Source organism: Geodermatophilus amargosae (assembly GCF_041028265.1).
GTDB classification, from domain to species: Bacteria; Actinomycetota; Actinomycetes; order Mycobacteriales; family Geodermatophilaceae; genus Geodermatophilus; species Geodermatophilus amargosae_A.
In genome coordinates, this window is sequence record NZ_JABGCW010000002.1 from 228138 (window position 1) to 458823 (window position 230686).

Consider the following 230686-nt stretch of genomic DNA (forward strand, 5'->3'; position numbering starts at 1 on the left):
TCCGAGGTCCAGGGCGCGGAGGTCACCGAGCCGGAGGAGGCCCCGCAGCCGGAGGCCCCCCAGCCCGAGGCCCCCCAGTCCGAGGAGCCGGCTCGGGAGGACGACGCGCAGGCCGACCCCGCCCTGCTGGTCGCAGACATCCCGGTCCCGGTGGAGGCCCCGTCCGTGGAGACTCCGTCCGTCGAGGCCCCGTCCGTGGTGGCCCCGTCCGCCCAGCCGTCCGTCGCCGATCCCGAGGGGGACGTCATGACCGAGCCCGATGCCGCGGCCGAGCCCGAGGTGCCCGCGGGTGCGGGTCCCGACGACCCGGCCCCGGCCGCCGACCCCGAGGCGCCGGCCGCCGACGACGGCACCGGCACCGCGGTCGGCGGGGCGCGCCCGCGCCGTCGCCGCGCCGCCAGCCGCCCCGCCGGCCCGCCGGCCAGCTGAGCCCTCCGGGCGGCCGGGACCGCGTTCGACCCGGTCCCGGCCGCTCGGGTACGCTGGACGGGTTGCACCGCCCCGGACCGGACCCCGGTCCCGCAGAGGCGGTGCGGCCCGTCCAGCACCCGGCGCCCGCGCCGGGGTGCGCGCAGGACGCATCGCGGGACAGACAGCAGCGATCGAGGAGTCAGTGGTGTACGCAGTCGTGAAGGCCGGTGGCCGGCAGCACAAGGTGGCCGTGGGCGACCGGTTCACGGTCAACCGTCTCGCGGGTGAGGCGGGCGACTCCGTCACCCTCCCGGCCCTGCTCCTGGTCGACGGCGACACCGTCACCAGCGACGCGCAGGCGCTGGCCGGCGTGACCGTGACCGGCGAGATCGTCGGCCACGGCAAGGGCCCGAAGATCCGCATCCACAAGTTCAAGAACAAGACGGGCTACCACAAGCGTCAGGGCCACCGTCAGCCGCTGACCGACGTGGTCGTCCGCGACATCACGAAGGGCTGACGACGACATGGCACACAAGAAGGGCGCCTCGTCCTCCCGCAACGGCCGCGACTCGAACGCCCAGCGCCTCGGCGTGAAGCGCTTCGGCGGCCAGGTCGTCAAGGCCGGCGAGATCATCGTGCGCCAGCGCGGCACCCACTTCCACCCGGGTCTGGGCGTCGGCCGCGGCGGCGACGACACGCTGTTCGCGCTGGCTCCCGGTGCGGTCACCTTCGGCACCCGGCGTGGTCGCAAGACCGTCTCGATCACCGCGCCCGCGGCCGTCGAGGCCTGAGGAACCACCACACACGTACCGCCACGAGCGCACGGGCCGTCCGGCCCGTGCGCTCGTCGGCGTTGAGCAGGCAGTGAGCAGGTAGAGCAGAGATGGCCGCGTTCGTCGACCGGGTCGTCGTGCACGTCGCCGCAGGCAACGGCGGCCACGGCGTCTCGTCCGTGCACCGCGAGAAGTACAAGCCCCTCGGTGGCCCCGACGGCGGCAACGGCGGCGACGGCGGCGACGTCGTCCTCGAGGTGGACCCCAGCGTCCACACGCTGCTGGACTTCCACCACCGTCCGCACCAGCGCGCCGCCAACGGCCGCCCCGGCGCCGGCAGCAACCGGCACGGGGCCAACGGCGAGGACCGCGTCCTGCGCGTCCCGGAGGGCACGGTCGTCAGCGTCGGCGGCGAGGTCGTCGCCGACCTCGTCGGCGCCGGCACCCGCGTCGTGCTCGCCTCCGGCGGCCGCGGCGGGCTGGGCAACGCCGCGCTGGCCAACCCCCGCCGCAAGGCGCCCGGCTTCGCGCTGCTCGGCGAGCCCGGGGAGTCCTTCGACGCCGTCCTCGAGCTCAAGAGCGTCGCCGACGTCGGCCTGGTCGGGTTCCCCTCGGCGGGCAAGTCCTCGCTGATCGCGGCGATGTCCGCGGCCCGGCCCAAGATCGCCGACTACCCCTTCACCACGCTGGTGCCCAACCTCGGCGTGATCCGCGCCGGCGACGTCGTCTTCACGATGGCCGACGTCCCGGGGCTCATCCCGGGCGCGGCCACCGGGAAGGGGCTGGGGCTGCAGTTCCTCCGGCACGTCGAGCGCTGCGCGGTGCTGGTGCACGTCGTCGACATGGCCACGCTCGAGCCCGGCCGCGACCCCGAGAGCGACATCGACGCCCTCACGCACGAGCTGGCGGAATACGGCGGCGACGAGCTCGACCTGGTCGGCCGGCTGCGGGTCGCCGTGCTCAACAAGATCGACGTCCCGGACGGGCGGGAGCTGGTCGACCTCGTGCGGCCGGCGCTGGAGGCCCGCGGCCTGCAGGTGTTCGCCGTCAGCGCCGCCACGGGGGAGGGCCTGACCGAGCTCGGCTACGCGCTGGCCGCCGCCGTCGCGGAGTACCGCGCAGCCCTGCCGGCGCCCGAGGCCACCCGGGTCACGCTCACGCCTCGCGCCGTCGACGACTCCGGGTTCACCGTCACCCACGACCCCGACGAGGAGACCTTCGTCGTCCGCGGCGTGAAGCCCGAGCGCTGGGTGCGGCAGACCGACTTCACCAACGACGAGGCGGTCGGCTACCTCGCCGACCGGCTCAACCGTCTCGGGGTGGAGGACGAGCTGGCGAAGCTCGGCGCGCAGGAGGGCGACACGGTCGTCATCGGCGACGTCGCCTTCGACTTCCAGCCCAGCCTGCCCGCCGGCACGCCGATGGCCGAGGAGACCGCGGGCCTCGGCGGCCGCGGCACCGACAGCCGTGTCGACGCACCGCACCGCGTGCGCGCGGCCGAGCGGCTGGCGGCGAAGAAGGCCCGCCGGCTGCCCTACGAGACGGCCGAGACCTGGTCCGACGAGGACCTGCCCGGCGACGACCCCCCCGGGGACGGGGACGCTCCCGCGGACGACGACGCGTGAGCGCCCGTCCGCAGGTCGGCGGCGCCGGCCGCGTGGTGGTGAAGGTGGGGTCCTCCTCGCTCACCACGCTGCCCGGCGGGCTGGACGCCGCCCGGCTCACCGCGCTGGTCGACGTCCTCGCCGCGGTGCGGGCGCAGGGCCGCGAGGTGGTCCTGGTCTCCTCCGGCGCGATCGCCGCGGGCCTGGCCCCGCTCGGCGTCGAGGGCCGGCCGCGCGACCTCGCGACGGCGCAGGCCGCGGCCAGCGTGGGCCAGCTGCGGTTGGTGCAGACCTACGCCGACGCCTTCGACCGCCACGGCGTCACCGTCGGGCAGGTGCTGCTGACCGCCGACGACCTCACCCGCCGCGGCCACTACCGCAACGCCCGCCAGACGCTGGAGCGGCTGCTCACCCTCGGCGTGCTCCCGATCGTCAACGAGAACGACACGGTCGCCACCGAGGAGATCCGGTTCGGCGACAACGACCGGCTGGCCGCCCTCGTCGCGCACGTGGCCGCCGCCGACGCGCTGGTGCTGCTCTCCGACGTCGACGGCGTCTACGACGGCGACCCGCGCACCGGCCCGGCGCAGCTCCTCGACACCGTCCGCGGCACCGGCGACCTGGCCGCGGTCGCCCTCGGCACCGCCCGGCGCAACGGCGTCGGCACCGGCGGCATGGCCACGAAGGTCGAGGCGGCGTTCATCGCGTCGGGCGCCGGCGTGCCCGTCGTCGTCACCTCGACCCCGCAGGCCGCCGCGGCGCTGGCCGGGGAACGGGTCGGCACGCTGTTCGAGCCCTCGGGCCGCCGTCCCTCCGGCCGGCAGTTCTGGCTGCGCTACGCCAGCCGCCCGCGCGGGCGGCTGGTCCTCGACGACGGCGCGGTGCGGGCGGTCCGCGAGCGGCACGCCTCGCTGCTGGCCGCGGGCGTCACCGCCGTCCACGGCGACTTCCTGGCCGACGACCCGGTCGAGCTGGTCGGGCCCGACGGCACCGTCGTGGCCCGCGGGCTGGTCGCCTACGACGCCCGCGAGCTGCCGGCGCTGCTGGGGCGGCGCACGCCCGACCTCGACCCGGAGTACCGGCGCGAGGTCGTGCACCGCGACGAGATGGTGCTGGTCGGGCGCGCGCGGACGGCTGGGAGACTGCCCGGGTGACGATCCGCCCCATCCGCGAGCTCGGTGACCCCGTGCTCCGCACGCCCGCCGACGAGGTGCGGGCCTTCGACAAGGACCTGGCCGCCCTGGTGCGCGACCTCGAGGAGACCGTCGACCACCCCGGCCGCGCCGGGCTGGCCGCTCCGCAGATCGGGGTGAGCGCCCGGGTCTTCAGCTACAACGTCGACGGCGAGATCGGCCACCTGGTCAACCCGCGGATCGTCGAGCTGTCCGAGGAGACGCAGGACGGCGACGAGGGCTGCCTGTCCATCCCGGGCCTGTGGGCGCCCACCGTGCGGGCGATGGAGGCCGTCGTCGAGGGGTTCGACGTCCACGGGGAGCCGCTGCGGCTGTCGGGCACCGGGCTGATGGCGCGCTGCCTGCAGCACGAGGTCGACCACCTCGACGGCAAGGTCTTCCTCGACCGGCTCACCGGCGAGTCCCGCAAGACGGCGCTGCGGGCCCTGCGCGCCCGCTGAGCCGTACGGTCGGGTCCGTGACCGATCTCGCGACCCGCGCCCGGACCCTGCTCGACCTGCACACCGCCCCGGAGATCCTCGTCCTCACCAACGTGTGGGACGTCGTCTCCGCCCAGGTGGTCGCCCGCACCGAGGGCGTGCGCGCCCTCGCCACCGCCAGCCACGGCATCGCCTCGACCTTCGGCTACGAGGACGGCGAGAACATCCCGCTCGACCTGCACCTGGACATGGTGGGCCGGATCGCCGCCGCCGTGGACCTTCCGGTGAGCATGGACATGGAGGCCGGCTACGGCGACGCCGGCGAGACCGCCCGCCGCGCCATGGAGAAGGGCGTCGTCGGCGGCAACCTCGAGGACCAGATGAAGCCGCTGGACGAGGCCGTGGCCGCCGTCGAGGCGGTCGTGCGCGCCGGGAGCGACGCCGGTGTGGACTTCGTGCTCAACGCCCGCACCGACGCCCTCCTGCGCGGCGGGCCCGGCGCCGACCGCGCCGCGCTGGTCGCCGAGGCCGTCCGCCGCGGGCAGGCCTTCCTCGAGGCCGGTGCCCCGGTCGTGTTCGTGCCCGGCCTGGTGGCCCGCGAGGAGATCGAGGCGGTCGTCGAGGGCCTCGGCCGCAACCGGCTGACCCTGATCAGCGTGCCCGGCGCCTCCCTGCCGGCCCGCGAGATGCAGGAGCTCGGCGTCGCGCGCGTGTCCACCGGCCCGTTCACCCAGCGGGTGGCGCTCACCGCGCTCCAGGACGCCGTCGTCGAGATGGTCGGCGGCGGCGTCCTCCCGCCCGGCACCCGCGCGCTCAACTAGGCCGCGCGGGCGCCGGCCCGCGGTCAGACGGCGACGCCGGCGCGGGGGAGCACCAGGCCGCGGACGTCGAACGGGGTCACCACCGTGGGCGTCCGCGGCCGTCCCTGCAGCACCTCGGTCGCCACCGGCCCGACGACGTCGGCGCTGTAGCGCTCGAAGTCCTCGCGCGACTCCCACACCTCGACCACCTGGAAGCCGTCCGCGGTCTGCCGGGCGAGGTGCACCAGCAGGCCGTCGACGACGCCGCCGGTCCGTTCCAGCAGGGCCCGGTGGACGGCGTCGTACAGCTCCACCGGCTCGGCCACGTCCATGGTCACGGCCCACGTCATGGCGTCCTCCTCATCGGGTCGTCGCGACGGCCCTCTGCCGCCGCCAGCCGCTGCGCGCCCTCGCCGCCGAGCCGGCCGACCGTGGCGGTGCGGCCGGTGAGCAGCAGCAGGAGGTCGCCGGTCGTGCCCTCGACGAGGGCGCCCTCGCCGGCCGACCAGTCCGAGTCGATGGCGACGAGCCGCAGGCCCGCGAGCTGCTTCCGGGCCCGGAACGGGAAGGACAGCTGCCACACCCGGGCGGCCGAGACGGCCGCGGCGGCCGGCGGCACCGGCCGGGCCCGGCCCAGCGGCACCGAGATGTCCTGGCCGTGCACGAGCACGTCGGTCAGCGGCTCGACGGGGGAGACGAACGGCGCCGTGCGCCGGGAGCCGACCATCGCGCGGATCCGCCGGCCGTACTCCGCGGTCGGCAGCGGGCCCACGCGCAGCGCGGACTCCCGGATCATCCGGTCGAAGCTGCCCCGTGCCCGGACGGTCTCGACCAGGGCCGGCCAGGGACCCATCTGGGCGAGCGTCAGGTGCGCGGCGACGTCGCGCACCCGCCAGCCCGCGCACAGGGACGGGGCCTCCCACTCGCCGGGTGTGAGGTCGTCGAGCAGGTCGGCGAGGCTCGCCCGCTGGGAGTCGATGGTGCGCCACACGTCGTCGAGGTCCACGACGACCTCCCTGGAGAGTTGGTACGATCGCCTGACCATCTAGTCAGAACACCTGACCACAGTCAAGGGGGATCGTGACCGGGTCCGACGACGGCCACCAGAACCTGGCGCTCCTGTGCTTCTATCCGGCCCGGGCCATGGAGGCCCGGGTCCTGGCGGCGATGGCCGAGGCGGGGTTCGACGACATCACGGCCGCCCAGGGGCGCATCGCCGCGCGGATCGGCCCCGGCGGCACCCGGCTGACCGACCTGGCCGCGCAGGCGCTGGTGACCAAGCAGACCGCGGGCCACCTCGTCGACCAGCTCGAGCGCGCTGGCTACGTCCGCCGCGTGCCCGACCCCACCGACGCGCGCGCCCGGCTGGTGCAGATGGCCGAGCGCGGACGGGCCGTCGTCGCCCTCGCCCGGCGCGTGGAGGCCGAGGTCGAGGCGGAGTGGACGGCCCACCTCGGGGAGGAGGTCACCGCCGCGCTGCGGGCGGCGCTGACCCGGCTGCGCGAGGTGACCGACCCCTACCGCTGAGCAGCGGCCCCCGCGGCGCAGGCGCTGCAGGTGCCGAACACCTCGAGCTGGTGCTGGACGTCGGCGAACCCGTGCTCGGCCGCCACCCGCGCGGCCCAGCGCTCCACCGGCGGGTCGGCGACCTCGACGGTCCGGCCGCACGAGCGGCAGACCAGGTGGTGGTGGTGCACCGGCGAGCAGCGCCGGTAGGCCGCCTCGCCGTCCTCGCTGCGCAGGACGTCGACCAGGCCGTCGTCGACGAGGGCCTGCAGCGCCCGGTAGACGGTGGCCAGGCCGACGGCGTCGCCGCGCTCCCGCAGCAGCGCGTGCAGGTCCTGGGCGGTGCGGAACCCGTCGAGCTCGTCGAGCAGCGCCAGTACCGCCGTCCGCTGCCGGGTCTGCCGGCGGACCGGGACCTCCGGTGCGCTCACGCTCGCTCCCTCCCCGCCGGCGGCGTCGCGACGGCGGGCTCGCTGTGCTCGTCGTAGTGGACGCCGGTGCCGGTCCGGTGCGGTGCGTGTAGGTGCCCGTCGTGGTCGTAGTCGACGTGGTCGCCGTGCGGCACCGGCCGGTGCCCGCAGCCCTCGCCGTGCTCGTGCGGGTGGGCGGCGTGCACGTCGGTCCGGCGGCCGTGCCGCCGCCGGGCCGTGGCGTCCCGCAGGGCCACCGCGACGGTGACGGCGAGGAACAGCGCGATGGCCAGCAGCACGATCGTGCCGCCGGACGGGGTGCCGGTGTAGTACGAGGTCGCGGTGCCCGCGACGCTGACCACCACGCCGATCGCGCAGGCGAGGTACAGCGTGCTGCGGAAGCTGCGGCCGACCAGCTGGGCCACGGCGCTCGGCAGGATCATCAGCGCACTGATCAGCAGCAGCCCGACCACCCGCATGGACAGCACCACGGTCGAGGCGACCAGTGCCGCCAGCACCACGTTGAGCGGCAGCACGGGCAGGCCGACCGCGCGGGCGTACTCCTCGTCGTCGCTGACCGCGTAGAGCCGGGAGCCCAGCAGCCACACGACGCCCAGGACCACGACGGTGATGACGGCGAACACGGCCACGTCGGACGTCGTCGTCGTGGTGATCGCGCCGAACAGGTAGGCGTCGAGGTTGGTGGCCTGTCCGCGGGGGGCCAGGGAGAGCAGCACGACGCCGCCGGCGATGCCGCCGTAGAAGAGGACGGCGAGGGCGACGTCGCCGCTGGTGCGCCCGCGCGCGCGGACCAGCTCGATGAGCACCGCGCCCAGCACGGCGGCGACCAGTGCCGTCCCGACCGGTGCGCTGGAGGTGAGCACCCCGACGCCGACCCCGGTGAGCGCGACGTGGCCGAGCCCGTCCCCGAGCAGCGACAGCCGGCGCTGGACGAGGAAGACGCCCACCGCCGGGGCGACGAGTCCGACCATCAGCGAGGCCAGCAGCGCCCGCTGCATGAAGCCGTAGTCGAGCAGTTCCACCTCAGCGGCTCCCGTCGCGGACCCGGGCGGCGTCCGGTGCCGGCCGCGGCTGGTCGAGGCGGTATCCCCGGACCGGTCGGGCGGTGGCCTCGTCCGGGTGGTGGCAGTCGGGCCCGGCGGCCGGGCCGGCGCCGCTCAGCGGCCCGTCGTAGGTCAGCCGCCCGGAGTCCACGACGACGGCGCGGCGGAGCACGCCGGCCAGCGGGCCGGTCTCGTGGGTCACGACGACGAGTGTCGTGCCGGCCGCCGACACCCGCGCCAGCACCGCGGCCAGTGCCGCCTGGCTGGCCGCGTCGACGCCGGCGGTCGGCTCGTCCATCACCAGCAGTTCCGGCTCGGCGGCCAGCGCGCGGGCCACGAGCACCCGGCGCTGCTGCCCGCCCGAGAGCGAGGCCACCGGGTCGTCGAGCCGGTCGGCGAGGCCCACGGCGTCGACCGCCTCGGCGACGGCGGCCCGGTCGCGCGCGACCGGCCGGCCGAACAGGCCCAGCCGCGGCAACCGGCCGACGCCGACGACCTCCCGCACGGTGGCCGGCATCGCACCGCTGACGGTGTGCCGCTGGGGGACGTAGCCGACCCGGCCGTGCTCGCGCAGCCGGCCCACCGGGGCGCCGAGCACCTCCACGGTCCCGCCGAGGACGGCTGCCAGGCCCAGCGCCCCGCGCATGAGGGTGGTCTTGCCCGAGCCGTTGGAGCCGATGACCGCGACGGCCTCGCCGCGCCGGACGGTCAGCGAGGCGTCGCGCACGATGGCGACGTCGCCGTAGCCGACCGTGGCGCCGGTGAGGCGCAGCGCGGGGTCGCTCATGCGCAGCCCTGTCCCTCCCGCAGCGTCGCCAGGTCGGCGCGCATGACCGCGAGGTAGTCCTCGCCGGCCGACTCGTCGGTCAGGCCCTCGATCGGGTCGAGGACGGCGGTCTGCACACCGGCCTCCCGGGCGACGGTCTCGGCGACGGCGGGGTCGACGAGGGTCTCGGTGTAGACGGTCGTCACGCCGCGCTCCCGGACCAGACTAGAGATCTCGGCGAGCTGGGCAGGGCTGGGCTCGCTCGAGGGGCTCAGCCCGTTGATGCCGACGACGTCGAGGCCGTACCGCTCGGCGAGGTAGCCGAACGCGTCGTGCCCGGTGACCAGCGTGGGGACCGCGCAGTCGGCCAGGCCCTGGGCCATCTCGGCGTCGAGGGCCTCGAGGTCGGCGCGCAGCGCCGCGGCGTTGTCGCGGAAGGTGCCGGCGCCGTCGGGGTCGATCTCGGCGAGCCGGTCGGCCAGCGCGTCGCCGACGTCGGCCAGCCGGGTGGGGTCGAGCCAGAAGTGCGGGTCGACGACCTCCTCGCCCTCCGCGTGCTCCTCCTCGCCCTCGTGCTCCTCGCTCTCATGGGCGTGCTCCTCCGCGGTGGTCAGCGACAGGTCGGCCGCCTCGCCGGCGTCCCACGCGGCGTCCCCGGCCTCGACGACGGCGTCGTCGAGCGCCGGCTGGAACCCCTGGAGGTAGACGACGAGGTCGGCGTCGGACAGCGACGCGACGTCCTGCGGGGTGAGCTCGAGGTCGTGCGGCTCGGCGCCCGGCGGGGTCAGCGAGGCGACGTCGACCCGGTCGCCGCCGACCTGCTCGGCCGTCCACTGCAGGGGATAGAAGGCCGCCTCGACCGAGACGCCGTCCGCGGCGGCGGCGTCGTCGTCCCCGGAGGAGCCGCAGGCGGCCAGCAGGAGGGCGGTGGCGGCCGCGGTGGCCGAGGCGAGGACGCGCGTCGTCGTGGGCATGAGAACCATTCTCACACACCGTGTGACGCGCCCGGGCGGAGAGGCCGGCGCGTAGTCTGCGGAACGTGTCCGACGCCGCCGACCTGCCGCTGATCGGGGCCGCCGCGCTGCGTGCCCGCGCCGCGTCCCGCGTGCTGCGCACCCTGCCGACCGACGTCAAGGACGCCGCCCTCTCGGCCATGGCCGACGCGCTGGTCGAGCGCACCGACGAGGTGCTGGCGGCCAACGCGCTCGACGTCGACGCCGCGGCCGCCGACGGGACGCCGGCCTCGGTGCTCGACCGGCTGCGGCTGGACGCCGGTCGGGTCGCCGGGGTGGCCGCCGCGCTGCGCGAGCTGGTCGCCCTGCCCGACCCGGTGGGCGACGTCGTCCGCGGCTCGCGGCTGCCCAACGGGCTGGAGCTGCGGCAGGTCCGGGTGCCCTTCGGCGTGATCGGCATCGTGTACGAGGCGCGGCCCAACGTGACCGTCGACGCCGCGGGCCTGTGCCTCAAGAGCGGCAACGCGGCGCTGCTGCGCGGCTCGGCCTCGGCGTACCGCACCAATGCCGCGCTGGTCGCCGTCCTGTCCGACGCCGGGCAGAAGGCGGGCCTGCCGGAGGGGTCCGTTGAGCTGCTGCCGGCCGATCGCGCCTCCGTCGGCGAGCTGCTCGGCGCCCGCGGCTCCGTCGACCTGGTCATCCCGCGCGGCGGCGCCTCGCTCATCCAGCGGGTGGTCCGCGAGGCGCAGGTGCCGGTGATCGAGACCGGCGTCGGCAACTGCCACGTCTACGTGGACGCCTCCGCCGACGCCGCCACGGCCGAGGCGATCGTGCTGAACTCCAAGACCCACCGGGTCAGCGTCTGCAACTCCGCGGAGACGCTGCTGGTGCACCGGGACGTGCCGTTCCTGCCTCGCCTGCTGGGCGCGCTGGTCGACGCCGGGGTCACCCTGCACGGCGACGACGCCGCCCGCGCCGCGCACGAGGCCGTCGTCCCGGCCACCGACGAGGACTGGGCCACCGAGTACCTGTCGATGGACATGGCCGTGCGCGTCGTCGACGACCTGCCGGCCGCGCTCGAGCACGTCGCGCGGTGGGGGAGCGGGCACTCCGAGGCGATCGTCGCCGACTCCGCCGCCGCGATCGCCGCGTTCACCGCCGGCGTCGACGCCGCCGCGATCCTGGTCAACGCCTCCACCCGGTTCACCGACGGCGGCGAGTTCGGCTTCGGCGCCGAGATCGGCATCTCCACGCAGAAGCTGCACGCGCGCGGGCCGCTGGGCCTGCCGGAGCTGACCAGCACCACCTACGTCGTCACGGGCAGCGGCCACACCCGCTGAACCCCCCCCGGTCACCCCTCCCGAGGAGTCCCATGCCCCGCCCGCCGACGCAGATGCCCCAGTTCTCCTCGGTCGCCGACGTCGGCAAGCGGCTGTCGACCGCCGGCTACCTGCCCGACGCGCAGATCGCGACGACGGTCTTCCTCGCCGACCGGCTGGGCAAGCCGCTGCTGGTGGAGGGGCCGGCGGGCACCGGGAAGACCGAGCTGGCCAAGGCGCTGGCGACGGCGACCGGCTCGGAGCTGATCCGGCTGCAGTGCTACGAGGGCCTCGACGAGGCGCGCGCGCTCTACGAGTGGAACTACAAGAAGCAGCTGCTGCGCATCCAGGCGGCCCAGGGCGGCGACGGCACCGACTGGGACACCGTGCACGACGACATCTTCGGCGAGGAGTTCCTCCTCTCCCGGCCGCTGCTGACCGCGATCCGGCGCACCGAGCCGACCGTGCTGCTCATCGACGAGACCGACAAGGCCGACGTCGAGGTCGAGGGCCTGCTGCTGGAGGTGCTCAGCGACTTCCAGGTCACCATCCCCGAGCTCGGCACCGTGGCCGCCACCCGGCGGCCGACCGTCGTGCTCACCTCCAACGCCACCCGCGAGCTGTCCGAGGCGCTCAAGCGGCGCTGCCTGTACCTGTCGCTGGACTACCCGTCGGCCGAGCGGGAGCGGGAGATCGTGCTCTCCCGGGTGCCCGACCTCGCGCCGGGGCTGGCCGAGCAGCTGGTGCGCACCATCCGGGCGCTGCGGGCGATGGAGCTGAAGAAGTCGCCGTCGATCTCCGAGACCCTCGACTGGGCGCAGACGCTGCTCGAGTTGGGCCTGGACACCCTCGACGAGACGGCGGTGCGCTCGACGCTCGGCGTGGTGCTCAAGCACGCCAGCGACCAGGAGCGCGCGGCCGCCGAGCTGCGGCTCAACTGATGTCCGCGCCGTCGGCTCCTGCCCCCGGCGGGCTGGCCGGGCACCTCGACGGGTTCGTGCGCGCGGTGCGCGAGGCCGGCATCCCGGTCGGGATCAGCCAGGCCGTCGACGCCGCGGAGATCCTCACCGTCGTCGACCTGCTCCAGCGCGAGCAGCTGCGGCACGGGCTGGCGGCGGTGCTGCTGCAGCGGGCCTCGCAGCGGCCGCCCTACGACACGCTGTTCGACCTGTGGTGGCCGCTGTCGGACCGCCCGCGGACCGGCTCATACTCCGCCTCCGCGGAGGGGGAGGGGGAGCCCGGCGCCGACGACGGTTCGACCCTGGACCTGCCCGACGGTCACGGCGACGAGCGCGACCTCGCCCAGCGGATGCGCGAGCAGCTGGCCCGGCTGCTGATGGACGGCGACGACGAGGCGCTGCGCCGGTTCGCGCGCCAGGCCGTCGAGCAGCTCGGGCGGGCGCCGGCGTCGCCGTCCGGGCAGGCCTACTTCGGCTACCGGGTGATGCGGGCGCTGTCGCCGGACACGCTCGTGGCGCAGATGCTCGCCGGGCTGCTCGGTGACGGCGGCCGCGGCGGGCTGGCCGAGCAGGTCGCGCGGCAGACCGTCCGCGAGCGGCTGGCGGCGTTCCGGTCGGCCGTCGACGCCGAGGTGCGGCGGCGCGCGGCGGCCGAGCGGGGCCGCGAGCGGGTGGCCAAGAGCGCGGTGCGGCCGCTGGCCGAGCAGGTCGACTTCCTGCGGGCGCAGCAGTCCGACCTCGCCGAGCTGCGCCGGACGGTGGCGCCGCTGGCCCGGCGGCTGGCCGTGCGGCTCTCGGCCCGGCGGCGCATGGGGCGCCAGGGCCGGCTGGACTTCCGCAAGACGGTGCGCGCCTCGCTGGGCACCGGCGGCGTGCCGGTGGTGACCCACCACCGGCCGCGCAAGGTGCACAAGCCCGAGCTCGTGGTGCTCTGCGACGTCAGCGGTTCGGTGGCCGGCTTCAGCCACTTCACGCTGATGCTCACCCAGGCGCTGCGCGAGCACTTCTCCGGCGTCCGCGCGTTCGCCTTCGTCGACGCCACCGACGAGGTGACCCGCTTCTTCCGCCCCGGTGCCGACGTCTCGGCCGCCATCGCCCGCATCGGGCGGGAGGCCGACGTCGTCGCCTTCGACGGGCACAGCGACTACGGCAACGCCCTCGAGGTCTTCGCCGACCGCTGGCCCGCCGCCGTCGGGCCGAAGACGTCGCTGCTGGTGCTCGGCGACGGGCGGACCAACTACCGCCAGCCGGGCCTGCCGGTGCTGGCCGACCTCGTCCGCAAGGCCCGCTCGGCGCACTGGCTCAACCCGGAGCCGCGGCGGCTGTGGGGGAGCGGGGACTCCGCCGCGGACCGCTACGGCGAGGTCATCGACATGGTGGAGTGCCGCAACGCCACGCAGCTCGCGGACTTCGTCACCACGCTCTGATCCCGGCTCCCGCCGACACACCCGCGAGGGGGGTTCCCCCGGCCGGGCGTGACCGGTCGGCCGGTGGGCCGTTGGTCAGCGCGGGCACCGGTCGTGACACCGGGGCCCGGCCCGGCCGCCGTCGTCGTGACCGCGGCCGGGTCGTGCGACCGACGGCACGGGGGTGCCGGTCGCGGCCGGACGATCCGTCCCGGCGGCCGGGTGCGGCGTCCCGCACCCGGCCGTCCGCGTCCGCCTCCTGCCGCCCCGCACTCCGGGCTGCCGGCGGGACCGGTCCAGCCGGGCCGCTCCGGAGGTGCCCGGCTAGGCTCGATCGGTGGCTGGCACCCGGATCGGCGTGATGGGCGGGACGTTCGACCCGATCCACCACGGCCACCTGGTCGCCGCCAGCGAGGTCGCTGGGCTCTTCGGTCTCGACGAGGTCGTCTTCGTGCCCACCGGGCAGCCCTGGCAGAAGAGCGAGCGCGAGGTCAGCCCGGCCGAGGACCGCTACCTCATGACCGTCATCGCCACCGCCTCCAACCCGCGGTTCTCCGTGAGCCGCGTCGACGTCGACCGCGACGGCCCCACGTACACGATCGACACCCTCGCCGACCTGCACGCCCAGCGGCCCGACGCCGAGCTGTTCTTCATCACCGGCGCCGACGCGCTGTCGCAGATCCTGAGCTGGCGCGACAGCGACCGGTTCCTCCGGCTGGCCCACTTCGTGGGGGTGACCCGGCCCGGGTTCACCCTCGCCGACGGGCACCTGCCCGAGGGAGCGGTCAGCCTGGTCGAGATCCCGGCGCTGGCGATCAGCTCCACCGACTGCCGCGACCGCGTCGCCCGCGGGATGCCGGTCTGGTACCTCGTCCCCGACGGCGTGGTCCAGTACATCGAGAAGCGGGGCCTCTACCGCTCGGCACCGGGCGCCCGGCGCCTCCCGGGTCCCCGCCCCGACCGGCCGCCCCTCGACCGGCCCGCGCCCGACCGTCCGCCGGCTCCCGACGTCGGCACCGAGCCCACCGACCCACCTGCTGCCCACCTCCGGGAGGTACCCCGATGACCGCCTCCGCCGAGGCCCGGGAGACCGCGCTGCTCGCCGCCCAGGCCGCCGCGGACAAGCTCGCCACGAACGTCTCGATCGTCGACGTCAGCGACCGCCTCGCCATCACCGACGCCTTCGTGCTCGCCGCGGCCCCCAACGAGCGCCAGGTGCAGGCGATCGTCGACGAGGTCGAGGAGCGCCTGCGTCAGCACGGCGTCAAGCCGGTCCGCCGCGAGGGCGTCGCCGAGGCCCGCTGGGTGCTGCTCGACTTCGTCGACGTCGTCGTCCACGTGCAGCACGCCGAGGAGCGCGCGTACTACGCCCTCGAGCGGCTGTGGAAGGACTGCCCGACGATCCCGTTCGTCGACCGGGCCGCGCCGACCGCCGCCCCCGGCACCGACTCCACGGGCACCGCCGGGGCCGGCAGCGGCACCCTGTCGGCCGACGACGTCGACCCGGGCAGCTCCGATCCGGTGTCCCTGGCACCCGACCCGACCGAGGACCTCACCGAGGACGACCTGGCCGACGAGGACGTGCTGGAGGGCGAGGACGTGCTGGAGGGCGACCCGACGCAGGACGGCGCGCTCGACGACGACGGTGCCGGGTCCGGCCCGGGCTCCGAGCCCGGGGGCGGGGACGCGGGGACGACCGGCCGGTGACGGCTCCCGCCGCGCTCGACCTGCCGGTGCCCCGGCTGCTCGTCTGGCGGCACGGTCGCACGGAGTGGAACGCCACGGGGCGCTTCCAGGGACAGATGGACCCGCCCCTGGACGCCGAGGGCCGGGCGCAGGCCGCACGCACGGCCCCGCACCTCGTCGCCACCGGGCTGGGTCCCGCGACCACGGTCGTCGTGGCCAGCGACCTCGTCCGCGCCGCCGACACCGCGACCGCCCTGACCGACGCGCTGGGCGTGCCGCTGCGCCTGGACGGGCGCCTGCGCGAGCACGGACTGGGCTGCTGGGAGGGGCTCACCCGCGACGAGGTCGCCGAGCGCCATCCCGAGCAGTACGCCGACTGGCTCGCCGGCCGCCCGGTGCACGGCCGCGGTGGCGAGCAGTCCGCCGACGTGGCGCGCCGCGCACTGGCCGCCCTCCAGGACCTGCCGCCGGCCGAGGTCGCCGTCGTCGTCACCCACGGCGGCACCGCCGGGCGCCTCATCGAGGCGCTGCTCGAGCTCGGCCCGCAGCACCGCCGGGTGTTCGGGCCGCTGGCCAACTGCGGCTGGAGCGAGCTGGCCCGGCACGGGGAGCGCTGGCGGCTGATGCGGCACAACACCGTCGTCGCCGCGCTCCCGGGCAGCCTGGAGGGGCCGGTGCCCGGCCGCCCGGCCACGGCGCCGGTGGACGCCGCGGCCACGCCGGAGGGTGCCGCACCCCCGCCCTCGCAGGACGCCGACGCGGTCCTCTGACCGCGCCTGCGGGCTCCCGGCCGCCGGCCCGCCGGCCGCGGGCTAGCCTCCCCTGATGCCGGTCGCCGTGGTCACCGACTCCACGGCCTACCTGCCGTCCGAGGTCGTGGCGCGCTACGGCATCGAGGTGGTGCCGCTCTACGTGGTGCTGGCCGGCCACTCCGGGCGGGAGGGCGAGGAGATCACCCCGGGTGACGTGGCCCGGGCGCTGACCACCCGCGGCCAGCAGGTGTCCACGTCGCGGCCGACGCCCGGGGACTTCGTCGCCGCCTACCGCCGCCAGCTGGCCGCGGGCGCCGACCGGGTGGTCTCGGTCCACCTGTCCGCGGAGCTGTCGAGCACGTGCGACGCCGCCCGGCTGGCCGCCGCCCAGGTCGGCGAGCACGTCGTCACCGTCCTCGACTCGCGGTCGGCGGCCATGGGCACCGGCTTCGCCGTCCTCGCCGCCGCGCGCTGCGCCGCCGAGGGGGGCGACGCCGGTGAGGTCGCCGCCGTCGCCGAGCGCACCGCCGCGCGCACGCGGACGTTCTTCGTCGTCGACACCCTCGAGCACCTCCGGCGCGGTGGCCGCATCGGCGCCGCGGCCTCGCTGCTGGGCACGGCGCTGGCGGTCAAGCCGGTGCTGCACGTCGCCGACGGTCAGGTCGTGCCGCTGGAGCGGGTCCGGACGTCGGCCCGCGCACTCGCCCGCCTGGTGCAGCGCGCCGCGGAGGCCGCCGGCGGTCCCGGTGCCTCCTTCGCCGTCCACCACCTCGCGGCTCCCGACCGCGCCGCGAAGCTCGCGTCGGAGCTGCAGCGCGCGGTGCCCGGCCTGCGCGAGCTGTTCGTCAGCGAGCTCGGTGCGGCGATCGGCGCGCACGTCGGCCCCGGCGCGGTGGGCGTGGTGGTGACCCCGGCGGAGGACGGCGACCGGGGCTGAGGGCGGGGCGGGGAGCACGGGCGGGGTGGGGAGCACGGGCGGGGTGGGGAGCACGGGCGCAGCCTGCACCCGCCCGCGGGCCTCCCGGCCCCGTCCGTCCACAACCGGCACGGCCCTCCACAGCCTTCCGCGCTCCGGGTCCGCGGCTGGGCGGCCTGCCTAGCGTCCGCCAGGTGCGCCTGACCTCCCGTCGCGATCCCGCCGCCGACGTCATCCGTGCCCGCCTGCGGGTGCTGCTCGACGAGGGCCGGCGCTCCGGCTGGCTGCCCGACGACGATCCGCTCGGGGACCCGCCCCGCACGGGCGTCGCCGTCCTCCGCCCTCCCGTGGGCGACCCCGACGACGAGGGGCACGACGAGCCCGACGACGAGGGCGGGGAGCAGCTGCCGGGGAGTCTCGGCCGTCACCGGGCTCCGGGCCGGGCCGTCCGCGTCGATCCGGGCCGGCGCGGCAGCGCGGCGCTGTGGCTCACCGGCCTGCTCGCCGCCCTGGTGCTGGCCGGCTGGACCTGGCTGCAGCGGCCGGAGGTCGCGCCGGCTCCGGAGCCGCCCGCGGTCCCCGCCGTGGTCCCCGCGGTCGAGGACGGGGAGGGGACGGCGGGAGCCGAGACCACCGAGCCCGCCGAGGCCGCCGGTGCCGGCGGCACCGTGGTGGTCTCCGTCGTCGGGCTGGTCGTCTCCCCGGGCCTGGTGACGCTGCCGGAGGGGGCGCGGGTGGCCGACGCGGTCGCGGCGGCCGGCGGCTTCCTGCCCGAGGCCGATCCCGCGTCGGTCAACCTGGCCGCGGTCGTCAGCGACGGTCAGCAGGTGGCGGTCGGCGTCCCGGGCGTGGCGGCACCGGCGTCCGGGCCGGCCGGCGCAGCGACGCCGGCCGGCCCGCTCGACCTGAACGCGGCCACGGTCGCCGACCTCGACGCGCTGCCCGGCCTCGGGCCCGTCCTGGCCCAGCGCATCGTCGACCACCGCGCGCAGCACGGCCGGTTCACCAGCGTCGAGCAGCTCGACGACGTCCCGGGCATCGGGCCGGCGGTCTACGCCGGGCTGGCCGACCTGGTGCGGGTGTGAGCAGCTCCCGGGACCGCCGCTGGTCGTGGGTGGACCTGCGCCTGGCTCCGGTCGCGGCCGCGGTGTGGGCCGTCACCCTCGTCTCGGCACTGCTCGCCCCGGACGTCCTGCTGGTGCTGGCCGGCGCGGTCACGCTCGCCGCCGTCCTGCTCGTGCCGCGCCGCGGGTCGGCGGGGGTCCTGGTCCTGCTGGCGGTGCTCGCCGCCGTGGCCACCACCGCCACGGTCGCCGCCGTCCGCGGTGCGGCCCGTGCCGCGTCGCCGCTGGCCGAGGCCGCGGGCGGCCGGACGGTGGAGGTGGTGCTGGAGGTCGACGGCGACCCGCGGCGCGTCGCCGGAGTGGGCCCGCCCCGGCTTGTCCTCGACGTCACGGTCACCACCCTCGCCGACGGCGCCGACACGGTCGTGCTGAGCGCCGGGGCGGTGCTGTTCGCCCCGGCGGAGGACTGGGCCGCGGTGCTGCCCGGGGAGGTCGTCCGGACGCGGGTGGCGGTCGCGACCGTGCCGGCCACCGAGGGCGTCGTCGCCCGGCTCTCCGCGCGGGGTCCGCCCGAGCCCGTCGAGGGGCCGTCGCGGCTGCAGCGCGCCGCCGGTGCGGTGCGCGACGGGCTGGCCGCCACGGCGGACCGCGTGCTCGACGCCCCGGCCGGCGGCCTGCTGCCCGGGCTGGTGGTGGGGGACACCCGCGGCCTGGACCCGGTGCTGGAGGAGGACTTCCGGCGGGCCGGGCTGTCCCACCTCACCGCGGTCTCCGGCGCGAACGTCGCGATCGTCCTCACCGGGGTGCTCGCGCCGCTGCGCCGCCGGGCGGTGAGCCGGCGGGTGCAGGCGGGGGTCGCGCTCGTCGCCCTGGCAGGCTTCGTCGTGCTCGTCCGGCCCGAGGCCAGCGTCGTCCGGGCGGCGGCGATGGGTGCGGTCACGCTCCTCGCCCTGGCCACGGGTCGGGCACGGGCGGCGGTCCCGGCGCTGTCCGCCGCGGTCGCCGTGCTGCTGCTCCTGGACCCGCGCCTGGCCCGGGACGCCGGCTTCGCGCTGTCGGTGGCCGCGACCGCGGCCATCGTGCTGCTGGCGCCCGGCTGGTCACGGCGCCTGCAGCGGCGGGGCTGGCCGCGCACGCCGGCCGACGCCGTGGCGGTCGCCGCGGCCGCCGGGCTGGCGACCGCACCGCTGGTGGCCGGGCTGTCCGGCCTGGTCAGCCCGGTGTCGCTGCCGGCCAACCTGCTCGCCGCGCCCGCGGTGGCGCCGGCGACCGTGCTGGGGCTGCTCGCCGCCCTCGCCGGGCCGGTCCTGCCGGTCGCCGGGGACGGCCTGGCCTGGCTGGCGGGCTGGCCGGTGCGCTGGCTGGTCACGGTGGCCCGGACCGCGGCCGGCCTGCCCGACGGCGCGACCGGCTGGCCGGCCGGCACCGGCGGGGCACTGCTGCTCACCGTCCTGCTGCTGGTCGCGGGCCTGGTGCTGTGGCGGTTCCGGCGGCTGCGCCCGCTCGGGCTGGCGGCGCTGGTCGGCCTGGTGCTGCTCGGCTGGCCGCTGCGCCAGGCGGCCGACGGCTGGCCGCCTCCCGGGGCGGTCCTGGTCGCCTGCGACGTCGGGCAGGGCGACGCGCTGGTGGTCCCCACCGGCCCCGGTGAGGGCGTGCTCGTCGACGCCGGACCGGAGGTGGGGCCGGTCGACCGGTGCCTGGACCGGCTGGGGATCGACCGGCTGCCGCTGGTGCTCCTGTCGCACCTGGACGCCGACCACGTCGGCGGCCTGGCCGGCGCCCTGGACGGGCGCGAGGTGGGCACTGTCGCGAGCGGCACGCTGTCGCCGGCCGACGAACGGGCCGGGGACCTCGACGTGGCCGCCGCCCGGGCCGGCGCCCGCCGCGAGGTGCTGGTCCCCGGTGACCGGTGGGAGGTGGGCGGCGTGCGCCTCCAGGTCCTCGCCCCACCCGCGGAGATCGCGACGGCGGCCGCCGAGCCCAACGACCTGTCGCTGGTCGTGCGGGTGACCGTGCGCGGGATCCGGGTGCTGCTGACCGGCGACCTGAGCGCCACGGCCGAGGCGCGGGTGCTCGACCGGGGCGTGGACCTGCGCGCCGACGTGCTCAAGGTGCCGCACCACGGCAGCGCCGACGTCGACCCGGCCTTCCTCGCCGCGACCGGTGCGCGGGTCGCGCTGGTCAGCGTCGGCGCGGACAACACCTACGGGCACCCGGCGCCGCGGCTGCTGTCGCTGCTGGCCCGTGACGGGATGCGGGTGCACCGCACCGACCAGGAGGGCGACCTGGCCGTCGTCGGGTCGGCGGGGGAGTGGGGCGTCGCCGCGCGCGGGTCGCCCGGCGCGTCGGCCGCCCGCCCCGTCCTGCCCGACGCCGTGCTGTCCGACCCCGTGCTGTCCGGCCCTGTGCTGGCCGACACCCGGCTGTCCGGTCCCGTGCTCCCGGACGGTCTGCCCGCGGGCCCCGTGGCGCGGCGGGACCGTCGGCGGGCCGTGACACCATCGGGGCGTGGCAGCGGCACCCCCGGCACCGACCTCCCGGCTGCGGGCCGTCGTCGGCGAGGAGGAGCTGCTGCGCTCCCGCGCCGTCGCCGCCGTGCGGGCCGCCGTCCTCGAGCGCCACCCGCAGGCCGAGCTGCACGAGCTGCCCGCGCTGGGCCTGCCGGCCGGCCAGCTCGCCGACGTGCTCGCGCCCTCCCTGTTCGGGGAGCACCGGCTCGTCGTGGTCGCCGGCGTGCACGAGGCCGCCGGTGCCCTCGTCGACGCGCTGACCAGCTACTGCAAGGACCCCGACCCGGAGCTCACGCTGGTCGTCGTGCACCACGGCGGCAAGCGCAACGAGGCGCTGCTCAAGGCGCTCACCGCGGCGGGGGCGGCGGTCGACGAGTGCCCCAAGATCTCCTCGGCCGGGGACCGCGCGGCCTTCGTCCGCAACGAGGTGCGCTCGGCCGGCGGCCGGATCACCGCCGACGCGGTGACGGCGCTGGTCGAGGCGGTCGGCGGGGACCTGCGGGCGCTGGCGTCGGCGGCCACCCAGCTGGTCGCCGACTTCGGCGGCACCATCGACGCCGACGCCGTCGCGCGGTTCCACCGCGGCCAGGCCGAGGTCACCGGCTTCACCGTCGCCGAGAAGGTGCTGGTGGGCGACCGGCAGGGGTCGATCGAGTCGCTGCGCTGGGCGCTCGAGCGCGGGGTCGCGCAGGTGCTCATCGCCGACGCGATCGCCGACGGCATCCGCACCGCCGCGCGGGTGACCTCGCTGAACACGAGCAACACCGGCGAGCTCGCCCGCGCGCTGAAGCTCCCGCCGTGGAAGGTGAAGAAGGCGCAGTCGCAGGCGCGCGGCTGGAGCATCGAGGGCCTCCAGCAGGCGATCGGGGTGGCCGCCGAGCTCAACGCCGACGTCAAGGGCGTGGCCGCCAGCGCCGACTACGCGCTCGAGCGGGCCATCCGCCGCATCGTGGCCATCCGCACCGCCACCGGCCGGGGCGGACGGGTCCGCGCCGGCTACTGAGCCGCACCCCGGCCCGGCGCCCGGCGGGTCCGGTCAGCGCCCCACACGCGACGAGCCCCCGTCCTCCGGCGGGAGGACGGGGGCTCGTCGGGAGCGCGGAGGGCGGTTCAGAGGCTGGTCAGCTGCTTGGCCATGCCCGACTTGCGGTTGGCCGCCTGGTTCTTGTGGATGATGCCCTTGCTGGCGGCCTTGTCGAGGGCCTTGCCGGCCTTCTGCAGCGCCGTGGTCGCGGCCTCGGTGTCGCCGGCAGCGGCGGCCGCGCGGAAGCGGCGGACGGCCGTCTTCAGGGCGGACTTGACGGCGACGTTGCGCTGGCGCGCCTTCTCGTTCGTCTTGTTCCGCTTGATCTGGGACTTGATGTTCGCCACGCGTGAGCCTCGGTGTCTCGCAGGAGGGAAAGGGTCTGTCGGTGCGTCCGGACGGCGTGCGTCAGCGGACCGGCCTGCCAGGTTACCAGCGTGCCGTGCAGCGCCCCACCCCGGCCGGCAGGAGGGCCTCCCGGCAGGGTGCTCGGCGGCGGCGGCTCGTCGTGGGACGATGGCGGCACTGTGACGACGCCTGCTGCCACCGATCCCGCCCGGATCCGGAACTTCTGCATCATCGCCCACATCGACCACGGCAAGTCGACGCTGGCCGACCGGATGCTCGAGGTGACCGGGCTCGTGGAGGGGCGCCACATGCGTGCCCAGTACCTCGACCGCATGGACATCGAGCGGGAGCGCGGCATCACCATCAAGGCGCAGAACGTGCGCCTGCCGTGGACGCCCCGCTCCGGCGCGGACACCGGCACCGAGTACGTGCTCGACATGATCGACACCCCGGGCCACGTCGACTTCACCTACGAGGTGTCCCGGTCGCTCGCGGCCTGCGAGGGCGCGGTGCTGCTGGTCGACGCCGCCCAGGGGATCGAGGCCCAGACGCTGGCCAACCTCTACCTGGCCCTGGAGAACGACCTCACGATCATCCCGGTCCTCAACAAGATCGACCTGCCGGCCGCCCAGCCGGAGAGGTACGCCGCCGAGATCGCGCACATCATCGGCTGCGACCCCGAGGACGTGCTGCGCGTCAGCGGCAAGACCGGCGAGGGCGTCCCCGCGCTGCTCGACCGCATCGTCACGGAGATCCCTGCCCCGACCGGCGACGCCGCCGGCGCCGCCCGGGCGATGATCTTCGACTCGGTTTACGACATCTACCGCGGCGTCATCACCTACGTCCGCGTCGTCGACGGACGGATCTCCGCCCGCGACAAGATCAAGATGATGTCCACCGGTGCCACGCACGAGCTGCTCGAGATCGGCGTCATCTCCCCGGAGCCCAAGCCGGTGGACAGCCTGGGCGTCGGCGAGGTCGGCTACTTCATCACCGGCGTGAAGGACGTCCGCCAGTCCCGGGTCGGCGACACCGTCACGCTGCAGTACAAGCCGGCCACCGAGTCGATCGGCGGCTACCGCGACCCCAAGCCGATGGTCTACTCCGGCCTCTATCCCATCGACGGCAGCGAGTACCCGCTGCTGCGCGAGGCGCTGGACAAGCTGCTGCTCAACGACGCGGCGCTGACCTACGAGCCGGAGACCTCCGCGGCGCTCGGCTTCGGCTTCCGCGTCGGCTTCCTCGGCCTGCTGCACCTGGAGATCGTCCGCGAGCGGCTCGAGCGTGAGGCCGGCATCAGCCTGATCTCCACCGCGCCGAACGTCGTCTACCGGGTGGTCATGGAGGACCGCTCGGAGGTCACCGTGACCAACCCCAGCGACTGGCCCGAGGGCAAGATCGACCGCGTCTACGAGCCGATCGTCAACGCCACGATCATCGCGCCCAGCGACTACACGGGCGCCATCATGGAGCTGTGCCAGAGCCGGCGCGGCCAGCTCGGCGGCATGGACTACCTGAGCGAGTCCCGCGTGGAGCTGCGCTACACGCTGCCGCTCGGCGAGATCATCTTCGACTTCTTCGACGCGCTGAAGTCGCGCACCCGCGGCTACGCCAGCCTCGACTACTCCGAGGCCGGCGAGCAGGAGTCCGCGCTGGTCAAGGTGGACATCCTGCTGCAGGGCGAGGCCGTCGACGCGTTCAGCGCGATCGTGCACAAGGACAAGGCCTACGGCTACGGCGTGATGATGGCCGGCAAGCTGCGCGAGCTCATCCCGCGCCAGCAGTTCGAGGTGCCGATCCAGGCGGCCGTCGGCTCCCGGGTCATCGCCCGCGAGACCGTGCGCGCCATCCGCAAGGACGTCCTCGCCAAGTGCTACGGCGGTGACATCACCCGCAAGCGCAAGCTGCTGGAGAAGCAGAAGGAGGGCAAGAAGCGGATGAAGATGGTGGGCCGCGTCGAGGTCCCCCAGGAGGCCTTCGTCGCCGCGCTGTCCACCAACGAGTCCACCGCCTCCAAGAAGTGAGCCCGCGGCTGCTGGCCGTATGCGTCTCCGGCTCCGACCTGCTGCCCCTGCCGGGGCGCCGGCCCGACCGCAGCGGCATCGACAAGAAGCCGGTGGCCGGCCGGGTCGCCGTCGGCGGGCTCGGCCTGGACCGCGACGTCCAGGTCAACCGGAAGTACCACGGCGGGGAGGGGCAGGCGGTCTACGCCTACGCCCAGGAGGACGCCGACCACTGGGCCGCCGAGCTCGACCGCGACCTCCCGCCCGGCCGGTTCGGGGAGAACCTGCGGACGGCGGGCCTCGACCTCACCGGCGCGGTGATCGGCGAGCGCTGGCGGGTGGGGACGGCGCTGCTCGAGGTCACCGCGCCGCGGATCCCGTGCGCCAACTTCGCCCGCTTCTGGGACGTGCCCGACCTGGTCAGGCGCTTCACCGCTCACGGGGCCACCGGCGCCTACCTGCGGGTGCTCGAGACCGGCGAGGTCGGTGCCGGCGACGAGGTGACCGTCGTCGAGCGGCCCGCGCACGAGGTCACCACGGGCCTGGCCTTCCGGGCGCTGACCACCCAGCGCTACCGGATCGCCCAGCTGGAGCCGGCGCTGGCGGCGATGCCGGTCAAGGACCAGCTCAAGCTCGCCGCGCGGATCGCCCGGGCGGCCGCCCCCGCGTAGCCGCTCAGTGCAGCCAGGACGCGTACGACAGCCCGACGACGAGCCCCTCGGTGCTCTGCAGCCGGGCGACCGTCTGTCCCCACGGCTCGGTGCGCGCCCCGTGCAGCAGCGTGTGGCCCCGCTCCTCGAGCTCGGCCGCGCTGGCGGCCACCGCTTCGGCGTCGGCGAGCTCGAACTCGATGCTGGCCTGCGGCACCGGGCGGTCCGGCGGCCAGTCGAGCGTGCCGAAGCAGGCCCGGGCGGCCTGGGTCAGCAGCCAGACACCGAAGTGGCGGCTGCCCCCGATCCGCTCGCTGGGGACGTAGTCGCCGTCCATCTGCTCGAGGGGCAGGCCCAGGGCGTCGACGTACAGGGCGCGGCTCGCGGCGGGGTCCGCGGTGACCACGCTGACGCTGGCGATGAACAGCACGTCCACCGCACCAGCCTGGACCTCCTCCCGCAGCGGGAGAACCCCCGCTGCCTGCGGCCCCCGCCGCGAGCGACGCGCTACCGTGCCCGCGCACCGGGTGCACCGGCGCAACGGGGAGGTCGTCATGCTGCTGCGCCGTGCCGCCGTCCTGGTGGCCGGGCTCGTGCTCACGGGGTCGGCGCTGGCCGGCTGCGGGTCCGACGAGCCCGAGGAGTCGGCCGCTGACCTGCTCGCCCGCGCCAAGACGACGCTCGACGACACCGACCGCCTGCACTTCGTGCTGACCAGCGAGGGCGCGCCGACCACCGGCACCGCGCTGGTCGGCGGCGAGGGCGACGTCGTCCGCCCGGCCTCCTTCCAGGGCACGCTGCAGGTGCTGGCCGGAGGGTCGGCGCTCGACCTCGCCGTCGTCTCCGTCGACGGCACCGTCCACGCGCAGCTGCCCTTCACCAGTGGCTACAGCGTCGTCGACCCCGCGCAGTTCGGCTTCGGCGACCCCGGCGCCCTGCTCGACCCCGACACCGGCATCTCCCAGCTGCTGGCCCAGGCCGGCTCCGCCGAGCTGGGGGAGGAGCGGCGGGTCGACGGCGAGGTGGTGCGCGAGGTGACCGCGCAGCTGCCCGGCGACCTGGTCGAGGAGGTGCTCACCAGTGAGGACCCGAGCCAGCCGGTGGAGGCCCGCTTCTCCGTGGCGACCGAGACCGGCCAGCTGCGCCGCGCCGAGCTGACCGGCCCGTTCTACGCCGCCGACCGGGACGCCACCTTCACCATCGAGCTCTCCGAGGCCGGCGACGATGTCGAGATCACCCCACCGCCTGTCGGCTGAGCAGCCGCCGGCCGCGACGATCCGGGCGCCCGGGCTGCCGCTGGTCGTCCTGGCCACGCTCGCGGTCCTGGTGACCGCGGCCGACACCTACGTCGTCGTCCTGGCGCTGCCCGACATCCTCACCGGGGTCGGCGTCGGCATCGACGAGCTGCAGCGGGCGACGCCGATCGTCGGCGGCTTCCTCCTCGGCTACACCGCCACGCTGCCGCTGCTGGGCCGGCTGGCCGACCTGCGCGGGCGGGTGCCGGTGCTCGCCGGCTGCCTGCTGCTGTTCGCCGTGGGCTCCCTGCTCACCGCGACGGCGGCCGGGCTGGGCACCGCCGTCGCCGGGCGCGGCCTGCAGGGCGTGGGCGCCGGCGGGCTGGTCCCGGCCACGCTCGCCCTGGTCGCCGACCGGTGGCCGCCGGAGCGCCGGGCGGTGCCGCTGGGCGTGGTCGGCGCCGTGCAGGAGGCCGGTGCGGTGCTCGGCCCGCTGGCCGGGGCCGCGGTGCTCGCGGTCGGCGACTGGCGGGCGGTCTTCTGGATCAACCTGCTGCTCGGCCTCGCGCTGGCCGCCGGGGTGGTGGCGACCGGAGGGCGGCGCCCCGACCCGCTGGGGCTGGCCCTGCTCGCCCTCACCGGCGCCGCCGCCGGGCTGCAGCTGGCCGAGCCCGCCGCGCTGGCCGAGGACGTGACGCTCGGCCTGGCCTGGGTGCCGCTGGCCGACGGTGTCGCTGCCACGACGCCGCTGGTGCTGGGAGCCGGGATCGCGGGGATCGCCCTGGTGGCGCGCAGCCTGACCCGCCCCGACGGCGCGGTCCTGCCGCTGCGCGGGGTGCCGCGGCTGCTGCGCGAGGTCGACGTCGCCGGGTCGCTGCTCGCCGTCGTGGCGCTGGGCGCGCTGGTGTGGGCCTTCGCCGCCGCCGATCCGGCCCGCGAGGTCGTGGCGCACGGACCGGTGCTGCTGCCGGTGGCGGCCGCGGCCGCCGTCGCCTTCTGGCTGCACGAGCGGCGCACGCCCGACCCGGTGCTGCCGCTGGCGGCGCTGCGGCCGGCCGGCGCCTGGGGTGCGCTGCTGGTCAACCTGCTGGTCGGGGTGGCGCTGGTGGCCGCGCTGGTCGACGTCCCGCTGTTCGCCCGCGCGACGACGACGCCCGGTGACCAGCTCGGCGCCGCGCTGGTGCTGGTGCGGCTGCTGGTCGCCGTCCCGGTGGGCGCGGTGGCCGGCGGGTGGCTGTGCCGGGTTGCGCCCCCGCGGGCCGTCGCCGCGGGCGGCATGGCGCTGGCCGCCCTGGCGCTGTGGGCCATGACCGGCTGGGGGGAGACCTCGCTGGACTCCTGGACGTCGACCGTCGTGCTGCTCGCCGCGGGTCTCGGGTTCGGCCTGGCCATCGCGCCGGTCAACGCGGTGCTGCTCGCCGTCACCGCACCCGAGGTGCACGGCAGCGCCGGCGCGCTGGCCGTCGTCGCCCGGACCGTCGGCATGCTGGTGGGGCTCTCGCTGCTCACCGCGGTGGCGCTGCGCCGGTTCACCGCCGAGGTCGGGGCGATCGGCTCGCCGCTGACGCTGTGCCCGGCCTCGCCCGCGGACTGCCCCGCGTACGAGGACGCCACCGACGCCGCCGTCCTCCTCCAGCTGCACACCGTCTTCGCCGGCGCCGCGGTCGCCGCCGCGCTGGCGGGGGTCGCGGCGCTGGTGCTGCTCCGGGAGGTCAGCCGGGCTCGCGCACCTCGTAGTGCGTGACGGTGTCCTCGCGCTGCACGAGGTAGCGGTCGTCCTCGGGGTAGTAGACGGCGGCCTCGAGGTCGTCGCCGGCGAACCCGCGGACGGCCTCCAGCGACTCCCACAGGCTCAGCGCCACGATCTCGGTGCGGCCGTCGCCGAGGTCGCGGGTGAGCACCCAGGCGCCCTCGTTGCCCGGCGTCCGCCGGTACCCGCCGACGCCGGTCTCCTCGACGTAGGCGGCGTAGGCGGCGGTGTCCTCGGTGCGGACCCAGCCCCGCCACACCCGTGCTGTCCTGGCCACGACCGGCCTCCCCGGGTCAGACGGTGAAGACGATCTTGCCTGCGGTGCGGCCCTCGAGCATGCGGGCGAACCCCTCGCGGGCCTGGTCCAGCGGCAGCTCGACGTCGATGACCGGGCGGACGCCGGTGGCCGCGCACATGCGCATGAGCGCCTCGAGTTCGTCACGGGTGCCCATCGTGGAGCCGATCACCGACAGCTGGGTGAAGAACACCCGGTTGAGCTCGGCGCTCGGGTCGAAGCCCGTGGTGGCGCCGGAGGTGACGATGACGCCGCCGGGCTTGAGCGACTTGACGCTGTGGCTCCAGGTCGCCTTGCCGACGGTCTCCATGACGCCGTCGACCCGCTCGGGCAGCCGGGCGCCGGTCTCGAACGCCTGCTCGGCGCCCAGCTCGAGCGCGGCCTGCCGCTTCTCCTCGCTGCGGCCGGTCACCCAGACCCGGAAGCCGGCGGCCCGCCCCAGCACCACCAGTGCGGTGGCCACGCCGCCGCTGGCGCCCTGCACGAGCACCGTGTGCCCGGGCCGCAGCCCCGACTTCACGAACAGCATCCGGTAGGCGGTGAGCCAGGCGGTGGGCAGGCACGCGGCCTCGGCGAAGGACAGCTCGGCCGGCTTGGGCAGCACGTTGCGCCGGGGGACGGCGACCCGCTCGGCCATCGTGCCCTGGTACAGCTCGGAGAACAGCGTGCGCTTCGGGTCGAGCGTCTCGTCGCCGGTCCAGCCCGGGGTCGCGACGACGCCGTGCACGACGACCTCGTTGCCGTCCTCGTCCAACCCGGCCGCGTCGGTGCCCAGGATCATCGGCATCCGTTCCTGCGGCAGGCCCACACCGCGCAGGCTGAACAGGTCGTGGTGGTTGAGCGAGACCGCCTTCACCTGCACCGTCGTCCAGCCGTCGGGCGCCTCCGGCTCGGGACGGTCGCCGACCTCCAGGACGGAGAGCGGGTCGTCGGGCGAGGGCGTGGAGACGAAGACGGCGCGCATGGCCGGACTATGGCACTGCGACCCTCCGGGCCGCACCGCGGCCCACGGCCGTCCCCACCCCGTGCGGAGCCGCTCCCCGGATCTCCGGCGGGAGCCTCCGGCCCCGCGCCGGACCTCCGGAGCCGACTGCGTCGGCCACGACCGGCCAGGTCACCGGACGACGAGCACGTGCTCCCCGCGCGGGACGAACTCCCCGATGACCGGGGCACCGGGCACCTCGCCGGCCAGCAGCAGCCCGCCGGAGGTCTGCGCGTCGGCCAGCAGCAGCGCCTCGTCCCCGTCCACGGCGGACAGGTCGGCGTGCGGGCGCACCCAGTCGAGGTTGCGCCGGGTGCCGCCGGAGACGTACCCGGCGGCCAGCGCCTCGCGCGCGCCGGTCAGGTACGGGACGGCGGCGGCGTCGACCACGGCGGTCACCCCGCTGGCGCGGGCCATCTTGTACAGGTGCCCGAGCAGGCCGAAGCCGGTGACGTCGGTGCCGGCGCGGACGCCGGCGGCCAGCGCGGCCAGCGCGGCGTCGCGGTTGAGCGCGGTCATCGACGCCACCGCCTCCGCGCTCACCTCGCCGGTGGCCTTCATCCGGTTGTTGAGCACCCCGACGCCCAGCGGCTTGGTCAGCGACAGCGGCGTCCCGGCGACGGCGGCGTCGTTGCGGATGACCCGGTCGAGGTCGAGGACGCCGGTGACCGCCATGCCGTACTTGGGCTCGGGGTCGTCGATCGAGTGCCCGCCGCCGACGTGGCAGCCGGCCTCCTGCGCCGTCTCCAGCCCGCCGCGCAGCACCTCCGCGGCCAGCTCGGCCGGCAGCACGTCGCGCGGCCAGCCCAGCAGGTTGACCGCGACGACGGGGGTGCCGCCCATCGCGTAGACGTCGGAGAGCGCGTTGGCCGCCGCGATCCGGCCGAAGGTGTGGGCGTCGTCGACGACCGGGGTGAAGAAGTCGGTGGTGAGCACCAGCCCCTGCCCCCCGGCGATCCGCACCACGGCCGCGTCGTCGCCGTCGTCGAGCCCGACGACCAGCTCGGCGGCCGGGGAGACCGGGCCGGTGTGGGTGAGCCCCGCGACGACGGCCTCGAGCTCGCCGGGCGGGATCTTGCAGGCGCAGCCGCCGCCGTGCGCGTACTGGGTGAGCCGGATGGTGGCCGGAGCGGTCGTCACCCGGCCGACGCTAGTCCCGGGCCGGACGGCACCGCTGGACCGCGGCAGCCGGCCGCGGGACCATCGCCGCCACCCGAGGAGGCGCCCCGTGTCCCGTCTGCTGCTCGCCGTCCTGCTGCTGGTGCTGGCGGGGTGTGCGTCGGGGGAGCCGACGGGTGGCGCGGCGTCGACGGCGCCCGCGCCGTCGGAGCCGTCGTCGTCCACCGCGGCGCCGCCCGGCTTCGACCGGGAGCTGCACGACGAGCTGCTCGCCATGCTCGATCGGGACCAGAGCGGGCGCACCGGCGGCGCGGACCCGGAGGGCGACGCCGCGCGCACGGCACGGCTGGCCGAGATCCTCGACGCGCACGGCTGGCCGACCTGGGAGCTGGTCGGCGAGGACGGCTCCGAGGCGGCATGGGCGATCGCCCAGCACGCCGACCTCGACCCGGTCTTCCAGCAGCGGGCACTCGAGCTGCTGCGGCAGGCGGTGGCGGCCGGCCAGGCGTCGGCGGGCGACCTCGCCTACCTGACCGACCGGGTGGCCGCGAACACCGGCCGGCCGCAGACGTACGGCACGCAGGTCGCGTGCACGGCCGACGGACCGCAGCCGGCGCTGCCGCTGGCCGACCCGGCCGCCGTCGAGCAGTTGCGCGCCGACGCCGGACTGCCGCCCTACGCCGACTACCTCGACGAGATGGCGGCGATCTGCGCCGGGGAGTGACCGGGCCGTAGGCTCCCCCGCGGAGGCGTCAGGGTGTCTGGTGGCCCCCGCGGCCTCTAAAGCCGACGTGGCCGAGCAGCTCGGTCAGGCGGGTTCGATTCCCGTCCGCCTCCGCCAGCCGACGACCGCGGGTCGGCGCGCATACGCTGCGACAGCGATGAGCGCCGACCCGCGGCGGGCAGTGCCCCGCACCGACACGCTGCTGGCCGACCCGGCGCTGGCCGGCGCGGCCGCACGCCTGGGCCGCGACCTGGTCAAGGACGCCGTCCGCGCCGTCCAGTCGCGCGTCCGCGCGGGGGAGGTGACCCCGGAGGACGCCGTCGCCACGGTCCTGGCCGCCCTGCCGGCGACGGCGGGCAGCCTGCGGCCGGTGCTCAACGCCACCGGCGTGCTCGTGCACACCAACCTCGGGCGGGCGCCGCTGTCCCCGGCCGCCGTCGAGGCCGTGGTCGCCGCGAGCGGGACCACCGACGTCGAGCTGGACCTGCGCACCGGCCGCCGCGGCCCGCGGGGCGAGGCGGCGCTGTCGGCCCTGCTGGCGGCGGTGCCGGCGGCCGAGGCCGCGATCGTGGTCAACAACTGCGCCGCCGCCCTCGCCCTGGTGGCGACGGCGCTGGCCGGTGAGCTGGTCATCGCCCGCGGCGAGCTGGTCGAGATCGGCGACGGCTTCCGCATCCCCGAGCTGCTGGAGTCCACCGGCGCGCGGCTGCGGGAGGTCGGCACCACCAACCGGGTCGCGCTGGAGGACTACACGCGCGCGCTCGGCGCGGGCACCGGAGCGGTGCTCAAGGTGCACCCGTCGAACTTCGTCGTCCGCGGGTTCACCCGGGCGGTGCCGGTGGCGTCGCTGGCGGGCGCGCTCGCCGGGACCGGGGTGCCGCTGGTGGCCGACGTCGGCTCCGGCCTGCTGCGCCCGCACCCCGCGCTGCCCGACGAGCCGGACCTGCAGACCACCCTGGCCGACGGCGCCGACCTGGTGCTCGCCAGCGGCGACAAGCTGCTCGGCGGCCCGCAGGCCGGGCTGGTGCTCGGCCGCGCCGAGCTGGTGCAGCGGCTGCGCCGGCACCCGCTCTACCGGGCGCTGCGGGTGGACAAGACCACGCTGGCCGCGCTCGAGGCGACGCTGCGCGGCCCGCTCCCGCCGGTGCAGGAGATGCTCGCGGCCGGCGTCGCGGACCTGCGCGCGCGGGCCGCGGCGCTCGCCGACCGGCTGGCGGCCGCCGGTCTCGACGCCCGGGCCGTGGACTCGGCCGCCCGCGTGGGCGGCGGCGGGGCGCCCGAGCACCGGCTCCCCAGCGCCGCGGTCTCGCTGCCCGCCGCGCTCGCCGAGCCGCTGCGCCGGGGCGCGCGGCCGGTGGTCGGGTACCTCGCCGACGACCGCACGCTGCTGGACCTGCGCAGCGTGCCGCCCTCGGCCGACGACGACCTCGCGGCCGCGGTGCTGGAGGTGGCCGGCCGGTGGCGCTGAACGGCATGGACGTGATCGCCACGGCGGGGCACGTGGACCACGGCAAGTCGACGCTGGTCCGCGCGCTCACCGGCATGGAGCCCGACCGGTGGGAGGAGGAGCGCCGCCGCGGCCTGACCATCGACCTCGGGTTCGCCTGGACGACGCTGCCCACCGGGCGGGTGGTCGCCGTCGTCGACGTGCCCGGTCACGAGCGGTTCGTCGGCAACATGCTCGCCGGCGTCGGGTCGGTGCCGGCCGCGCTGGTGGTGGTCGCCGCCGACGACGGCTGGTCGGCGCAGACCGCCGAGCACGTCGCCGTCCTCGACGCGCTCGGCGTGCGGCACGCGCTGCTCGCCGTCACCAAGGCCGACCTCGCCGACCCCGCGCCGGTGCTGGCCGACGCGAGCGAGCGGCTGGCCGCCACGTCGATGGGCGTCGTGCCGGCTGTTGCGGTGAGCGCCCCGGCCGGCCGGGGCGTCCCCGACCTCGCGGCCGCGCTGGAGACGATGCTGGCCGGGCTGCCCGCGCCGGGCGCCGACGCCCCGGTGCGGCTGTGGATCGACCGCGCGTTCCCCATCCGCGGCGCCGGGACCGTGGTCACCGGCACGCTGGCGGCCGGGTCGGTGGCGCCGGGGGACCGGCTGCGGCTGGGCGGCCGGGAGGTGACCGTGCGCGGCGTGCAGTCGCTGGGCCGTCCGGTGCAGCGGGCGGCGGCGACCGCGCGGGTGGCGCTGAACCTGCGCGGGGTCGCCGTCGAGGACCTCGCCCGCGGCGACGCGCTCCTGACGCCCGGCGCCTTCCGCGAGACCGCCGAGGTCGACGTCGTCCTCGCGCGGGAGCCGGAGGACCGGCTGCCGGCCGAGGCGGTGCTGCACGTCGGGTCGGCGGCGGTGCCCGTGCGGCTGCGCCCCCTGGACGGCGCGGCGGTGCGGCTGCGGCTGGCCTCGGCGCTGCCGCTGCGGGTGGGCGACCGGGTGCTGCTGCGCGACCCCGGCGCCCGGCGGGTGCTGGGCGCCGACGTCCGCGACGTCGCCCCGCCGGAGCTGCGCCGCCGCGGCGCCGCCCGGCAGCGGGCCGCCGACCTCGACGCCCAGGAGGCAGGCCCCGCGGGTGCGGCGGCCGACCTCGGCCGGCGCCGGGTGGTGCGCGCCGACGACTTCACCGCGATGGGCTGGCCGGTGCCCGACGACGCCGTCCGCGCCGGCCCGTGGCTGCTCGCACCGGGGCTGGTGGGGGACCTCGCCCGCCGGGTGCCCGGGCTGGTGGCCGCGCACCGGCAGGCGCACCCGCTGGAGCCGGGACCACCGGTCGCCGTGGTGCGCCGCGAGCTGGACCTGCCCGCCGACGACCTCGTCGCGCTCGTCGTCCGCCCGCCGCTGGCGCTGCGCGAGGGCCGGGTGGTGGTGGCCGCCGCGGGCCTGCCGCCGGCCGTGCAGCGCGCCGTCGACGCCATCCGGGCCCGGCTGGCCGCGGACCCGTTCGCCGCGCCGGACGCCGAGGAGCTGCGCGCCGCCCGGCTGGGCCCGCGCGAGCTGGCGGCGGCGGTGCGCGACGGGCAGCTCGTCCGCATCGCCGACGGCGTCTACCTGGCGCCGGGGGTGGAGGAGGTCGCGCGCGAGCGGCTGGCCGGGGTGCCGCAGCCGTTCACCCTCAGCCAGGCGCGGTCGGCGTGGGGGACGAGCCGCCGGGTGGCGGTGCCGCTGATGGAGTGGCTCGACGCCCGCGGGGTCACCCTGCGGCTGCCCGACGCGAGCCGCCGCCTGCGCTGACCCCCGGCGCGGGAGACACTGCGTCACGCGGATGTCACCTCACGTGTCCGGGTGATCGACTTCTCCAGTGGCTCGGTGTTCAAGCTGAGCCAGTGCAACCCCCAGGACGTCGCCGGCGACGTCGCCCCGCTGCTCATCCCCGGTGAGCAGCTCCACTTCGCCTTCAGGACGGTGCAGGACTTCGTCGTCTTCACCGACAAGCGGCCGATCGCGGTGAACGTCCAGGGCATGACCGGCCGCAAGAAGGACTTCACCTCGCTGCCCTACGGCAAGATCCAGGCCTTCTCGGTGGAGACCGCCGGCACCTTCGACCTCGACGCCGAGCTCGACCTCTGGTTCAGCGGGCTGGGCAAGGTGCGGCTGGAGTTCAAGGGCAACTCCGACATCCGCCAGCTCGGCCAGTTGATCGCCACGTACGTCCTCTGAGCCGCAGTCGTGCTCTGCCCACCGGTGTGTGCAGAGCACGACTGCGCGCGGAACGGGTCCTGGTCGGCCCCTTTCGTGCTCTGCCCACGTGTGTAGGCAGAGCACGACCGTCGGCGGGAGGGGTGGCGGGGAGCGTCAGCCGCCGGCCTCGCGGAGGAGGCGGTCGCGCTCGTCGCCCTCCGTGTCCACCGGCCGCGCGGCCTCCGCGTCCACGGTCTCCACGGCGTCCTCGGGGCGGACCGGCTCGGGCAGGGTGCGGAAGCGCTCGCGCGGGTCCTCGGGTGCCGTCACCACCGCAGGGTCCCGCGGCCCGCGAGCCGGCGCTAGAGCGTGGGCACCCAGCGGGCCGGGCGCTTCTCGCGGAAGGCCGCGATGCCCTCCTGGCCGTCCTCGCCGGCGAAGGCCCGCGCGGAGAGCTCGAGCAGGTCGTCGAACGAGCCGCGCAACCCGCCGGCGCGCAGCAGCCGCTTGGTCTCGGCCAGCGCCCACGGCGACCCGGCGGCCAGCGCCATGACCTGCCCGTCGACGGCGGCGTCCACCTCGTCGTCGGGCGCCACCAGGTCCACCAGCCCGCCGGCCGCGGCGGTGGCGGCGTCGAACACCTCACCGGTCAGCATCAGCCGGTGCGCCACGGGCGGCTGCATGCGCGGCAGCACGACGGCGGAGATCACCGCGGGCACCAGCCCGAGGCGCACCTCCGACATCCCGAACGTCGCCGAGGAGGCCGCCACCACGACGTCGCAGGCGGCCGCCAGCCCCACGCCACCGGCCCGCGCCGGTCCGCGGACCACGGCGACCACCGGCTTGGGCGCCGTCCAGAGGGTCTCCAGCAGGTCGGGCAGCCCGCGCACGCCCTGGTCCCCGGCGCCGGCACCGGCGGCCTCGGACAGGTCCATGCCCGAGCAGAACACCCGGCCGGTGTGGTCGAGCACGACCACGCGGACGGCGTCGTCGGCGAGCGCGGCGTCCAGCGCCTCGCGCAGCTGACCCCGCAGCGCGCGGGACAGCGCGTTGCGGTTGGCGGGGGAGTCCAGGACCAGGCGGGCCACGCCCCCCGCGACGGTCACCTGCAGCAGCCGGTCCTCGCTCACCGGGGCATCGTGCCCGGGGGAGCCGGGACGCGGCACACTGGGAGCAGATGACCACGACCCTGCCGCTGCTGCCGGGAAGCCCGCCGGCGGACGACGACCTGCCGGCCGGCGCCCGCGAGCACCTGACGACGACGCCGTTCGGCCTGTACGTGCACGTGCCCTTCTGCGCCACGCGCTGCGGCTACTGCGACTTCAACACCTACACCTCCGACGAGCTCGGACCCGGCGCCAACCGGGCCGAGTACGCCGGCACCGCGATCGCCGAGCTGTCCCGCGCCGCGCGGGTCCTCGGCCCCGATCTGCCGACGGTCTCCACGGTGTTCGTCGGCGGCGGCACCCCGACGCTCCTGCCCGCCGAGGACCTCGCCGCCGTGCTGGCCGCCGTCCGCGAGCTGTTCCCCGTCGCCTCCGACGTCGAGGTGACCACCGAGGCCAACCCCGAGTCGGTCACCCCGGCGTCGCTGGCGACCCTGCGCGCGGCCGGCTTCACCCGGCTGAGCCTGGGCATGCAGTCCGCGGCCGAGCACGTCCTCGCCGTCCTCGACCGCCGGCACACCCCGGGACGGGCGGCGCAGGCCGCGCGCGAGGCGGCCGCGGCCGGCTTCGAGCACGTCAACCTCGACCTCATCTACGGCACGCCGGGCGAGACCGACGCCGACTGGGCCGCCTCGCTCGACGCCGTCCTCGCCGCGCCGGTCGACCACGTCAGCGCCTACGCGCTGATCGTGGAGGACGGCACCCGGCTGGCCCGCCGCATCTCCCGCGGCGAGCTGCCCATGCCCGACGACGACGTCCTCGCCGACCGCTACGTGCAGGCCGACACCACGCTGCGCGGCGCCGGGTTCGACTGGTACGAGGTCAGCAACTGGTCGCGCGGGGACGCCGCCCGCTGCCGGCACAACGAGCTGTACTGGGCCAACGCCAACTGGTGGGGGATCGGCCCGGGCGGGCACAGCCACGTCGGCGGGGTGCGCTGGTGGAACGTCAAGCACCCGGCGGCCCACGCCGGCCGGCTGGCCGCGGGGGAGAGCCCGGTGGCCGACCGCGAGGTCCTCGACGAGGCCGACCGCACGCTGGAGACCGTGATGCTCGGGCTGCGGCTGCGCGACGGGCTGCCGCTGACGGCGCTGTCCGACGCCGGCCGGCTGCGCGCCGCGGACGCCGTCGCCCGCGGGCTGCTCGACCCCGCCGCGCACGACGCGGGCCGCGCGGTGCTCACCGACCGCGGCCGGCTGCTCGCCGACGCCGTCGTCCGCGACCTCACCGACTGAGGGCCTTCGTAGCGCTCTTGGCTCCGGGGGAGCCAAGAGCGCTACGAAGGCCCCCCCGGGTCTGACGGATGTCAGGTGCGACCGGCGACGTCCTGCACTACTGCGCGCACCCGGGCCGGCGGCAGGCTCGTGCCGTGCCCGCCAACGCGCTCGACATCAGCGGCCTCACCGTCCGCCACGGCGACGTGCTCGCCGTCGACGACCTCGACCTGCACGTCGGGCGGGGCGAGACCATCGCACTGCTCGGCCCCAACGGCGCCGGGAAGTCCTCCACCGTCTCCGCCGTCCTCGGCCTGGTGCACCCCGCGACCGGCACCGTCCGCGTGCTGGACCGCGCGCCGGCCGACGCCGTCCGCGCCGGCTGCGTGGGCGCGATGCTCCAGCACGGCGGCCTGCCGAGCGAGGCCCGCGTCGGCGAGGTCCTGCACCTCGTGCGGCACAGCTACCCCGATCCCTGGCCGCTGGAGGACCTGGTGGCCACCACCGGCATCGACGGGCTGCTCGCTCGGCCGGTCGAGGCGCTCTCGGGCGGCCAGCGGCAGCGGGTGATGCTGGCGCTGGCGCTGGCCGGTCAGCCGCCGCTGCTGCTGCTCGACGAGCCCACCTCGGCCATGGACGTCGAGGGCCGCCGGGCCTTCTGGACGACGATGCGCGAGCTCGCCGCCCGCGGTACGACGGTCGTCTTCGCCACCCACCACCTCGAGGAGGCCGACGCCGTCGCCGACCGGGTGGTGGTCCTCGCGGGCGGGCGGGTGGTCGCCGACGGGTCCTCCGCCGAGGTCCGCTCCGCCGTCTCGGGGCGGACCGTGCGCCTGTCGGTGACCGACGGCGCCGACCTCGCGGCGCTGCCCGGCGTCCTCACCGCCGCACGCCAGGGCGGCTCCGCCGTCCTCACCACCACCGACCCCGAGGCCACCCTGCGCGTCCTGCTCGACCGCGGGATCCCGCTGACCGACCTCGAGGTCCGCGGCGCCAGCCTCGAGGACGCCGTCCTCACCCTCACCACGGGAGCTCTGCGATGAGTCCGCTGTTCGCCTTCCAGCTGCGCCGGGTCGGCCGCAACAAGCAGTACCTGCTCTTCACCGTCGCCCTGCCGGCGGCGTTCACCGTCTTCTTCACGCAGGTCCTCGCCGGCGCGCCCGGCGGGATCAGCCAGGAGGCGGCCGCGGCCACGATGGTCGCGATGATGGCCTACGGCGCCATCGGCGCGGCGCTGGGCGCCACCATCCGGCTGTCGTTCGACCGGGCCTCCGGGTGGCTGCGGCAGCTGCGGGTGACGCCGGTGCCGCAGACCTCGGTGGTCGCCGTCGACGTCGCCGTCGGGATGCTCCTCGCGCTGCCGCCGCTGGTCGTCGTCGCGCTGGTGGGGCGGTTCGTCAACGGCGTGCGGCTGGACCCCGGAACGTGGGTGGGCCTGGTCGGCGTGCTGTGGCTCGGGTCGGCGGTGTTCGTGGCGCTGGGCCTGCTGCTGGGCTGGGCGCTGGAGGAGAAGGCGGCCGGCGGCGCCATGGGCCTGGTCGCCACCGTGCTGGCCGCGCTCGGCGGGCTGTGGGTGCCGGTGGAGATCTTCCCGTCGGGCCTGCGCGCGGTGGCGCACGCGCTGCCGTCGTACTGGTACGCGCAGACCGGCCGCGACGTCGCGGCGGGCGAGCTCCCGGGCCTGACGGCCCTGGTGGCGCTGGCGGCGTTCGGAGCGGCCTTCGCCGTCCTCGCCGTCGCCGCGGCGCGGCGGCGTCCGCTGGCCGCCGTCGCGGGCTGAGCGGGCTACGGTCGGTCGCCGTGGAACCCCGCACCCGGTGGCAGCGCATCGGCTGGGCGCTGCCCTGGCTGCTGTTCCAGTTCTTCCCGGTCGTCGACCTGCTCACCACCGACCGGCCGCTCGCCGTCCGGGTGGTGGCCGGGGCCGGCCTGCTGGCCTTCACCGTCGTCTACCTCGACGTCTTCCGCCGGGCGTTCGGCGGCGGCTGCTGGGGCCCGCCGGCGATGTCCCGGCTGGCGTTCGTCGCGGTCCTCGCCGTCGCGCTCGCCGTCTGGCTGGGGCCGTCGTGGGCCGGGCTGATGATCTACGTGTCGGCGGCCTCGGCGGCGGCGCTGCCGCAGCGCTGGGTGTGGCCGGCGGTGGTCGCGGCCGCCGCGGTGTGCGCCGCCGTGGTCGCCGCCGACGACATGCTCGGCGACCTGTTCGTCCTCCCGGTGATGTGCCTGCTCACCGCGTTCGGGCTGCGCGGCACCCGCCACCTGGTCGAGGTCAACAACGAGCTCGCCGAGGCCCGGGAAGAGCTGGCGCGCAACGCCGTGGCCGAGGAGCGGCTGCGCTTCGCCCGCGACCTGCACGACCTGCTCGGCCACAGCCTGTCGCTCATCGCGCTCAAGAGCGAGCTCGCCGGGCGGCTGGCCGAGGCCGACCCCGCCCGGGCGCGCACCGAGATGGCCGACGTCGAGGCCGCCGCCCGACGCGCGCTGGCCGAGGTCCGCGACGCCGTGAGCGGCTACCGGCAGGTCAGCTGCGCGCAGGCGCTCGCCGAGGCCCGCTCGGCGCTGTCGGGGGCGGGGATCACCGTCCGGGTGCCCACGCGCGTGCCCACCCTGCCCGGCCCGGTGGACGCAGCACTGGGCTGGGTGGTGCGCGAGGCGACGACGAACGTGCTGCGGCACAGCGGCGCGCGGACGGTGACGGTGTCCCTCACCGACGACGGCGCCGAGGCGGTGCTCACCGTGGCCGACGACGGCCGCGGGCCCACCGAGGACAGCGAGCCGGGCTCGGGCCTGGCCGGCCTGTCCGAGCGGGTGGGCGCGCTCGGCGGGCGGCTCACCGGCGGGAGCGGCCGCGACGGCGGCTACGAGCTGCGCGCCGTGCTCCCGCTGGTGCCGGCCCCGGTGCGGGAGACGGCGCCGCAGACGGTGGCCCGGTGAGCGACCGGGTGATCCGGGTCCTGGTCGCCGAGGACCAGTCGATGGTCCGCGGCGCGCTGCGGGCACTGCTGGAGCTCGAGCCCGACATCACGGTGGTCGCCGAGGTGGGCCGCGGCGACGAGGTGCTCCGCGCCGCCCGCGAGCACGGCCCCGACGTCGCGCTCCTGGACATCGAGATGCCCGGGCGCGACGGCATCGAGGCCGCGCGCGAGCTGGCCGCGGAGCTGCCCGCGGTGCGCGCCGTCGTCCTGACCACGTTCGGCCGGCCGGGCTTCCTGCGGCGCGCCATGGAGGTCGGTGCGGCCGGGTTCCTGGTCAAGGACGCGCCGGTGGCAGAGCTCGCGACGGCGATCCGGGCCGTCGTCGCGGGGGAGCGGGTGATCGACCGGGACCTGGCCGCCGCGGCGCTGGCGATGGGCGCCACGCCGCTGTCGGCACGCGAGGCCGACGTGCTGCGCGAGGCCGCCGACGGCGCCACCGTCGCCGACATCGCCCGGCGGCTGTTCCTGTCCGAGGGGACGGTGCGCAACTACCTGTCCTCGGCGATCGGCAAGACCGGCGCCCGCACCCGCGTGGAGGCCGCCCGCGTCGCCGCGGACAAGGGCTGGCTGTAGCCGGCTCAGAGGTCGGGCCCCATGCCGTCGGGGACGTCGTCCGCGGTCGCCTCGCGGAGGACGGCCCCGTTCACGCCAGGTTGGCGGGCATCAGCGCGTCGAGGTCGAGGACCCGGACGTGGATCACCGAGCGCTGCTGCAGGGCCGCCCGCAGCGCGCGGTGCAGGCCGTCCTCCAGGTAGAGGTCGCCGTGCCACTGGACGGCGTGCGGGAAGAGGTCGCCGTAGAAGGTCGAGTCGTCGGCGAGCAGGGTGTCCAACGCCAGCTCGCGCTTGGTGGTGACCAGCGTGTCGAGCCGGATCTGCCGGGGCGGGATCATCGCCCAGTCCTTGGTGGACAGGCCGTGCTCGGGATAGGGGCGCCCGTTCCGCACCGCTTTGAAGATCAGGGACCCGACCTCCGTCCGACCTGCCCCGCACCCGTTCCGACCCCGGCGACCCTATCGGCCGTCCTCCTGCGGCACCGCGCCCCCTCCGGGGGGTCGACCCCGTCACGTCCGCGACGGAACGGCTCCCTAGACGTATGCTGGATTGGCACTCGGTCCGTGCGAGTGCCAGGCCGCCCGGGCTCCCGGAGCGCGCAGGCCGGAGCCCCCGGGGGCTCCCCGCACGGCGACGTCGACCGGTTCGGGGAGGTGTCACCGTGGCGCACGACGAACGGCGCCTGCAGGTCCTGCGGGCCATCGTCCAGGACTTCGTCTCCACCAACGACCCCGTGGGCAGCAAGGCCCTGGCCGAACGGCACGACCTCGGCGTCTCGCCGGCCACCATCCGCAACGACATGGCCGTGCTGGAGGAGCAGGGGTACATCACCCAGCCGCACACCAGCGCCGGCCGGGTGCCCACCGACAAGGGCTACCGGCTGTTCGTCGACCGGCTGTCGGCGGTCAAGCCGCTGTCGGCCGCCGAGCGCAAGGCGATCGAGCGGTTCCTCGACGGCGCCGTCGACCTGCACGACGTGCTCGGCCGCACCGTGCGGCTGCTGGCCCAGCTGACCTCCCAGGTCGCCGTCGTCCAGTACCCGACCCTGTCCCGCAGCGCCGTGCGCCACCTCGAGGTCGTGCAGCTCTCCGGCTCGCGGCTGCTGCTGGTCCTCATCACCGACACCGGCCGCGTCGAGCAGCGGATCGTCGACTGCCCGGTCGACGTCGGCCGCGACGAGGTGGCCGACCTGCGCGCCACGCTCAACGCGGCGTTCACCGGCGCCCGGCTCGCCGACGCCGGCAGCAAGGTGGCCGACCTGGTCGACACGGCGCCGTCGCACCTGCGGGCGCTGGTGGCCGCGGTCAGCGCCGCGCTGGTGGAGACGCTGGTCGAGCCGGGGGAGGACCGTCTCCTCGTGGGCGGCACGGCGAACCTGGCCCGCGTGGCCGTCGACCCGGGCCACCTGCGGCCGCTGCTGGAGGCGCTGGAGGAGCAGGTCGTCGTCCTCCGGCTGATCAGCGAGGTCGACAGCGGCGGTGCCGTGCTCGTGCGCATCGGCGAGGAGAACGCCCACGAGGCGCTGGCGGGTGCGTCGGTCGTGTCCGTGGGGTACGGCTCGGGCGACCGGGCGCTGGGCGGGCTGGGCATCGTCGGCCCGACCCGCATGGACTACCCGGGCAACATGGCCGCGGTGCGAGCCGTGGCCCGCTACGTCGGCCAGTTGCTGGCCGGGAGCTGAGGTCTCGACAGCTGATGGCAACCGACTACTACGGCGTGCTCGGACTCGCCCGGGGCGCCTCCGACTCCGACATCAAGAAGGCCTACCGGCGGCTCGCGCGCGACCTGCACCCCGACGTCAACCCCGACCCCGGGGCCAAGGAGCGCTTCCAGGAGGTCAGCCGCGCGTACCAGGCGCTGACCGACCCGGACAAGCGGCGCGTCGTCGACCTCGGCGGCGACCCGTTCGACAGCGGCGCCGGCGCGGCCGCCGGCTCGCCGTTCGGCGGGGCCGGCTTCGGCGGGCTCGGCGACATCATGGACGCCTTCTTCGGTGGCGGGGTGGGCGGCCGCGGCCCGCGCAGCCGGGTCCGCGCCGGCGACGACGCGCTGATCGGCCTCGAGCTCGACCTCGAGCAGACGGTCTTCGGCACCACCGAGGAGATCACCGTCGACACCGCCGTCCTGTGCGGCACCTGCAGCGGCGCGGGCACCGCGCCGGGCACCCACCCGACCACGTGCGTCACCTGCTCCGGCCGCGGCGAGGTGCAGAGCGTGCAGCGCTCCTTCCTCGGCCAGGTCGTCTCCAGCCGGCCGTGCCCGACCTGCGCCGGCACCGGCCAGGTCATCCACGACCCGTGCCCCGAGTGCGGCAGCGAGGGCCGGGTGCGCGCCCGCCGGAGCATCCCGGTCAAGGTGCCCGCCGGCGTCGAGGACGGCATGCGGATCCGGCTCACCGCCCGCGGCGAGGTCGGTCCCGGCGGCGGCCCGGCCGGTGACCTCTACGTGGAGATCCGCGAGCGGCCGCACGAGGTCTTCACCCGCGACGGCGAGGACCTGCACTGCCACGTGACGCTGCCGATGACCGCGGCCGCGCTGGGCACGACGCTGCCGCTCACGCTGCTCGACGGCGAGGAGACCGACGTCGACGTCCGCCCGGGCACGCAGGCGGGCACCGTGCTCACGCTGCGCGGCCAGGGCGCGCCGCGGCTGCGGGCCACCGGCCGGGGTGACCTGCTGGTGCACGTCGACGTGCAGACGCCGACCCGCCTGGACGCCGAGCAGGAGAAGCTGCTGCGCGAGCTGGCCGTGCTGCGCGGCGAGGACCGTCCCGGGCCGTCGTCGTCGGAGGCGCACGGCGGGCTGTTCTCCCGCGTCCGGCGGAACCCGTTCAAGTGAGCGCCCCGGCTCCCGACGCCGCCCGCCCCGCCCTCGACGGCTCGCCGCTGTTCCTCCTCGACGAGCTGCCGCCCGACGGCGACGAGGTCCTGGTCGACGGCCCCGAGGGCCGGCACGCCGTCGACGTGGTGCGGCTGGCCGCCGGCGAGCCGGTGCGGGTCGGCGACGGCCGCGGTGCCCTGGTGGAGGGCGTCGTCGTCGCCGCCGGCCCGGTCGGGCTGCGCGTGCGGGTGACCGCCCGCCACGAGGTGCCGGCGCCGGAGCCGGAGTTCGTGCTGGTCCAGGCGCTGCCCAAGGGCGACCGCGGGCCGCTGGCCGTGGAGCTGGCCACCGAGCTCGGCGTCGACCGCGTCATCCCGTGGGCCGCGGCCCGCTGCGTCACCCGCTGGCGCGAGGACCGCGTCGACAAGGGGCTGGCGAAGTGGCGGGCCGCGGCGCGGGCGGCGGCCAAGCAGTCCCGCCGGCCGCGGGTGCCCGAGGTCGCCGACCTGATGACCACCCGCCAGGTCTGCGGCGAGCTGGCCGACGTCGACCTCGCGCTCGTCCTGCACGAGCAGGCCCGCCGCCCGCTGGCCGGGGTCGAGCTGCCCGGCAGCGGCACCGTGGCCGTCGTCGTCGGCCCCGAGGGCGGGCTCACCGACGGCGAGGTCGTGGCCCTGCGTGCGGCCGGCGCCCAGGCGGTGCGGCTCGGGCCCGAGGTGCTGCGGACCTCCACCGCCGGCGCCGCCGCGCTGGCCGCCCTGTCGGCCCGCTCCCGCTGGTCCTGACCCTGGGCGTGCACGTCCGCGGGCACGGGGCGACTCCACGGACGTGCGCGGAGGTGGTCAGCGCAGGGCGCGGCGGGCGCGGTCGCTGACCAGGTCGACGGCGAGGGTGAGCGCGATCGTCGCGAGCAGCACCGTGGTCACCGCCGGCCAGTCGAAGGCCGCCAGCCGCGAGGCGAGCAGCGCACCGAGCCCGCCGGCGCCGAGCAGCCCGACCAGCAGCGTGTCCCGCACCACGACCTCCCACCGGTACAGCGCGAACGCGAGCACCGGCCCGGACGCCTGGGGTGCCACCGCGTACAGCCAGCCGCCGGTGGGCCGGGCGCCGAGCGCGGTCAGCGCCGTCCGCGGCCGGGCGTCGGCCTCCTCCACCGCCTCGGCGGCCAGCCGCCCCAGCACTCCGAGGGTGTAGACCCCGAGCGCCAGCGCGCCGGGCAGGACACCGGGCAGGAGCACGAACAGCAGGACCAGCGCCCAGACCGGCGGCGGCACCGCCCGCAGCAGGAGCAGCGCCGCGCGCACCAGCGACCCGGCGACCCGGCGCCCGGGACCCGACCGCCCGGCCGGCCGCGCCGCGACCCCCGCCACCAGCACCGCGCCCGCCGTGGCCACCGCGATCGCCAGCACCGACGTCTGCACCGTGACGACGGACTGCCGCACCACCTCGCGCAGCAGGTCGCCGTCCCCCGCGGGGGGCCACGCCGCCCCCAGCACGTAGCCGGCCTGCTCCCGGGTGCGCGCGGAGACCAGGGACGCCGGCGACAGCGCCAGGAACCACCACGACCAGACGACCCCAGCCGCCGCCGCTCCGACCGCGGCGGTGAGCACCCGGTCGCGCGACAGGACGCCGGCGCGACGCCGCGGCGCGGCCACCCGGCGGCGCACCGCCCGTCCGGCGACGTCGGCGGCGAGGCAGAGCAGCGCCAGCGCGTAGACGGCGGTCCACACCTCGGGCCAGCGCAGCGAGGCGAACGACAGCGACAGCTGGTAGCCCAGCCCGCCGGCGCCGATCAGCCCCAGCACGACCGCCGAGCGCACCGCGCACTCCAGCCGGTAGAAGGCGTAGGACAGCAGCCCGCCGGCCGCCTGTGGCACCAGCGCGTACAGCGCCGCGGCCGCCCGGCCCGAGCCCTGGGCCAGCAGCGCCTCGTACGGCCCGCGCGGGGCCTCGTCGAGCAGGTCGGCGAACACCTTCGCCGTCACCGCGCCGTAGGGCAGGCCGATCGCCAGGACGCCGACCCACGGGTCCAGCCCGAGCACGTTCACCAGCAGCAGGCCCCAGACCGCCTCGTGCAGGCCGCGCGGGACGGCGAGCGCGCCGCGGGCGGCCGCCCAGCCCAGCCGCCGCCGTCCCCAGGTGGAGCGGGCGACCAGCACCGCCCCGGCCGCACCCAGCGCCAGGGCCAGCGCGGTGCCCAGGACGGCGTAGGCCACCGTCACCAGCGCCGCGGTGCCCAGCACCCCGAGGAAGGCGCCGTCCAGCGCGGGGGAGAGCGCCGCCGCGGCGAACCGGCCGAACTGCGCGCCCCCGGCGGGGTTGACCACCTCGCCGTCGAGCGCCGCCAGCAGCGACCAGCCGACCGCGACCAGCGCGGCCAGCCCCCACCCCCAGCGGCGCCGGTCCCGCCGCAGCACGGGTGCGGCGGCACGCGCGGCCACCGCCGTCATGCCGGCGCCCCGTAGAAGGCGGCCAGGTCGGCGACGGTCAGCGCCGCGGCCGGCGCGTCGAGGACCACCTGCCCGGCGGCCAGCCCGACCACCCGGCCGCAGTGCCGCAGCGCCAGCGCCGGGTCGTGCAGGGCGGCCAGCAGCGCGCCGCCCCGCGACGCCGGCCCGGCGAGCAGCTCCAGCACCCGGCCGGCGAGCACCGGGTCCAGGGCGGAGGCCGGCTCGTCGGCCAGCACGAGCTCGGGGTCCTGCACGAGCAGCCGCGCGACGGCGACCCGCTGCCGCTGCCCTCCGGAGAGCGTGTCGGTGCGGTCGAAGACCCGGCCGGCCAGCCCCACCCGCTCCAGGGCGGCGAGCACCTCGGGCAGGCCCTGCGGGCGCACCAGCGACCACGCCGCCCGCGCCGCCGGCCACGAGCCGAGCCGGCCGGCGTTGACGTTGTGCACCACCCGCAGCGGCCCGACCAGCTCCAGGTGCTGGTGCACGGTGCCCACCCGCGCGCGCAGCCGGCGCAGCGCCGGCCCGCGCAGCACCGCCGGGTCCTGCCCGAGCACCTGGACCGAGCCCGACGACGGCGGCACCGCGCCGTTGGCCACGCCCAGCAGCGTCGACTTCCCGGCGCCCGAGGCCCCGACGACGGCGACCCGCTCGCCGGGACCCACGGTGAGGTCCACCGCGTCGAGCGCGGTCGCCGTCCCGAACCGGACGGTGACGCCGGACAGCCGGAGGACGGCGGTCAGCTGACCAGCCCCAGGCTGCGGCCGATCTCCTCGATCCGGTCGTAGTCCGACGCCCGCGCCGGCACGAAGGAGCCCGCGCCGAACAGCTCGAGCACCGCGGCGTCGCCGGGGTCGTCGGCTGACAGCCCGGTGAAGTACCCGGTGAGCCGCTCGGCCACGTCGTCGCCGAACCGCTCCGCGGCCTGCGGGCCGAGCAGCCAGTGGTAGTCGGAGTAGCCCGGCGTCCGGGCGTACTGCACCACGTCCGGGTCCACCGCGCCCTCCGCCGAGCGCGACGTCCAGACCTGCTCGTTGAGCACCCCGGCCTGGTACGTGCCCGAGGCGACGAGGGCGATCGTCGCGTCGTGCGAGCCGGAGAAGCCGGGCCCTCCCGGGAAGCCCTGCGGGTCGACGCCGGCCTGCTGCAGGAAGTACGCGGGCATCAGCCGTCCCGACGTCGACGTCTCGCTGCCGTAGGTGAACCGCAGCCCGGCCAGCGGCCGCAGGTCGTCCGACGCGGTGAGCCCGGTGGCGGCGTCGACGACGAAGACCGAGTGGAAGTCCTCGTCGATGTCGCGCTGGGCGATCGGCTGCGCGCCCGGTGCCTGCAGCCGCGCCTGCACGCCGGTGAGGCCGCCGAACCAGACGAGGTCGAGGTCGCCGGTGCGGAAGAGGGAGACCGCGGCGGCGTAGTCGGTGACCGGGGAGTAGGTGACGTCGAGGTCGAGCGCGGCGGACATCGAGTCGGCCACGGTGCCGTAGAGGCGCTGCAGGACCTCGGGGTCCTGGTCGGGGATCGCGCCGATGCGGATCGTCGTGGTGGCGCCGGACGGGGCGGCGGCGCCGACGGGGGAGGAGCGGCCGCAGGCCGCGGTGGCGAGGGCGAGGGCGGTGCCGGCGAGGAACGCGCGGCGGGACGGCTGGACACGGGACGGTCGGACACCGGGGCTCCCCGACCGGAGAGCGCTGCGGCGGTCCACTACGTCCTGCTGGGGGGCTGGGGAACGGGCACGGGGGACCTCCTCGGTCAGGACGGCGACCGCGCCATCCTGACCCGCGGCCGGCGCGCGCGCCCCCTAGGGTCGGCCGGGTGAGCGACTGCCTGTTCTGCCGGATCGTCGCCCGGGAGGTCCCCGCCGACGTCGTGCACGAGACCGACCGCACGCTGGCCTTCCGCGACGTCAACCCCCAGGCGCCGACGCACGTGCTGGTGGTCCCCAAGGAGCACCACGCGACGGCGGGGCTGCTGGTGGGCGCCGATCCGCAGCTGCTGGCCGACGTGGTGGCCGCCGCGCACGCGGTCGCCCTCCAGGAGGGCCTGGCCACCGACGACGGCGCCGAGCCCGGATACCGGCTGGTGGCCAACACCGGCCCGGCCGCCGGGCAGACCGTCCACCACCTGCACCTGCACGTCCTGGGCGGCCGCCCGCTCAGCTGGCCGCCCGGCTGACCCCGAGCGGCAGGAATGGCCGTCTCCGCCGCTCCGGACCGGGATGGCAGGGTGGCGGGCATGACCGACGCCGGCAGCGCCGCCCCCGTCCGGATCGAGCGGGACGGCGACGTCGCCGTCCTCGTGCTGGACAGGCCCCCGCTCAACCTCTTCGACGAGTCGGTGTTCGCCGGCTTCGAGGCCGCGCTGGCCGAGCTGCGCGTCCTCACTGCGCCCGGGCGGCCCGACCGCGCCCGCGCGGTGCTCCTCGAGGCGCGCGGGAAGGTCGTCTCCGGCGGCGTCGACGTCACCGCGTTCCGCGAGATCGCCGAGGGCCCCGAACCCGCGCAGCGGGGCACGGCGCTGTGGGCGCGGCTGCTGCGCACGTCCCAGGGGCTGGAGGACCTGCCCGTCCCCACCGTCTTCGCCGCGCACGGGCTCACGCTCACCGCCGCCTTCGAGTTCGCGCTGGCCTGCGACGTGCTGCTCGCCGCCGAGCGGGCCTCGTTCGGGCTGGTCGAGATGGTCGTGGGGCTGACCCCGTCGATGGGCGGGCCGCAGCGGCTGGCCGAGCGGGCCGGGCCGGCGCGGGCCAAGGAGCTCGTCTTCACCGGGGAGCGCTACCCGGCCGCGGTGCTCGAGCGGTGGGACGTCGTCAACCGGGTGCTGCCCGACGAGGGCTTCGCCGAGGCCGCCCGCGCGTACGCCCACCGCGTCGCCGCCGGACCGACGCTCGCGCACGCGGCCACCAAGCGCCTGGTGAGCACCGCCGTCCGTCACGGCGTGCGCGCCGCCGACGAGATCACCCCGCAGGTCTCCGGGCCGCTGTTCGCCACCGCCGACCTGCGCGGCGCGGTGGCCTCCTTCCTCGACGAGGGGCCGGGGAAGGCCACCTACTCCGGGAGGTGAGGGCTCCGCGGGGCCGGTTCCCGGTCGACGGGCGCGGGTAGAGTCGAGAGGTCATTTCCCCGTGCCAGGAAGGCAGGGTCGAGGGTTCTTGCCCGACACCTCCCCGAACGTCCCCGTGCCAGGCGCTCCCACGTCCCGCGAGGCCTCTCTGCAGGCCGCCGCGATGGACGACGCCAGCACCCTCGCGAACGCCGCCCCCACCGCGGTCCGCACCACGATCACCGTCCCCGACCCCGTGTCGATGGTCGCCCTCCTCGGCTCCGGTGACGAGCTGCTGAGGCTGGTCGAGGGGGAGCTCGAGGCCGACGTGCACGTGCGCGGCAACGAGATCGCCGTGACCGGGCAGCCGGCCGACAACGCCTTCGCCGTCCGCGTGTTCGACGAGCTCATCGCGCTGCTCGGCACCGGCCAGGCGCTGCGCCCGGACTCGGTGCGCCGGGTCATCGGCATGCTGCGCAGCGGCGGCTCCGAGCGCCCGGCCGACGTCCTCAGCCTCGACATCATCAGCCGGCGCGGGCGCACGATCCGGCCCAAGACGCTGAACCAGAAGCGCTACGTCGACGCGATCGACGCGCACACCATCGTCTTCGGCATCGGCCCGGCCGGCACCGGCAAGACCTACCTGGCGATGGCCAAGGCCGTGCAGGCGCTGCAGACCAAGCAGGTCAACCGGATCATCCTCACCCGCCCCGCGGTCGAGGCCGGCGAGCGGCTGGGCTACCTGCCCGGCACGCTCAGCGAGAAGATCGACCCCTACCTGCGCCCGCTGTACGACGCGCTGCACGACATGGTCGACCCCGAGTCGATCCCGCGGCTCATGCAGTCGGGCACGATCGAGGTCGCCCCGCTGGCCTACATGCGCGGCCGCACGCTCAACGACGCGTTCGTCATCCTCGACGAGGCCCAGAACACCACCGCCGAGCAGATGAAGATGTTCCTCACCCGGCTCGGCTTCGGCTCGAAGATCGTCGTCACCGGTGACGTGACGCAGGTCGACCTGCCCGGGGGCGCGCAGAGCGGCCTGCGGATCGTCCGCGAGATCCTCGACGGCATCGACGACGTCCACTTCGCCAACCTGACCAGCTCCGACGTCGTCCGCCACCGCCTGGTCGGCGACATCGTCGACGCCTACGAGCGCTGGGACACCGCCCACCAGCAGCCGGGCACCCGTCCCGCGGCCCCGGCCCGCCCGGCGCGGCCGCGCAGGCAGGGGAGCTGAGCGGCGTGCCCGTCGAGGTCGCCAACGAGTCCGAGATCGCCGTCGACGAGGCGGAGCTGACCGGCGTCTGCCGGTTCGTCCTCGCCGAGATGGGCGTCAACCCGATGGCGGAGCTGTCGGTGCTCTGCGTCGACCCCGACTACATGTCGGTGCTGCACGAGCGCTGGATGGGGGAGAAGGGCCCGACCGACGTGCTGGCCTTCCCCATGGACGAGCTGGACACCGCCCGGCCCGACGACCCCGAGCCCGGCCCGGCGCTGCTCGGGGACGTCGTGCTGTGCCCCTCGGTCGCCGTCCGGCAGGCCCGCGCCGCCGGTCACTCCATGGACGACGAGCTGCTGCTGCTGGCCACCCACGGTGTGCTGCACCTGCTCGGCTACGACCACATGGAGCCGGAGGAGGAGCGGGAGATGTTCGGCCTGCAGACCCGCCTGCTCGAGGGCTGGCGGTCGGCGCCGCGGCAGCCGGTCACCGGCGAGCCGGCCGAACGGGGCCCCGGGGCCCGGTGACCCGATGAGCGCCGCTGCGGTCACGCTGCTGGTGGTCGCGATCTGCCTGGTCCCGCTCGCCGGCGCGTTCGGTGCCATGGACGCCGCCCTGCAGCGGGTGTCCAAGGCCCGCGTCGAGGAGCTGCGCCGCGACGGCGTCCGGCGCGCGGCCGGCCTCGAGCGGGTCCTCGACGAGCGCGCCCGGCTGGTGGCGCTGCTCCTGCTGCTGCGCATCGTGTGCGAGATGGTCGCCGCGGTGCTGGTCGGCGTCGTCGTCTACGGGCTGCTGGAGAGCACCTGGCAGGCGGTGCTGGTCGCCGCCGGCGTGATGACGGTGGTCAGCTACGTGCTGGTCGGCGTCGGGCCGCGGACCCTGGGACGCCAGCACGCCTATCCGATCGCGCTGCGCACCGCCGGGCTGGTGCGGCTGCTCGGGCGGGTGCTGGGCCCGGTCACCCGGCTGCTGATCCTCGGCGGCAACGCGATCACGCCGGGCCGCGGCTACCGCGACGGCCCGTTCTCCACCGAGGTCGAGCTGCGCGAGCTCGTCGACCTCGCCGAGGAGCGCGGCGTCGTCGAGTCCGGCGAGCGCAACATGATCCACTCGGTGTTCGAGCTGGGCGACACCATCGCCCGCGAGGTCATGGTGCCGCGCACCGACGTCGTCTGGATCGAGCGCACCAAGACGCTCCGGCAGGCGCTGGCCCTCGCGCTGCGCAGCGGGTTCAGCCGCATCCCGGTGATCGGCGAGAACGTCGACGACGTCGTCGGGATCGTCTACCTCAAGGACCTCGTGCGCCGGTCGCAGAACCTCGGCGAGGGCCGCGGCCCGCGGGTCGAGGAGTTGATGCGGCCGCCGGCGTTCGTGCCGGAGTCCAAGCCGGTCGACGAGCTGCTGCGCGACATGCAGGCCCGCCGCACCCACATCGCGGTCGTCGTCGACGAGTACGGCGGCTTCGCGGGGCTGGTGACGATCGAGGACATCCTCGAGGAGATCGTCGGCGAGATCGCCGACGAGCACGACGCCGTCCAGCGCCCCCCGGTCGAGCACCTCGCCGACGGGTCGGTGCGGATCACCGCCCGACTGCCGGTCGAGGACCTCGCCGACCTCTTCGACGTCGAGCTGCCCCGCGACGACGACGTCGAGACCGTGGGCGGCCTGCTCGCCCGCGAGCTGGGGCTGGTGCCGATCGAGGGGTCGGCGGCGGAGGTCGCGGGGCTGCGGCTGGTCGCGGAGAGCACCGGCGGGCGGCGCAACCGCATCGACACCATCCTCGTGAGCCGGGTGCCGGTCGTGTCCGACGATCCGGACCGGCAGTCGGGGGCCACCCGCGCCGAGGTGCCGGCCACGGTGGAAAGCTGACGCCCCGTGCCCGACCTGCAGCCCGAGGACGCCAAGCTCGTCACGCTCGCCCGCTCCGCGCGCGGCCGCACCGGCGCCCCGGAGGGCGCCGCGGTCCGCGACACCGACGGGCGGACCTACGTCGCCGTCAGCGTCGCGCTGCCCTCGCTGCGGCTCTCGGCGCTGCAGGCCGCGGTGGCCGCGGCGGTCTCCAGCGGCGTCGAGGGACTGGAGGCGGCGGCGGTCGTGTCCGACGCCGACGCGGTCGAGCAGGAGGGTCTCGCCGCGGTGCACGACCTGACGGCGACCGCGCCGGTCCTCCTCGCCGGTCCCGACGGGGTCGTGCGCACCACGGCGTAGCGGCCTTCGTAGCGCTGTGGGCGTCCGGGGACCGACGTCTCGGTGCGGGACGGCGGGGCTGTCGTCCCGCGGTGGGAGACTGGTGCGGTGACCACACCGGACCAGCCGTACCGCAGCGGCTTCGCCTGTCTGGTGGGCCGCCCCAACGCGGGCAAGACCACGCTGACCAACGCCCTGGTGGGCGAGAAGGTCGGCATCGTCAGCAACCGGCCGCAGACCACCCGGCACGCCATCCGCGGCGTCGTCCACCGGCCCGGCGGGCAGCTGGTCCTCGTCGACACCCCGGGCCTGCACAAGCCCAAGAGCCTGCTCGGCCGCCGGCTCAACGACGTCGTGCGCGACACCCTGTCCGAGGTCGACGTCGTCGTGTTCTGCATCCCGGCCGACCAGCCGGTGGGCACCGGTGACCGCTTCATCGCCCGCCAGCTGAAGGAGGTGACGGCGCCGGTGGTCGTCGTCGTCACCAAGACCGACGCCGCGTCGAAGACGCAGGTGGCCGAGCAGCTGGTGGCCGCCAGCGGGCTGGTCGAGGCCGCCGAGGTCGTCCCGGTGAGCGCGGTCAGGGGGAACCAGGTCGAGCTGCTGGAGGACCTGCTCGTCGGCCTGCTGCCCGAGGGGCCGCCGATGTACCCGCCGGCGCAGACCACCGACGAGGACACCGAGCGCCAGATCTCCGAGCTGATCCGCGAGGCGGCGCTGGAGAAGGTGTTCCAGGAGGTGCCGCACTCCCTGGCCGTCACCGTCGAGGAGCTCAACCGCCGGCCCGACCCCAAGCGGGAGGGCGCGGAGCTGGTCGAGGTGCACGCGCTGCTGCACTGCGAGCGCCCGACCCAGAAGCCGATGCTGCTCGGCAAGGGCGGGTCGGTCATCAAGGCGATCGGCACCGAGGCGCGGGTCGGCCTCGAGCAGCTGCTCGGTGCGCGGGTGCACCTCGACCTGCACGTCACCGTCCTCGGCGAGTGGCAGGACGACCCGAAGAAGCTGAACAGGCTGGGCTACTGAGTGAGCACGACACCGAAGTCGCTGTACCGCGACGAGGGGATCGTCCTGCGCACCCAGAAGCTGGGGGAGGCCGACCGGATCGTCACCGTCCTCACCCGCCGGCACGGCAAGGTGCGCGCGGTGGCCAAGGGCGTGCGCCGCACCAAGAGCAAGTTCGGTGCCCGCCTCGAGCCGTTCAGCCACGTCGACCTGCAGCTCTACACCGGCCGCAGCCTCGACATCGTCAGCCAGGCGGAGTCCATCCGCTCCTACGGCTCGGTCATCGCCGGCGACTACCCGGCCTACACCGCCGGCACCGCCGTGCTGGAGACCGCCGACCGGCTCACGGCGGAGGAGAAGGAGCCCTCGCTGCGGCTGTTCCTCCTCGTCGTCGGCGCGCTGCGGGCCCTGACCGAGCAGACGCACCCGGCCGGGCTGGTCCTCGACGCCTTCCTGCTGCGGGCGATGTCGGTGGCGGGGTGGGAGCCGGCGCTCGGCGACTGCGCCCGCTGCGGCGTCACCGGCCCGCACCGGCACTTCTCCGTCCCGGCCGGCGGCACCGTCTGCCCCGGCTGCCGCCCGACCGGCTCGGCCATGCCGAACCCGGTCACCATCGGGCACCTGGAGGCGCTGCTGTCCGGCGACTGGGGAACCGCCGAGGCCAGCGAGCACCCGCAGCGCCGCGAGGGCAGCGGGCTGGTGGCCGCGCTGCTTCAGTGGCACCTGGAGCGCGGACTGCGCTCGCTGCCGCTGGTCGACCGCTCCGACGTCGCCCCCCGGCGGGAAGCGGGCCTGCTGAGTGAGGCGTGAGGTCAGGCGCCCGCACCCGCACCCCTCGGGCGCCCGCCCGCCGTCGATCCCGGCCGACCGGGTGCCCGGGCACGTCGCGATCGTCATGGACGGCAACGGCCGCTGGGCCAAGGAGCGCGGCCTGCCCCGGACGGCGGGGCACGAGGCGGGGGAGTCCTCGCTGTTCGACTGCGTCGAGGGCGCCATCGAGCTCGGCGTGCAGGCGATCAGCGCCTACGCCTTCTCCACGGAGAACTGGCGGCGCAGCCCCGAGGAGGTCCGCTTCCTCATGGGCTTCAACCGCGACGTCATCCGCCGCCGCCGCGACGAGATGCACGAGCTCGGGGTCCGGGTGCGCTGGGCGGGCCGCCGTCCGCGGCTGTGGCGCAGCGTCATCAAGGAGCTCGAGGTCGCCGAGGAGCTCACGCGGGACAACGACGTCCTGACGCTCACCATGTGCGTGAACTACGGCGGCCGGGCCGAGATCGCCGACGCCGCCGCCGCGATCGCCCGCGAGGTCGCCGCCGGCCGGCTCGACCCCGCCAAGGTCGGGGAGGACACCGTGGCCCGGTTCCTCGACGAGCCCGACATGTCCGACGTCGACCTGTTCGTGCGCAGCTCCGGGGAGCACCGGACCAGCAACTTCCTGCTGTGGCAGTCGGCCTACGCCGAGTTCGTCTTCCTCGACACCCTGTGGCCCGACTTCGACCGCCGGCACCTGTGGGCCGCCTGCGAGGAGTACGCCTCGCGGCAGCGCCGCTTCGGCAGGGCCTGACGACCCCGCGGAGGAACTCAGGCGGAGCCGAAGGTGGACAGCGCCGGGTCGTCCCACCACTGGCGCAGTGCCGCCAGCCCGGCGGTCCCGCCGTCGCGGATCGTCACGATCGCCTCGACGGCGTCCTCGGTCTCGGTCCAGACGAGGACGGCGGTGTCCTCCTCGTCGACGTAGCAGGCGAGCTGCCCCTTGACCGCGCCCTCCAGCGTCCAGTCCTGGTAGCCCTGCGACGCCGGGCAGCGAGCGCCGTTCGCCAGCTCCGGCAGGCCGAGTGCGGTCACGTCGTCGCTGAAGACGGCGTCGGCGGTCCGGCCGTCGGGATAGAGGAAGAACCGCGCCGTGCGGGGCCCGTCCTCGGTGGCCGAGGGACCGCAGTCCACCGCCGCGACGTCGCCGTCGCCGGCCGAGGGCGCCGGCCGGCAGTCCGCCGCGTCGAAGTCGGCCGGGACGAGCGCCAGCAGGTCGTCGTGCCGCGCGCCCTCGGTCGGCCGGGACGGCGGGTCCGCGGCCGCCTGCCCGCCCCGCCCCGCGAGCAGGACGACGGCGACCAGCCCGGCCGCGAGCAGCGCCGCCACCGTCAGGAGGACGGCGGGCAGCCGGGCCCGGCGGGGACCGCCCGGGCGGCGGGCCTGCAGCGTGGGAGCGGCCGGGCCGGTGCCGCCGGGCGGGAGCGGCGGCCCGAGCGGGGAGCGGGGAGCCCCGACCGTCGCCGGCGGCGGCACCGCCGGCCGAGGCACCGACGGCGGACCGGCCGGAGCCGGGCGGGCGGCGGTCCCCGAGGACGGAAGCGCCCGGCGGGCGGCCGCGGCCAGCGCGCCGGCGGAGGGCCAGCGGTCGGCCGGGTCCTTGGCCAGGCCGCGGGCCACCACCTCGTCGAGGGCGGCGGGCACCCCGCCGCGCAGCGAGGACACCGGCGGCGGCGTGTCGTTCAGGTGCGCCCACATCAGCGGCGCGAGGTCCCGGGTGCCGAACGGACGGCGGCCGGTGAGGCACTCGAAGAGCACGCAGGCCAGGGAGTAGACGTCGGTGCGCGCGTCGGCCGGCTGCTCGAGGAACCGCTCGGGGGCCATGTACTCGAGCGACCCCACCGCCGAGCCGGTCCGGGTGAGCGCGGTCGTGCCGCCTCCCTGCACCACCGACCGGGCGATGCCGAAGTCGACCAGGTAGACGAACTCGTCGTCGTCGACCGGGTCGCCCGCGGTGGAGCAGACCAGCACGTTGCTCGGCTTGACGTCGCGGTGCACCAGCCCCTCGGCGTGCGCGGCGTCCAGAGCGCGGGCCACCTGGCCGACGACCGACACCGCGCGGGCCGGCGCCAGGGGGCCCTCCTCGGTGAGCACGGTGGCCAGGTCGCGGCCGCGGACCAGTCGCATGTCCAGGAACAGCCGGCCGTCGATCTCGCCGTAGCGGTGGATGGGCACGACGTGCGGGTCCGACAGGCGGGCGGCGGCGTGCGCCTCGCGGCGGAACCGCTCGCGGTAGCCGCGGTCGGCGGCGAGGTCCTCGGCGAGGACCTTGAGCGCCACGGTGCGCTCGTGCTCGGTGTCGAAGGCGCGGTGGACCTCGCCCATCCCGCCCCGGCCGATCAGTTCCTCGATCCGGTAGGGACCGAACTGTCGCAACTCCACCCGTGGCCTCCCGCAGCAGTGGCGGAAGTGTAGGCAGGCGGTCCCGTCCGGACGGCCCGGCGAGCGCGGTGCGGTACCGGTGACGCCCGGGGCAGCCGCGCCGGAATCCGTTGACAGGTCTGCGCGCCCCACCGAAGGTGGCGGCTCCCCCGACAGAGGACGGATCCCCACCCGTGAGCGAGAGCACCATCGCGCCCCAGCACGCCCCGAGACCGCCGCAGCCGGGCGACCTCACCGACCAGTTGATCGCCAGCGACTTCTGGACCGACCAGATGGTCGCCGAGGCCGGCATCCCGGTCGTCGACGTCCCGTTCGTCACCTTCGGCGGCGGCATCGGGTCGTTCGTGACCGTGGACTACCTGCGCATCTGCGGCGTCCCGACCAGCGCGATGCGGGTGCTCACCCCGCTCAGGACGCCGTGGGAGAGCTACGAGTACCTGACGACGGTCTCGCAGATCCCGCGCGGCGAGCGGCTCCGGTCGGACTCGTCCTCGTGTCCGGACAACATCTGGGGCTTCCCCAGCTACGCAATCCGCGAGGCACTGCAGGGCGACCTGAAGCAGGCGTGGAACGTGCTGGTCGAGCCGATCTTCGCGAACTACTACACGCCCCGGGCGGGGCACGCGTTCGAGTCGATGGAGAAGGAGATGTACCGCATCCGGTACCCGGAGATGGTCGTCAACGGCCAGGTCCGCATGGTCCGGCGCCGCGTGGGCGGCGGGTACTTCACCATCCTGACCCCGCCGGAGGGCGCCACCCCGACCAAGCGGATCGCCTACCGCAGCCAGTGGGTGCACGTGGCCGTCGGGTACCCCGGCCTGAAGTTCCTCCCCGACCTGCAGCGGTACCGCAACGAGCACAACGACTACAGCAGGGTCGTGAACGCCTACGAGCGGCACGAGCACGTCTACGAGCGGCTGCACCAGCGCCCCGGCACCGTGCTCATCCGCGGCGGGGGGATCGTGGCCTCGCGGGTGCTGCAGCGGCTGATCGACGACCGCGACCAGCGCGGGCTGCAGACCCGGATCGTCCACCTGTTCCGCACCTACGTGGACCGGCCGCACGGCACCGGCGTCCTCAAGCGCCGCAAGGGCGCCGACGGCTGGGCCTACCAGGGCTTCAACTACCCGAAGTCGGTGTGGGGCGGGCAGCTCAAGCAGCAGGTCCGCAACAGCGAGGGCGAGGAGCGGGCCCGCCTCTACCAGGAGATGGGCGGCACCAACACCCCGGTCCGGCGGGACTGGCAGGAGCAGTTGCGGCGCGGGCGCCGCGAGGGCTGGTACCGCGTGATGATCGGCTCGATCGAGGAGATGACGCCGGTCGGCGACCTGGTCGAGGTCACCGTCAGCACCCCCGACCAGGGCCCGCACACGGGCACCTTCGACGCCGTCATCGACTGCACCGGCCTCGAGGCCGACATCCGCGAGCACCGCGTGCTGGCCGACCTGCTCGACCACTCCGACGCCCGGCGCAACCCCGTCGGCCGGCTGGACGTGCAGCGGAACTTCGAGGTCACCGGTGCACGCAACGGCGGCAAGATCTACGCCTCCGGCAGCGCCACGCTCGGCGGGCCGTTCCCCGGCGTGGACACCTTCTTCGGCCTGCAGATCGCCGCGCAGGAGATCGCCGACGACCTGATCGCGCAGGGCTTCGCGCAGAAGCTCGGCCCGGGCCGGTCGACCAGCCAGTGGTGGAAGTGGGTCCGGAACGAGCAGATCTGACCCGCCCCGATCCGCCACCGACGTCCGCGACGACCGAGAGAGACGACACCGTGCTGCCCACGCTGAACGGCCGCATCCAGACCAGGGTCTTCCTGCTGGCCGTGGTCGGTTCGATCTGGACCCTGATCATCACCCCGGTGCTCCCGACCGGGGCCTCCCTCGCCACCTCCTACCGCACCACCTTCTCCGTGCTGCTCGTCGTGCTGGTGCTCGGCGTGCTGTGGGAGCTCGTCTACCACGGCATCCAGCAGTTCCGGTGGGAGAAGGACTGGCCGACGCTCTTCGGCCTGCTCACCGCCGTCCCCGAGGGCCTGCTCGTGTGGTTCCTCGTCGCCGGCGGCGCCGTCCCGTGGATCGGCTCGCTGCCGGGCCCGGCCTTCGTCATCCACTTCGTCAGCACCTGGCTGGTCGTGTGGCTGGTGGCCAACGGCCCGATGCGCGTGCCCTTCGTCCACTGGCGGATCAACGGTGGGAGGCTCATCTGATGTCCGCCGCCACCCCTCCGGCGCCGCTCACCGGCACCACCGGGGCCCCGGCCACCGTGCCGCCGTTCGACCAGGTCGCCGTCCGGGTCGCCCCGGGTCCCGACCTCGTCGTCCGGCTGCCCGGCGTGCTGCTCGTCGTCGGGGTCCCCGACCAACCGGCAGGCCCCGCCGCGCCCGCCGCCAGGCCGGCTCTGGTCGGCTGGGGCAGCGCCCCGGTCCCGGCCGCGCCGGTGGCCGCCCCGGCCGGGAACGCGACCGTCGGCGAGCTCGTCACGCTCTGCCGCCGGGTGTCGGCGGCGGGCTCGCGCGCCCCTGGCCGCCGGCTGCACGAGGAGCTGCGCACCTGGCTCGGCACCGTCGCCGATCCGCCGTCCTTCGCCGTCACCGCCGCGACCGAGGACGGCCTGACGCTGGTGCTCGTCGGCGGCGGGGCCGCCGAGGTGCCCGACCTGGGCCTGCGGCTGACGCCGGCGCAGGGGGAGAAGCTGGACAACGGCACGCTCGTGCTCGACCGCTTCGTCACCTGGCCGCCGGCCGCGCTGCACCTGTCGGCCGGCTCGCCCGCGGACACCGCGCCGCACCCGCTGTCCGACCTGGAGTCCGGGGCGGTCCCGGGCGCCGCGGCGGTGCTCTCGCCGGCTCCTGCGCCGTCGGCGCCCGGCCCGCCGCCGTCGGCGACCATGCAGGTCCGGCTGCCCGCACCGCACGCCCGGGTGCCGCTGTCCACGACCGAGCCCCCGGCGCGCCCGGTGCCCGTGGCGCCGTCCGCTCCCGCAGGTCCCGGCCACGCGGCTCCCGGGCGCGGGCCCCACGACCACGCGGCCCACGACCACGCGGCCCACGACCACGCGGCCCACGACCACGCGGCCCACGACCACGCGGCCCACGACGACCACGCGGGTCACGACCACGCCGTCCCGGCGCCGGTCGCCGCCCCGCCGCCGGCGCCCGCGCCGGTCGAGTTGCCGGCGCCGGAGAGGTCGGCCCTGCTCTTCGGCAGCGCGGCCGGGTCCGAGCCGGCCCGCGAGCCGCTGCCGACCCCCGGCGCGGAGTCGTCGGCGCCCGCCGCGGCGGAGCCGGAGGACGAGCGGCCCAAGGTCAAGGGCATCCTCTGCAAGAACGGCCACCTCAACGACCCGCGGGCCGGCTTCTGCGCGCTGTGCGGCATCCGGACCACGCAGCAGACGGCGGTGCTCGTCGAGGGCGTCCGCCCGCCGCTGGGGCTGCTCGTCTTCGACGACGGCGCGACGGTCAGCCTCGACATGGACTACCTGCTGGGCCGCGAGCCCGAGACCGACGAGCGGGTCGCGTCCGGTCAGCTGCGGCCCCTGCTGGTCCTGGACCGGACGGGCGGGGTCAGCCGGCACCACGCCGAGATCCGGCTCGAGGGCTGGGACGTGCTGCTGGTCGACACCGGCTCGGCCAACGGGACGCTGGTCGCCCCGCGCGGTGCTCCGGGCTGGTCCTCGCTGGTGCCCGACCAGCCGGTCCGGCTGACCGCGGGCATGGCCGTCCGCATGGGCGGCCGGCAGTTCGCGTTCGAGTCGCCGCACGGCGGCTACTGACCGCCCCCCGGCACTCCCACGGCGCCCGTCTCCCCGTCCGGGGAGGCGGGCGCCGTCGCGGTTCCCGCGCGCGGTCGTGCTCTGCCCCCGGTACGGGGCAGAGCGCGACCGGCCCGGAGACGACGGAGCCCGCGTCCCCTCGGACGGGACGCGGGCTCCGTGGGCTGCGGAGGGACGCTCAGTGCGCGCCGGGACGGGTCGCGATGCCGGCGAGGGTCTCGTCCATGTCGCGGTCGGCGTCGGCGGTGCCGGCGTGCACCAGCAGGATCGGCGTCAGGTCGTCGGCGGCCGGGACGGTGCCCGCGCCGGCCGGGGCGACCAGCAGGGCCGGCAGGGACGACGCCTCTGCGGCGATCTGTACACCGGCCCTGCGCAGCGAGTCGGTCACGGTGCGCCTGACGCCCCTCCGCCCCTCCGCGGCCCGGAGCTGCAGCGGCACCCGCCGGCTCACGGCGGCGTGCGCGGCCAGCCGCAGTGCCGCGCGCCCGTCGGCGTCGCCGTCCTGCACCACGGCCACCGGCCCGCCCGGCTGCAGTCCGGCCTCGCCGAGCTCGCCGGAGACGGTCACGACCGACCCGTGCAGCGACGGGGGCCACGGGGTGCCGGAGCCGTCGGCGGCCAGCGCACCCTGGACGAGCCCCCAGCCGCTGCGGACGAGGACGACGTCGGCGGTGCTGCTGCCGGCCAGGTCGGCGACCTCGGCCCACGGGTCCTCGCTGAACCGCGAGGCGACCGACGCCGTGAGTCCCCGGGCCTCGACCTGACGGGCCAGTGTCCGCAGCTCGCCGGCCACGGTGGCCATCAGCTCGAGGTCGGCGCCCAGGCCGCTGGCCCACTCCGGCTTCGGCCGCGAGCGGCGGACCACCCGGGTGAGGACCACCTGGGCGGGCGCCTCGTGGCCCACGAGGTCGCAGGCGAGGTCGACCAGGGCCGCGTCCCGGTCGGGGTCGTCCACCACCACGACGACGGTGTAGGCCTCGGTGAGGCCCAGCTCCGCGCGCTCGGCGGCGGCGATGTCGCGCTGCAGGATGCGCTGGGGGTAGATGACGTCGAGCAGCGGAGTGGCCATGCCCGTCGTCACCAGCGCCATGATCACCATGAGCGTGAACATCTCGCCGTCGAGGACGCCCTGCTGGACGCCGATGTTGAGGATCACCAGCTCGGTGAGGCCGCGGGTGTTCATCAGCGTCGCGAGGGCCGTGGACTGGCGCTTGGGCACCCGCATCGCCCGGGCGGCGGCGTAGGCGCCGAGGAACTTGCCGGAGATGGCCACCAGCAGGATCAGGCCCAGCTCGCCGAGGCCGGCGAGGTCGATCGCGCCGACGTCGACGTTGAGGCCGGTGATGACGAAGAAGACCGGCAGCAGCAGGAGCACGCTGACCTGCTCGAGCCGGTCGACGATCTCGTGGTTGAGCCGGGCGGCGCCCTTGCGCGGCATGACGACGCCGAAGAGGAAGGCGCCGAAGATGAAGTGGATGCCGATCTCCTCGGCCACCCACGCGCTGGTGAGGATGCCGATCAGGACGCCGGCCAGCATCTCCGGGGTGAGCTGCCCCAGCCGCTCGTAGCGGGAGACGAGCACCCGCAGCAGCGGCTTGACCACCAGGAACATCACCAGGGCGAAGGCCACCGACAGGCCGAGGATCAGCACGACGCCGCCGAACGACGTCGCCGCCACGATGGCGACGACGACGGCCAGCAGGCACCAGGCGAGGACGTCGTCCACGGCGGCGCACGCCAGCGCGAGCACGCCGGTGGGGATCCGGTGCATCTGCCGCTCGGCCAGGATGCGGGCCAGGACGGGGAACGCGGTGATCGACATGGCCACGCCGAGGAACAGGGCGAAGCCGAGGAACGGGATGGGCGAGGTGCTGCCGTCCGTCTCGGTGAAGACGTCGTGCTGCACGTGCAGGTAGGTGGCCAGCAGCACGCCCAGGGAGAACGGCAGCAGGATCGACGCCAGCGACACCGAGACGGCGACCTTCTCCCGTCCCCGCATGAAGGACATGTCGACCTCGAGGCCCACCAGGAACATGAACAGGACCAGGCCGAGTTGCGCGAGCACGTTGAGGAACGGGCGGATGTCGGCGGGGAACAGCAGCAGGTCCAGGTCCCCCGGCAGCGCTCCGAGGAGCGTCGGGCCGAGGAGGATGCCGGCGACGATCTCACCGACGACGGCGGGTTGGCCGACCTTGACGGCCAGCCGGCCCATCAACCGGGCGATGACCATGATCACCGCGAGGTCGACGAACACGTAGGCGATGATCTCTGCGACGGGGCGCGCTTCCACTGGCTCTCCGGCGTTGCTGTCCGCGCCACGGGGGAGCGCGCGGGGATCGGGTGGGACGGCCGGGTCCCGGAACCGGGGCAGGCCGGGCGCGGATGCTAGCTGCGGTCCGCCGCCTTCGGGGGTCCTGCGCGCGCGGGACCCGGCGGGCGTGAACGGCTTCCGGGACGGCGGGTGTCCCGGCACACTGTGCCGCTGCCGCACCGGCGGCGTCCCGGCGCGACCGGGGGGAACAGCTCAGGAGGACATGCATGGATGCCGTCGGCCTGGTGGGCGCGGCGCCTGCCACCATCGCGGACTACCAGGTGGTCCGCGTGCTCGGTGAGGGCAACAACGGCCGCTTCTACCTCGCCCGCCCGCCGGCGCGGCTCGGCCTGCCCGACGAGTACGTCGCGGTCAAGGTCTTCACCGGCACCCACAGCGAGCAGGCCTACGAGCGGGGCGTGCGCGAGCTGCGCGCGTTCGCGCAGGTGGCCTCGCCCTACCTGGTCAGGGTCTACGACGCCGTGCTGCAGGACAGCTTCCTGTACGCGATGGAGTACTGCCCGCTCGGTTCGCTGGCCGCCCCGGCGCGGCCGCTCAACCGCGGCGAGGTGCTGCGCGCGGTGGCCCACGCCGCCCACGCCGCGCACGCGCTGCACGAGGCCGGGCTGACCCACGGCGACGTCAAGCCGGCCAACATCCTGCTCACCGAGGACGGCGGGAAGCTGTCCGACCTCGGGCTGGCCCGCTACCTGGCCCCGGGCGTGACGCTCACCGGCATGGCCGGCGCGGCGTCGGTGGAGTACCTCGACCCGGCGCTGCTGCGCGGCGAGCGCCCGTCCCGGGCGACCGAGGTGTTCGCCCTGGGCGCCACCCTCAACCGCGCGCTGACCGGCACCGGCCTCTACGGCGAGCTGCCCGACGGCGAGCCGCTGCTGGCCATCCGCCGGGTGATGAGCGCCGAGCCGGCGATCGCCCCGGGTCTCACCGACGAGGAGGCCGCGCTGGTGTCCGAGTGCCTGGCGCCGGTGGGCCGGCGCCCGGTGACCGCGCTGCAGGTGGCCGAGCGGCTCGACCGGCTGGCCGACGCCGCGCTGGGCGCCGCGCGCGTCTGACGGGCGGCACCCGTCCACGACGAGGGCCCCGTCCCCACCGGCCGGTGGCGACGGGGCCCTCGTCGTGGGGCGACCTCAGCGCTGCACGAAGTCGCTGTTGGCCGGGTCGTTCCACCAGGACCACAGGGTGGCGAGCCCGGACTCCCCGCCGTCGGGGATGGTCACGAGACCCTCGACGGCGACGTCGTCCTGGGTCCAGGCGATGTTCGCGTCGCCGTCGGTGTCCACCCAGCACGCCACCCGGCCGGCCGGCTCCTGGTCGGCGCCGGCGTACCCGCGGTACCCCTGCGCCTCGGGGCAGTCGGTGTCGGTCAGGGGGGACAGGCCGACGTCCGCGACGTCGGAGAGGAACACGCCGTCGACGGCCGCCCCGTCCTCGTAGAGGTAGAAGAACGACACCTCGGGTCCGGGCTCGCTGGCCGCCCCGCACTCCACCCGCGCCCGGTCCCCGTCCCCGGCGGGGGTCCCGGTCGTGCAGTTCCCGACGTCGAACCCGCCGGGGATCACGGCCAGCAGCTCGTCCTCGGGGTCGGCGGGGTCGCCGCCGCCGGTGCCGCCACCGGTGTCACCGCCGGTCGAGGTGTCGGTGTCGTCGGCCCGCACGCCGTCGTTGCCGCTGGAGCCGCCGGCCAGGGCGATGATCCCGACCACGATCGCGATGAGCGCCACGGCGGAACCGACGATGACCAGCGGCAGCCTGCTCGAGCCGCCGCCCCGGCCGCTGGCCGAGGAGCCGCCGGGCGGCGGCGGGAACGCCGGGCCGGCCGGCGGCCGGTAGCCGGGCGGGCCGGGATTCGACGGCGGGCCGTAGCCCGTGGACGGCCCCGGGTTCGACGACGGGCCGTGACCGGTGGGCGGCCCCGGGTTCGACGGCGGGCCGTGACCGGTGGGCGGCCCCGGGTTCGACACCGGGCCGTAGAGCGCCGCCGGAGCACCCGGGTACGACGGCGCCCCGTAGGTCCCGGCCGGGCCGGGACCGGAGAACCCCACGGTCCGCGAGGGGACCGGCAGCGGGGTGACCGCCGTGGGCGGCGCGGCCTCGGCCCGGACCGACACCCCGGCCGAGCTCAGCGCCGCCCGTGCGGCCGCGGCGAGCTCACCGCAGGTCGGGTACCGCTCGTCGGGCTCCTTGGCCAGGCCCCTGGCCACGACGTCGTCCAGCGCACGCGGCAGCCCCGGCCGCAACGCCGACGGCGCCGGCGGGGTGTTGTTGAGGTGCGCGTACATCAGCGTGGCCAGCCCGTCGCCGGTGAACGGCCGGCGGCCGGTGAGGCACTCGAAGAGCACGCAGGCCAGCGCGTAGACGTCGACCCGCCTGTCGATCGGCTTCTCGAGGAACCGCTCGGGGGCCATGTAGTCGAAGGACCCGAGCGCGGCGCCGGTCTGGGTCAGCGCCGGGCCCTGCGCGTCCGACGTCGACCGGGCGATGCCGAAGTCCACGAGGTAGACGAACTCGTCCTCGCCGCTGCCGGTGAGCAGGACGTTGGAGGGCTTGACGTCGCGGTGCACCAGGCCGTCGGCGTGCGCGGCGTCGAGCGCCCGGGCGGTCTGGCTGACCACGGACACGGCACGCTGGGGACTCATCGGCCCCTGCTCGGCCAGGATGGCGGCGACGTCGCGGCCGGGCACCAGGCGCATGTCGAGGAACAGCCGGCCGTCGATCTCGCCGTAGCGGTGGATCGGGACGATGTGCGGCTCGATGAGCCGGGCCGCCAGGTGCGCCTCCCGCCGGAAGCGCTCGCGGTACCCCTTGTCCGCGGCCAGGTGCTCGGAGAGCACCTTGAGCGCGACCGTGCGGTCGTGCTCGGTGTCGAAGGCGCGGTACACCTCACCCATCCCGCCGCGGCCGAGCAGGGCCTCGATGCGGTAGGGGCCGAACTGTTGCAACTCCACCGGTGGTTCCTCCGTGTGCCGCAGCGCGGCGCTCGTCGGAGCCGGCGCCGGGTGCGGGTCGTCGGCGGAGTGTAGGGACGCCGGTCCGCCCCGAACAGCGCCCTGGACACGGCACCGCCCGGACGGGACACCGGTCGCCGGGACGTGACCGACCCGTGACCCGAGGCACGGAACCGCCGCGCACGAACCGGTAGGCGGATCGGGAGGGGCTCCCTATCTTGCTCTCGCTCTCGGGCCTCCGGCGCCCGTCCATCCCGAACGGAAGAAGACGATGAGTCAGCCCCCCGGCCAGTACGGCGCGCCCGGTCAGTACGGCCAGCCCGGTCAGTACGGCCAGCCCGGTCAGTACGGTGCGCCCGGCCAGTACGGAGCCCCGGGCGCCTACGGCACGCCCGGCTTCGGCCCGGGCGGCGGCCCCGGCGGCTACGGCCGGCCGCCCCGGCAGAGGAGCGTCCTGCCGTGGGTGGTCACCGCGCTCGTCGTGGTGCTCGCCGGCGTCGGCGTGCTGCTGTTCTTCCTCCTCCGCGGGGACGACGACCCGGCCCCGGCGGCGCAGCAGACGTCCACCTCCACGTCCACCTCCACGTCCACCTCGTCGTCGACCTCCGCGTCCACCCCGTCGGACAGCGGCTCCGGCAGCGGCTCCGGCACGGGCATGGACATGGGCGGTCCCGTCTCGGTGCCCGGCGGTGCGGGCACACCCGGCACCGGCGGAGGGGGCACCGGCACCGGCACGGGCGCCGGCACCGGGACGCCGATGGGGAACGACACCGGCGGCGCCGACGCCGGCCAGATCCCCGGCTCCTCCGACCTCGCGCTCGCCTGGGTCCAGGCGGTGTACGACTTCGACTTCGGCACCGCCTACGGCCTGTCCTGCGACCGGTTGCAGTCGGCGGCCCAGCAGGGCTCGGCCGGCACGGAGTACGGCCCCGAGGAGTACCTGACGTTGTGGTTCTACAGCCAGATCCTGGACGGGCAGACCATCACCGGGGGCGACCTGGTCAGCGTGGAGTACGACCCGGTGAACGCCGTCGACGTCGCCACCTTCGAGCTGACCCTCGACGACGGCAGCACCCGGAGCGTGCAGGTGTGGGTGGCCCAGGACCTGACGGTCTGCGACTTCGGCTGACCCACCACCTCCGACGGCCGGTCCCCCCACCCGCGGGGGCCGGCCGTCGGCGTCCCCGCGGGCACTGCGGCACGATGGGCCGGTGTTCGCGGTGACCCGGTTGCGCGTGCCCGAGAACGAGACGGCCGAGGTCGCCGCCGCCGTCGACGGACTGCTGGCGGCGCTGGCCGCCCGGCCCGGCTGCCTCGGCGGGGAGTACGGGCGCTGCGCCGACGACCCCGTGCTGTGGGCGCTGGTCACCCGCTGGGACGGCGTCGGCGCCTACCGCCGCGCGCTGTCGGCCGCGGAGGTCAAGGTGGCGGGCGCGCCGGTGTGGGTGCACGCCCTGGACGAACCGGGCGCCTACCTCCCGCTGCGCTGACCCCGGCGCGTGCTCGGCCCCGGGGCGGCCGGATGCGTAGCCTTCGCGGGACAGCACACGCCGGATCGGGAGAGGCGCGATGAGCCAGCCGCCGCACGACGACGGGACGCCGCCGCCCGACCGCACCCGCGAGGTGCGCCTCCCGCCGGTGCCGCCGCGACCGCTGCCGGACCCGCCCACCGACCGGCTGCCCGGCGCCTCGGAGCAGCGCGACCCGACGCTGCGCCTGGGCGGCCCGGTGCAGCAGCCCGGCGGGTCCGCGTCGCAGCCGCCGCCGCCGCAGGGGCAGCCTCCGTACGGCCGGCCGGGACCGGGTCAGCAGTACGGCGCATCCGGGCAGGGACAGCCGGCGTACGGCCAGCCCCCGTACGGCCAGCCCCCGTACGGCCAGCCGGGCTACGGCCAGTCCCCGTACGGCCAGCCGGGACAGGGGCAGCCGCCGTACGGCCAGCCCCCCTACGGCGGGCCCGGCTTCGGTCAGCCTCCGTACGGCACGCCGGGTCCGGCACCGCGCAGGAGCCGCGGCCCGCTCGTCGCCCTGCTCGTGACGCTCGCCGTCCTGCTCCTGGGCGGCGGTGTGCTCGCCGCGGTGCTGCTCACCCGCGGCGACGAGGGCGGTTCCCCCACCGCGACGTCGACGTCGGCGAGCACGTCGTCCTCGGCGTCCTCCTCGTCGTCCACGTCCTCCTCGTCCGCACCCTCCGGGGAGGGCGGCTTCGGCGGCGGCGCCTCGACCCCCACCGGCGGCGGGGGCGGGACCGGCGGGGGAGGGGAGCCCGGCATCCCGGGCAGCCCGGAGTTCGCCGCCTCGTGGGTGCAGTCGGTGGTCGACCGCGACGGGGACGCGGCCCACGCCGGCCTGTGCACCGACGGGCAGGGCCGGTTCCCCGACGGTCAGGCGCTGCTGGCCGACTTCGACACCTTCCTCGGCGGGCAGATCACCGAGGGTTCGGCCACCGGCGCGACCGCCGCCGGGACCGGCGACGAGGTCACCTTCGAGGTGACCCTCGACAGCGGGGAGCAGACGACGTTCGTGGTCACCGTGGTGGACGAGGGCGGGCCGGCCGTCTGCGGCTACACCTCCTCCTGAGGGCACCGGAGCAGCCGGGGACGCCCCGGACGGGGCGTCTACCGTGGGTGGGTCGACCGCCGACCGCCAGCCGGATGGAGCAGCCAGCCCGTGAGCACCAGCACCACGCACGACCCCGCCCGCCTCGAGAAGGTGGTCAACCTCTGCAAGCGCCGGGGGTTCGTCTTCCCGTCGGGTGAGATCTACGGCGGCACACGCTCCGCCTGGGACTACGGGCCCCTGGGCGTCGAGCTCAAGGAGAACATCAAGAAGCAGTGGTGGCGCACCGTCGTCCAGAGCCGCGACGACATCGTGGGCCTGGACTCCTCGGTGATCCTGCCGCGCCAGACGTGGGTCGCCTCGGGGCACGTCGGCGTCTTCACCGACCCGCTGACCGAGTGCCAGAACTGCCACAAGCGCTTCCGGGCCGACCACCTCGAGGAGGCCTTCGAGGCCAAGAAGGGCCGGCTCCCGGAGAACGGCCTGACCGAGGTCACCTGCCCGAACTGCGGCGTCACCGGCCAGTGGACCGAGCCGCGCGACTTCAACATGATGCTGAAGACGTACCTCGGCCCGGTCGAGGACGAGTCGGGGCTGCACTACCTGCGCCCGGAGACCGCGCAGGGCATCTTCGTCAACTTCGCCAACGTCATGGGCGCCGCGCGCAAGAAGCCGCCGTTCGGCATCGGGCAGATCGGCAAGTCGTTCCGCAACGAGATCACGCCGGGCAACTTCATCTTCCGCACCCGCGAGTTCGAGCAGATGGAGATGGAGTTCTTCGTCGAGCCGGGCAGCGACGAGGAGTGGCACCAGTACTGGATCGACGAGCGCACCCGCTGGTACACCGACCTCGGGATCTCGCCGGACAACCTGCGGCACTTCGAGCACCCGGCGGAGAAGCTGAGCCACTACTCGAAGCGCACCGTCGACATCGAGTACCGCTTCGGCTTCCAGGGCTCGGAGTGGGGCGAGCTCGAGGGCATCGCCAACCGCACCGACTTCGACCTGTCCACCCACAGCGAGCACTCCGGCGTGGACCTGTCCTACTTCGACCAGGCCAGCAACACCCGCTGGACGCCCTACGTCATCGAGCCGGCCGCCGGCCTGACCCGCTCGCTGATGGCGTTCCTCGTCGAGGCCTTCACCGAGGACGAGGCGCCCAACGCCAAGGGCGGCGTCGACACCCGCACGGTGCTGCGGCTGGACCCGCGGCTGGCGCCGGTCAAGGCCGCCGTCCTGCCGCTGTCGCGCAACGCCGACCTCTCGCCCAAGGCGCGGGACCTGGCCGCCCGGCTGCGCCGGAACTGGAACGTCGACTTCGACGACGCCGGCGCGATCGGCCGCCGCTACCGCCGCCAGGACGAGATCGGCACGCCGTTCTGCCTCACCGTCGACTTCGACACCCTCACCGACGACGCGGTGACCGTCCGCGAGCGGGACTCGATGAGCCAGGAGCGCATCGGCCTGGACGCCGTCGAGTCCTACCTGGCCGCGCGCCTGCCCGGCTGCTGAGCGTGCGGTTCCACGGACGTGCCCCGGGCACGTCCGCGGAACCGCACCGCGGCGTGGACCGGCGGGCCGCAGTCCTCGAGCAGGTCGAGGGCGGCGGCCCGCACCGTCTCCAGCGGGACACCGGCGACGAGGGACGCGTCGTGCCCGCAGCGCGAACGGCCCTGGTCGACGCCGCAGACCGGGCACGTCGTGCGGACCGAGACGGCCACGCGGTGGTGCCGCCGGGTGAGCGGGCCGGCGTTGAGCAGGTTGCGCTCGAGGAAGACACCGACCGTCGCCGTCCCGACCGCCTCGGCCAGGTGCCGCGGACCGGAGTCGTTGGCGACCACCAGCCGGCAGCGCGCCAGGACGCCGGCCAGCGCGGACAGCGACAGCCTCCCGACCAGGTCGAGCAACGGCGCCGTCGTCCCCGCGCGGATCGCGTCGGCCGCCCGCCGGTCGTCCTCGCCCGCGCCGACCAGCACCACCCGCGCACCCTCGTCGGCCAGGGCGCCGGCGAGCGCGGCGAAGCACTCCGCCGGCCACCGGCGCCGCGGGTCCTGGGCGCCGGGGTGCAGCGCCACCAGCGGCTCCGGCCCGGGCGGCAGGACGCCGTCGGCCGCCGCGGCGTCGGCCGGGGTGACCGCCAGCCGCGGCTCGAGCGTCACCGGCGCCGCCCCGACCAGCCCGGTCAGCTCCAGGCAGCGCAGCACCTCGTGCTGGTCGGAGCAATAGGGCAGCCAGCGGTCCAGCGGCGGGGCACCGACGTCACGGGCACCGGCGGTCACCCGCGCACCGAGGCCGGCCACGAACGGGTTGGAGTTGCCGCCCCCGCCGTGCAGCTGCAGCGCCAGGTCGTACCGCTCGTCGCGCTGGGCGGTGAGGAAGTCCCGCACCTCGGCGCTGTCGCGGGAGGCGCCCGGGGCGTCCCGCACACCCGGCCACGGCGGGACGACGACCACGCGGTCCCACGGACCCGGGCGACCCTCGAGCAGCTCCGGGTGCCACGGCGCGCCGAGGTAGGTGATCTCCGCGTCGGGATAGGCCGCCCGCAGCGCGGCCAGCGCCGGGAGGGTGAGCACCAGGTCGCCGAGGAAGTTCGACCGCAGGACGGCGATGCGGGCGACGTCGGGGACGAGCGCGCCGGCGGGCGCCAGCGGGACCGGGGACGACCTCGGCACGCGTGTCCTCCTGCACTCGGGAAACGGACCCCGACCTGCCCACCGCGAACGGCGTCCATGCGGGGCAGCCCGTCCGGGTGACCCCGGCCACCGGGGACGGCCACCTACCCTGGACGGCGTGACGAGCACCCTGGCGCCGGCGGCCGCCCCGCTGCAGCTCGGGCCTCTGACCGTGGACCCCGCCGTGGTCCTCGCGCCCATGGCCGGGATCACCAACCCCGCGTTCCGCACGCTGTGCCGCGAGTTCGGCGCCGGCCTCTACGTCTGCGAGATGATCACCACGCGGGCGCTGGTCGAGCGCAACGAGAAGACGCTGCGGATGATCCGGGCCACGCCCGAGGAGGCGGCGGTCGGGTTCTCCGTGCAGCTCTACGGCGTCGACCCGGCCACCGTCGGCCGCGCGGTGGAGATGCTCGTCGACGAGGAGGTCGCCGGCACCCGACCGGCGCACGTCGACCTGAACTTCGGCTGCCCGGTGCCCAAGGTCACCCGCAAGGGCGGGGGGTCGGCGCTGCCGTGGCGGCGGGTGCTGTTCCGCGACATCGTGCGCGCCGCCGTCCGTGCCGCCGGCGACGTGCCGGTCACCGTCAAGACCCGCATCGGCATCGACGCCGACCACGTCACCTACCTCGACGCCGGCCGGATCGCCCAGGACGAGGGCGCCGCCGCGATCACCCTGCACGGGCGCACCGCCGACCAGCTGTACAGCGGCACCGCCGACTGGTCGCCGATCGCCCGGCTGGTCGAGGCCGTCGACATCCCGGTGCTCGGCAACGGCGACGTCTGGGAGGCCGACGACGCGCTGCGTCTGATGGGCCGGACCGGGTGCGCCGGCGTCGTCATCGGGCGGGGCTGCCTGGGCCGGCCGTGGCTGTTCGGCGACCTCGCCGCCGCCTTCGCGGGGGAGTCGCGCCGGGCGCTGCCGACGCTGCGCGAGGTCGCCGCCGTCATGTACCGGCACGCGCAGCTGCTGTCGGCCGAGCAGGGCGAGCTGCACGGCTGCACCGACTTCCGCAAGCACGTCGCCTGGTACCTCAAGGGCTTCTCGGTGGGCTCCGACGTCCGCCGCGCCCTGGCGATGGTGGGCTCGCTCGACGAGCTGGCCGGCCTGCTCGAGCGCATCCCCGACCAGCCCTACCCGACGGCGGTCCTCGGCGGACCGCGCGGCCGGACGAGCAGCCCCCGGCCGGTGGCGCTGCCCGAGGGCTGGCTCGACGACCGCGACGACCCCCGCCCGCCGGCCGGCGCGGAGCTGGAGACGAGCGGCGGATGAGCGGCCCCCACCTGTACGACGAGGGCCCCGAGCCGCTGCACACCGGTACCCCGCGGCACCGCAACGGCCTGATCCTGGGGATCTTCGGGGGGACCGTGGTCCTCGGCGTGGCCATGGTCGTGGCACTGCCCCTGGTGAAGGGAGGCGGGGACGAGCAGGCCCGCGAGGTGACCGGCGTCTTCCTCGCCGCCCTCGAGGCCGGCGACACCGAGACCGCCGGGGACCTGCTGTGCCAGGCCGAGCGCGACGCCGGCGAGGTCGCCGACGTCCTGCCCGCCTACGAGCACCCCGGCACCGGCGAGGTCGTCGGGGTCGAGGAGGGGACGCTCGGGGACCAGGACTCCCGGGAGGTCCGGGTCCGGTGGGACGACGGCGCGCAGGCCACGATCACCGTGGTGCTCGAGGACGGCCCGAGGATCTGCGGCACCTCCGACTGACCGCGAGCCGATCCCTTCTCACCCCGGCGGCGGGCTGTCACCATGTGCGCCGCCCGGCTGGAGGTCCACCGGGCCCGCCCGAGAGGAACCGCGTTGTCGCAGCTGCCCCACCCGCCCGTCGCCCCCGCCGGGCACCACGCCCAGCCCGGGCCGCACGCTCCGGCCGCGCAGTTGGCGTCCGTCGGCGCCCCGGCGCCCCAGCCGGCCGCGCCCACGCAGGTCGTCTTCCCCGGCCAGGTGCAGCTGCCGCCGCAGCCGCAGTTCACCCCCACACCGCAGCAGGCCGCGCAGTTCCGGCCGGGGGCACTGGCCAGCGGCTTCCCGCGCTACGTCCCGCCGCCGCCGTCACCGGTCAACCGCACCGGCCTCTACGTCGGCATCCTCGTCTGCGTCCTGACACTGCTGTTCGCCGTCCTCGGGTTCGTCCTCGTCGCCTGACCGGGCCCGCGCGGGGTCCCGACCCCGCACTCCACGCCTGCCCGCGCCACGCCCGTCACAGCTGCCACGGGAGTCGCGGACCGGCGTGTTATCCATGACCGGTGACGCGGGTCGGGGCGCTGGTATCGCGGGTGTTCGGCGCCCTCGTGCTCGCCGCCCTGCTGCTCGTGGCCTCGACCGCGGCCGCGATCTGGTGGACCGCGCGGCAGGACTCCCGGCCGCAGTCCGACGCGATCGTCGTGCTCGGCTCGGCGCAGTACAACGGCGTCCCGTCGTCGATCTTCGCGGCCCGGCTCGAGCACGCCCTGTCGCTGTGGGAGGACGGCGTCGCGCCGGTGGTCGTCACCGTCGGCGGCAAGGCCGCCGGCGACCAGTTCACCGAGGCCGAGGCCGGTCGCGACTACCTGATGGACGCCGGCGTCCCCGGGGAGTCGTTGCTCGCGGTGCCCGAGGGCGTGGACACGCTGGAGAGCATGCGGGCGGTCGGCACCGCGTTCGGCGAGCGCGGCTGGTCCCGCGCCGTCGTCGTCACCGATCCCTGGCACGCCATGCGCGCCGAGCGGATGGCCGAGGACGCCGGCGTCTCGGCGGAGAGCTCGCCCACGCGGCAGGGCCCCGCCGTCCAGACGCGCACCACGCAGTTCCGGTACATCCTCAGGGAGACCGCCGCCTACCTGCTCTACCGCGTGACCGGGGAGAGCGTGGCAGGCGCGCCGGGCATCGGCTGAGTCCACGGGAGGCGCGGGTGCTGGAGCTGGGGGAGGCCGGTGCGGGCAAGGGGGAGGTCCCCGTGCTGCGCGACGGCGAGCCGGTGGCGCTGCTGCGCTCCACGGACTTCTGGAAGGAGGGCTCGGTCGCGGTCGTGGGGGACCGCGAGTGGGTCCTCGAACGGCGAAGCGGTGGCGCGCTGGTCGGCCGGTGGGCGGTCGACCCCGAGGACTCCGCCCGCTTCCGCGCGGTGCAGACGTCGATGTGGAGGGGCAGCTGGTGCGCCGACCTCGAGGGCACGGTGGTCGACCTCGAGCCGGTCTCCTGGTGGAAGGGCACCTACCGCTGCTCGACGGGGGGCACTCCGGTCGCCGAGGGCGGGTCGACCGGCGGCTGGTCGCCCCGGCCCACGCTCACCGCGGGCGACGACGTCCCGCTCGACGCGCAGGTCTACCTGCTGTGGCTGCTGCTGGTGCTCAACCGCCGCCAGTACGGCGTGGTCTACGCCGTCGCCATCGGCGGGGTCGTGGGCGGGAGCAGCTGAGCCCACAGCCGCGGGACGGCTGCCGCTCCCGCCGGCCCGAGAGGGGATGATCGGTGCGGGACGCGCACCGGCGTCCCGGCAGCAGCACGACGGAGGGGGCCCATGGCCGGCCGGGGACGCATCCGAGCCGCGGACATCGCGCTGGTGCGCGAGCGCAGCCGGATCGACGAGGTCGTCGGCGAGCACCTGCAGCTCAAGCGCGCCGGTGGCGGCAGCCTCAAGGGCCTGTGCCCGTTCCACGACGAGAAGTCGCCGTCCTTCCACGTCACCCCGGCGCGCAACCTCTTCCACTGCTTCGGCTGCGGAGCGGGCGGGGACGTCATCAGCTTCGTCCAGCAGATCGACCACCTGAGCTTCACCGAGGCCGTCGAGCGGCTGGCGGCGCGGGCGAGCATCGACCTCAAGTACGAGGACGACGGCGGCCGGCCCACCGGGGCACCCGACCGCGCGCAGGCCGGTCAGCGGGCGCGGCTGGTCGCGGCCAACACCGCGGCGTTCGAGTTCTACGCCGAGCAGCTGCGCAGCCCCGAGGCGGGGCCGGCGCGGCAGTTCCTGGCCGACCGCGGGTTCGACCGGCAGGTGGCGCTCGACTTCGGCTGCGGGTTCGCCCCGGCCGGCTGGGACGCGCTCACCCGGCACCTGCGCGCCAAGGGCTACGGCCAACAGGAGCTGGTGACCGCTGGGCTGGCCAAGGAGTCCTCGCGCGGCACGCTCATCGACCGCTTCCACCGCCGGCTGGTGTGGCCCATCCGCGACATCACCGGCGACGTCATCGGCTTCGGCGCCCGCAAGCTCATGGACGACGACCCGGGCCCGAAGTACCTCAACACCCCCGACACGCCGCTCTACAAGAAGAGCACCGTCCTCTACGGCATCGAGCGGGCCAAGCGCGACATCGCCAAGAAGCACCAGGCCGTCGTCGTCGAGGGCTACACCGACGTCATGGCCTGCCACCTGGCCGGGGTGACGACGGCGGTGGCCTCCTGCGGCACCGCGTTCGGCGCCGAGCACATCAGCGTGCTGCGGCGGCTGCTCATGGACCAGGACGAGTTCCGCGGGGAGGTCGTCTACACCTTCGACGGCGACGCCGCGGGGCAGGCCGCCGCGATGAAGACGTTCAAGGAGGACCAGCGCTTCGTCGCGCAGACCTACGTGGCCGTCGAGCCCGACGGGCGCGACCCCTGCGAGCTGCGCCAGGCGCACGGCGACGCCGCCGTCCGCGACCTGGTGGCCCGGCGCACCCCGCTGATCGAGTTCGTGCTGCGGACGACGCTGGCCGAGTACGACCTCGACACCGTCGAGGGCCGGGTGGCCGCCCTGGACAAGACCGCACCGCTGCTCGCCCAGGTGAAGGACCACGCACTGCGCCCGGCCTACGCCCGCCGGCTGGCGGGGCTGATCGGCGACACCGACGAGGGCGAGGTGCTCGAGCGGGTCCGCCGGATCACCGGCGGGGACACCGCGCCGCCGCGGCGGCCGCGCGCACCCCAGCGGACTCCCGACGACGCCGCGCTCGCCGTCGAGCGGGAGGCGGTGAAGGCGGCGCTGCAGGTGCCCGAGATCGCCGGACCGTCGTTCGACGCGATCGGCCCGGAGGCCTTCACCGATCCCGACTACGCCGCCGTCGCCGCCGCCGTGGCGCAGGCCGGGGGAGCGGCGGCCGCGCAGGTCACCGGGCCGGCGTGGCTGGACGAGGTGGCCGCGCACTGCGACCGCGAGACCGCCCGCGCCCAGCTCACCGCGCTCGCCGTCGAGCCGCTGCGGTCGGTGGGGGACGGCGACGCCGGATACGTCTCGGCGGTGCTGGCCCGGCTGCAGGAGATGGCCACCGTCCGGCAGGTCACCGCGCTCAAGGGCAGGCTGCAGCGGATGAACCCCGTGGAGCAGGGCGACGAGTACATGCGCGCCTTCGGCCGCCTCATGGCGCTGGAGCAGGAGGCCATCTCGCTGCGGCAGCGGGCGATCGGCGGGCTGGCGTGAACGTCGCGTCGGTGCTGCGCCGCCGGTTCGCCCGCCCGCCGGAGCCGGTGCGCGCGGTGGTGCATGCCTCGCCCGACCCGGACGAGCGGGTGCTGGCGTGGGGCGCCCTCGTCCGTGGGCAGGGCTGGCTGGTGGCCACGAGCCGCGGGCTGCGCGTCGTCCCGGCGGACCTGCCGCTCGACCGGGCCGCGGACGTCGGCGTGCTGCGCTGGCACGAGGTGGGGTCGGCCCGGTGGTCGGCCACCAACGACGGCGGCGGCACCTTCACCGTCAGCGCGCTCACCGAGGTCGAGCCCGGCGTGCAGGCCCGCGAGCCCGCCGAGCGCCACGCGCTCGGCGACGCCGGCGACCTGCCCGCCGTGGTGCGCCGCCGGGTCGACCAGACCGTCGTCGCCAGCCGCCGCGCACCGCTGCCCCGCGGGGGAGGAGTGGTGCTGGTGGCGCGGCGGGTGCCCGGTCAGGCGGTGCGGGAGTGGACCGTCGTGTTCGACGACGACGCCGACCGCAGCGACCCGGAGGCGCGCGAGGTGGCCCGCCGCAGGCTCGCCGAGGCGGTTGCGGCGGACCAGCCCGACTGAGCGCTCAGACCATCGGCGGCGGGTCGACCGGCAGCGCGGTCAGGTCGGGGGAGTCGGTGGTGGTGGCCGGCGGCGTCGTCGTCGTGCCGGTGCTGCGGGCCGACGAGACGTCCGAGCCGGTGTCGCGGCCCATCTTCGACTTCACCGAGCTGACGACGTCGTCGGCGCGGGCCTGGGCCATGCCGGCGAGACCCTGCAGCTGCGGGTTGTCCTTGGCGTCGGACCACAGGCCGCGGATCTGCTCGTAGCGCTCGCGGCCGGCTCGCGCGCCGAGCACGTACCCGGCGCCGAAGCCGACGAGGAAGGAGAACTTGGCCACGGGGACCTCCGTGTTCGAGACGAGAACGACCGGGTGATCACGCTACGGGCGGACGCGACCGTCCGCGATCGGAGGAGCCTGCGCGGGACCCCGGGACCCGTGCGGTACCCTCGACCGGTGCGCGGGCCACGCCCGCCCGTCCCCCGTAGCTCAATTGGCAGAGCATGCGACTGTTAATCGCAGGGTTATTGGTTCGAGTCCAATCGGGGGAGCACCACCGCAGCTCGGGCGCCGCCCGGATTCGGCGCGAGCGTCGCTGCGACGCGGACACGACGCACGAACTCACCAGCACCGGCCCCGTTGAGGGCCGTCTTGGGTCCGTCGGGCCGTGCTCGGACGACGTATGTTGCGGTGGTCAGCGCAGGCGCTGCAGCGCCGCGGCCGCCTCGGGGCTGGCCACCCCGCGCCCCAGGTAGACGTCCTGGGTGAGGCTCGGCCGGGTGTGCCCGAGGTGGTCGGCGATCTGACGGGCCGACAGTCCCGCCTCGTCCAGGCGGGTGGCCACCATCTTGCGGAAGACGTGCGAGGTCACCCAGTCGAAGTCGGCGCGGTCCAGCGCGTGGCGCAGGTCGCTGCTGGTGTCGAACGGATCGCGCAGCAGGGCCCGCGGACCCGCCGCGGTGCGCCGGGTGCGCCGGCCCGGGGTGTCGCGGACCGGGTTGCTGGGCAGCGCGCCCCGGCGGACGGCCTGGCCGAGGATCCCGGACAGCACGCCGCGGGTGGACTTGGCGGCTCCGGCGCCGTGCGTGCCGCCCACCGTCGTCAGCAGCCGGTCGATCGCCGGCACCGTGACCTCGCGCAGCCGCAGCTCCCCGAGGCCGGGCAGCACGTAGGCAGCTGGTGACGGCGAAGCGGTGGAGCCGCTTGGTGCCGGCTGCCAGGTCACTCACGTCGATCTGGGCCAACCATGCGGTGGACACCACGGACAGGCGGCTGTCGGCGGTGTTCGAGTCCTCGACGGTGCCGGCGCGGTCGCGCAGCGCGGTCCGCAGGCGGCGCTCGGCCTCGGCCCGGACCGGCCGAAGCGGGTCACCGTCCGGACCCGGCCGTCGGAGTCCCGGAAGCGGGTCTGCGCTCGGATGTGGCCTCTGCTCAGGACCAGGAAGTTGAACCGTCCAGAGGTCCCGACGACCACCGGAGGCCTTTCCGTGCTGGCCCTCCTGGCTCGTCCTGCGGCGCACGGACCTGAGGGCCCGACCTGACCTGCCGGCGTCGATCACCATCGGAGGGATCCGGGCGACGTCCCGGGAACTGGGGATGGCCGGCGAGGTTGTGGACGCACTCCCGGTTTCCGTGGACGCCACAATCAGGCCGCGGTCTCCGGTCCTCCTCCAGTGGCTGTGAGCAGCGCCGATGAGCAGCGCCTCCAACAGCAGGAGGTAGCCGTAGGGCCGGGAGGACAACTCCGAGCGTCCGTGGCAGCTTGGGATCGTTCGCACGATGCCGGTGGCGGCACGAACGGCTCGGTGGGGCCTGCACCGCGGCCTGGGCGCCGCTGAGGGGTTACACCGGAGGTAGCTCTGCCCATGGGCACACCGGTTTCACCCCGACTGTCGGCATCACCCGACTGCTTCGCGGTCGTCTCACCGGCACGGCAGTGGTCGCCCTTCGGCGCCTGACCGCGGTACCGCTCGCGGCCGCGGCCGCGGCCGCGGCCGCGGCCGACGTTCTACGGTGTCTGCTCAGCCCAGATGGAGTCGAGCCGTGCATCCAGTTCCGCGTGACGAGTGACCGAGGGTTGGTCGATGATGTCGCCTCGCACGATCACCATCCGAAGATCCGTGAAGGCTCGGAACCCGTCGAGAGGGTTCACGTCGAGGACGACCATGTCTGCGTCTTTCCCGGACTCGATCAAACCCGTGATGTGGTCCAGGCCGAGGATCCTCGCATTGGTTTGAGTGGCGGCGTTCAACGCCTGGGCCGGGGTCAGCCCGCCGTAACGGACGAGGAGGTCCATCTCCCGCCACGCGTCGTAGTGCGTGACGTAAGTCAGTGCCGAGTCGGTGCCCATGCCGATCGGGATCCCGTGCTGCCGAGCGTCCCCGATGCCTCGCAACATCTCTTCGAAGATCAATGCAGCGTTGGCTCTGACGACGTCACCGGCTCCCGTGACGGACTGGTCGAACTCCAGGAGCGGCAGACACACCAGGATCGTCGGGATGAGCGCCGAGGAACCGCTCAGTGAGCGCGGATTGTCGAGAAACAGGTCGATGACCTCCGGATCCATCGCCGCACCGTGTTCGATCGTGTCGACTCCCGCGCGGAGTGCTGCGCGGATACCGGCTGTGCTCTGCGCGTGTGCGGCTACGCGGATGTCGGCGTTGTGGGCCTCCTCGCAGATCCCCACCATCTCCTCCTCGGTCATCTCCGGGCGTCCGGCATAACCGATGGCGCGAGCGTCCGTGACGCCGGCGGTGGCCGAGATCTTGATCGCCTTCACTCCTCGCTGCACGTGCCTACGGGCATTGCGGCGGGCTTCCCACGGAGAATCACTGGTGAGAGCGATCTGGGGCGCTCCGTGTCCTCCGGTGATCGCGAGCAGCGGTCCCGAGCCGAGCACCCGTGGGCCGCGGTATTCGCCTCGCTCGATCTCGTCGGCGACCTCGACGACCTCGTAGGCCACATCGCCGACGCTGCGGATCGTGGTGACTCCTGAATGCAATTGCGTCAGCACGTTGGCCTTTGCGCGCCTCTTGAACAATCGCCGTCCGACAGGACTGCGTCCGAGTCTCGCCACGATTCCCGCCGTGGACTCCCTGAGGAGGATCTTCGGAACCGGCAGGCCGTTGGAGAACAGGTGCGCGTGGGCGTTGATCAAGCCGGGGACGACGAAGCGACCAGCCGAGTCCAGGACCGCGTAGCCGGCCGGCACGACGGTGTCTGCCGACGGCCCGACCTGTTCGATCTTCCCGTCCGCTCCCACGACGACGGTTCTACCGGGCAGCGCGGTGCCGCTTGGATCACCCGTGACGATCGTGACGTCGGACAAGGCAAATGGTTCCGGCACGGTCGAGCTCCTTGCCTCGCTGTTGTGCTTTGTGACCGTTCGAGGGGGCAGCCGCCAGGGATGGAGCACCTGAGGGGCGGTGACCGTCGCGCGCACGACGAGCGATCTCCGTCCACGGCGCGGAACAGGGCGGGACGCCTCGGCGGGGAATGAAGTCGAGGACGGTCAACGTGCGCAGGACGCCGCCGATCCTGGCGAGTGCGACTCGGCGCAGGTCGTGACGACGGCATCGATCCGCCGCGGCACGCGCAGGCCGCGGCCATCGACCTGAGATCGCGGGAGCGTGAGGCGTGACCTCGCCGAGCAGTGTGGTCATCGGGCGGCACTCATGACCGGTCCGGGCCCGCGGGAGTGGTGCGCTTCCGTCGCCCCGGGCTGCCCACCAGTTCGTGCAGGTTGACCGCGAGCAGCACCAGCCCGGTGACGGCCAGCAGCACGGCGAGCGCGGCCTGCCAGTTGCTCAGCAGGGCCAGGACGACACCCGTCACGGCCCCCACCCCCACGGCTGCCACTGCGAGCACGATGAGGAAGAGCCGGATCCTGCCCCGTGCCGCGGCCTCCACCGCGGCGACGACGGCGAGGAAGGAGGCGAACGCCGACAGCGTCACCGGGCTCGGGCGGGTGAGCAGCACGCCCAGGCCGAGGATGAGCACCGGTGTGCTCAGTGCAGCCCACAGCCGCAGGAAGGCAGTGTGCTGCCGGACCGTGCCAGGCACCGAGAGCGAGCGCAGGTGCGCGTCCGGCGGCCCCGGATCCGGTGGGCGGGCGAGGACCGCTGCGTGGACGTCGCGCTCCTCGACCAGCCGGGTCCGCTCGACCGTCATCGCGGTGAGCCCCGCCTCCCTGGTGCCGAATTCGGCCATGCGGTCCTGCTGGAGGCGGCGGGCGTCGGCGCTCGTGCCGAGCGAGCGAGCCTGAGCGCGCAATCCCCGCAGCGCCGTCCGTTCTGCGGCGATCGCATCGTCGAGGACGGTGAGGCGATCGGCGACCTCATCCAGCCGGACACGTAGCGCCGCGTGCTCCTCGGCCGCCGTGGGGGCCACCGTGGTCAGTCCGGCCCAGCCGAGCGGGTCGGCCCAGGCCCGGCGGACCTCGCCGGAGCGCTCGTACCGAGGCCCGGCGGGCGCCCGCTCGCCGCCGAACGCGTCCCGGGTGTCCAGTCCCCAGAGGCCGCGGAATCTGAAGACCCAGGGCGTCTCGTCGTCGATCAGCTCCGGCCGCCACGTGCGGGCGTGCCCGGGGCCAACGGCCGGCCCGTCGCCCCGGGCGTAGTCGACGAACGGGATCGCGAACCCCTTGGACGTCGACGGTCCGTGCCGCAGCCAGCGCCCCACCACGTCGCGGACGCGTCGCAGCGTCGGGATCTCGACGGAGATGACGTAGTCACCGGGGACGAACGCACCCGAGTGAGATCCGGCCCCGGGGAAGACGACAGGGTGATGGCCCTCGCGGCGCAACCCGGGGTCGTCCCAGCGCCGCCGCAGCACCGCGCCGTGGTGGTCGTGCGAGGAGGCCGCCACCCACGCCGGGGACACCTGGCCACCGGTGCCGGCCAGGTAGACGGCGACCATCTCCCAGTCGGCCTCGTGGTCGTTGACGCCGTGGAAGGTCGAGCGCCAGTCGTTGAAGGCGTAGAAGAACCAGTACTGGCAGATCGTGTAGCCGCCGTCGGTGACGACGCGGCCGTAGTAGGCGCAGCCGTCGGGCGCCGTGTACGCGGAAGTCAGTCGGTCGGCGGCGGCCACGAGCCCACGCGGCACCCGGCCGCGGACCAGCAGCGACAGTCGCAACACGAGATCCACGAGCCGGGCGAGCACACCGACGGCCGCCAGCCGCGCGGTGCCCCGCAGCCGGGGCCGGGTCTGACGCCGCCACGCCCTCAGCTCCGCCCGCTGCAGCGGCCGCTGGACATAGCGCAGGTACAGCGGCCGGTCACGGAACTGTTCGCCGAGCGCGCCGAGCCCCTCGAGGGTGAGCCCGCCGGCGGGTATGAGGGGTGCGGTGCTGCGGTCCGGCCCGCCCGCCCGGAGGCTGCACTGCGCGACGTACGGAGCGACCGACGTGGGCAGGAACAGTTCCCCCTCGGTGAACCTCAGAACCGGTTCGTAGGTGCGCAGCAGTGTCCGGTGGTCGACCGCGGGGCTCGAGGCCGGACCGGCCGTGTCGGCCGACGGGGGGGCGGTCACTGACGTCGTCACCGGATCAGGGCTCGCAGCCGATCGGCCTTCTCGGGCGTCCAGTCCGCAGGGCGGAGCAGCAGCGCCCAGGCGTCCACCGACTCGCGGGTGTAGCGGTGCCCGTGCCCCTCGGGGACGTCAGTGGAGAACGGCATGTCCAGGGTGACCTGCCAGAACGTGACCAGGGGGAACCAGGTCATCTCAGGCAGGACGTCGCGGCCGGGTTCCTCGGCCAGCCAGTCGGGCCGTTCGAGCAGCAGCGACGGACTCCACCAGGTGACCGGGTCCGAGGGGTGCTGCAGGATCAGCACGCGGGTGCCGGTCCACGGCTCACCAGCCGGCGGGACGCCGCCGCTGATCTCGTTGCTGAACCGCACCGTGCGCCCGTCGCGGTAGACCGGCTCGATCTCGCGGCTGCCGGCGTCGCGGCCGTCGCGGAACTCGGTGTGCAGGGCGTTGAAGTTCGGGGGACCGACGAACAGCGCCCCGGTCACCCGGTTGCGGAGGTCGTACTCCCCGCTGAAGGCCGCCTCCGCGCCGAAGGAGCCCAGGCTCTCCCCGAAGACGTACAGCTCGGGGCGGTCATCGGGGAGCAACGCCGTCCACCGCTCATACACCGCGTCGAAGAGCTCGCGCCCGGCGGCCCGCGCCCTGTCCTGGTCGATGAGGTAGGACAGCCCCGAGGGGACGTACGAGTACTGCATCGCCACGACCGCCGAGTCGCCGGCGGCGATGTACTCGAACGCCGACAGCGAGCCGGCGTCCAGCCAGCCCCGGCCGGTGGTGGTGGCGACCACCAGGCGGGCCCGGTCGAAGCCGCCGGCCCGCTCCAGGTCCTCGACGGCGGCCTGCGCGCGAGCCCCGACGTCGTCGGCGGTCGCGACACCGGAGTAGATCCGGATGGGCTCGGGCGCCTCGGCGCCGGTGAACGCGCCGATCTCGGCGGCCGACGGGCCGCCGGCGACGAACGTGCGGCCCTCCCGGCCCAGGCTGTCCCACCCGATCAACGACCCCGGCCCGCCCGAGCGCAGCCGGCTGGTCGGGCGCTCGACACCGTCGGGGGTCTCCTGGTCCTCCAGCGCGAACGCCCGATCGGCAGCAGTGAGCAACCCGTCGACCGCCACCCCGCTGACCAGCCCCATCGCCAGCGCGGCCACAGCGAGCCCCCCGAGAGCCCGGGCGGCGGACGGGCCGATCCACCGGGACAGCAGCCGGGCGATCACCCGCGCCGCGCCACGAAACAGGCGACACACGGCGAGGACCACGGCGAACACGACCAGGGCGACGACCGGCGCGAGCAGCGCCCGCCTCAGCGGCTCGGCCGGCATCCCCATCAGCTCGCGCAGGTCACCCTGCCACCGCCGGCCGAGGACGAAGGACACCGTGCCGATCACCACCGCGGCGACGGCGAACACCCGCCACGACCACCAGCGCGGCGGGCGGGGGCCGCGGTCGGCCAGCGCCCGCCACACCACGGCGGCGAGCACACCCAGCCCGTAGCCCATGGCGGCGCTGATCCCGCAGACCACACCCTGGGCACCTCCACTGCGCGGCAACAGCGACGGGGTCAAGGACGCGCACACCAGCAGCAGCGCCCCCCAGCTCCCGGGCAGCGACAGGCTCCACCACCGCGGCGCCGGCCGACCGGTCCTCCCCGGCCCCCGGTCGACCCGGGGCGGGGGCGACTCGGCGGGCGGGCTGTGCGGATCACCGGCGGACGGCACGGTCATGGCCGGCGACCCGGCCGGATGCGCGCCGGTCACGTCCTCGCCTCCCACTGCGGCCTTCCGAGCCAGCAGGAGACGGTGGGGGCGGCGAGCGCGGTGATCAGCTGGTGCTGGGACAGCTCGCCGAGGGTGCTCACGGCGTTCTCGGCACAGCCAGGGGTGTCGATGCGCCACACGCTCAGAGTCGACATCGGGTCTCCCTCCGTGGCGCTGGATGCGCCCGGCGGCATGGTGTGACCCGCAGTCTGGTCGAGGTCGAAGCCGCACAACAGTCGCCCGGGGTCATGGAGGCCGAGGAGGGCGGCACCACGCACGAGAGCACCGTGCTGCTGGGCAGCTCTGGCGTGGGCGGCCTGCACGACCTCGTCGACGGCGCGCAGCGAGATGGGCGTGCCGCGCTGTTCGCCCATGAGGCCGACATGTCACGTCGGCGGAGCGGTGACTGCAGTTGGCGGACAGTGCCGCCATCCGGTCGTGGGCGTGTCGGCGAGTGTCACCTTCGCGCCCCGCGGGGCTGTGATCGCGGCAGTGCCCGTCGGCGAGCGCCGGCTCTGCGGCGGTAAGGGTCGCGTTGCGGTCGATGCCCGGCCGCTGACGCCGGCGCGGGCAGTTGGCAGCCCCGCCCGACTAGGTGTCGACTGCGTCGGAGGGGGGCCACGGCCCGCGGGGTTGATCTCGCCGGACGCGCCGATGCCGCCGGAGGCCTATCCGCCGTGCGCCGCGCCCGGCCGGTAGACGGTGGACCCGACTGGGGGCGACGACGGCGTCATGAGCCAGCGACCACCGGGCCTGCAGGCCGCGGCCGACCGGATCGCCGGGCTCACCTACGAGGAGCTCGCCGCCGTGGCCGCCCGGAACGCCGGGGCATTCGCCACCGGGGAAACGGCCCGGACGTGTCCTTCGCCTACCCGCTGCACGCACCGGAGAGGTCCACCCCGATCCGGCGAGGACACCGGTGGTCGCCTTCGATGCTGGATGCACTGACGACAGCACCGCCGCAGCGCTGACCCTCTCGATGGCCGGCACCACCGTCGGCCGGTGTGCCGCACCCGACGGCTATCGGGAACCGAGCTCGGCCGCGATGAGTCCGGCCGCGGTGGCGGGTCTGCATGTGCAGGCGAGGAGTGACGCACGGCGTCATCTGGTGCACGTCGACGTCCCTGGACCGGTTCATCGGCAGCTGAGGAGTGAGAACCGTGGGCAGAGTGGTGGCGAACGCGATCATGTCTCTCGACGGGTACGTCGCCAAGCAGGACAACAGCATCGGTTCGTTGTTCGACTGGCTGCAGAACGGTGAGGTGGCGCTCCCGACCCCGGCCGGCGACTTCACCGTCCACCTGACCCCGCCCAGCGCGGAGTACTGGCGGCGGTGGACATCCTCGCTGGGGGCGCTGGTCTGTGGCCGGACGCTGTTCGAGGTGGCCGAGGGCTGGCAGGGCCGGCACACCCTGGACGTCCCCGTCGTCGTCCTGACCCACCGGGTTCCGGCCGACTGGGTCCAGGCGCACCCCGGCGCTCCGTTCTCCTTCGTGACCGACGGGGCCGAGGCCGCGGTCGCACGGGCGCAGGAGCTCGCCGGTGACCGGGTGGTCGCGGTCACCGGGGGCACCCTTGCCCGTCAGTGTCTGGACCTGGGGCTGCTCGACGAGGTGGCCGTCGACCTGGTGCCCGTCGTGATGGGTGCGGGCAACCGACCCTTCTTCGGCGAGCTGTCGCCCGGGGACGTCCTGCTCGGCAACCCGACGGTCTGCGTGCAGGGCGACAGGGTCATCCACCTGGTGTTCCCGGTGCTGCGGTGATCCGTCAGGACGCGGCCTGACGACAGGGGCGCCCACGCCGGGTCCTCGCTCACATCACCACCGGCCGCACCCCTCGGCGCAGACGCTCAGGTCGCCGCGCGGGATGCGCGCTGACGACATTCGGGACACGTCTGCTGCCGTCCGCCCGGCGGTGGCCACACCGGTGTGGCGACGATGACCGGCGCACCGCAGAGGGCCCTGCCATCCGCCGCCGTCGTCGTCGGACGGGGCGACCGCACGGAACGGGCCGGTCAGCTGTGGGCGCGCGGGCGTTGGGGCGATCGGGACCGTGGCGGCGGAGCATGTCCGCCAGCCGGTCCTCGACGTTGTCCGGTCTCGGTGAGGTGATCCCGCGCCTGCTGGGAGCGGGCGGCCCTGCCACCCGCTGATCTGGAGTGGCGAGGCCTGACCGCTACGCCTCCTCGGGAAGGCGTGGCGGCTGCATGCGGAACACCCGGCGGCTGCCGGTGGCGCACCGGTCCCGCGGAAGTGCGCGACCCGCCGTTCGTTGGGCAGACAGGGGCTGGGGGAGGTGGAACTCGCCGGTCAGGACGAGGTGATCGACGACGTCGCGGACCTTGTGGTTGGTGTGCACCAACACCTGGGCCAGCGCCTGGAACGCCTGGTCGGCGGTCGGCTTGTAGCGCTCGTGACCTGGCGCCCATCTCGGCATGAGCGTTTCCGCCGTTCGGGAGGCCCGCGACGCACTTACGACGCACTTGCTCGGGTCACAACTCGTTGTTGGTGACTGTTTGTCGCCTCGAGTACCGGAGTCGACCTGCGCGTTCGTCTGTGCCCAACGGTGACCAACGACTCGCGGGTGTAGTCGCAGGGTCATCGGTTCGAGTCCAATCGGGGGAGCACCACCGCAGCTCGGGCGCCGCTCGGGTTCGGCGCGAGCGTCGCTGCGACGCGGACACGACGCACCGACTCACCAGCGCCGGCCCCGTCGAGCGCCCCAGCGGGCCGTGGTCGGACGACGCGCGTCGCGGTGGGCAGCGCAGGCGTCCGCGAGCTCCTCGTCCTGGTCCGACAGCAGCGTGAAGGGCAAGCCGGCGTGCTCGGCGAACGTGGCGAGCCGATCCGGTCGCTGTGTGCTCACGCCGTGGACTCCGGCCCTGGCTGCCCGGAGTCCCCGTAGTGCGCGGCATACGTCGTCGACACGAGGGTGCAGCCGGAGGCGCCGGGGATGTCACCCCACTCCGGCGGATGGCCCTGCGCCGCGGCGGCGCACGTCCCGGGGCAGACGTGGAGCACGGTCGGCGATGAGTTCCGCGGGCGGATGGGGTCTGCCCCACCATGACCACGATGATCGCCACCCGCACGCTCGACACGCCTGAGGCGTCGCTGGCCTACGACGTCCGCGGTCCCCTGCCGACGGCGGACGGACGGCCGCCGCTGTTCCTCATCGGGGCACCGATGGACGCCAGCGGTTTCGGCACGCTCGCGGGGCACTTCACCGACCGCACGTTGGTCACCTACGACCCGCGCGGCCTGGGCCGCAGCACGCGGTCCGACGGGCGGACCACGCACACGCCTCAGCAGCACGCCGACGACGTCCACCGCATCATCGAGGCGGTCGGGGGGCCGGTGGAGGTGTTCGCCAGCAGCGGGGGAGCGGTCACGGCGCTGGCCCTGGTCGCGGCGCATCCGGACGACGTGACGACGCTCGTCGCCCACGAACCCCCGCTGCTGTCCGTCCTCCCTGACGCCGACCGCGCGATCGCCGCCACCCGCGCGGTGCAGGCGGTCTACGAGGCCAAGGGCTGGGGACACGGCATGGCGGCCTTCATCGCGCTCACCTCATGGCAGGGCGAGTTCACCGACGACTTCTCGGCCACCGCCGCCCCGGACCCGGCGGCCTTCGGGCTCCCGGCCGAGGACGACGGTTCGCGCGGCGATCCCCTGCTGTCGCACGACTCCGACGCGATCACCGCCTTCCGGCCCGACGTCCCAGCGCTGACGGCGGCACCGAGCCGGATCGTCGTTGCTGCCGGCATCGAGTCGAAGGACGCCCTCACCTGGCGCACCGCGGTCGCGACCGCCCAGGAGCTGGGCCAGGAGATCACCGTCTTCCCGAGCGACCACGGTGGGTTCCTCGGCGGCGAGTTCGGCCAGCACGGCCGGCCGGAGGCGTTCGCCGCCCGGCTGCGCGAGGTCCTCGACGCGCGCTGACGCGTTCGCTCAGCGCTCCGGCGGCTCGACGGGCCCGGTCAGGTGGTCCTGCGCGGCAGCGGCCGACCGCCGGCGGGCTCTCGGCTCCTGGCTGAGGCTCCCCCTCGGAGGGGATACGACGCACGAACTCACGCGCGCCGGCCCCATCGATCGACCTGCAGATCTCTGAGCCGGGTCCAGTGCTGGTCGCCACTGCCCCGCAGGACGACGGCGCCGTCCGCCGTGCGTGGGCCGTCGCGGAGCACCGCGGTGGCGATGCCGTTGTCGGCCTCGTGCACGATCCCCGGGGCGCTCACCACCGACCGGACGCCGGTCCGGGCCGCGGCGGCCAGCAGGCGGCCGCCGGTCACGTCACCGCGGACGGTGGCGGCCCCGGCTGCGATGACGCGCGCGGCGGCGTCGGCGAGCAGGGCCGTGAGGACGGCGGAGCCGATCAGGCCGGTGCCGCCGGTGAGGAACACGTGCACGGTTCAGCCCCTCCGGGGGGTGGGGGTCACGGTCGGGGAGCGCTGGGCCAGGACGACGGTGGCGAGGGCGAGGGCCGTGCCGGCCAGTTGCAGTGGCGTCAGCACCTCGCCGAGCAGCACCCAGCCGGCGGTCGCGGCCACGACCGGAGAGAGCAGGCCGAGGAAGCTGACCCGCGCGGTGGGCAGCGCGCCGACCCCGCGCAGCCACAGCACGTAGGCCAGGGCGGTGTTGACCGTGGCCAGGTAGAGCAGGCCGCCGACCTGCCCGGCGGTCAGCGCGGGCGGCAGTCCCTCGGCGACGAGGGCCAGCGGCAGGAGGAACAGCCCGCCGGCGGCCAGCTGCCAGCCGGTGAAGGCCAGCACCGGCACCGGGCGGCCCCACCGCTTGGTGAGGACGACGCCGCTGCCCATGCAGGCGGTGCCTGCCAGCCCGGCGAGGACGCCGACCGGGTCGAGAGCGACCGGCCCGGTCACGACGATGAGCGCGACCCCGGCCACGCCGAGCAGGCCCAGCAGCAGGGTCCGTCTGCGCAGCCGCTCACCCAGCAGGGGGACGGCGAGCACGGCGACCACCAGCGGCTGGGCCGCGCCCAGGACCGCCGCCACCCCGCCGGGCAGCCGATAGGCGGCGACGAACAGGAGCGCGAAGAAGGCGCCCATGTTGAGGACCCCGAGGACGGCGGCCTTCCACCACCAGGCGCCGCGCGGGAGCCGCCGTCCGACGGCCACGAGCAGCAGCCCGGCCGGCAGGGCGCGGACGGTGGCGGCCAGGAGCGGGCGCTCCGGCGGCAGCCACTCGGTGGTCACCACGTAGGTCGTCCCCCAGGTCACGGGGGCCAGGGCGGTCACGAGGGTGAGGAGGCCGAGCCGGCGTCGGGTCGTCGGGGCGGCCACCGGCACGCGGAGGGCGGTGGCGGTCATGGCGAGAACGTTCGTCCCCATGTATCTCGATGTCAAGATACTTAAGTACGTGTTTCTCGAACCCGTGCAGCTGTGCGAAGATGGTGGTGTGACGGACCGGGACGGTGTGGACACGATCATCGAACAGTGGGCTGCCGAACGGCCGGACCTCGAGACCGAGGCGATGGCGATCTTCGGCCGGATCTATCGCGCCGCGCGGGTGGCCGGTGACGCCCAGGAGCGGTTCCACGCCCGCCACGGCATCACCCGCGCCGACTTCGACGTCCTGGCCACACTGCGACGGGCCGGCGGCGACGACGGCCTCTCACCCGGGCGGCTGACCGCCGAGATGATGCTCAGCAGCGGCGGGATGACCAGCAGGCTGGACCGGCTGGAGAAGGCCGGCCACATCCTCCGTACCCCCGACCCGGCCGACCGCCGGGCGCTCGTCGTGCGGCTCACCGCGAGTGGTCGGACGCTCATCGACGAGGCGGTGGGCGCCGGGCTGACCCAGCAGCAGCGGATGCTGTCCGACCTGTCGGCCGCGCGGCTGAGCCGGATCGCCGACGACCTCCGTGACCTGCTCGCGTCGGTGGAACGGCACGCGGCCGAGGTGTGAGGTGTGGTCGGGTGCCGTCCTGGAGTGGGGAGCTGTCCGGGTGCACGGACGTGGCACCGCCGCGCACCTCGCGGACCGCTCAGCGAGGAGGACGTGACATGGAGGTCGGGGCGTGTCCGAGCTGTTGACGCTGGGTGACGCGGGATCCGTCGGTGCGGTGCTCGCGCCGACGGTGACCTTCCACAGTCCGGTGGCGGACCACCACGGGTGCGATGACGTCGCGCACCTGCTGACGGTCATCGGGCGCTGCCTCGGGCGGGTCCAGGAGCGCGTCGAGTACGCCGCCGGAACCCGGTTCGCGGTCGAGTTCACGGCCGAGGTGGAGGGCGATCCGGTCACCGGTGTCCTGGTGTGGCAGGTGGACGACAACGGGATGGTGCAGGAGGTGACCCTCATGCCGAGGCCGTTGAGCGCGCTGCACGTCGCGGTCGCGTTCATGCGTTCTGCGCTTGCCGAGGACCCGTTGCCCAGTGCCCGACGAGACGACGGTGACCCGTCCCGCGAGCCCTGATCCCTGACGTCGCCGTGCTGACCCGGACGTCGACCTCCGTGCCGGGCTCGCCGATGCAGTGCGCTCCGGACCGGACCGCCGGCCAGAGCTCCTGTGCGGCGCCGAGATGGAGGCGAGGACCTCGTTCGTTGCCGGCCGGCTCCAGTGACGCCGACAGCACACAGACGACGGCCAGTAGGGCGGTGGTGAGGACCGGGGCGATGGACACGGCCCTCCTCGCGTGGTCGTCGGCTGCGCGCTGCGACAGCTGAGCGAGCTGCCGTTCCGGTCTCGCCGGAAGGCGTACACGGTCGAGGCAGCGGACCCTGACCACGACCCCCGTCCGCGAGGGTGCCTCGCCGGGCGCGTCACGGGCGGAACGCCGAGCGGAGAGCGCCCATGATCGCGCCGTGGTCGTAGCCACGGGTCGTGTTCGCCATGGTCACGATGCCGAGGTCGAGGTCGGGATGGAGCCGCATCGCGTTCCAGAAGCCGCCGCCGGTGCCCCAGTGCTCCACGAAAGCGGGCGCGGCGTCCCGGTCGGCAGGTCGCCGGAACCAGCCGAGCCCGACGTCGAAGGGGCGTCCGGGGTGGTCGATCCGCCGCATCCGGCGGGCGGTCTCCGGACGCAGGACGCGGTGCCCGTCGACGACCCCGTCGGCCAGGTGCAGGCGGAGCAGCCGGGCGGCGTCGACCGCGCTGCCGACGAGTCCGCCGTAGCCGGCCCCGGCGACCCGGAAGGGCTCGAGGGCGACGAAGCCACCGCTCCGGCCGCCGACGATGCCGGCCGGCAGGGCCGCCCGGAGGAGGGGCACGGCCGCTCGGGGGAGGCGGACGTACCCGGTGGCGGTGTCGCCCGCAGTGGGGGCGTAGCCGCTGGCGGTCATGCCGGCGGGGTCGAGGACCGCTGCGCGCACGTGCTCCTCGAAGGGGCGACCGGTGGTCCGGGCGACGATCTCGGCGAGGACGAGGTAGCCGATGTTGGAGTAGCGGGCCGGTCCGCCGGCCGGTCGGCGGGCGGAGGCGTGGCGGTCCAGGAGCCGGTGGGCGACGGCGTCGACGTCCCGGTCCGGTGTGGCTGCCGGCAGCACCCACCGCAGCGGCAGCGGGTTGCCGAGACCGGCGGTGTGCGAGAGGAGGTCCTGCAGTCGCGGCTCGGTCCGGTCACCGCGGACGGAGAACGAGGGGAGCAGGGACCGGACGGGGGCGTCCAGGTCGAGGATGCCCTCGTCGACCAGGCGCAGGACGGCGGTGGCGGTGACGATCTTGGACATCGAGAACCACGGGTAGCGGGTGTCGGCGTCGGCGCGCCGTCCGGAGGGGAGGTCGCCGTAGCCGAAGCCCTCGGCATGCAGGAGCCGCCGGGAGTCGGTGACGGCGATCGTCAGGCCCGGGACGTGGTGCCGGGCCATCAGGTCGGCGATCGTGGAACGGGCCGCCTGCAGGCCGGCGGGCTCGGAACGGACGGTCATCGGGGTGCCTCCTGACGGGCTCGACTCCGGATGAAGTCGATGTAGGCGCGGACGGTCTCCTCCTCGCCGCGGTCCAGCGGGCGTCCGGGGTACGTCAGCTGGTTGTCCGTCGAGCCGTGCTGCTCGGCGAGGCCGTAGGGCCGGGGGTCGAGTCCGCCGACCTCCCGGAGCGCGGCGTCCAGTCGTTGCAACGAGACGCGTTGCCGCTGCTCCTCCGGTCCCAGGGCGGCGGACAGGGCGCGGGTCGCGGCGACGAACGTCTCCGCGGCCGCCGCGTGCGCCTGCTCACCCGCCGCGGTCAGCGCGATGAGCCGCGAGCGCCCGTCGGCGGGATGGGGACGCTGCTCGGCGTGGCCCCGCTGCTGCAGTCGGCGCACCCAGGTCGACACGGTCGTGGGCCGCATCGCCGTCCAGCGGGTGATCTGGCCCGCCGGGACCGGCCCGAACCGCCGCAGCAGCGAGTAGAAGCCGAACTCCTCGCCGGTGAGTCCGCTCGCCTCCGAGAGCACGCCGTCCAGGGCGTCGGACAGCAGACGGTTGACCAGCCAGAGGTCGAAGAGCACCGACATGGGCGGCGACGGGGGAGCTGACACCCGACGAGTGTTGCGAACTCGTATTTATCAGCACAAGGGTCGTAGTACCCTCGCCCGCCATGAGCGGGACGATCGCCGTGCGGCGCGCGCGGCCGGAGGATGCACCGGCGCTGTGCGACCTCAGCCTGCGGGCGATCAGGGGCTCGGCCGCTGCTCACTACTCCACGGGCCAGCTGGAGGCGTGGGCCGCCCGCCGGACCGTGGAGGGTCACGAGTGGATGCTGCGGAACACGCACGTCCTGCTCGCCGAGGCGGACGGGGAGCTCGCCGGCTTCTGCAGCGTCGCCCTGCGGCCGGTCGGCGCCCTGCGGGCGGGCGAGGTCGACCAGGCCTTCGTCGCCCCCGCCCAGGGCGGCCGAGGCGTGGCCAGGGCCCTGCTGACGCAGGTTGCCGCCGACGCCCGGGCCGCCGGCCTGACCCGTCTCCTCACCCACGCCTCGTGGCGCGCCGTCCCCGTGTTCGAGCGCCTGGGCTACCGGCGCGTCCGGATCGAGACGGTCGACCTCGACGGCGTCGCGCTCACCAGGGTCCTGATGGACACCGACCTCGGGTGACCAGCGGTCCGGGCGGTCCCGGCGTGGGGCAGAGTGGCGGCGCCGGACCAGCGCCCGGTGACGCGACCACACGCGGGAGGCCGGCAGACGTGACCAGTTCGATCCCGCTGTGGCAGGACGAGCCGTACGACCCGCGCCCTCCGCTGGAGGGGCAGGTGCGGGCCGACGTGTGCGTCGTCGGCGCCGGCGCGGGCGGGCTCGCGACCGCCCGGCGCCTGCTCGACGCCGGCCTCTCGGTGGTCGTGCTGGAGCGGGCCGAGGTGGCCTCCGGGGCGAGCGGCCGCAACGGCGGCTTCTTCATCGCCGGCGCCGCGCCGATGTACCACGACGCCCGCCGGCTGTGGGGACGCGAGCGGGCGGCGGCCGTCCACGCCGCGACGCTGGCCGCCCAGCGGGAGATGCTCGAGGTGGCCGAGGCCGTCGGCGCCCGCTCGGAGTTCCGCGTCGGCGGGCTGCTCCGGCTCGCCGTCGACGAGGTCGAGGCCGACGACGTCCGGAGCAACGCCGCGGCGCTCGCCGAGGACGGCTTCCCCGGGCAGATGGTGGGCGAGAACGACCTCCCGGACCCGCTGGCCCGGCCGGGACGGGCCGGGCTGCTCTTTCCGCACGACGGATCCGTGCACCCCGTCCGCTGGCTCCGGGCGCTCGCCGGCGCCCTGCAGTCACGCGGGACGCGGGTCTTCGAGCACTCGCCGGTGGTCGGGCTCCCGGCCGCCGACGGCGACGGCGTCCGCGTGACGACGCCGGCCGGGGTCGTGCGCTGCGACCGGGCCGTCGTGGCGATGGACGGCGACCTGGCCGCGCTGGTGCCGTCGGCGCGGTCCGTGCGTCCGCGGCGCCTCACCATGCTCGCCACGGCACCCCTCGGCCGGGCGGTCCTCCCCTTCCCCGTGTACGCGCGCCACGGCCACGAGTACGTGCACCAGACGGCCGACGGCCGGATCGCCCTCGGCGGCTTCTCCGATCTCGACGGCGACGCGAGCTGGACCGCCCGCGCCGAGGTCTCCGGGCCGGTCCAGGCGCGCCTGGACCGGTGGCTGCTCGAGGAGCTCCGGGTGGACGCGCCGGTCACGCACCGGTGGGCCGGGGTCGTGGGCTTCGCCGAGGACCCCCTGCCCCGGTGCGGACCGGTGCCGGGCACCGACGGGCGGGTGCTCGCGCTGGGCGGCTACAACGGGACCGGCCACGTGCAGGCCTGGGTCGCCTCCCGCGTGGTGGCCGACCTCGTCGTCACCGGGACGAGCCCGGCCGCCGGGCTCTACGCGTCCGTGGACGCCTGAGGCGTCAGGACGCGCGGCCGCCGAGCAGCCGCCGGTGGACGACGGCCTGTGGGGTGAGCGCGAGGAGACCCTCGGCGAGCGCGTCGGCCGCGGCGTGCGCCTCGTCGTCGGTCATCGGGTCCAGCACGTCGAGGATGAACAGCGCGCTGGTGGTGGCGGTCGTGATGCGCGTGCGGACGCCCTGGCGCCAGTTCCAGCGGCGGCACGTGACGCCGGTGTCGTCGCGCCAGACCACCTCGCCGGGATCGGGGTGCTCGACGACCGTCTCGCCGCCGGCGGTGGTGTCGAAGGGCTCGGTACCGTCGGCGCGGACCAGCCGCGCCGGGCCCGCGTAGGCGGCGCGGTCCTCCCCGCCGAGCGGCAGCAGGTGCGCGACGGAGACGGCGTTGTAGACGTCGGTGATCCGGTCGATGCGCGGCAGGCCGTCCGGGTCGAGGCGGCGCAGGAGGGCCTCGACGCTGGGACGGGTGCGCTGCGGCTTGGCGCCGAAGGCCCGGTAGGCCTCCCGCCACGACGCGAGGTGCGGCAGCTCCTCGGGCCGCCGGCCGCCGAGCCGCTCCCGGGCGGTGGCCTCCGCGGCGGCGAGGATCCGCTCGCTGGTCGGGTCGCTGTCGCCGCCGCGCAACCCGTCGGCGGTCAGGAGCACCGCGCGGTAGTCCGGCCGCAGCGCGGACACGGCGTCGTCGACGGCGGCGGCGGCGAGCCACGCCTGAGGGTCGGTCACGTGCGGCCTCCGGGGACGTGGGGCTGGAAGACGGTCAGGGCGAAGCGGGCGGGCGTGGCCGCGTCGTCGGGGGTGGCGTACCCGTGGGTGACGTCGCCGGCGAAGGCTGCGGAGTCGCCGGTCCCCAGCCGGTCGGTGCGCTCGCCGACGCGGAGGTCGACGGCGCCCTCGAGGACCAGCAGCAGCTCGCGGGTGCCGGCGCTGTGCGCCTCGCTGGTGTGCGCCTCGCCGGGCTGCAGCGTCCAGTCCCACAGCTCGACGACGTCGGGCGGGGCGGTGCCGGCGACCAGCAGCGCCTGCCCGCCGCGCGGGCCGCGCCACAGCACCGGCGCCTCCCCGGCCGCGGTGACGGTCACGGCGCGGGGGCGTTCGACGTCGACCAGGACCGGCAGCCCGACGCCGAGGGCGTCGCTGATCCGCAGCAGGGTGGCGATGCTCGGGTTGCCCTCGCCGTGCTCGATGGTGATCAGCATCCGGCGGCTGACGCCCGAGCGGTCGGCCAGCTCGTCGAGGGTCCAGCCGCGGGCGGTCCGGTGTCGGCGGACGCGCGTCCCGATCAGCTCGTTCACCACGGGCGCCTGTGCCATCGCCGTCACCTCCTCGTACGCTGCTCCTAGAAGTGCAGCATACTGCATCGAGAAGTGAGGTGGAGTCCGTGGAGGACGGGACAGGTCTGCGGCCGGAGACACGACTGGCGGTGCTCGGCCGTCCGCACGGGCCGGGGCAGCCGCTCAACGTCCCCGTCGTCCCGGCGTCGAACTTCCGCGCCGCACCGGCCGGGGAGGGGGGGCGGGAGTACTCCCGCGACGACGGCACGCCCGGCTGGGAGGCGTTCGAGGAGCTGATCGGCGACCTGGAGGGCGGTCCGGCGGTCTCCTTCTCCTCGGGCATGGCAGCGATCGCCGCGGTGCTGGAGCTGCTGCCGGTCGGGGCCCGCGTGGTCGCGCCCCGCGACAGCTACACCGGCCTGCGCGCCCTGCTCGCCGACGGCGCGGCGGCCGGGAGCCGCTGGAGGTCGCGCACGGTGGACGCCACCGACGGCGACGCGCTGGCCGCCGCGATCGCCGATGCGGACCTCGTGTGGCTGGAGACGCCGAGCAACCCGCTGCTCGACGTCGTCGACATCGCCGAGGTCGCCGCGGCGACCGGCGCCCTCGTCGCCGTGGACAACACCTTCGCCACGCCGCTGCTGCAGAACCCGCTGTCCCTCGGTGCGGACTTCGTGGTGCACAGCGCGACGAAGTCCATCGGCGGCCACTCCGACCTGTTGCTCGGCGTGGTGGCGTGCCGCCGTCCGGAGGACCGCGAGCGGCTGGTCCGCCGCCGCGAGGTCGCCGGCGCCACGCCCGGCGCGCTCGAGGCGTTCCTGGCGCTGCGCGGCGCCCGCACCCTGGCCGTGCGGCTGCGACAGGCCCAGGACTCCGCCGGCGAGCTCGCCCGCCGGCTGGCGGAGCACCCGGCGGTCGGACGGGTGCGCTACCCGGGGCTGCCCGGCCATCCCCGGCACGCCGTCGCCGCCCGGCAGATGCGCGGCCCCGGCACGGTGGTCGGCTTCGAGGTCGCCGACGCCGCGGCCGCCGACGCGGTCTGCGCGGGCGTCCGGGTGGTCGCCGCCGCCACCAGCCTCGGGGGAGTGGAGTCGACCATCGAGCGGCGGGCGAAGCTCCCCGGCCAGGAGCACGTCCCGGCGGGCCTGCTCCGCCTCAGTGTCGGGATCGAGCACGTCGAGGACCTCTGGGCCGACCTCGCCGCCGCGCTGGAGGCGGTTCCCCGGACGGGCTGAGCCCGCCTCAGCCGGCCGCGCGGCCCGGGCCGGCGTACCGGCACCGGATGGTGACCGTCGTCCCGCGGACGCTCGCCGTCACGGTGGTCTCGGCCAGGGCGTCCATCATCGCCAGCCCGCGTCCCCGCACCGTGGGGATCCGGGGCTGCCGCCACGTCCCGTGGTCCCGGACGGTGACGGTCACCCCGGAGCCGTCGATCTCGGCGCACACGTCGAAGAACGGCTGCGTCGGCCGCTGCGCGTGCTCCACGGCGTTGTCGGCCGCCTCACTGGCGGCCAGGACCAGGTCGTCGACCAGGTCGGCGGACGGCACCGTGCCGTCGAGGAGGTCGTGCAGGTCCTGGCGCATCCCCCGGACCGAGGTCGGCATGCTGAGGAAGCGCCACTCCCACCGCTGCCCGGCGAGCACCGGTCCGCGGGCGGGAGCGTGGGCGCCCGTGACGGGCTCCGACGGGTGCAGGCTCACGACGGTGCCGCGGTCGCGGTCGCGTCGTCGGCAGGTGCGGGGAGCATGAGCTCACTTCCGGGACGGGGGAGTCCAGGCCGCCGGGTCCGGGGCCGCCCGGACGAAGAGGACCTGACTGGGGAACTACCCCGACCGTCCCGGGACAACCGCACCCCGGGCCTCCGCCCGCGCCCCCCGTGGCCGTGCCGCTGCCCGGCGGGGATCAGCCGGCCGGGAGCAGCAGCAGCTTGCCGGTGGTGCGCCGGCCCTCGAGGTCCTCGTGCGCGCGCCTCGCCTCCACCAGCGGGTAGCGGCCGCCGATCCGGACGTCGAGGCGGCCTGCGGCGGCCAGGTCCAGCACCGCGCCGGCCAGCGACCGCAGCAGCTCCGGTGTCCGCGTGTAGGTGCCCAGCGTCGGCCGCTGCACGTAGAGCGACCCGTGCGAGGCCAGCCGCTGCAGCTCCAGCGGCTCGGGCTGCCCGCTGGAGGCGCCGTAGAGCACCATCCGGCCGGTCGGCCGCAGTGCCGTGAGCCCCTCGGCGAAGGTCGTCCGCCCGACGCCGTCGTAGACCGCGGCCGCGCCCGTCCCGGAGAGCTCGCGCACCCGGTCGGCGAAGCCGTCGTAGCCGACGACCACCTCGTCCGCGCCGGCCGCCCGGGCCAGCTCCGCCTTCTCCTCCGTGGACGTCGTCGCGAGCACGTGGCCGCCGCGTCCGCGCACGAGCTGGGTGAGCAGCAGGCCGACCCCGCCGGCGGCGCTGTGCACCACCACCCAGTCACCCTCGGCCACCGGGTACGACTCGGCGGCGAGGTAGTGCGCGGTGCAGCCCTGCAGCATCACGGCCGCGGCCAGCTCGGTGGGCACGCCGTCGGGGACCGGCACCAGCTCGTCCGGGTGCGCGGCGACCCGGCTCGCGTAGCTGCCGGGCACGCCGAGCCACGCCACCCGCTCGCCGGTGCCGACGACGCGGCCGGCGCCCTCGGCACCCACGACGGCCGGCAGGGACGAGCCGTAGGGCGGGCGCCCCTCGCGCTCGTAGACGTCGCGGAAGTTGACGCCCACGGCCTCGACGTCGACCAGCACCTGCCCGTCGCCGGGCTCGGGGTCGGGCAGGTCCCGGGCGGTGAGCACCTCGGGCCCACCGGTGCGGTCGATCCGGACGGCTCGCACGTCGCCTCCTGGAGGTCGTGGGGAGTGGGTCAGGCCGGGATGGCGACGGCGGTGCCGCTGACCTCGATGCCGCCGGTCCCGGCCGGGACGTGCACCGACAGCGTGCTCGGCCGGCCCATGTCCGCACCCTGCAGCACGGTGAGCCGGGCGGGCGTCTCGACGTGCCCGCCCTCGCGGAGGTAGCCGCCCAGGGCGGCCGCCGCGGCGCCGGTGGCGGGGTCCTCCACCACGCCGCCGGGCGGGAAGGGGTTGCGGGCGGCGAAGGTGGCCGCGTCCTGCCGCCACACCAGCGCGACCGTCGTCCAGGCGCGGTCGGCCATCAGCCGCCCGAGCCCGGCCACGTCGTAGTCGAGGACGGCGAGCCGCTCGCGCGAGGCCAGCGCCAGCACCGGGTGCCAGGCGCCGGCGTAGGCGACGCGCGGCGGCAGGGCGGGGTCGAGGTCGTCCGCGGAGAGCCGCAGCAGCGCCAGGAGGTCGCGCAGGTCGCCGTCGTCCAGGGGCGCGGTCCGCGGCGGCACGCTGGTGAGCGTCGCCGTCCAGGCGCCGTCGGCGCTGCGCTCGGTGCGCACCGGCACCTCGCCCGCCCGGGTGCGCAGGTGCAGGGTGCCGGCGCCGTTGCGCTCGGCGGAGGCGACGGCGGTGGCGATCGTCGCGTGACCGCAGAAGCTGACCTCGGCCAGCGGGCTGAAGTAGCGCGCGTCCAGCCCGTCGGGGCGGGGGAGCAGGAACGCGGTCTCGGAGAACCCGACGTCGGCGGCGATCGCCAGCATCTCCTCGTCGGTGAGGCCGGTCGCGTCCAGGACGACGCCGGCGGGGTTGCCGCCGGACGGGTCACCGCTGAAAGCGACGTACCGCAGGACCTCGGGACCGGACACCGTGCCTCCTCCGCGTGGGACCTCCACCGACCCGTCATGAGACACCACGGCCCGCCTCCCCGGGAGGGGAGGCGGGCCGTGTGCGGTGCCGGGGGTCAGCGCGGGTCGCCGACCAGCTCCGGCTCGCGGGCAGCGCCCGGGTCCTTGTCCAGTGCGGCACCCTCGACGTCGACCGCCGGGAGCCAGCCCAGCCAGCGCGGCAGCCACCAGGCCCGCTCGCCGAGCAGCGCCAGCGCGGCGGGCACCAGCACCATCCGGACGACGAAGGCGTCGAACAGGATCCCGATGGCCAGCGCGAAGGCGATCGACTTGATCGTCGGCTCGCCGGCCGGCACGAACCCGGCGAACACCGAGAACATGATCAGCGCGGCCGCGACGACCACCGGTGCGGCCTGCCGGAACCCGGTGCGGATCGAGTCCAGCGGCGAGGCGCCGTGGCTGTGCGCCTCGTGCATCCGCGACACCAGGAACACCTGGTAGTCCATCGCCAGCCCGAACAGGATGCCGATCACCAGGATCGGCGTGAGGCTCAGCAGCGGGCCGGTGGTGTCGAGGTTGACCACGTCGGCCAGCCAGCCCCACTGGAACACCGCCACCGTGGCGCCGAGCGAGGCGCCGATGGTCAGCAGGAAGCCCAGGACGCCGACCAGCGGCACCAGCAGCGACCGGAAGACCAGCACCAGCAGGACCAGCGCCAGCCCGACGACGAGCAGCAGGTACACCGGCAGCGCCGCGTCCAGGCTCTGCGCGACGTCGACGCTCACCGCCGTCTGGCCGGTCACCGAGGCCTCGACGCCGTCGAGGTCGCCCAGCTGGGCGCGCAGGTCGGCGACGAGCTGCTCGGTGGCCGCGGTGGTCGGGCCGGACTCCGGGATGACGTTGAGCAGCGCGGCGGTGCCGTCGGCGTCGGGGACGGGCGGCGCCACCAGGGCGACGTCGTCGAGCCCGCTGACGGTGCCCGCGGCCTGACCGGCGGCCTCGACGGCCCCGTCGCCCTCGAACAGGACGGTGATCGGGCCGTTGAAGCCCTCGCCGAAGCCCTGCGCCAGCAGCGCGTCGGCGCGGGCCTGGGTGGTGCCCTCGCCCGGCGTCTGGATCAGCGTCGTCTGCATCGAGGCGACCGGGATCGCGACGACGCCGAGCGCGACGATCGCCAGCAGCAGCGACACCACCCGGTGCCGGCTGACGGTGGCCGCCCAGCCGGTGAGGAAGCCCCGGCCGCGCGCGGGCACGGGGGCGTCGGCGGTGGCCGCGGCGGTCGCCGCCCGGCGCTTCCTCGGCAGCACGCGCAGCCCGAGGAGGGACAGCACGGCGGGCACCAGCGTGAGCGCCACCAGCACGGCGACGACGATGGTGGCGGCCGCGGCCAGGCCCATCTGGGTGAGGAACGGGATGCCGGCGACGAACAGGCCGGCCAGCGCGATGACGACGGTGAGGCCCGCGGTCACCACGGCCGAGCCGGCGGTGCCGACGGCCAGCCCGATGGACCGGCGGACGTCGGTGCCCCGCGCCAGCTCCTGCCGGTGCCTCGTGACGATGAACAGCGTGTAGTCGATGCCGACGGCGAGGCCGAGCATCGCGGCCAGGATCGGCGTGGTCGAGGACAGGTCGGTGAACCCGGTGGCGATGGTGATGCCGAGGACGCCGACGCCCACGCCGACCAGCGCGGTCAGCAGGTTCATGCCGGCCACGACGAGGGCGCCGTAGGTGACGGCGAGGACCACGAGGGCGACGACGACGCCGATGGCCTCCGACGGGCCGCCGACGGCGGGCACCTCCTCGATCGCCTGGCCGGTGACCTCGACGGTCAGCCCGGTGCCGCGGGCGTCCTCGACGGCCGCCAGCAGCGCGTCCTGCTGCTCGGGGGTCACCCCGCCGGCCCCGGCGTCGTAGGTGACCGTGCTGTAGCCGGTGGTCAGGTCCTGGTTGACCGACGGGGCCGCCGGGTCCAGCGGGTCGGTGGCCGAGACGACGCCCGGGAGCTCGCCCAGCGTGCCGGCCAGCCCGGTCAGCGCGGCGGCGTTCTCCGGGGTGGTCAGCGTGCCGCCCTCGGGAGCGGCGACGACGACCCGCGCCGACACGCCGCCGGCGACCTCGCCGAACTCCTCGCCGATCCGCTCGAGCGCGGTCGTGGACTCCTGTCCGGGGATGGAGAAGCTGGTCGACGTCTCCCCGGCGAGCGTGACCGCGCCGACGCCGCCGGCCACGAGGACCAGGAGCCACACGGCGAGGACGGCGAACCGGTGCCGTGCGGAGGATGTCCCGAGACGGGACAGCAGGACTGCCATGGACGATCAGGCCTCTGTCTGGGAGGGGTGGGAGGGGGTCGCGCGCGGACGGCGGTGACCGAGCGCGTCGAAGCACGTGCCGACGACGTAGGGCCGCCACGCGAGGGTCAGGTCCGCCTGCCGGGCGGCGAGGGTGAGGACGGCGAGCGCGCCGAGGGCACCGACGACGCGGACGCACCGCTCGGGATCGGTGGTCTCCGGGTCGACGCCGAAGGCGGCCAGCGCCATGGCGCCGGCCCCGTCGGTCAGCGACCCCTCGGCGCCGGGCTCGTCCTGGGTGGCCGGGGCGAGCAGCAGGGCGACGACGCCGGGGTGGGCGAGGGCGACGTCGACCAGGACCTCGACGGCCCGGCGGTCGCGGCCCGCGCCCAGCGGCAGGTGCTCGACCTGCTCGAGCACCCGCTCGCCGAGCGTCTCCGCCTGGGCGAGCACGGCCTCGTGCAGGGCGTCCTTGCTGGGGTAGTGGTGCAGCAGCCCGGCCTTCGACAGGCCGACGGCGTCGGCGACGTCCTGCACCGAGGTCTTGGCGAAGCCGCGGCGGGCGAACAGTGCGGCAGCACGGTCGAGGATGCCCTCGTCGATCTGCTGCCGGAACGGTCGCGCCACGCGGACCACGGTACGGCGGACCGACCGATCCGGTCGGCTCACCATCCGAAGTGGTCGGCGTGCCCTCGCTCACAGCTGCCGCTGGCCGGGAGTCGGACCGCGGAGCGCGGCACGGAGCGGGCGAGGATGACGTCATGACGACACGACGGAGGGTCGGCCCGGCGGACGCGCGCTCGTGGCTGCTGGTGAACGGCGCGCGGTCCGAGCTGTTCGAGGAGCGGTACGCCTCGCGCGCCGACCAGGTGGTCCTCGACATCGAGGACGCCGTCGACCCGGCGCACAAGGACGAGGCCCGCGCCGGCGTCGTCGCCTGGCTCGGGGACGCGGCCCGCCCGGCCTGGGTGCGGATCAACGACCGCTCGACGCCGTGGTGGGAGGGCGACGTCGCGGCGCTCGCGGGCCTGCCCGGGCTGGCCGGCGTGATGCTGGCCAAGACCGAGGCCGGCGAGCACGTCACCGAGACCTTCGACCGGCTGGGCGGCTCGACCCCGGTGCTCGCGCTGGTGGAGTCGGCGCTGGGCATCGAGGAGGCGGTCACCGTGGCCCGGGCGCGCGGCGCCTTCCGGCTGGCGTTCGGCAGCGGCGACTACCGCCGGGACACCGGCACCAGCGCCGACGACCTGGCCATGGCCTATCCGCGCTCCCGGCTGGTCGTGGCCAGCCGGATCGGCGGCCTGCCCGGCCCGATCGACGGCCCGACGGTGAGCACCAGCCACCCCGTGCTGCGCGAGCAGTCGGCGGTCACCGTCTCCCTGGGGCTCACCGGCAAGCTCTGCCTGGACCCCGACCAGGCGCCCGTCATCAACGAGGTGATCAGCCCCGCGCCGTCCGACGTCGCCTGGGCGCGGTCGTTCCTCGCCGACTTCGAGGCCCGTGGCCAGGTCGTCCGCGACGGCAGCGACCTGCCCCGGCTGGGCCGTGCCCGCAAGATCGAGCGGCTGGCCGTCACCTTCGGCGTCGAGCCGGCCTGATCCGCGGCGGGCCCGCGGCCGGACGTGGTGCTGCGGGCCCCGGAGGACGCAGGATGGGGACCCGTCCCCGTCCGTGCAGGAGGTCCCCGGTGACCGGACCGTCGCGCCAGGTGCCCGCCTCGGCGTCCGTCGTGGTGATCGGCGGCGGGGTGACGGGGCTGGCCACCGCGTACGAGCTGGCCCGCGCCCGCGTGCCCGACGTCGTCCTTCTCGACCGGGACGCCCTCGGTGCCGGATCGACCTGCAAGGCGGCCGGCGGCGTGCGGGCGATGTTCTCCGACCCGGTGAACGTCACCCTCGGCGCGCGCAGCCTGGAGACCTTCCGCGACTTCCCCGCCCGCTTCGGCCAGGAGATCGACTTCGCGCCGGTCGGGTACCTGTTCCTGCTGTCCACGCCGCAGGCGGTCGCCGACTTCGAGGCCGCGGTCGCGGTGCAGCACTCCCTCGGCGTGCCCAGCCGGATGGTCGACGTCGCCGAGGCGCTCCGGCTCTCCCCGCTGGTCGACGCCGACGGCCTGCTCGCCGCCGCGTTCTCGCCCACCGACGGGCACTGCACGCCGGAGTCGGTGGTGCTGGGCTACGCGTCGGCCGCCCGGCGGGCCGGGGCCACGCTGCTGCCGCGGTGCGCGGCCACCGGCATCGACGTCGACGGCGGGCGGGTGACCGCGGTGCACACCGCGGCCGGGACGATCCGCACGGACACGGTGGTCTGCGCCGCGGGCGCCTGGTCGGCCGAGGTGGGCGCCTGGGCCGGGGTGGACCTGCCGGTGACCCCGCTGCGCCGCCAGGTGCTGGTGACCGGGCCGGTGCCGGGCGTGGACCCGCACACGCCGTTCACCATCGACTTCGACACCTCCTTCTACTTCCACCGGGAGGGGCAGGGCCTGCTCATGGGCATGTCCGACCCCGACGAGACCCCCGGCTTCCGGCTCACCCGCTCCGACGCGTGGCTGCCCCGGCTCGCCGCGGCGATCGAGCGGCGCGCCCCCGCCCTGGCCGGCGTCGGCGTGGCCGGCGGCTGGGCCGGCCTGTACGAGATGACGCCCGACCACAACGCGCTCATCGGCTGCGCCGCCGGCGTCGAGGGGTTCCTCTACGCCACCGGCTTCTCCGGGCACGGGTTCCTCATGGGCCCGGCCGTCGGCGAGGTCGTGCGCGACCTGTACCTCGGCGAGCAGCCGTTCGTCGACGTGTCCGTCTTCGACGTCCGTAGGTTCTCCGGTGCCGGCGTCCGGCCCGAGCTCAACGTCGTCTGAGACCCCCACCCCGAACCCGAGGAGCACCTCTGTGACCACCCTGCCCACGGCCGAGGACCTCGCCCGCCTGGCGGCCGAGGCCGCCACCCGCTGCGGTGTCGACCTCGACGCCGTCGCGGGCGGCGACCCCGTCACCTCGCCGGTCAACGGCCGGCCGGTCGCCTCGGTCCGCCGGGACACCGCGGCCGACGTCGAGGCCGCCGTCGCGCGGGCCGGCGAGGCGTTCCGGACCTGGCGGACGGTCCCCGCGCCGGTCCGCGGCGCGCTGGTGCGCCGCCTCGGCGAGCTGCTGCGCGAGCACAAGGCCGACCTCGCCGCCCTGGTGAGCATCGAGGTCGGCAAGATCACCTCCGAGGCGGCCGGTGAGGTCCAGGAGATGATCGACATCTGCGAGTTCGCCGTCGGGCTCTCGCGCCAGCTCTACGGCCGGACGATCAGCTCCGAGCGCCCCGGCCACCGGCTGATGGAGACCTGGCACCCGCTCGGCGTCGTCGGCGTCATCAGCGCCTTCAACTTCCCGGTCGCCGTGTGGTCCTGGAACACCGCGATCGCCCTGGTCTGCGGCGACCCGGTCGTGTGGAAGCCGTCGGAGCTCGCGCCGCTGTCGGCACTGGCGTCGGCCGCGCTGCTGGACCGTGCGATCGCCGAGACCGGCGCGCCCGAGGGGCTCAGCCAGGTGGTCCTCGGCGGCGCCGACGTCGGCGAGGCGCTGGTGGCCTCGCCCGGGGTCGCGCTGCTCAGCGCCACCGGCTCGACGCGGATGGGCCGGCTCGTCGGGCCGCGGGTGGCCGACCGCTTCGGCCGGTCGCTGCTCGAGCTCGGCGGCAACAACGCCGCGATCGTCACGCCGTCGGCCGACCTCGACCTGGCCACCCGCGGCATCGTCTTCTCCGCCGCCGGCACCGCCGGGCAGCGCTGCACCACGATGCGCCGGCTGATCGCGCACGTCGACGTCGTCGACGCCCTGACCGAGCGGGTCGCGGCCGCCTACCGCCGGCTGCCGATCGGCTCACCGCTGGAGGCCGGCACGCTCGTCGGCCCGCTGGTCCACGACGCCGCGTACAAGGCGATGCAGGACGCGCTCGAGGCGGCGCGGCAGCAGGGCGGGGAGGTGCTCGCCGGCGGCGGGCGGCGGCTGGCCGACGAGGCGCCGGACGCCTACTACGCCGAGCCGGCGCTGGTCCGGATGCCCGGCCAGACCGACGTCGTCCGGCAGGAGACCTTCGCGCCGATCCTGTACGTGCTGCCCTACCGGACGCTGGAGGAGGCGGTGGCGCTCAACAACGACGTGCCGCAGGGGCTGTCGTCGAGCATCTTCACCTCCGACCAGGCCGAGGCCGAGCGGTTCCTCGCCGCCGACGGCTCCGACTGCGGCATCGCCAACGTCAACATCGGCACCTCGGGGGCGGAGATCGGCGGCGCGTTCGGCGGGGAGAAGTCCACCGGCGGCGGCCGCGAGTCCGGCTCCGACGCGTGGAAGGGCTACATGCGCCGGGCGACCAACACGATCAACTTCTCCGGCGAGCTGCCGCTCGCGCAGGGGGTCGAGTTCCCCATCTGACGCGGCCCCGGACGGTGTGCGCCGACGCGGGGTCCGGTGCGCGAGGGTGCGGCCCCGGCGCACACCGTCGCCGGCTCAGACCGCGGTGGCGGTGAGGAAGGTGCAGACGCCGTCGCCGGAGGTGGCGCGCTGCCGGATGCCCAGCAGCCAGAGCGCGGCCATCTCCACCCGGTAGGCCGCGCGCATCGGGCCGCGGTAGAACGTGTCGCCGGCGGTGGTGACCTCGACGTCGTCGAAGCCGGCCAGCCGCACGTGCTCGGTGAGCATCCAGTCCGGCAGCAGGGTGATGTGCCCGGGGGAGTGGTAGAGCCGCGGGCCGAAGACGTACGGCGCGCCGCGCAGCAGCGTGAGCAGCCGCGAGTGCGGGTGCGTGACGTTGGGCGTGCTCACCAGCAGCCGGCCGCCGGGGCGCAGCAGCGCGCGGATCGAGCGCAGCACCTGCCGCGGGTTCTCCACGTGCTCCAGCGTCTCCACGCAGACCACCAGGTCGAACGGGCCGCGGGTGTCCTCGGTCCACTCGGGGTCGTCGAGGTCGAGACGGGCGATCCAGTCGTGCGGCGGGTCCAGGTCGGTGGGGACGACGTCGACCCCCGCGTCCCTCAGCCGCAGCGCCAGAGCGCCGCAGCCCGAGCCCACCTCGAGCACCCGGCCGCCGTCGGGCAGCAGCGACCGGGCCAGGGCCGCGGCGTACTCGTGCACCCCCGGGGCGGCGTGGATGCCGTGCCCCCGGTAGTCACGGACAGCGGGGGTACGACGCCCGTCCCGGCGCACGACGTCGGTCACCCGCCCACCCTGTCATCCGTCCGGGCCCGGCGCCCGGCCGGGAGCAGAGATCAGACGTGGACGCCGTGGTGCACGACCCGGCCCTTGCCGGCGCGCTTGGCCGTGTACATGGCGGCGTCGGCGCGGGCCATGAGCTCGTCGGCGCCCGCCGCGGCGTCGCCGGCGGACAGCGCCACCACGCCGGTGCTCGCACCCACCGCCCGCAGGCTCCCGGCGACGGGGAACGGCAGGTCCATCGCGGCCGCGATCCGGGCGGCGGCCTCCCGCGGGTCGCCGCCGTCCTCGAGCAGCGCGGCGAACTCGTCGCCGCCGAGGCGGGCCACCGTGTCGCCGCCGCGCAGGGCTCCGCGCAGCCGGTGCGCGACGTGCCGCAGCAGGTCGTCACCGGCGGCGTGGCCGAGGGTGTCGTTGACCGACTTGAAGTCGTCGAGGTCGAGGAACACGACGGCGATCGGCCGCCCGTCGCGGGCGTGCAGCGAGAGCGCGTGCTCGAGCCGGTCGAGGAACAGCGACCGGTTGGCCAGGCCGGTGAGCGGGTCGGAGAAGGCCAGGTGCCGCAGCTGCGCCTCGCGGGCGGCGAGGTCGTCGGCCAGGCGGACGTTCTCGCGCACGGTCCCGTACTGGCGGGCCAGCAGGGCGGCGATGACCAGGGCGACGACGAGCTCCTCGGCCTGTTGCAGCGTCGTCCCCGACAGCGAGCGCGTGAGGGCCACCCCGAGGGCGAGGGTGACCGGCGCGTAGGGCAGCAGGGAGGCCGCGGCGCTGGTCCGCCGGACCGTGGCGCCGCTGCCCGTGGCGTCGGCGTCGTGTGCGGGGCGGCACAGGCCCGCGACGGCGAGCAGCACGAAGGCGAGCGCCCAGCCGGCGTCGACGGTGCCGCCGTCGTAGGCGCTGGTGGCGGCGAGGTAGGTGAAGGCGCTGTCGGCGACCGCCATGGCGGTGACCCCGGCGGCGACGAGGTTGAGCGGCCGGCGGTCGCCGGGGGTGCGGGTGACGAGCAGGACGGCGAGCACCACGAGGGCGACGTCGGCGACCGGGTAGGCGGCCAGGAGCAGGCGGACGGCGACGTCGTGGCCGGTGTCCTCGCGGAGCACCGCGCCCAGCGCCGTCTGCCAGCTGACCAGGCCGACGGCGCCGGCGGTCATCACCGCGTCGAGGCAGCGCTGCCAGCGGCCGGTGCGCCCGCCGCCCGCGGGGTGCACGACGAGGGCGAGCACGGAGAGGACGGCGAACCCGAGGAAGCCGAGGTCGGCCAGCGACGGGAACGGCGCCTCACCGTGGGCGGAGAGGACCGCCCAGTACGCCTGCCCGGCGCACCAGGAGGCGCACGCCGCCGCCAGCAGCGCCCAGGCCGCGCGCATCCGCCGGCCGCTGCAGCGGGCCGCGTGCCGGGCGGTGGTCACGGCGGCAGCACCGGCGGCCAGGGCCTGGGTGACGTCGGAGACCAGCGCCGCGGCGGCGGCCGGGAGGACGAAGGTGGCCAGCATCGCGACCGTGCAGGCGGCGACGAGCAGCGCGCCCAGGGTGGACGCGGCGGGGGGCCGGGCCATGTCGCGCTCCTTCACCGACGGGGGTCTCCCGTTCCTGATCGGCGCGCGGGGGCTCCGGGGACATGACCCGTCGGGGTGAGTGGGCGCTCACCGAGTGGCGGCGAGCGCTTCCGTCTGCTGCGCGCAGAGCTCGGCCAGGGCCTGTGGCGCCGAGCGGCACAGCCGCGGGAAGGCGAGGAACCCGTGCGGCATGCCGACGTACTCGGTCAACCGGACCGGCACGCCGGCGTCGCGCAGCACCCTGGCGTAGCCCACGCCGTCGTCGCGGATCGGGTCGTGCTCGGCCACCTGCACCAGCGCCGGCGGCAGGCCGGAGTGGTCGGCGGCGAACAGCGGTGAGGCGTGCGGGTGGTGCGGGTCCTGGCCGCCGAGGTGGTGGTCGCGGAAGGCGAGGCAGTCGGCCTTCGTCAGGATCGGCGCGGAGGCGTTCTCGTCGATCGAGGGGCTGCTCATCGTGAGGTCGACCGACGGGTAGACCAGCCCCTGGTGCACGATCCGCGGGCCGGAGCGCTCGCGGGCGAGCAGGGTGACGACCGCGGCCAGGTCGCCCCCGGCGCTGTCGCCCATCACCGCGACCCGGCTGCCGTCGGCGCCGAACTCCTCCGCCCGCGCCACGACGTCGGCCAGCGCGCAGTAACAGTCCTCCGCCGCGGCCGGCCAGCGGTGCCCGGGTCCAGGCGGTAGTCCACCGAGACGACGACGGCGCCGACCGTGGCCGCCACGTTGCTGCACAGCCAGTCGGCCGAGTCCAGGTCGCCCAGCGTCCACCCGCCCCCGTGGAAGTTGACGACCAGTGGCAGCGGACCGCTCGCGCCCTCGGGCCGGTAGGTGCGCACGGGCACGGGGCCGACCTCGCCGCGCGCCGTCCCGTCGGTGAGCCGCACGCCGCGGGCCACGCCGCCGAGCAGCAGGTCGGTCACCGGGTCGTGCGGGACCGACCGCGACTGGGCCGTGCGCAGCCGCTCGTCGTCCATCGACGCGATCGACATCCGGCCCAGCAGCCGGCCGAGCACCCGCACCCGCAGGTCCATCCGTGCCACGTGTCCTCCTGTGTGCGTGGGGTGGGTCAGGGTTCGGCGTACCAGGCCCAGCCGAGCCCGGGGACGACGAGCCGGCCGTCCTCGACCGGCAGCGTGCCGTCGCTGCCGGCGACGCAGGGGTACGTGCCGAAGCCGGTGACGGTGTCGGCGTCCACGGTCTGCGGCCGCGCGCTCACGTTGGCCAGCCCGACGAAGGTGCCGCCGCGCGGGTGCCGGCGGCGCCAGACCAGGACGGCGTCGCTGCCCGCGTCGACCACCTCCGACTCCGTGCCCCCGGCGAGCGCGGGCTGCCCCCGCCGGGCCCCGGCGAGCCGCCGCAGCAGCGCCGTCACCCGGCCCCCGAGGCTCCGCGGGTCGGCGGCGCGCGCGGTGGCGGCCCAGTCCAGCGGCGGGCGGTGCATCCACCGGTTGTCCGGGGCGAGCGCGGGGTCGGCGAGGTAGCCGGCGTCGTTGCGCTGGGCCAGTTCGTCGCCGGAGTACAGCAGCGGGATGCCGCCGAATCCGTAGGCCACCGCGTACAGCAGCCCGAGCCGGCGCAGCCCCGCCTCCAGTGCCGCGTCGTCGCCGCGGTCGAGGGCGTCCTCGATGCCGCACAGCGACGCCGTCGTCCCCGAGACCCGGGCGTCGCCGGTGGCCTCGTTCTCCTGGAACAGCGCACCGCGGGCGAAGGAGCCGGGGAAGCGGCCGGAGTAGAAGTCGTTGAGGAACCGGCGGTGGGCGAACCCGTCGAGACCGACCGCGGCGGCGTCGGCGTCGGTCACCGCCCAGCCGATGTCGTCGTGCCCGCGCACGTAGGTGCACCAGGTGGTGGCCGGCGGGATCGGCCGCATCCGGCGCAGCGCCTGGCGGGCCAGGCGGGCGTCGCCGGTGGCCAGGCTGCTCCACAGCAGGACCATGAGCTGGTTGTGGTAGGCCAGCTCGCACTCGGGCCGGTACCGCTCGTGCGCGCCGAGGTACTGCACCAGGTCGTCCGGCGCCACGATCGCCTCGGCCTTGAACACCACCCCGGGGGCGGCCAGCCGGGTCAGCGCGTGCAGCAGCTGCAGCAGGACGTGCGCCTCGGGCAGGTTCTGGCCGCTGGTGCCCAGCCGCTTCCACATGAACGGGACGGCGTCCATGCGGAAGACGTCGACGCCTCGGTTGGCCAGCCAGGTGATCTCGCCGAGCACCGCCAGCGTCACCTCGGGGTTGGTGTAGTCGAGGTCCCACTGGTAGGGCCAGAACGTCGTCCACACCCAGCCGCCGGCGCCGCCGAGGGCCTCGGGGACCCAGCTGAACGAGCCGGGCGCCCGGTCGGGGAAGACCTCGGGGATCGTGGCGTCGTAGGCGTCGGGGAGCTGCCGGTCGGGGAAGGCGGTGTAGAAGCCCGCGTACGCCGGGTCGCCGGCCAGCCACCCCTGCGCCCACCGGTGCTCGCGGGCGGTGTGGTTGAGGACCAGGTCGATGCACAGGCTCATGCCGCGCCCGTGCAGCGCCTCCGCCACGGCCTCGAGGTCGGCCATGGTGCCCAGCCGCGGGTCGACGGCGCGGTAGTCGGCCACCGCGTACCCGCCGTCGTTCTCGCCCTCGCGCGGGCGCAGCAGCGGCATGAGGTGCAGGTAGGTGGTGCCCAGCGCCTCGAGGTGGTCCAGCTTCCCGGGCAGCTCGCGCAGGGTGCCGCAGAAGCGGTCGACGTAGCAGACGTAGCCCTGCACCCGCGGCGACTGGAACCAGGCCGGGTCGATCTCCCGGCGGCGGTCGAGCCGGCGCAGCGCCGCGGGCCGCTCGGCGGCGGCCTGCAGGGCGGTGCGCAGCGCCCGGCCGGTCAGCTCGCCGCCCCGGTCGCCGTAGAGGCGCCCCAGGGCGGCGGTGACGTCGGGCAGGACGAGGCCGGCCCGCGCCAGGAAGGCGTCGGCCTCGTCCTCCCCGAGCGCGGCGGCCGCCTCGTCGGCCAGCCCCGGTGGCATCCCCGTCACGTCTCCTCCGTCCCCGGCCGGCGCACGGTCACCGCGGCCGGTGCCCGGTCGGCCAGCCGGACGAACTCCTCCGCAGGCGTGGCCGGGTCCCACGTCAGGAACGCCGTCCCGAGCGCCGCACCCGCCGCCGCGGACAGCAGGCGCGCGCCCAGCGGGTCGTCGGGGAAGCGCCGGAGTGCCCAGACCTCCAGCGCGGTCTCCACGTGCCGGTGCACCTGCACCGGGTAGCCGAGCAGCTCCCCGGACGCGGCCCCCAGGCGGTGGACGACGATCGTGTCCGGCGGGCCCCACCGCACGAACGACACGCAGATCCACCGCAGGTCCGCCCACGGGTCGTCGGTGACCGGTGCCTCCCCGGTCAGGCGCTGCAGCCGGCCGGCCAGCTCGGGATCGGGGTCGAACAGCGCGGCGGCCTCGGTGGGGAAGGAGTCGAAGAACGTCCGGCGCGACGTGCCGGTGGCCGCGGCGACGTCGTCGACGGTGACCGCCGCGAAGCCGCGCTCGGTGACCAGCCGGACCGTCGCCTCCCGCAGCGCCCGCCAGGTGGCCAGCCGGGAGGCCTCCCGCGCGGACTGCGTCACGGCGTCGACCCTAGGACCTTGCACTGAGTGCACATGACTCCTGGCGTGACGCGGGTCGTGGAAAGGACCCCCTCCTCCCCTCCGTTCGCGAGCTCGCGGCGGGACCCGGGACGGGGCCGGGGCGGAGGTGGCGATGGCAGGACGGGTGGAGGGCCGGGTCGCGCTGGTCACGGGCGCGGCGCGGGGGATGGGCAGGGCGCACGCCGTCCGGCTGGCGGCCGAGGGCGCCGACGTCGTGCTGGTCGACGTGTGCGGGGAGCTGCCCGACGTCGCCTGTCCGCCCGCGACGGAGCAGGACCTCGACGAGACGGTGCGCCAGGTCCAGGCGCAGGGCCGGCGGGCGGTGCGCGCGGTCGTCGACGCCCGCGACCTCGCGGGGCTGACGGAGGCCGCCGACCGCGGCGGGGCCGAGCTCGGCCGCCTCGACGTCGTCGTCGCCAACGCCGGGATCTGCAGCCCCCGGGCCTGGGACCAGGTCGCGCCGGAGGTCTTCGCCAGCACCCTCGACGTCGACGTGACCGGCGTGTGGAACACCGTCATGGCCACCGCGCCGCACCTCGTGCGGGCCGGTGGCGGGTCGATCGTGCTGGTCAGCTCCGCGGCGGGGCTCAAGGTGCAGCCGTTCATGGTCCACTACACGACCAGCACGTGGGCGGTGCGCGGCAGGGCCAAGGCCTTCGCCGCCGAGCTCGCGCAGCACTCGATCCGGGTCAACAGCCTGCACCCGACCGCTGTGGCCACGGGCATGGGCGGCGGCGACATGCAGGCCGCCCTCGGCGCCGCGATCGGCGGTGACCCCAGACTGGCCGGCATGTTCACCAACCTCCTGCCCGTCGACGTCACGCAGCCCGAGGACGTCGCCGACGTCGTCCTGTTCCTCGCCTCCGACGAGTCCCGCTACGTCACCTCCCACGAGATGGCCGTCGACGCCGGCGTCTCGGAGTTCTGAGGTGAGCCGCGCACTCGTCCTCGGCGGCGGCGGCATCGCCGGGATCGCATGGGAGGTCGGCCTGCTGTCCGGGCTGGCCGCCTCCGGCGTGGACCTCCGCGACGCCGACCTGGTGGTGGGCACCTCGGCCGGCTCGATCGTGGGCACCCTGCTGCGCACCGGCGCCGACCTCGAGGAGCTCTACGAGGCACAACTCGGCCCGGTGCCGGCCACCGAGCGGGCCGTGCAGTTCGACGGCGCCGCCTTCGTCGCGGGCTTCGCCGCGGCGCTGGCCGGCGCGACGGGGCAGCAGGACGCGCGGGCCCGGATCGGCGCGCTCGCGCTGCAGGCGCAGACGATGCCGGAGTCGGAGCGGCGCGCGGTCATCGGCGGGCGCATCGGGACGCCGGAGTGGCCGGAGCGGCGGCTCGTCGTCACCGTCGTCGACACCGCCGACGGGGAGTTCCTCGCCGTCGACCGCGACACCGGCTTCCCGCTGCTGGACGCCGTCGCCGCCTCGTGCGCGGTGCCGGCCGTCTACCCGCCGATCACGATCGGCGAGCGCAGGTTCATGGACGGCGGCATGCGCTCGGCCACCAACGCCGACCTCGCCGCCGGCTGCGACACCGTGCTCGTCGTCGCGCCGATGGCCGGGATGGCCGGTGGTCCGCTCGGGCCCTCGCTGGACGACGAGTTGGCCGTGCTGCGCCAGGGCGGGAAGGCGCACCTGGTGCTCGCCGACGAGACCGCGGCGCGGGCCTTCGGCACCAATCCGCTCGACCCCGCCACCCGCGAGCCCTGCGCCCGCGCCGGCCGCGCCCAGGCGGAGACGGTGGCCGAGGAGATCCGCGCCTTCTGGGGCTGAGCCGCGCGCCCGTCGTCGACCTGCGGTCGTCGTCCTCGTCCCGAGGCGACCGCAGCTCGACGTCCGGCGGCGAGCGCCGCTAGGAGGGGAGGACGCGGACGGCGAGCACGGCGACGTCGTCGTCGGTGCTCTCGGGGAGCACCCGGGCCAGCAGCCGGTCGCACACCGCGTCCGCCGTGAGCCCCGCGAGCCCGGACAGTGCCTCGGCGGCGCCGGCGAGACCCTCGTCGATGCCCTGCCGGCCGACCTCGACCAGCCCGTCGGTGACCAGCACCAGCGTGTCGCCGGGGCACAGCGCCGACTCGTGGTCGGTGCGCACGGCGAACTCGTCGGCGCCCAGCAGACGCTCGGGCCGCGTCTCGAGCAGCCGCACGCGGTCGTCGGCGCCGAGCACCAGCGGCGGGAGGTGGCCGGCCGACGACCAGCGCAGCAGGTGACCGGGCGCGCCGTCCGGGAGCGGCAGCAGGTGGGCGACCAGTGCGGTGGCCAGCGTCCCGACGTGCAGGCCGGCGAGCACCCGGTCGACCCGGTCGAGCGTGCCGGCCGGGCCCTCGGGGGAGTCGTAGGCCAGCGTCCGGACGGCGCTGCGCAGCTGGGCCATCGCCGCCGCGGCCTCCACCCCGTGGCCGGCCACGTCGCCGATCACCAGGACGGTCGCGCCGTCGGGCCGGTCGAACGCGTCGTACCAGTCGCCGCCGACCAGGTCCAGGGAGACGGCGGGCCGGTAGCGGACGGCGATCTCGAGGCCCGCGGGCTGCGTCGGCGGGGACAGCAGGCTGTGCTGCAGCGTCTCGGCGACGCGGACCTGCCGGCCGTACAGGCGGGCGTTGTCCAGTGCCAGCGCCCCGCGGCGGGCGACCTCGACGGCGAGAGCGACGTCGTCCGGCCCGGCCGGCGGACGGTCCCCGCAGCGCACCAGCGACAGGACGCCGAACGCCGAACCGCGGGCCTGCAGCGGGACGAACAGGCTCGACTGCGGGTCCAGCCGCTCCCAGGCGGCGCGCACCGGACCCTGCGGCAGCGACTCCGGCCCCAGGTCCGGCTCGACGGCGCGCAGGTTCACCGGCTCCCCGTCGCGCAGGACGGCGGCGAGGGCGTCGTGGTCGCGCGGCGCGGTGATGCGGCCGGCGAGGTAGGTGTCGACGTCGGCGAGGCGGCCGGGGTCGCGGTGTGCGCGGGCCGAGCTGCCCGGTGCGCCGTCGGCGGCGAGGACGGTGACGGTCGCCCAGTCGGCCAGGCGCGGGACCACGAGGCGGGCGAGCTGGTCGGCGGCGGTCCCGGTGTCGAGACTGTGCGACAGGGACTCGGTGACCTCGGCGAGGTAGCGGTAGCGGTCGCGCTCGGCGTCGACGGCCCCGTCCTCCCTGGGTCCACTCACTCCCGCTCCGTCCCGGCCCCCTCGGTCCGGGCGCCGGGTACGGAGCGTACGGCAGCGCTCACCCCCGGATCCGCAGGTCGGTGCGGACGCGGAGGTCAGCGGGCGCGGCGGTCGCGGTACCGGGTCGCCCGCTTCGCGGCCGCGGCCCGCCGCCGCTCGGAGTCGAGGACCTCGCGCTCCCGGGTCGCCTGGTCGCGCACGGCCTGGGCCGAGCCGGGGGCGTACCCGGCCTTCTTCACCCGGTTCTCCGCGACCTCGGTCATGTAGGCGAGGGAGAAGGCCATCCCGAGGATCAGCCCGCCGAGCGCGGCCATCGCGCGGATCCAGAAGGCGCCCGGGACCAGCAGCAGGACCAGGGCGATCGGCACGGTGAGCTGGACCAGCGTGCGGGTCACGTGCCGCCACACCCAGGTGCGCGTCGTCGTGTCGTACAGGACCCAGGTGCGGTGCCGCTCGGGGAGCCCGGTGCCCAGCGCGTAGGCGATCCACCGCAGGGGGCCGGGCCGCACCCGCGGGGGGTCTTCCTGGTCGGGCTGCATGACTCCTGTCTACGCCACTAACGATGTGTGCACCAATGATTGGGGTACCAATCACGGTGTCGCGTCGGTCTCGAGGGCGGACTGCGAGGCGTCGATGACCCGGGTGAGGGCGCCGTGCAGTGCCTGCAGGTCCTCCAGCGGCATCCCGAGGTTCTCCACGATCCCGGCCGGGATGGCCTCGGCCCGAGCGCGCAGCGCACGTCCCCGGTCGGTCAGGGCGATGGCCAGCGCCCGCTCGTCCCGCGGGTCACGGTCGCGACGGACCAGGCCGGCCGACTCCAGCCGCTTGACCAGGGGCGAGAGCGTGCCCGGGTCCAGTTGCAGCAGCCGGGAGAGGTCCTTCACCGACCGCGGTCCGTGCTGCCACAGCGCCAGCATCACGAGGTACTGGGGATGGGTCAGGCCCATCGGCTCGAGGAACCGCCGGTAGACCCCGACGACGTTGCGCGCGGCCACCGACAGCGCGAAGCACACCTGGCGCTCGAGGGCCAGGGGGTCGGGGACGTCCGGATCGGTGCCGGCCGGGACGGCGTCGACGGAGTGCATCCCCCGATGCTAGATGCGTGGTGCCCCAACGATGGGTACACCAACGGGATGAGGACGCTCGGGGCCGCCGACTACGCCGCGACGGTCTCGGGCCCGGGCATCGTGGTGGTCGACTTCCGCTCGGCGCTGTCGGGCTCGAGCGGGGCGTTCAGCGCGGTGCTCGCCGCCGTCGCGGCCCGCCACCCGGACCTGATCTTCGCCGCCGTCGACACCCAGGTGGAGGAGGCGCTGGCCGCGGACCTCGGGGTGCGCTCGGCGCCCACGCTGATGGTCTACCGCGACGGTGTCCTGGTGTTCGCCGAGCCCGGCTGGCTCCCGGAGGACTCCGTCGACCTGCTGCTCGCGACCGTCCGCGCGCTCGACATGGCTGCGGTGGTCGCGCAGTACCCCGAGCCCCTGGACTGACGCTGCAGGTCGACGACGGGCGCCTCAACCGGCCAGGACGACGACCAGCGTCCGGGGGCCGTGCACGCCCTCGACGCGCTGCAGCTCGATGTCCGACGTCGCCGAGGGGCCGCTGACCATCGTGAGCGGGGCGACCGGGTCGAGCCGGGCCAGCGCGTCGGGGAGGTCGGGGACCACCTGGGCGGCCTCCACGACGCACACCAGCACGTCGGGGAGCAGCGACAGGGCCCGCCGTCCCGACAGCGGCGAGCCGTCGAGGACGAGGGTGCCGGTCTCGGCCACCGCCGTCGCCACGCCGGTCAGCGTCGCGGCGAAGGCGGCCAGCTCGACGGCGGGCCGGCCGTCGTCCTCCGGAGCGCCGGCGGGCCGCCAGGCGGCCGGGACCCCCGGGGCGACGACGACGCCGCCGGGCGCCCATCCGGTGCCGAGTGCCGCGTCGAGCCCCCGGACCACGGTGGCGCCGATCTCCTCCGGCGCGCAGCGCAGCACCGTGGCGCGGTAGTCCTCCACCCGCTCGGCGAGCAGGTCGAGCAGCTCGGCCGGGGCCGGCGAGCGTGGCCCCGGGACCGGCGGGACGTCCACGACGGGACGGGTGGTGCCCAGCGCCGTGCGGATCCGGCCGAGCACCTCCTCGCGGGCGCTCACGAGGCCTCCTCGCTGGAGCTCGTCGGCCGCGTCCGCGGCGCTGCTCCGTCCATGGGTGAGCTCGCGAGCCCGCTCACCTCCGGTGCTCCTCCGTCCACTGCTGCACGAACGACCGCCCCGGCGGGGTGGGCAGGTCGCGGGTGCGGGTCCAGGCGCTGGCCGGCGGCGGCAGGACGGCCGGAAGCGCCGGCTTCCCGCGGGCGAGGAACCGGCCCAGCCCGGCGGCGCGCTGGGCGAGGTGCCACAGCCGCGGGTTGCTCATCACCCGGGACAGGCCGCGGAAGGCGACCGCCTCGGCGGTGGGCCGCGGCTGCGCCTCAACGTGCTCGGCGCGCAGGTGCACGAGGATCGAGGGGATGTCGATGGCCACCGGGCAGACGTCGTAGCAGGCGCCGCACAGCGACGACGCGTACGGCAGCGAGGCGTTGTCCTCGACACCGGTGAGCTGCGGGGACAGCACCGCACCGATCGGGCCGGGGTAGACCGAGCCGTAGGCGTGCCCGCCGGCGCGCTCGTACACCGGGCAGACGTTGAGGCAGGCCGAGCACCGGATGCAGTGCAGCGCCTCGCGGCCCACCTCGTCGGCGAGCACCGCCGTCCGGCCGTTGTCGAGCAGCACGAGGTGGAACTCCTGCGGCCCGTCGCCGGGGGTCACGCCGGCCCACGTCGAGGTGTAGGGGTTCATCCGCTCGCCGGTGGAGGAGCGGGGGAGCAGCTGCAGGAAGACCCCGAGGTCCTCCCAGCGCGGCACGACCTTCTCGATGCCCATGACGGTGATGAGCGTCTGCGGCAGGGTCAGGCACATCCGGCCGTTGCCCTCGCTCTCGACGACGGCGAGCGTGCCGGTCTCGGCGACGGCGAAGTTGACCCCGCTGACCGCGACCCGGGCGCGCAGGAACCGCTCGCGCAGGTGCGTCCGGGCGGCCATCGCCAGCTGCCGCGGGTCGTCGGTCAGCCCCGGGTCGACGCCGGGGATGGTGCGGCTGAAGATCTCGCGGATCTCCGAGCGGTTCTTGTGGATGGCCGGCACGAGGATGTGGCTGGGGGAGTCCTCGCCCAGCTGCACGATCAGCTCGGCCAGGTCGGTCTCGATCGCCGCGATGCCGGCGGCCTCGAGCGCCTCGTTGAGACCGATCTCCTGGGTGGCCATCGACTTGACCTTGACCACCTCGTCGCTGCCGGTGGCCCGCACCAGCTCGGTGACGATGCGGTTGGCCTCGGTGGCGTCGCGCGCCCAGTGCACGGTGCCGCCGCGCGCGGTGACCTGCCGCTCGAGCTCCTCGAGGTGCTCGTCGAGGCGGGCCATGGTCGCGGCCTTGAGCGCCTTGCCGGCCTGGCGCAGCTGCTCCCAGTGCGGCACCTCGGCGACGACGGCGGCGCGCTTGCCGCGGATCGTCGTCGTGGCGCGGCCGAGGTTGGCGCGCAGCTGCCCGTCGCGCAGCGCGGTGCGGGCGGCGTCGGGGAAGGACTGCGTGCCACGCAGGTGGCCGACACCCCGGGGGGCGGTCGGCAGGCCGAGGAACGTCGTCCCGGAGCGGGGGGCGCCGGGAGCCAGCGGCGTCGGCCCGGAGGGGGCGGCAGGAATGGCCATCTCTGCCGGCTCAGGCCGGGACCGCGGGGGCGGTGGTCTGGGTGGGGGACACGTTCTCCTCCGTCGAGGCGAGGATCTCGGCCAGGTGCACCGTCCGCGTGCCCGAGCGCAGCCGCGACAGCCCGCCGCCGATGTGCATCAGGCACGAGGAGTCGCCGGCGGTGCAGACCTCGGCGTGCGTGGACAGCACGTCGGCCATCTTGTCCGTCAGCATCGCCGTCGAGGTGTCGGCGTTCTTGACCGCGAAGGTGCCGCCGAAGCCGCAGCAGGACTCCGCGCCGGGCAGCTCCGCCAGGTCCAGGCCGCGGACGGCGCGCAGCAGCTGCAGCGGCCGGTCGCCGACCCGCAGCAGGCGCAGCGAGTGGCAGGTCGGGTGGTAGGTGACCCGGTGCGGGTAGTAGGCACCGACGTCGACCACCCCGAGCACGTCGACGAGGAACTGCGACAGCTCGTACGTGCGCGCGGCCAGCGCCTCGGCCTCGTCGGCCAGCGCGTGCTCCCCGGCGCGGCGGGCGACCATCGCCTGCTGGTGGTGGATCGAGGCCACGCACGACCCCGACGGCGCCACGACCACCTCCGCGCCGGCGAACGCCCGCACGTGGTTGGCGACGATCGGCACCGCCTCGCGCCGGTAGCCGGTGTTGACGTGCATCTGCCCGCAGCAGGCCTGCGTCGGCGGCACGACCACCTCGTGGCCGAGGCGCTCCAGCAGCGTCGCCGTGGCCCGGGCGACCTGCGGCACCATCGTGTCCACCAGGCAGGTGGCGAAGAGCGCGACCCTCACTGGGCTCCCTCCCGGTCGGCCGTCCTGTCGCGGAAGGCCATGCTCGACTCGCGCACCACCAGCGTGGGCTCGAAGACCTCCTGCACGTGCACGTGCCCCTCGCCGCGCGCCTCGTCCAGCAGCAGCTCCGCGGCCCGCGACCCCAGCGCCGCACGCGGCTTGCGCACCGAGGTCAGGGGCACCGCGGCGGCCGCGGCGAAGTCGATGTCGTCGTAGCCCACGATGGCGAAGTCCTCGGGGACGCGCACGCCCTGGCGGACCATCTCCTGCAGCACGCCGAGGGCCAGCAGGTCGTTGGCGCAGACCGCGGCGGTGGGCCGGCGGGCCGCGGGCAGCCCGACGATGCGGGCCGCGGCCTCGCGGCCGCCGGCGACGGTGAGGTGCTCGGGGGAGAGGACCAGCAGCGCGTCGTCGTCCCCGGTGGCCTCCCGGACGGCGGCGGCGACGCCGGCGTGCCGCTCCTGCACCTGGGGCAGGCCCGACGCGCCGCCGATGAAGGCGATCCGCCGGTGCCCGCGCTCGAGCAGGTGCTCGGCGGCCAGTCGGCCCCCGAGGACGTCGTCGACGGCGACGGCGCACTGGTCGGGCGTGGGCGCGCGCCGGTCGACCAGCACCACCGGGATCCCGCGACGGCGCAGCGAGTCCAGGTGCGGGGACAGCTCCGCGGTCGGGGTGATGAGCACGCCCTGCACCCGCTGCTCGGCGAGCACGTCGAGGTGGGCGGACTCCTTCTCCGGGCGGTCGTCGGAGTTGCACAGGATCACCGCGAGGCCGGCCGGGTCGACGACGTCGTCCACGCCGCGGGCGACGTCGGTGAAGAACGGGTTGGCGATGTCGAGGACGACCAGGCCGATGGTGCGGCTGTGCCCGGCGCGCAGGTGGCGGGCCGACTCGTTGCGCACGAAGCCGAGCGCGGCGATGGCGTCGAGGACCCGTTCGCGGGTGTGCTCGCTGACCACCTCGGGGCGGTTGAGGACGTTGCTCACCGTCCCGACCGAGACGCCGGCGCGCTCGGCGACGTCGCGGATGCTCGCGGGCACGGCGTCCTCCTCGCGGCGGGTGGGGTGGTGACGGGGGACACCGTCCGGCTCCGATGGTCGCCGGTGGACTGAAACGTGTCAATGACTGACGACGACGGCGCATCCGGTCATTGACAGGTCTCGGAACGCCATCCTATGGTCTGCGCCACAAGTCGTCTGAATCGTTTCATAACGGAGGTGGTCGTCGTGGACCACGCCCCGGTGCCCTCGGCGCCGCCGGCGGCAGGGCAGGTGGTGCTCGCCCTCGAGGACGTCGGCAAGAGCTTCGGCGCGGTCGCCGCGCTGCGCGGCGCGCGGCTCGAGCTGCGCGCGGGGGAGGCCCACGCGCTGGTCGGCGAGAACGGTGCCGGCAAGTCGACGCTGGTGAAGGTCCTCGCCGGGGTGCACGGCCCCGACACCGGCCGCGTGCTGCTCGACGGGCAACCGGTGACCCTGGCCGACCCGGCCGCGGCGCGGGCCGCCGGCATCGCGGTCATCTACCAGGAGCCCACGCTGTTCCCGGACCTGTCGGTCGCGGAGAACATCTTCATGGGCCGCCAGCCGCTGCTGTCCGGCCGCCGCATCGACCGCCGCGGCCTCGCCGAGCGCTGCCGGGCGCTGTTCGAGCGGCTCGGCGTCGCCCTCGACCCCGACCGCCCCGCGCGCGGCCTGTCGATCGCCGACCAGCAGATGGTCGAGATCGCCAAGGCCCTGTCGTTCGACGCGCGGGTCCTGGTCATGGACGAGCCCACGGCGGCGCTGTCCGGCGTCGAGGTGGAGCGGCTGTTCGCCGTCGCCCGGTCGCTGCGCGCCTCGGGTGCCGCGGTGCTGTTCATCTCCCACCGCTTCGACGAGGTGTTCGACCTCTGCGACCGGATCACCGTCATGCGCGACGGGCAGTGGGTCTCCACCGACCTCGCCCGCGACCTCACCGTCGACCAGGTGGTCCGCCGGATGGTCGGCCGCGAGGTGTCCTCGCTGTTCCCCAAGACCGAGGTCGCGCCCGGCGAGGTCGTGCTCGAGGTGCGCGGGCTGACCCGCCGCGGCGTCTTCTCCGACGTCTCCTTCGACGTGCGGGCCGGGGAGATCGTGGCGCTGGCCGGGCTGGTCGGCGCCGGCCGCAGCGAGATCGTCCGCGCGGTCTTCGGCATCGACCCCTACGACGCCGGCTCGGTCCGGGTGTCCGGCAAGGCGCTGAGGAAGGGCGACCCGGCCGCGGCGATGGCCGCCGGCATCGCGCTGGTCCCCGAGGACCGCCGCCAGCAGGGGCTGGTCATGGAGCTGTCGGTCGAGAGGAACGCCACGCTGACCCGGCGCTGGAAGCTGGCCAGGGGCGGGCTGCTCAGCTCGCGCGCCGAGCGCGCCTCGGCCGCGGAGTGGTCGCAGCGCCTGCAGGTCAAGGCCGGTAAGCTCTCCGACCCGGTGTCCACGCTGTCGGGCGGCAACCAGCAGAAGGTCGTCCTGGCCAAGTGGCTGTCGACCGAGCCCACGGTGCTGGTCGTCGACGAGCCCACCCGCGGCATCGACGTCGGCACCAAGTCCGAGGTGCACCGGCTGCTCTCGCAGCTGGCCGCCGAGGGCCTGGCAGTCGTCATGGTGTCCAGCGAGCTCCCGGAGGTGCTCGGCATGGCCGACCGCGTCCTCGTCGTCTCCGAGGGCCGCCTCGTCGACGACATCCCCCGCGCCCGCGCCGACGAGGACAGCGTGATGCTGGCCGCGACCGGTCAGGGCGCCGTCGCTCCCGGGGGTGTCCGGTGAGCGCGCCCCTCACGAAGCCCGCGCCGCTGCCCGAGGAGCTCGCCGCGCCCGAGCGCAGCGGCCGCCGCGGCGCCGCGCTGGTCCAGCGACTGGTCCTCGCCCGCGAGCTCGGCATCCTCGCCGCGCTGGTCCTGCTGGTCGTCGTCACCGTCATCGCCAACCCGCGGTTCCTGTCCGGGCAGAACGTCCGCGACCTGCTGCTGTCGGCCGCGATCCTCACCGTGCTCGCCGCCGGGCAGACGATGGTGATCATCACCCGCAACGTCGACCTCTCGGTCGGCTCGGTGCTCGGCCTGTCGGCCTACGCCTCGGGCACGCTGATGGTGGTCGCGCCCGGCACCCCGGTGGTCGTCGTGGTGCTGGCCGGCATGGCGGTCGGCGCGGTGTGCGGCCTGCTCAACGGTGCGATCGTCGCCGTCGCCGGGGTGCCCTCCCTGGTGGTCACCCTCGGCACGCTCTACGCCTTCCGCGGGCTGGACTCGCTGTGGGCCTCCAGCTCCGACCGGCTGCAGATCAACGCCGCAGACCTGCCCAGCGGGTTCAAGTCCCTCGGCGGCGCCCGGCTGCTCGGCGTCCCGGTGCTGTTCCTCGTCGCCGTCGTCGTCGTCGTGTTGGTCGGGTACCACCTGCGCACCTTCCGCAGCGGCCGCGAGCTCTACGGCATCGGCTCGGCGCCGGAGGCCGCGCGGCTCTCGGGCATCCCCGTCGGCAAGCGGGTGCTCACCGCCTTCGTCGTCAACGGCGCCCTCGCGGGGCTGGCCGGCGTGCTCTACGCCGCCCGGTTCCAGACGCTGGACACCACGGCCGGCACCGGTCAGGAGCTGTTCGTCGTGGCCGCCGCGGTCGTCGGCGGGGTCGCCATCTTCGGCGGCAGCGGCTCGGTCTACGGCGCCGCGCTCGGCGCGCTGCTGCTCACCACGATCGGCACCGCGCTCCCGCAGCTGGGCCTGGACCCGTTCTGGCGGGACGCCGCCGTCGGCGCGCTGATCCTCGGCGCCATCGCACTGGACCGGGCGCTGCAGCTGCGCCTGGCCGCCCGTCTCCGGGGGAGGAACGCACGCCGATGACCGTCGACACCGCACCCGCACCGGCCGCCCCGGCGGCCGCCGCGCCCGCCCGCCGCGGGCTGGCCCTGCCCTCGGGCAGCGTCATCACCACGTTCCTCGTGCTCTTCCTCGTCGTCGCCGCGTTCTCGGTGGAGGGCTTCGCGTCCACCCGCAACGCCGGCTTCCTGCTGCTCGACGTCGTCGTCATCGCGCTCATCGCCCTGCCGCTGACGCTCGTGGTGGTCACCGGCGAGATCGACCTGTCGGTGGCCAGCACCGTGGGCCTGTCCAGCGCGGTGATGGGCCAGCTGTGGATCGCGGGCCTGCCGCTGGAGGCGATCGTCCCGCTGGTGCTCGTGCTCGGCGCGGTGCTCGGCGCGGTCAACGGGTTCCTGGTGACCCGCCTCGGCCTGCCCTCGCTGGCGGTCACGATCGGCACGCTGGCGCTCTACCGCGGGCTGGCCTTCGTCGTCCTCGGCGACCAGGCGGTGGCCGACTTCCCGCGGGCCTGGACGACGTGGGCGATCAGCTCGATCGGCACGACCGGCATCCCGACGGTCGTGGTCCCGCTGCTCGTGCTCGTCGTCGTCACCGCGGTCGTCCTGCACGCCACCCCGGTGGGGCGGTCGCTGTACGCCATGGGCAACAGCGAGGACGCCGCCCGCTTCAGCGGCATCGACGTCGCCCGCACCAAGCTGTGGCTGTTCGTGGTCACCGGCGTCGTCAGCGCGCTCGGCGGCGTCTACTGGACGCTCCGCTACGGCAGTGCCCGCGCCGACAACGCCACCGGCCTGGAGCTGCAGGTCATCGCGGCCATCCTGCTCGGCGGGGTGTCGATCTTCGGCGGCAGCGGCGGGCTGCTCGGCGTCATCGCCGGCGCGCTGCTGCTCGCCTCGGTGCGCAACGCCCTGCAGCTGGTCAACGTCCCCTCCGACGTCCTCAACATCGTCACCGGCGTCCTGCTGATCACCGCCGTCGTCGCCCCGCAGGTGACCGCGCGGGTCAAGCGCCGCCTGGCCCGTCGCCGACCGGCCTCCTGACCGCACCACCTGCTCCACCACTCCATCCACCCGAAGAGAGGGACCCGATGTCGCTGTTCCTGACCAGCCGCCGCCTGCGCGGTGGCCTGACCGGCGTGGCGGTGGCCGCCGTCGTGCTCACCACCGCCGCCTGCGGTGGCACCACCCGAGGCGAGGACGAGGGCAGCAGCTCCGGCGGCGACGCCGCCGGCGCGTCCGCGGACCCGGACGCCGAGATCCCCGCGGACCTCGCGATCGCCTTCCTGCCCAAGCAGCTCAACAACCCCTACTTCGACGTCGCCGCCACCGGCTCGGAGCGGGCCGTCGGCGAGTTCGAGGGCGAGTTCAGCCAGGTCGGCCCGTCCGAGGCCAGCGCCTCCTCGCAGGTCAGCTACATCAACACGCTGACCCAGCAGGGCGCCGACGTCATCCTCACGTCGGCCAACGACCCCAACGCCATCTGCAGCGCCCTGGACCAGGCCCGCAGCGGCGGTGCCAGCGTCGTCACCTTCGACTCCGACACCAGCCCGGAGTGCCGCGACGTCTTCATCAACCAGGCGACGCCCCAGGGCATCGCGGAGACGCAGATCGACCTCATGGCCGAGCAGATCGGCGGCGCGGGCCAGGTCGCGATCCTGTCGGCGACGGCGAACGCCACGAACCAGAACACCTGGATCGAGCTCATGACCGAGTACGCCGCCTCGGAGTACCCGGACATGGAGATCGTGGCGACGGTCTACGGCGACGACGAGGACGAGAAGTCCTTCCAGGAGACCCAGGGCCTGCTGCAGACCTACCCGGACCTCGCGGGCATCATCTCGCCGACCACCGTGGGCATCTCCGCCGCGGCGCGCTACCTGTCGGGCTCGGAGTACAAGGGCCAGGTCGCGCTGACCGGCCTGGGCACGCCGAACCAGATGCGCGAGTTCGTGCAGGACGGCACCGTCACCGCCTTCGCCCTGTGGAACCCCGAGGACCTGGGCTACCTGGCCGCCTTCGCCGGTGCCGCCCTGGCCGCCGGCCAGATCACCGGTGCCGAGGGCGAGTCCTTCACCGCCGGTGACCTCGGCGAGTACGAGATCGGCGCCGACGGCGAGATCGTGCTGGGCGAGCCGACGGTCTTCAACGCCGACAACATCGACGACTTCGACTTCTGAGCCGTCGCCCGGTCCCGCCGCCTCCTCCCGGCGGCGGCGGGACCGGGGCCCCTCGCAAGGAGACCCCCTCGTGCCCCGCGCCTGCTTCACCCTCCAGGTCCGCCCCGACCGCCTGGCCGAGTACCGCGAGCGGCACGCCGCCGTCTGGCCGGAGATGCTGCGCGCCCTGCGCGACGCCGGCTGGCGGGAGTACCGGCTCTACCTCCGCGACGACGGCCTGCTGGTCGGCGTCGTGGAGACCGACGACGGCGTCGACGACCTGGCCGCCGCCCAGGCCGCCGTGGACGCCACCGAGGTGAGCGCCCGCTGGGAGGCCTCCATGGCGCCCTTCTTCGTCTCCGGCGACGGCTCCGGCAAGGCCGGACTGCCGCTCGTCTTCGACCTCGCCGCCCAGCTCACGGCGCTCGGCGAACCCACCACCGCACCGACTGGAGACCCCTCGTGACCGACCTCCGGGCCGCCGCGCTCGCCGCGCTGGCCGAGCAGACCATCGAGCTGCCCTCCTGGGCGTTCGGCAACTCCGGCACCCGCTTCAAGGTCTTCGGCCAGCCCGGCGTCGCCCGCGACCCGTTCGAGAAGATCGAGGACGCCGCCCAGGTGCACCGCTACACCGGCGCCGCGCCGCGGGTGTCGCTGCACGTCCCCTGGGACCTCGTCGACGACTTCTCCAAGCTGGCCGCGCACGCCGCCGACCTCGGCGTCTCCATCGGCGCGATCAACTCCAACCTGTTCCAGGACGACGACTACCGGCTCGGGTCGCTGACCCACCCGGAGAAGGCCGTCCGCGACAAGGCGATCGCCCACCACACGCAGTGCATCGACGTCATGCGCGCCACCGGCTCCACCGACCTGAAGCTGTGGCTGCCCGACGGCACCAACTACGCCGGCCAGGACGACCTGCGCGGCCGCCAGGACCGGCTCGCCGACTCCCTGCAGCAGGTCTACGCCCAGCTCGACCCCGGCATGCGGCTGCTGCTCGAGTACAAGTTCTACGAGCCCTACTTCTACGCGATGGACATCCCCGACTGGGGCACCTCGCTGCTGCACTGCCTGGCCCTCGGCGACCAGGCGACCGTCGTCCTGGACACCGGCCACCACGCGCCGGGCACCAACATCGAGTTCATCGTCATGCAGCTGCTGCGGGCCGGGCGCCTGGGAGCGTTCGACTTCAACTCGCGCTACTACGGCGACGACGACCTCATCGTCGGCTCGGCCGACCCGTTCCAGCTGTTCCGGATCATGAACGAGATCGTCGCCGCCGACGCGCTCCGGCCGGACTCCGGCGTCAACTTCATGCTCGACCAGTGCCACAACATCGAGCCGAAGATCCCCGGCCAGATCCGCTCGGTGCAGAACGTCCAGGAGGCGACGGCGAAGGCGCTGCTGGTCGACCGCGAGGCGCTGGCCGCCGCGCAGCGCTCCGGTGACGTGCTCGCCGCGCACGGCGCGCTGACCGACGCGTTCTCCACCGACGTCCGCCCCCTGCTCGCCGAGCTGCGCGAGTCGAAGGGCCTGGACGCGGACCCGTACGCCGCCTACGCCCGCTCCGGCCACCAGGAGCGCATCGCCCGCGAGCGCATCGGCGGCACCCAGGCGTCCTGGGGCGCCTGACCCCCTCGGGGCCTTCGTAGCGCTCATGGCCCCCGAGGGCCTCCGTAGCGCCACGGGCTCCCCCTCACCTCCCGGAAGGAACCAACCCCTGTGACGAACCCCGTGGTCAGTGAGCTGCTGGGCCGGAGCAACCGGCTGGGCGCCGACCCGCGCAACACCAACTACGCCGGCGGCAACACCTCCGCCAAGGGCACCGGGACCGACCCGGTCACCGGGACGCCGGTCGAGCTGCTGTGGGTCAAGGGCTCCGGCGGCGACCTCGGCACGCTGGAGGAGGCGGGCCTGGCCGTGCTGCGGCTGGACCGGCTGCGCTCGCTGGTCGACGTCTACCCGGGCGTCGAGCGCGAGGACGAGATGGTCGCCGCGTTCGACTTCTGCCTGCACGGCCGCGGCGGCGCCGCGCCGTCGATCGACACCGCGATGCACGGCCTGGTCGACGCCGCCCACGTCGACCACCTGCACCCCGACTCCGGCATCGCCCTGGCGACGGCGGCCGACGGCGAGGCACTGACCCGCGAGTGCTTCGGCGACCGCGTCGTCTGGGTGCCGTGGCGCCGTCCGGGATTCCAGCTCGGCCTCGACATCGCCGCCGTCAAGGAGAAGAACCCGCAGGCGATCGGCTGCATCCTCGGCGGCCACGGCATCACCGCGTGGGGCGCCACCGGCGAGGAGGCCGAGGCGCACTCGCTGCAGATCATCCGCACCGCCGAGGCGTTCCTCGCCGAGCGCGGGAAGGCCGAGCCGTTCGGCGCCGTCGTCCCCGGCTTCGAGGCGCTGCCGCCGGCCGAGCGCCGGGTCAGGGCCGCCGCCCTCGCGCCGGTCATCCGCGGCCTGGCGTCCACGGACCGGCCGCAGGTCGGGCACTTCACCGACTCCGACGTCGTCCTGGAGTTCCTGTCGCGGGAGGCGCTCGCGCCCCTCGCCGCGCTGGGCACCTCCTGCCCCGACCACTTCCTGCGCACCAAGGTCCGGCCGATGGTCGTCGACCTGCCGTCGAGCGCCCCGGTGGAGGACGTCGTCGCGCGGCTGCGCGAGCTGCACGAGGAGTACCGCGCCGAGTACGCGGCCTACTACCAGCGGCACGCCACGCCGGACTCGCCCGCCATGCGCGGCGCGGACCCGGCGATCGTGCTGGTCCCCGGCGTGGGCATGTTCAGCTTCGGCGCCAACAAGCAGACCGCGCGCGTGGCCGGCGAGTTCTACGTCAACGCCATCAACGTCATGCGCGGCGCCGAGTCGGTCAGCACCTACGCCCCGATCGACGAAGCCGAGAAGTTCCGCATCGAGTACTGGGCACTGGAGGAGGCCAAGCTCCAGCGGATGCCGGCGCCCAAGCCGCTGGCGTCGCGGGTGGCGCTGGTGACCGGCGCGGCGAGCGGCATCGGCAAGGCCATCGCCGAGCGGCTGGCGGGCGAGGGCGCCTGCGTCGTCGTCGCCGACCTCGACCTGGCCAAGGCGGCCGACGCCGCCGCCGGCATCGGCGACAGCGACGTCGCGATCGGCGTGGCCGCCGACGTCTCCGACGCCGAGGCGGTGGCCGAGGCCTTCCGCGCGGCCGTGCTCGCCTTCGGCGGCGTGGACCTGGTGGTCAACAACGCCGGCCTGTCGATCTCCAAGCCGCTGCTGGAGACCACCGAGCAGGACTGGGACCTGCAGCACGACGTCATGGCCAAGGGCAGCTTCCTCGTCTCCCGCGAGGCGGCCCGGATCATGATCGGGCAGGGGATGGGCGGCGACGTCGTCTACATCTCCTCGAAGAACGCCGTCTTCGCCGGCCCGAGCAACATCGCCTACTCCTCGACCAAGGCCGACCAGGCCCACCAGGTCCGGCTGCTGGCCGCCGAGCTCGGCGAGCACCAGATCCGGGTCAACGGCATCAACCCCGACGGCGTCGTCCGCGGCTCGGGCATCTTCGCCGGCGGCTGGGGCGCCAAGCGCGCCGCGGTGTACGGGGTGCCGGAGGAGGAGCTGGGCCAGTTCTACGCGCAGCGCACCCTGCTCAAGCGCGAGGTGCTGCCCGAGCACGTGGCCGACGCCGTCTTCGCCCTCACCGGCGGGGAGCTGTCGCGCACCACCGGCCTGCACGTCCCGGTCGACTCCGGCGTCGCGGCCGCGTTCCTGCGCTGACATGGGAGCCTTTATCGCGATAAAGGCGGAACCGTGAGCCGGGAGCTGGCCCTCGCGGCGGTCGACCTGGGCGCCTCCAGCGGCCGGGTGATGGTCGCGCGGGTGGGCCCCGGGCGGCTGGACCTCACCGAGGTCCACCGCTTCCCCAACCGGCCGGTGCGGACGGCGGGGACGCTGCACTGGGACGTCCTGGGCCTCTACGCCGGGGTGCTCGACGGGCTCCGGGCCGCCGGTCGCGAGGGCGACGTCGGCGGCATCGGCATCGACAGCTGGGCGGTCGACGTCGGCCTGCTCGACGCCGACGGCGCGCTGCTCGGCAACCCGGTGCACTACCGCGACGCCCGGCACGAGACCGCGGTGGCCGGAGTGCACGCGCTCGTGCCGCCCGAGGAGCTGTACCGCGTCAACGGCCTGCAGCACCTGCCGTTCAACACGGTGTTCCAGCTCGCCGCGATGCGGGGGACGGCGCGGTTCGCCGCCGCGCGCCAGGCGCTGCTGGTGCCCGACCTGCTGGCGTACTGGCTGACCGGCGCACGCGGCGCGGAGGTCACCAACGCCTCCACCACCGGGCTGCTCGACGCGACGACGCGGCAGTGGGCGACCGGCCTGCTCGACCGGCTCGGCCTGCCCCCCGACCTGCTCCCGGCCCTCGTGCAGCCCGGCGAGGAGATCGGCCGGCTCACCGCCGACGTCCGTGCCGAGACCGGCCTGGGCGACGTGCCGGTGGTCGCGGTCGGGTCGCACGACACGGCGTCGGCGGTGGTCGGCGTCCCGGCGCGCGGGGACCGGTTCGCCTACGTCTCCTGCGGCACGTGGTCGCTGGTGGGCGTGGAACTGGAGGAGCCGGTGCTGTCCGAGGCCGGGCGGGCCGCGGGGTTCACCAACGAGCTCGGCGTCGACGGCACGGTGCGCTACCTGCACAACGTCATGGGCCTGTGGCTGCTGCAGGAGTCGCTGCGCACCTGGGCCGCGCACGGCCTGCCGGCCGACCTGCCCGACCTGCTCGCCGCCGCCGCCCGGGTGCCGGCCTTCACGGCGGTGGTCGACGTCGACGACGCCCGCTTCCTGCCACCCGGTGACGTGCCTGCCCGCATCGCGCAGGTGTGCGCCGAGACCGGGCAGACGCCGCCGCAGAGTCAGGCCGAGACGGTGCGCTGCATCGTCGACAGCCTCGCGCTGGCCTACCGGCGCACGGTGCGGGCGGCGGAGGAGCTGTCCGGCCGCGAGGTCGACGTCGTCCACCTGGTCGGCGGCGGAGCGCGCAACGCGCTGCTGTGCCAGCTCACCGCCGACGCCTGCGGGCGGCCGGTGCTGGCCGGCCCGGTGGAGGCAGCGGCGCTGGGCAACGCGCTGGTGCAGGCGCGGGCGCTCGGCGCGCTCGGGGGCGGGCTGCCGGAGATGCGCCGGCTGCTACGCACCACCCAGCAGCCGGTCGAGTACCGGCCCTCGGGGTCGGCCGCCGCCTGGGACGCCGCCGAGGAACGGGCGTACCAGCGCGGGTGAGTCGGACGCCGGTGCACGGGTAGGGACCGCCCGTGCGCCTGCCCGGTCCCTCGGACCTCCTCGACCTGCCCTGGACGCTCGCGGAGTCCGTCCGCACCCTGGGTGCGGCGCTGCCCCGCGCCGAGGGCCTCCTGCCACTCGCCGACGACGTGCTCCGCCGGACCCGTGCCCTGCTCGACGGCGCCGGTCCCGCCGTGGCCCGGGCGGTCGCGGTGGGCCCGGAGGCGGTGGAGGTGGCCTCGGACGTCGTGCGGCGCTTCGCCGCCGTCATGACGCCGGAGCGGATCGCGGCCCTGGGCACCCTCGTCGACCGGATCGGCGCCGTGCTGTCGCCGGAGCGGGTCGAGGCGGTCACCCGCACCGTGGACACGCTGCGGTCACGCGCCGACGTCGTGCCGCGGGCCCTCGACGCCGTCGACGGCCTGCTGTCCTCCGGCCTGCTGGCCCCGGGCCGGCTGGACGGGATCGCCGACGGGCTCGACCGGCTGCTGTCGACCGACCTGCTGACCCGGGTCGAGCGGGTGCTCGACCACCTCGCCGACGAGCGCGTGGAGCGCGCCCTCGACCTCGCGGGGGACGACCGGGTCGTGCGGGCCCTCGAGCTCGTCACCGGCGACCGGGTCGACCGCACCCTCGACGTCCTGACCGACGAGCGGGTCGACCGGACCCTGGACCTCCTGGCCGGCGACCGGGTCGACCGCACCCTGGACCTCCTGACCGGCGCCCGGGTGGAGCAGGCCCTCGACCTGGCCGCCGACGAGCGGGTGCGCACGCTGCTGGACCTCGCGGCCGACGAGCGGGTGCAGCGACTGCTCGGCCGGCTCGACGACCTGCTCGCCGACGAGCGCGTCCCGCGGCTGGTGGAGCGCGCCGTCGGGCTGCTCGACGACGAGCGCCTGGCCCGGGTCGGCTCCCGGCTCGACGGGCTGCTGTCCGACGAGCGCCTCGACCGCGTCGAGGAGGCGCTCGGCGAGGAGCAGGTGGACGCCGTCCTCGGCCTGCTCACCCGGCTGGGCCGCGAGCTCGACGACGACGCGACCCGCGCGCTGGGTACGCTGCTCGGCCGCCTGCCCGCGCTGCTCACCGAGCAGCGGGCCGCCGACCTGGCGGCCCTCACCGACCAGGTCCCGCGGCTGCTGCGCGGGCTGGACTCGGGCCACCTGCCGACCACCGCCGACCTGGGGCGGGTGCCGACGGACCTGCACGCGTTGCTCGAGCTGATGGACGACCTGCACCAGGTGGTGTCGGGCCTGCCCGGTGCCGGCCGCGCGCGCGACCGCGGTGACGACCCGCACCCGCAGGTGGAGAACCCCCGCCCGCCCGACGACGGGCCCCGTCCGGAGACGGACGCCCTCCCGTCCGGGGACGGACACCCCCGCGTGCAGACGGACGTCCCCCGGCTCGAGGGCTGAGCACTCGCCCGTCCCGGCTCACCGTGGTGCGTGCTGGCTCGCCGCCGACGGTGAGCCAGGACACCGCACGATCAGGTCACCTGATCGTCCGGGGACCGCTGCACGCCCTCGGCCGGGTGCACGTCCCCGGGTCTCCGCGCGCGCCGAGGACCAGGCCGCCACGCCGCGACGCTGAGAACGTTAACAGGCTGTGACCGGGGCCGCAGTCGGCGGCCTGGTCACGCTCGGGTGACACCTTCGTAGTGCCGCCTCGCACCCTCTTGACGCGGCCACATGTTTGCGTTCACAGTGTCCCGCATCACGCCCAGCAGCGTCGCCGGGCCCGCAGACGAGCCGCCTGAACGCGCGTCCGTGGGGACCAGACAACGGTCGTCGCCCTGGGAGCACCACCACACCGGCCAGGACGGGCCGGCAGGAACTCACAGGAGGCAGACGTTGATCAGGAACAAGCTCCTCGCCGCCGTCACGGCGTCGGTCGCGGCCCTGGGCCTGGCGGCCTGCGGCGGCTCCGGTGACGGCGGCGGCGGCGGTGGCGGCGGCGGCGGCGGGGACGACACGATCACCATGGGCTTCGCCCAGGTCGGCGCCGAGAGCGGCTGGCGCACCGCCAACACCGAGTCCATCCAGAGCGCGGCCGAGGCGGCGGGCATCGAGCTGCAGTTCTCCGACGCCCAGGGCGAGCAGGAGAACCAGATCTCGGCGATCCGCTCCTTCATCCAGCAGCGGGTCGACGTCATCGCCTTCAGCCCCGTCGTCGAGACCGGCTGGGACGCCGTCCTGCTCGAGGCCAAGCGCGCGAACATCCCGGTGATCCTCACCGACCGCTCGGTGGAGACCGAGCAGGAGGACCTCTTCGTCACCTTCCTCGGGTCGGACTTCATCGAGGAGGGCAGGAAGGCCGGCGAGTGGGCCGTGGAGAACTGGGCCTCGACCGGCGCGCAGTGGAACATCGCCGAGCTGCAGGGCACCACCGGCGCCGCGCCGGCCATCGACCGCCAGGAGGGGTTCGCCGAGGCGATCGCCGGCAGCCCCAACCTGACCGTCGTGGCCTCGCAGTCCGGTGACTTCACCCGCACCGGCGGCCGCGAGGTCATGGAGGCGATGCTCAACTCCAACCCGGAGATCAACGCCGTCTACGCGCACAACGACGACATGGGGCTCGGCGCCATCGAGGCCATCGAGGCGGCCGGCAAGGTCCCCGGCCAGGACGTCCAGATCATCACGGTCGACGCCGTCCGCGACGGCATGCAGGCGCTGGCCGACGGGAAGATCAACTTCATCGTCGAGTGCAACCCGCTGCTGGGTGAGCAGCTGATGGAGCTCGCCCAGCAGGTCCTCGACGGCGAGGAGGTCCCCGAGCGGGTGGTCACCGAGGAGACCACCTTCACGCAGGAGCAGGCCGCCGAGGTCCTCCCGGACCGGAAGTACTGATCTCCGCGGGAGCCGGCCGCGGCTCCCGTCCCCACCGCCCGTCCCGGGTGCGCCGTCCCCAGGTGCGCCGTCCCCGGGGCGGGCGGTGGGTCCTCCCTCCCGAGAGGCCTCCCGTGTCCCCAGCTCCCAGCACCGCGGTGCCGGCCGACCCGGCCGCTGTACCGCCCCCGTCGGACCCGGTCGTCGCGATGACCGGCATCACGATCCAGTTCCCGGGGGTCAAGGCCCTCGACGACGTCTCCCTGCGGCTGTTCCCCGGTGAGGTGCACGCCCTCATGGGCGAGAACGGCGCCGGCAAGTCGACGCTGATCAAGGCGCTGACGGGGGTCTACGCCTACGACGCCGGCACCGTGACCGTCGGCGGCGTCGAGCAGCGGTTCACGACCCCCGCCGACGCCCAGGCGGCCGGGATCAGCACCGTGTACCAGGAGGTCAACCTCTGCCCGAACCTCACGGTCACCGAGAACATCGTCCTCGGCCGTGAGCCCCGGCGCGCCGGGCAGATCGACAAGCGCGCCTCGCGGCGGCGGGCCCAGCGGGTCCTGCAGGAGCTGCACCTCGACATCGACCCGCGGTCGGTCCTCGACTCGCACCCGATCGCCGTCCAGCAGCTCGTCGCCATCGCCCGCGCCGTCGACGTCGACGCCCGGGTGCTGGTCCTCGACGAGCCCACCTCGAGCCTCGACGCCGGCGAGGTCGCCGAGTTGTTCCGCGTCGTGCGGTCGCTGCGCGACCGCGGCGTGGCGATCCTCTTCGTCTCGCACTTCCTCGAGCAGGTCTACGAGATCAGCGACCGGATGACCGTGCTGCGCAACGGCCGGCTGGTGGGGGAGTACCGCACCGCGGAGCTCCCGCGCACCCAGCTGGTGCGGGCCATGATCGGCCGCGAGCTGGCGACGCTGGAGGACCTCGAGCGCGCCGGGCCCCGGCCCGTCGAGGCCGGGGCGGTGCCGCGGCTGGCGGCGTCGGGTCTGGGCCGCAAGGGGGCCATCGAGCCCGCCGACGTGGAGGTGCACGCCGGGCGGGTGGTCGGCCTGGCCGGCCTGCTCGGCTCCGGCCGCACCGAGCTCACCCGGCTGCTGTTCGGGGCGGACCGGGCCACCAGCGGGCGGGTGGAGGTGGACGGCAAGCCGGTGCGCCTGCGCACGCCGCGCACCGCCATCGCCCGGGGCATCGCCTTCCTGTCCGAGGACCGCAAGGGCGAGGGCGTGGTCGGCGACCTCACCGTCCGCGACAACGTGCTGCTCGCGCTGCAGGCCCGGCGCGGATGGCTGCGGCCCATCCCGCGCCGCGCCGGTGACGAGATGGTCGCCCGCTACATCAAGGCCCTCGACGTCCGGCCGGCCGACCCCGGCGCGCTGCTGCGCAACCTCTCCGGCGGCAACCAGCAGAAGGTGCTGCTCGCGCGCTGGCTGCTCACCGAGCCGCGGCTGCTGCTGCTCGACGAGCCGACCCGCGGCATCGACATCGGCGCCAAGGCCCAGATCCAGGAGCTCGTCGCCCAGCTCGCGAGCGAGGGCATGTCGGTGCTCTTCGTGTCGGCGGAGCTGGAGGAGGTCCTGCGCATCTGCGACTCCGTCGTGGTGCTGCGCGACCACCACAAGGTGGCCGACCTCGACGCCTCCGACGCCACGCTCGACGGCGTCGTCGACCTCATCGCCCGGGGGAACGCCCGTGACTGACCGACCCGCCTCCGATCCCGCCTCGCGGCGCCCGGCCGACGGACTCCTCGCCCGCGCCCGCCGCTCGCCGGTCCTGTGGGCGGTCGCCGCCCTCGCCGTGCTGCTGCTGTTCAACCTGGTCGCCAACCCCGGCTTCTTCGCCCTGCGCTTCCAGGACGGCCACCTGTTCGGCAACCTGGTGAACGTCGTCAAGAACGTCGCGCCGGTGCTGCTCATCGCGGTCGGCATGACGCTGGTGATCGCCACCCGCGGCATCGACCTCTCGGTCGGCGCGGTCCTCGCCATCTCCGGATCGGTCGCCTTCACGATCGTCGAGGGCGCCGACGACCCGTCCTCGGGCGGCACGGCCGCGCTCGCCATCGGCGTGGCCCTCGCCGCGGGCCTGGTGCTCGGGGCCTGGAACGGCTTCCTCGTCTCGGTGGTCGGGATCCAGCCGATCATCGCGACGCTGGTGCTGATGACCGCCGGCCGCGGCATCGCCATGCTGATCACCGACGGCAACATCGTCACCGCCGAGAACCCGGTGTTCGACTGGCTCGGCGGCGGCTACGTCGCCGGGGTGCCGGTCCAGATCGTGATCACCGGGCTGGTGCTGCTGCTGGTCGCCGTGCTCACCCGGCGCACCGCGCTCGGCGTGCTCATCGAGGCCGTCGGCGTCAACCCGGCCGCGGCGCGGCTGGCCGGCGTCCGGGCGCGCAGCATCACCTTCACCGTCTACGTCTTCATCGCCTTCGTGGCGGCGGTCGCCGGCCTCATGGTCACGGCCAACGTCAGCGCCGCCGACGCGAACCGGGCGGGGCTGTTCATCGAGCTCGACGCGATCCTCGCCGTCGTCATCGGCGGCACCTCGCTGGCCGGTGGGCGCTACTCGCTGACCGGCACGGTCGTCGGCGCGCTGATCCTGCAGACGCTGACGACGACGGTGCTCACCATGGGCCTGCCCGACGAGTACATCCGGCTGTTCAAGGCCGTGGTGATCATCATGGTGTTCCTGCTGCAGGCACCGCGGGTGCGCGCGGCGCTGGGCCGCAGGGGCCGCCGGAGCGCGACCCCGCCCTCCGCCACCCCGGACGGCGGTGCCGGTACGGCCGCCTCCGGGTCCGCCCCGCCGGACGAGGTCCGGCCCGCCTCCCCGGTCCCGGTCCCCGGCACCGGGGACGTCCCCGGCCGGCCGGCCCAGCAGGAGGTCCTCCGATGACCGTCTCCGACACCCGGCCCCCCGAGGAGCAGGTGCCCGCTCCTCCGGGCGGCCCGCCGCGGACCGCGACGTCCCGCACGGGGTGGCAGGGCGCCGTCCGCCGCTGGCTGCGCAGCACCAGCACGGGGTCGAGCACCTTCTCCGTGCTCGTGACCGCCGTCCTGCTGGTGGTCCTCTTCGGCGCCGGCAGCATCCGCTACGAGAACTTCGGCTATCCGCAGGTGGCCCTCAACCTGCTGGTCGACAACGCCTACCTGATCGTGCTGGCGGTCGGGATGACCTTCGTGATCCTCACCGGCGGCATCGACCTGTCCTCCGGCGCGGTCGTCGCCCTGGGCACGGTGATGGCGGCGCGCCTGCTGCAGGCCGGCTGGCCGGCGCCGCTGGTCATCGCCGTCGTGCTGGCGACCGGCGCGCTGCTCGGGTGGCTGATGGGCCTGGCCATCCACGGGCTGCAGCTGCAGCCGTTCATCGTGACCCTCGCCGGCATGTTCCTCGCCCGCGGCATCTGCTTCGCCATCAGCGGGCCGTCGATCCCCATCCAGGACGACTGGTTCACCGCCGTGGCCATCAACGTCGTCGAGCTGCCGGGCGGCACGTTCCTGTCCTACGGCGCGGTGCTCGCCCTCGTCGTCGTCGCCGTCGCCGCCTACGTCCTGCACCGGACCCGGTTCGGGCGCACGGTCTACGCGATCGGGGGCAGCGAGTCCTCCGCCGCGCTCATGGGGCTGGCGGTCGGCCGGACGAAGGTCGGCGTCTACGTGATCAGCGGTTTCTGCTCCGCCCTGGGCGGCCTGCTGTTCAGCGTCTACATCCTCTCCGGCTGGAGCCTGCACGGCATCGGGCTGGAGCTGGACGCGATCGCCGCGGTCGTCATCGGCGGCACCGTGCTGGTCGGGGGGCGCGGCCTGGTCCTCGGCTCGCTGCTGGGGGTGCTGGTCCTCGGCACGATCAAGGCGCTCATCGACTTCGACGGCGGGCTGAACTCCTGGTGGACCAAGATCACGGTGGGTGTCCTGCTGCTGGTCTTCGTCGTCCTGCAGCGGGTCACCGGCCGGCGCAGCGGGACGGCGTCGTGACGGCCGTGGGGGTACCGCCCCTCGACGGCACGGGCCGCGGGACCCACCGCGGCCTGACAGGATCGGCGGTCGTGAGCGGGCGGCCGAGAGGCCAGGCGGGCAGCCGGCCGGCCGTCATGGCCGACGTCGCCCGGCTGGCCGGGGTGTCCGCGCAGACCGTCTCCCGCGTCCTCAACGACCACCCGCACGTGGCCGAGGAGACCCGCACCCGGGTGCACGCGGCGATGGAGAAGCTGGGCTACCGCCGCAACCTCACCGCCCGGGCACTGGTCACCCGCCGCACCGACACGATCGGCGTCGTCGCCTTCGACACCGGCCTCTACGGGCCGGCGAGCACCCTGTTCAGCCTCGAGCAGGCGGCCCGGGAGCGCGGCTACCACGTGCACGTGGCCACCGTCCCCGACCTGTCGGAGCAGGGGTTCACCGACGCCGTCGAGCGGCTCCGGGAGCACTCGGTGTCCGGTGTCGTCGTCCTGGCGCCGCAGCGCTCGGCCGTCCGGGTGATGGCGGGCCTGCCCGCCGACCTGCCCGCCGTGGCCGTCGAGGGCGGCGCCGCGCCGGGCATCACCTCCGTGGTCATCGACCAGGTCGGGGGAGCGGTGCAGGCCACCCGGCACCTCGTCGACCTCGGTCACCGCCGCATCGGCCACGTGTCCGGCCGCGAGGACTGGATCGAGGCCGCCGCCCGGCTGCAGGGCTGGCAGCAGACCCTGGCCGCCGCGGGGCTGCCCGCCGACACCGTCCTGCCCGGCGACTGGAGCGCCCGCTCGGGCTACGAGGCCGGGCTGGCGCTGCTGGCCGCGGGCGTGCCGGTGACCGGCGTCTTCGTCGGCAACGACCACATGGCGCTCGGCATGATCCGCGCGCTGGCCGAGGGCGGGGTCCGGATCCCCGAGGACGTCAGCGTGGTCGGCTTCGACGACATCGCCGAGGCCGAGTACCTGCGCCCGCCGCTCACCACCGTCCGGCAGGACTTCGCCGAGGTGGGACGGCGCTGCGTGGACCTGCTGCTGCGCCGCATCGAGGACCCGGCGGGGACCTCGGGCGACGACGCCGTCGTCGTCCCCGCGGCCCTGGTGGTCCGCGCCTCGACCGCCCCGCCGCCGGGCTCCCGGACCTAGCGCCCTCCGCCGGCGCCCCGCCGGCCGGGTGCCCCTCCCGCCGCGTCCCGTGGCGGCCCCACCCGCATCCCCGAGCACCCACCGGGCGCGGCTCCCGCGACCCGCACACGGCGGTGGCCCGACCGGCCGCCGCAGAGCAGGAGGACCGATGTCGGAGAACGCCGGCGCAGCGATCACCGGCGGTCGCACGGCCCTGGGGATCGAGCTCGGGTCGACACGGATCAAGGCGGTGCTGATCGGGCCGGACCACGCTCCGCTCGGGGTCGGCAGCCACGACTGGGAGAACCAGCTCGTGGACCGGCTGTGGACGTATGCGCTCGACGACGTCTGGACCGGGGTGCAGCAGAGCTTCGTCACTCTGGCCGAGGACGTGCAGCGGCGTCATGGGGTCGACGTGTCCACGGTCGGGGCCCTGGGCGTGTCGGCGATGATGCACGGTTACCTCGCGTTCGACGCCGACGGTGAGTTGCTCACGCCGTTCCGCACGTGGCGCAACACGAGCACGGGACGGTCGGCAGAGCGGCTCAGCGCAGAGTTCGGCATCAACATCCCGCACCGGTGGAGCGTCGCGCACCTCTACCAGGCGATCCTGGACGGCGAGGAGCACGTCGGTCGCCTGGACCACCTGACGACCCTGGCCGGCTACGTGCACTGGAAGCTCACCGGCGAGAAGGTCCTCGGCATCGGTGATGCCAGCGGCATGTTCCCCATCGACGACGGCACCCGCGGGTACGACGCCGGGATGCTGGCCCGGTTCGACCAGCTGGCCGCCGAGGCGGGGGTGGACCTGACCCTCGCCGACCTGCTCCCCAGGATCGAGCCCGCCGGCCATCAGGGCGGCGAACTGACCGAGGCCGGCGCGAAGCTGCTGGACCCCACCGGGCGGTTGCGCCCCGGCATCCCGCTCTGCCCGCCGGAGGGTGACGCGGGCACCGGGATGGTCGCCACCAACTCGATCGCTCCGCGCACCGGCAACGTCTCCGCTGGTACCAGCATCTTCGCCATGGTCGTGCTGGAGCACGAGCTCGCCGGGGTGCACCGCGAACTGGACCTGGTCACCACACCGGCCGGCGACCCGGTGGCCATGGTGCACTGCAACAACGGGGCCAGCGAGCTGGAGGCCTGGGCCGGGCTGTTCACCGAGTTCGCCCGGGCTCTGGGGTCCCAGGCGGACCCGTCGGCGATCTTCGAGATCCTCTTCACCGGGGCTCTCGGTGGTGCCAGTGACGGCGGCGGGATGCTGGCCTACAACTACCTCTCCGGGGAGCCGATCACCGGGCTCGAGGAGGGCCGGCCACTGTTCGTGCGATCCCCGCACAGCCGGCTCGACCTGGGCACCTTCGTACGGACCCACCTGTACTCGTCCCTGGCCACGCTCCGGATCGGCATGGACGTCCTGCAGCGAGCCGAGGGCGTGCGGCTCGACCGGATGTTCGCTCACGGCGGCCTGTTCAAGACGGAGGGCGTCGCGCAACGCTTCCTGGCCGCCGCCATCGACACCCCGGTCTCCGTCGGTGACGTCGCCGGCGAGGGAGGCGCCTGGGGCATCGCCGTCCTGGCTGCCTTCGCCGGCAGTCGCTCTCCGGAACGGAGCCTGGCGGACTACCTGGAGACCACGGTCTTCACCGGCGCGGACGTGCGGACAGCCGAGCCGGACCCGGTCGACGTCGCCGGATTCGACGCCTTCATGCAGCGCTACGTCGCCGCGCTCCCGGTCGAGCGGGCCGCCGTCGACCACGTGAGTCCCGCCCAGCGAGGAGAACCCCGATGACCGCCACCCTGACCGAGCGCGGCTCGCACCGCGAGCAGCGCGGCCACGTGGCCCGCCTGCACGCGGAGCTGACCCGCTACGGGCTGGTGACCTGGACGTCGGGCAACGTCTCCGAGCGGGTCCCCGGCGAGGACCTGTTCGTCATCAAGGGCAGCGGCGTCTCCTACGACGAGCTGTCCTGGGAGGGCGTCACCGTCTGCGACCTCGACGGCGGCGTCGTCGACGGGGCACGCAAGCCCTCCAGCGACACCGCCGCGCACGCCTTCGTCTACCGGTCCATGCCCGGGGTCGCCGGCCAGGTGCACACGCACAGCCCGTACGCGACGGCGTGGGCGGCGCGCGCGGAGGAGATCCCCTGCGTGCTGACCGCGATGGCCGACGAGTTCGGCGGGCCGATCCCGGTCGGCCCGTTCGCGCTGATCGGCGACGACTCGATCGGGCAGGGCATCGTCGACACGCTGCGCGGCTCCCGGTCGCCGGCGGTGCTCATGCGCAACCACGGCGTCTTCACCGTCGGCCCCTCGGCGCGGGCCGCGGTCAAGGCCGCCGTCATGACCGAGGACGTGGCGCGGACGGTGCACCTGTCCCGCCAGCTCGGGGAGCCCGTCCCCATCGCCCAGGAGCACGTCGACGCGCTGTACGCGCGCTACCAGAACGTCTACGGACAGTGAGGAGGGGCAGCCCCGTGGTCGCAGACCCGTACGCCCAGCACGAGGTGTGGTTCCTGACCGGCAGCCAGGGGCTGTACGGCGAGGACACGCTGCGGCAGGTCGCCGAGCAGTCCCAGCGGGTGGCCGCGGCCCTCGACGAGGCCGGCGAGGTGCCGGTCCGGGTGGTGTGGAAGCCCGTGCTCACCGACGCCGGGGCGATCCGCCGGACCATGGGCCAGGCCAACGAGGACCCGTCCTGCGTCGGCGTCGTCACCTGGATGCACACCTTCTCGCCGGCCAAGATGTGGATCTCCGGACTCGACGCCCTGCGCAAGCCGCTGCTGCACCTGCACACCCAGGCCGACGCCGCCCTGCCGTGGGCGACGATCGACATGGACTTCATGAACCTCAACCAGGCCGCGCACGGCGACCGGGAGTACGGGTTCGTCCTCACCCGGCTGCGCATGCCACGGACGACGGTGGCCGGGCACGTCTCCGACCCGCGGGTGCGCGCCCGCGTCGGTTCGTGGGCGCGGGCGGCGGCCGCGGCCACCGCGGTCCGCTCGCTGAAGCTGGCCCGCTTCGGCGACAACATGCGCGACGTGGCCGTGACCGAGGGCGACAAGGTCGAGGCCGAGATCCGCTTCGGCGTCTCGGTGAACACGTGGGGCGTCAACGACCTCGTCGCCGTCGTCGAGGCGGTGGAGGACAAGGAGGTCGACGCGCTCGTCGAGGAGTACGGCGACCTCTACGACCTCTCCGACGGCGCCCGGCCGGGCGGGCCGCAGCACCGGTCCGTCCGGTACCAGGCGCGCCTGGAGGCGGCGCTGCGCACCTTCCTCGAGGACGGCGGCTTCGGCGCCTTCACCACCAACTTCGAGGACCTCGGCGGCCTGCGCCAGCTCCCCGGCCTGGCCGTCCAGCGGCTGATGGCCGACGGCTACGGGTTCGGCGGCGAGGGGGACTGGAAGACGTCGGTCCTGCTGCGCACGCTCAAGGTCGCCGGTGCCGGGCTGCCGGGCGGGACGTCGTTCATGGAGGACTACACCTACGACCTCACCGGGACGCCGCGCGTGCTCGGCGCCCACATGCTCGAGGTCTGCCCGACGATCGCCGGCGGGCGGCCCCGGGTGGAGGTGCACCCGCTGTCGATCGGCGGCCGCGAGGACCCCGCCCGGCTGGTGTTCACCGCGGCACCGGGCGAGGGCGTCGTCGTCGGGTGGTGCGACCTCGGGGACCGCTTCCGCTGGGTGGCCAACGAGATCGACCTCGTCGAGCCCGGCGAGGAGCTGCCGAACCTGCCGGTGGCCCGCGCGGTGTGGCAGCCGCGCCCGGACTTCCCGACGGCGACCGAGGGCTGGCTGACCGCCGGGGGCCCGCACCACACGGTGCTGTCCACCCAGCTCGGTGCCGACGAGCTCACCGACCTCGCCGAGGTGTTCGGCACCGAGCTGGTGCTCATCGACGCCGACACCACCCGCCGGTCACTGACGAGGGAGCTGCGCTGGAGCGCGGCCTACCACCGGCTGGCGCAGGGGTTGTAGCCGCACGTCCTGGCTCACCGGAGCGCGTCCTGGCTCGCCGTCGACGGTGAGCCAGGACGCGGCACGATCAGGTCACCTGATCGTGCGTGACTCCCACTCCCGGACCCAGGCGCGGCCGTAGTCGTTGCCGTGCGGGGTGCGCAGCACGGTGTGCACGTGGAAGGGCTTCGGGGTGTCGTAGTCGAGGAAGACGCCGCAGTGGTGGTCGAGCTCGGCGATCACCACCGGCGACTGCACCCGGTAGTAGAAGACGTCGCCGGGCGCGTGCCCGCCGATCCAGGAGAACCACGTCTCGTCCAGGTGCGCCCCGACCTCGCGCACCCGCGCCGCGCGCGGGCCCTCCGGCAGCAGCCGCACGAAGGTGGCGACGACGTCGAGCACGCGGGCGCGGGCCTCCGCCGACACCTCCGACAGCCGCACGCCCTCGACCGGGATCACGCGGTTGTCCTGGAACGCGCCGGCCAGGTGCCGCTCGTCGCCGGGGTGCACGCGGCCGGGTGGCATCGCCGGGTCGACCATCCGCTCGTAGACGGTGGCGGTCGCCCGCTGCTCCGGCGTCAGCGCGGCCATCACGGCCAGGCCGGCGTCGATCCGGTCGGCGAAGAGGTCGGCGACGCCGGCGTGCGGGCCGTCGTCGATCTCGTCGGGCTCGGCGCCCACGAACACCGGCGAGACGACCATCCGGCCCTCGACCACCAGCACGTTCACCGCGCAGTGGTGGCCGTAGAGCTGCCAGCCCCACGGCGCGCGCAGGTCGGGGGTGCCGTACAGCGCGACGTTGTAGCTCCAGTCGCCCAGCACGGTGGGCAGGTCGACGACGTCGCCGAGGAAGCCGTTGACCAGCATCGCGGCGTGCACCAGACCGGCGCCCTCGGGCGACAGCGACGCGCGCACCAGCGCCAGCGCCGCCTCTCGCACCTCCGCCGGCTGGAACTCCAGCCGCAGCCCGGTGTCGAACTGCATGAACTCCGGGTTGGCCCAGGTCTGCCACTCGGGCGCGTCCACGGGGAAGCAGGCCCGTGCGCGGTCCTCCGGCGTCAGCAGGCCGAGCAGCGCCCCGGCGGCGGCCACCATCGCGGCCACCGGCGCCTCCTCGCCGGGCCCGGCCGGCGTCAGCGGGTGCAGTCCCTCCCGGAGGACGCCGTCCTCGGTGACCCCGCGGAACGGGGCCAGGTACAGCGGCGTCCACCCCTCGACCAGGCCGCCGGTGAACGTCCCCGGCGTCCGGGCGTGCTCGCGGTAGGCGTGGGGGTCCATCCCGCGGACCTCCGCCAGCCGCGGGTGGTCGTGCGGGAACAGGTACCGGCGGAACTCACCGGCCACGGCGGGCCTCCGGACCGACGACGGTGTTGGTGAGCACCCCGAGCCGCTCGACCTCGACCTCGACGACGTCGCCGGGCTGCATCAGCCACGGGGGCGTACGGGCGTAGCCGACTCCGGACGGCGTGCCGGTGGCCAGCAGGTCGCCGGGGCGCAGCGTGAAGGTGCGGCTGATCAGCGCGAGGGTGTCGCCGACCGGGTAGACCATCTCGTCGGTGCGCCCGTCCTGGACGGTCTCGCCGTTGACCCGGGTCCGCACCCGCAGCCCGTCGCGCAGGTCGCCGACCTCGGCGGCCGGCACGAGCGGCCCGAGCGGGCCGGAGCGGTCGCCGTTCTTGCCGAGGATCCACTGCGAGGTGAGCTTCTGCGCCCGCCGCGAGGTCACGTCGTTGAACGTCGAGTACCCGACGACGGCGGCCAGCGCCTCGTCCGGGGTGGCGTCGACCAGGGTCGAGCCGACGTAGGCCACCACCTCGCCCTCCCAGTCCAGGCCGTCCTCGTCGGCGGGCACCGGGATCTGCGCGCCGTCCACGGTCAGCGACCGCGTCCAGCGGGCGAACAGCGTCGGGTACGGCGGCACCCCCTCGTCGGCGAAGGACCCCTCGGCCACGTGCCTGAGGTAGTTCAGCCCGATGCACACCACCCGGGCGCCGGGCAGCACCGGCGGGACGAACTCGACGTCGCCGGCGGGCACCGGCTCCCCGTCGGCAGGGCGCCCCAGGTGCGCGGCGGCGTCGGCCCAGAACTCCTCCAGCGGCGCCAGCACGGTCACCGCCGTGCCGTCGTCGGACAGCGCGGCCACCTCGACCGGGCCGCCGTCGCGGCGGATCCCCACGGCCCGCATCACGCGAGCCCGTTGCGGCGGGCCACCTCGCCGAGCCACGCCAGGCTCGGCTTGGGCGTCCGGGTGAAGGTCTGCCGGTCGACGGCGACCAGGCCGAAGGTGGGCAGGTAGCCGAGCATCCACTCGAAGTTGTCCAGCAGCGACCAGTGCAGGTAGCCGCGGACGTCGGCGCCGCCCTCGATCGCGGCGGCCAGCGACGTCAGCGCGTCCGTGGTGAAGCGGATGCGGTCGGCGTCGTCAGCGGTGGCGATGCCGTTCTCGGTGACGAACAGCGGCATGCCGGGCAGCACCTCCGCGGCACGGGTGACCGCGGCGCCGAGCGCCTGCGGCCGGCGCTCCATGCCATGGGCGAGGGTCTGCAGCTCCGGCGCCGGCGCGATCAGCCCGTCGGGGCCGAAGCGGGCGGCGGTGTAGACCTGCAGGCCGACGAAGTCGTCGCCGCGGGCGGCCTCGAGGAACTGGTCCTCGAAGGCGGCGCGCTCGGCCTGCATGAGCTCCTCGCCGCCGTCCTCGGCGACGTGCTCCCGGCCGACCAGCGTCATGCCGGCGTTGCGGACGTTCCCGCGGAGCACCTCCATCGACCGGGCGTGCAGGCCGAGCAGCGCCTCGGCGACCTCCTGGTCGGGGCGGGGGAGGCCCCTGATCTCCTCCCCGCGCATGGCCATCGCACCCATCACCGGCTGCGCGGCCATGAGGTTGGGCTCGTTGAGCGTGGCCACGTAGCCGGCGTCGGCGAGCACCGGCAGCACGGTCTCGGCGTAGCGGGCGATCCGGTCGCCGGCCTTCGGCCCGGTCCAGCCGCCGTCGTGCGCCAGCCAGCGCGGCATCGTGAAGTGCACGAGCGTGACCACCGGGGTCAGCCCGCGGTCGCGGCAGCCGTCGACGATCCGGCGGTAGTGGTCGAGCCCGGCACGGGAGACCTCGCCCTCCTCGGGCTCGATGCGGCTCCACTCGAGGCTGAACCGGTAGGTGTTCAGGCCCGCGCCGGCGACGAGGTCGAGGTCCTCGGGCCAGCGGTGGAAGGAGTCGCAGGCGTCGCCGCTGGGCTCGCGGAACGGCGAGTGCTCGGCGTGCTCCATCTCCCAGTGGTCGTTGTTCACGTTGCCGCCCTCGACCTGGTGGGCGGCGGTGGCGGAGCCCCAGAGGAAGCCCTCGGGGAACGTCCGGGAGGACGGTGTCGGGGACGTGGCGGTCATCGGGTCTCCTGGGAGGTCGGGACGGGCACGGCGGTGCCCTCGGACAGGGAGCGCGCGACGGCGGCGAGCAGGCGCTGCAGCCGGACGCCGGAGTGGACGTCGAGTGCGGGGGAGACCCCGGCGGCCACGGCCGCGGCGAAGTCGGCCACCATTGCGCCGCCCACGACGTCGGGGCGCTCGGCGGAGGGATCGGCCAGCACGAGCCGGCCGGCGTCGGTGAGCACCTCGGCGCGCAGCGGCCCGCGGGCGCCGGGGGTCGTCGTGGACAGCAGCACGGACCCGGCCGCGCCGCCGGCGTGCCGGGTGGTGACCAGGACGGCGCCGGCGGGGCCGGTCGCGGCACCCACCCGCTCGACCGGGCCGGCGAGTGCGACCAGCAGGTCGAGCGTGTGCGGGCCGACGTCGAGCAGGGCACTGCCGGCGGTGCGCCACGGCGTGGCGAACGGTGACCCGGGCAGGGCCGCGCCGCTGACGAACGACGTCGTCGCCGCGTCCACGGTCGTGCCGGCGGCCTCTTCGAGGAGCGTGCGCACCGCCGTCGACCAGCGGTTGGTCAGGCACAGCTGCGAGACGACGCCGGCCTCGTCCGCGGCGTCGGCCAGCGCCTCGGCGGCGGCGACGCTGGTCGCGAGCGGCTTCTCCAGCAGCAGGTGCCGGCCGGCCCGGGCGGCACGGACGGCGAGGTCGGCCTGCACGTCCGGCGGGACGGCGAGGGCGACCGCGTCGCAGCGCGCGAGCAGGTCCTCGATCGAGCCGGCGGCGACCGCGCCGTGCCGGGCGGCGAGCTCCTGCGCGGCGTCGGGACGGCGCGCCCACACCGCGGTGAGCGTCGTCGCCGGACCGGCCGCGAGCAGCGGCGCGGTCGCCATGCCCGCCCACGGTCCGGCGCCGACGAGGCCGACGCGCAGCGCGGTGCTCACCGGGACGCCGGAGCGCCGACGGTCGCCGTCCCGAGGACGCGGTCGAACAGCGCGGCGGGGTCGGCGACGGCGGGGCCGCGCCAGGCCACGTGCTGGTCGGGGCGCACGAGCACCAGGTCCTCGCCGAGCAGCTCGCGCAGCCCCGGGACGTCGGGGAGGTCGACCACGGTCAGCGGGACGCCCCGCCGCCGCGCCTCGGCGGCCACCGGCGCGGGGTCGGCCGCCGCGTCCAGCCGCAGCAGGGTGAGCTCGGGGCCGAGCCGGTCGAACAGCGAGTCGCCGTCGGCCAGCCAGGCGTGCGGCAGCCGGGCGCCGGGGTGGGCCGACGGGGTGAAGGTGGCCAGCGCCGGCTCGGGCACCGGGCGGCCGTCCGGGACGACGACGGGGGAGCCGGGGTAGTCGTAGCCGAGCACCAGGCCCAGGCTGTGGAACTCGGGGTCCTTGACCTGCAGCGCCTCGGCGAGCGCCGCGCGCAGCTCCCAGCCGGTCGGGCCGTCGTCGTCGAGGTCGTGGCCGGAGAAGGCGGGGGCGAGGAAGGCCTCCTGGCTGCCGGCCGCCTCGATCGTCCGCTGCGCCACCGGCCGGCGCTCGGGCTCGTAGCTGTCCAGCAGCGCGGCCGGCGCCCAGCCCCGCAGGACGGCGGCGAGCTTCCAGCCGACGTTCACCGCATCGCCGACGCAGGTGTTGAACCCGTGCCCGCCCCACGGCGGGTTGAGGTGCGCGGCGTCGCCCACGAGGAGCACCCGCTCGCCGCGATATCGGTCGACGAGCAGCATCCGCGCCTGCCACGGGTCGGTGGCCAGCACCTCGACGTCGATGTCGTCCCCGACCATCGCCCGCACCAGCACGACCGGGTCGGCGTCCTCGGCCACCGTGTCGAGCCCCTGCACGATCGCCCACCAGGTGCCGTCGAGGTCGAGGCGGCCCATCAGCCCGCCGCGCTCGGTGCCGATCACCCAGTAGTGGACGCCGAGGGCGCACAGCGGCCGCTCCTCCAGCGCCCGGGAGCGGAAGGTGACGCTGAGGTTGGGCAGCGCGCCGGAGGAGCCCTCGTAGCGGGCGCCGATCGCGCGGCGCGAGACGCCGGAGCTGCCGTCGCAGCCGAGCAGCCAGTCGGCGGCGACGTCGGTGGTCGCGCCGTCCGGGCCCTCGACGGTGGCGCGCACCCCCGCCGGGCCGTCGACGACGGCGGTGACCCGCGAGCCGACCAGCAGCGTGACCGACGGCAGCTCGTCGGCGGCCGCCCGCAGCAGGACCTCGACGTCGGGCTGCGGCGCCTGCTGGCCGGCCTCCGCGGCGAGCTGACGCGGCTCGGTCCACAGGCCGAAGGCCTCGGGGAAGCGGGTGATCTCGTGGCCGAACAGGCCGGTGCAGAAGACGACGTCCTGGGCGTGGGACACCGGCAGGGGAGCGGCGGCGCGCAGCCGGTCGGCCAGGCCCCAGCGGCGCAGGTGCTCCATGGTGCGGACGCTCGTCGTCTTGGCCCGCGGGCGCAGCGGGTCGAGGACCGTGCGGGGCTCGACGACGAGCACCTCGACACCCCGCCGGCCCAGCTCGATGGCGGCGGCGAGCCCGCTGGGGCCGCCGCCGGCGACGAGCACGGGCACCCGGGAGGGAACGGGGGCTTCGGACACGGGGACTCCTGTCGGGCTGCGGTGCCGGAGGAGCCTTCTTCGCGACGAAGGCCGTACGGGACCGCGGGGGATGGGGTCGGCGGGCTCGGGGGCTCCGTCCGGACACGTCGAGCATCGGTGGCGCAGGTCACCGCGACCCACCCCGATGCCATTGACCGGCAGACGGCCCCGGGTGGTTCCGGATCAGCCCGCGCGCAGGTGGGAGCGGAGGAAGGCGAGGGTCCGGTCGAGGGCGTCGGCGGCCGCCTCCGGCGCGCCCAGCCACATGTGGTCGGCGCCGTCGTAGGTGTGGAGCTCCACGTCGGCCCCGGCGTCGGCCAGGGCCGCGGACAGCCGCTCGCTCTGCACGCACGGGACGAACCGGTCGGCCCGCCCGTGCAGCAGGAGGAACGGCGGGACACCGGAACGCGCGTGGGTCACCGGGCTGGCCTGCGCCGCGAGGTCGGGGACGGCCGACGGTGCCGCGCCGAGCAGCTGCGCCTCGCGGGTGGTGGCGTCGGCCGGGTCGGCACCGGTGTCGGCAGCGACGGCGGCGACGTCGCTCGGCGCGTACCAGGCGGCCACCGCGACGACGGTGCTCGGCGGGCCGGGAACCCCGACGTCGCCCTCCAGTGCCGGGTCGGCGACCAGGCCGAGCAGCGCGGCGAGGTGCCCGCCGGCCGACTCGCCCCAGGCGGCGATCCGGTCGCCGTCGATCCCGAGCTCGTCCGCCCGCGCGCGCAGCCACCGGACGGCGGCCCTGGCGTCGGACAGCTGCGCGGGCCAGACCGCCTCGCCGGAGAGCCGGTAGTCGGCGCTGGCGACCGCGATCCCGGCGGCCGCGACCCGCTCGAAGAGGCTGCGGCCCGGGAACGCCGGACCGCCCGAGCGCCGGCTGCCCAGGCGCCAGCCGCCGCCGTGCAGGAAGACCACGACTGGGAAGGGGCCCGCGCCGGCCGGGAGGTACAGGTCCAGCTCCAGCGGGCGCACGCCCGGGATCGCCGCGTACGGGACGCCGCCGAGGAACCGGGTGCCGTCCGGGCCGGGGGAGGCCGGCGGCAGGGGCGCGGCGTGGGCCGGTGGCGGGAGCGGCAGGGCGGGGGTGGGCACGCGGGACCTCCTCGGGACGCGCGCCGGGCGCGGCTCCGCGAAGGAGCCGCGCCCGGTCGGGGAGTGCGGGACTCAGGCCTGCTCGGGCCACTCGAAGTCGCGCATGAACTGCATGTTGTGCTGCTGCGCGGCCGCCTGCATGCGCGGGAAGTCCGGGATGAAGGGCGGCTGCTCCTTCGTCGGGTGGTCGGTCGGCTGGCCCATGTGCTGGAAGAACCGCTCGAAGCCGCCGGAGAGGGTGCCCATCATCCGGGCGTCCTCGACGATCTGGTACGCGTGGGCGAACCCGGCCGGCACGTAGCCGAAGTCGCCGGGGGTGAGCAGCTGCGACTGCTTGGCGCCCTCGGCGTCCTCGAAGAACAGCCGCACCTTGCCGTCGAGGACGAAGAACGTCTCGTGGGTCTCGTCGTGCGAGTGCGTCGGGATGACGTCGCCGGCGGGGGAGTCGCTGACGATGATCCCGAACTGGCCCTGGGTCTCGTCGCCGGAGAGCAGCACGGTGAACAGGTCGCCGAAGAGCATCGCGTGCTCGCCCTCGCCGCGCCTGAGCACGTAGGGCACCGGCTTGCCCGGCAGGACGCCCTGCCACTGCGGGCCCTTCTCCGGGTCGATCAGGTACTCGAAGCTCATCTGCACTCCCGGGTCGGGGTCGGCGTTGACGGTCCGAGCATGGGTGACCGTCGTCACGCAGTCCCAGCACCGTGCCATTGAGCGGCAACCAACCTCCCGCTGCGGCCGACCCGGGCCCGCGGGCGTCCGCGGGAGCAGGATGCGGGGCATGCCCCTGTTCACCGGCGTCGGCGTCGCCCTGGTCACCCTCTTCCGCGAGGACGGGACGTCGGACGCGCCGGCCACCGCCGACCTGGCGGCGCAGCTGGTCGGCCTCGGCGTGCGGTGCGTCCTCGTCGCCGGGACGACGGGGGAGGCGGCCGCCCTGACCGCCGAGGAGCGGGACGCGCTCGTCGGCGCGGTGCGGGCGGCGGTGCCGGCGGAGGTGCCCGTGCTCGCCGGTACCGGCGCGCCCACCGGCCGGCAGGCGGCGGAGCTGACCGGGCGCGCCTTCGCCGTGGGCGCGGACGCCGTCCTGGCGCTCTCACCGCCCGGTGTCCCCGACCCGCGGCCGTACTACGAGGCGGTCGCGGAGGCGGCTGCCGGACCGCTGCTGGCGTACCACTTCCCGGGTGCCTCCGCGCCCGGGATCCCCGTCGACCTGCTGCCCGACCTGCCGGTGTCCGGGCTCAAGGACTCCTCCGGGGACGCCGCCCGTCTGCTGCACGAGCGAGACGTCCTCGCCGGCGACCTCTACACCGGCGCCACCAGCCTGGTCGGCCTGTGCGGGGCGGTGGGTGGCGCGGGCGCGCTCGTGGCGGTCGCCAACGTCGCACCGGAGGACGCCGTCGCGGCCTTCGCCGGCGACCCGGAGGCCCAGGTGCGGCTCGCCGCCGTCGACCGCCGCGCATCGGCGGACTTCCCGGCCGGCTACAAGCGGGCGGCCGCGGAGCGCTTCGGCACGTCGGGAGTCACCCGGGTGGGCGCCTGACGACAGCCTCGGGAGCATCGCAGCGAGGAACGAGCGAGGAGCGGACCGAGGCGCGGAGTCAGGCCATCGGGATCGCTGACCGCGCTCAGTGGGACTCGCGGCTCACCGCAGACCCGCTGGAGCCGACGAGGAAGTCCAGGTCCGCGCCGGTGTCGGCCTGCAGCACGTGGTCGACGTAGAGCCGCTCCCAGCCGCGCCGGGGGCCGGCGAAGCCGGCGACGGTCGCCTCGCTCGGCCGGCGCCGGGCCAGCTCGTCGTCCGGGACCTCGACGTCGATCCGCCGGGCCGCGACGTCCAGCGCGATGACGTCGCCGGTGCGCACCAGGCCCAGCGGGCCGCCGGCGGCCGCCTCCGGCGCCACGTGCAGGACGACGGTGCCGTAGGCGGTGCCGCTCATCCGGCCGTCGCACACCCGCACCATGTCGCGCACCCCCTGCTCCAGCAGTTTCCTCGGCAGCGGCATGTTCGAGACCTCGGGCATGCCGGGGTAGCCCTTCGGGCCACAGCCACGGAGGACGAGCACGGAGTCGGCGTCGACGTCGAGGCCGGGGTCGTCCAGCCGGGCGTGGAGGTCCTCGATCGAGTCGAAGACCACCGCCCGGCCGCGGTGCCGCATGAGGTGTGGCGAGGCCGCGGCCGGCTTGACGACCGCGCCGGACGGCGCGAGGTTCCCGCGCAGGACGGCGATGCCGCCGTGCTCGACCAGCGGCTCGCCGCGGGGCCGGATCACCTCCGGGTCCCAGATCGGGGCCTCGTCGAGGGCGTCGACCAGCGGCGTGCCGGTGACGGTGAGCGCGGTCGGGTCGAGCAGGTCGCGGACCTGGGCCAGCACGGCGAGCAGGCCGCCGGCGCGGTGGAGGTCCTCCATGAGGAACCGCCCCGCCGGGAGCAGGTCGACCAGCACCGGCACGCCCGAGCCGATGCGGTCGAAGTCGTCGAGGGTCAGGTCGATCCCCAGCCGGCCGGCGATGGCCAGCAGGTGGACGACGGCGTTCGTCGACCCGCCGACGGCGGCCAGTGCCACGATCGCGTTGGCGAAGGACCCCGCGGTGAGGATCGTCGAGGGCCGGCGGTCGGCGGCCACCATCTCCACCACCAGCCGCCCGGTGCCGTGCGCGGCCTCCAGCAGGCGGCTGTCCGCGGCGGGGGTGCCGGCGACCCCGGGCACGACGGTGCCCAGCGCCTCGGCGACGAGCGCCATGGTCGAGGCGGTGCCCATCGTGTTGCAGTGCCCGCGGCTGCGGATCATCGCCGACTCCGACCGCGTGAACTCCTCCGCCGACAGCGTGCCCGCGCGGACCTCCTCGGAGAGCCGGAACACGTCGGTGCCGCAGCCCAGCGGCACCCCGCGGAAGGTGCCGGTCAGCATGGGCCCGCCCGGGACGACGACGGCGGGCAGGTCGACCGAGGCGGCGGCCATGAGGAGCGACGGGATCGTCTTGTCGCACCCGCCGAGCAACACCAGCCCGTCGACCGGGTTGGCCCGGAACACCTCCTCCATCTCCATCGCGGCCAGGTTCCGCCAGAGCATCGCCGTGGGCCGGACCTGGGTCTCGCCCAGACCGAGCACGGGCAGCTCCAGCGGGGTGCCGCCGGCGGCGTGGACGCCGTCGCGCACGGCGGCCGCGACCTCGGAGAGGTGGCGGTTGCAGGGCACGAGGTCGGAGGCGGTGTTCGCGATGGCGATCTGCGGGCGGCCGAACGCGTCGTCCGGGACGCCGCGGCGCATCCACGCACGGTGGATGTAGGCGTTGCGGACGTCGCCGGAGTACCACTGCGCGCTGCGGAGGGTCACGGCCGCCATCCTCGCGCCGTGCCCGGACGGTGGTCCAGGAGAGCGCACTCGCCGGGGGCGGGGGCGGTCAGGCGGCCGTCCCCCGCCTCCGCCCGGTGCCGAGGACCACGTCGGCCATCAGTGCGAGCGCCCGCTCCACCGGCTCGACGTCGGCCGCCGGCATGGTGAGGAAGCCGTGCAGCATGCCGGGCACGAGCACCTGGCGGACGTCGACGCCGGCGAGGGCGAGCGCGGCGGTGAACGCCTCGGCGGAGGCGCGCAGGTCGTCGTACTCGGAGTTCAGCAGCAGCACCGGGCACAGGCCGGTGAGGACGGCGGTGGCCGGCATCGCGTAGCCGTCGGCCCGGCTCTCCGGGCCGCCCAGGTAGTCGCGGGTGATCGACGCGCGGTCCTCGGGCAGGAAGCGGAGCAGCCGCGGGACCTCGGTCACGAGCGCCGCGAGCGCCGCCGACGGAGCCGGGACGACGGCGTGCAGGGTCGTGTAGGCGAGCACCAGCGCCGCGGGCTGCCAGCCGTCGTCGTCGCGCAGCCGCAGGACCGCCCCGGTCGCGAGGTTGCCGCCGGCGCTGGCGCCGCCGAGCGTGATGCGGTCGGGGGCGATCCCCAGGTCGGCGGCGGAGTCGCGCACCCAGCGGACGGCGGCGACGGCGTCGTCGTGGGGGACCGGGTAGGTGACCCCGCCGACGCAGAGCCGGTAGTCGACGCTGACGACGACCGCGCCGGCCCGCTCGCACACCTGCCGGGCGGTCCAGTCGGCCTCGGGCATGTCGAGGTCGCCCGTGCGGAAGGCCCCGCCGTGCAGCCACACGAAGCACGGCCGGCCGCTGCCGCCTCCCTCGGGCTCGTAGACGCGGACCGGCACGTCGCCGTGCGGACCGGGCGCCGATGCCGAGCGGGTGGCGACGGCCGGTGGCGCGGGGGCGCCGGCGATCGACATGAAGGCGTCCAGCCGCGTGCGCTGCTCCGGGTCGGCGAGGCCCTGCTCGAAGGACTCGATGCCCTCCAGCAGGTGCAGGTTCGAGGAGATGGCGGGGTGGATCGGCACGGGGCCTCCGGCGGGTCGGCGGGAACCCGGACCACCCTCGTCAGCGGAGTCGTCGTCAGGCCACGGCCGTGCCGGTCAATGGCAGGTCATCGACCCAGCGGGCGCCGGGCACCCAGCTCACGCGAGATCGCGCGCGCCGCCGTCCGCACCGCCGGGCCGAGCAGGCGCGCGTCCGCCCGCTCCTCCGGCACCACGACCGACAGTGCCGCCGCCAGCCGGTCCTGCGCGTCGAACACCGGCGCGGCGACGGACACCAGCGGCTGGGGGACCTTCCGGCGGAAGTGCGCGAGCCCCTCGCGGCGGACGTCGGCGAGCGTGCGCCGCAGCGCGGCCTCCGACACCGGCACCCGCTCCGGCTCGTGCAGCAGCGGCCGCGACAGGTACTCCTCCTGCACGTCCAGGTCGGCGTAGGCCAGCAGGACCAGGCCCACCCCCGTGGAGTGCAGCGGCAGCCGGCCGCCCACCTGGTAGAGGACCGGGATCGCCGCGTGCGCCGACAGCCGCTCGACCAGCACGGCGTCCCCGCCCTCGCGGACGGCGAGCAGCACGTGCTGGCGGGTGACCTCCTCGAGGTCGCCCATGTACGGCATCGCCACCTGGCGCAGACCGCGGGCGCGCGGCGCCAGCGAGGCGACCTCCCACAGCCGCAGCCCCACGGTGAACCGTCCGTCGGCACCCCGCTCGAGCGCGCCCCAGGCCTGCAGCCGGCCGGCGAGCCGGAGCGTGGAACTGGTCGGGATGCCGCTGCGGCGGGAGAGCTCGCCGAGGGTCAGCGCGGTGTGCGCGGCGTCGAAGGCGGTCAGGAGCGCGAGCGCCCGGTCGACCACCGGATCGCCCTGGGGGGGCCGTCGGCCGCGGACGCGTGCCGCGGGAGAGGGGACGTCGGTCATCTCCCGGTTCCCTCCCGGTCCCTGATGAGGCGCGCACCACACTCGCGTGCCATTGAACGGCATTGTGCCTGACGCCACACCGGGGGCGTCCTCATCGTCTAGGTCAGTCGGGCGGAGTCGCCCGCGCGGCCGCCGGTCGGCCGTCCAGACCCCTCGACCCGTCGAGGATGGGGAGCCAGGACACATGATCAAGATCTCTCGACTGCGTGTGCGCAGCTCGGCCACGCGGCCGATGACCGCCCGCATCGGTGCGGCGACGCTCGCCCTCGCCACGGCCACCACGCTGGCCGCCTGTGGCGGCAACGGCGGCAGCGGCGGCGGTGGTGGTGGCGCCGGCAGTGCGAGCGCCGAGGGCACGCTGACCTTCGCCTACGACGCCGACGCCGCGCCGACCGGCTACGACCCGCTGCTCTACTCGCAGGGGCAGTTCACCTTCTTCTCCGCCCTCTACGACGCGCTGTTCGTCACCACCGCGGACGGCACCATCGAGCCGAGCCTGGTCACCGAGTTCTCCAACAACGCCGAGAACACCCAGACCACGCTCACCCTGCGCGAGGGCGTGACCTTCGCCGACGGGTCGTCGCTGGACGCCGAGCTGGTCAAGGCCAACCTCGACCGGCGCGGCGACGAGGGCCTGGAGGCCTACGGCGCCGTCGCCCCCGGCGGCGCCAGTGAGATCACCGACGTCCAGGCTCCGGACCCGCGGACCGTGGTCATCACCTGGGCCCAGCCGCAGGCGCAGCCGGAGAACAACCTCGTCGACACCGCCGGCGTCATCGTCGGCCCGGACGGCGTCGCCGACCCGAGCTCCCTCGAGACGGCACCCGACGGTTCGGGGGCCTACACGCTCAACACGGGTGAGACCACGCGGGCCAGCACCTACACCCTGGACAAGAACGCCGAGGCGTGGAACGCCGACGAGTGGGCCTACGACACGATCGTCTTCGACGTCATCACCGACTCCCAGGCCCTGGCCAACGCGGTGGTCTCCGGCCAGGCCGACGTCGCGACCGTCCTGGACCCGACGACCATCGACCTGGTCGAGCAGCGGCAGAGCACGGTGAGCGTCGGCGGCACCATCGTCGGCTTCCCGATCATCGACAAGACCGGCGCGAACAACCCCGCCTTCGCCAGCGAGCAGGTGCGGCTGGCGATGATCCACGCCACCGACCGCGAGACGCTGGTCAACGACCTGCACGACGGCTCCCGGCCGACGTCGCAGCTGTTCCCCGAGAGCGCTCCCGGGTTCGACCCGGCGATCGACGAGGAGTTCGCCTACGACCCCGACCGCGCCCGGGAGCTGCTCGCCGAGGCCGGGTTCCCGGACGGCATCGACGTGGACTACACGGTGCTCGGGCAGCCGGAGGAGGACGCCGTCGCGATCCAGGGCCAGTGGGCCGAGGTCGGGATCCGGCTGAACTTCGTCACCGCGACCTCGACCGACCAGGTGTTCGCCGCGGTGCGGACCGACCCGGTCATCTTCGGTGGCTTCGCGGTGGGCGCGCAGCCGGCCGGGTTCATCGCCGGCGTGCTCTACGGCGGCTTCATGAACATGCAGGGCGCCGCGGAGCCGGAGATCGAGGGGTCGCTCGGCGCGGCCCTCGGCGCCACCGGCGACGCACAGGAGCAGGCGCTGACCGACCTCAACCGGGCGATCACCGCCAACGGCTGGTTCGTCCCGGTCTACGAGGACTTCACCTACGCCGGCTACAACGCCGAGTCCGTCGCCGAGCCGTCCTTCGCCGGGGCCAACAACTACCTGGTCCTGTCGGAGATCCAGCCGGCCAGCTGAGGCCACCGGCCGGTGGCCGCGGGCACGCCCCGCGGCCACCGGTCTCCTCCTCGACCACCCTCCGGACACCGGCACTCCACGGACAAGGGACCCGAGATGCTCGCCTACGTCGCCAAGCGACTGGCCCTGGCGGTCGGCACCGTGCTCGCCGCGGTCGTGATCGTCTTCCTGCTGGTGCACGCCAGCGACAGCACTCCCGGCGCCGTCCGGCTCGGACCGGGAGCCACGGCCGAGCAGGTCGCCGCGGAGAACGAGGCGCTGGGGTGGAACCGGCCCCTGTTCACCCAGTTCGTCGACTACCTCGGTCAGCTCGTGCAGGGCGACCTGGGGACCTCGCTCGTCGACGGCCGGGACCTGGCCGCCGACCTGGCCGACCGGCTGCCGGTGACCGCCTCGATCGCGCTGTTCGCCACGCTGCTGTCGGGTGTGGTCGGGGTCCTCCTCGGCGTCACCGCGGCGGTGCGTGGCGGCCGCACCAGCCGGACGATCACCACCGGCAGCGGCGTCGCACTCTCGCTGCCCGCCTTCTGGGTGGGGATCCTCTTCGTCTACCTGCTCTCGCTGCAGCTCGGGTGGTTCCCCGCCACCGGCTACACCCGGTTCGCCTCCGATCCGGTCGGGTGGGCCTCGAGCATCGCCATCCCGGTGATCACCCTGGCCGTGGGTGGCGCGGCGATCATCGCCCGCACCGCCGCGGCCGGCATGCGCGAGGCGCTCGCGCAGGAGCACATCCGCACCCTGCGGGCCATGGGGACGCCGCAGTGGCGGATCCGCTACGTGCACGCGCTGCGCTACGCCAGCGTGCCGGTCGTCTCCACGCTCGGCATCCAGTTCATCGCGCTGTTCGGCGGCTCGGTGATCATCGAGAACCTCTTCGCGCTGCCCGGCCTCGGCCAGGCGAGCCAGGCCGCCGCGTCCTCGAGCGACTTCCCGGCGCTGGTCGGCGTCGTCGTCGTCGCCACGGTCGTCGTGGTCGTCACCAACCTGCTGCTCGACCTCGTCGTCGCGGCCCTGGACCCGAAGGTGCGGACCCCATGAGCGTGCTGCCCCTCGACGCGGCCGACGAGGTCGCCACCGAGCCCGTCCCGCCGGCCCGGCGCCGCCGTGGCCTGCCCTCGTTCCTCCGCCGTCCGGGCGGCGTCCTGGGCGCCACGTGGCTCGTCCTCGTCGTCGTCGGGTCGCTCACCGCGCCGCTGTGGCGGCCGTACGAGCCCGGCCAGCAGGACACCGCCAACCGGCTGGCGCTGCCCTCGGCCGAGCACTGGCTGGGTACCGACCCGCTCGGCCGCGACCTCCTGAGCCGCATCTTCACCGCCGGCTCCCTGCCGCTGCTGTCCTCGGCGCTGATGCTGGTAGTCGCCTTCGGCATCGGCCTGCCGCTGGCGCTCGCCGCCGCCGAGCGCGGGCCCCGCGTGGAGCGGGTGATCAGCCGCGTCACCGAGGTCCTCCTCGCGTTGCCCGCCACGATCCTGCTCCTGGCGCTCATCGGCGTGATCGGCAACCGGCTCTACCCGGTGATGGCCGTCCTCGGCGTGCTCATCTCCGCCGCGGTCTACCGCGTCCTGCTCGGGGTGGCCCAGTCGGTGCGGCAGCGGCTCTACGTCGACGCCGCCCGGGTCAACGGCCTGGGCTCGCTGCGGGTGAACCTGCTGCACGTGCTGCCGTCGATGGCCACGGTGATCGCGGTCCAGGCCGCGCAGCTGTTCGGCATCGGCCTGCTGATCGTCGCGGGCCTGGCCTTCCTGGGCTTCGGCCCCGGCGAGCCGGAGCCCAGCTGGGGCTTCATGATCCAGGACGCCTCGGGCTACATCTACAGCTCGCCGTGGCTCATGGTGCCCACCGGCCTGGTGCTCGCCCTGACCGTCGTGGCGGCCAACGAGCTGGCCGACACCCTGGCGGGCAAGGCCGCCGGCGGCCGCACCGCGCGCCGTCGGCGCCGCCCGCTGCGCCGGGCCGTCGCGGCAGCGGCCGTGCCGTCCGGCGATCCCGCCGACCCGGCGGCCGTCCTCGACGTCCGGGACCTCACGGTGTCCGTCGACGACGGCCCGGACCTGGTCACCGGCGTCTCGTTCTCCCTGCGGCAGGGGGAGGTCCTCGGCCTGGTCGGGGAGTCCGGCTGCGGCAAGACGATGACCGCACGCTCGCTCATGGGGCTGCTCCCCGACGGCGTCTCGGTCACCGGCGGCTCGATCCGCTGGCGGGGTCGCGAGCTGGCCGGACTGGCGGAGACCGATCTCAACCGCGTCCGCGGCCGGGAGATCGCGATGATCTCCCAGGAGCCGATGGTCGCCCTGGACCCGATGTTCTCGATCGCCACCCAGCTCGTCGGCCCGATCCGCCGGTTCCGCGGGGTGGGTCGCTCGGAGGCGGAGCGGATCGCCGCCGAGCTGCTGCGCAACGTCGGCATCGTCGACGCGCAGCGGGTGCTCAAGAGCTATCCGCACCAGCTGTCGGGCGGCATGGCGCAGCGGGTGTGCATCGCGCTGGCGCTGACCGGCGAGCCGGAGCTGCTCATCGCCGACGAGCCCACCACCGCCCTCGACGTCACCGTGCAGGCCGAGATCCTGTCCCTGCTGCGCGCGCTGGTCCGCGACACCGGCCTGTCGGTGGTCATCGTCAGCCACGACCTCGGCGTGGTCGCCGACATCTGCGACCACGTGTCGGTCATGTACGCCGGGGAGGTCGTGGAGGCCGGCACGGCGGCCCGCGTGCTCGACTCCCCGGCGCACCCGTACACGATGGCGCTGCTCGGGGCGAACCCGCACGTGCCCGAGGGCGAGCCGGTGCCCGCGCGCCTCGCCTCGATCGCCGGGACCGTCCCCCCGCCCGGCTCCTGGCCGACCGGCTGCCGGTTCGCCACCCGCTGCCGGTTCGCCCACGAGAAGTGCACGGTGCCCTTCCCGGCGCTCCCGGCCCACGGCGAGGGGCAGGTGCTCTGCATCCGGGTGGACGAGCTCTCCCGCGAGCACGCCGTCTGGGAGCCGGAGCACGCCGGCGACGAGATCCAGCCCGGTGCCGAGGTCCTGACCCCGGCCGACGAGACCGCCCCGACCGCTGGAGTGTCCTCATGACCGCCCCCGCCGGCGCCACGTCCCTCGGCGCCGCCATCACCGCCCCGGCGCTGGAGATCCGCGACCTCGTCGTCCGCTACGGCTCGGGCCGGAAGGCCCGGCAGGCGCCGCCGGCCATCGACCGGGTCAGCTTCGACATCGCCCCCGGCGAGACCGTCGGCCTGGTCGGCGAGTCCGGCTCGGGCAAGTCGACGATCGGCAAAGCGGTGCTCGGCCTGCAGCGGCCGACGTCGGGCACCGTGCGGCTGCACGGGCAGGACATCACCTCGATGTCCCTCAAGCAGCGCAGCCGGCAGGTCGCCGACCTGCGGGTGGTGTTCCAGGACCCGTACTCCTCGCTCAACCCGGCGCGCACGATCGGCCAGACGCTGGTCGAGCCGCTGCGGCTGATGGGCGTCACGGGACCCGAGGCGGTGCAGAAGGCGCGCGCCGGTCTGGAGTCCGTCGGCCTCCCCGGCGACGCGGTGGACCGCTACCCGTCGCAGTTCTCCGGCGGTCAACGCCAGCGCATCGCGATCGCCCGGGCGCTGGTCTGCGACCCGAAGGTCGTCGTCCTCGACGAGCCGGTCAGCGCGCTGGACCTCTCCACCCAGGCGCAGGTGCTCAACCTGCTCGCCGACCTGCGCGACCAGCACGGCCTCGCCTTCCTCTTCATCGCCCACGACCTCGGCGTCGTCCGCTTCCTCGCCCAGCGGACGGTGGTGCTCTACCGCGGGCAGGTCATGGAGACCGGTCCGGTCGAGGCGGTCAGCCAGGCCCCCCGGCACCCGTACACGGTGGCGCTGACCGCCGCCGCCCCGGTGCCGCGCCCGGCCGAGCAGGCCGCCCGCCGTGCGGCCCGCGAGGCGGCCGGGTTCGGCACCGCGGGGGCCGCCGCGCCGTCGGCCACCGGCTGCCCGTTCGTGCCGCGCTGCCCGCTGGCCACCGAGGTCTGTGTCACCGAGCGCCCGCCGCTGCGGCTGGTCGAGGGCACCGAGGCCGCCTGCCACCACGCCGAGCGCGTCCCCGCGCTGTAGCGCCCTCCCGTCCGGCCGACGCACCACCGACAGGAGAACCATGCCCTCGCCCGACCTGTCCGACGCCGAGATCGACGTCCTCCTGGAGAAGCTGGACCTCGAGGCGAAGGTGCGGCTGCTGTCCGGCGCCTCGGTCTGGACCACCGCTCCGGTGCCGGAGGTGGGCCTGCGGTCGATGACGGTCTCCGACGGCCCGATCGGCGTCCGCGGCGGCACCGACACCGAGCTCGAGCCCTCGGCGGCCCTGCCGTCGGCCTCGGGGATGGCGGCCAGCTGGGACGAGGACCTCCTCGCCCGGATCGGCGCGCTGCTGGCCGCCGAGGCGGTCCGCAAGCGGGTCGACGTCGTGCTCGGCCCCACCGTCAACCTGCACCGCTCCCCGCTGGGCGGCCGGCACTTCGAGTGCTTCTCGGAGGACCCGCTGCTGTCGGGCCGGCTGGCCACCGCCTACGTGCGGGGACTGCAGGACCGCGGCATCGGCGCCTGCCCGAAGCACTACGTCGCCAACGACGCCGAGACCGACCGGATGACGGTCGACGTCCGCGTCGACGAGCGGACGCTGCGCGAGCTGTACCTGGCGCCGTTCGAGGCGGTGGTCACCGACGCCGCGCCGTGGACCGTGATGGCCGCCTACAACGGGGTCAACGGCGCGCCGATGACGGAGAACGACCTGCTCGCCGAGCCGCTCAAGGGCGAGTGGGGCTTCGACGGTGTCGTCGTCTCCGACTGGGGTGCGCTCCACGACGGCGAGCCGGCCGCCCGCGCGGCCCTCGACCTGGCCATGCCCGGGCCTGACGAGCAGTGGTCGCAGCCGCTCGTCGAGGCCGTCCGCGCCGGCCACGTGCCGGAGGCGGCGATCGACGAGAAGGTGTGCCGGATCCTGCGGCTGGCCGCCCGCGCCGGTGCACTCGACGGCGTCGGGCGGGCGGCGGCCCCGTCGGCGCCCGGCCGCCTGGAGGACGCCGCCCCGCTGGCCCGCGAGGCCGCGTCCGCTGCGACCGTGCTCCTGCGCAACGACGGACTGCTGCCCCTGGCGGTCGAGGGGCTGCGCCGCGTCGCCGTCGTCGGGCCCGGCGCCCGCGACGCGCGGGCGCTCGGCGGAGGCTCGGCGAGCGTCCCGCTGCCCTACGTCGTCCCCCCGGTCACCGGGATCGCCGCCGCGCTGGCGGGCCGGGCCGAGGTGGTGAGCGCCCCGGGGGCGGCACTGTCGGACACGCTGCGCCCGGCGCGGGCCGACGAGCTGGCCGGCCCCGGCGGCACCACCCGCGTCACCGTCCGCTGGCTCGATGCGACCGGCGCGGTCGTCGCCGGGCAGACCGCCGGGACCGCCGTCGTCGTGCGCCTGCAGGACGCCGTACCCGAGGGCGCCGTGGCGATGGAGGTCGCCACCCGCTTCACCCCCGACGTCGACGGCGAGTGGCGCCTCGGCGTCGTCGGCTTCGGCACCGGGGAGCTCGTCGTGGACGGGGAGTCGCGAGCGCGTGGAGAGGTGCACCAGGAGGTCTTCGACGTCCACGAGGTCTTCCAGGCGGCACCGCAGCACACGGCCGTCCTCCCGCTGCGCGCGGGCGAGGGCGTGGACGTGTGCGTCCGCTACGCGTGGTCACCCGGCGCCGTGCTCCTCCGCGGCGGCCTGGTGGTCGGCCCGCCGCGGCTGCCCGCCGCCGAGGAGCTCGCCCGGGCGGTCCACCTGGCGCGCGGCGCCGACGTCGCGGTCGTGGTCGTCGGCACCAGCGAGGACGTGGAGAGCGAGGGCTCCGACCGCACCTCGCTGGCGCTGCCCGGTCGGCAGGACGAGCTGGTGCGTGCCGTCGCCGCGGTCAACCCGCGCACGGTGGTCGTGGTCAACGCCGGGGCGCCCGTGGAGCTGCCGTGGCGCGACGACGTCGCCGCCGTGCTGGTGTCCTGGTTCCCCGGCATGGAGTTCGGCAATGCACTGGCCGACGTCCTGCTCGGCACCGTGGAGCCCGGCGGGCGGCTGCCCACCACCTGGCCGGCCGCCACGGCCGACGCCCCGGTCCTCTCCACGACGCCCACCGGCGGCCGGCTCGACTACACCGAGGGCCTGCACGTCGGGCACCGCGCGTACCTGCGCGCGGGCACGGAGCCGGCGCACTGGTTCGGCGAGGGACTCGGCTACACCACGTGGGCGTACGAGGGCCTCGAGGTGCCGCCCCACGCTGACGGGTCCGGGTTCGCCGTCGTCGTGCGGGTGCGCAACACCGGTGCTCGGCGTGGCCGGCACGTCGTGCAGGTCTACGCCGCGCGGCCGGGCTCCGCCGTGGAGCGTCCGGTGCGCTGGCTGGCCGGCTTCACGGTCGTGTCCGCCGACCCGGGCGAGTCGATCGAGGTGCCGGTCGCCGTGCACCCCCGCGCCCTGCGGCACTGGGACGTCGAGGCGCACCGCTGGGCGGTCGAGCCCGGGGACCTCGTGCTCGCGACCGGACCGCACGCGGGTGACCTCCCGGTGACCGAGACCGTCCGCCTGGTGCCGGCCGCCGGCGAGGCCGCTGCGTGACCAGCGCCCCGCACACACTGCGCGTCGAGCACCTCGACGAGCCGCTCGGCATCCGGACGACGGCACCGCGGCTGTCCTGGCGGCTGCCCGACGGCGCCCGGGAGCAGCGCGCGTACCGCCTGACCTCCGACGACGGCTGGGACACCGGCTGGGTCCCCGACGCCGGCCACCTGCTCGTGCCCTACGACGGCCCGGCGCCGGCGTCGTCGCAGCGGGTGCACTGGCGGGTGCAGGTGCGCACCGACCTCGGCGAGAGCCCCGTGTCCGGGCCGGCCTGGTTCGAGACCGGCCTGCTGTCGGCCGAGGACTGGCAGGCCACCTGGATCGAGCCCGGCCGGATGCCCGGCGGGCCGGCGGGGGAGCGGCCGGCGGCCCTGCTGCGCGCGGAGTTCGACGTCGACCGGCCGGTGGTGTCGGCGCGGCTGCACGCCACCGCGCAGGGGCTCTACGAGGCGTTCCTCAACGGCGAGCGGGCCGGGGACGCCGAGCTGACGCCCGGCTGGACCCAGTACGACGCCCGGCTGCAGGTGCAGACGCTGGACGTGACGTCGCTCCTCCGCACGGGCCGCAACGCGCTCGCCGTCGTCCTCGCCGACGGGTGGTTCCGCGGCCAGACCGGCATCACGCGGTCCGCCGACCAGTGGGGCGACCGGGTCGCCCTCCTCGCCCAGCTGCACCTCACCCACGACGACGGCACCGTCACCGTGCTCGGCACCGGCCCCGGGTGGCGCAGCGCTCCCGGGCACGTGGTGGCCGCCGACCTGATCGCCGGTGAGTCCTGGGACCTCGGCCGGCTGCCGCGCGGCTGGGAGGCCCCCGGTCACGACGACTCCGGCTGGGACGCGGTCCAGGTGGCCGAGCACGGGTTCGCCGGGCTGGTCGACTCCCCGGCCCCGCCGGTGCGCCGGGTCGAGGAGCTCGTGCCGGTGTCGGTGACCCGGCTCGACGCGCACCGGCAGGTGGTCGACCTCGGCCAGAACGTGAACGGCTGGCTCCGCGTGGCCGACCTGGGACCGGCGGGCACCACGACCACGCTCACGCACGGTGAGTGGCTCGGCCCCGACGGCGACGTCACCACCGAGCACCTGCGCCCCGCGGTGCCCTTCCTCCCGCACCCGCTGCCGGCCGGCCAGGTGGACACGGTGGTCAGCGCCGGCGTGCCCGGCGACGTCTTCGAGCCGCGCCGCACCACCCACGGCTTCCGCTACGTGCGGGTCGAGGGGCACCCGTCGGACCTCACGCCGGACGACGTCCGCGGCGTCGTCGTGCACACGGACCTGCGCCGCACCGGCTGGTTCACCTGCAGCGACGAGCGGGTCACCCGGCTGCACGAGGCGGCCGTGTGGAGCCTGCGCGGCAACGCCTGCGACGTCCCCACCGACTGCCCGCACCGCGAGCGGGTCGGCTGGACCGGCGACTGGCAGGTCTTCGTGCCCACGGCGGCGTTCCTGTACGACGTCGCCGGCTTCTCCACCAAGTGGCTGCGCGACGTCGCCGCCGACCAGTGGCCCGACGGGACCGTCGCCAACGTCAGCCCGACGCCGCGCTCGGAGGGCCGGGACTGCCCGGTCGCCTTCCTCAACGGCTCGGCCGGGTGGGGCGACGCCGCGGTGGTCGTGCCGTGGGAGCTGTACCGCGCCTACGGCGACGCCGGTGTGCTCGCCGAGCTGTGGCCGACGACGGTGCGCTGGCTGGACCGGGCCGAGCGCTCGGCCCGCGAGCAGCGCCACCCGGCGCGGGCCGCGCGCCGGCCGGAGCCGGCGCCGCACGAGCGGGAGCTGTGGGACACCGGCTTCCACTGGGGCGAGTGGCTGGTGCCGGGGGAGGAGGTCGGCGACTTCGGCGCCTTCGTCGCCGCCGACGAGGGGCACGTGGCGACGGCGTACCTGGCGCACAGCGCGAGGCTCGCGAGCCGGATCGCCACCGTCCTCGGCCGGGACGACGACGCCGGGCGGTACGCCGGGCTCGCCGACCGGGCGCGGGAGGCGTGGCAGGCCGAGTACCTGGACGACGACGGGCGGCTGGTGCCGGACACCCAGGCGGACCACGTCCGGGCGCTGGCCTTCGGCCTGGTGCCCGACGCGCTGCGCCCGGCCGTCGCCGACCGCCTGGTGGAGCTGGTCCGCACGGCCGGCACCCACCTGGGCACCGGCTTCCTCGCCACGCCGTACCTGCTGCCGGTGCTCGCCGACGCCGGGCACCTGGACGTCGCCTACGAGTTGCTGCTGCAGGACACCGAGCCGTCCTGGCTGACGATGGTCGACCGCGGCGCCACCACGGTGTGGGAGCGCTGGGACGGCGTCGACGCCGACGGGGTGCCGCACGAGTCGCTCAACCACTACTCGAAGGGCGCCGTCGTCTCGTTCCTGCACCGGTACGTCGCCGGCATCGAGCCGGTCGAGCCCGCGTACCGCCGCTTCCGCGTGCGCCCGCGGACGGGCGGCGGCATCACCGGGGCCGAGGCCGCGCACGAGTCGCCGTACGGCCGGATCGGGTCGTCCTGGCGGATCGAGGACGACCGGTTCGAGCTGACCGTCGTCGTCCCCGCCGGGACGCAGGCCGAGGTCGTCCTGCCCGACGGCACCACCACGACCGCCGGCCCCGGCCGGCACGGGTTCACGAGCACCTCCGAGGAGACGCGATGAGCACCACCGAGACGACGGAGTGGGCCGGTCCCGCTCGCTTCCTGCCCCCGCACGAACCCATCCGCCGCGCCGACGGCGCACGGCACCACAGCGGGCTGACCTACGCAGCGCCCCTCGGGTACCGCCCCCTGCAGCTGGACGTGTGGGTACCCCCGGCGGCGGCGCCGAGCCCGCTCGTGGTGTGGATCCACGGCGGGGCGTGGATGGGAGGCGACCGCCGCCACCTGCCCGAGACACTGCGTCCCGGCCAGCTGTTCGACGCGCTGCTGGAGGCCGGGCTCGCCGTCGCCACCATCGACTACCGGCACGCCCTCGAGGCCCCCTTCCCCGCACAGCTCCACGACGCGAAGGCCGCCGTGCGCTACCTGCGGGCGCACGCGGACGTCCTGGGGGTCGACGCCGCCCGCGTGGGCGTCGCCGGGGAGTCGGCCGGCGGTCACCTCGCCGCCCTCCTCGCGCTGACCGCGCACCGCGCCGACCTGGAGGGCTCGCAGGGCGTCGTGGGGTGGTCGAGCGCGGTCGACGTCGCCGTCGACTGGTACGGGGTCGCCGACCTGTCGACCATGCCGCGGACGACCCCGCCCCCGCACGTCGTCGAGAAGCTGCCGCCGGAGTTCGCCACGCCGCCGGAGGACTTCCTCCTGAGGGGGGCGGACGCCGCGACGCGCGCCGACGCGAGCCCCGTCACCCACGTGACGCCGCAGGCGCCGCCGTTCCTGCTCGTCCACGGCACCACCGACCGGCTGGTGCCCTTCAGCCAGAGCGAGCAGCTGCACGCCGCCCTGACGGCCGTCGGCGCGGAGTCCCGGCTGGTCCCGGTCGAGGGCGCCGAGCACGTCTTCGCCGGCTGCGACGACATCGACGCCGTCGTCCGGCTCACGGTCGACCACCTGGCGGAGGCCCTGAAGTGAGCGACCTGACCGTCCTGCCCGTCACCGTCGAGCACCACCGCGAACCCGTCGGCATCGGCGAGACCACGCCCCGCCTGTCCTGGGTCACCGCCACCGAGCTGCCGGACTGGCGCCAGGCCGCCTACGAGGTCGAGGTCGAGGACGCCGCCGGCACCGTGGAGTCGTCGGGGCGGGTCGACTCCGCGGAGTCGGTGCTCGTGCCGTGGCGCGCGCCGCCGCTGGCCAGCCGGGATCGGCGCAGCGTCCGCGTCCGGGTGTGGGGTGCCGACGGCGAGCTGCCGTCGGCCTGGAGCGAGGACGTCGTCGTCGAGGCGGGCCTGCTGGACCCGGCGGACTGGACGGCCGCCCTCGTGCGGCCGGTGCTGCCCCAGGGCGAGGAGCCCGCCGCGCTGCTGCGGCGGGAGTTCGTGCTCGACGCGCCGGTCGTGCGCGCCCGGCTGTACGCCACCGCGCAGGGCGTGTTCGAGGCCGAGCTCAACGGCGCGCCCGTGGGCGACGACGTCCTGGCGCCGGGCTGGACCAGCTACCGGCACCGGCTGCGCTACCGCACGCACGACGTCACCTCCCTGGTCACCGAGGGCGCCAACGCACTCGGCGTGCACCTGGCCGACGGCTGGTTCCGCGGCCACCTCGGCTTCACGGGCAAGCGGCACTGGTACGGCGAGCGCACCGGGGCGTTCGCGCAGCTGGAGGTCGAGCACCCCGACGGGTCGCGCACGGTCGTGACCACGGACGGCACGTGGCGGTCGGCGCCGAGCTGGCTGACCCGCGCCGGCCTCTACAGCGGCGAGACCGCAGACCTGCGGCGGGAGGTGCCCGGCTGGTCGTCCCCGGGCCTCGACGACGCGGGCTGGACACCGGTCGAGGTCGGCGAGCTCGACGTCGCCACCCTGGTGGCGCCGACCGGCCCGCCGGTGCGGCGCACGCAGGTCCTGCCGGTGCAGGCCGTCACCACCTCGCCGTCCGGGAGGACGCTGGTCGACCTCGGCCAGAACCTGGTCGGCCGGCTGCGGCTGCGGCTGCCCGACGGCCCGGCCGGCACGGAGGTCACCGTGCGGCACGCCGAGGTGCTCGAGCACGGGGAGCTGGGCACCCGCCCGCTGAAGGCCGCCCGCGCCACCGACGTCGTCGTCCTCGACGGGAACGGCCCGCGCACCTGGGAGCCGCGGTTCACCTTCCACGGCTTCCGCTACGCGGAGGTGTCGGGCTGGCCCGGCGAGCTGCGTGCCGAGGACCTCGAGGCCGTCGTCCTGCACACGGACCTGCGGCGCACGGGGACCTTCCGCTGCTCCGACCCCGACGTCGAGCGGCTGCACGAGAACGTCGTCTGGGGGATGCGGGGCAACTTCCTCGACATCCCCACCGACTGCCCGCAGCGGGACGAACGGCTGGGCTGGACCGGCGACCTGCAGGTGTTCGCGCCCACCGCGTCGTTCCTCTACGACACCACCGGCATGCTCCGCTCCTGGCTGACCGACCTCGCCGTCGAGCAGCGCGAGCTCGGCGGCGTCGTCCCGATGTACGTGCCGTTCCTGCCGCTGCTGCCCTTCCCGCAGCAGGCCGAGACCGGCTGGGGCGACGCCGCCGTCGTCGTCCCCTGGGTGCTGTACCAGCGCACCGGTGACGCCGGGCTGCTCGCCGACCAGTGGGCGTCGATGACCGCCTGGATCGACGCCTTCGCCGCGCGGGCCGGGGAGGACCTCGACTTCCCCGGCGGCGGGTTCTCCTTCGGCGACTGGCTGGACACCGCAGCCCCGCCGGACAACCCGGCGGCCGCCCGGACACCGTGGCAGTGCGTGGCCACCGCCTACCTCGCCCGCTCGGCGCGCACGGTGGCGCTGGCCGCCGAGGTGCTCGGGCAGGACGGGAGCCGCTTCGCCGAGCTGGGCGCGCGGGCCGCGGCCCGCTTCCGCGCCGAGTACGTGTCCCCGAACGGCCGGGTCGCCTTCCCGTCGCAGACGGCCTACGCGCTGGCCCTGGAGTTCGACCTGCTCGAGCCGGCGCAGCGCGGGCACGCCGGGCACCTCCTGGCGCAGCAGGTGCTGGAGGACGGGTTCCACATCGCCAGCGGCTTCCTCGGCACGCCGCTGGTGTGTGACGCGCTGACGGCCGCCGGGGAGCTGGCCACCGCCTACGAGCTGCTGCTGCAGCGGGAGGACCCGTCGTGGCTGTACGCGGTGACGATGGGCGCGACGACGATCTGGGAGCGGTGGGACTCCATGCTCCCCGACGGGACGATCAACCCCGGCGAGATGACGTCGTTCAACCACTACGCCTTCGGCGCGGTCGCCGACTGGCTGCACCGCACGGTGGCCGGCCTCGCCCCGGCCGCGCCGGGTTACCGGCGGCTGCGGGTGGAGCCCCGTCCCGGGCCGGGGCTCACCTCCGCGGCGGCCATGCACGAGACGCCGTACGGCACCGCGTCGGTGTCCTGGGTGCTGACCGGCGGGACCGCGTTCGCGCTCGACGTCGTCGTCCCGCCGAACACGACCGCGGAGGTCGTGCTGCCCGACGGCAGCGCGCCGGTGGAGGTCGGCTCCGGCCGGCACGCGTTCAGCTGCGAGATCGAGGAGCCCCGGCCGGTGGAGAGGCCGGCGCTCTTCTTCGACCCGGACGCGCACGCGTGACCCCGCGCCCCGTCGTCCCCGGCTTCCACCCCGACCCGAGCGTCGTCCGGGTCGGCGACACCTACTGGATGGTGCACTCGAGCTTCGAGTACGCCCCCGGCGTCCCGCTGTACCGCTCGACCGACCTGGTCTCGTGGGAGCAGGCCGGGCACGTGCTGGCCCGGCCCTCGCAGCTCGACGTGTCGGCCGCCCCCGGGTCGGGCGGGATCACCGCGCCGACCCTCCGCCACCACGACGGCCGGTTCTGGATGGTCACCACCAACCTCGCCGACGGCGGCTGGCAGGTGCTCACCTCCGCCGAGGACCCGCTCGGCGAGTGGTCGGACCCGGTGCGGATGACCGGCGTCCGCGGCATCGACCCCGACCTCGCCTGGGACGACGACGGCATGCTGCTCGTCAGCTACGCCGGCTTCGGCGCCGGCGGCCCGGCCGGGCTGGTGCAGCAGGCCGTCGACCCGGTCACCGGCGCCGCACTCACCGAGCGTCGCCCGCTGTGGCAGGGCACCGGCGGCCGGTTCCCGGAGGGGCCGCACCTGTACCGGGTGGGCGGCCTCTGGTACCTGCTCATCGCCGAGGGCGGCACCGAGCGCGGGCACGCGGTGACGATCGCGCGCGGGCCGTCGCCGGCCGGGCCGTTCGAGCCCTGCCCGTCCAACCCGCTGCTCACCCACCGCGGCGTCGAGTCGCCGGTGCAGAACACCGGCCACGCCGACCTGGTGCAGCGGCCCGACGGCAGCTGGGCGATCGTCTTCCACGGCGTGCGCCCGCGCGGCGCCAGCCCGCAGTTCCACGTCCTCGGCCGGGAGACCTTCGCCGCCGAGGTCGAGTGGGTCGACGGCTGGCCGCGGCTGGGGGAGTGGCTGGCCCCGCCGGAGGGCGCCGTCGAGGCCGCCGACGACCTCTCCGGCCCCGCCTGGGTGGCGCCCCGGCGGTTCCCCGGCGAGCTGCTGACCCGGGTCGCGGGCGGCCGGCGGCTGGCCGCGGCCGACCCCGACCCGGCGTCGGAGGACCTCGCCTTCGTGGGCCGCCGCCAGGAGCACGAGGACGCGCGCTTCCGCGCCGTGGTGCGGGTCCCCGACGGGGTGGGGGGTCTCTCCCTGCGCATCGACGCCCGGCACCACCTCGACCTCGAGGTCGACGGCGACCGCGTGCGCGCCGTCGCCCAGGTCGGCGCGCTGCGCTCCGTGCTCGGCGAGGCCGCCGTCACCCCGGGCGAGGACGTCGTCCTGGAGATCCGCACGCTCCCCGGTGAGGGCCACTTCTCCTCGACGGCGCTGGCCCCCGACGTGCTGGTGGCCGGGCTCGCCGGGCCGGACGGGACCCTCGCCGAGCTCGGCCGCCTCGACGGGCGCTACGTCTCCACCGAGGTGGCCGGCGGCATGACCGGGCGGCTGGGCGGCGTCTGGTGCGCGCGAGGCGAGCTGCTCGTCCGTTCGACCACCTACCGCGGCGCCGACTCCCCGGCCGCCGTCTGACCACGGAGGAACGCGTGTCCCTGCGCATCAGCCGACGCTGCCGCGTCGTCGTCGACAACGACTGGGCCGGTGACCCCGACGGCCTGGTCGCCCTGGCCCACCACCTGCTCAGCCCCGCCAACCGGGTGGACGCGGTGACCAGTTCGCACCTGAACCCGGTGTTCGGGCCACCCGAGGGCACCGCGGAGAGGGGCGCCCGGTTCGCCCAGGAGCTCGTCGACCTGGTCGACGGCCCCCGGCCGGCGGTCGCCGCCGGCTGCGACGTGCTCCTGGACGCAGGCGACACCGGCTCGGCCGCGGCGGACCTCATCGTCGCCGAGGGCCGGCGGGACGACCCGTTGCCGCTGCTGCTCGTCTGCGCCGGGCCGCTCACCAACGTCGCGCAGGCGCTGCGCCAGGCGCCGGAGATCGCGTCGCGGCTGACGCTGGTCTGGGTCGGCGGGGCACTGGACCCGGACGCCTTCGAGTACAACCGGGAGACCGACGCCGAGGCAGCCCGGGAGGTGCTGGCCCGCACCGACCTCGCCGTCTCCCAGTTCCCGCTGGAGACCTACCGGCGGTGCGAGTACTCCGTCGCCGAACTGGAGCAGGACCTGGGCGGGGCGGGCCGGGTGGGGGCGTGGCTGTGGCAGCGGTACGTCGAGCTGCCGATCCCCTACTTCGTGGAGCAGGGCGAGACCTGGCCGCTGGGCGACACCCCGCCGTTGCTGCTGACCGCGCTCAGCGACGCCTCCAGCGCGTGGACCGAGACCGCGTCCGCGCCCGGAGGTGCGTCCCGGCGCGTGTACGTCGACGTCGACGTCCGGCTGCTGGTCGCCGACCTCTACGCCAAGCTGCGCCGGCACGAGCGGCAGGCGGTCGGGGCCCCGGGGCCGGTGTGACCGGTGACCCGTCGGGGTGGGGACCCGCCCCACCCCGACCGGTCACGACGAGGTCATCCCGCCGTCCACGGCGAACGTCGCGCCGGTGGCGAACGCCGACTCGTCGCTGGCGAGGAACACCATGACGCCCTCGAGGTCACCGGTCGTGCCGGCGCGGCCCATCGGGATCCGGCCGACGATCGCCGCCCGGGCCACGGGGTCGTCGGTGAGGGTGCTGACCAGCCCGGTCTCGGTGTACGGCGGGACGACGGTGTTCACCCGGATGCCCCGGCGGGCGTAGGCGGCGGCGACCGTGCGGGCCAGCCCGTGCATGCCGGCCTTGGAGGAGGCGTAGGCGGTGAACTCCGCGCCCTCGCCCCGCACGGCGGTGGGGCTGCCGGTGAACACGATCGAGCCGCCGCCGGCACCCAGCATCCCGCGCACGGCGTGTCTCACGGTCAGGAACGCGCCGGTCAGGTTGACCTCGTGGGTACGGCGCCAGACGTCGAGGTCCAGGTCGGCGACCTCGGCGTCCTGGCCGAACAGTTGCACCCCGGCGTTGACCACCACCACGTCGGGGACCCAACCGTCGGCGGCCAGCGCGGCGAAGCCCCCGGCGACGCTGTCCTCGGCGGTGACGTCCATCGGCACCGCGCGGCCGCCCGACGCGGCGGCGGCCGCCTCGGCCCCGGCGGCGTCCCGGTCGGCGTAGGCGACCCGCGCTCCCTCGGCGGCGAACCTGTCGGCCACCGCCCGCCCGATGCCGGCGGCAGCCCCGGTGACCAGTGCCGTCTTCCCCGTCAGTCGCCCACTCACGTCCGCAGTCTGTCCCGCGCACCCCGGGGCACCGGGACCCGTCTGCCATCCACCGGCACGCGGCTGTCCGCCGGCCGCCCGCGTCGTCGAGGATCGGGGGCGCGGGCTCCAGCGGCGACCCAGCGGACGGCCGGTCGCCCCGACGCCGGACCCGCGTGGGCACGGGGCGCTCCAGCCAGGACGCCATCCGTCGCGTGCTGCCCCCTCGTCCCCCCGATGACAGGACAGCCATGCGCCGCATCCCGTTCACGACCGGCTGGCAGACCCGGCCGCACGCCAACTCCTTCGCCGAGGTGGTCGGTGCCGCCGCGCCCTGGCAGGACGTGACCCTGCCGCACGACGCCACCCTGGGTGAGCCGCGCGACCCCGCCCACGGCGCCGGCCGCGGGTACTTCCCCGGCGGCGTGTACGAGTACCGGAGGACGTTCGACGTCCCGGCCGACGCCGCCGGCCGGCGGTGGGTGCTCGAGTTCGAGGGCGTCTACCGGCGGGCGATGGTGTACGTGAACGGCGCCCTGGCCGGGCACCGGGCGTCGGGGTACACCGGCTTCGCCGTGCCGCTCGACGACTTCCTGCGGTACGGCGGGGACAACGAGGTGCGGGTCGTCTGCCGGTCCGCCCAGGACTCCCGCTGGTACGCCGGCGCGGGCATCCACCGGCCGGTGCACCTCGCCGTCGGCGACCTGCTGCACGTCGCCCTCGACGGCGTCCGCGTCACGACTCGGGACGTCGATGCCGACCTGGCCGTCATCGAGGTGGCGACGACCGTGGAGAACGACCGCCCGCGGCTGGCCACGGTCGAGGCGGTCACCGAGGTGCGGGACGCCGACGGCGCCGTGGTCGCCACCGACCGCGCGCCGGTCACCGTCCGGCCCGGCGAGCCCGCGGTCGTGCGGCAGCGCCTCGTCGTCCGCGAGCCCTCCCTGTGGGGCCCCGGCTCGCCCGCGCTGTACACCGCCACGGTGCACCTGCGCGACGGCGACGCGGTCGTCGACGACGAGACGGTGACCTTCGGCATCCGGACGGTCTCGGTCGACCCGGTGCGCGGCCTGCGCGTCAACGGCGGGACCGTGGACCTGCGCGGGGCCTGCGTGCACTCCGACAACGGCGTCCTCGGCTCCGCCACCGTCGACCGCGCCGACGAGCGGCGGGTGGAGCTGCTGCAGGCGGCCGGCTTCAACGCCCTGCGCAGCGCCCACAACCCGATGAGCCGGGCGATGCTCGAGGCCTGCGACCGGCTCGGCGTCCTCGTCATGGACGAGCTCACCGACATGTGGACGGAGAGCAAGTCCGACCTCGACGCCGCGCTGGACTTCCCCGAGTGGTGGCAGCGCGACGTCACGGCGATGGTGCGCAAGGACGCCAACCACCCGAGCGTGGTCATGTACTCGATCGGCAACGAGATCCCCGAGGTCGCCACCCCGCACGGCGCGCTGTGGTCGCGGCGGCTGGCGGAGGCGGTGCGGGCCCTCGACGACAGCCGGCCGGTCACCAACGGCGTCAACGGCATGCTCGCCGTCATCGGCGAGGCGACGCAGACCGTCGAGGGCGGCATCAACACGATGCTGTCGGACATGGGCGGCTTCATGCGCGAGCTGTCCGGGTCGGAGCTGGTCGGCCGGCGGACGGCGGAGTCCTTCGCGGTGCTCGACGTGGCCGGCCTGAACTACATGGACGCCCGATACGAGGCCGACCGCGAGGTCTTCCCGAACCGCGTCGTCGTGGGCAGCGAGACCTTCCCGGCCGACGTCGACCGGCTGTGGCGGCTGGTCCGCGACAACCCGCACGTGATCGGCGACTTCACCTGGACCGGCTGGGACTACCTCGGGGAGGTGGGCATCGGCCGGGTCGCCGACGTCGAGGACCCGGCCGCCCGTCAGCTCAACGGCCCGTTCCCGTGGCTGCTGGCGCACGTCGGCGACATCGACGTCACCGGGCACCGGCGGCCGGCGTCCTACCACCGCGAGATCGTCTTCGGCCTCCGCCGCGACCCCTACGTCGCGGTCCTGCGGCCGGAGCGCTCCGGCCGGGAGACCGTGTCGACACCGTGGTCGTGGAGCGACACCGTCGGCAGCTGGGCCTTCCCCTCCGGGACCCAGGGGACGCCGCTGACGGTCGAGGTCTCCAGCGACGCCGAGGAGGTCGAGCTGCTGCTCGACGGCGAGTCGCTGGGCACTGCGGAGGCAGGGGAGGCCCGCCGCTTCCGGGCGGAGTTCACGGTGGCCTGGGCGCCCGGTGAGCTCACCGCCGTCGCCCGCACCGGCGGCGAGGAGACCGGCCGGTTCTCGCTGCGGTCGGCGGACGGGCCGGTCGCGCTGGCAGCCGTCGCCGACCGCGAGGTGATCCGGGCCGACGGCACCGACCTCGCGTACGTGGACCTCACGCTGCAGGACGCCGCCGGCACCGTGGCGCTCGGCGTCGACCGCGAGGTCACCGTCAGGGTCGAGGGGTCCGGTGTGCTCGCCGGGTTCGGCAGCGCGGCGCCGTCGACCGAGGAGTCCTACCTCGACGACGTGCACACCACGTTCGACGGCCGCGCGCTGGCCGTCGTCCGCCCGACCGGCCCGGGGACGATCACGGTCACCGCGTCGGCGGCCGGCTGCCAGCGCGTGACCACGACCGTCGAGGCGCGCCGACCGGGCTCCTCTACCGTGCCGGCATGACGGACGCGGGGCTGCGCGCGCAGCCGTGGCGCGCCGGCGAGTGGACGATCGCCCCCGCCGCCGTCGCCGACGACGGGCCGGACCTGGTGGTGACCGCCGTCGAGGGCAGCGACGCGTGGCGGCACACCGCCTACGGGTTCGTGCACGACGACGCGCACGCGCTCCTCGCCCCGATGGCGTCCTCGGGTGCGGTCGAGGTGACGTTCGACGCCGGGTGGGACGGGCAGTTCGACCAGGCCGGACTGGTGCTGCGGGCGGACGAGGAGACCTGGGTCAAGGCCGGGGTCGAGATGACCGACGGCGCCGCCCACGTCGGCGCCGTCGTCACGCTGGGCCGCTCGGACTGGTCGCTGGCACGGTGCCGGAGTGGGCCGGCCGCCGGGTCACCGTCCGGGCCAGCCGTGCCGGGGACGCGGTCACCGTCCGCGCGCGGGTCGACGACGGGGCCTTCCGGCTGGTCCGGGTCGCGTCCTTCCCGCCGGAGGCCGCGGTGCGGGCCGGGCCCTACTGCTGCGCACCCACCCGGAGCGGCCTCGTCGTGCGCTTCCGGCGGTGGGCGGTCGGTCCGGCGGACGCCGCGTTGCACTGACGGATGCTGCCGCTGGATGGCAGCCACGAGGACGTGCGGTCCGGAGGCACAGCAGGATCGGGTGGTGACCTCCGCCACGCCCTCCGACCGGTCCTCCCTCGACGCGCTGCCGCTCGAGACGAAGGCGGCGCTGCTGTCCGGCCAGGACTTCTGGTCCACCGCGCCGGTCGAGGAGGCCGGGCTGCCCTCGGTCGTGCTCACCGACGGCCCGCACGGAGTCCGGCGCCAGGAGGGCGACTTCGACCGGATCGGGCTGCTGCAGAGCGTCCCGGCCACCTGCTTCCCGCCGGCCGTCGCCGTCGGCTCGAGCTGGGACCCCGACGTCGCCGAGCGGATCGGCGCGGCGGTCGGCCGCGAGGCCCGCGCGCTGGGTGTGCCGGTCGTCCTCGGCCCGGGCGTGAACATCAAGCGGTCCCCCCTGTGCGGGCGGAACTTCGAGTACTACTCGGAGGACCCGCTGCTGACCGGCGTGCTCGGCGCCGCGCACGTCCGCGGCCAGCAGGGGCAGGGCGTGGGCGCCTCGGTCAAGCACTTCGCGGCCAACAACCAGGAGACGCAGCGCATGCAGGTCAGCGCCGACGTCGACGAGCGCACGCTGCGCGAGATCTACCTGCCCGCCTTCGAGCGGATCGTCACCGAGGCGCGCCCGGCCACCGTCATGTGCGCCTACAACCGGGTCAACGGCGTCTACGCCTCGCAGAACCGCTGGCTGCTCACCGAGGTGCTGCGGGAGCAGTGGGGCTTCGAGGGCGTCGTCGTCTCCGACTGGGGCGCCGTGGACGACCGTGTCGCGGCGCTGGCCGCCGGCCTGGACCTGCAGATGCCCGGCGACTCCGGCGCGGGCAACCGGCTCGTCGTCGAGGCCGTCCGCGCCGGGGACCTGGACGAGGCGCTCGTCGACCGCAGCGCCCGGCGGGTGGCCGCGCTCGCCGACCTGGTGCACGAGCCGGCCGCCCCCTTCGACGTCGACGCGCACCACGCGCTGGCCCGGGAGCTGGCCGCGCAGTGCGCGGTGCTGCTCAAGAACGACGGCGCCGTGCTGCCCCTGTCGTCGGACACGACGGTCGCCGTCGTCGGGGAGTTCGCCCGGACGCCGCGCTACCAGGGCGGCGGGAGCTCGCACGTCAACGCCACCCGGGTGGACGACGCGCTGAGCGCGCTGCGGGCGGCGCTGCCCTCCGTGTCGTTCGTGCCCGGCTTCTCCCTCGACGGCTCCGGCGATGCCGCGGCGCTGCGCGAGGAGGCGCTCGCCGCGGCCCGCGACGCCGACGTCGCCGTCGTCTTCGCCGGGCTGGCCGAGGACGACGAGTCCGAGGGCTTCGACCGGACCGCGATCGACCTGCCCGCCGCCCAGGTCGAGCTGATCCGGGCGGTGGCCGCGGTGAGCCCGCGCACCGTCGTGGTGCTGTCGTCGGGCGGCATCGTGTCCCTGGAGGGCTGGCACGACGACGTCGACGCGGTCCTCGCCGGCTTCCTGCTCGGCCAGGCCGGCGGCGGCGCGCTGGCCGACCTGCTCACCGGCGCCGTGAGCCCCTCCGGGCGGCTGGCCGAGTCGATCCCGCTGCGGCTGGAGGACACCCCCAGCCACCTCACCTTCCCCGGCGAGCAGGGGCACGTCCGCTACGGCGAGGGCGTGATGGTCGGCTACCGCCACTACACGACCGTCGACCGCCCGGTGCGGTACCCGTTCGGGTACGGGCTCGGCTACACGACCGTGCAGACCACCGGCCTGCGGGTGGCCGCCGCCGGCGACGACGCGGCGACCGTCGCGGTGACCGTCACCAACAGCGGCGGGCGGACGGGCCGGCACGTGGTGCAGGTCTACGTCGCGACGACGGCCGGCCCGGTCCGCCGTCCCGCCCGGGAGCTGCGCGCCTTCACGAAGGTGTCCCTGGAGCCCGGGGAGTCGCGGACGGTGGAGCTGGCGCTGGACCGCCGCGCGTTCGCCTACTGGGACGTCCGGGAGGGCAGCTGGGTGGTGGCGCCGGGGGAGTACGCCGTGCAGGTCGGTGCCGGCGCCGCCGAGGTGGTGGCGGAGGAGACGGTGACGCTGGCCGGCGATCCGATCGTCCCGGAGCTCACGCTGGGCTCGTCGGTGGCCGAGTGGTTCGAGCACCCGGTCGTCGGGCCGCAGCTGCTCGAGGGTTTCCTCGCGACCATGCCGGACGGCGCCGCGGAGATGCACGCCGGGATGCTGCAGATGATCGGGTCGATGCCGATGCGCCGGTTCGCCGCCGACTTCGGCGCCGCGATCCCGCAGACCGAGCTCGACCGCCTGGTCGCCGTCGCCCGCGAGGCCCGCGCCGGCTGACCGTCCGGGGCGTCAGGAATGGCCGTTCCTGCCGCCCCGGACCGGCGGGGATCAGGTCAGGTCCGGTCCGTCGCCGGGGTGGCCGCCTCGGTGGCGGTCGCGGCCCAGCTGGCCAGCAGCTTGAGGGCGTCCTCCGACGGCGTGCCCGGTTCGGCGGTGTAGACGGTCAGGCGGAGGTCCGAGCGGTCCTCGGCGGGCAGGTCGAGGGTGCGGTAGTGCAGGTCCACCGTGCCGACGACGGGGTGGCGGAACTGCTTGGCCCCGTCGTGGTGGATGCGGACGTCGTGCGCGGCCCACCGGGTCCGGAACTCCTCGCTGATCGTGGACAGCTCCCCGACGAGCTCGCGCAGCTGCGCGTCGTGCGGGCGGCGGCCGGCCTCGGCGCGGAGCAGGGCGACGGTGACGTCGGCCGCGCCCTCCCGGTCCGCGTAGAAGTCGTGTGAACGCGGGTCGAGGAACTGGAACCGGGCGAAGTTCGGCGGCCGCCGCGGGTCGTCGAACATCGGGGAGTGCAGCGCCCACCCCAGGGTGTTGGTCGCGAGGACGTCCAGGCGGCCGTTGGCGACGAAAGCGGCCGACCCCGTCATCGAGTCGAGCATCCACTGCACCCGCGGCTGGATCTGCGCCCCGCCGCCGCGGCGCTGCGGGGTGCGGGCCGGCCTGGAGGCGGCGCGGGCCAGGTTGAACAGGTGGGTGCGCTCCGCCTCGTCCAGCTGCAGCGCCCGGGCGACGGCCTCCAGGACGTCCTCGGAGACGCCGGCGATGTGGCCCTTCTCCAGCCGGGTGTACCAGTCGGTGCTCACCCCTGCCAGGACGGCGACCTCCTCGCGGCGCAGACCGGCCACCCGCCGCCGGCCACCGCCGGGCAGCAGCCCGGCCTGCTCGGGGGTGATCCGTGCTCGCCGGCTGGTGAGGAAGTCGCGGATGTCGGCGCGGTTGTCCACGCCGCCGACGCTACGTCGCGCCGACCGGGAGAAGGGGGGCGAGCTGCCACCCCCCACAAACCCGACCTCCCACCCCCGTGCTCGGGAGCGTTCCGTGGAGTCCAGCCACGCCTGACCACCACTCGAACGAGGAGATCCACCGTGCGCGTCCACGCCTACGCCGCCCCCGCCGCCGGCCGCCCCCTTGCCCCCACCACCGTCGAGCGCCGGGACGTCGGCCCGGACGACGTGCTGATCGAGATCGAGTACGCCGGCATCTGCCACTCCGACATCCACACCGTCAACGGCGACTGGGGCCCGCAGCCCTTCCCCGTCGTCCCCGGCCACGAGATCGTCGGCGTCGTCACCGAGGTCGGGCCCCGGGTCACGCGCCACCGGGTCGGCGACCGCGTCGGCGTCGGTTGCATGGTCGACTCCTGCGGCGAGTGCGCCAGCTGCCGCAACGGCGACGAGCAGTACTGCCTCGACGGCATGGTCCCCACCTACGCCGGCACCGACCGCGACGGCAGCACCACCCAGGGCGGCTACTCCACGCACGTCGTGGTCGACGCCGACTTCGTGCTGCGCGTGCCCGACGGCATCGACCCCGCGGCCGCCGCGCCGCTGCTGTGCGCCGGCATCACCACCTACTCGCCGCTGCGCCGCTGGGGCGCCGGGCCGGGCAGGCGGGTGGCCGTCGTCGGTCTCGGCGGGCTGGGTCACATGGCCGTCACGCTCGCATCCGCGATGGGTGCGGAGGTGACGGTGCTCTCGCAGTCGCTGGAGAAGCAGGAGGACGGCCTGCGGCTCGGCGCCGACTCCTACTTCGCGACCACTGACCCGGACACGTTCGCCCGGCTGGCCGGGCGGTTCGACCTGGTCGTCAACACCGTCAGCGCTCCGATCGACGTCGACGCGTACCTGTCCCTCCTGGCCGTCGACGGCACGCTGGTCAACGTCGGCGCTCCCGCCGAGCCGCTGAGCCTCAACGCGATGTCGCTGATCGGCGGCCGCCGCTCGTACGCCGGCTCGATGATCGGCGGAATCGCGGAGACCCAGGAGATGCTCGACTTCTGTGCCGAGCACGGCATCGGGGCCGAGGTCGAGGTCGTCCCCGCCGACCGGGTCAACGAGGCCTACGAGCGCGTGCTCGCCTCCGACGTCCGCTACCGGTTCGTCATCGACGCCGCGACCCTGCGGTGACCCCGGACCAGCTGACCCACCCGGCGGCCCCGGCAGCACCGCCCGCCGGGGCCCGGGGACGGCTCCCGCTGGTCGTGTACGTGCTGGCGGCGGGCACCTTCCTCATGCTCACCACCGAGTTCGTGGTGGCCGGACTGCTCCCGGAGATCGCCGGCGACCTGCGGGTGACGGTGGCGCAGGCCGGGCTGCTGATCACGGTGTTCGCGGCCGGGATGATCGTCGGCTCACCGGTGATGGCGCTGCTGACCCGGCGGATGCCGCAGCGGACGACGCTGGTGCTCGCCCTCGTCGTCTTCACGGCCGGGCACGTCGTCGTCGCCCTCGGCTCGGACCTCCCGCTGCTGCTCGCGGCCCGCTTCGTCACCGCGTGGGCGACCGGGGCGTTCTGGTCGGTGGCCTCGGTGGCGGCCACCCGCGCCGCCGGTCCCGGCGCCGGCGCCCGCGCCCTGGGCCTGGTGGGCGCCGGCGGCATGCTCGCCAACGTCGTCGGGGTGCCGTTGGGCGCGTTCGCCGGACAGGTGACGGGCTGGCGCGGGCCGTTCTGGGCACTGGCGGTCCTCGCGCTGGCCGCCGTGTGGCTCGTCGCCCGCCACGTCCCGCACGGCGGCCCGGACGGGGAGGCGGTGTCCCTGCGATCCGAGTTAGCCGCGCTGCGCTCCGGCCGGCTGTGGCTGGTGCTGGCCGCCTGCGCGACCACGACCGGCGGGGTGCTGTCGGCCTACTCCTACGTCTCCCCGCTGCTGACCGACCGCGCCGGCATCGCGGTGGGCCTGGTGCCGCTCGTGCTCGCGGGCTTCGGCGTCGGCTCCCTGGTCGGCACGGTCGTCGGCGGTCGTCTCGGCGACGTCCGCCCGCACGCGACGACCATCGCGGTCCCCGCGGTGACCACGGTCCTGCTCGCGGCGATCTGGCTGCTCTCCGCGCAGGCGGTGCCCACGGTCGTGCTGGTCACCCTGCTGGGGCTCGTCGGGCTCAGCGCCAACCCCGTGCTGTCGTCGCTGGCCGTCCGCTTCGCCGGCCTGGCCCCCACGCTGGGAGTGGCGATGTCGGTCTCGGCGTACAACCTCGGCACCGCGGTCGGGACCGGCTTCGCCGGCTCCACCCTCGACTCCGGTCTCGGTGCAGCCGGTCCCGCGATGGTCGGCACCGTCCTCGCCGCAGTCACCCTGGTCCCCGCGGTCGCCATCGCCCGCGTCCAGGGCCGCCGGGCCGCCTGAGCACCCTGACGGGAGTGCGCCGGGCGGATCCGCGGACGTGCACGCCGCGCCCTCCGCGACCGGGACGGTGCGGACCTGTCGTCCGACCCGGCGGCCGTGCCAGGGTGGGGGCACCACGGGGGTCGGCAGCGCGGACGAGGAGGCCGGCCGATGACCGAGGACCCCGTCCCGCGGCACGCCGTGCGGGCGTCCGACGCCGAACGCGAGGCGGTGGTGACCCGGCTGCAGACCGCCATGGCGGAGGGGCGGATCACCGTCGACGAGTTCGGGGAGCGGGCACAGGCCGCCTATGCGGCGACGACCGTCGACCAGCTCGGCCCGCTGCTGGCCGACCTGCCGGCCCGGGCGGCGGACGCGCAGGTCGACATCGTGGGCACCCGCCCGCCCTCGGCCCGGTCCTCCGTCCTGGGTGACGTCCGGCTCGACGCCCGCTCCCCGCTGCCCCAGCGCGTCCGCACCGGGATCGGTGACATCCGGGTCGACCTGCGGGCCCTCCGCACGGACGCCGACGTGGTCGAGCTGGAGCTGACCACCGTGATCGGCGACGTGGACGTGGTCGTCGCCGAGGGCGTGGACGCCGAGCTCGTCGGCTGGACGGTCATCGGCGACCGCAGGGTCCAGCTGGCGCCGGTGCCGCGGCTGGCAGGGACCCCGCGCGTCGTCGTCCGGGCCCACGCGCTCATCGGGGACCTGCGCCTGCGCAGCCTCGGTCCCGGCGAGTCGGCCGGCGGCTGGCGGGCACTGCTCGACCGGCTCGCCCAGCGTCCCCGACCGATCGAGCCCTGACCCGGCGACGGACCCGCCGGGTCCAGCGCTGCGCTCAGACCCTCAGCTGGTCGTCGTCGTGGTCCAGGCGCAGGGTGGGCTCGGCCGCCGGGACGGCGGCGTGCGCCCCCGACCGCAGCAGCGCGGCCAGCTCCTCCTCGGACTCCACCGCCTCGCCGCGGGCGACCATGCCGGCGTGCTCGGCGAGCGGGATCTCCCGGAGCGCGAACGACAGCAGCAGCGCGAGCACGAGCAGCGGCACGAGGTACCAGAACACCGGCGCGAGCGAGTCGGCGTAGGCGTCCACGATCGCCGTCCGGAGCGGGTCGCCGGCGGCCTCGACCGCGGCCGGCACCAGGCTGTCCGGCGAGGTGATGCCGGCGGCCGCCGCCTGCCCGGCGTTGCCGGTCAGCGCGCCGGTCAGGTTCTCGGCGAGCCGGCTGGTGAACAGCGTCCCGAAGACGGCGACGCCGAGGGTGGCGCCCACCTCGCGGAAGTAGTTGTTCGTCGAGGTGGCCGTGCCGATCTGGGTGGCCGGGACGGCGTTCTGCGCGGCCAGGACGACGTTCTGCATGATCAGCCCGAGCCCGCAGCCGAGCGCGAAGAACATCAGGCCGATCGTCCACAGCGACGTCGCGCCGGTCAGCGTGGTCATCCAGACGACGGTGCCGAGGACCACCGCGATCCCGGCGACGGTGAACCGCTTGTACCGGCCGGTCCTGAGGATGGACGCCGCCGAGCCCTGGATCGTGAGGATGATGCCGGCGGTCATCGGCAGCATGAGCAGCCCGGAGTTCGCGGCCGACAGCCCCGAGCTCATCTGCAGGAACGTCGGCATGAACGCGATGGCCGAGAACATGCCCAGGCCCACCGCCATGCCCATCCCCGTGGCGACGACGAACGTCCGGTTGGCGAACAGGCTCAGCGGCACGATCGGCTCGACCGCGCGCCGCTCGACCAGCACGAAGGCGACCGCCGAGACGACGAACGCCGCCGCCAGCGCGAGGGTCAGCGGATCGGTCCAGCCGTCGCTGCCGCCGAGGTCGGCGAACAGGACCAGCGACGTCGTCGTCGCCGACAGCGCGACGATGCCCGCGACGTCGAGCGGGGTGGTGCTGCGCTTGCGCGGCAGGGACAGCGCGAACCAGCCGATGAGGAAGGCGCCGATGCCGACCGGCAGGTTGACCCAGAAGCACCACTCCCAGCCCAGCGCCGGGGAGTCGGTGAGGAAGCCGCCGACCAGCGGCCCGGCCACGGCGGACAGGCCGAACAGGGCGCCGATCGGGCCCATGTACCTCGCGCGCTCCCGGGCCGGGACGATGTCGGCGATGATCGCCTGCGACAGGATCATCAGCCCGCCGCCGCCGAGGCCCTGCACCCCGCGCCAGATCACGAACCAGGTGAAGTCCGGCGCCAGCGCGGCGCCGACGCTGGCCACGGTGAACAGGCCGATCGCGACGAGGAACAGCGTGCGGCGGCCCCACAGGTCGCCGAGCTTGCCGTAGACCGGCATGACCAGCGTCGTCGCCAGCAGGTACGCGGTGGTCACCCATGCCATGTGCGAGACGCCGCCGAGCTCGCCGACGATCGTGGGCATCGACGTCGACACGATCGTCTGGTCGAGGGCGGCCATGAGCATCCCGGCCAGCAGTGCGCTGAAGATGACGTTGATGCGGCGCCGGGTCAGGACGATCGGCGGTGCGGAGCTGTCGGGCGGGGCCTGCACGGAGGTCCTCTTTCGGGTCGTTCGGCGGTGCCGCGGGCGCGCGGCACCGAGGGGGGAGCGGACGACGCCGGCCGCTCGGAGGGTCAGCGGCGCGGGGCGGGGAGCCCGGCGGCCAGGACGTCCCACGCCTCGTCGACCAGGCGCGGGAGCGGCACGGTGAAGTCGGCGGCCAGCCAGCGGTGCAGCGCGGTGCGCATGGCGGCGCCGGCGACGGCGGCCAGCAGCGTGGGGTAGGCGTCGACGCCGACCCGCGTGCCGGTGCGCGCGGCGACGGCGTCGGCCAGTGCGCGCTCGGAGCCGCCGAAGGCGGCGTGCAGCCGCGCGAGGAGCACGGGGTGCTCGTCGACGACCCGCAGCCGCAGCGGCCACACGCCCTGCGGCTCGCCGGCCATGGCGGCGGACTGCTCGGCCTGCACCGCCCGCAGCGCGGTGACCGGGTCCTCCTCGGCGGGGCGGGCGGCGAACCGCTCGGCCGCGAGCGCGGAGTCGGCCGGGTCGAGCCCGAGGACGGCGTCGTCCTTGGTGGGGAAGTAGTTGAAGAAGGTGCGCGGGGAGACGTCGGCGCGCGCGGCGATGTCGTCGACCGAGACGCCGTCCAGGCCGCGCTCGGCCACCAGCTGCAGCGCCGCCTGGTGCAGCGCGACGCGGGTGGCGAGCTTCTTGCGCTCGCGCAGGCCGGACGTCACCCCGCCATGGTCGCCCAAGAGTGCAGTCCGTGCAAGATTGCGTGCACTGCACGGCGTGTCGGGTGGCTCACGGGCGGCAGGAAGGGCCATTCCTGCCGCCCGGGCCGGGTCAGTCGCGGTCGCGCTGCTCCTCGATCGCCTCGAGCACCGTCGTGCGGGCCTTCCCGAGGTCCCGCTCGGCCTGCTCGGCACGGTCGAGCTGGGAGTCGCCGTGCATGTGTGCCACCCGCTCGCGCGCCTCGGTCGCCTTCAGGTCGACCAGTTCGGCGGCCCTGCGGGCCTCCTTGGCGGCGTCGGTGTCGGCGACGTGCTGCTCGTCGGAGCCGCGCTTGCGGGCGTCGGTGGCCGCCTTCTCCTCCTCGGAGAGCAGTTCCCACGCGGCGTCGGGGAGATAGCGCCTCGTCCCGTCGTCGCCGCGGGCCCGGTCGCCGCCGTCGGCGGTGTGCCAGTCCTGCCTCGTCCACTCCTGCAGGTGCTCCTGCGAGGCGGTGCGCTCGCCCTCGTGCCGGTAGCCGCCGCCCTGCGCCTCGTACTCGTGGGTGAGCAGCTGGCTCTTGCGGGCGCTCCACTGGCCGGGCCGCCCGCCCCTGTCGCCGGCCTTGATCTCCTCCTTGAGCCGTGCGCGCAGCTCCGGGTCCGTGTAGTCCTCGGCGTAGTCCTCGGCCGACTTCCCGCTCATGACGGCGGTCGGTACCCAGCGCGCTGCGTGCTCACCCGGCGGCGGTGGCCCTCCGCCCGACCTCGACGTGCGGGCGCGCCTGCCATCGCGTCCAGTCGGCGCTCACCTCGCCGGCGGTGCGCAGCAGGGCCGGCAGGTGCTCGCCCAGCAGCCGCTCGACCGAGGTCTCGGCGGCGTGCACGGTCACGTTCACGGCCGCGCGCACGGCGCCGGTCCCGTCCCGCACCGGGACGGCGACCGAGCGGACGCCGGGCGCCAGCTCCTCGTCGGCCAGCGCCCAGCCGCGGGCGCGCACCTCGGGGAGCTCCTCGCGCAGCTGCTCCGGCGTGCGCCCGATGGAGGGCGGCAGGCCCGATCGGCTGGGCTGTGCGAGCGTCTCCGCCAGCTCGTCGGCGGACAGTGCCGCGAGCAGCACCTTGCCCTGCGAGGTCTGCACGGCGGGGAAGCGCGTGCCGATCTCCACGCGGAGCGTGATCAGCTTCGGCACCGACACGCGGGCGACGTAGACGATGTCGGACCCGTCGAGCTGGGCCATCGACGACGACTCGCCGGTCCGCGCCACCAGTTCCTCGAGGTGCGGCCGGGCGACGTCCCACAGCCCGAGCGCCCCGACGTAGGCCATGCCGAGGGACAGGACCCGTGGCGTGAGCGCGAACGTCCCGCCGGCCGACCGGACGAAGCCCAGTTCCTCCAGCGTCAGCAGCAGCCGCCGCGCCGTGGGGCGGGCCAGCCCCGCGGCGGCCGCCACCTCCGACAGGGTCATGGCCGGGTGGTCGGCGTCGAAGCAGGTGAGCACGTCCAGTCCGCGCGCCAGTGCCTCGACGAAGTCCGGTCCCTCACCCCGTCCGGCCACGACCGGCTCCTCCCGTTCCCTGCCGTCCCCGGACCTCCCTCGCGCTCACCGCTCCCCGGCGAGGTGGCGCTCGTAGCCCTCCTCGCGGGCGGCGTGCGTGGAGTCCGAGCGGTAGTCCGTGTACTGGTACGGGTTGTCCAGCACCTCACCCGAGGGCAGTTCGGGGTCCATCCCCGCCTGCCAGACGTCCTCGCCCATGTCGGCGCGCAGGTGCTCGACGGTCGCCTCCACCTCACGGCGCACGGCCGCCAGGTCGACGCCGACCAGCCGGTGGTCGGACTTCACCACCCGCCCGTCGACCAGCACGGTGTGCACGTCGCCGCGCTGTGCCTGGAACGCCACGTGGCCGTAGGGGTTGAGCAGCGGGAAGGACACCGGCGAGGCGTCGTTCTTGAGCAGGACGACGTCGGCCTTCGCGCCCGGGGTCAGCCGGCCCAGGTCGTCGCGGCCGAGCGCCGCCGCGCCGCCGCGGGTGGCCCACGAGACGACGTGCTGGGCCCGCAGCGCCAGCTGGGTCACCGTCGCGCCCTTGAGGTGCGCCTCGAAGTGCTCGCGGGAGCGGTCGGCGCCCAGCGTCGTGCGCATCGCGGAGAACAGGTCGCCGCTCCACCACACGCTGGTGTCCATCGACAGCGACACCGGGATGCCGTGGGCGCGCACCTGCCAGGTGGGCGGGTAGCCCTGCCCGGCGCTCTGCTCGGACTCCGTGGACACCGAGATCGACCCGCCGGTGGCGGCGATGCGGTGGTAGCTGTCGGGGGAGAGGGAGGCGGCGTGCACGTACACCGTCTCCGGCGTCGCGAACCCGTGCTCGTGCATGAGCCGGACGCCGTCGTCGTCGGTAGCGCCCCAGACGCCGGCGTGCGTGGTCACCGGCAGCCCGAGGTCGCGGGCCACCTCGAAGGCCGCCTTCTCCGGGAACGCCGGGTCGCCGGTGACGTCGAAGGCGAGCTGGAAGGCGAGCAGGTCGCCGGCACCGGTGCGGCGGCGCTCGAGGAAGGCCTGCACGGCCGGGTCGGCGGTCCACTCCCACGGCGCGGCCTGGATGTTGCCGTAGGCGAGCACGTACCGGCCGGGCACCGACTGCAGGGCGTCGACGGCGGCCTCGGCGTGGTCGACCGTCTGCAGCCCGTGCGACCAGTCGACGACGGTGGTGACCCCGGAGTCGAGCGCCTCGGCGGCGGCCAGCCGGTTGCCCGCCGCGACGTCCTCGGGGCGGAAGCGCCGGCCGTGCTCGAGGTAGTACCAGACGAAGTACTGGGTCAGGGACCAGTCGGCGCCGTAGCCGCGCATCGACGTCTGCCACATGTGCCGGTGGGTGTCGATCATCCCGGGCATCACGATGCCGTCGGTGGCGTCGACCTCCTGCGTCCCCTCGGGCACCTCCAGGGCGGGACCGACGGCCGCGATCCGGTCGCCGACCACGAGGACGTCGGCGTCGCGCAGCACCGTCCCGGCGTCGTCCATCGTCAGGACGGTGCCGCCGCGCAGGACGACGGGCCGGCCGGCCTGGGGAGCCGCGGACTGGGGCTGGGTCATGGGGTCTCCTCGGACGCCTCGACGCGAACGGACGCCTGTCCGTACTGCGGACACCGGTGTCGGTCGGCGCCACCCTGTCCGTGACCTGCGCCACCTGTCAAGCGGCTCGGGCTGCGGTTGACACGGGGACGTCGGCCTCCCCAGGATCGGCGACGACGACGGACGACCGTCCGCTGATCGGTGCACCGCGGTGAGGAGCTCGAGGCGACGATGACGGCAGGATCCGCCGGAGCCGCACCCGGAGGTCCCCTCGCGGGCCTGCTCGTGGCCGACTTCTCCCGCATCCTGGCCGGCCCCTACGCCACGATGCTGATGGCCGACCTCGGCGCCGAGGTGGTCAAGGTCGAGGGCCCCCGCGGTGACGACACCCGCACCTGGCAGCCGCCGGTGCGCGACGTCGCCGGGCAGGACGTGTCCACCTACTACCTGGGCGTCAACCGCAACAAGCGGTCGGTGGCCCTCGACCTCACCGACGAGAGCGACGCCGCCGCCGCCCGCGAGCTGGCCCGCCGCGCCGACGTCCTGGTGGAGAACTTCAAGCCCGGCGGCCTGGCCCGCTTCGGCCTCGACTACGACTCCGTCGCGGCGACCAACCCGACGGTCGTCTACGCGTCGATCAGCGGCTTCGGCAGCGGGCCCGTCGGGCGGTCGCTGCCCGGCTACGACCTGATCGTCCAGGCGATCTCCGGGCTGATGAGCCTCACCGGCCCACCGGACGGCGACCCCTACCGCGCCGGGGTCGCCGTCTTCGACGTCATGGCCGGGCTGCACGCCACCATCGGCGTCCTCTCGGCCCTCAACCACCGGCACGCCACCGGCCGCGGGCAGCACGTCGAGGTCAACCTGCTCTCCAGCGCGCTGTCGGGCCTGGTCAACCAGACCTCGGCGTTCGTGGCCGGCGACGTCGTCCCGTTCCGGATGGGCAACAGCCACCCGAGCCTGTTCCCCTACGAGCCGCTGCCCTGCGCCGACGGCGACCTGATCGTGACCGCCGGCAACGACGGGCAGTTCCGCAAGCTGTGCGACGTGCTCGGCCTCCCGGAGCTGGCCGACGACCCGCGGTTCCTGCACAACGAGGACCGCACCGCCCACCGCGACCAGCTGCGCCCGCTGCTGGTCGAGCGCCTGGCCACCCGCACCAAGATGGAGTGGTTCCGCGAGATCATCGCCGCGGGCGTGCCGTGCGGGCCGATCAACACCGTCGACCAGGGTGTCGCCTTCGCCGAGGAGGTCGGCCTGGACCCCGTGGTCACGGCGGGGGACGGCGACGCGGGCGTCCCCTCGATCCGCAACCCGATCCGCTTCTCGCGGACCGCCGCGCAGTACCGGCTCCCGCCGCCCACGCTGGACGAGCACGGCGCGGAGATCCGCCGCTGGCTGGCCGAGGGCGGGGAGACGCCGTGACCGAGTACCCCACCGCGCTCGGCGCCTCGAGCCGGGAGTCGATCACGCTGCTCGGCACCGACCTCGCCCGCGACGTCATGGGCTCGGTCGGGTTCGGGGAGCTGGCGTTCTGGCTGGCCACCCAGCGCCGGCCGACCGCGGGGGAGACCCGGGTGTTCGAGGCGGTGCTGGCGGCGCTGGCCGACCACGGCTTCACCCCGACGGCGATCGTCACCCGGCTGACGTGGCTGTCGGCGCCGGACTCGGTGCAGGGCGCGCTGGCCGCGGGCCTCCTCGGTGGCGGGTCGCGGTTCCTCGGCGTCACCGAGGACTGCGGCCGGTTCCTGCACGACGTGCTGGCCTCCGCGGAGGAGCTGCCGGCCGACGACGCCGGCTGGGACGCCCTCGCCCGGGAGACGGTCACCGCCTCGCGCGCGGCGGGCCGGTTCGTGCCCGGCCTGGGCCACCACGTGCACAAGGACGGCGACCCGCGCACGCCCCGGCTGTTCCAGATCGCCGCCGAGGAGGGGCTGGTCGGGCCGCACCTCGCGCTGTTCGCCGCCATCGGCCGGGTGCACCCGCAGGTGCTCGGGAGGACGCTGCCGCTCAACGGCGCCGGCGTGTGCGGCGCGGCGCTGGCCGACCTCGGCCTGCCGCTGGAGCTGCTGCGCGGCTTCGCCCTGCTGGCCCGCACCGCCGGGCTCATCGGCCAGCTCGCCGAGGAGATCCGCTCCCCGGTCGCCAACGACGTCTTCCTGTCGGTGGACCTGAACAACCGCTCCGTCGCCCCGGATCCGTACCAGCCCGACCCACTGCCCTCGACCGACAACGGAGGCCGGCATGGCTGAACTGGCCGCGGTCATCGCGTCCACCCACCACCCGTTCTACTACCGCGCGAGCACCGCCACGGGCGCCGAGCGCCCGCCGTTCGCCGACGAGTGGGTGGCCAAGATCGAGCGGTTCCGGGAGACGCTCACGAGGGCGGAACCCGACGTGCTGGTGATGGTCGGCAGCGACCACTTCCACCAGTTGTGGCTGGACAACATGCCGCAGTTCCTCGTGGGCAAGGCGCCCTTCTTCGACGCCAACTGGTACAACGAGGAGCGCGAGTTCGGCCTGCCGCGGATGACGCTGCGCGGCGAGGAGGACCTGGCCGCGCACCTGCTGCGCGACGGCCTGGACCGCGACTTCGACCTGGCGTTCAGCAACGAGCTGCGGATCGACCACAGCATCACGTGCCCGATCATCACGCTGCGCCCGCAGGCCGACCTGCCGATCGTGCCGGTCTACACGAACATCTTCGCGCCCCCGCTGCCGCAGCCGAGGCGCTTCGTGCAGCTGGGCCGCGCGATCCGGGAGATGGTCGAGTCCTGGGAGTCCGACGCGCGGGTCGCCGTCATCGGCACCGGCCACCTCTCCCTCGAGCTCGGCGGCCCGCGCCAGTTCGGCGAGCACGGCCCGGACCCGGAGTTCGACCGCCGGGCGGTCGAGTGGATCGCCTCCGGCGACATCGACGGCTGCCTGGCCGAGGTGTCGCTGGAGTCCCTGCACGCCCCGGGCAACGCCACCCACGGGTTCATGGACTTCATGCTGATGATGGGCGTGGCCGGCGAGGGCCAGAAGGCCGACCACGTCGACACCCTCGACCTGTTCCACACCATGGAGGCGTACTTCACCTGGTACCCGAACGGGGCGCCGGCATGAGCCGCTACCTGCTCGACAAGTTCCTCTTCACCGTCGACCGCGACCCCGCCCTCGTCGAGCGGTACCGCGAGGACCCCGCGGGCACCGTGGAGTGGTGGGAGGCCGAGATGGCCAACAAGCTGCTCAACTGCACCGACGCCGAGCGGTCGACGTGGCTGTCGTTCACCGAGGACGAGCGGCGCGCCCTGCGCGAGCACGACCACGTGACCCTGTTCGGGATGGGCGCCCACCCGTTCCTCACGCTCACGCTGTTCATCGCCGTGTTCGAGCGCGACCACGGGCCGCTGGAGTACCAGAAGGCCTACGGGAAGGCGATGCAGCACCTCACCCTGCCCTATCCCGACATCAGCACCTGACGTGCGCGCCGCCGTCGTCCGGGCGCCCGGGTCCCCGCCCGAGCACGCCGAGCACCCCGACCCGGTGGCCGCACCGGGTCGCAGCCTGGTGCGGGTCACCGCCGCGCCGATCGTGCCGCTGGACCTGCTCTGCGCGTCTGGCACGAGCTACTTCGGGACGCCGGCGGTGCCCTACGTCCCCGGCGTCCAGGGTGTCGGCGTCGTCGAGGAGTCCGGCCGGCTGCTGGCCGGCACCCGGGTCTGGTTCGCGACGTCGGCCGGCATGGCGCCCGGCGACGGCGGCCTGGCCCAGCGCTGCGCCGTCGCCGACGACGACCTCGTGCCCCTGACCGCGCACGTGCCCGACGCCGCGGTCGCGGCCCTCGGCCTGTCGGCGGTGGCCGCGTGGATGTCGCTGACCTGGCGCGGCGGGCTGCAGCCGGGGGAGCGGGTGGTGGTGCTCGGCGCCGGCGGCGCGGTCGGCCAGGTGGCGGTGGGCGCCGCGCGGGTCCTGGGCGCCGGGCGGGTGGTGGCGGTCTGCCGCTCGGCCGCGGCGCAGGAGCGCGCCCGGGCCGCCGGAGCCGACGCCGTGGTGCCGGCGAGCGACGACGTCGACGCGCTCGCGGCCGCGCTGGCCGAGGCGTGCGAGGGGAGCGCGGACGTCGTCGTCGACCCGGTGTTCGGCACCGCGGCCACCGCGGCCTGTCGGGTGCTGGCGCCGGGCGGTCGGCTGGTGAACCTCGGCGGCGCGTCCGGCGACGAGGCGGTGTTCTCCTCGGCGGTGCTGCGCGGCCGGTCGGCGGAGGTGCTCGGCTACACCAACAACGCGCTCACGCCCGCGCAGCGCCGCAGCGCCCTGGACGCCGTCCTCGGGGCGGCCGCCACCGGCCGGGTCGGCGTCGCGCACGAGACGGTGCCGCTGGCCGACGTCACCGCCGCCTGGGCGCGGCAGGCCACCGGGGACGCCGGCGTCCGGCTGGTCGTCGTCCCGTAGCGGGCCTTCGTAGCGCTAATGGCTGCGAGGGGCGGCGCGGACGTGCATCCGCTCGCCCTGCGGGCCGTAGAGCGCCAGCAGCTCGGCCGGGCGGTCGTCGGGGTTGCCCATCCAGTGCGGGGTGCGGGTGTCGAACTCGGCCACCTCGCCGGCGGTGAGGACGACGTCGGTGTCGCCGAGCAGCAGCCGCAGCCGCCCGGACAGGACGTAGACCCACTCGTAGCCCTCGTGCGACTTCTGCTCGCCCGGCTCCCCGCCCCACCGCGGCGGCAGCACCAGCTTGTAGGCCTGCAGCCCGCCGGGCCGGCGGGTCAGCGGGATGAACGTGGCGCCGTGCCGGCTCACCGGCTTGAGCCGCACCCGCGGATCGCCGGTCTCGGGGGCGTCGACCAGCTCGTCGAGCGGCACCTGGTGTGCCCGGGCCAGCGGCAGCAGCAGCTCCAGGGTGGGGCGCCGCTGCCCCGACTCCAGCCGGGACAGCGTCGAGACCGAGATGCCGGTGTCCTCCGACAGGGCGGTGAGCGTGGCCCCGCGCTGGCGGCGCAGCTCGCGCAGGCGGGGGCCCACGGCGTCGAGGACGGAATCGAGGTCGGTCACGCCGTCCAGTTTGCCGATACTGCAAAGGTGTTTGTCAAGACGGCACGGCCGGGCGCACAGTCGTCGGCATGGACGAGACGTACGACGTGGTGGTCATCGGTGGGGGAGCGGCGGGCCTGTCGGGGGCCCTGGCGCTGGGACGGGCGCGGCGCTCGGTCGCCGTCGTCGACGAGGGGACGCCGCGCAACGCGCCGGCGCACGAGATGCACAACTACCTGGGCCGCGACGGCACGCCGCCCGGGGACCTGCTCGCCGCGGGGCGGGCGGAGGTCGCCGGGTACGGCGTCGCGCTCGTGCAGGACACGGTGACCGCGGCCCGCGGCGCGGTCGGCGCCTTCACCGTGGACCTGGCCGGGGGCCGGGTGCTGCGGGCGCGCCGGCTGCTGGTCACCACGGGCCTGACCGACGAGCTGCCGGAGATCCCGGGGGTGCGCGAGCTGTGGGGCACCGACGTCCTGCACTGCCCGTACTGCCACGGCTGGGAGGTGCGCGACCAGGCGGTCGGCGTGATCGCCACCGGCCCGATGTCGATGCACCAGACGCAGCTGTGGCGGCAGTGGAGCGCCGACGTCGTCCTGTTCCTGCACACCGCACCGGAGCCCGACGACGCCACCGCGCAGGCCCTCGCCGCCCGCGGCGTCCGGGTGGTGCGCGGCGAGGTGGCGGCGCTGGAGACCGACGGCGGGCGGCTCACCGGTGTCCGGCTGGCCGACGGCGAGGTCGTGCCCCGCGCGGCCGTCGTCGTCGCCCCGCGGTTCACCGCCCGCTCGGCCGTGCTGACCGGGCTGGGCCTGGAGGCCGAGCCGTTCCGGATGGGCGAGGCGGTCGTCGGGTCGCACGTGCCGGTGGACCCGCGCGGCGCCACCGCGGTGCCCGGGGTGTGGGCGGCCGGGAACGTCGCCGACCTGGGCGCGCAGGTGATCGGCGCGGCGGCCGCCGGGCTGTCGGCCGGCGCCATGATCAACGCCGACCTCGTCGCCGAGGACACGCGGTTCGCCGTCGAGGTGCTGCGCGCCCAGACCGATCCGGAGTTCGGCGAGCAGTGGTGGGAGGAGCGCTACCGCGCGCACGGGCACGGCGTCTGGAGCGGCCGGGTGAACGACGTCCTGGCCACCGAGGCCGCCGGTCTCCCGCCGGGCCGCGCGCTGGACGCCGGCGCGGGCGAGGGCGGCGACTCCGTCTGGCTGGCCCGCCGCGGCTGGCAGGTCACCGCCCTCGACGTCTCCCGCACCGCGCTCGACCGGGCCGCCGCGGCCGCCGCCGACGCCGGCGTCGAGCTGGACACCCGCCAGGCCGACGTCACCACGTGGCAGCCGGGGGAGGAGCGCTGGGACCTGGTGACCGCGTCCTTCCTGCACTTCCTGCCCGACCGCCGCGACGACGTGCTGCGGACCCTGGCGTCGGCGGTCGCGCCGGGCGGCACGCTGCTGGTCACCGCCCACGACGGCAGCGACCTCGCGCACGGCGTCCGCCGGCCCGGACTGCCCGAGTGGTACGCCACCGGCGGGCAGATGGCCGCCGCCCTCGACCCCGCCGAGTGGACGGTGGAGGTGGCCGAGACCCGGCCGCGGCAGGCCCGCGCCCACGAGGCCGGGCACGAGGCCGGTCACGAGGCCGGTCACGAGGCCGGTCACGAGGGGCACGACGGTCACGCGCACGTGGCCGACGCCGTCCTGCGGGCCCGGCGTCAGCCCGTGACGTCGTCCTCGCTGGTGTAGAGCAGCCGCAGGCGGGCCGGCGGGGTGAACGGCCGCCACTCGTCGGCGCCCTGCGCCAGCCGATCGGCGACCAGCCACAGCACCGCCGGGTCGTGGCCCATCCCGAGGTGGCTGGCGTGCACGCCGACGTTCTCCGCTCCCGGGCCGGGCCGCTGCCGGCAGGCCCGCCAGTCCACGACGCCGTCCCAGCGCGAGTAGACCGCGGTGCTCGGGACCGGCAGGGAGCCGCGCAGGTCGCCCCGGCCGGTGGTGGGGACGGCGTGCAGGTGCCGGTAGCGGGCGTAGGCGCGGGCGCCGGGCGTGCCGTCGGCGGGCCGGCCGGCCAGGCCGAACGGCGAGCCGAGGCTGATCACCTGGCGGACCAGGCGCGGCACCCGCAGCGCCAACCGTCGGGCGAAGATGCCGCCCAGGCTCTGGCCGACGACGCTGACCGGCCCGCCGTGCCGGTCGGCGAGCTGCTCGATCAGCTTCGGCAGCTGCTCGGTGATCTCGCGGGTGGGCCCGCGGTTGCGACCGAGCTCCCACCCGACCACCGGGTAGCCCAGCCCGCGCAGCCAGCGGCGCAGGGTCACGGTGGAGGCGTCGGAGGCCATGAGTCCCGGCAGCACGAGGACGCCGTGCGGCTCGCCGCGCGGGGCGCCGCGCAGGAGGGGGTAGGTCAGCGCGAGGGCGCCGGCGCTGGCCGCGGCCCGGACCGGCTCGGTGGCCGCGAGCAGGGTGGCCCGGCGGCTGGGCTGCAGGAACCCGGGGGCGCGGCCGGGTGTGGTGCGGCCGCTGGACCGGCGGTTCTGCGGGGACTCGGGCACGGGCACTCCTCCGACGGCGGTGGCGGTCCCGTTCCGCTACCCCGCAGGACGCCCGGGACTCGCCTTTCGCGCGCGAAAGGCGAGTCCCGGGTGCCGGGGCGTCAGCGCTGCTGCAGGTACGCCGCGGCGGTGGCCCGCAACCGCTCGTGGACGCCGTCGTGCGCCACGGCACCGGGCACGTACCGCTTCGCCAGCTTGGCGACCATCGTGTAGTTGGTGTCGACCACGTTGCCCGCCGGCGCGAGGCCGGCCTGGCTGACCAGCTGCAGGGCGTCGAGCGGGTCCCAGCCGGTGAGCTGTGCCGCCCAGGTGACCAGGTCGTGCTGGCTCACCCGGTAGGCGTCCTCGAGCGGCCGCACCGAGCCGGTCGACATGAGGAACTCGTCGGTCTCCAGCCGCGGCCACACCGGGCCGCCGCCCTTGACCAGGTCGACGACGACGACCGTGCGCATCGCCGCCTCGACCGCGGTGCCGCACACCTCGCCCTCGCCCTGCCGGCAGTGCCCGTCGCCGAGGGCGAGCATCGCGCCGGGCACGTTGACGCCGAAGTGGACGGTCGTGCCCGCCCGCATCTCCGGGGTGTCCATGTTCCCGCCGTGCGCGCCCGGCGTGATGCTGGCGAACACCTCGCCCGCGGCCGGCGCGACGCCGATCGTGCCGTGCATCGGGTCGAGCGGCAGCTCCACCTCCGGGCCGCCGCGGCGCGGCCGGAACAGGCAGGTGCCCCGCTCCCGGTCGACCTCGTAGAGCCAGACCAGCTCCTCGAGCGGCTCGTGCAGCATCGCCGTCGAGTGGGTGGTGGTGAGCGCGCCGAAGTGCGGGAACGTGCTCGACACCGCCCAGTCGCGGGCCGGCGTGATGTCGACCAGGTGCACCGCCAGGGTGTCGCCGGGCTCGGCGCCCTCGACGGCGATGGGGCCGCTGACCGGGTTGAGATGGGGGAAGTCGCACACCCGGCTGGGCAGGTCGTCGACGCCGCGCACCTTCCCGCCGTAGCAGTCCTCGGTGGTCAGCTCCACCACCGTGCCGGGCGCCACCGTGAGCAGCGGCTCGCCGCCGCCGAACGAGAAGCGGTACTGGTCAGGGGTCGGCTGCAGCGACACGACCTCCAGGGACGCCGTCACAGGTCCTCCTCCGCTCGGATCTCGGGCTTGCGGCCGGTGGCGATGAGCACGCCCATGAGCACCAGGCCGGCGACCAGCCACACGAAGCCGAGCTCCTGGGCGGCCACCTGGGCGTTGTAGACGACGTAGGCCAGGATCGCGAACCCGATCACGGGCACCGCGAGGTGCAGCCAGTAGTTCCGGCTCCTCAGCCGGCCGACGTAGTGCCACACCACCGAGACGTGCAGCAGCAGGAACGCCGACAGCGCGCCGAAGTTGACCAGCGTCGACAGCAGCGTGATCCCGTCCTCGCGCGAGGCCATGTACAGGCCCAGCACGAGGGAGATCACCGCCACGAGCAGGGTGGCGTTGACCGGCACGCGGCGGGTCGGGTGCACCTGCTTGAGGAAGGCGGGCAGCTGCCGGTCCCGGGCCATCGCGAACAGCAGTCGCGAGGTGGCCGCCTGGGCCACGAGGGAGTTGGCGAAGCCCCACGCGATCGCCGTGGCCACCGCGGTCAGGGTGCCCAGCCACGCGCCGCCGGCGACCTCGGCCGCGTCGTAGAAGGCCGTGCCGGCCGCGTCCCCCTCGGCGATGAGGGTGTCGGGGTCGGGGACGAGCAGTGCGGCGACCCAGGTCTGGACGATGAACAGCGTCCCGGCCAGCGCCAGCGCGGCGATCATCGCCTTCCCGATCGAGCGGGCGGAGTCGCGGTTCTCCTCGGCGAGCGTGGAGATGCCGTCGAAGCCGAGGAAGCTCAGCACCGCGATGGAGACCGCGCCGAAGACGAGCTCGAGGGAGAACGTGTCGCTGTTGTAGACCGGCGTGAAGTCGAAGCCGCGGCCCGCACCGGTGGCCAGCGCGACGACGCCGACGACCAGGAAGATCGCCAGCACGATCAGCTCGCCGATCAGCATGATCTTGTTGACCCGCGCGGTGAACTCGATGCCGAAGTAGTTGACGACGGTGTTCAGCACCACGAAGGCGACCAGCCAGACCCAGACCGGCACCGACGCCCAGATCGAGTTCATCGCGACCGCGGCGATGAGGTAGAGCAGGCCGGGGACGAGCACGTAGTCGAGCAGGATCATCCAGCCGGCCATGAAGCCGACCGGCTGGGCGATGCCACGGCCCGCGTAGGTGTAGACGGAGCCCGCCATGGGGAACGCCCGCGACATCTGCGAGTAGGACGCGGCGGTGAAGGCCATCGCCAGTCCGCCGATCGCGTAGGCGAGGGCGATCATCCCGCCTGAGCCCTGGAAGACGCTGCCGAAGATCCCGAACGGTGCGATCGGGACCATGAAGACCAGGCCGTAGACCAGCAGGTCGGTGAACGTCAGCGAACGCTTGAGCTCCTGGCGGTAGCCGAACTCCTCGAGGCCGGCCGCGCCGGCAGCGGGGACGGCTCCGGCGCCGGTGCCTCCGCCCGGCTTCGTGAGGTCGGGGGACGGGGTGGTGCGGGGGTCGCTCACGGCTCCTCCTCTCGGCCGGCACGGAGCCGGACGCGGGGAGGGTAGGCCCGACCGTTTCCATGTGGAAGCAGTGGGGGTCAGCCGCGCGACGCGACCTCGCGGAACACCAGCCCGTCGGCCCGGGCCAGCCGCGGCCGCGGGATCCCCGGCGGCTCCGGGGCGCCGGTCTCCAGCAGCCGGGCGGCGGCGCGGACGCCGTCGTGCACCCCGCGGGCGTAGGCGCACACCACGGGGGCGGAGGGCCCGACCCGGGCCGCGAGCCGCTCCTGCAGGGCCAGCTGCCCCTCGTCGGCGGCTCCGTCGGCCGCCGCGAACGAGGGCATGCAGGCGTACAGCTCGCCGGTGCCGTCGCCGCCGACCGCGTACAGGCCGTTCTCCTCCAGCGCCCCGGACAGCCGGACGACGCGGCGGTCGAGCCCGGCGCGGGCGAACGCGCGGTTGAAGGCCACCAGGTCGCGGCCGACCAGGCTGAGCAGGACGGCGTCGGCGCGGGTGCGGCGGATCAGGTCGAGCGCGGGCCCGGGGTCGGCCGGGCCGAAGGGGACGAGCAGCTCGCCGGCCACCTCGGCGCCGAGGTCGCGCAGGACCGTCCGCGCGGCGCGGTGCACCGCCTGCGGCCAGACGTAGTCGGTGCCGAGCAGGACCCACCGCTGCGCGCGGCGGTGCCGCACCAGCCAGGCCAGCGCGGCGGCGTGCTGCACCAGCGGCGAGGAGCCGATGCGCAGCGCCCCGCGCGAGCCGCGCCCGCCCTCGTGCGGCGGGGTGAACACGTACCCGGCCCGCCCGGCCAGCGCGGCGGCGACCGCCCGCGAGACGTTGCTGGTGGAGAAGCCGACGAGGACGTCGACGGCGCCGGCGGCGTGCAGCGCGGCGACCTCGGCGGCGACCTCCGCGGGCTGCCGGCCGGCGTCGACGGTGACCAGCTCGACGGCGCGCCCGCGCACCCCGCCGGCCTCGGTGAGCTCGTCGGCGGCCAGCGCCGCCAGGTCCAGGGCCGAGGGCGCGGTCATGGCCAGCGGGCCGGTCAGCGGGACGGCCAGGCCGATCCGGACGACGTCGGGGGCGCGGCCGGCGACGGCGGCCTCCCACGCGTCCATCGGGACGGTCGGTCCGGGCACTCCCTGAGTATGGTGCGGCCCATGGCGGTCGAGCAGCAGGCCACCCGGACGCAGGCGCCGGTGTCCTCGCTCGTCGAGCTGCTGAGCGTGGTCTCGCGGCGGGTCGCCCGCGGGGTCGGGGCGGTGCTCGCCGAGGACGGCGCGTCCCTGGACACCTACCGGCTGATGCGCGCGCTGGCGTCCGGACCCGGCCGCACGATGAGCGAGCTGTGCGCGGCGCTGTGCGTCCCGGCGCCGACCGCCACCCGCCTGGTCGACGGGCTGGCCGACGCCGCGCTGGCCTACCGGCTGCCCGACCCCGACGACGGCCGGCGGGTGCGGGTGCACCTGTCCGCCCGCGGCCGCACCCGGCTGGACCGCCTCGAGGCGCTGGTGTCCGCGCACGAGGCGGCGCTGACCACCGAGCTGGGACAGGCCCGCGTGGCCGCGCTGGTCACCGCCCTCGTCGACCTCGCCCCGCCCGAGGCGCCGCCGCCGGGTTGATCATCGTGTGCGTGCACGGGACACGCGCGGACACGCCGGTGCGAGCGGCACGCAGACGATGATCGGCAGCGGGCGCCGCCGGCCGTCAGTCGGACGGGGGCAGGACGCGGGGGAGGAACACCTCGTCGATCGGGCGCGGGCCCACGTACTGGCGGCAGGTGCAGGGCACCCAGCTGTGCCCCGCCCAGCGGCCGCGCTTGTCGAAGGTGTCGCGGCGCAGCTCGGCGTAGCAGGTGTTGGTCCCGGTGTCGTGCTGGCTCAGCGGGTGCCCGCAACCGCACACCGGGGTCGGGACGGGCGGGGGGCCGGCGGGACGGCGGCGCCCGAGACGTCCGGCCACGAAGCCCGTGACGAGCAGGACCGCCCCGACCACCAGGCTGACTGGATCCACCGCGCTCGCTCCTCCGCTCCGCAGGACTCCCCGACGGTAACGCCGCGGAGGGCCGGGAGGTGCCGCCCGCGGACCGCCCGGCGGTTCCCCTGCACGAGGGTCCCAGTCGGCTCTCCGGGCCGGCCCTGGAGCCGGCGACGCTCAGCCGCGCCGGCTGAGCGAGCAGCCCTCCGAGGAGCTCACCGACGCCGGCCGCTGATCGCCGACAGCCCGGTGATCTCCCGTCCCACGATCAGTGCCTGCACGTGGTCGGTGCCCTCGAAGGTGTAGATCGCCTCGATGTCGGCGTGGTGCCGCGCGATGTGGTGCTCGAGCAGGATCCCGTCGCCGCCGAACAGGTCGCGGGCGTCGGCCACGATCGCCCGCGCGGTGGCGCAGCAGTGCCGCTTGGCCAGCGACGCCATCGCCGCCGTCATCCGGTCGGCGTCGGCGAGGCTGGACAGCCGCCAGCACATCAGCTGCATGTTGGTGATCTCGGCCAGCATCGTCGCGAGCTTCTCCTGCACGAGCTGGTAGCCGGCGATCGGCTGGCCGAACTGCTCGCGGCTCAGGCAGTGCGCCAGCGCCAGCTCGTAGGAGGCCATCGCCACGCCCAGCGCGCGCCAGGCGACGGTGTAGCGGGTGCGGTCCAGGATCGTGGAGACGTCCTTGAACGACCGGCAGTTCTCCAGCTTGTTCTCGGCCGGGACGCGGGCGCCGTCGAGGGTGATCTCGGCCTGCCACACCGCCCGCAGCGCCGTCTTGCCGGTCATGACCCGCGCGGTGAAGCCGGGCGTGCCCTTCTCGACGACGTACCCGCCGACCTGCCCCTCCTCGTCGCGCGCCCAGATGAGCACGTAGTCGGCGATCGAGCCGTTGCCGATCCACTTCTTCTGCCCGTCGAGGACGTAGGAGTCGCCGTCGCGGCGGGCGCGGGTCTCCAGGGCGACGGCGTCCGAGCCGTGCCGCGGCTCGGTGAGGCCGAACGCGCCGATCTTCTCCATCCGCGCCATCGCGGGCAGGAACCGCTCACGCTGCTCCTCCGAGCCCAGCAGCGCGATCGACTGCATCGCCAGGAAGCTGTGCACGCCGTTGAAGGTGCCGATGCTGCCGTCGGCGCGGGCCAGCTCGGCGGCGACCAGGCCGGCCGCCACGGCGCTCATCCCGGGCGAGCCGTAGCCCTCGATCGTCCCGCCGGCGATGCCGAGCTCGGCGAAGCCCGGCACCAGCTCGAACGGGAACTCCGCGCGCTCCCAGTAGTCGTTGATCCGCGGGGTGACCTCCTTGGCGCACCAGTCCGCCACCCGGTCCCGGACGTCGATCTCCTCGGCCGTGAGCAGCTCGTCGAGGGCGTAGAAGTCGGTGCGCGCGGTCTCGGTCACGTCCCGACGCTACGCGCGGGGAGGGCATGCTGCCGGGCGTGCGGATCATCGTCGCGCCCGACTCCTTCAAGGGCACCCTGACCGCCGCGGAGGCCGCCGACGCGGTCGCCCGCGGGCTCCTCCGGGTGCACCCGGACGCCGAGGTGCTGACCCGCCCGATGGCCGACGGCGGGGAGGGCACGGTGGCCGCCGCGGTGCGCGCCGGCGCCCGCCCGGTGACGACGACGGTGAGCGGCCCCGACGGCCGGCCGGTGCGCGCCACCTTCGCCGTCGACGGGACGACGGCGGTGGTCGAGCTCGCCGCCGCGGCCGGGATCGGGCTGCTCGCCGGGCCCGCGCCGATGACCGCGACCACCCGCGGGCTGGGGGAGCTGCTGCTGGCCGCGCTCGACGCCGGAGCCCACCGGATCGTGCTCGGACTGGGCGGCAGCGCCACCACCGACGCCGGCGCGGGCCTGCTGCAGGCACTCGGCGTGCGGCTGCTCGACGGCGCCGGCCGCGACGTGCCGCCCGGCGGCGCGGGCCTCGCCGCCCTCGACCGGATCGACGTCGGCGCCCGCGACCCGCGGCTGCGCGAGGTGACCGTCGCGGTGGCCACCGACGTCGACAACCCGCTCACCGGCCCGGACGGTGCCGCCGCGGTCTACGGGCCGCAGAAGGGGGCGACGCCGGAGCAGGTGGCCGCCCTCGACGCCGCGCTCGGGCGGTTCGCCGCCGTCGTCCGGCGCGACCTGGGGATCGACCTGGAGGGGTGGCCGGCGATGGGCGCGGCCGGTGGCACCGCGGCGGGCGTGGCCGCCGTCCTGACCTGCACGGTCGGATCCGGCGCGGAGCTGGTCGCCGACCTCGTCGGGCTCGACGCGGCGCTGGCCGGCGCGGACCTCGCCGTGACGGGGGAGGGCAGCCTCGACGCGCAGTCGCTGCGCGGCAAGGCGCCGGCCGTCGTCGCCGCCCGGGCCCGGGCCGCCGGGGTGCCGTGCGTGGCGCTGGCCGGCCGGGTGGCGCTGGGCCCGGACGAGCTCGCCGCCGCGGGTCTCACCGCCGCCTCCGCCCTGACGGAGGTGGCCGGCCTCGACCGCTGCCTGGCCGAGCCCGCGGCCGTCCTCGAGGAGCTCGCCGCCCGGGTGCTGCGGCCTCAGGCGCCGAGCAGCCCGCGCACGTAGGCCGCCTGCCCCACGTGCTGCAGGTCGTCGGCGAGCACGCTGACCAGCCGGACGCCGAGGGTGACCGGCGGGTCCCACCGCTCGTCGACGACGCGGTCGAGGTCGTCGTCGGACAGGGTCCCGAGGTACTCGGCGCTGCGGGCGGCCACCGCGTCGGCGTACTCGAGCAGCAGGTCGGCCGAGGGCACCCGCAGCGACTCCACCTCCAGGCTGCTCATCCCGTACCCGGTGGAGGTGTCGTCGGCCGGCCGGCCGAAGCGGACGGCGAACCCCTGCGCCGTGTAGACCTGCTCGCTGCTGGCCACCTCGGCGAGGTGGTCGTCCTGCACCCGGAGCAGGTGCCAGGCCAGCCAGCCGATCGGGTTGGCGCGGGGGCCGACCCGGGCGGCGAGCTGGTCGGGGGACAGGCCCTCGACGGCGGCGCGCAGCGTCTCGCCGATCTGCGAGTAGGCGTGGGTGAGCAGCTCGCGGGGGCGCATGACCGGCCGCTACCCGTCCCGCTCGCGGGGGACTCCTGCCGCCGCCGCGCGACGGTAGGTTGCGGTGTCCGCCGCGCCGTCGAGGGAGCCTCCGCGTTGCCGTTCTTCCTGCACCGGCTGCTGCGCTTCGCCCGCATCCGGCTCCCCGGCTGGAAGCTGCCGCTGGCGGTGGCCGCGCTGGTGTTCCTCAGCAGCTGGGGGCTCATGGCGCTGGCCGAGCCCGGCAGTGAGCTCGTCACCCCGGCCAACTACTGGTGGTACTTCGTCGTCACCGCCGCCACCGTCGGCTACGGCGACTTCTTCCCCGAGTCCGGCCCCGGGCACGTCGTGGGCGCCTACGTCATCGTCGGCGGGATCGTCACGCTGACCCTGTTGTTCACCGAGCTGGCCACCGCCCTGCAGACCGCGCGGGGCAAGCGGCTGAGAGGAGTGGTCGGCCTGGACCTCCGGGACCACGTGGTCGTCCTGGGCTACACGCCGGGACGGACCGAGCGGATCGTCGCCGAGCTCACCGTCGAGCCGGGCACCCAGGTGGTGCTCGCCGCCCACGACGACGTGCCCGGCAACCCCATGCCCGAGGAGCCGCGGGTCTCCTTCGTCCGCGGCGACCTCACGCACGCCGACGTCATGACCCGCGCCTGCGTGGACCGCGCCCGCACGGCGGTCATCGACGGCCGCGACGACAACGAGACCCTGGCCATCGCCGTCGCCGTCGACCACGCCAACCCGCAGGTGCACATGGTCGCCGCCGTGCGCGACCTGACGCGGCGCGAGAGCCTCCGCTACCTCAACCCCGGCGTGCAGGTGGTGCAGTGGCACATGCCGTTCCTGCTGTCGGAGGAGGCCGCCGACCCGGGACTCACGCAGGTCTACAACGAGCTGATGACCGCCGGCGGGCACGGCAACACGTACTCGCTGCGGGTGCCCCGCGACCTGCCGCACCGGACCTTCGGCGAGTGCCAGACCGCCTTCGGCCGCGACCACGGCGCCACGGTGCTCGCGGTGCGCACCGGCGAGGGACTGCTGGTCAGCCCCGCGTGGGACACCCCGGTCCCGGAGGGCGCCACCCTGTACTACGTGGCCTCGCAGCGGCTGGACGCGTCCCGGCTGGGCCGCTCACCACACGCCGAACGCCGCGGCCAGTAGCGCCACCACCCCGCCGACGGCGGCCAGCACGGCGAGCACGGCCAGCAGCACCGGGACGACCACCCAGCGGCGCTTGAACCGGCGCCGCGCCGCGGGGGCCGCGGGCGGGCGCGGGGACGGCGGCGCCGAGGGCGGCGCCTGGGGCGGGGTGGCGGGCGAGGCGGCGGGCGGGGTGGCGGGTGCGGCGCTGCGCGGCGTGGCGGCGGGTGCGGCGCTGCGCGGCGTGGCGGCCACCCGCACGGGCCGGGACCCCCGCTTCCGGTGCCCGTCCCCGGCCTCCTTGCGCTCCTTGCGCTCCTTGCGCCGCTCGGCGAGGTAGCGCGCCTGGTCGCGGGCGTCGCGGGCGACGCCGTGGATCACCGAGGCGAGGGCGCGCAGGTCGTCGAGGTCGAAGCGCTCGACCTGGCCGCCGAGGGTGGGGCGGCCGCCGGCGTTCCCGTCGTCGCCAGGGCCGTCGCCGGGGCCGTCGCCGGATGCCTGCGCGCGCGGGATCCACTCCGGCCCGGGGCCGGCGCCCTGGAGCACCGCGCGCAGCGCCGCTCGGGAGCGCGGGACGTCCCAGCGGGCGGCGGCGTCCTTGGTGAGCAGGCCCTCGAGGACGGGGGCCAGCGGGCCGGCCCGCTCGGTCGGCGCGGGGTCCTCGGAGACGACGGCGAGCAGCGTGGCCATCGACTCGGGCCGGTCGAAGGCCAGCCGTCCCTCGACGGCGGTGTACAGCGTGGCGCCCAGGGACCACAGGTCGACGGCGGGTCCGGGCTCCTCGCCGCGGGCGCGCTCGGGCGCCATGTAGGACGGCGAGCCGATGATCGCCCCGGACGTGGTGATCGAGGGGCCGCCGGTGGCGATCGCGATGCCGAAGTCGGTGAGGTGCGCCGCGCAGTCCCGCCCGACGAGCACGTTGGCCGGCTTGACGTCGCGGTGCACGATCCCGGCGGCGTGCGCGGCCTCCAGCGCGTCGAGCACGTCCAGGCCGATGCGGGCCACCGCCCGCCAGGGCAGCGGGCCCTCGCGCTGCACGATCTCCTGCAGGCTGCGGGACTCGACGTGCTCCATGACCAGCCAGGGCCGGCCGTCCTCCTCGACGACGTCGTAGAGGGTGGTCACGCACGGGTGCACCAGGCGGGCGGCCGCCCGGGCCTCGCGCAGCGTCCGGTTGCGCAGCGCCTCGCGCTCGTCGTCGGTCAGGTGCGCGGGGAAGGTGACCTCCTTGAGCGCCACCGGGCGGCCCAGGACCTGGTCGGTGGCCCGCCAGACGACGCCCATGCCGCCGCGGCCGAGCATCCCGTTCACCGTGTAGCGGCCGGCGACCAGCCGCTGTGCACCCGCGTCGGCGGTCATGCCCGGGACGGTACGCCCGGAGCGGTCCGGGCGGCCCGGCTCAGTCACTGCCACGGGGCGCGGGCTCGGGGTCGCTCTCCGCCTCGAGGTGGGCGGCGGTCTCCTCGTCCTCCATCTCCAGGGCGATGTCGCGCGGCTGCGGGAGGTCGGGCTCGGGCGTCGTCATGGGTCCAGCCTGCCCCGGTCCGGCCCGGTCCGCGCCCCGGCGACGGCCCCGGCCGGCCCCCTAGACTCCGCGGCCGATGACGATCACCCGTCTGCTGGTGGCCAACCGCGGCGAGGTCGCCGTCCGCGTGCTCCGGACCGCCGCCGCCCTCGGCCTGTCCACCGTCGCGGTCGCGCCCGAGGACGACGCGGGGAGCCTGCACACCCGCCGTGCCGGCGACGCCGTCCGCCTGCCCGGGACCGGCCCGGCCGCCTACCTCGACGTCGCCGCCGTCGTCGGGGCGGCGGTGGACGCCGGCGCCGACGGCCTGCACCCGGGCTGGGGCTTCCTCGCCGAGAGCCCCGCGCTCGCCCGGGCGTGCGCGGACGCCGGCGTCGCCTTCGTCGGACCGGACGCCGCGGCGCTCGCGCTGCTGGGCGACAAGACCGCCGCCCGCGCCCGCGCCGCGGAACTCGGCCTGCCGGTCCTCGCGGCCACGGACGGCGACACCGACCTCGAGGCCGCCACCGCCTTCCTCGCCGGGCTCGGCGACGGCGGCGCGGTCATGGTCAAGGCGGTCGCCGGGGGTGGCGGGCGCGGCATGCGGCCGGTGCGCGACGCCGCGGACCTGCCCGCAGCCCTCGAGCGTGCCCGCTCGGAGGCGACGGCGGCCTTCGGCAGCGGCGCGGTCTACGTCGAGCGGCTGCTGACCGGAGCACGGCACGTCGAGGTGCAGGTGGCCGGCGACGGCGCCGCGGTGGTGGCCCTCGGTGACCGGGACTGCTCGCTGCAGCGGCGCCGGCAGAAGCTGGTGGAGATCGCCCCCGCGCCCGGCCTGGACGACGACCTGCGGGGGCGCCTGGCCGTGTACGCCACGACGCTGTGCGGGTCGCTGGGCTACCGCGGGCTGGCCACCGTCGAGTTCCTCGTGCGCGGCGAGGAGGTGGCGTTCCTCGAGGTGAACCCGCGGCTGCAGGTCGAGCACACGGTGACCGAGGAGGTCACCGGCCTGGACCTGGTCGAGGTCGGCATCCGGCTCGCCGAGGGCGCGACGCTCGCCGGCCTCGGGCTGGCCTCGCCGCCGCCGTCCCGGGGCGCGGCGGTGCAGGCCCGTGTCAACGCCGAGACGCTGCTGCCCGACGGCACGGTGCACCCCGGCGTCGGCCGGCTCGAGCGGTTCGTCCCGCCTACCGGTCGCGGCGTGCGGGTGGACACCGGCGTGGTCGCCGGCGACGAGGTCGGCCCGCGCTACGACTCGCTGCTGGCCAAGGTCGTCGTCGCCGACCGCGGCCTGCCGCGGGCGCTGGCCGGGTGCCGCCGCGCGTTGGCCGAGCTCGACGTCGCGGGGGTGCCGGTCAACCGCGACCTGCTGGCCGCCCTGCTCGACCTGCCCGGGGTCGCCGACGGCCGGGCGACCACCGACCTCGTCGACGACCGCCTCGCCGACCTGGTGCCGGACGCGCCCGTGCCGGCCGCCGTCGCCGGGGCCGACGGCGCGCTGCCGGTCCCCGCGCCGCTGTCGGGCGCGGTGGTGGAGGTGGCCGCCGCGGAGGGCGACGCCGTCGCCGCGGGGACGACCCTGCTGGTGCTCGAGGCGATGAAGATGGAGCACGTCGTGCCTTCGCCGGCCGCCGGCGTGCTGACCGGGCTGTCCGTGCGCGTGGGCGACGTGGTGACCGCGGGCACGGTGCTCGGTGCGGTCGTTCCCGGCGAGGTCGGGGACGCCGCCGCGGGCCCGGACGCGGCCGATCCGGACGCCGTCCGGCCGGAGCTCGCCGAGCTGCGGGAGCGGCGGGCCGCCACCCTCGACGAGGCCCGGCCCGAGGCGGTGGCCCGCCGGCACGACGCCGGACGGCTGACCGCGCGGGAGACGGTGGCCGCGCTGGTCGACCCGGGCACGTTCGTGGAGTACGGCCAGCTCGGCATCGCCGCGCAGCGCGCGCGGCGCTCGCTGGAGGAGTTGGTCGCGCGGACGCCGGCCGACGGCATGGTCACCGGCATCGGCGAGGTCGGCGGCGTGCCGTGCGCCGTCCTCGTCTACGACTACACCGTGCTGGCCGGCACGCAGGGCCGCACCAACCACCGCAAGACCGACCGGCTGCTCGAGGTCGCCGCCGAGCGGGGGCTGCCGGTGGTGCTGGTGGCCGAGGGTGGCGGCGGGCGGCCCGGCGACACCGACGGCGGTGGCTTCTCCCGCCTCGACGTCCCGACCTTCACCACGATGGCGCGGCTGGCCGGGACGGTGCCCACGGTCGCCGTCGTCTCGGGGTACTGCTTCGCCGGCAACGCCGCGCTGGTCGGCTGCTGCGACGTCGTCATCGCCACCGAGGACAGCAGCATCGGGATGGGCGGCCCGGCGATGATCGAGGCCGGCGGGCTGGGCGTCGTCGCGCCGGAGGACGTCGGCCCGACCGCGGTGCAGGCCGCCAACGGCGTCGTCGACGTCGTGGTGCCCGACGACGCCGCCGCCGTGGCCGCCGCCCGGCAGGCGGTCGGGCTGCTGACCGGCCGGGTCGTGGCGGGGGAGGCCGCCGACCAGCGGGCGCTGCGGAGCGCGCTGCCGGCCAACCGGGTCCGCAGCTACGACGTCCGGCCCGTGGTGACCACGCTCGCAGACACCGGCAGCGTGCTGGAGCTGCGGCCGGCGTTCGGCCGCGGCGTGGTCACCGCGCTGGCCCGGCTCGACGGGCGGCCGGTGGGCATCGTGGCCAACGACCCGCGGCACCTCGGCGGCGCCATCGACGGCGAGTCGGCGGACAAGGCCGCGGCGTTCCTGCGGCTGTGCGCCTCGGCCCGGCTACCGGTGGTCTCCCTCGTCGACACCCCGGGGTTCATGGTCGGCCCCGACTCCGAGCGCACCGGCACCGTCCGCCGCTTCGGCGGGCTGTACGTGGCCGGGGCGCAGCTGGGCGTGCCGCTGCTGGCGGTGGTGCTGCGCAAGGCCTACGGACTGGGCGCTATGGCCATGCTCGGCGGTGACCTCCAGGTCCCGCTGCTCACCCTGGCCTGGCCCACCGGCGAGTTCGGGCCGATGAGCCTGGAGGGCGCGATCCGGCTCGGGTACCGGCGCGAGCTGGAGGCGTTGCCGCCCGGCGCCCGCGAGTCCCGCTACTCCGAGCTGGTGGCGGAGTCCTACGCGCAGGGCAGGGCGCTCAACGTCGCCTCGGCCTTCGAGGTGGACGACGTCGTCGACCCGGCCGACACCCGGGAGGTGCTGGTCCGCGCGCTGGCCGGACTGTCGTAGGCGGCGGGATCGCGCTCCTCTACGGTCCGGCCATGCCCCACTACCGCCTGACCACCGGCGACGGCGCCGTCGTCCACGAGTGGGACGCCGCCGACGCGACCGCCGCCGAGTCCGAGGCCGTCGACGTCGTCAGCCGCCACCGCGCGGACGACCCGCCGGGCGCGGCCGAGTACGTGCTGGTCGACGAGGCCGGCGCCGACGTCGCGCGGTGGGGCTCGCTCGCTCCCTGAGCTCAGCCCGCGGCGAGGCGGCGCTGCAGGACCTCGTGCTCGTGGCGCAGGACCACCTGGGTGACCAGGTCGCGGACGGCACCCTCGGCCTGCCGGCCGATGAAGGGCGCGTCCACCCTGGCGTCGCCGGTCACCGTGGCGCGGGTGCCGCCGCCCGGGGCCGGGGTCAGCCGCCGCTCGCAGGTGACCACGGCCTGGCGGCCCATGATCTCGGCGCGCAGGTCGAGCGCGCCGCGGTGGCCGCCGTCGCCGTCAGGGGTCCAGGTGGTGACCTCGGTGACCGGCACCGTCCGGCCGACGAACCGGGCGAACACCGGCGGGATGCCCGTCGTGGCCGCCGTCAGCCGGACCCGCGTGGTCGTCCCCGACCCGTCGGTGCGGCTGGACACCTCCTGCACCTGCGCCTCCAGGGCCTGGGCGACCTCGCGCAGGAACGCCTCGTCGGTCAGGGTGGCGAGGACGCGGTCGGGGTCGGCGGCGTAGCTGGTGGTGGCGTCGATGGGCACGCCCCATCCTCGTGCGGGCGCGCACGGGCCGCCCACCGGGGTCACCGGGACGGGCGAGGGCACTGGGGCGGCTGGGCCGGACCCGCGGTCGCGACCTCCGGGGCGGGCCGTCTCCGGCGACCTAGCGTCCGGTGCACCACGCGCCGGCCGATCGGGACCGGCGCTCTTCTCGAGGAGACGACGCGTGCGCCGCAGCACCGCTGCCGCCGGGGCCCTGGCCGCCGGCATGACCATCCTGTTCACCGGACCGGCCGCCCAGGCCGCCGCGACCGACGTCGTCCAGGTGCCGAGCGACTTCCTGCCGGCTCTCAGCGACACCCGAGCCAACGGGCACTACCAGGTCGTCGGCACCGGGCTGCGCATCTACACCGACGGCAGCGCCGACGTCGGCCTGGATGGGCGCAACTCGGACAAGGTCGCCGAGTACGTCGCCACGGACACGCCGCTGACGCAGGTCGGCGAGCCGAGCCTCGACTACACCGCCACGACGGGTGGCGCACCGGGCTTCCAGCTCGTCGTCGACTTCGATGGGAACGGGACCGCTGACGGCATCCTGATCGGCGAACCGACGGTTACCAGCTATGGCAACGACTGGTGGCTGAACAACACCGCTGAGCAGTTCGTCAAGGACCGCGCCCCGTCGCACACCGGCGGCTTCGGCAGTGCCGACCACGGCACGCTCGACGGGTGGCGCACGGCATTCCCGAACGCCGACGTCCTGGCGTTCGGCTTCTCGCTCGGATCCGGAGTCAAGGGCGACGGCGTGATCAACGCGATCGACTTCGCGGGCACTCGCTACACCTTCGCCCGGGACGTCAAGCTGACCACCAAGCAGCAGTGCAAGGACGGCGGCTGGGCCACGAGCACGCAGCCGGTCTTCCGCAACCAGGGCGAGTGCGTGAGCAGCCTCGCCAAGCCCGCGGAACGCTGACCCGCACCTCCTGGACGGAGGCCCCCACCTGCATCCGGGTGGGGGCCTCCGTGTGTCCGGGTCAGGCCGCCGGAGCGGGCTCCTCGGGTGTCGCGCACGCTGGGAGGTACGCCTCGGGGGACTCCGTCACCGCGGGATCGGCCGGGGCGGCTGTGTCCGTGGCCACCGCAGGGTCCTCGATCACGCCGCCCTCGACTGGGGCGCCCTCTGCTGCGGCGCCCTCGGCCGCTGCCGGGTCAGCGAGGTCCTCGCACGCCGGGACGACCGGCGGCTGCTCGGCGACCGGCAGGTCGACAGCCGGCTCTTCTGCAGGGGGCTGCTCGACCGGTGGCTGCTCGGACGCTGGCTCCTCGCCGGGCGGCTCTCCGGTCGGCGGCTGCTCCGCGGGAGGCTCCTCCACCGGGAACTGCTCGACGGATGGCTGCTCTGCAGGCGGCTCTTCCGCAGGGGGCTCCTCGACCGGGGGCTGCTCCGCCGGTGGCTGCTCCGCCGGTGGCTGCCCTGCAGGCGGCTCCTCGGCAGGCGGCGCCTCCGCGGGGGCCTGCTCGACGGGCGGCTGCTCGACCGGTGGCTCCTCTGCCGGAGCCTGCTCGACGGACGGCTGCTCGACGGACGGCTGCTCAGCGGGCGGTGGCTCGACGGGCGGCTCCGGGGCCGGCGGTGCGGGCTCGGCGGGGACGAGGGTGGTCGCGTCCGCCGGCGTCTCGCCAGGCGGCTCGTCGACGGGCGGCTCCGGCAGCGGCGGGGCCTCGGCAGCGGGCGCCTCAGGAGCGGGGGCCTCGGCAGCGGGCGCCTCAGGAACAGGCGCCGTGGGCACGGGTTCGGCGGGGACGGGATCGGCGGGAACGGGCGCCGGCGGGACTGCGTCGGCGACGGGCGGCTCGTCCACGGACGCACCCGGCGAGGAGGCGTCCCCGCGGTCGCCCTCGTCGAGGGGGAACGGGTCCGGGAGGTCGGCGGGGGACGGGGTCGAGCCGCCGGAGTCCGGCAGCGGGGGCGTGATCGGGGCCGGTGCCCAGCCGTCCTCGAACCCGGGTGCGACGACGCCGATGCTGGGGAGCACCAGCGGGCCGGCCCCGTCCGCGGCCCCGTCCGTGGCCCCGTCCGTGGCCTCGTCCGTGGTCTCGCCCACCAGCGCCTCGGCGGAGGCCGCCTCCCCGGTGGCCGTCGGACCGTCCTCGCCCACGGCGCCGGCGACCGGCGGGCCCGACACCGCCGCCATCGCGGCCGCCACACCCAGCGCGCACGCGCCGGCCCCGAGGCCCGGGATGAACCGGGTGGACCGCACCCCGCGTCGCTTCCTGTCCATGCGCTCTTCCCCCTGAGCTGTCGGAAGGCCCGCCCATCGTGTCCCGGACGGTTCCGCACGTCTACGGGCGCCGGGGTGGCGCGTGCGCCGCCCGCGCGTGTCGCCGGTACGCCTCGCCGCGGGGGGCTGTCACGCGCGCTCGACCCCCTTCCGGAACCGATCCGACCGCGGACCCCCGGGTGCCGCAGGGGGACGGCGTCAGCGGCGGTCGCGCCGGGCGATCTCCGTGCTGAGCGCCGTGGCGAAGGCCGTCCACGCCGCGTAGGGGAGCAGCGCCAGCCCGGCCGTGCGGTCGATCCGCGCGGATCGCCGGGCGAGGTCGGCGGTCGAGACGGCGAGCAGGGCCGCCTCCGCCGCCGCCAGCGTCGGCCGGTGCGCCCGGAAGAACGCCCACGGCCACCCGGCGTTGAGCACGAGGTTGACCGCGAACGCCCGCGACCAGGTGCGCCGTCCGGTGCCGGCCCGCCGCAGCGTCCGGGCACCGGCCGTGGCGAGGAGCGCGTACAGCGCCGTCCACGCGATCCCGAACACCGGGCCCGGGGGCTGCCAGCGCGGCTTGTCCAGACGCCGGTACCAGTCCGAGCCGACGTCGGTGCCCGCCGTGCCCACCAGGGCGGTGAGCACGACGGGCACGGTGGAGGAGGCCAGGGGCCCGGGGCGGCTCATCCCGCGAGCATGGCCCCCGCCGCTCAGACGGGCACGGCCTCCCGCGCGGCGGCGGCCGGCGTCGTGGGCCGGGACCGGCGGGCGCGGGCGGCGCCGGCACCGACGAGGGCCAGGCCCGCGAGGCACCAGACGCCGAGGACGAGCAGTGCGGAGCCGGCCCCGGCGCCGTCGAACCAGGAGGTGGCGCGCAGCAGCGTCCCGGTCGCGCCCGGCGGCAGCCACTGGCCCACGGCACCCCAGGCGCCGGGCAGCAGCTCCGGCGCGCCGGCCAGGCCGGACAGCGGGTTGCCGAGCAGCACCGTCGTCGCCGCCCCCAGTGCCAGGCCCGGCGTGCCCAACAGCTCGTGCAGGCTCAGCAGGACCAGGGCGGTCGCGGCGATGCCGAGCGCCACCACGCCCGACGTCGTCCACCAGGAGCCCTCGACCGAGCCGAGCCAGGTGCCCAGGACGGTCGCGGTCACCATGCCGCCCGCCACCGCCGCGGCGAGCGCCGTGGCGATCCGCCGGCCGCGGCCGCGGACCAGGCGCGAGGTGAGCCCGGCGGTGACGATGCCGCCCAGCGCGAGGGGCAGGGCGGCGGCGGCCAGGCCGGCGCCACGCGGGTCCGCCTCCGGAGCGGGGACGACGTCCTCGACCGGCACCGGTGCGCCGGTCGCCGCGCCGAGACCGGCCGCGACCTGGCGCAGGGAGGTGGCCACGGTGGGGGAGGCAGCGGAGGCGACGAGCAGCCGCGGGCCGGTGGCGTCGACGACGACCGCGCCGTAGACCTCGCGGTCCTCGATCGCCGACCGGGCGGCCGCCTCGTCGTCGACCGGCCGGACGTCGAAGGCGCCGGGGGAGGCGGTGTCGAGGGCCGCGGTCACCTGGGCGGCCGCGGGCGCCGGGCCGGCGACGGCGAGTGGCAGGTCGTGCGGAGCCGAGCGGACGGCGAACCAGGCGAAGGCCGTGAGGACGACGGTGAGGAGGACGGCGACCGCCGCGACGACGGCGAGGACCGGGCGGGCGGGGGGAGCCACGGGCTCCGGGGAGGCGGACATGAGGACCACTCCAGTAAAACGAAGGACCGTTCGCTTACCCGGACGAGTGTGGACCCGACCGGGCACCGCGTCAAGAACGGTCGTTCGCTTTATGCTGGCGGCATGCCCCGCGTGTCCGAGTCCCACCTCGCCGCCCGCCGTGACCAGATCCTCGACGCCGCCACCGCCCGCTTCGCCGCCAACGGTTTCCAGGCGACCGGCATGGCCGACGTCATCGCCGCGTCCGGGCTGTCGGCCGGCGCCGTCTACCGCTACTTCCGCAGCAAGGACGAGCTCATCGCGGCGATCGTCGAGCGGGTCGTGGGCGAGGCGGCGGCGCGCTTCGAGGTGCTGCTGCGGCAGGAGCCGGTGCCGGATCCCGCCACGGCCGTCGCGACCGCCGTCCGGATGGTCGCCGACGTCGCCGGGCGCGGGCCGGTCGACCTCACCCGGGTCGCCGTCCAGGCCTGGGGCGAGGCGCTGCGCAACCCCGAGGTGCACGCCGTCGTCGACCGGACCTACCGCACCATCCGCGGGTTCTTCGTCGAGGTCGTGCGGCGCGGGCAGCAGGCCGGGACCATCCCGGCCGACGCCGACCCGCTGCACCTCGGGGCCACGATGCTGTCCGCGGTCCTCGGCTTCCTCCTCCAGCGGCTGCTGCTGGGTGACCTCGACCCGGCCGCCTACGCCGCCGCGCTGCGGGTCACCGGCGTCGGTGCCCCCGCCTCCGGCGGATAGGAGCGCGGCGGCCGGCTGCCGACCAGCACGCCGACGACCACGAGCACGCCGCAGGCCAGCTCGACCGGCGGCGTGCGCTCGCCGAGGAACAGCCAGGACGCGCCCGTGCCGACGACGGGCACCAGCATCGAGAACGGTGCCACCGTGCCCGAGGGGTGCCGGCTCATCAGTGCCGTCCAGATGCCCGAGCCGAGCAGGGTGGCGACGACGACGGTGAACAGCAGGCCGGCCAGCGCGAGCACGCCCTGCCGGGTGCCGAGCGTGGTGAGCGACGTGGCGATGCGGGCGGGGCCCTCGGTGGCGAGGGAGAGCGCGAGCATCGGCAGCGGCGGCACGACGGTCATCCAGAGCATCAACCGGAACGGCCGCGCCGGGCGCGCCTGCCGGTTGCACAGGTTGCCCAGCGCCCAGCCCAGCCCGCCGCACAGCGTCAGGACCACCGGCAGCAACGTGGCCCCGCCGTCCAGCCCGGCCCGGTGGACGGCGATCCCGGCCAGCCCGGCGACGGCCAGGCCGACGCCCACCGCCTGCCGCGCGCTCAGCCGTTCGGAGAGCAGCAGCCCGGCGAGGACGACGGTGAACGGCGCCGAGGACTGCAGGACCAGCGAGGCGAGCCCGGTCGGCATGCCGGTGTCCATCGCCACGTAGAGGAAGACGAACTGCAGGACGCCGAAGCCCGCGCCGTACCCGAGCACCCACCGCCACGGGACGCCGGGACGTGGCACGAGCAGCACCGTCGGGACGGCGATGACCGCGAAGCGCAGCGCCACCAGGAAGAACGGCGGGAACTGCTCGAGCGACAGGTGGATGGCCAGGAAGTTCAGGCCCCAGACGACGGCCACGAGGAGGGCGAGCAGGCGGTCTCGGGTGGGCACGGCGTCGAGCCTCCCCGCGCGGACGCATCAGGACCAGCGAACAGTCCTGTATGGACGATGTAGCGTCGCTGCATGGACGTCCGGGCGCTGGAGACCCTGCGGACGGTGCGGAGCCAGGGTGGCGTCGCGGCCGCGGCCGCCGTCCTGCACCTGACGCCCTCGGCGGTCTCCCAGCAGCTCGCGTCGCTGTCCCGGGAGGCCGGCGTCGCGCTCACCGAGCGGGTCGGCCGCGGGCTGCGGCTGACCGCGGCCGGCGACGCCCTCGCCGACGCCGCCGTCGACGTCGCGGTCGCGCTCGAGCGGGCGCGGGCGGCCTGCGCGGCGTTCCTCGACCGGCCGGAGGGCACGGTGCGGGTCTCGGCGTTCCAGAGCGGCGCCCGGCTGCTGCTGCCCCCGCTGCTCACCCGGGTCGCGACGCTCGGCGGCATCACCGTGGAGTGCTCCGACGAGGACGTCGCGCTCGACGACTTCCCGGCGCTCACCGACCGGGTCGACGTGGTCGTCGCCCACCGGCCCGACGGCGCGCCGTGGCCGTCCTCCGGGCTGCGCGTCGTCCCGCTGCTGCGCGAGCCGCTCGACGTCGCCGTGCCCCGCGACCACCCGCTGGCCGGCCGCGACCGGATCTCGGCCGACGACCTCGACGACGAGGCCTGGATCGCCGTGCGCGAGGGCTTCCCCGTGGCGACGGTCCTCGGCGCCGTGACGACGGCGTCCGGGACGGCGCCGCGGATCGTGCACCGGATCAACGACTTCGGCATCGCCGAGGCGCTGGTCGCCGCCGGCCACGGCGTCTCCCTGCTGCCGCGGTTCACCGGCGGTGGGCACCCCGGCGTCCGGCTGCTGCCGCTGGCGGGCGTGCACGCCGGGCGCGCCGTCGACGCGCTGCTGCGTCCCGACGTCGCCGAGCGCCTGGCCGTGCGCCGGGTGCTCGACGCGCTGGTGGCCGTGGCAGCCGAGTGCGGAACCGCAGGGCCGCGGACCCGCTGAGCGCCTGACCAGCGATGACGTCGGAAGCCCGCTGAGTGGCCGGCAGGTCGCCCCCCGTGGGGACCCGCCGTGGAGCGGGATCGACCGGTGGTGGGAGCCGACGGCGGCGCACCGGTGCCCCTGGTCATCACGCGATCGAGGGAACAGCCTGGCCGGCGTCGGGGGGCAACGGGGCTTTCCGGCCGTCGTCGACCGGGAGGTCTGACCATGCACCTGTCCCTGCGCGCCCGCACCTGCTGCGTGTTGTTCGGCAGCGTCGCCCTGACGCTCGCCGCCGTGACACCCGCCGTCGCCACCGGCGACGACCCGCCACCCGCGCAGCCCGCCCCAGCCGCACCCGGCCCCGAGGGGGGCGGCGCTCCCGCCGAGTGGCCACCCGCTGACACCGGCGGCGCCTGGCTACCGGTTCCTCCCGAGATCGCAGAGATGGAGCAGGCGGTCCAGGCGTGCGGCTCCACCGTGGTCATCTCGCCCGGTGACGTCGCCGAGGTGGAGTACCAGGCGATGCACCAGCCGGACGGCACGATCCGCATCGAGTTCCGGGGCGCCGCCACCACCGACGTCACGAGGGAGTCGGACGGCGCCGTCCTCGACGAGCTCGACACCGGCGGTCCGGCCACGGACATCATCTCCGCGGACGGTGCCACGGTCACCTACTCGGCCGACGGACCCGCGATCATCGGGGCCTTCGACGAGGTCGAGGTGGCCGCGTTCGCCGGACAGGGCCTGCCGCCGCTCTTCTACTACACCAGCGGGAACACCACCGAGCGCGTCGTCTTCGAGGACGTGGAGACCTTCGTCGTCGCGTCGGCCGAGTTCCTCACCGACACGGCGCGAGGTGTCCAGGACGTCTGCGACATGCTCGACGCCGCCGCTGGATGAGCGCAGGACCGAGCTGACCGCGAGGTCCCCGTCGGCCGTGCGGCCGGCGGGGACCTCGCGGTCAGGGCTTCCAGCGGTTCAGGCCGGTGAGCCGGCGGACGGCGGCCGACGACACCCGGTAGGGGATCTTGTTGAGGACGGCGGCGACGCGGGCGTCCGGCCCGACCTGCACGCGGAACGCCGGGCGGCGCGCCGTCAGCGCGCGGGCGACGGCCCGGGCCACCTCGCGCGGGTCGCGCGACCGGGGGAGGTGCTCCTCCTCCACGAAGCGCTCCACGGCCTGCAGCAGGCCGGTGTAGGCGCTGCCCGGCGGGGTGATGCGCGGCGTCGTCGCCCAGATCGCGGTGTCGTAGTTGCCAGGCTCCACCAGGACCACCCGGACGCCGAAGGGCTCCACCTCGTAGGCCAGCGACTCCGCCCAGCCCTCGAGCGCCCACTTCGACGCGCAGTACAGCGACAGGGCGGGGTTGCCGTAGCGCGCGGAGTCGCTGGAGACGAGGACCAGCCGCCCGGACCGCTGCCGCCGCATGACCGGCAGGACCAGCTGGGTCAGCCGCATCGCGCCGAACAGGTTGGTGTCCACGACGCGGCGCCACTCCTCCTCGTCGCTGTCCTCGAACGCGCCGCCGCTGGCGGTGCCGGCGTTGTTGACGAGGGCGTCCAGCCGGCCGCCGGTCAGCTCGAGCACCTCCTTGACCCCGCGCTGCGCCGACTCGGCGTCGGTGACGTCGAGCTGGACGACGTCGAGCGGCTCGAGACCGGCCTCGCGCGTGCGCGCGTCGAGGGCGGCCCGCCCGCCGGGGTCGCGCATCGAGGCGACCACGTGCCAGCCGCGGCCGGCGAGCTCGACGGCGCTCTCCAGGCCGAGGCCGGAGGAGCACCCGGTGATCAGCACGGTCCGCTGCTCGTCGTCCACGTCGACCACATCGGCAGGGTGACCGCCGGACCGGACGAGGGGGACGGCGGGGGGACCACTCCCTCCCGCCACCTCAACGTATAGCGCAGCCCGGGGCTTGCGGCAAGACCCGGGTCGGGACCCAGACTCGCCCGTCGTGAGCCCCGTGAGTCCCCTCAGCACCGGCGTCTTCGACCTCCCCGACACCCTCGCCGCGAAGGCCGACCCGGCCCTGGTCGCCCGCGACGAGCAGCACTTCGCGGCCGTGGCCGAGAGCCTGCAGCGGTCGATCGCCGACCTGTCCGATCGCCTCGACGCCGAGCGCCGGGCACCCGGCGGCACCGGTCAGGAGGCGCTGGACCGCGACCTGGAGGTGCACCGGCTGACCGCGCGGCTGCGCGCCCTGCGCCGCTTCGGCCTGGACCTCTGCCTCGGGCGCATCGTCGGTGCCGACGACGGCGAGCCCGTGTACGTCGGGCGGCTCGGCCTCACCGACGCCGGGGGCCACCGGCTGCTCGTCGACTGGCGCTCACCCGCGGCCGAGCCGTTCTTCGCGGCGACCCACGCCGACCCGATGGGCCTGGCCAGCCGCCGTCGCTACCGCTGGACCCGCTGCCGGATCACCGACTACTGGGACGAGGTGTTCGCCCCGGACGCGCTCGAGGGGCACGCCGCGCTCGACGACCAGTCGGCGTTCATCGCCAGCCTGGGCGGCAACCGCTCGGCCCGGATGCGCGACGTCCTCGGCACCATCCAGGCCGACCAGGACGCGATCATCCGCGCCGGGTCCGCCGGCGCCCTCGTCGTCGACGGCGGCCCGGGGACGGGGAAGACGGTCGTCGCGCTGCACCGGACCGCCTACCTGCTGTACGCCGACTCCCGGCTCGGCCACCGGCGGGGCGGGGTGCTGTTCGTCGGTCCGCACGAGCCGTACCTGGCCTACGTGTCCGACGTGCTCCCCAGCCTCGGCGAGGAGGGCGTGCAGACGTGCACCCTGCGCGACCTGGTGCCCGAGGGGGCCGCGTCGGTGGCCGAGACCGATCCGGAGGTGGCCCGCCTGAAGTCGTCCGCGGACCTGGTGCGGGCCATCGAGGCGGCGGTCGCCTTCTCCGAGGAGCCGCCGACGACGGGCACCACCGTCGAGACCCCGTGGGCCGACGTCCGGCTCGGCCCCGAGGACTGGGCCGAGGCGTTCGAGGCACCCGAGCCCGGGACCCCGCACAACGAGGCCCGCGAGCAGGTCTGGGAGCAACTGCTCACGATCCTGGTCGACGCGCACGACGACGACGTCGAGCCCGAGCAGGTGCGCGAGGCGCTGCAGCAGGACCGGCAGCTGCGCGCCACCTTCACGCGTGCGTGGCCGCTGCTGGAGGCGGCCGACGTCGTCGCCGACCTGTGGTCGGTCCCCGCCTACCTGCGCAGGTGCGCTCCCTGGCTCGGCGCCGACGACGTCCGGCGGCTGCAGCGGCCGGACCCCCGGGCGTGGACGGTGTCGGACCTGCCGCTGCTGGACGCGGCGCGGCAGCGGGTCGGCGATCCGGAGGTGGCCCGACGTCGGCGAGGGGCGGAGGCCACCGTGGCCGCGGAGCGCGAGCGCATGGCGGGGGTGATCGACGAGCTCATCGCGGCCGACGACTCGGAGCTGCTGCTGATGACCAGCCTGCGTCACCAGGACCTCCGGGACGCGCTCGTGGACGAGGCCGCGCTGCCCACCGCCGACCCGGACGCCCTCGCCGGCCCGTTCGCGCACGTGGTCGTGGACGAGGCGCAGGAACTGACCGACGCGGAGTGGCAGATGCTGTTGCTCCGCTGCCCCTCGCGAAGCTTCACCATCGTCGGGGACCGCGCCCAGGCGCGGCACGGGTTCGCCGGGTCGTGGCAGGAGCGGCTGGCGCGGATCGGGCTCGACCGGGTCACCGTGGCCTCGCTGACGATCAACTACCGGACGCCGGAGGAGGTCATGGCGGAGGCCGAGCCGGTCATCCGGGCCGCGCTGCCGGACGCCAACGTGCCGACGTCGATCCGCCGCAGCGGCCTCCCGGTCGTGCACGCGCCCGCGTCGGAGCTGCGGTCGGTCCTCGACACGTGGCTCGCCGAGCACGCCGAGGGGATCGCCTGCGTCATCGGCGACCCGTCGTTCACGGCGACGCCGCGCGTGCGGTCGCTGACCCCGGTGCTGTCCAAGGGACTGGAGTTCGACCTGGTCGTCCTCGTCGACCCCGACGACCTCGGCGGGGGCATCGAGGGGGCCGTCGACCGCTACGTCGCGATGACCCGCGCGACCTCGCAGCTCGTCGTCCTCACGAGCTCCTGAGATGCCGGCGTCTCCTCCGCAGTGCCGGAGGTCCGAGCAACAGCACGTCGGGGAGGGCCGGTGGTTCAGTAGTCGGCAAGAGCGTCGAGGCGGGACCAGTCCGGCCAGGTCGGCTCCCACGGTCGCAGGATACGGTCGCCTCTGAACTGGGCCCCGAACACCACCTCGATCGGTCGGGGCGGTTCGCCGGGACGGGTGATGCTGATCCACAGGCGGCCGGCGAGCCGATCATCCTGCTCCACCCATGCGTCCTCGTCGTAGGTGACGGCGTAACGGATCGCAGTGGAGCACACGCGTTCGTGCCCGGCCCGGAACGCGGGGAGCTCCTGGGTCACCCCGTTGGTGGTGAGCCGGAATCCGGGGTCGTAGAAGGTGTCGACCTGAGCGATGTCCTTCGCCTCGACCATGTGCGTGAACATGTCCCGCATCCGCCGCTGGAGCCTCATGCACTCCTCCGTCGCTCACCGGTCGCCAGCCGCCGGCGTGGCCGCACGGCCGTGGCGGGTCGATGGTGCCGGACGCGGCCGGGACGGTCGTCGGGTCGTGTCGTTCCCGGTCCTGCCCCACCTCGACATCGAGGGCGCCCAGCACGTGGGACGCGTGGTCTCCTCGTCCGCACCGCGTGCTCCGGCAGAGGATCTCGAGACATCGCTGGCGGGTCGGCCACAGGTCAACCACCTGAGGTGAGGCGACGATCACCCCGGGGGTGGCCGACGTTCCCGCGGTCACCGCGCCGTCGGCGGCCGGCACCCGAGGACGCAGGCCGCGCGCTCAGCCGATCGTGCTCCCGGCATCGCCCGGTGTGGGCAGTGGGGAGCGTCGGGCGAGCGTCCAGAGACCGGCGCGGAACACCGCGTCCTGCGCACGGTCGGGCAGGCAGCCGAGCAGCCAGATCGGGCGGGCGCCACCGCCGACGATCCGGCGCGGTCTGGGCCGCCGGTCGACGATGGCCGCGGCCATGAGCTCGGACACCCGACGCGGTGACAGCCGCGGGTCGCCGGCCCTCCTGCGCATCATCGCTGCCGACATGGCGATGAGCGGCTGCTGGGCCCGGTAGGGGGTGTCGGCCGGAATCCCGGAGGGGTCCTGCTTGGCCTCCAGGTCCGAGTGGATTCCCGCTGCCTCGATCAGAGCCACCCGGACACCCAGCGGGGCGACCTCGCGGCGCAGGCTGTCCACCCAGCCCTCGAGCGCGCACTTCGACGCCGCGTAGCCCCCGTTGAACGGCAGCCGGGTGTGCGCCATCAGCGCGGAGTTGACGACGACCGTCCCGCGGGCGGCGCGCACCAGCGGGAGGAAGGCCTGCACGACACGCACGGCGCCGAAGAAGTTGACGTCCATCACCCGCTGCTGGGTCTCGATCGGGCAGCCCTCGCAGGAGACGTCACCGCTCAGTGCCGCGATCCCGGCGTTGCTCACCAGAGCGGTCAGCCCCTGTCCCGGTCCCAGCAGCCGCGTGACCTCCTCATGCGCCCGGGCGACCTGCGCGTCGTCGGTGACGTCGAGGAGCACGGCGTGGAAGGCCCCGGGCCGCGCCGCCTTGCTCCGGACCCGCTCGCCGTCCTCCGCACGACGGACGCCGGCGAAGACGGTGTGGCCGAGCTCGTTGAGGTACAGGGCCGCGTCCTCGCCGATCCCGCTGGACGCCCCGGTGATCAACACCGGACCGGAGTGCTGGTGGGGTCCCATGCCGCGCTCCTCGGGCTGACGATGGCGACATCTCACCCTTGTCGACGTTCCTCTGGAAGACCCTGAGATGCGGCCTGGGTGTCAGCAGGTGAGTGCACGCAGTCACCGGCGGTGGTGAGGTCGACGCCGTCGCCACCGGTATCGACCCTGCGTCCACGGCCGGTCTCCGAGACCTGGCGCGGGCGGCGGACGGCGTGGGAAGTCAACCGCCGCGATACACCGCACCCGGTTCGACGGCGCCGAGCAGTTGTGGAACGGTCACGAGGGTGTAACCCCGGGCCTGCAGGGCGTCGATGATCCCGGGCACGGCCTGCACGGTCGTCGGGTGGATGTCGTGCATCAGGACGATCGCGCCGGGATGGGCGCCATCGAGTGCGCGCTGGGTGGTGATCGCGACGTCCCGGTTGAACCAGTCCTGGGTGTCGACGTCCCACAGGACCTGCGCGTAGCCGAGGTCGCCGACCACGTCGGCGACGCGGTCGTCGGTCTCGCCGTAGGGCGGGCGCAGCAGGTCGGTGGTCACCCCGGCGTCGAACAATGCCGCCGTGGTCCGGTCGACCTCGTCGGCGATCTGCTGGGCGGTGAGCAGCGGCAGGCGGGGGTGGCTCCAGGTGTGGCTGCCGAGCGCGTGTCCTTCCGCCGCCGCGCGACGGACCAGGTCGGGCATCGCGGCGACGTTGCCGCCGAGGACGAAGAAGGTGGCGGGGACGCCGGCGTCGGCCAGCTCGTCCAACAACTGGGCGGTGTACGGGCCGGGCCCGTCGTCGAAGGTGAGCGCGATGCAGGCCAGCCGGGTGCAGTCGACGGCGTGGCCCTCGGTGGTCGACGGGCCGACCGGCGTGTCCGACGGCTCGGCGGGGACGCCGCGGAACCCCTCGGCCGCCATCGCTGCGTCCCGGACCCGTCGCCCGGGTCCGGAGAGGACGTCGTCGGCGTCGGCGGCCGGGACGCGCACGGCGACGGCGTCGAGGGTGCGCAGTCCGGCCTCCCGCCGGTCGAGGACGATGGTGAGCGATCCGGTCCGGTCGAACCGCACGTCGGAGGCGACGACGGCAGGGGCCGGTGGCTCGCCGGCCAGGTCGGCCTCGGCGAGTGCCGCGGTCACCCACCTGGCCAGCCGTTCGGGATCGGCTACCAGCTCGGTGGCGGTCCACGTCTGCCCGGAGGCGACGTCGGTGTAGACGCTGGTCGTCGTCGTGGTCGTCCCGTGCGGCGCGCCTCCGGTGTAGCTGCGCGACGTCAGCCGCACGCCGAGCACGTCACCGGTCGCCTGCACCAGCCCCCAGCCGATGGTCAGCACGTTGACCCCGTCGTTGCGGCGGGCTGCCTCGTATCGCCCGACCTCGGCGTCGACCAGCGCGGTGAACACCCGACCGAGCGAGTCGACCCCGGGAAATGTCACTGTCGCGATCCCGCGCTGGTCATCGGGCTGCAAGCTGGTCTGCTGGTGCGGGACGAGGCCCGCGACCGACGAGCCGTCGCTGACCGGCGGGACGTCGACGACCTCCGCATCGCCCTCCGCATCGCCCTCGGCACCGATCTCCGCGCCGACCTCCGTACCGACCTCCGCGCCGACCTCCGCCACCGAGGGGGACGCCGAGGACGGGCTCCCCGTGGCCGGTGAGCTACCCGACGACGGGGAGGCCGAGGCCGCCGCTGCCATCTTCGGGACCGCGTCGAGCCTGGTGGTGGCGCCGGGGACGCAGGCGGTCAGCAGCAGCAGGCCGGCAACGGGCACGATGCAGCGACGAGCGGTTCGGGTAGGCACTCAGTTCCCCCTGCGGAGCTGCCCGATGTCCACGGATGATGCGTCGAACTGCGTGCGCCACCTCGTCACGCGCCCGCGGCGGATCACACGGCGAGACGATGCATACACGGAACCCGACTGAGTCGGTGATCACGTTTCGGTAGCGCCCGGCGTGTCCTGCCACCCACGCCGGGGCGCCTTCCGGCAGGGCTCTCCGGTCAGACGGCGGACACCGTGATCCTGACCAACGGAGCCGGCCGCGCTGAGCGTCTGGCAACGGCTGCTTGGCGACTCCTGTCCGTTCGGCACTCGGCGCCCTCCGTCGGCATGGCGGCCGACGATCGCAGTCCACGGCCAGTACGCAGGGGAGTCGTCGTGGTCCCCTCGGTCAGAACCACGGTCACCGCCATCGACGCAGAGATCGAGTCGTGGGCGACGTCCGGCCATGGCAGCGCCGATGAACTCGGTCGAGCTGGAGGGCGGGACCAGGCGGTATCGGGCTCGGTACCGCGACGTCGCGGGCCGGCAGCACGAGAAGCGCTTCCGGCAGGAGGTCTGCACCCAGCGCTGGCTCGACGAGCAAGCCTCGGCGCTCGTCACGCAGACCTGGCCCGGCACGCCTGCGCCGCCATGACGCTCGACGTCCACCCAGGCCCCTTTGAGGACGACCTGAGCGCCCTCGCCGAGCGCATGGACGCCGCACATGACCAGGCTGTCACGCAGCGTGTCGTGGGCGCCGTGTGGGCGCCGGCCGAGATCCGCGATCTCGACGGGCGACGGCCACCGCGCTGAGCTGCGCTTTCGTGTGTGGGGCGGGTGGGGCTCGAACCCACGACCCAGGGATCATGAGCACTTCCGCGCCGAGCGCTGTGCTCGTCAGGAGAAGCGCAGGTCGCCGAGGACCGTTCAGCAGCCAGTACCCGGCTGTCGTGCGCCTGAAGGGGCTGCTGCCGCGACCACCCTGCAAGACAGCCGGAACGCCGTCCTGACCCGCATCGAGGGTTGGGCACCCGCCACACCGAACTGGCCAAGGCGGCAGGTGAAGACGGCCGGTCGCAGCCTCGCGGCGACCTCGATGACCCACGCCTGATGGCGGGACGCAGCGGAGTGGCACCGTCCGCGGCAGGTAGCGCCATGCCCGCGCTCCCGCCCCCCAAGCGCCGCGTCCCTGTCAGCGACGGACTGCGCAGTGGCGTCGCAGTGGGCGGCGCGCCCCGCTCAGGTCGTCGCATCTCGTTCTTGTCGGGGATGTGCGGACGGCGGTGTGGGACCCGGCGGTCAGCTCGGCGGAGCTCCCGGAGTGGCCGGCCCGCGTCGTGCTGCCGGCGGACGAGCCGCTCGACCTCAAAGAGGCCGCGGATCAATGTGGGGACGTCCGTCAGCGGGCACAGGCGGACCAATGGAGGCAGGTGGCGACAACGGCGTTCCGCCGTCACTGCGACGGCGGGCCCGGTTCGTGTCTGCCGAAGGTTCGACACGAACAGTCATAGCGGGGGCTCAGCCGGCCGGCTCCGGCGAGGGAAGGTGCCCGAGCTGGCTCAGGATCGTCATGTTGTCCCAAGTCACCCACAACTCAGCGATTCGGCCCTCGCGGATATGGGCGACCCCAGAGAAGGTGAACTTAGTCGTCCTTCCGCTCGCCGGAAACGGTCCGAGGTCTCCCTCCTGGGTGCCTTCGTAGGTCGCCCAGAACCCGGCCTTGTCGCCCTCTACGACAACCTGCTCGAAGGTCTGCACGTTGTCCGGAAAGGCGAGCGTGAACGTCCGCAAGAACTCGTTGAAGTCCTCTCGACTGTCGATGACTACGTCGGGGGTCGCCTCACAGTGCCGCCTGAAATCGTCGGTCAGGATCTCGTCGAGCTGCTCCAGCTGCCGGGAGTTCATGGCCTCGGCGAAGCGACGGAGGAGGTCGTGGACGCGCTCGGTGGACATGAACGTCCCCCGTCTTGGAAGTGAAAGGCGATCCCCCGCGCTGACGCTTGTACCTTGGCCCGCACAAACGTCGGCCGTCGAGTCCTCCGGGGATAGCTCCCCAGCTGCCGTGCGTAGGTCGCTACCGACCGTCCCCGCGCAGACACACCACCCCGGGTCTTTGGAACGCAGCCAGTCACCGCTGGCAACAACATCTGAGTGCCCGCCGTCCCCGCGGCCGCGGAACCAGCAGGCGACCGCGACGGCTGCGTTCAGCTCCTCGGCGCACCTGCTGGACGATGCTCGCACAGCACCGGACCGACCTGGGCAGTCCCCGTGTATTGCCTGGTGGGGCGGGTGGGGCTCGAACCCACGACCCAGGGATTATGAGTCCCATGCTCTGACCGGCTGAGCTACCGCCCCGGAACGGCATCCAGCCTGCCAGACGTCCCGGGCGGTGCTGCTCCGACGCCGGTCGTCCAGCAGGACCGCGCCACCGCCCGGCCGCCGTCCCCGGACGGGCCTGCCGGTGGCCGGCCGACCTCAGCGTGGCCCGGGGCCCCCGTCGAAGCCGTCCGGGCCGTCGAAGCCGGGGCTGCGGAAGTCGGCGGGGCCGCCGTCGAAGAGGCCGTGTGCGAGGAGCGACAGCACGGTGACCAAGAGGACGAGCGCGACGACGGCGGCCAGCGCGAGCCGCACCGTCGCCGAGCTGCCGTGCCGGGCCGCCGCCACGCTCGTGCGCACCTGCTGCCAGGCCAGGGCGCCCAGCGGCCGCCATCCGGGCGCACCCGGGGCGACGGCGACCACGGGCGGCAGGTCGGCGGTCAGCGGCGCGAGGTCGCCGACGTGCACCGCGGCGAACGCGGCCGCCATCCGGTCACTGCCCTCGTCCGGCCGCAGCAGCCCGCGGGCGACGGCGTCCTGCAGCCGGTGCACCACGGCCAGCCGGTCGTCGTCGGAGGCGCGCAGCGGCGGGGCGGCCGCCTGCGCCGTCGTGTGCCCCGCCGTACGTCCTGCCATCGGCATGCCGTCCACGTCGTTCCTCCCCACGAGCCGGTCCAGCCGGCCAGGGTGCCCGCCGTTCCTGTGACGGACCTGTGAGCCGGGACACCACGCGACGTGCCGCGTGCGGACGAGTGGCACCCAGTGCCGTTCTCGACACGGTGTGTGAAGTCGGCTGGTGAGGGGAGTTGAACGCGCAAGCAGGCGCGCCGTCGTCGTGACCTCCCCGTTACCTCAGGTGTCCCGTCCGTAGTACGTTCTCCCGCGGTCCTGCCGGGCCTCAGCCCCTCGATCGACCGAGGGCCCCGGCGAGATCCCGCCTGACCGCTCCGGCCTCGCGCTGGGCCCGGGGACTGCACGTGGGGGTCCCCGGATGGGTCGCGCCCGCGGACGGCATCGTGGGCACGGTGCCCGTCCCGACGGACGGGGCCGACCTGGCAGGCGGACGCGAGGAAACGGAGATCCGCCGTCTTGGCGACCCTGCACCACCGGACCGCACGTCCCGCCTCCTCCCGCCGGCTCCGCCGCACCGTGCTCGCCGCGGGCGCCGCCGCCCTCCTGCTGGCAGCACCGGCACCGGCACTGGCCGCTCCCGCCGACGACGTCGCCGCGGCACAGGCGGCCGAGCAGGAACTCGTGGCCGAGGTGGGCCGCATCCAGGGCGAGGTGACCGCCGCCGAGGAGCAGCTGCAGCGGATGACCGTCGAGGCCGAGGCCGCCGCGGACGCCGCTCTGGTCGCCCAGGCCGAGCTGGCCGCCGCGCAGGAGGCCGCCGCCGTGGCCGCCGCGGAGCTGCAGGCCGCGCGCGACGCCGTCGCTGCGGCCCAGGACGAGGTCGTGGAGCTCGGCCGCGAGGCCTACATGGGCGCCAGCGTGGACATGGGCGACGCCGCCTCCGTGCTCCTCGACAGCGCGGGCCCCCGCGAGGTGCTCGAGCGCGCCGCCACGCTCGACCTGCTCGGCACCCAGCGCGCCGAGACCCTGCAGGACTACGAGCTGCTCGAGACGCAGGAGGAGGAGGCCGACGCCGCCGCCCGGACCGCGGTCGCCGAGCGCGACGCCGCCGCGGCCGCCGCCGCCGAGGCCCAGGCCGCCGCCGACGCCCGGCTCGCCGACGCGCAGTCCGACTACGACACCCTCGCCGCTGCCAAGGCCCAGCTCGACGAGCGGCTCCGTGCCGCGGAGGTGGAGCTGCTGCGGCTGCGCGGCATCGCCGACGCCGAGGCCGCGTGGCAGGCCCAGCAGGAGGCCGAGCAGGCCGCCGCGGTCACCGTCCGGTCCAGTGGCGGGGGCGTCGCCCTGACCGCCGGCCGGGTGACCAGTTGCTACGGCGCCCGCTGGGGCACCATGCACTACGGAGTCGACATCGCCGCGCCGATCGGCACCCCGATCTTCGCCCCCGAGGGCGGCGTCGTCCTGCAGGCCGGTCCCGCCAGCGGCTTCGGGCAGGCCGTCTACGTCCAGCACGGCGACGGCTCGATCACCCTCTACGGCCACGTGGACCAGTTCTTCGTGTCCGCCGGCCAGGTGGTCAGCGCCGGCGAGCAGATCGCCGTGGTCGGCAACAAGGGCCAGTCCACCGGGCCGCACCTGCACTTCGAGGTCCACGAGGGCGGCCTCTACGCCAGCCGCGTCAACCCGATGCCGTGGCTCGAGGGCCACGGCGTCTCCCTGGGCGGCAGCTGCTAGCGCCACCCGCGGAACCGGCCGAGCAGGTCGCCGGCGCCCCCGACGGTCCGGGCCGCCAGCGCCAGGATCGGCCCGCCGGGGATGCCCGGAGCGGACTCGACGATCGGCGCCAGCCGCATCAACTCGGGCAGGTCGCGCACCCGTAGCCGGCGGCGCACCAGCGCCGCGGCGGGGTTGGTGCGTCCCGACGCCGCCTCCAGCAGCACGTCGGCCGGTGCCTCCACGACGGCGCCGTGCGGCCGCGCGCCGGACGGCCGGCGCACCGTCCAGTCCGGCGGGTCCGCTGCGAAGGCCCAGCCGCCGTCCGGGGTGACCAGGGCGGCACCGCCGGCGATGCCGGAGGCGGCGGCCAGGGCGCCGGTCACGTCGGCCAGCGCCGCCAGCCCGGCGTCCAGCACCGACGGCGGGGGAGGGGGCGCCCCCAGCGGCACGAGGTCCAGGCCGTGGACGGCGAGCTCGTAGGCCTGACCGAGCACCACCGACAGCATCGGCAGCCGGCCGACGGTGGAGACGACGGGCGCGGTGTCCAGCCCGGTCGGCTCGTCGGCCAGGTAGCGGGCGGTGGCCTCCCGGTTGCGGCGCAGCGCGGCCAGGACCTCCTCCCGGGAGGCGTCCCGGTGCGCGGCGGTGACCCGGGCGTTGGTCGCGTCGACGTCCGCCGGCGTCCCGGTGCCGCCCGCCCGCGCCGAGGCGACCAGGTCGGCCAGCGCGGCGTGGTCGGGCCAGGCGCCCAGGTGCACGCAGAGCTCGTGCGCCCGCCAGCCGGCCAGCCGGGTCGGCCGGTCCAGGTCCACGGCGGCGGCCTGCTCCAGGAAGGCGTCCCAGGCGCCGAGCACCATCGGGCCCACCACGTCCCGGCCGGCGCCGGCCATCCCGCGCTGCCGCGTCGCGGCGTCGTCCCGTCCCATGACCGGCCCCTACCCACCCCGCCGCAGATGCGACATCGCAGGTGGGGAGCGGGTTGCCGATCTCGCAGGGTGACGGGCGGTTCGGCGTGCTCCTCACCGAGCGTCACTGGAGGCCGGACGGGTTCCGCATGCGACACCTCCGGTCGCAACGGGCCGTGATCGCCCCGCCGGTGTACCGTCCGGCACCCCGGACCCGGGTTGGACGCCTGCCCCGTCGTCGTGCTATGGCCGCTGACCAGCACTTCCGTGACCGCGGGAACGGATGTGGTCACTTCCGGCACAGTCGCCCCATCCGCACTGGCGCGACCGGTACCTCATCGTGCACACTGTCCCCGGGGCCCCTGGTCCGCCGTTGCCGAACACAGCCTGTCACCGATGCGATCGTCCGTTGGGGAAGACGAGACCGATCGAGTCGATGGAGGTGCCTCGTGCAGCGACGGTCTACCCAGGGTGTCGTCTTCGTGCACTCCTGCCCGAAGGCACTCTGCCAGCACGTCGAGTGGGCGCTCGAGCGCGTCATCGGCGCGCCGGTCTCCCTGTCGTGGGCCGACCAGCCCGCGGCGCACGGTGCCTACCGTGCCGAGGTCGCCTGGACCGGTTCTCCGGGGACGGGCGCCAAGCTGGTCGCCGCGCTGCGCGCGTGGCCGATGCTGCGCTTCGAGGTCACCGAGGAGGCCAGCCACGGCAACGACGGCGAGCGCATGTCCTACGTGCCCGGGCACGGGGTCTTCCGCGCACCCACGAGTGCCAACGGCGACATCGTGGTGACCGAGCAGCAGCTGCGCACCCTCGCCGCGACCGCCGCCTCCGTCGAGGCGTTCCGCCACGGGGTCGACCAGCTCCTCGGCGCGGCCTGGGACGCCGACCTCGAGGTGTACCGGTACGCCGGCGACGGCAGCCAGACGACCTGGCTGCACCAGGTCGTCTGAGGTCCGGTCCGGGGGAACTCGCAGGTCACGATCAGGGCACGACGACGTGAGACACCCGGTGTCCGCGTCGTAGGCTGCAGACCAGGTCGTCCGGACGCCGTCGGGGAAGCGGCGTCCGGGCGGCCTCAGCACGAGAGGCCCGTTCCCTCGGGGACGGGCCTCTCGGCGTCTCCGGGACCTACAGCGGGATGTTGCCGTGCGCGCCGCGGCCGGCCGGAGCGGCGGCCAGGGCGGCCACCAGCCGGCTCCGCGTGTGGGCGGGCTCGACGACCTCGTCGACGACGCCGATCTCCAGCGCCCGGTTCACCCCGCCGGCGATCCGCTCGTGCTCGGCGGCCAGCTGGGCGTGCAGGGCCTCCCGCTCGGCGGGCGGCACCGCGGCGAGCTTCTTGCGGTGCAGGATCCCGACGGCGGCCTTCGCACCCATCACGGCCACCTCGGCGCCCGGCCAGGCGAAGACGGCGGTGGCACCCAGGGAGCGCGCGTTCATCGCGATGTAGGCCCCGCCGTAGGACTTGCGGGTCACCAGCGTCACCCGCGGCACCACCGCCTCGGCGAAGGCGTGCAGCAGCTTGGCGCCGCGGCGCACCACGCCGTCCCACTCCTGGCCGACGCCGGGCAGGTAGCCGGGGACGTCGACCAGCACCACCAGCGGGACGCCGAACGCGTCGCACATCCGCACGAAGCGGGCGGCCTTCTCCGCCGACGCGGAATCCAGGCATCCGCCCAGCCGCAGCGGGTTGTTGGCGATGACGCCGACGGTCCGCCCGTTGAGCCGCCCCAGAGTGGTGACGACGTTGGGCGCCCAGCGCGGGTGCATCTCCAGCCCCGGCCCGTCGAGCACGGCGGACACCAGCGGCTTGACGTCGTAGGCCCGCTGCGGCTGCTCGGGCAGCAGTGCCCGCAGGTCGACGTCGGGCACCTGGGCCGCCGGCGCGAACCGCCCCTGCGCGGCGAGCAGGTCGACCGCCTGCCGCGCGGTCTGCAGGGCCTCGTCCTCGGTGTCGGTGACCACGTGCACGACGCCGCTGCGCCGGCCGTGGGT

The 230686-nt window shown here is 75.4% G+C and carries 214 protein-coding genes, 3 tRNA genes and 3 pseudogenes (2 of these 220 only partly in view); 127 read left to right on the forward strand and 93 right to left on the reverse strand.

The window, feature by feature from the left end:
• The 7 genes from HLV61_RS02035 to HLV61_RS02065 all read left to right on the forward strand — a co-directional run.
• Positions 1–429 carry the 3' portion of an Rne/Rng family ribonuclease gene (locus HLV61_RS02035; RefSeq protein ID WP_369252453.1) on the forward strand. It extends 2808 nt beyond the left edge of the window, so 429 of the gene's 3237 nt are visible here — the last part of the coding sequence; its start codon lies off the left edge, out of view; it ends in the stop codon at positions 427–429.
• 187 nt (positions 430–616) lie between these two features.
• Positions 617–928 (forward strand): 50S ribosomal protein L21, encoded by a 312-nt coding sequence (rplU, locus tag HLV61_RS02040; protein WP_073419147.1) that lies wholly within the window; start codon positions 617–619, stop codon positions 926–928.
• A 7-nt stretch (positions 929–935) separates the two neighbouring features.
• Positions 936–1202, forward strand: a complete 267-nt coding sequence (gene rpmA, locus HLV61_RS02045; RefSeq protein WP_369252456.1) for a 50S ribosomal protein L27 — start codon at positions 936–938, stop codon at positions 1200–1202.
• 92 nt (positions 1203–1294) lie between these two features.
• Positions 1295–2809 (forward strand): GTPase ObgE, encoded by a 1515-nt coding sequence (obgE, locus tag HLV61_RS02050; RefSeq protein WP_369252458.1) that lies wholly within the window; start codon positions 1295–1297, stop codon positions 2807–2809.
• Positions 2806–3942, forward strand: a complete 1137-nt coding sequence (proB, locus tag HLV61_RS02055) for a glutamate 5-kinase (RefSeq protein WP_369252460.1) — start codon at positions 2806–2808, stop codon at positions 3940–3942. Before obgE ends, proB begins: the two co-directional genes overlap by 4 nt.
• Positions 3939–4421 (forward strand): peptide deformylase, encoded by a 483-nt coding sequence (def, locus tag HLV61_RS02060; protein WP_369252462.1) that lies wholly within the window; start codon positions 3939–3941, stop codon positions 4419–4421. The genes proB and def overlap by 4 nt, the downstream gene beginning before the upstream one ends.
• A gap of 17 nt (positions 4422–4438) precedes the next feature.
• Positions 4439–5221, forward strand: coding sequence for an isocitrate lyase/PEP mutase family protein (locus tag HLV61_RS02065; protein WP_369252464.1), 783 nt, complete (start codon positions 4439–4441; stop codon positions 5219–5221).
• Positions 5222–5244: 23 nt separating this feature from the next.
• Here the strand turns inward: HLV61_RS02065 and HLV61_RS02070 are convergent, their stop codons facing one another.
• The gene (locus HLV61_RS02070; RefSeq protein WP_369252466.1) at positions 5245–5550 is read right to left on the reverse strand and encodes a hypothetical protein; all 306 of its coding nucleotides are present in this window, start codon (positions 5548–5550) and stop codon (positions 5245–5247) included.
• Complete coding sequence (locus HLV61_RS02075) at positions 5547–6206, reverse strand: maleylpyruvate isomerase family mycothiol-dependent enzyme (protein ID WP_369252468.1); 660 nt, start codon at positions 6204–6206, stop codon at positions 5547–5549. Before HLV61_RS02075 ends, HLV61_RS02070 begins: the two co-directional genes overlap by 4 nt.
• 74 nt (positions 6207–6280) lie before the next feature.
• Between HLV61_RS02075 and HLV61_RS02080 the strand changes: the two genes are divergently transcribed.
• A complete protein-coding gene (locus HLV61_RS02080) occupies positions 6281–6727 on the forward strand; it encodes a MarR family winged helix-turn-helix transcriptional regulator (RefSeq protein ID WP_369252470.1) in 447 nt (148 codons plus the stop codon).
• Here HLV61_RS02080 and HLV61_RS02085 read toward each other — a convergent pair.
• From HLV61_RS02085 to HLV61_RS02100, 4 genes are read right to left on the reverse strand one after another with little or no spacing between them, the layout of a single operon-like run.
• On the reverse strand, positions 6718–7137 hold the full coding sequence (locus tag HLV61_RS02085; RefSeq protein WP_369252472.1) for a Fur family transcriptional regulator: 420 nt from the start codon (positions 7135–7137) through the stop codon (positions 6718–6720). The genes HLV61_RS02080 and HLV61_RS02085 overlap by 10 nt on opposite strands.
• Positions 7134–8159 (reverse strand): metal ABC transporter permease, encoded by a 1026-nt coding sequence (locus HLV61_RS02090; protein WP_369252474.1) that lies wholly within the window; start codon positions 8157–8159, stop codon positions 7134–7136. The genes HLV61_RS02085 and HLV61_RS02090 overlap by 4 nt, the downstream gene beginning before the upstream one ends.
• Position 8160: 1 nt before the next feature.
• Complete coding sequence (locus HLV61_RS02095) at positions 8161–8967, reverse strand: metal ABC transporter ATP-binding protein (protein WP_369252476.1); 807 nt, start codon at positions 8965–8967, stop codon at positions 8161–8163.
• The gene (locus tag HLV61_RS02100) at positions 8964–9920 is read right to left on the reverse strand and encodes a metal ABC transporter substrate-binding protein (protein WP_369252478.1); all 957 of its coding nucleotides are present in this window, start codon (positions 9918–9920) and stop codon (positions 8964–8966) included. The genes HLV61_RS02095 and HLV61_RS02100 overlap by 4 nt, the downstream gene beginning before the upstream one ends.
• Before the next feature lie 65 nt (positions 9921–9985).
• On the opposite strand from HLV61_RS02100, the gene HLV61_RS02105 reads away from it, so the two are divergent.
• The 10 genes and pseudogenes from HLV61_RS02105 to holA all read left to right on the forward strand — a co-directional run bounded on the left by HLV61_RS02105 (position 9986) and on the right by holA (position 21514).
• On the forward strand, positions 9986–11239 hold the full coding sequence (locus tag HLV61_RS02105; protein WP_369252480.1) for a glutamate-5-semialdehyde dehydrogenase: 1254 nt from the start codon (positions 9986–9988) through the stop codon (positions 11237–11239).
• Between the two features lie 32 nt (positions 11240–11271).
• The gene (locus HLV61_RS02110) at positions 11272–12159 is read left to right on the forward strand and encodes an AAA family ATPase (protein ID WP_369252482.1); all 888 of its coding nucleotides are present in this window, start codon (positions 11272–11274) and stop codon (positions 12157–12159) included.
• Positions 12159–13604 carry a vWA domain-containing protein gene (locus tag HLV61_RS02115; RefSeq protein WP_369252484.1) on the forward strand — a complete coding sequence of 482 codons (1446 nt, stop codon included), beginning with the start codon at positions 12159–12161 and terminating at the stop codon, positions 13602–13604. Before HLV61_RS02110 ends, HLV61_RS02115 begins: the two co-directional genes overlap by 1 nt.
• Before the next feature lie 316 nt (positions 13605–13920).
• Entirely contained in the window at positions 13921–14649 is a 729-nt protein-coding gene (gene nadD, locus HLV61_RS02120) for a nicotinate-nucleotide adenylyltransferase (protein ID WP_369252486.1), read from the forward strand.
• Positions 14646–15290, forward strand: a complete 645-nt coding sequence (gene rsfS / locus HLV61_RS02125) for a ribosome silencing factor (protein WP_369252488.1) — start codon at positions 14646–14648, stop codon at positions 15288–15290. Before nadD ends, rsfS begins: the two co-directional genes overlap by 4 nt.
• A complete protein-coding gene (locus HLV61_RS02130) occupies positions 15287–16039 on the forward strand; it encodes a histidine phosphatase family protein (protein WP_369252490.1) in 753 nt (250 codons plus the stop codon). Before rsfS ends, HLV61_RS02130 begins: the two co-directional genes overlap by 4 nt.
• Positions 16040–16094: 55 nt before the next feature.
• Positions 16095–16958 carry a DegV family protein gene (locus HLV61_RS02135; protein WP_369252492.1) on the forward strand — a complete coding sequence of 288 codons (864 nt, stop codon included), beginning with the start codon at positions 16095–16097 and terminating at the stop codon, positions 16956–16958.
• 173 nt (positions 16959–17131) lie between these two features.
• Positions 17132–18022 carry a ComEA family DNA-binding protein gene (locus tag HLV61_RS02140; protein ID WP_369252494.1) on the forward strand — a complete coding sequence of 297 codons (891 nt, stop codon included), beginning with the start codon at positions 17132–17134 and terminating at the stop codon, positions 18020–18022.
• A gap of 671 nt (positions 18023–18693) precedes the next feature.
• Positions 18694–20124: pseudogene (locus HLV61_RS02145) on the forward strand (ComEC/Rec2 family competence protein); the annotation flags it as partial.
• A 385-nt stretch (positions 20125–20509) separates the two neighbouring features.
• Entirely contained in the window at positions 20510–21514 is a 1005-nt protein-coding gene (gene holA / locus HLV61_RS02150; protein WP_369252496.1) for a DNA polymerase III subunit delta, read from the forward strand.
• Positions 21515–21621: 107 nt separating this feature from the next.
• Here the strand turns inward: holA and rpsT are convergent, their stop codons facing one another.
• Positions 21622–21882 carry a 30S ribosomal protein S20 gene (gene rpsT, locus HLV61_RS02155; protein ID WP_369252498.1) on the reverse strand — a complete coding sequence of 87 codons (261 nt, stop codon included), beginning with the start codon at positions 21880–21882 and terminating at the stop codon, positions 21622–21624.
• Between the two features lie 180 nt (positions 21883–22062).
• Between rpsT and lepA the strand changes: the two genes are divergently transcribed.
• On the forward strand, positions 22063–23907 hold the full coding sequence (gene lepA / locus HLV61_RS02160; protein ID WP_369252500.1) for a translation elongation factor 4: 1845 nt from the start codon (positions 22063–22065) through the stop codon (positions 23905–23907).
• Complete coding sequence (locus tag HLV61_RS02165) at positions 23904–24557, forward strand: MOSC domain-containing protein (protein ID WP_369252502.1); 654 nt, start codon at positions 23904–23906, stop codon at positions 24555–24557. The genes lepA and HLV61_RS02165 overlap by 4 nt, the downstream gene beginning before the upstream one ends.
• Before the next feature lie 4 nt (positions 24558–24561).
• Here the strand turns inward: HLV61_RS02165 and HLV61_RS02170 are convergent, their stop codons facing one another.
• Positions 24562–24972 carry a VOC family protein gene (locus tag HLV61_RS02170; protein ID WP_369252504.1) on the reverse strand — a complete coding sequence of 137 codons (411 nt, stop codon included), beginning with the start codon at positions 24970–24972 and terminating at the stop codon, positions 24562–24564.
• A gap of 91 nt (positions 24973–25063) precedes the next feature.
• On the opposite strand from HLV61_RS02170, the gene HLV61_RS02175 reads away from it, so the two are divergent.
• Positions 25064–25792, forward strand: coding sequence for an LppX_LprAFG lipoprotein (locus tag HLV61_RS02175; RefSeq protein WP_369252506.1), 729 nt, complete (start codon positions 25064–25066; stop codon positions 25790–25792).
• The gene (locus HLV61_RS02180; protein WP_369252508.1) at positions 25761–27515 is read left to right on the forward strand and encodes an MFS transporter; all 1755 of its coding nucleotides are present in this window, start codon (positions 25761–25763) and stop codon (positions 27513–27515) included. Before HLV61_RS02175 ends, HLV61_RS02180 begins: the two co-directional genes overlap by 32 nt.
• Here HLV61_RS02180 and HLV61_RS02185 read toward each other — a convergent pair.
• From HLV61_RS02185 to selD, 3 genes are all read right to left on the reverse strand, one after another.
• On the reverse strand, positions 27484–27798 hold the full coding sequence (locus tag HLV61_RS02185) for a hypothetical protein (RefSeq protein WP_369252510.1): 315 nt from the start codon (positions 27796–27798) through the stop codon (positions 27484–27486). The two genes, HLV61_RS02180 and HLV61_RS02185, sit on opposite strands and share 32 nt — an antisense overlap.
• 16 nt (positions 27799–27814) lie before the next feature.
• Positions 27815–28780 (reverse strand): zinc-binding dehydrogenase, encoded by a 966-nt coding sequence (locus HLV61_RS02190; protein ID WP_369252512.1) that lies wholly within the window; start codon positions 28778–28780, stop codon positions 27815–27817.
• 150 nt (positions 28781–28930) lie between these two features.
• On the reverse strand, positions 28931–29938 hold the full coding sequence (gene selD, locus HLV61_RS02195) for a selenide, water dikinase SelD (RefSeq protein WP_369252514.1): 1008 nt from the start codon (positions 29936–29938) through the stop codon (positions 28931–28933).
• 88 nt (positions 29939–30026) lie between these two features.
• Here selD and HLV61_RS02200 point away from each other — a divergent pair, with 88 nt between their 5' ends.
• From HLV61_RS02200 to HLV61_RS02220, 5 genes are all read left to right on the forward strand, one after another.
• Entirely contained in the window at positions 30027–30641 is a 615-nt protein-coding gene (locus tag HLV61_RS02200; protein WP_369252516.1) for a DUF6624 domain-containing protein, read from the forward strand.
• A gap of 21 nt (positions 30642–30662) precedes the next feature.
• Positions 30663–30758, forward strand: a tRNA-OTHER gene (locus HLV61_RS02205).
• A 40-nt stretch (positions 30759–30798) separates the two neighbouring features.
• A complete protein-coding gene (gene selA, locus HLV61_RS02210; protein ID WP_369252518.1) occupies positions 30799–32109 on the forward strand; it encodes an L-seryl-tRNA(Sec) selenium transferase in 1311 nt (436 codons plus the stop codon).
• The gene (gene selB / locus HLV61_RS02215; protein ID WP_369252520.1) at positions 32100–33860 is read left to right on the forward strand and encodes a selenocysteine-specific translation elongation factor; all 1761 of its coding nucleotides are present in this window, start codon (positions 32100–32102) and stop codon (positions 33858–33860) included. The genes selA and selB overlap by 10 nt, the downstream gene beginning before the upstream one ends.
• A 51-nt stretch (positions 33861–33911) precedes the next feature.
• Positions 33912–34286 (forward strand): PH domain-containing protein, encoded by a 375-nt coding sequence (locus HLV61_RS02220; RefSeq protein ID WP_369252522.1) that lies wholly within the window; start codon positions 33912–33914, stop codon positions 34284–34286.
• 135 nt (positions 34287–34421) lie between these two features.
• Here the strand turns inward: HLV61_RS02220 and HLV61_RS02225 are convergent, their stop codons facing one another.
• Complete coding sequence (locus tag HLV61_RS02225; protein WP_369252524.1) at positions 34422–34577, reverse strand: hypothetical protein; 156 nt, start codon at positions 34575–34577, stop codon at positions 34422–34424.
• A 32-nt stretch (positions 34578–34609) separates the two neighbouring features.
• On the reverse strand, positions 34610–35377 hold the full coding sequence (locus tag HLV61_RS02230) for an enoyl-CoA hydratase-related protein (protein ID WP_369252526.1): 768 nt from the start codon (positions 35375–35377) through the stop codon (positions 34610–34612).
• Between the two features lie 47 nt (positions 35378–35424).
• Between HLV61_RS02230 and hemW the strand changes: the two genes are divergently transcribed.
• The 5 genes from hemW (at position 35425) to HLV61_RS02255 (ending at position 40175) form a co-directional block, all read left to right on the forward strand.
• A complete protein-coding gene (gene hemW, locus HLV61_RS02235; protein WP_369252528.1) occupies positions 35425–36648 on the forward strand; it encodes a radical SAM family heme chaperone HemW in 1224 nt (407 codons plus the stop codon).
• A 134-nt stretch (positions 36649–36782) separates the two neighbouring features.
• Complete coding sequence (locus HLV61_RS02240; RefSeq protein WP_369252530.1) at positions 36783–37670, forward strand: ABC transporter ATP-binding protein; 888 nt, start codon at positions 36783–36785, stop codon at positions 37668–37670.
• Positions 37667–38407: an ABC transporter permease gene (locus HLV61_RS02245; protein WP_369252532.1), complete on the forward strand. Its 741-nt coding sequence runs from the start codon at positions 37667–37669 to the stop codon at positions 38405–38407. The genes HLV61_RS02240 and HLV61_RS02245 overlap by 4 nt, the downstream gene beginning before the upstream one ends.
• 20 nt (positions 38408–38427) lie before the next feature.
• Entirely contained in the window at positions 38428–39561 is a 1134-nt protein-coding gene (locus HLV61_RS02250; RefSeq protein ID WP_369252534.1) for a sensor histidine kinase, read from the forward strand.
• On the forward strand, positions 39558–40175 hold the full coding sequence (locus HLV61_RS02255; RefSeq protein ID WP_440284462.1) for a response regulator transcription factor: 618 nt from the start codon (positions 39558–39560) through the stop codon (positions 40173–40175). Before HLV61_RS02250 ends, HLV61_RS02255 begins: the two co-directional genes overlap by 4 nt.
• A 70-nt stretch (positions 40176–40245) precedes the next feature.
• On the opposite strand, the gene HLV61_RS02260 is transcribed toward HLV61_RS02255, so the two are convergent.
• Positions 40246–40563: a type II toxin-antitoxin system VapB family antitoxin gene (locus tag HLV61_RS02260; RefSeq protein ID WP_163478066.1), complete on the reverse strand. Its 318-nt coding sequence runs from the start codon at positions 40561–40563 to the stop codon at positions 40246–40248.
• Between the two features lie 254 nt (positions 40564–40817).
• Here HLV61_RS02260 and hrcA point away from each other — a divergent pair, with 254 nt between their 5' ends.
• From hrcA to HLV61_RS02275, 3 genes are read left to right on the forward strand one after another with little or no spacing between them, the layout of a single operon-like run.
• Positions 40818–41837 carry a heat-inducible transcriptional repressor HrcA gene (gene hrcA / locus HLV61_RS02265; protein ID WP_369252536.1) on the forward strand — a complete coding sequence of 340 codons (1020 nt, stop codon included), beginning with the start codon at positions 40818–40820 and terminating at the stop codon, positions 41835–41837.
• A gap of 14 nt (positions 41838–41851) precedes the next feature.
• Positions 41852–42994: a molecular chaperone DnaJ gene (gene dnaJ, locus HLV61_RS02270; protein WP_369252538.1), complete on the forward strand. Its 1143-nt coding sequence runs from the start codon at positions 41852–41854 to the stop codon at positions 42992–42994.
• A complete protein-coding gene (locus HLV61_RS02275) occupies positions 42991–43761 on the forward strand; it encodes a 16S rRNA (uracil(1498)-N(3))-methyltransferase (protein ID WP_369252540.1) in 771 nt (256 codons plus the stop codon). The genes dnaJ and HLV61_RS02275 overlap by 4 nt, the downstream gene beginning before the upstream one ends.
• 57 nt (positions 43762–43818) lie before the next feature.
• Here the strand turns inward: HLV61_RS02275 and HLV61_RS02280 are convergent, their stop codons facing one another.
• From HLV61_RS02280 to HLV61_RS02290, 3 genes are all read right to left on the reverse strand, one after another.
• Positions 43819–45426: a PhnE/PtxC family ABC transporter permease gene (locus HLV61_RS02280; protein WP_369252542.1), complete on the reverse strand. Its 1608-nt coding sequence runs from the start codon at positions 45424–45426 to the stop codon at positions 43819–43821.
• Positions 45423–46100, reverse strand: coding sequence for a phosphonate ABC transporter ATP-binding protein (locus HLV61_RS02285; RefSeq protein ID WP_369252544.1), 678 nt, complete (start codon positions 46098–46100; stop codon positions 45423–45425). Before HLV61_RS02285 ends, HLV61_RS02280 begins: the two co-directional genes overlap by 4 nt.
• A 62-nt stretch (positions 46101–46162) precedes the next feature.
• Entirely contained in the window at positions 46163–47125 is a 963-nt protein-coding gene (locus HLV61_RS02290) for a putative selenate ABC transporter substrate-binding protein (RefSeq protein WP_369252546.1), read from the reverse strand.
• Positions 47126–47235: 110 nt separating this feature from the next.
• Here HLV61_RS02290 and HLV61_RS02295 point away from each other — a divergent pair, with 110 nt between their 5' ends.
• From HLV61_RS02295 to HLV61_RS02335, 9 genes are all read left to right on the forward strand, one after another.
• Positions 47236–47595, forward strand: a complete 360-nt coding sequence (locus HLV61_RS02295; protein ID WP_369252548.1) for a histidine triad nucleotide-binding protein — start codon at positions 47236–47238, stop codon at positions 47593–47595.
• A 60-nt stretch (positions 47596–47655) separates the two neighbouring features.
• Positions 47656–48483: an enoyl-CoA hydratase/isomerase family protein gene (locus HLV61_RS02300; RefSeq protein WP_369252550.1), complete on the forward strand. Its 828-nt coding sequence runs from the start codon at positions 47656–47658 to the stop codon at positions 48481–48483.
• A 163-nt stretch (positions 48484–48646) separates the two neighbouring features.
• On the forward strand, positions 48647–49702 hold the full coding sequence (locus tag HLV61_RS02305) for a PhoH family protein (protein WP_369252552.1): 1056 nt from the start codon (positions 48647–48649) through the stop codon (positions 49700–49702).
• A 5-nt stretch (positions 49703–49707) separates the two neighbouring features.
• Entirely contained in the window at positions 49708–50211 is a 504-nt protein-coding gene (ybeY, locus tag HLV61_RS02310) for an rRNA maturation RNase YbeY (RefSeq protein ID WP_369252554.1), read from the forward strand.
• Positions 50212–50215: 4 nt separating this feature from the next.
• Complete coding sequence (locus HLV61_RS02315) at positions 50216–51553, forward strand: hemolysin family protein (protein ID WP_369252556.1); 1338 nt, start codon at positions 50216–50218, stop codon at positions 51551–51553.
• Between the two features lie 6 nt (positions 51554–51559).
• A complete protein-coding gene (locus HLV61_RS02320) occupies positions 51560–51892 on the forward strand; it encodes a cytidine deaminase (RefSeq protein ID WP_369252558.1) in 333 nt (110 codons plus the stop codon).
• A gap of 87 nt (positions 51893–51979) precedes the next feature.
• Positions 51980–52894: a GTPase Era gene (gene era, locus HLV61_RS02325; protein WP_369252560.1), complete on the forward strand. Its 915-nt coding sequence runs from the start codon at positions 51980–51982 to the stop codon at positions 52892–52894.
• Complete coding sequence (recO, locus tag HLV61_RS02330; RefSeq protein WP_369252562.1) at positions 52895–53683, forward strand: DNA repair protein RecO; 789 nt, start codon at positions 52895–52897, stop codon at positions 53681–53683.
• On the forward strand, positions 53673–54437 hold the full coding sequence (locus HLV61_RS02335) for an isoprenyl transferase (protein WP_369252564.1): 765 nt from the start codon (positions 53673–53675) through the stop codon (positions 54435–54437). The genes recO and HLV61_RS02335 overlap by 11 nt, the downstream gene beginning before the upstream one ends.
• 17 nt (positions 54438–54454) lie before the next feature.
• Here HLV61_RS02335 and HLV61_RS02340 read toward each other — a convergent pair whose 3' ends face one another.
• The gene (locus HLV61_RS02340; protein WP_369252566.1) at positions 54455–56065 is read right to left on the reverse strand and encodes a serine/threonine-protein kinase; all 1611 of its coding nucleotides are present in this window, start codon (positions 56063–56065) and stop codon (positions 54455–54457) included.
• A 173-nt stretch (positions 56066–56238) separates the two neighbouring features.
• On the opposite strand from HLV61_RS02340, the gene HLV61_RS02345 reads away from it, so the two are divergent.
• From HLV61_RS02345 to HLV61_RS02355, 3 genes are read left to right on the forward strand one after another with little or no spacing between them, the layout of a single operon-like run.
• Complete coding sequence (locus HLV61_RS02345) at positions 56239–57786, forward strand: hypothetical protein (protein WP_369252568.1); 1548 nt, start codon at positions 56239–56241, stop codon at positions 57784–57786.
• A 50-nt stretch (positions 57787–57836) separates the two neighbouring features.
• Positions 57837–58271, forward strand: coding sequence for a hypothetical protein (locus HLV61_RS02350; RefSeq protein ID WP_369252570.1), 435 nt, complete (start codon positions 57837–57839; stop codon positions 58269–58271).
• On the forward strand, positions 58271–59836 hold the full coding sequence (locus HLV61_RS02355; RefSeq protein ID WP_369252572.1) for an FHA domain-containing protein: 1566 nt from the start codon (positions 58271–58273) through the stop codon (positions 59834–59836). Before HLV61_RS02350 ends, HLV61_RS02355 begins: the two co-directional genes overlap by 1 nt.
• Positions 59837–60014: 178 nt before the next feature.
• Here HLV61_RS02355 and HLV61_RS02360 read toward each other — a convergent pair whose 3' ends face one another.
• Positions 60015–62126 carry a cation:proton antiporter gene (locus tag HLV61_RS02360; RefSeq protein WP_369252574.1) on the reverse strand — a complete coding sequence of 704 codons (2112 nt, stop codon included), beginning with the start codon at positions 62124–62126 and terminating at the stop codon, positions 60015–60017.
• Positions 62127–62374: 248 nt separating this feature from the next.
• Here HLV61_RS02360 and HLV61_RS02365 point away from each other — a divergent pair, with 248 nt between their 5' ends.
• Positions 62375–63220, forward strand: coding sequence for a protein kinase domain-containing protein (locus HLV61_RS02365; protein ID WP_369252576.1), 846 nt, complete (start codon positions 62375–62377; stop codon positions 63218–63220).
• 75 nt (positions 63221–63295) lie between these two features.
• Here the strand turns inward: HLV61_RS02365 and HLV61_RS02370 are convergent, their stop codons facing one another.
• Positions 63296–65113 carry a serine/threonine-protein kinase gene (locus HLV61_RS02370; RefSeq protein ID WP_369252578.1) on the reverse strand — a complete coding sequence of 606 codons (1818 nt, stop codon included), beginning with the start codon at positions 65111–65113 and terminating at the stop codon, positions 63296–63298.
• 271 nt (positions 65114–65384) lie between these two features.
• On the opposite strand from HLV61_RS02370, the gene HLV61_RS02375 reads away from it, so the two are divergent.
• The 4 genes from HLV61_RS02375 to HLV61_RS02390 all read left to right on the forward strand — a co-directional run bounded on the left by HLV61_RS02375 (position 65385) and on the right by HLV61_RS02390 (position 69184).
• Positions 65385–66242, forward strand: a complete 858-nt coding sequence (locus HLV61_RS02375) for a collagen-like triple helix repeat-containing protein (RefSeq protein WP_369252580.1) — start codon at positions 65385–65387, stop codon at positions 66240–66242.
• 82 nt (positions 66243–66324) lie between these two features.
• Positions 66325–66603 (forward strand): antibiotic biosynthesis monooxygenase family protein, encoded by a 279-nt coding sequence (locus HLV61_RS02380; RefSeq protein ID WP_369252582.1) that lies wholly within the window; start codon positions 66325–66327, stop codon positions 66601–66603.
• A 79-nt stretch (positions 66604–66682) separates the two neighbouring features.
• Positions 66683–67693 carry a hypothetical protein gene (locus tag HLV61_RS02385; RefSeq protein WP_369252584.1) on the forward strand — a complete coding sequence of 337 codons (1011 nt, stop codon included), beginning with the start codon at positions 66683–66685 and terminating at the stop codon, positions 67691–67693.
• A 90-nt stretch (positions 67694–67783) separates the two neighbouring features.
• On the forward strand, positions 67784–69184 hold the full coding sequence (locus HLV61_RS02390) for a glycine--tRNA ligase (RefSeq protein WP_369252586.1): 1401 nt from the start codon (positions 67784–67786) through the stop codon (positions 69182–69184).
• Here HLV61_RS02390 and HLV61_RS02395 read toward each other — a convergent pair.
• A complete protein-coding gene (locus HLV61_RS02395) occupies positions 69154–70344 on the reverse strand; it encodes a glycosyltransferase family 9 protein (protein WP_369252588.1) in 1191 nt (396 codons plus the stop codon). The genes HLV61_RS02390 and HLV61_RS02395 overlap by 31 nt on opposite strands.
• A gap of 118 nt (positions 70345–70462) precedes the next feature.
• On the opposite strand from HLV61_RS02395, the gene dusB reads away from it, so the two are divergent.
• From dusB to HLV61_RS02430, 7 genes are all read left to right on the forward strand, one after another.
• Positions 70463–71617 carry a tRNA dihydrouridine synthase DusB gene (dusB, locus tag HLV61_RS02400; RefSeq protein ID WP_369252590.1) on the forward strand — a complete coding sequence of 385 codons (1155 nt, stop codon included), beginning with the start codon at positions 70463–70465 and terminating at the stop codon, positions 71615–71617.
• On the forward strand, positions 71614–72054 hold the full coding sequence (locus HLV61_RS02405) for a hypothetical protein (protein WP_369252592.1): 441 nt from the start codon (positions 71614–71616) through the stop codon (positions 72052–72054). The genes dusB and HLV61_RS02405 overlap by 4 nt, the downstream gene beginning before the upstream one ends.
• Positions 72055–72147: 93 nt before the next feature.
• A complete protein-coding gene (locus tag HLV61_RS02410) occupies positions 72148–72492 on the forward strand; it encodes a hypothetical protein (RefSeq protein ID WP_369252594.1) in 345 nt (114 codons plus the stop codon).
• Between the two features lie 101 nt (positions 72493–72593).
• Positions 72594–73220, forward strand: a complete 627-nt coding sequence (locus HLV61_RS02415) for a YdcF family protein (protein WP_369252596.1) — start codon at positions 72594–72596, stop codon at positions 73218–73220.
• A 17-nt stretch (positions 73221–73237) separates the two neighbouring features.
• Positions 73238–73744 (forward strand): hypothetical protein, encoded by a 507-nt coding sequence (locus tag HLV61_RS02420; RefSeq protein ID WP_369252598.1) that lies wholly within the window; start codon positions 73238–73240, stop codon positions 73742–73744.
• Positions 73745–73846: 102 nt separating this feature from the next.
• Positions 73847–75724 (forward strand): DNA primase, encoded by a 1878-nt coding sequence (gene dnaG, locus HLV61_RS02425; protein ID WP_369252600.1) that lies wholly within the window; start codon positions 73847–73849, stop codon positions 75722–75724.
• Complete coding sequence (locus tag HLV61_RS02430) at positions 75721–76302, forward strand: hypothetical protein (protein ID WP_369252602.1); 582 nt, start codon at positions 75721–75723, stop codon at positions 76300–76302. The genes dnaG and HLV61_RS02430 overlap by 4 nt, the downstream gene beginning before the upstream one ends.
• 4 nt (positions 76303–76306) lie before the next feature.
• Here HLV61_RS02430 and HLV61_RS02435 read toward each other — a convergent pair whose 3' ends face one another.
• Complete coding sequence (locus HLV61_RS02435) at positions 76307–76621, reverse strand: hypothetical protein (protein WP_369252604.1); 315 nt, start codon at positions 76619–76621, stop codon at positions 76307–76309.
• A gap of 139 nt (positions 76622–76760) precedes the next feature.
• Here HLV61_RS02435 and HLV61_RS02440 point away from each other — a divergent pair.
• Positions 76761–76833, forward strand: a tRNA-Asn gene (locus HLV61_RS02440).
• 143 nt (positions 76834–76976) lie between these two features.
• Here the strand turns inward: HLV61_RS02440 and HLV61_RS02445 are convergent.
• The 5 genes from HLV61_RS02445 to HLV61_RS02465 form a co-directional block, all read right to left on the reverse strand.
• Positions 76977–77450 (reverse strand): tyrosine-type recombinase/integrase, encoded by a 474-nt coding sequence (locus HLV61_RS02445; protein ID WP_369252606.1) that lies wholly within the window; start codon positions 77448–77450, stop codon positions 76977–76979.
• Positions 77451–78290: 840 nt separating this feature from the next.
• Positions 78291–79724: an amidohydrolase family protein gene (locus HLV61_RS02450; RefSeq protein WP_369252608.1), complete on the reverse strand. Its 1434-nt coding sequence runs from the start codon at positions 79722–79724 to the stop codon at positions 78291–78293.
• 230 nt (positions 79725–79954) lie between these two features.
• Positions 79955–81814 carry a hypothetical protein gene (locus HLV61_RS02455; RefSeq protein ID WP_369252610.1) on the reverse strand — a complete coding sequence of 620 codons (1860 nt, stop codon included), beginning with the start codon at positions 81812–81814 and terminating at the stop codon, positions 79955–79957.
• 8 nt (positions 81815–81822) lie between these two features.
• The gene (locus HLV61_RS02460; RefSeq protein ID WP_369252612.1) at positions 81823–83535 is read right to left on the reverse strand and encodes an alpha/beta hydrolase; all 1713 of its coding nucleotides are present in this window, start codon (positions 83533–83535) and stop codon (positions 81823–81825) included.
• Between the two features lie 29 nt (positions 83536–83564).
• Positions 83565–83942 carry a hypothetical protein gene (locus tag HLV61_RS02465; RefSeq protein ID WP_369252614.1) on the reverse strand — a complete coding sequence of 126 codons (378 nt, stop codon included), beginning with the start codon at positions 83940–83942 and terminating at the stop codon, positions 83565–83567.
• A 786-nt stretch (positions 83943–84728) separates the two neighbouring features.
• On the opposite strand from HLV61_RS02465, the gene HLV61_RS02470 reads away from it, so the two are divergent.
• Positions 84729–85331 carry a dihydrofolate reductase family protein gene (locus tag HLV61_RS02470; protein ID WP_369252616.1) on the forward strand — a complete coding sequence of 201 codons (603 nt, stop codon included), beginning with the start codon at positions 84729–84731 and terminating at the stop codon, positions 85329–85331.
• 412 nt (positions 85332–85743) lie between these two features.
• On the opposite strand, the gene HLV61_RS02475 is transcribed toward HLV61_RS02470, so the two are convergent.
• Positions 85744–86004, reverse strand: coding sequence for a hypothetical protein (locus HLV61_RS02475; protein WP_369252618.1), 261 nt, complete (start codon positions 86002–86004; stop codon positions 85744–85746).
• 258 nt (positions 86005–86262) lie between these two features.
• A complete protein-coding gene (locus HLV61_RS02480) occupies positions 86263–86505 on the reverse strand; it encodes a redoxin domain-containing protein (RefSeq protein WP_369252975.1) in 243 nt (80 codons plus the stop codon).
• 134 nt (positions 86506–86639) lie between these two features.
• On the opposite strand from HLV61_RS02480, the gene HLV61_RS02485 reads away from it, so the two are divergent.
• A complete protein-coding gene (locus HLV61_RS02485) occupies positions 86640–87506 on the forward strand; it encodes an alpha/beta fold hydrolase (protein ID WP_369252620.1) in 867 nt (288 codons plus the stop codon).
• Positions 87507–87634: 128 nt separating this feature from the next.
• Here the strand turns inward: HLV61_RS02485 and HLV61_RS02490 are convergent, their stop codons facing one another.
• Complete coding sequence (locus HLV61_RS02490; protein ID WP_369252622.1) at positions 87635–87973, reverse strand: hypothetical protein; 339 nt, start codon at positions 87971–87973, stop codon at positions 87635–87637.
• Between the two features lie 3 nt (positions 87974–87976).
• Complete coding sequence (locus HLV61_RS02495) at positions 87977–88894, reverse strand: EamA family transporter (protein ID WP_369252624.1); 918 nt, start codon at positions 88892–88894, stop codon at positions 87977–87979.
• Between HLV61_RS02495 and HLV61_RS02500 the strand changes: the two genes are divergently transcribed.
• Complete coding sequence (locus HLV61_RS02500; RefSeq protein ID WP_369252976.1) at positions 88893–89492, forward strand: MarR family winged helix-turn-helix transcriptional regulator; 600 nt, start codon at positions 88893–88895, stop codon at positions 89490–89492. The two genes, HLV61_RS02495 and HLV61_RS02500, sit on opposite strands and share 2 nt — an antisense overlap.
• Before the next feature lie 157 nt (positions 89493–89649).
• Positions 89650–90003: a hypothetical protein gene (locus HLV61_RS02505; RefSeq protein ID WP_369252626.1), complete on the forward strand. Its 354-nt coding sequence runs from the start codon at positions 89650–89652 to the stop codon at positions 90001–90003.
• Between the two features lie 347 nt (positions 90004–90350).
• On the opposite strand, the gene HLV61_RS02510 is transcribed toward HLV61_RS02505, so the two are convergent.
• Both HLV61_RS02510 and HLV61_RS02515 read right to left on the reverse strand, forming a co-directional pair.
• Positions 90351–91454, reverse strand: a complete 1104-nt coding sequence (locus HLV61_RS02510; RefSeq protein ID WP_369252628.1) for a serine hydrolase domain-containing protein — start codon at positions 91452–91454, stop codon at positions 90351–90353.
• Positions 91451–92047, reverse strand: coding sequence for a MarR family winged helix-turn-helix transcriptional regulator (locus HLV61_RS02515; protein WP_369252630.1), 597 nt, complete (start codon positions 92045–92047; stop codon positions 91451–91453). The genes HLV61_RS02510 and HLV61_RS02515 overlap by 4 nt, the downstream gene beginning before the upstream one ends.
• Positions 92048–92106: 59 nt before the next feature.
• On the opposite strand from HLV61_RS02515, the gene HLV61_RS02520 reads away from it, so the two are divergent.
• Positions 92107–92601 (forward strand): GNAT family N-acetyltransferase, encoded by a 495-nt coding sequence (locus HLV61_RS02520; RefSeq protein ID WP_369252631.1) that lies wholly within the window; start codon positions 92107–92109, stop codon positions 92599–92601.
• An 89-nt stretch (positions 92602–92690) separates the two neighbouring features.
• Positions 92691–93881, forward strand: coding sequence for an NAD(P)/FAD-dependent oxidoreductase (locus HLV61_RS02525; protein WP_369252633.1), 1191 nt, complete (start codon positions 92691–92693; stop codon positions 93879–93881).
• Between the two features lie 4 nt (positions 93882–93885).
• On the opposite strand, the gene HLV61_RS02530 is transcribed toward HLV61_RS02525, so the two are convergent.
• Positions 93886–94605 (reverse strand): B3/B4 domain-containing protein, encoded by a 720-nt coding sequence (locus tag HLV61_RS02530; RefSeq protein WP_369252635.1) that lies wholly within the window; start codon positions 94603–94605, stop codon positions 93886–93888.
• Complete coding sequence (locus HLV61_RS02535; RefSeq protein ID WP_369252637.1) at positions 94602–95192, reverse strand: helix-turn-helix domain-containing protein; 591 nt, start codon at positions 95190–95192, stop codon at positions 94602–94604. Before HLV61_RS02535 ends, HLV61_RS02530 begins: the two co-directional genes overlap by 4 nt.
• Before the next feature lie 68 nt (positions 95193–95260).
• Between HLV61_RS02535 and HLV61_RS02540 the strand changes: the two genes are divergently transcribed.
• Positions 95261–96388 (forward strand): trans-sulfuration enzyme family protein, encoded by a 1128-nt coding sequence (locus HLV61_RS02540; RefSeq protein WP_369252639.1) that lies wholly within the window; start codon positions 95261–95263, stop codon positions 96386–96388.
• A 7-nt stretch (positions 96389–96395) separates the two neighbouring features.
• On the opposite strand, the gene HLV61_RS02545 is transcribed toward HLV61_RS02540, so the two are convergent.
• The 5 genes from HLV61_RS02545 to HLV61_RS02565 all read right to left on the reverse strand — a co-directional run bounded on the left by HLV61_RS02545 (position 96396) and on the right by HLV61_RS02565 (position 101773).
• Positions 96396–96854, reverse strand: coding sequence for an ATP-binding protein (locus tag HLV61_RS02545; protein ID WP_369252641.1), 459 nt, complete (start codon positions 96852–96854; stop codon positions 96396–96398).
• A gap of 202 nt (positions 96855–97056) precedes the next feature.
• Entirely contained in the window at positions 97057–98004 is a 948-nt protein-coding gene (locus HLV61_RS02550; protein ID WP_369252643.1) for a quinone oxidoreductase family protein, read from the reverse strand.
• Between the two features lie 29 nt (positions 98005–98033).
• Positions 98034–98879 carry a PhzF family phenazine biosynthesis protein gene (locus HLV61_RS02555; protein WP_369252645.1) on the reverse strand — a complete coding sequence of 282 codons (846 nt, stop codon included), beginning with the start codon at positions 98877–98879 and terminating at the stop codon, positions 98034–98036.
• A 95-nt stretch (positions 98880–98974) separates the two neighbouring features.
• Positions 98975–101167: an MMPL family transporter gene (locus tag HLV61_RS02560; protein ID WP_369252647.1), complete on the reverse strand. Its 2193-nt coding sequence runs from the start codon at positions 101165–101167 to the stop codon at positions 98975–98977.
• Positions 101168–101173: 6 nt separating this feature from the next.
• Positions 101174–101773, reverse strand: a complete 600-nt coding sequence (locus HLV61_RS02565) for a TetR/AcrR family transcriptional regulator (protein ID WP_369252649.1) — start codon at positions 101771–101773, stop codon at positions 101174–101176.
• Positions 101774–101907: 134 nt separating this feature from the next.
• Here HLV61_RS02565 and HLV61_RS02570 point away from each other — a divergent pair, with 134 nt between their 5' ends.
• From HLV61_RS02570 to amaB, 3 genes are all read left to right on the forward strand, one after another.
• On the forward strand, positions 101908–102744 hold the full coding sequence (locus tag HLV61_RS02570) for an HpcH/HpaI aldolase/citrate lyase family protein (protein ID WP_369252651.1): 837 nt from the start codon (positions 101908–101910) through the stop codon (positions 102742–102744).
• Positions 102745–102833: 89 nt separating this feature from the next.
• The gene (locus HLV61_RS02575) at positions 102834–104000 is read left to right on the forward strand and encodes an NAD(P)/FAD-dependent oxidoreductase (protein WP_369252653.1); all 1167 of its coding nucleotides are present in this window, start codon (positions 102834–102836) and stop codon (positions 103998–104000) included.
• A 31-nt stretch (positions 104001–104031) separates the two neighbouring features.
• Positions 104032–105561 (forward strand): L-piperidine-6-carboxylate dehydrogenase, encoded by a 1530-nt coding sequence (amaB, locus tag HLV61_RS02580; protein ID WP_369252655.1) that lies wholly within the window; start codon positions 104032–104034, stop codon positions 105559–105561.
• A 75-nt stretch (positions 105562–105636) separates the two neighbouring features.
• On the opposite strand, the gene HLV61_RS02585 is transcribed toward amaB, so the two are convergent.
• From HLV61_RS02585 to HLV61_RS02605, 5 genes and pseudogenes are all read right to left on the reverse strand, one after another.
• Positions 105637–106344 (reverse strand): class I SAM-dependent methyltransferase, encoded by a 708-nt coding sequence (locus tag HLV61_RS02585; RefSeq protein WP_369252657.1) that lies wholly within the window; start codon positions 106342–106344, stop codon positions 105637–105639.
• Positions 106345–106394: 50 nt separating this feature from the next.
• Positions 106395–107894: a diguanylate cyclase domain-containing protein gene (locus HLV61_RS02590; RefSeq protein WP_369252659.1), complete on the reverse strand. Its 1500-nt coding sequence runs from the start codon at positions 107892–107894 to the stop codon at positions 106395–106397.
• Between the two features lie 87 nt (positions 107895–107981).
• Positions 107982–108925, reverse strand: a pseudogene (locus HLV61_RS02595) (alpha/beta hydrolase).
• 35 nt (positions 108926–108960) lie between these two features.
• Positions 108961–110880, reverse strand: coding sequence for an alpha-amylase family protein (locus tag HLV61_RS02600; protein WP_369252977.1), 1920 nt, complete (start codon positions 110878–110880; stop codon positions 108961–108963).
• A 5-nt stretch (positions 110881–110885) separates the two neighbouring features.
• A complete protein-coding gene (locus HLV61_RS02605; protein ID WP_369252661.1) occupies positions 110886–111470 on the reverse strand; it encodes a TetR family transcriptional regulator in 585 nt (194 codons plus the stop codon).
• Positions 111471–111603: 133 nt separating this feature from the next.
• Between HLV61_RS02605 and HLV61_RS02610 the strand changes: the two genes are divergently transcribed.
• Positions 111604–112419: a mycofactocin-coupled SDR family oxidoreductase gene (locus HLV61_RS02610; protein ID WP_369252663.1), complete on the forward strand. Its 816-nt coding sequence runs from the start codon at positions 111604–111606 to the stop codon at positions 112417–112419.
• 1 nt (position 112420) lies between these two features.
• Positions 112421–113263, forward strand: a complete 843-nt coding sequence (locus HLV61_RS02615; RefSeq protein ID WP_369252665.1) for a patatin-like phospholipase family protein — start codon at positions 112421–112423, stop codon at positions 113261–113263.
• Between the two features lie 79 nt (positions 113264–113342).
• On the opposite strand, the gene HLV61_RS02620 is transcribed toward HLV61_RS02615, so the two are convergent.
• From HLV61_RS02620 to HLV61_RS02630, 3 genes are all read right to left on the reverse strand, one after another.
• A complete protein-coding gene (locus HLV61_RS02620; RefSeq protein WP_369252667.1) occupies positions 113343–114641 on the reverse strand; it encodes a PP2C family protein-serine/threonine phosphatase in 1299 nt (432 codons plus the stop codon).
• Between the two features lie 95 nt (positions 114642–114736).
• Entirely contained in the window at positions 114737–115180 is a 444-nt protein-coding gene (locus HLV61_RS02625) for a DUF5313 family protein (RefSeq protein ID WP_369252669.1), read from the reverse strand.
• A 51-nt stretch (positions 115181–115231) separates the two neighbouring features.
• Positions 115232–115726 (reverse strand): MarR family winged helix-turn-helix transcriptional regulator, encoded by a 495-nt coding sequence (locus HLV61_RS02630; RefSeq protein ID WP_369252671.1) that lies wholly within the window; start codon positions 115724–115726, stop codon positions 115232–115234.
• A gap of 48 nt (positions 115727–115774) precedes the next feature.
• On the opposite strand from HLV61_RS02630, the gene HLV61_RS02635 reads away from it, so the two are divergent.
• On the forward strand, positions 115775–116131 hold the full coding sequence (locus HLV61_RS02635; RefSeq protein ID WP_369252674.1) for a thioredoxin family protein: 357 nt from the start codon (positions 115775–115777) through the stop codon (positions 116129–116131).
• A 24-nt stretch (positions 116132–116155) separates the two neighbouring features.
• Here the strand turns inward: HLV61_RS02635 and HLV61_RS02640 are convergent, their stop codons facing one another.
• The 4 genes from HLV61_RS02640 to HLV61_RS02655 all read right to left on the reverse strand — a co-directional run bounded on the left by HLV61_RS02640 (position 116156) and on the right by HLV61_RS02655 (position 120191).
• Positions 116156–116776: a LutC/YkgG family protein gene (locus tag HLV61_RS02640; protein WP_369252676.1), complete on the reverse strand. Its 621-nt coding sequence runs from the start codon at positions 116774–116776 to the stop codon at positions 116156–116158.
• Between the two features lie 73 nt (positions 116777–116849).
• The gene (locus HLV61_RS02645) at positions 116850–118367 is read right to left on the reverse strand and encodes a LutB/LldF family L-lactate oxidation iron-sulfur protein (RefSeq protein ID WP_369252678.1); all 1518 of its coding nucleotides are present in this window, start codon (positions 118365–118367) and stop codon (positions 116850–116852) included.
• Between the two features lie 10 nt (positions 118368–118377).
• The gene (locus tag HLV61_RS02650; protein WP_369252680.1) at positions 118378–119151 is read right to left on the reverse strand and encodes a (Fe-S)-binding protein; all 774 of its coding nucleotides are present in this window, start codon (positions 119149–119151) and stop codon (positions 118378–118380) included.
• Positions 119148–120191 (reverse strand): LacI family DNA-binding transcriptional regulator, encoded by a 1044-nt coding sequence (locus HLV61_RS02655; RefSeq protein WP_369252682.1) that lies wholly within the window; start codon positions 120189–120191, stop codon positions 119148–119150. The genes HLV61_RS02650 and HLV61_RS02655 overlap by 4 nt, the downstream gene beginning before the upstream one ends.
• Positions 120192–120377: 186 nt before the next feature.
• Between HLV61_RS02655 and HLV61_RS02660 the strand changes: the two genes are divergently transcribed.
• From HLV61_RS02660 to araA, 17 genes are all read left to right on the forward strand, one after another.
• Positions 120378–121928: a sugar ABC transporter ATP-binding protein gene (locus tag HLV61_RS02660; protein WP_369252684.1), complete on the forward strand. Its 1551-nt coding sequence runs from the start codon at positions 120378–120380 to the stop codon at positions 121926–121928.
• Positions 121925–122995, forward strand: coding sequence for an ABC transporter permease (locus tag HLV61_RS02665; protein WP_369252686.1), 1071 nt, complete (start codon positions 121925–121927; stop codon positions 122993–122995). The genes HLV61_RS02660 and HLV61_RS02665 overlap by 4 nt, the downstream gene beginning before the upstream one ends.
• Positions 122992–124014, forward strand: a complete 1023-nt coding sequence (locus tag HLV61_RS02670) for an ABC transporter permease (protein WP_369252688.1) — start codon at positions 122992–122994, stop codon at positions 124012–124014. The genes HLV61_RS02665 and HLV61_RS02670 overlap by 4 nt, the downstream gene beginning before the upstream one ends.
• A 47-nt stretch (positions 124015–124061) precedes the next feature.
• Positions 124062–125150, forward strand: a complete 1089-nt coding sequence (gene rhaS, locus HLV61_RS02675) for a rhamnose ABC transporter substrate-binding protein (RefSeq protein WP_369252690.1) — start codon at positions 124062–124064, stop codon at positions 125148–125150.
• A 70-nt stretch (positions 125151–125220) separates the two neighbouring features.
• Positions 125221–125595, forward strand: coding sequence for an L-rhamnose mutarotase (locus tag HLV61_RS02680; RefSeq protein WP_369252692.1), 375 nt, complete (start codon positions 125221–125223; stop codon positions 125593–125595).
• Complete coding sequence (gene rhaI / locus HLV61_RS02685; protein ID WP_369252694.1) at positions 125592–126761, forward strand: L-rhamnose isomerase; 1170 nt, start codon at positions 125592–125594, stop codon at positions 126759–126761. The genes HLV61_RS02680 and rhaI overlap by 4 nt, the downstream gene beginning before the upstream one ends.
• Positions 126762–126851: 90 nt before the next feature.
• The gene (locus tag HLV61_RS02690) at positions 126852–128888 is read left to right on the forward strand and encodes a bifunctional aldolase/short-chain dehydrogenase (protein WP_369252696.1); all 2037 of its coding nucleotides are present in this window, start codon (positions 126852–126854) and stop codon (positions 128886–128888) included.
• Between the two features lie 33 nt (positions 128889–128921).
• Complete coding sequence (locus HLV61_RS02695; protein ID WP_369252698.1) at positions 128922–130391, forward strand: rhamnulokinase; 1470 nt, start codon at positions 128922–128924, stop codon at positions 130389–130391.
• 32 nt (positions 130392–130423) lie between these two features.
• Complete coding sequence (locus HLV61_RS02700; RefSeq protein ID WP_369252700.1) at positions 130424–131803, forward strand: hypothetical protein; 1380 nt, start codon at positions 130424–130426, stop codon at positions 131801–131803.
• 435 nt (positions 131804–132238) lie between these two features.
• Positions 132239–133234 (forward strand): ABC transporter substrate-binding protein, encoded by a 996-nt coding sequence (locus HLV61_RS02705; protein WP_369252702.1) that lies wholly within the window; start codon positions 132239–132241, stop codon positions 133232–133234.
• 188 nt (positions 133235–133422) lie between these two features.
• Positions 133423–134916, forward strand: a complete 1494-nt coding sequence (locus HLV61_RS02710; RefSeq protein WP_369252704.1) for a sugar ABC transporter ATP-binding protein — start codon at positions 133423–133425, stop codon at positions 134914–134916.
• Complete coding sequence (locus HLV61_RS02715) at positions 134909–136114, forward strand: ABC transporter permease (RefSeq protein WP_369252706.1); 1206 nt, start codon at positions 134909–134911, stop codon at positions 136112–136114. The genes HLV61_RS02710 and HLV61_RS02715 overlap by 8 nt, the downstream gene beginning before the upstream one ends.
• Positions 136111–137193, forward strand: a complete 1083-nt coding sequence (gene yjfF / locus HLV61_RS02720; RefSeq protein ID WP_369252708.1) for a galactofuranose ABC transporter, permease protein YjfF — start codon at positions 136111–136113, stop codon at positions 137191–137193. Before HLV61_RS02715 ends, yjfF begins: the two co-directional genes overlap by 4 nt.
• Before the next feature lie 71 nt (positions 137194–137264).
• Positions 137265–138314 carry a LacI family DNA-binding transcriptional regulator gene (locus tag HLV61_RS02725; protein ID WP_369252710.1) on the forward strand — a complete coding sequence of 350 codons (1050 nt, stop codon included), beginning with the start codon at positions 137265–137267 and terminating at the stop codon, positions 138312–138314.
• Between the two features lie 148 nt (positions 138315–138462).
• A complete protein-coding gene (locus tag HLV61_RS02730) occupies positions 138463–140085 on the forward strand; it encodes a xylulokinase (protein WP_369252712.1) in 1623 nt (540 codons plus the stop codon).
• Complete coding sequence (locus HLV61_RS02735; RefSeq protein WP_369252714.1) at positions 140082–140756, forward strand: L-ribulose-5-phosphate 4-epimerase; 675 nt, start codon at positions 140082–140084, stop codon at positions 140754–140756. The genes HLV61_RS02730 and HLV61_RS02735 overlap by 4 nt, the downstream gene beginning before the upstream one ends.
• Positions 140757–140770: 14 nt before the next feature.
• Complete coding sequence (gene araA / locus HLV61_RS02740; protein WP_369252716.1) at positions 140771–142279, forward strand: L-arabinose isomerase; 1509 nt, start codon at positions 140771–140773, stop codon at positions 142277–142279.
• A 72-nt stretch (positions 142280–142351) separates the two neighbouring features.
• Here araA and HLV61_RS02745 read toward each other — a convergent pair whose 3' ends face one another.
• The 7 genes from HLV61_RS02745 to HLV61_RS02775 all read right to left on the reverse strand — a co-directional run bounded on the left by HLV61_RS02745 (position 142352) and on the right by HLV61_RS02775 (position 149912).
• On the reverse strand, positions 142352–143602 hold the full coding sequence (locus tag HLV61_RS02745) for a DUF3500 domain-containing protein (protein ID WP_369252718.1): 1251 nt from the start codon (positions 143600–143602) through the stop codon (positions 142352–142354).
• Positions 143592–144443 (reverse strand): fumarylacetoacetate hydrolase family protein, encoded by an 852-nt coding sequence (locus tag HLV61_RS02750; protein ID WP_369252978.1) that lies wholly within the window; start codon positions 144441–144443, stop codon positions 143592–143594. The genes HLV61_RS02745 and HLV61_RS02750 overlap by 11 nt, the downstream gene beginning before the upstream one ends.
• Positions 144443–145639, reverse strand: coding sequence for a glycoside hydrolase family 1 protein (locus tag HLV61_RS02755; protein WP_369252720.1), 1197 nt, complete (start codon positions 145637–145639; stop codon positions 144443–144445). The genes HLV61_RS02750 and HLV61_RS02755 overlap by 1 nt, the downstream gene beginning before the upstream one ends.
• Positions 145636–146559 carry a Gfo/Idh/MocA family protein gene (locus HLV61_RS02760; RefSeq protein WP_369252722.1) on the reverse strand — a complete coding sequence of 308 codons (924 nt, stop codon included), beginning with the start codon at positions 146557–146559 and terminating at the stop codon, positions 145636–145638. Before HLV61_RS02760 ends, HLV61_RS02755 begins: the two co-directional genes overlap by 4 nt.
• On the reverse strand, positions 146556–148193 hold the full coding sequence (locus HLV61_RS02765) for an FAD-dependent monooxygenase (RefSeq protein WP_369252724.1): 1638 nt from the start codon (positions 148191–148193) through the stop codon (positions 146556–146558). Before HLV61_RS02765 ends, HLV61_RS02760 begins: the two co-directional genes overlap by 4 nt.
• A 183-nt stretch (positions 148194–148376) precedes the next feature.
• Positions 148377–149282, reverse strand: coding sequence for an alpha/beta hydrolase fold domain-containing protein (locus HLV61_RS02770; RefSeq protein ID WP_369252726.1), 906 nt, complete (start codon positions 149280–149282; stop codon positions 148377–148379).
• 72 nt (positions 149283–149354) lie between these two features.
• A complete protein-coding gene (locus tag HLV61_RS02775; protein ID WP_369252728.1) occupies positions 149355–149912 on the reverse strand; it encodes a quercetin 2,3-dioxygenase in 558 nt (185 codons plus the stop codon).
• A gap of 148 nt (positions 149913–150060) precedes the next feature.
• On the opposite strand from HLV61_RS02775, the gene HLV61_RS02780 reads away from it, so the two are divergent.
• Complete coding sequence (locus HLV61_RS02780) at positions 150061–150822, forward strand: dihydrodipicolinate synthase family protein (RefSeq protein ID WP_369252730.1); 762 nt, start codon at positions 150061–150063, stop codon at positions 150820–150822.
• A gap of 85 nt (positions 150823–150907) precedes the next feature.
• Here HLV61_RS02780 and HLV61_RS02785 read toward each other — a convergent pair whose 3' ends face one another.
• The 3 genes from HLV61_RS02785 to HLV61_RS02795 form a co-directional block, all read right to left on the reverse strand.
• Positions 150908–152626 carry an IlvD/Edd family dehydratase gene (locus tag HLV61_RS02785; RefSeq protein ID WP_369252732.1) on the reverse strand — a complete coding sequence of 573 codons (1719 nt, stop codon included), beginning with the start codon at positions 152624–152626 and terminating at the stop codon, positions 150908–150910.
• Between the two features lie 58 nt (positions 152627–152684).
• On the reverse strand, positions 152685–153662 hold the full coding sequence (locus tag HLV61_RS02790; protein WP_369252734.1) for an alpha/beta hydrolase: 978 nt from the start codon (positions 153660–153662) through the stop codon (positions 152685–152687).
• 86 nt (positions 153663–153748) lie between these two features.
• Positions 153749–154489: an IclR family transcriptional regulator gene (locus HLV61_RS02795; protein WP_369252736.1), complete on the reverse strand. Its 741-nt coding sequence runs from the start codon at positions 154487–154489 to the stop codon at positions 153749–153751.
• Positions 154490–154736: 247 nt separating this feature from the next.
• On the opposite strand from HLV61_RS02795, the gene HLV61_RS02800 reads away from it, so the two are divergent.
• From HLV61_RS02800 to HLV61_RS02845, 10 genes are all read left to right on the forward strand, one after another.
• Entirely contained in the window at positions 154737–156344 is a 1608-nt protein-coding gene (locus HLV61_RS02800; RefSeq protein ID WP_369252738.1) for an ABC transporter substrate-binding protein, read from the forward strand.
• Between the two features lie 96 nt (positions 156345–156440).
• Positions 156441–157382 carry an ABC transporter permease gene (locus tag HLV61_RS02805; RefSeq protein WP_369252740.1) on the forward strand — a complete coding sequence of 314 codons (942 nt, stop codon included), beginning with the start codon at positions 156441–156443 and terminating at the stop codon, positions 157380–157382.
• Positions 157379–159415, forward strand: coding sequence for a dipeptide/oligopeptide/nickel ABC transporter permease/ATP-binding protein (locus tag HLV61_RS02810; RefSeq protein WP_369252742.1), 2037 nt, complete (start codon positions 157379–157381; stop codon positions 159413–159415). Before HLV61_RS02805 ends, HLV61_RS02810 begins: the two co-directional genes overlap by 4 nt.
• On the forward strand, positions 159412–160431 hold the full coding sequence (locus tag HLV61_RS02815; RefSeq protein ID WP_369252744.1) for an oligopeptide/dipeptide ABC transporter ATP-binding protein: 1020 nt from the start codon (positions 159412–159414) through the stop codon (positions 160429–160431). Before HLV61_RS02810 ends, HLV61_RS02815 begins: the two co-directional genes overlap by 4 nt.
• 40 nt (positions 160432–160471) lie before the next feature.
• On the forward strand, positions 160472–162949 hold the full coding sequence (locus HLV61_RS02820) for a glycoside hydrolase family 3 C-terminal domain-containing protein (protein ID WP_369252746.1): 2478 nt from the start codon (positions 160472–160474) through the stop codon (positions 162947–162949).
• Positions 162946–165594, forward strand: a complete 2649-nt coding sequence (locus HLV61_RS02825) for a family 78 glycoside hydrolase catalytic domain (protein WP_369252748.1) — start codon at positions 162946–162948, stop codon at positions 165592–165594. The genes HLV61_RS02820 and HLV61_RS02825 overlap by 4 nt, the downstream gene beginning before the upstream one ends.
• Entirely contained in the window at positions 165591–166505 is a 915-nt protein-coding gene (locus HLV61_RS02830) for an alpha/beta hydrolase fold domain-containing protein (protein ID WP_369252750.1), read from the forward strand. The genes HLV61_RS02825 and HLV61_RS02830 overlap by 4 nt, the downstream gene beginning before the upstream one ends.
• Entirely contained in the window at positions 166502–169132 is a 2631-nt protein-coding gene (locus HLV61_RS02835) for a glycoside hydrolase family 78 protein (RefSeq protein WP_369252752.1), read from the forward strand. Before HLV61_RS02830 ends, HLV61_RS02835 begins: the two co-directional genes overlap by 4 nt.
• Positions 169129–170607, forward strand: a complete 1479-nt coding sequence (locus tag HLV61_RS02840; RefSeq protein WP_369252754.1) for a glycoside hydrolase family 43 protein — start codon at positions 169129–169131, stop codon at positions 170605–170607. The genes HLV61_RS02835 and HLV61_RS02840 overlap by 4 nt, the downstream gene beginning before the upstream one ends.
• 14 nt (positions 170608–170621) lie before the next feature.
• On the forward strand, positions 170622–171488 hold the full coding sequence (locus HLV61_RS02845) for a nucleoside hydrolase (RefSeq protein ID WP_369252756.1): 867 nt from the start codon (positions 170622–170624) through the stop codon (positions 171486–171488).
• 42 nt (positions 171489–171530) lie between these two features.
• On the opposite strand, the gene HLV61_RS02850 is transcribed toward HLV61_RS02845, so the two are convergent.
• Positions 171531–172283, reverse strand: a complete 753-nt coding sequence (locus HLV61_RS02850) for an SDR family NAD(P)-dependent oxidoreductase (RefSeq protein ID WP_369252758.1) — start codon at positions 172281–172283, stop codon at positions 171531–171533.
• 230 nt (positions 172284–172513) lie between these two features.
• Here HLV61_RS02850 and HLV61_RS02855 point away from each other — a divergent pair, with 230 nt between their 5' ends.
• The 3 genes and pseudogenes from HLV61_RS02855 (at position 172514) to HLV61_RS02865 (ending at position 177846) form a co-directional block, all read left to right on the forward strand.
• On the forward strand, positions 172514–174946 hold the full coding sequence (locus HLV61_RS02855; protein ID WP_369252760.1) for a glycoside hydrolase family 2 TIM barrel-domain containing protein: 2433 nt from the start codon (positions 172514–172516) through the stop codon (positions 174944–174946).
• A pseudogene (locus HLV61_RS02860) lies at positions 174943–175535 on the forward strand (DUF1349 domain-containing protein). Before HLV61_RS02855 ends, HLV61_RS02860 begins: the two are co-directional and overlap by 4 nt.
• Before the next feature lie 64 nt (positions 175536–175599).
• The gene (locus tag HLV61_RS02865) at positions 175600–177846 is read left to right on the forward strand and encodes a glycoside hydrolase family 3 C-terminal domain-containing protein (protein ID WP_369252762.1); all 2247 of its coding nucleotides are present in this window, start codon (positions 175600–175602) and stop codon (positions 177844–177846) included.
• Between the two features lie 56 nt (positions 177847–177902).
• On the opposite strand, the gene HLV61_RS02870 is transcribed toward HLV61_RS02865, so the two are convergent.
• Positions 177903–178790: a helix-turn-helix transcriptional regulator gene (locus HLV61_RS02870; RefSeq protein WP_369252764.1), complete on the reverse strand. Its 888-nt coding sequence runs from the start codon at positions 178788–178790 to the stop codon at positions 177903–177905.
• 141 nt (positions 178791–178931) lie between these two features.
• Between HLV61_RS02870 and HLV61_RS02875 the strand changes: the two genes are divergently transcribed.
• From HLV61_RS02875 to HLV61_RS02885, 3 genes are all read left to right on the forward strand, one after another.
• Positions 178932–179972: an NAD(P)-dependent alcohol dehydrogenase gene (locus HLV61_RS02875; protein ID WP_369252766.1), complete on the forward strand. Its 1041-nt coding sequence runs from the start codon at positions 178932–178934 to the stop codon at positions 179970–179972.
• Positions 179969–181189: an MFS transporter gene (locus HLV61_RS02880; protein WP_369252768.1), complete on the forward strand. Its 1221-nt coding sequence runs from the start codon at positions 179969–179971 to the stop codon at positions 181187–181189. The genes HLV61_RS02875 and HLV61_RS02880 overlap by 4 nt, the downstream gene beginning before the upstream one ends.
• Positions 181190–181339: 150 nt before the next feature.
• Positions 181340–181975 carry a DUF1707 domain-containing protein gene (locus HLV61_RS02885; protein WP_369252770.1) on the forward strand — a complete coding sequence of 212 codons (636 nt, stop codon included), beginning with the start codon at positions 181340–181342 and terminating at the stop codon, positions 181973–181975.
• Between the two features lie 34 nt (positions 181976–182009).
• Here the strand turns inward: HLV61_RS02885 and HLV61_RS02890 are convergent, their stop codons facing one another.
• The 5 genes from HLV61_RS02890 to HLV61_RS02910 form a co-directional block, all read right to left on the reverse strand.
• Positions 182010–183680, reverse strand: coding sequence for an MDR family MFS transporter (locus HLV61_RS02890; RefSeq protein ID WP_369252772.1), 1671 nt, complete (start codon positions 183678–183680; stop codon positions 182010–182012).
• Positions 183681–183763: 83 nt separating this feature from the next.
• The gene (locus tag HLV61_RS02895; RefSeq protein ID WP_369252774.1) at positions 183764–184366 is read right to left on the reverse strand and encodes an acyl-CoA-like ligand-binding transcription factor; all 603 of its coding nucleotides are present in this window, start codon (positions 184364–184366) and stop codon (positions 183764–183766) included.
• A 109-nt stretch (positions 184367–184475) separates the two neighbouring features.
• The gene (locus HLV61_RS02900) at positions 184476–185045 is read right to left on the reverse strand and encodes a hypothetical protein (protein WP_369252776.1); all 570 of its coding nucleotides are present in this window, start codon (positions 185043–185045) and stop codon (positions 184476–184478) included.
• 31 nt (positions 185046–185076) lie between these two features.
• Positions 185077–185898 carry an IclR family transcriptional regulator domain-containing protein gene (locus HLV61_RS02905; RefSeq protein ID WP_369252778.1) on the reverse strand — a complete coding sequence of 274 codons (822 nt, stop codon included), beginning with the start codon at positions 185896–185898 and terminating at the stop codon, positions 185077–185079.
• 45 nt (positions 185899–185943) lie between these two features.
• Positions 185944–187437, reverse strand: coding sequence for an amidohydrolase family protein (locus tag HLV61_RS02910; protein WP_369252780.1), 1494 nt, complete (start codon positions 187435–187437; stop codon positions 185944–185946).
• A 210-nt stretch (positions 187438–187647) separates the two neighbouring features.
• On the opposite strand from HLV61_RS02910, the gene HLV61_RS02915 reads away from it, so the two are divergent.
• Genes HLV61_RS02915 through HLV61_RS02935 form a run of 5 tightly spaced genes read left to right on the forward strand, consistent with a single transcriptional unit; the run spans position 187648 to position 191853 of the window.
• A complete protein-coding gene (locus HLV61_RS02915) occupies positions 187648–188841 on the forward strand; it encodes a CaiB/BaiF CoA transferase family protein (protein ID WP_369252782.1) in 1194 nt (397 codons plus the stop codon).
• Positions 188838–189668: a citryl-CoA lyase gene (locus HLV61_RS02920; protein ID WP_369252784.1), complete on the forward strand. Its 831-nt coding sequence runs from the start codon at positions 188838–188840 to the stop codon at positions 189666–189668. Before HLV61_RS02915 ends, HLV61_RS02920 begins: the two co-directional genes overlap by 4 nt.
• Positions 189661–190524 (forward strand): extradiol ring-cleavage dioxygenase, encoded by an 864-nt coding sequence (locus tag HLV61_RS02925; RefSeq protein ID WP_369252786.1) that lies wholly within the window; start codon positions 189661–189663, stop codon positions 190522–190524. The genes HLV61_RS02920 and HLV61_RS02925 overlap by 8 nt, the downstream gene beginning before the upstream one ends.
• The gene (locus tag HLV61_RS02930; protein WP_369252788.1) at positions 190521–190880 is read left to right on the forward strand and encodes a hypothetical protein; all 360 of its coding nucleotides are present in this window, start codon (positions 190521–190523) and stop codon (positions 190878–190880) included. Before HLV61_RS02925 ends, HLV61_RS02930 begins: the two co-directional genes overlap by 4 nt.
• A gap of 1 nt (position 190881) precedes the next feature.
• On the forward strand, positions 190882–191853 hold the full coding sequence (locus HLV61_RS02935; protein WP_369252790.1) for a quinone oxidoreductase family protein: 972 nt from the start codon (positions 190882–190884) through the stop codon (positions 191851–191853).
• Positions 191854–191868: 15 nt separating this feature from the next.
• Here the strand turns inward: HLV61_RS02935 and HLV61_RS02940 are convergent, their stop codons facing one another.
• Positions 191869–192450: a helix-turn-helix domain-containing protein gene (locus tag HLV61_RS02940; RefSeq protein WP_369252792.1), complete on the reverse strand. Its 582-nt coding sequence runs from the start codon at positions 192448–192450 to the stop codon at positions 191869–191871.
• Between the two features lie 68 nt (positions 192451–192518).
• Here HLV61_RS02940 and HLV61_RS02945 point away from each other — a divergent pair, with 68 nt between their 5' ends.
• Positions 192519–194168, forward strand: a complete 1650-nt coding sequence (locus HLV61_RS02945) for an FAD-dependent oxidoreductase (protein ID WP_369252794.1) — start codon at positions 192519–192521, stop codon at positions 194166–194168.
• Here HLV61_RS02945 and HLV61_RS02950 read toward each other — a convergent pair.
• The 4 genes from HLV61_RS02950 to HLV61_RS02965 all read right to left on the reverse strand — a co-directional run bounded on the left by HLV61_RS02950 (position 194138) and on the right by HLV61_RS02965 (position 198667).
• Positions 194138–194974 carry an esterase/lipase family protein gene (locus HLV61_RS02950; RefSeq protein ID WP_369252796.1) on the reverse strand — a complete coding sequence of 279 codons (837 nt, stop codon included), beginning with the start codon at positions 194972–194974 and terminating at the stop codon, positions 194138–194140. The genes HLV61_RS02945 and HLV61_RS02950 overlap by 31 nt on opposite strands.
• 101 nt (positions 194975–195075) lie before the next feature.
• Positions 195076–196098 carry an acetamidase/formamidase family protein gene (locus HLV61_RS02955; RefSeq protein WP_369252798.1) on the reverse strand — a complete coding sequence of 341 codons (1023 nt, stop codon included), beginning with the start codon at positions 196096–196098 and terminating at the stop codon, positions 195076–195078.
• Positions 196095–197549, reverse strand: coding sequence for an APC family permease (locus HLV61_RS02960; RefSeq protein ID WP_369252800.1), 1455 nt, complete (start codon positions 197547–197549; stop codon positions 196095–196097). The genes HLV61_RS02955 and HLV61_RS02960 overlap by 4 nt, the downstream gene beginning before the upstream one ends.
• A gap of 77 nt (positions 197550–197626) precedes the next feature.
• Entirely contained in the window at positions 197627–198667 is a 1041-nt protein-coding gene (locus tag HLV61_RS02965) for an ABC transporter substrate-binding protein (protein WP_369252802.1), read from the reverse strand.
• Positions 198668–198688: 21 nt separating this feature from the next.
• On the opposite strand from HLV61_RS02965, the gene HLV61_RS02970 reads away from it, so the two are divergent.
• Positions 198689–199150 carry a MarR family winged helix-turn-helix transcriptional regulator gene (locus tag HLV61_RS02970; protein WP_369252804.1) on the forward strand — a complete coding sequence of 154 codons (462 nt, stop codon included), beginning with the start codon at positions 198689–198691 and terminating at the stop codon, positions 199148–199150.
• An 85-nt stretch (positions 199151–199235) separates the two neighbouring features.
• Here the strand turns inward: HLV61_RS02970 and HLV61_RS02975 are convergent, their stop codons facing one another.
• Positions 199236–199541, reverse strand: a complete 306-nt coding sequence (locus HLV61_RS02975; protein WP_369252806.1) for a hypothetical protein — start codon at positions 199539–199541, stop codon at positions 199236–199238.
• A gap of 179 nt (positions 199542–199720) precedes the next feature.
• Positions 199721–200902: an acyl-CoA dehydrogenase family protein gene (locus tag HLV61_RS02980; protein WP_369252808.1), complete on the reverse strand. Its 1182-nt coding sequence runs from the start codon at positions 200900–200902 to the stop codon at positions 199721–199723.
• A gap of 38 nt (positions 200903–200940) precedes the next feature.
• Between HLV61_RS02980 and HLV61_RS02985 the strand changes: the two genes are divergently transcribed.
• Complete coding sequence (locus HLV61_RS02985; protein ID WP_369252810.1) at positions 200941–202065, forward strand: glycerate kinase; 1125 nt, start codon at positions 200941–200943, stop codon at positions 202063–202065.
• On the opposite strand, the gene HLV61_RS02990 is transcribed toward HLV61_RS02985, so the two are convergent.
• Positions 202038–202544, reverse strand: coding sequence for a mycothiol transferase (locus HLV61_RS02990; protein ID WP_369252812.1), 507 nt, complete (start codon positions 202542–202544; stop codon positions 202038–202040). The two genes, HLV61_RS02985 and HLV61_RS02990, sit on opposite strands and share 28 nt — an antisense overlap.
• 96 nt (positions 202545–202640) lie before the next feature.
• Here HLV61_RS02990 and HLV61_RS02995 point away from each other — a divergent pair, with 96 nt between their 5' ends.
• Positions 202641–203690, forward strand: coding sequence for an ion channel (locus tag HLV61_RS02995; protein WP_369252814.1), 1050 nt, complete (start codon positions 202641–202643; stop codon positions 203688–203690).
• On the opposite strand, the gene HLV61_RS03000 is transcribed toward HLV61_RS02995, so the two are convergent.
• Together HLV61_RS03000 and HLV61_RS03005 are read right to left on the reverse strand one after the other, a co-directional pair.
• A complete protein-coding gene (locus HLV61_RS03000) occupies positions 203661–205028 on the reverse strand; it encodes a serine/threonine-protein kinase (RefSeq protein ID WP_369252816.1) in 1368 nt (455 codons plus the stop codon). The two genes, HLV61_RS02995 and HLV61_RS03000, sit on opposite strands and share 30 nt — an antisense overlap.
• A gap of 40 nt (positions 205029–205068) precedes the next feature.
• Positions 205069–205194: a hypothetical protein gene (locus HLV61_RS03005; protein ID WP_369252818.1), complete on the reverse strand. Its 126-nt coding sequence runs from the start codon at positions 205192–205194 to the stop codon at positions 205069–205071.
• A 76-nt stretch (positions 205195–205270) separates the two neighbouring features.
• On the opposite strand from HLV61_RS03005, the gene HLV61_RS03010 reads away from it, so the two are divergent.
• Together HLV61_RS03010 and HLV61_RS03015 are read left to right on the forward strand one after the other, a co-directional pair.
• A complete protein-coding gene (locus HLV61_RS03010; protein ID WP_369252820.1) occupies positions 205271–208417 on the forward strand; it encodes an acetyl-CoA carboxylase family protein in 3147 nt (1048 codons plus the stop codon).
• Between the two features lie 32 nt (positions 208418–208449).
• The gene (locus HLV61_RS03015; RefSeq protein ID WP_369252822.1) at positions 208450–208647 is read left to right on the forward strand and encodes a hypothetical protein; all 198 of its coding nucleotides are present in this window, start codon (positions 208450–208452) and stop codon (positions 208645–208647) included.
• Between the two features lie 2 nt (positions 208648–208649).
• Here the strand turns inward: HLV61_RS03015 and HLV61_RS03020 are convergent, their stop codons facing one another.
• Entirely contained in the window at positions 208650–209153 is a 504-nt protein-coding gene (locus HLV61_RS03020; protein WP_369252824.1) for a DUF2505 domain-containing protein, read from the reverse strand.
• A 184-nt stretch (positions 209154–209337) separates the two neighbouring features.
• Here HLV61_RS03020 and HLV61_RS03025 point away from each other — a divergent pair, with 184 nt between their 5' ends.
• A complete protein-coding gene (locus HLV61_RS03025) occupies positions 209338–210084 on the forward strand; it encodes a hypothetical protein (protein WP_369252826.1) in 747 nt (248 codons plus the stop codon).
• Positions 210085–210145: 61 nt separating this feature from the next.
• On the opposite strand, the gene HLV61_RS03030 is transcribed toward HLV61_RS03025, so the two are convergent.
• The 3 genes from HLV61_RS03030 to HLV61_RS03040 form a co-directional block, all read right to left on the reverse strand.
• Positions 210146–211393 carry a hypothetical protein gene (locus tag HLV61_RS03030; protein ID WP_369252828.1) on the reverse strand — a complete coding sequence of 416 codons (1248 nt, stop codon included), beginning with the start codon at positions 211391–211393 and terminating at the stop codon, positions 210146–210148.
• 198 nt (positions 211394–211591) lie between these two features.
• Positions 211592–212059: a TspO/MBR family protein gene (locus HLV61_RS03035; protein ID WP_369252830.1), complete on the reverse strand. Its 468-nt coding sequence runs from the start codon at positions 212057–212059 to the stop codon at positions 211592–211594.
• Between the two features lie 23 nt (positions 212060–212082).
• Positions 212083–213096, reverse strand: a complete 1014-nt coding sequence (locus HLV61_RS03040; RefSeq protein WP_369252832.1) for a hypothetical protein — start codon at positions 213094–213096, stop codon at positions 212083–212085.
• A gap of 102 nt (positions 213097–213198) precedes the next feature.
• On the opposite strand from HLV61_RS03040, the gene HLV61_RS03045 reads away from it, so the two are divergent.
• Positions 213199–213813, forward strand: a complete 615-nt coding sequence (locus HLV61_RS03045) for a TetR/AcrR family transcriptional regulator (RefSeq protein ID WP_369252834.1) — start codon at positions 213199–213201, stop codon at positions 213811–213813.
• On the opposite strand, the gene HLV61_RS03050 is transcribed toward HLV61_RS03045, so the two are convergent.
• Entirely contained in the window at positions 213759–214688 is a 930-nt protein-coding gene (locus tag HLV61_RS03050; RefSeq protein ID WP_369252836.1) for an EamA family transporter, read from the reverse strand. The two genes, HLV61_RS03045 and HLV61_RS03050, sit on opposite strands and share 55 nt — an antisense overlap.
• A 72-nt stretch (positions 214689–214760) precedes the next feature.
• Here HLV61_RS03050 and HLV61_RS03055 point away from each other — a divergent pair, with 72 nt between their 5' ends.
• Together HLV61_RS03055 and HLV61_RS03060 are read left to right on the forward strand one after the other, a co-directional pair.
• The gene (locus tag HLV61_RS03055) at positions 214761–215675 is read left to right on the forward strand and encodes a LysR family transcriptional regulator (RefSeq protein ID WP_369252838.1); all 915 of its coding nucleotides are present in this window, start codon (positions 214761–214763) and stop codon (positions 215673–215675) included.
• A 207-nt stretch (positions 215676–215882) separates the two neighbouring features.
• A complete protein-coding gene (locus HLV61_RS03060; RefSeq protein WP_369252840.1) occupies positions 215883–216557 on the forward strand; it encodes a hypothetical protein in 675 nt (224 codons plus the stop codon).
• A 61-nt stretch (positions 216558–216618) separates the two neighbouring features.
• On the opposite strand, the gene HLV61_RS03065 is transcribed toward HLV61_RS03060, so the two are convergent.
• The gene (locus tag HLV61_RS03065; protein ID WP_369252842.1) at positions 216619–217482 is read right to left on the reverse strand and encodes an SDR family oxidoreductase; all 864 of its coding nucleotides are present in this window, start codon (positions 217480–217482) and stop codon (positions 216619–216621) included.
• A gap of 136 nt (positions 217483–217618) precedes the next feature.
• Between HLV61_RS03065 and helR the strand changes: the two genes are divergently transcribed.
• A complete protein-coding gene (helR, locus tag HLV61_RS03070) occupies positions 217619–219766 on the forward strand; it encodes an RNA polymerase recycling motor ATPase HelR (protein ID WP_369252844.1) in 2148 nt (715 codons plus the stop codon).
• Between the two features lie 65 nt (positions 219767–219831).
• Here helR and HLV61_RS03075 read toward each other — a convergent pair whose 3' ends face one another.
• From HLV61_RS03075 to HLV61_RS03085, 3 genes are all read right to left on the reverse strand, one after another.
• Positions 219832–220185 (reverse strand): hypothetical protein, encoded by a 354-nt coding sequence (locus HLV61_RS03075; RefSeq protein WP_369252846.1) that lies wholly within the window; start codon positions 220183–220185, stop codon positions 219832–219834.
• Between the two features lie 352 nt (positions 220186–220537).
• Entirely contained in the window at positions 220538–221455 is a 918-nt protein-coding gene (locus tag HLV61_RS03080; protein ID WP_369252848.1) for an SDR family NAD(P)-dependent oxidoreductase, read from the reverse strand.
• 202 nt (positions 221456–221657) lie between these two features.
• The gene (locus HLV61_RS03085; RefSeq protein ID WP_369252850.1) at positions 221658–223193 is read right to left on the reverse strand and encodes a polysaccharide deacetylase family protein; all 1536 of its coding nucleotides are present in this window, start codon (positions 223191–223193) and stop codon (positions 221658–221660) included.
• Positions 223194–223647: 454 nt separating this feature from the next.
• Between HLV61_RS03085 and HLV61_RS03090 the strand changes: the two genes are divergently transcribed.
• Both HLV61_RS03090 and HLV61_RS03095 read left to right on the forward strand, forming a co-directional pair.
• Positions 223648–223836, forward strand: coding sequence for a hypothetical protein (locus HLV61_RS03090; RefSeq protein WP_369252852.1), 189 nt, complete (start codon positions 223648–223650; stop codon positions 223834–223836).
• Positions 223833–223994, forward strand: coding sequence for a hypothetical protein (locus HLV61_RS03095; RefSeq protein WP_369252854.1), 162 nt, complete (start codon positions 223833–223835; stop codon positions 223992–223994). The genes HLV61_RS03090 and HLV61_RS03095 overlap by 4 nt, the downstream gene beginning before the upstream one ends.
• Before the next feature lie 705 nt (positions 223995–224699).
• On the opposite strand, the gene HLV61_RS03100 is transcribed toward HLV61_RS03095, so the two are convergent.
• From HLV61_RS03100 to HLV61_RS03110, 3 genes are all read right to left on the reverse strand, one after another.
• Positions 224700–225134: an ester cyclase gene (locus HLV61_RS03100; RefSeq protein WP_369252856.1), complete on the reverse strand. Its 435-nt coding sequence runs from the start codon at positions 225132–225134 to the stop codon at positions 224700–224702.
• A 325-nt stretch (positions 225135–225459) separates the two neighbouring features.
• Positions 225460–225536, reverse strand: a tRNA-Ile gene (locus tag HLV61_RS03105).
• A gap of 120 nt (positions 225537–225656) precedes the next feature.
• Complete coding sequence (locus HLV61_RS03110) at positions 225657–226133, reverse strand: DUF1707 SHOCT-like domain-containing protein (RefSeq protein ID WP_369252858.1); 477 nt, start codon at positions 226131–226133, stop codon at positions 225657–225659.
• A gap of 453 nt (positions 226134–226586) precedes the next feature.
• Here HLV61_RS03110 and HLV61_RS03115 point away from each other — a divergent pair, with 453 nt between their 5' ends.
• Positions 226587–227804, forward strand: coding sequence for a M23 family metallopeptidase (locus HLV61_RS03115; protein ID WP_369252860.1), 1218 nt, complete (start codon positions 226587–226589; stop codon positions 227802–227804).
• On the opposite strand, the gene HLV61_RS03120 is transcribed toward HLV61_RS03115, so the two are convergent.
• Positions 227801–228712 (reverse strand): maleylpyruvate isomerase N-terminal domain-containing protein, encoded by a 912-nt coding sequence (locus tag HLV61_RS03120; protein ID WP_369252862.1) that lies wholly within the window; start codon positions 228710–228712, stop codon positions 227801–227803. The two genes, HLV61_RS03115 and HLV61_RS03120, sit on opposite strands and share 4 nt — an antisense overlap.
• Positions 228713–229140: 428 nt before the next feature.
• Between HLV61_RS03120 and HLV61_RS03125 the strand changes: the two genes are divergently transcribed.
• Positions 229141–229641 carry a DUF3145 domain-containing protein gene (locus HLV61_RS03125; RefSeq protein WP_369252864.1) on the forward strand — a complete coding sequence of 167 codons (501 nt, stop codon included), beginning with the start codon at positions 229141–229143 and terminating at the stop codon, positions 229639–229641.
• Between the two features lie 178 nt (positions 229642–229819).
• On the opposite strand, the gene HLV61_RS03130 is transcribed toward HLV61_RS03125, so the two are convergent.
• A protein-coding gene (locus tag HLV61_RS03130; RefSeq protein WP_369252866.1) for an acyl-CoA carboxylase subunit beta crosses the window boundary here: on the reverse strand, positions 229820–230686 show its 3' portion. 546 nt of this gene lie beyond the right edge of the window; the window shows 867 of its 1413 coding nt (coding positions 547–1413); the start codon falls outside the window, past its right edge; it ends in the stop codon at positions 229820–229822.

Excerpts from the sequence above, each read along its gene's own strand:
- HLV61_RS03005 (WP_369252818.1), bottom strand. The coding sequence starts at position 205,194 with ATGACGACGCCCGAGCCCGACCTCCCGCAGCCGCGCGACATCGCCCTG.
- HLV61_RS02670 (WP_369252688.1), top strand. The coding sequence starts at position 122,992 with ATGACCGTCGACACCGCACCCGCACCGGCCGCCCCGGCGGCCGCCGCG.
- HLV61_RS02180 (WP_369252508.1), top strand. The coding sequence starts at position 25,761 with ATGTCGAGATCACCCCACCGCCTGTCGGCTGAGCAGCCGCCGGCCGCG.
- HLV61_RS02785 (WP_369252732.1), bottom strand. The coding sequence starts at position 152,626 with ATGGCGGCCGTGACCCTCCGCAGCGCGCAGTGGTACTCCGGCGACGTC.
- HLV61_RS03095 (WP_369252854.1), top strand. The coding sequence starts at position 223,833 with ATGACGCTCGACGTCCACCCAGGCCCCTTTGAGGACGACCTGAGCGCC.
- HLV61_RS02925 (WP_369252786.1), top strand. The coding sequence starts at position 189,661 with ATGGCTGAACTGGCCGCGGTCATCGCGTCCACCCACCACCCGTTCTAC.
- HLV61_RS02300 (WP_369252550.1), top strand. The coding sequence starts at position 47,656 with ATGACCGACGCCGGCAGCGCCGCCCCCGTCCGGATCGAGCGGGACGGC.
- HLV61_RS02900 (WP_369252776.1), bottom strand. The coding sequence starts at position 185,045 with ATGAGCGGGAAGTCGGCCGAGGACTACGCCGAGGACTACACGGACCCG.
- dnaG (WP_369252600.1), top strand. The coding sequence starts at position 73,847 with ATGGCCGGCCGGGGACGCATCCGAGCCGCGGACATCGCGCTGGTGCGC.
- obgE (WP_369252458.1), top strand. The coding sequence starts at position 1,295 with ATGGCCGCGTTCGTCGACCGGGTCGTCGTGCACGTCGCCGCAGGCAAC.
- HLV61_RS02635 (WP_369252674.1), top strand. The coding sequence starts at position 115,775 with ATGAGGACGCTCGGGGCCGCCGACTACGCCGCGACGGTCTCGGGCCCG.
- HLV61_RS02315 (WP_369252556.1), top strand. The coding sequence starts at position 50,216 with ATGAGCGCCGCTGCGGTCACGCTGCTGGTGGTCGCGATCTGCCTGGTC.
- HLV61_RS02710 (WP_369252704.1), top strand. The coding sequence starts at position 133,423 with ATGACCGGCATCACGATCCAGTTCCCGGGGGTCAAGGCCCTCGACGAC.
- HLV61_RS02500 (WP_369252976.1), top strand. The coding sequence starts at position 88,893 with ATGGCGAGAACGTTCGTCCCCATGTATCTCGATGTCAAGATACTTAAG.
- HLV61_RS03120 (WP_369252862.1), bottom strand. The coding sequence starts at position 228,712 with ATGGGACGGGACGACGCCGCGACGCGGCAGCGCGGGATGGCCGGCGCC.
- HLV61_RS02375 (WP_369252580.1), top strand. The coding sequence starts at position 65,385 with ATGAGTCAGCCCCCCGGCCAGTACGGCGCGCCCGGTCAGTACGGCCAG.
- HLV61_RS03110 (WP_369252858.1), bottom strand. The coding sequence starts at position 226,133 with ATGGCAGGACGTACGGCGGGGCACACGACGGCGCAGGCGGCCGCCCCG.
- yjfF (WP_369252708.1), top strand. The coding sequence starts at position 136,111 with ATGACCGTCTCCGACACCCGGCCCCCCGAGGAGCAGGTGCCCGCTCCT.
- HLV61_RS02070 (WP_369252466.1), bottom strand. The coding sequence starts at position 5,550 with ATGACGTGGGCCGTGACCATGGACGTGGCCGAGCCGGTGGAGCTGTAC.
- HLV61_RS03090 (WP_369252852.1), top strand. The coding sequence starts at position 223,648 with ATGGCAGCGCCGATGAACTCGGTCGAGCTGGAGGGCGGGACCAGGCGG.
- HLV61_RS02750 (WP_369252978.1), bottom strand. The coding sequence starts at position 144,443 with ATGCGGGCCGTGGGGATCCGCCGCGACGGCGGCCCGGTCGAGGTGGCC.
- rpmA (WP_369252456.1), top strand. The coding sequence starts at position 936 with ATGGCACACAAGAAGGGCGCCTCGTCCTCCCGCAACGGCCGCGACTCG.
- HLV61_RS02520 (WP_369252631.1), top strand. The coding sequence starts at position 92,107 with ATGAGCGGGACGATCGCCGTGCGGCGCGCGCGGCCGGAGGATGCACCG.
- HLV61_RS02495 (WP_369252624.1), bottom strand. The coding sequence starts at position 88,894 with ATGACCGCCACCGCCCTCCGCGTGCCGGTGGCCGCCCCGACGACCCGA.
- HLV61_RS02510 (WP_369252628.1), bottom strand. The coding sequence starts at position 91,454 with ATGACCGTCCGTTCCGAGCCCGCCGGCCTGCAGGCGGCCCGTTCCACG.
- HLV61_RS03055 (WP_369252838.1), top strand. The coding sequence starts at position 214,761 with ATGGACGTCCGGGCGCTGGAGACCCTGCGGACGGTGCGGAGCCAGGGT.
- HLV61_RS02820 (WP_369252746.1), top strand. The coding sequence starts at position 160,472 with ATGCCCTCGCCCGACCTGTCCGACGCCGAGATCGACGTCCTCCTGGAG.
- HLV61_RS02365 (WP_369252576.1), top strand. The coding sequence starts at position 62,375 with ATGGATGCCGTCGGCCTGGTGGGCGCGGCGCCTGCCACCATCGCGGAC.
- rsfS (WP_369252488.1), top strand. The coding sequence starts at position 14,646 with ATGACCGCCTCCGCCGAGGCCCGGGAGACCGCGCTGCTCGCCGCCCAG.
- HLV61_RS02855 (WP_369252760.1), top strand. The coding sequence starts at position 172,514 with ATGCGCCGCATCCCGTTCACGACCGGCTGGCAGACCCGGCCGCACGCC.
- HLV61_RS02095 (WP_369252476.1), bottom strand. The coding sequence starts at position 8,967 with ATGAGCGACCCCGCGCTGCGCCTCACCGGCGCCACGGTCGGCTACGGC.
- HLV61_RS02830 (WP_369252750.1), top strand. The coding sequence starts at position 165,591 with ATGAGCACCACCGAGACGACGGAGTGGGCCGGTCCCGCTCGCTTCCTG.
- HLV61_RS03010 (WP_369252820.1), top strand. The coding sequence starts at position 205,271 with ATGACGATCACCCGTCTGCTGGTGGCCAACCGCGGCGAGGTCGCCGTC.
- HLV61_RS02815 (WP_369252744.1), top strand. The coding sequence starts at position 159,412 with ATGACCGCCCCCGCCGGCGCCACGTCCCTCGGCGCCGCCATCACCGCC.
- HLV61_RS02945 (WP_369252794.1), top strand. The coding sequence starts at position 192,519 with ATGGACGAGACGTACGACGTGGTGGTCATCGGTGGGGGAGCGGCGGGC.
- HLV61_RS02990 (WP_369252812.1), bottom strand. The coding sequence starts at position 202,544 with ATGCGCCCCCGCGAGCTGCTCACCCACGCCTACTCGCAGATCGGCGAG.
- HLV61_RS02465 (WP_369252614.1), bottom strand. The coding sequence starts at position 83,942 with ATGGGCGAACAGCGCGGCACGCCCATCTCGCTGCGCGCCGTCGACGAG.
- HLV61_RS02625 (WP_369252669.1), bottom strand. The coding sequence starts at position 115,180 with ATGCAGCCCGACCAGGAAGACCCCCCGCGGGTGCGGCCCGGCCCCCTG.
- HLV61_RS02810 (WP_369252742.1), top strand. The coding sequence starts at position 157,379 with ATGAGCGTGCTGCCCCTCGACGCGGCCGACGAGGTCGCCACCGAGCCC.
- HLV61_RS03040 (WP_369252832.1), bottom strand. The coding sequence starts at position 213,096 with ATGTCCGCCTCCCCGGAGCCCGTGGCTCCCCCCGCCCGCCCGGTCCTC.
- HLV61_RS03100 (WP_369252856.1), bottom strand. The coding sequence starts at position 225,134 with ATGTCCACCGAGCGCGTCCACGACCTCCTCCGTCGCTTCGCCGAGGCC.
- HLV61_RS02535 (WP_369252637.1), bottom strand. The coding sequence starts at position 95,192 with ATGGCACAGGCGCCCGTGGTGAACGAGCTGATCGGGACGCGCGTCCGC.
- hemW (WP_369252528.1), top strand. The coding sequence starts at position 35,425 with ATGACCACGACCCTGCCGCTGCTGCCGGGAAGCCCGCCGGCGGACGAC.
- HLV61_RS02600 (WP_369252977.1), bottom strand. The coding sequence starts at position 110,880 with ATGCCACCGGGGCTGGCCGACGAGGCGGCCGCCGCGCTCGGGGAGGAC.
- HLV61_RS02930 (WP_369252788.1), top strand. The coding sequence starts at position 190,521 with ATGAGCCGCTACCTGCTCGACAAGTTCCTCTTCACCGTCGACCGCGAC.
- HLV61_RS02800 (WP_369252738.1), top strand. The coding sequence starts at position 154,737 with ATGATCAAGATCTCTCGACTGCGTGTGCGCAGCTCGGCCACGCGGCCG.
- HLV61_RS03000 (WP_369252816.1), bottom strand. The coding sequence starts at position 205,028 with ATGACCGCCGACGCGGGTGCACAGCGGCTGGTCGCCGGCCGCTACACG.
- HLV61_RS02775 (WP_369252728.1), bottom strand. The coding sequence starts at position 149,912 with ATGAGCTTCGAGTACCTGATCGACCCGGAGAAGGGCCCGCAGTGGCAG.
- HLV61_RS03060 (WP_369252840.1), top strand. The coding sequence starts at position 215,883 with ATGCACCTGTCCCTGCGCGCCCGCACCTGCTGCGTGTTGTTCGGCAGC.
- HLV61_RS02385 (WP_369252584.1), top strand. The coding sequence starts at position 66,683 with ATGAGCCAGCCGCCGCACGACGACGGGACGCCGCCGCCCGACCGCACC.
- HLV61_RS02630 (WP_369252671.1), bottom strand. The coding sequence starts at position 115,726 with ATGCACTCCGTCGACGCCGTCCCGGCCGGCACCGATCCGGACGTCCCC.
- HLV61_RS02970 (WP_369252804.1), top strand. The coding sequence starts at position 198,689 with ATGGCGGTCGAGCAGCAGGCCACCCGGACGCAGGCGCCGGTGTCCTCG.
- HLV61_RS02405 (WP_369252592.1), top strand. The coding sequence starts at position 71,614 with ATGAGCGGCCCCCACCTGTACGACGAGGGCCCCGAGCCGCTGCACACC.
- dnaJ (WP_369252538.1), top strand. The coding sequence starts at position 41,852 with ATGGCAACCGACTACTACGGCGTGCTCGGACTCGCCCGGGGCGCCTCC.
- HLV61_RS02355 (WP_369252572.1), top strand. The coding sequence starts at position 58,271 with ATGTCCGCCGCCACCCCTCCGGCGCCGCTCACCGGCACCACCGGGGCC.
- HLV61_RS02730 (WP_369252712.1), top strand. The coding sequence starts at position 138,463 with ATGTCGGAGAACGCCGGCGCAGCGATCACCGGCGGTCGCACGGCCCTG.
- rhaS (WP_369252690.1), top strand. The coding sequence starts at position 124,062 with ATGTCGCTGTTCCTGACCAGCCGCCGCCTGCGCGGTGGCCTGACCGGC.
- HLV61_RS02280 (WP_369252542.1), bottom strand. The coding sequence starts at position 45,426 with ATGACGGCGGTGGCCGCGCGTGCCGCCGCACCCGTGCTGCGGCGGGAC.
- HLV61_RS02570 (WP_369252651.1), top strand. The coding sequence starts at position 101,908 with ATGACGACACGACGGAGGGTCGGCCCGGCGGACGCGCGCTCGTGGCTG.
- HLV61_RS02885 (WP_369252770.1), top strand. The coding sequence starts at position 181,340 with ATGACCGAGGACCCCGTCCCGCGGCACGCCGTGCGGGCGTCCGACGCC.
- HLV61_RS02910 (WP_369252780.1), bottom strand. The coding sequence starts at position 187,437 with ATGACCCAGCCCCAGTCCGCGGCTCCCCAGGCCGGCCGGCCCGTCGTC.
- selA (WP_369252518.1), top strand. The coding sequence starts at position 30,799 with ATGAGCGCCGACCCGCGGCGGGCAGTGCCCCGCACCGACACGCTGCTG.
- HLV61_RS02115 (WP_369252484.1), top strand. The coding sequence starts at position 12,159 with ATGTCCGCGCCGTCGGCTCCTGCCCCCGGCGGGCTGGCCGGGCACCTC.
- HLV61_RS02610 (WP_369252663.1), top strand. The coding sequence starts at position 111,604 with ATGGCAGGACGGGTGGAGGGCCGGGTCGCGCTGGTCACGGGCGCGGCG.
- HLV61_RS02805 (WP_369252740.1), top strand. The coding sequence starts at position 156,441 with ATGCTCGCCTACGTCGCCAAGCGACTGGCCCTGGCGGTCGGCACCGTG.
- HLV61_RS02755 (WP_369252720.1), bottom strand. The coding sequence starts at position 145,639 with ATGACCGCCACGTCCCCGACACCGTCCTCCCGGACGTTCCCCGAGGGC.
- HLV61_RS02190 (WP_369252512.1), bottom strand. The coding sequence starts at position 28,780 with ATGCGCGCCGTCTTCGTCTCCACGCCCTCGCCCGACGACCCGCTCTCC.
- HLV61_RS02110 (WP_369252482.1), top strand. The coding sequence starts at position 11,272 with ATGCCCCGCCCGCCGACGCAGATGCCCCAGTTCTCCTCGGTCGCCGAC.
- HLV61_RS02100 (WP_369252478.1), bottom strand. The coding sequence starts at position 9,920 with ATGCCCACGACGACGCGCGTCCTCGCCTCGGCCACCGCGGCCGCCACC.
- HLV61_RS02475 (WP_369252618.1), bottom strand. The coding sequence starts at position 86,004 with ATGCCGAGATGGGCGCCAGGTCACGAGCGCTACAAGCCGACCGCCGAC.
- HLV61_RS03045 (WP_369252834.1), top strand. The coding sequence starts at position 213,199 with ATGCCCCGCGTGTCCGAGTCCCACCTCGCCGCCCGCCGTGACCAGATC.
- HLV61_RS03080 (WP_369252848.1), bottom strand. The coding sequence starts at position 221,455 with ATGGGACCCCACCAGCACTCCGGTCCGGTGTTGATCACCGGGGCGTCC.
- HLV61_RS02460 (WP_369252612.1), bottom strand. The coding sequence starts at position 83,535 with ATGACCGTGCCGTCCGCCGGTGATCCGCACAGCCCGCCCGCCGAGTCG.
- HLV61_RS02560 (WP_369252647.1), bottom strand. The coding sequence starts at position 101,167 with ATGGCAGTCCTGCTGTCCCGTCTCGGGACATCCTCCGCACGGCACCGG.
- HLV61_RS02305 (WP_369252552.1), top strand. The coding sequence starts at position 48,647 with ATGGACGACGCCAGCACCCTCGCGAACGCCGCCCCCACCGCGGTCCGC.
- HLV61_RS03035 (WP_369252830.1), bottom strand. The coding sequence starts at position 212,059 with ATGAGCCGCCCCGGGCCCCTGGCCTCCTCCACCGTGCCCGTCGTGCTC.
- HLV61_RS02645 (WP_369252678.1), bottom strand. The coding sequence starts at position 118,367 with ATGGCCATTCCTGCCGCCCCCTCCGGGCCGACGCCGCTGGCTCCCGGC.
- HLV61_RS02735 (WP_369252714.1), top strand. The coding sequence starts at position 140,082 with ATGACCGCCACCCTGACCGAGCGCGGCTCGCACCGCGAGCAGCGCGGC.
- HLV61_RS02245 (WP_369252532.1), top strand. The coding sequence starts at position 37,667 with ATGAGTCCGCTGTTCGCCTTCCAGCTGCGCCGGGTCGGCCGCAACAAG.
- HLV61_RS03015 (WP_369252822.1), top strand. The coding sequence starts at position 208,450 with ATGCCCCACTACCGCCTGACCACCGGCGACGGCGCCGTCGTCCACGAG.
- HLV61_RS02780 (WP_369252730.1), top strand. The coding sequence starts at position 150,061 with ATGCCCCTGTTCACCGGCGTCGGCGTCGCCCTGGTCACCCTCTTCCGC.
- HLV61_RS02915 (WP_369252782.1), top strand. The coding sequence starts at position 187,648 with ATGACGGCAGGATCCGCCGGAGCCGCACCCGGAGGTCCCCTCGCGGGC.
- HLV61_RS02590 (WP_369252659.1), bottom strand. The coding sequence starts at position 107,894 with ATGGCCCGGCCCCCCGCCGCGTCCACCCTGGGCGCGCTGCTCGTCGCC.
- HLV61_RS02485 (WP_369252620.1), top strand. The coding sequence starts at position 86,640 with ATGATCGCCACCCGCACGCTCGACACGCCTGAGGCGTCGCTGGCCTAC.
- HLV61_RS03075 (WP_369252846.1), bottom strand. The coding sequence starts at position 220,185 with ATGTTCACGCACATGGTCGAGGCGAAGGACATCGCTCAGGTCGACACC.
- HLV61_RS03030 (WP_369252828.1), bottom strand. The coding sequence starts at position 211,393 with ATGGACAGGAAGCGACGCGGGGTGCGGTCCACCCGGTTCATCCCGGGC.
- HLV61_RS02135 (WP_369252492.1), top strand. The coding sequence starts at position 16,095 with ATGCCGGTCGCCGTGGTCACCGACTCCACGGCCTACCTGCCGTCCGAG.